The 230686-nt window shown below is 68.1% G+C and carries 176 protein-coding genes and 40 pseudogenes; 110 read left to right on the top strand and 106 right to left on the bottom strand.

The features are described from left to right. Window positions 1-17: 17 nt before the first annotated feature. The gene (locus OG953_RS01080) at window positions 18-464 is read left to right on the top strand and encodes a pyridoxamine 5'-phosphate oxidase family protein (protein ID WP_405681950.1); all 447 of its coding nucleotides are present in this window, start codon (window positions 18-20) and stop codon (window positions 462-464) included. Window positions 465-485: 21 nt separating this feature from the next. Here OG953_RS01080 and OG953_RS01075 read toward each other — a convergent pair. Both OG953_RS01075 and OG953_RS01070 read right to left on the bottom strand, forming a co-directional pair. Beyond that, window positions 486-1711, bottom strand: a pseudogene (locus OG953_RS01075) (IS30 family transposase). Window positions 1712-1860: 149 nt separating this feature from the next. Next, a complete protein-coding gene (locus tag OG953_RS01070; RefSeq protein ID WP_405681949.1) occupies window positions 1861-3195 on the bottom strand; it encodes a GH1 family beta-glucosidase in 1335 nt (444 codons plus the stop codon). 61 nt (window positions 3196-3256) lie between these two features. On the opposite strand from OG953_RS01070, the gene OG953_RS01065 reads away from it, so the two are divergent. Beyond that, window positions 3257-3880 carry a TetR family transcriptional regulator gene (locus OG953_RS01065; RefSeq protein ID WP_405681948.1) on the top strand — a complete coding sequence of 208 codons (624 nt, stop codon included), beginning with the start codon at window positions 3257-3259 and terminating at the stop codon, window positions 3878-3880. 6 nt (window positions 3881-3886) lie between these two features. Here the strand turns inward: OG953_RS01065 and OG953_RS01060 are convergent, their stop codons facing one another. From OG953_RS01060 to OG953_RS01035, 6 genes are all read right to left on the bottom strand, one after another. Then, window positions 3887-5185 carry an MFS transporter gene (locus OG953_RS01060; protein WP_405681946.1) on the bottom strand — a complete coding sequence of 433 codons (1299 nt, stop codon included), beginning with the start codon at window positions 5183-5185 and terminating at the stop codon, window positions 3887-3889. Beyond that, the gene (locus tag OG953_RS01055; protein ID WP_405681945.1) at window positions 5182-7242 is read right to left on the bottom strand and encodes an alpha-galactosidase; all 2061 of its coding nucleotides are present in this window, start codon (window positions 7240-7242) and stop codon (window positions 5182-5184) included. Before OG953_RS01055 ends, OG953_RS01060 begins: the two co-directional genes overlap by 4 nt. Before the next feature lie 222 nt (window positions 7243-7464). Beyond that, a complete protein-coding gene (locus OG953_RS01050) occupies window positions 7465-9528 on the bottom strand; it encodes a discoidin domain-containing protein (RefSeq protein WP_405681943.1) in 2064 nt (687 codons plus the stop codon). Window positions 9529-10022: 494 nt separating this feature from the next. Next, window positions 10023-10943 carry a transposase gene (locus OG953_RS01045; protein WP_405681941.1) on the bottom strand — a complete coding sequence of 307 codons (921 nt, stop codon included), beginning with the start codon at window positions 10941-10943 and terminating at the stop codon, window positions 10023-10025. 158 nt (window positions 10944-11101) lie between these two features. Further along, window positions 11102-12715: an IS1182 family transposase gene (locus OG953_RS01040; protein WP_405681939.1), complete on the bottom strand. Its 1614-nt coding sequence runs from the start codon at window positions 12713-12715 to the stop codon at window positions 11102-11104. Window positions 12716-12870: 155 nt separating this feature from the next. Next, entirely contained in the window at window positions 12871-13119 is a 249-nt protein-coding gene (locus OG953_RS01035) for a hypothetical protein (RefSeq protein WP_405692433.1), read from the bottom strand. On the opposite strand from OG953_RS01035, the gene OG953_RS01030 reads away from it, so the two are divergent. After that, window positions 13042-13503: a group II intron maturase-specific domain-containing protein gene (locus OG953_RS01030; RefSeq protein ID WP_405691550.1), complete on the top strand. Its 462-nt coding sequence runs from the start codon at window positions 13042-13044 to the stop codon at window positions 13501-13503. The genes OG953_RS01035 and OG953_RS01030 overlap by 78 nt on opposite strands. 100 nt (window positions 13504-13603) lie before the next feature. Here OG953_RS01030 and OG953_RS01025 read toward each other — a convergent pair whose 3' ends face one another. Continuing rightward, window positions 13604-14053 carry a winged helix-turn-helix transcriptional regulator gene (locus OG953_RS01025; RefSeq protein WP_405681937.1) on the bottom strand — a complete coding sequence of 150 codons (450 nt, stop codon included), beginning with the start codon at window positions 14051-14053 and terminating at the stop codon, window positions 13604-13606. Window positions 14054-14174: 121 nt separating this feature from the next. Between OG953_RS01025 and OG953_RS01020 the strand changes: the two genes are divergently transcribed. The 4 genes and pseudogenes from OG953_RS01020 to OG953_RS01005 all read left to right on the top strand — a co-directional run bounded on the left by OG953_RS01020 (window position 14175) and on the right by OG953_RS01005 (window position 18430). Beyond that, window positions 14175-15092 (top strand): NADP-dependent oxidoreductase, encoded by a 918-nt coding sequence (locus OG953_RS01020; RefSeq protein ID WP_405681935.1) that lies wholly within the window; start codon window positions 14175-14177, stop codon window positions 15090-15092. A gap of 324 nt (window positions 15093-15416) precedes the next feature. Next, window positions 15417-15809 carry a DUF4267 domain-containing protein gene (locus OG953_RS01015; protein WP_398634580.1) on the top strand — a complete coding sequence of 131 codons (393 nt, stop codon included), beginning with the start codon at window positions 15417-15419 and terminating at the stop codon, window positions 15807-15809. Between the two features lie 664 nt (window positions 15810-16473). Further along, window positions 16474-17850, top strand: a pseudogene (mobF, locus tag OG953_RS01010) (MobF family relaxase). Then, complete coding sequence (locus tag OG953_RS01005) at window positions 17843-18430, top strand: hypothetical protein (protein WP_405681933.1); 588 nt, start codon at window positions 17843-17845, stop codon at window positions 18428-18430. Before mobF ends, OG953_RS01005 begins: the two are co-directional and overlap by 8 nt. Window positions 18431-18831: 401 nt before the next feature. Here OG953_RS01005 and OG953_RS01000 read toward each other — a convergent pair whose 3' ends face one another. After that, window positions 18832-19020, bottom strand: coding sequence for a hypothetical protein (locus tag OG953_RS01000; RefSeq protein ID WP_405681932.1), 189 nt, complete (start codon window positions 19018-19020; stop codon window positions 18832-18834). 192 nt (window positions 19021-19212) lie between these two features. Between OG953_RS01000 and OG953_RS00995 the strand changes: the two genes are divergently transcribed. Next, on the top strand, window positions 19213-19689 hold the full coding sequence (locus OG953_RS00995; RefSeq protein ID WP_405681931.1) for a hypothetical protein: 477 nt from the start codon (window positions 19213-19215) through the stop codon (window positions 19687-19689). 126 nt (window positions 19690-19815) lie between these two features. Here the strand turns inward: OG953_RS00995 and OG953_RS00990 are convergent, their stop codons facing one another. Then, window positions 19816-20028 (bottom strand): hypothetical protein, encoded by a 213-nt coding sequence (locus OG953_RS00990; protein WP_405681930.1) that lies wholly within the window; start codon window positions 20026-20028, stop codon window positions 19816-19818. A 61-nt stretch (window positions 20029-20089) separates the two neighbouring features. Next, the gene (locus OG953_RS00985) at window positions 20090-20935 is read right to left on the bottom strand and encodes a helicase associated domain-containing protein (protein ID WP_405691548.1); all 846 of its coding nucleotides are present in this window, start codon (window positions 20933-20935) and stop codon (window positions 20090-20092) included. On the opposite strand from OG953_RS00985, the gene OG953_RS00980 reads away from it, so the two are divergent. Continuing rightward, window positions 20834-21142: a hypothetical protein gene (locus OG953_RS00980; RefSeq protein WP_405692431.1), complete on the top strand. Its 309-nt coding sequence runs from the start codon at window positions 20834-20836 to the stop codon at window positions 21140-21142. The genes OG953_RS00985 and OG953_RS00980 overlap by 102 nt on opposite strands. Before the next feature lie 272 nt (window positions 21143-21414). Beyond that, the gene (locus OG953_RS00975) at window positions 21415-21756 is read left to right on the top strand and encodes a hypothetical protein (protein ID WP_405681929.1); all 342 of its coding nucleotides are present in this window, start codon (window positions 21415-21417) and stop codon (window positions 21754-21756) included. A gap of 81 nt (window positions 21757-21837) precedes the next feature. On the opposite strand, the gene OG953_RS00970 is transcribed toward OG953_RS00975, so the two are convergent. Continuing rightward, a complete protein-coding gene (locus OG953_RS00970; RefSeq protein ID WP_405681927.1) occupies window positions 21838-22005 on the bottom strand; it encodes a hypothetical protein in 168 nt (55 codons plus the stop codon). A gap of 93 nt (window positions 22006-22098) precedes the next feature. Between OG953_RS00970 and OG953_RS00965 the strand changes: the two genes are divergently transcribed. Then, the gene (locus OG953_RS00965; protein WP_405681926.1) at window positions 22099-22365 is read left to right on the top strand and encodes a hypothetical protein; all 267 of its coding nucleotides are present in this window, start codon (window positions 22099-22101) and stop codon (window positions 22363-22365) included. A 121-nt stretch (window positions 22366-22486) separates the two neighbouring features. On the opposite strand, the gene OG953_RS00960 is transcribed toward OG953_RS00965, so the two are convergent. Next, the gene (locus OG953_RS00960; RefSeq protein ID WP_405681924.1) at window positions 22487-23668 is read right to left on the bottom strand and encodes an MFS transporter; all 1182 of its coding nucleotides are present in this window, start codon (window positions 23666-23668) and stop codon (window positions 22487-22489) included. Window positions 23669-23757: 89 nt separating this feature from the next. On the opposite strand from OG953_RS00960, the pseudogene OG953_RS00955 reads away from it, so the two are divergent. Then, window positions 23758-24752: pseudogene (locus OG953_RS00955) on the top strand (IS5 family transposase). Between the two features lie 325 nt (window positions 24753-25077). Here OG953_RS00955 and OG953_RS00950 read toward each other — a convergent pair. Continuing rightward, window positions 25078-25329, bottom strand: a pseudogene (locus OG953_RS00950) (IS110 family transposase); the annotation flags it as partial. Between the two features lie 421 nt (window positions 25330-25750). Between OG953_RS00950 and OG953_RS00945 the strand changes: the two are divergent. Next, complete coding sequence (locus OG953_RS00945) at window positions 25751-26278, top strand: HNH endonuclease (RefSeq protein ID WP_405681922.1); 528 nt, start codon at window positions 25751-25753, stop codon at window positions 26276-26278. Window positions 26279-26392: 114 nt separating this feature from the next. Here the strand turns inward: OG953_RS00945 and OG953_RS00940 are convergent, their stop codons facing one another. Continuing rightward, window positions 26393-27757, bottom strand: coding sequence for an IS701 family transposase (locus OG953_RS00940; RefSeq protein WP_405681921.1), 1365 nt, complete (start codon window positions 27755-27757; stop codon window positions 26393-26395). 172 nt (window positions 27758-27929) lie between these two features. Between OG953_RS00940 and OG953_RS00935 the strand changes: the two genes are divergently transcribed. Next, entirely contained in the window at window positions 27930-28334 is a 405-nt protein-coding gene (locus OG953_RS00935; protein WP_405681920.1) for a hypothetical protein, read from the top strand. A 198-nt stretch (window positions 28335-28532) separates the two neighbouring features. On the opposite strand, the gene OG953_RS00930 is transcribed toward OG953_RS00935, so the two are convergent. After that, on the bottom strand, window positions 28533-28685 hold the full coding sequence (locus tag OG953_RS00930) for a hypothetical protein (RefSeq protein ID WP_405681918.1): 153 nt from the start codon (window positions 28683-28685) through the stop codon (window positions 28533-28535). 112 nt (window positions 28686-28797) lie between these two features. On the opposite strand from OG953_RS00930, the gene OG953_RS00925 reads away from it, so the two are divergent. The 6 genes from OG953_RS00925 to OG953_RS00900 all read left to right on the top strand — a co-directional run bounded on the left by OG953_RS00925 (window position 28798) and on the right by OG953_RS00900 (window position 33907). Beyond that, window positions 28798-29103, top strand: coding sequence for a DUF6247 family protein (locus tag OG953_RS00925; protein ID WP_405681917.1), 306 nt, complete (start codon window positions 28798-28800; stop codon window positions 29101-29103). Beyond that, a complete protein-coding gene (locus OG953_RS00920; protein WP_405681916.1) occupies window positions 29100-29360 on the top strand; it encodes a hypothetical protein in 261 nt (86 codons plus the stop codon). Before OG953_RS00925 ends, OG953_RS00920 begins: the two co-directional genes overlap by 4 nt. Window positions 29361-29580: 220 nt before the next feature. After that, window positions 29581-29793 carry a hypothetical protein gene (locus OG953_RS00915; protein WP_405681915.1) on the top strand — a complete coding sequence of 71 codons (213 nt, stop codon included), beginning with the start codon at window positions 29581-29583 and terminating at the stop codon, window positions 29791-29793. A 121-nt stretch (window positions 29794-29914) separates the two neighbouring features. Next, on the top strand, window positions 29915-31141 hold the full coding sequence (locus OG953_RS00910) for a hypothetical protein (protein ID WP_405681913.1): 1227 nt from the start codon (window positions 29915-29917) through the stop codon (window positions 31139-31141). 314 nt (window positions 31142-31455) lie between these two features. Then, the gene (locus OG953_RS00905) at window positions 31456-31866 is read left to right on the top strand and encodes a Rid family hydrolase (protein ID WP_329111815.1); all 411 of its coding nucleotides are present in this window, start codon (window positions 31456-31458) and stop codon (window positions 31864-31866) included. 1711 nt (window positions 31867-33577) lie between these two features. Then, window positions 33578-33907, top strand: coding sequence for a peptidase inhibitor family I36 protein (locus tag OG953_RS00900; RefSeq protein WP_405681912.1), 330 nt, complete (start codon window positions 33578-33580; stop codon window positions 33905-33907). A 522-nt stretch (window positions 33908-34429) separates the two neighbouring features. On the opposite strand, the gene OG953_RS00895 is transcribed toward OG953_RS00900, so the two are convergent. Next, window positions 34430-35716 (bottom strand): vanadium-dependent haloperoxidase, encoded by a 1287-nt coding sequence (locus tag OG953_RS00895; RefSeq protein WP_405681910.1) that lies wholly within the window; start codon window positions 35714-35716, stop codon window positions 34430-34432. Window positions 35717-36213: 497 nt separating this feature from the next. Then, a complete protein-coding gene (locus OG953_RS00890) occupies window positions 36214-36459 on the bottom strand; it encodes a hypothetical protein (RefSeq protein ID WP_405681908.1) in 246 nt (81 codons plus the stop codon). A 217-nt stretch (window positions 36460-36676) separates the two neighbouring features. Between OG953_RS00890 and OG953_RS00885 the strand changes: the two are divergent. The 3 genes and pseudogenes from OG953_RS00885 to OG953_RS00875 all read left to right on the top strand — a co-directional run. Further along, window positions 36677-36880, top strand: a pseudogene (locus OG953_RS00885) (dienelactone hydrolase family protein); the annotation flags it as partial. Between the two features lie 428 nt (window positions 36881-37308). Further along, window positions 37309-37776 (top strand): annotated as a pseudogene (locus OG953_RS00880) (IS6 family transposase); the annotation flags it as partial. Between the two features lie 60 nt (window positions 37777-37836). Then, on the top strand, window positions 37837-38559 hold the full coding sequence (locus tag OG953_RS00875) for an IS6 family transposase (protein WP_405691546.1): 723 nt from the start codon (window positions 37837-37839) through the stop codon (window positions 38557-38559). Between the two features lie 1450 nt (window positions 38560-40009). Here the strand turns inward: OG953_RS00875 and OG953_RS00870 are convergent. From OG953_RS00870 to OG953_RS00855, 4 genes are all read right to left on the bottom strand, one after another. Beyond that, on the bottom strand, window positions 40010-40342 hold the full coding sequence (locus OG953_RS00870; protein WP_405681907.1) for a helix-turn-helix domain-containing protein: 333 nt from the start codon (window positions 40340-40342) through the stop codon (window positions 40010-40012). 113 nt (window positions 40343-40455) lie between these two features. Beyond that, window positions 40456-41418, bottom strand: coding sequence for a tyrosine-type recombinase/integrase (locus tag OG953_RS00865; RefSeq protein ID WP_405681906.1), 963 nt, complete (start codon window positions 41416-41418; stop codon window positions 40456-40458). Between the two features lie 259 nt (window positions 41419-41677). Beyond that, window positions 41678-41944 carry a hypothetical protein gene (locus OG953_RS00860; protein ID WP_405681905.1) on the bottom strand — a complete coding sequence of 89 codons (267 nt, stop codon included), beginning with the start codon at window positions 41942-41944 and terminating at the stop codon, window positions 41678-41680. A 348-nt stretch (window positions 41945-42292) separates the two neighbouring features. Continuing rightward, entirely contained in the window at window positions 42293-42706 is a 414-nt protein-coding gene (locus OG953_RS00855; protein ID WP_405681904.1) for a recombinase family protein, read from the bottom strand. On the opposite strand from OG953_RS00855, the pseudogene OG953_RS00850 reads away from it, so the two are divergent. Continuing rightward, window positions 42707-42910 (top strand): annotated as a pseudogene (locus OG953_RS00850) (hypothetical protein); the annotation flags it as partial. A gap of 217 nt (window positions 42911-43127) precedes the next feature. Here the strand turns inward: OG953_RS00850 and OG953_RS00845 are convergent. After that, complete coding sequence (locus OG953_RS00845; protein ID WP_405681903.1) at window positions 43128-43517, bottom strand: hypothetical protein; 390 nt, start codon at window positions 43515-43517, stop codon at window positions 43128-43130. 194 nt (window positions 43518-43711) lie between these two features. After that, window positions 43712-44401 carry a DUF721 domain-containing protein gene (locus OG953_RS00840; RefSeq protein WP_405681902.1) on the bottom strand — a complete coding sequence of 230 codons (690 nt, stop codon included), beginning with the start codon at window positions 44399-44401 and terminating at the stop codon, window positions 43712-43714. On the opposite strand from OG953_RS00840, the pseudogene OG953_RS00835 reads away from it, so the two are divergent. After that, window positions 44400-44852 (top strand): annotated as a pseudogene (locus tag OG953_RS00835) (ABC transporter permease subunit); the annotation flags it as partial. The gene OG953_RS00840 and the pseudogene OG953_RS00835 sit on opposite strands and share 2 nt — an antisense overlap. Window positions 44853-44878: 26 nt before the next feature. Here the strand turns inward: OG953_RS00835 and OG953_RS00830 are convergent. Together OG953_RS00830 and OG953_RS00825 are read right to left on the bottom strand one after the other, a co-directional pair. Beyond that, entirely contained in the window at window positions 44879-45577 is a 699-nt protein-coding gene (locus tag OG953_RS00830) for a hypothetical protein (RefSeq protein WP_405681901.1), read from the bottom strand. Window positions 45578-45654: 77 nt separating this feature from the next. Further along, window positions 45655-45822 (bottom strand): hypothetical protein, encoded by a 168-nt coding sequence (locus tag OG953_RS00825; RefSeq protein WP_405681900.1) that lies wholly within the window; start codon window positions 45820-45822, stop codon window positions 45655-45657. Window positions 45823-46100: 278 nt separating this feature from the next. Here OG953_RS00825 and OG953_RS00820 point away from each other — a divergent pair, with 278 nt between their 5' ends. After that, complete coding sequence (locus OG953_RS00820; protein WP_405681899.1) at window positions 46101-47795, top strand: hypothetical protein; 1695 nt, start codon at window positions 46101-46103, stop codon at window positions 47793-47795. A 285-nt stretch (window positions 47796-48080) separates the two neighbouring features. After that, entirely contained in the window at window positions 48081-48521 is a 441-nt protein-coding gene (locus tag OG953_RS00815; protein ID WP_405691544.1) for a VOC family protein, read from the top strand. Between the two features lie 316 nt (window positions 48522-48837). Here OG953_RS00815 and OG953_RS00810 read toward each other — a convergent pair whose 3' ends face one another. The 3 genes from OG953_RS00810 to OG953_RS00800 are packed head-to-tail and all read right to left on the bottom strand — an operon-like array spanning window position 48838 to window position 50319. Further along, window positions 48838-49458, bottom strand: coding sequence for a hypothetical protein (locus OG953_RS00810; protein WP_405681898.1), 621 nt, complete (start codon window positions 49456-49458; stop codon window positions 48838-48840). Between the two features lie 4 nt (window positions 49459-49462). Continuing rightward, window positions 49463-50110 carry a sigma-70 family RNA polymerase sigma factor gene (locus OG953_RS00805; RefSeq protein WP_405681897.1) on the bottom strand — a complete coding sequence of 216 codons (648 nt, stop codon included), beginning with the start codon at window positions 50108-50110 and terminating at the stop codon, window positions 49463-49465. 5 nt (window positions 50111-50115) lie between these two features. Continuing rightward, a complete protein-coding gene (locus OG953_RS00800) occupies window positions 50116-50319 on the bottom strand; it encodes a hypothetical protein (RefSeq protein ID WP_405681894.1) in 204 nt (67 codons plus the stop codon). 1038 nt (window positions 50320-51357) lie between these two features. Between OG953_RS00800 and OG953_RS00795 the strand changes: the two genes are divergently transcribed. From OG953_RS00795 to OG953_RS00785, 3 genes are all read left to right on the top strand, one after another. Further along, a complete protein-coding gene (locus OG953_RS00795; protein WP_405681892.1) occupies window positions 51358-51774 on the top strand; it encodes a hypothetical protein in 417 nt (138 codons plus the stop codon). After that, window positions 51771-54413 (top strand): ATP-binding protein, encoded by a 2643-nt coding sequence (locus OG953_RS00790; RefSeq protein ID WP_405681890.1) that lies wholly within the window; start codon window positions 51771-51773, stop codon window positions 54411-54413. The genes OG953_RS00795 and OG953_RS00790 overlap by 4 nt, the downstream gene beginning before the upstream one ends. Before the next feature lie 236 nt (window positions 54414-54649). Beyond that, complete coding sequence (locus tag OG953_RS00785) at window positions 54650-55237, top strand: DUF6245 family protein (RefSeq protein WP_405681888.1); 588 nt, start codon at window positions 54650-54652, stop codon at window positions 55235-55237. Between the two features lie 383 nt (window positions 55238-55620). Here the strand turns inward: OG953_RS00785 and OG953_RS00780 are convergent. The 4 genes and pseudogenes from OG953_RS00780 to OG953_RS00765 form a co-directional block, all read right to left on the bottom strand. Next, window positions 55621-55808: pseudogene (locus OG953_RS00780) on the bottom strand (hypothetical protein); the annotation flags it as partial. Between the two features lie 155 nt (window positions 55809-55963). Then, the gene (locus OG953_RS00775; protein WP_405681886.1) at window positions 55964-56605 is read right to left on the bottom strand and encodes a protein kinase domain-containing protein; all 642 of its coding nucleotides are present in this window, start codon (window positions 56603-56605) and stop codon (window positions 55964-55966) included. Continuing rightward, window positions 56602-56775 carry a protein kinase domain-containing protein gene (locus OG953_RS00770; RefSeq protein ID WP_405681884.1) on the bottom strand — a complete coding sequence of 58 codons (174 nt, stop codon included), beginning with the start codon at window positions 56773-56775 and terminating at the stop codon, window positions 56602-56604. Before OG953_RS00770 ends, OG953_RS00775 begins: the two co-directional genes overlap by 4 nt. Window positions 56776-56958: 183 nt before the next feature. Beyond that, the gene (locus OG953_RS00765) at window positions 56959-58308 is read right to left on the bottom strand and encodes an MFS transporter (RefSeq protein WP_405681882.1); all 1350 of its coding nucleotides are present in this window, start codon (window positions 58306-58308) and stop codon (window positions 56959-56961) included. 176 nt (window positions 58309-58484) lie between these two features. Here OG953_RS00765 and OG953_RS00760 point away from each other — a divergent pair, with 176 nt between their 5' ends. Continuing rightward, window positions 58485-59456, top strand: a complete 972-nt coding sequence (locus OG953_RS00760) for a sugar-binding transcriptional regulator (protein ID WP_405681880.1) — start codon at window positions 58485-58487, stop codon at window positions 59454-59456. A gap of 67 nt (window positions 59457-59523) precedes the next feature. Then, on the top strand, window positions 59524-60159 hold the full coding sequence (locus OG953_RS00755; RefSeq protein WP_331749874.1) for a class II aldolase/adducin family protein: 636 nt from the start codon (window positions 59524-59526) through the stop codon (window positions 60157-60159). Between the two features lie 79 nt (window positions 60160-60238). Here OG953_RS00755 and OG953_RS00750 read toward each other — a convergent pair whose 3' ends face one another. The 4 genes from OG953_RS00750 to OG953_RS00735 all read right to left on the bottom strand — a co-directional run bounded on the left by OG953_RS00750 (window position 60239) and on the right by OG953_RS00735 (window position 66357). Continuing rightward, window positions 60239-61246 carry an NAD(P)-dependent oxidoreductase gene (locus OG953_RS00750; protein ID WP_405681878.1) on the bottom strand — a complete coding sequence of 336 codons (1008 nt, stop codon included), beginning with the start codon at window positions 61244-61246 and terminating at the stop codon, window positions 60239-60241. Beyond that, a complete protein-coding gene (locus OG953_RS00745) occupies window positions 61243-62859 on the bottom strand; it encodes an FGGY family carbohydrate kinase (RefSeq protein WP_405681876.1) in 1617 nt (538 codons plus the stop codon). Before OG953_RS00745 ends, OG953_RS00750 begins: the two co-directional genes overlap by 4 nt. A 276-nt stretch (window positions 62860-63135) precedes the next feature. Further along, the gene (locus OG953_RS00740) at window positions 63136-65826 is read right to left on the bottom strand and encodes a SpoIIE family protein phosphatase (protein WP_405691543.1); all 2691 of its coding nucleotides are present in this window, start codon (window positions 65824-65826) and stop codon (window positions 63136-63138) included. Window positions 65827-66078: 252 nt separating this feature from the next. Next, window positions 66079-66357: a hypothetical protein gene (locus OG953_RS00735; protein ID WP_405681875.1), complete on the bottom strand. Its 279-nt coding sequence runs from the start codon at window positions 66355-66357 to the stop codon at window positions 66079-66081. A gap of 162 nt (window positions 66358-66519) precedes the next feature. Here OG953_RS00735 and OG953_RS00730 point away from each other — a divergent pair, with 162 nt between their 5' ends. From OG953_RS00730 to OG953_RS00720, 3 genes are all read left to right on the top strand, one after another. Then, complete coding sequence (locus OG953_RS00730) at window positions 66520-66714, top strand: hypothetical protein (RefSeq protein WP_405681874.1); 195 nt, start codon at window positions 66520-66522, stop codon at window positions 66712-66714. Between the two features lie 22 nt (window positions 66715-66736). Then, window positions 66737-67456, top strand: a complete 720-nt coding sequence (locus OG953_RS00725; protein WP_405681873.1) for an IS6 family transposase — start codon at window positions 66737-66739, stop codon at window positions 67454-67456. Between the two features lie 66 nt (window positions 67457-67522). Next, window positions 67523-68173: a transposase gene (locus OG953_RS00720; RefSeq protein ID WP_405681871.1), complete on the top strand. Its 651-nt coding sequence runs from the start codon at window positions 67523-67525 to the stop codon at window positions 68171-68173. Between the two features lie 88 nt (window positions 68174-68261). On the opposite strand, the pseudogene OG953_RS00715 reads toward OG953_RS00720, so the two are convergent. Together OG953_RS00715 and OG953_RS00710 are read right to left on the bottom strand one after the other, a co-directional pair. Next, window positions 68262-68701, bottom strand: a pseudogene (locus tag OG953_RS00715) (dihydrofolate reductase family protein); the annotation flags it as partial. 34 nt (window positions 68702-68735) lie between these two features. Further along, on the bottom strand, window positions 68736-69716 hold the full coding sequence (locus OG953_RS00710; protein ID WP_405681870.1) for an ankyrin repeat domain-containing protein: 981 nt from the start codon (window positions 69714-69716) through the stop codon (window positions 68736-68738). 281 nt (window positions 69717-69997) lie between these two features. Between OG953_RS00710 and OG953_RS00705 the strand changes: the two genes are divergently transcribed. Continuing rightward, entirely contained in the window at window positions 69998-70642 is a 645-nt protein-coding gene (locus OG953_RS00705) for a hypothetical protein (protein ID WP_405681869.1), read from the top strand. Here the strand turns inward: OG953_RS00705 and OG953_RS00700 are convergent. The 3 genes and pseudogenes from OG953_RS00700 to OG953_RS00690 form a co-directional block, all read right to left on the bottom strand. Then, window positions 70627-71271, bottom strand: coding sequence for a response regulator (locus OG953_RS00700; RefSeq protein WP_405681868.1), 645 nt, complete (start codon window positions 71269-71271; stop codon window positions 70627-70629). The two genes, OG953_RS00705 and OG953_RS00700, sit on opposite strands and share 16 nt — an antisense overlap. Then, window positions 71262-72488, bottom strand: a complete 1227-nt coding sequence (locus OG953_RS00695) for a sensor histidine kinase (RefSeq protein WP_405681867.1) — start codon at window positions 72486-72488, stop codon at window positions 71262-71264. Before OG953_RS00695 ends, OG953_RS00700 begins: the two co-directional genes overlap by 10 nt. A gap of 92 nt (window positions 72489-72580) precedes the next feature. Further along, window positions 72581-73238: pseudogene (locus OG953_RS00690) on the bottom strand (DedA family protein). A 610-nt stretch (window positions 73239-73848) separates the two neighbouring features. On the opposite strand from OG953_RS00690, the gene OG953_RS00685 reads away from it, so the two are divergent. After that, window positions 73849-73989 carry a hypothetical protein gene (locus OG953_RS00685; RefSeq protein ID WP_405681866.1) on the top strand — a complete coding sequence of 47 codons (141 nt, stop codon included), beginning with the start codon at window positions 73849-73851 and terminating at the stop codon, window positions 73987-73989. 539 nt (window positions 73990-74528) lie between these two features. On the opposite strand, the pseudogene OG953_RS00680 reads toward OG953_RS00685, so the two are convergent. Continuing rightward, window positions 74529-76004 (bottom strand): annotated as a pseudogene (locus OG953_RS00680) (Helicase associated domain protein); the annotation flags it as partial. A 223-nt stretch (window positions 76005-76227) separates the two neighbouring features. Beyond that, window positions 76228-77617 (bottom strand): annotated as a pseudogene (locus OG953_RS00675) (IS1380 family transposase). Window positions 77618-78387: 770 nt separating this feature from the next. On the opposite strand from OG953_RS00675, the gene OG953_RS00670 reads away from it, so the two are divergent. Next, complete coding sequence (locus OG953_RS00670) at window positions 78388-82245, top strand: hypothetical protein (RefSeq protein ID WP_405681865.1); 3858 nt, start codon at window positions 78388-78390, stop codon at window positions 82243-82245. Between the two features lie 3 nt (window positions 82246-82248). Here OG953_RS00670 and OG953_RS00665 read toward each other — a convergent pair whose 3' ends face one another. The 5 genes and pseudogenes from OG953_RS00665 to OG953_RS00645 form a co-directional block, all read right to left on the bottom strand. Further along, window positions 82249-82803 (bottom strand): SUKH-4 family immunity protein, encoded by a 555-nt coding sequence (locus tag OG953_RS00665; protein ID WP_405681864.1) that lies wholly within the window; start codon window positions 82801-82803, stop codon window positions 82249-82251. A gap of 131 nt (window positions 82804-82934) precedes the next feature. Next, the gene (locus OG953_RS00660; protein ID WP_405681863.1) at window positions 82935-83693 is read right to left on the bottom strand and encodes an IS6 family transposase; all 759 of its coding nucleotides are present in this window, start codon (window positions 83691-83693) and stop codon (window positions 82935-82937) included. A gap of 9 nt (window positions 83694-83702) precedes the next feature. Next, on the bottom strand, window positions 83703-83906 hold the full coding sequence (locus OG953_RS00655; protein ID WP_405681862.1) for a hypothetical protein: 204 nt from the start codon (window positions 83904-83906) through the stop codon (window positions 83703-83705). A gap of 615 nt (window positions 83907-84521) precedes the next feature. Beyond that, on the bottom strand, window positions 84522-86174 hold the full coding sequence (locus OG953_RS00650; protein WP_405681861.1) for an ISL3 family transposase: 1653 nt from the start codon (window positions 86172-86174) through the stop codon (window positions 84522-84524). A gap of 71 nt (window positions 86175-86245) precedes the next feature. After that, window positions 86246-86584, bottom strand: a pseudogene (locus OG953_RS00645) (transposase); the annotation flags it as partial. 222 nt (window positions 86585-86806) lie between these two features. Between OG953_RS00645 and OG953_RS00640 the strand changes: the two are divergent. The 4 genes from OG953_RS00640 to OG953_RS00625 all read left to right on the top strand — a co-directional run bounded on the left by OG953_RS00640 (window position 86807) and on the right by OG953_RS00625 (window position 88854). Beyond that, entirely contained in the window at window positions 86807-87067 is a 261-nt protein-coding gene (locus OG953_RS00640) for a hypothetical protein (RefSeq protein ID WP_405681860.1), read from the top strand. Between the two features lie 29 nt (window positions 87068-87096). Next, the gene (locus tag OG953_RS00635; protein WP_405681859.1) at window positions 87097-87429 is read left to right on the top strand and encodes a NucA/NucB deoxyribonuclease domain-containing protein; all 333 of its coding nucleotides are present in this window, start codon (window positions 87097-87099) and stop codon (window positions 87427-87429) included. A gap of 19 nt (window positions 87430-87448) precedes the next feature. Next, window positions 87449-87964, top strand: a complete 516-nt coding sequence (locus tag OG953_RS00630) for a hypothetical protein (protein WP_405681857.1) — start codon at window positions 87449-87451, stop codon at window positions 87962-87964. A gap of 311 nt (window positions 87965-88275) precedes the next feature. Continuing rightward, entirely contained in the window at window positions 88276-88854 is a 579-nt protein-coding gene (locus OG953_RS00625) for a hypothetical protein (RefSeq protein ID WP_405681856.1), read from the top strand. A 64-nt stretch (window positions 88855-88918) separates the two neighbouring features. Here OG953_RS00625 and OG953_RS00620 read toward each other — a convergent pair whose 3' ends face one another. After that, entirely contained in the window at window positions 88919-89131 is a 213-nt protein-coding gene (locus OG953_RS00620; protein ID WP_405681855.1) for a DUF6207 family protein, read from the bottom strand. 679 nt (window positions 89132-89810) lie between these two features. On the opposite strand from OG953_RS00620, the gene OG953_RS00615 reads away from it, so the two are divergent. Next, window positions 89811-91046, top strand: a complete 1236-nt coding sequence (locus OG953_RS00615) for a hypothetical protein (protein WP_405681854.1) — start codon at window positions 89811-89813, stop codon at window positions 91044-91046. A 225-nt stretch (window positions 91047-91271) separates the two neighbouring features. Next, window positions 91272-91667, top strand: coding sequence for a phosphotransferase (locus OG953_RS00610; protein WP_405681853.1), 396 nt, complete (start codon window positions 91272-91274; stop codon window positions 91665-91667). Window positions 91668-92061: 394 nt separating this feature from the next. On the opposite strand, the gene OG953_RS00605 is transcribed toward OG953_RS00610, so the two are convergent. The 7 genes and pseudogenes from OG953_RS00605 to OG953_RS00575 form a co-directional block, all read right to left on the bottom strand. Next, window positions 92062-92430 carry a hypothetical protein gene (locus OG953_RS00605; RefSeq protein ID WP_405681852.1) on the bottom strand — a complete coding sequence of 123 codons (369 nt, stop codon included), beginning with the start codon at window positions 92428-92430 and terminating at the stop codon, window positions 92062-92064. 84 nt (window positions 92431-92514) lie between these two features. Then, on the bottom strand, window positions 92515-92871 hold the full coding sequence (locus OG953_RS00600) for a hypothetical protein (protein WP_405681851.1): 357 nt from the start codon (window positions 92869-92871) through the stop codon (window positions 92515-92517). Then, window positions 92871-93683, bottom strand: coding sequence for a helicase associated domain-containing protein (locus OG953_RS00595; RefSeq protein ID WP_405681850.1), 813 nt, complete (start codon window positions 93681-93683; stop codon window positions 92871-92873). Before OG953_RS00595 ends, OG953_RS00600 begins: the two co-directional genes overlap by 1 nt. A gap of 409 nt (window positions 93684-94092) precedes the next feature. Beyond that, a complete protein-coding gene (locus OG953_RS00590; protein WP_405681849.1) occupies window positions 94093-94242 on the bottom strand; it encodes a hypothetical protein in 150 nt (49 codons plus the stop codon). A gap of 50 nt (window positions 94243-94292) precedes the next feature. Beyond that, window positions 94293-100405 (bottom strand): annotated as a pseudogene (locus OG953_RS00585) (DNRLRE domain-containing protein). An 878-nt stretch (window positions 100406-101283) separates the two neighbouring features. Continuing rightward, a pseudogene (locus OG953_RS00580) lies at window positions 101284-101525 on the bottom strand (IS5/IS1182 family transposase); the annotation flags it as partial. 279 nt (window positions 101526-101804) lie between these two features. After that, the gene (locus OG953_RS00575; RefSeq protein WP_405681847.1) at window positions 101805-102632 is read right to left on the bottom strand and encodes a glycoside hydrolase domain-containing protein; all 828 of its coding nucleotides are present in this window, start codon (window positions 102630-102632) and stop codon (window positions 101805-101807) included. A gap of 1045 nt (window positions 102633-103677) precedes the next feature. Here OG953_RS00575 and OG953_RS00570 point away from each other — a divergent pair. Next, window positions 103678-103962 (top strand): hypothetical protein, encoded by a 285-nt coding sequence (locus OG953_RS00570; protein WP_405681845.1) that lies wholly within the window; start codon window positions 103678-103680, stop codon window positions 103960-103962. 119 nt (window positions 103963-104081) lie between these two features. Here the strand turns inward: OG953_RS00570 and OG953_RS00565 are convergent, their stop codons facing one another. Together OG953_RS00565 and OG953_RS00560 are read right to left on the bottom strand one after the other, a co-directional pair. Continuing rightward, window positions 104082-104393 (bottom strand): hypothetical protein, encoded by a 312-nt coding sequence (locus tag OG953_RS00565; RefSeq protein ID WP_405681844.1) that lies wholly within the window; start codon window positions 104391-104393, stop codon window positions 104082-104084. Between the two features lie 35 nt (window positions 104394-104428). Continuing rightward, entirely contained in the window at window positions 104429-105100 is a 672-nt protein-coding gene (locus tag OG953_RS00560) for a hypothetical protein (RefSeq protein WP_405681843.1), read from the bottom strand. A gap of 337 nt (window positions 105101-105437) precedes the next feature. On the opposite strand from OG953_RS00560, the gene OG953_RS00555 reads away from it, so the two are divergent. The 5 genes and pseudogenes from OG953_RS00555 to OG953_RS00535 form a co-directional block, all read left to right on the top strand. After that, window positions 105438-105629, top strand: a complete 192-nt coding sequence (locus tag OG953_RS00555) for a hypothetical protein (RefSeq protein WP_405681842.1) — start codon at window positions 105438-105440, stop codon at window positions 105627-105629. Beyond that, window positions 105598-106107: a DUF6879 family protein gene (locus OG953_RS00550; protein ID WP_405681840.1), complete on the top strand. Its 510-nt coding sequence runs from the start codon at window positions 105598-105600 to the stop codon at window positions 106105-106107. The genes OG953_RS00555 and OG953_RS00550 overlap by 32 nt, the downstream gene beginning before the upstream one ends. Beyond that, complete coding sequence (locus OG953_RS00545) at window positions 106104-106955, top strand: helix-turn-helix domain-containing protein (protein ID WP_405681839.1); 852 nt, start codon at window positions 106104-106106, stop codon at window positions 106953-106955. The genes OG953_RS00550 and OG953_RS00545 overlap by 4 nt, the downstream gene beginning before the upstream one ends. Window positions 106956-107049: 94 nt before the next feature. Then, window positions 107050-107238, top strand: a complete 189-nt coding sequence (locus OG953_RS00540; protein ID WP_405681838.1) for a hypothetical protein — start codon at window positions 107050-107052, stop codon at window positions 107236-107238. After that, window positions 107235-107462 (top strand): annotated as a pseudogene (locus OG953_RS00535) (restriction endonuclease); the annotation flags it as partial. The gene OG953_RS00540 and the pseudogene OG953_RS00535, both read left to right, overlap by 4 nt. A 1097-nt stretch (window positions 107463-108559) precedes the next feature. Here the strand turns inward: OG953_RS00535 and OG953_RS00530 are convergent. After that, window positions 108560-109459 carry a GNAT family N-acetyltransferase gene (locus OG953_RS00530; RefSeq protein WP_405681837.1) on the bottom strand — a complete coding sequence of 300 codons (900 nt, stop codon included), beginning with the start codon at window positions 109457-109459 and terminating at the stop codon, window positions 108560-108562. 545 nt (window positions 109460-110004) lie between these two features. Between OG953_RS00530 and OG953_RS00525 the strand changes: the two genes are divergently transcribed. The 6 genes and pseudogenes from OG953_RS00525 (at window position 110005) to OG953_RS00500 (ending at window position 116822) form a co-directional block, all read left to right on the top strand. Next, window positions 110005-111240: an IS701 family transposase gene (locus tag OG953_RS00525; RefSeq protein ID WP_405691541.1), complete on the top strand. Its 1236-nt coding sequence runs from the start codon at window positions 110005-110007 to the stop codon at window positions 111238-111240. A gap of 384 nt (window positions 111241-111624) precedes the next feature. Next, window positions 111625-112539: a reverse transcriptase domain-containing protein gene (locus OG953_RS00520; protein WP_405681835.1), complete on the top strand. Its 915-nt coding sequence runs from the start codon at window positions 111625-111627 to the stop codon at window positions 112537-112539. A gap of 555 nt (window positions 112540-113094) precedes the next feature. Further along, window positions 113095-114384 carry a group II intron reverse transcriptase/maturase gene (ltrA, locus tag OG953_RS00515; protein WP_405681834.1) on the top strand — a complete coding sequence of 430 codons (1290 nt, stop codon included), beginning with the start codon at window positions 113095-113097 and terminating at the stop codon, window positions 114382-114384. After that, entirely contained in the window at window positions 114381-115031 is a 651-nt protein-coding gene (locus tag OG953_RS00510) for a group II intron maturase-specific domain-containing protein (protein ID WP_405681833.1), read from the top strand. The genes ltrA (OG953_RS00515) and OG953_RS00510 overlap by 4 nt, the downstream gene beginning before the upstream one ends. A gap of 215 nt (window positions 115032-115246) precedes the next feature. Beyond that, window positions 115247-115897 (top strand): annotated as a pseudogene (locus OG953_RS00505) (transposase family protein); the annotation flags it as partial. Between the two features lie 283 nt (window positions 115898-116180). Then, window positions 116181-116822, top strand: coding sequence for a hypothetical protein (locus OG953_RS00500; RefSeq protein ID WP_405692429.1), 642 nt, complete (start codon window positions 116181-116183; stop codon window positions 116820-116822). A 156-nt stretch (window positions 116823-116978) separates the two neighbouring features. Here OG953_RS00500 and OG953_RS00495 read toward each other — a convergent pair whose 3' ends face one another. Further along, window positions 116979-117824: a PaaX family transcriptional regulator C-terminal domain-containing protein gene (locus tag OG953_RS00495; protein WP_405691540.1), complete on the bottom strand. Its 846-nt coding sequence runs from the start codon at window positions 117822-117824 to the stop codon at window positions 116979-116981. 35 nt (window positions 117825-117859) lie between these two features. Beyond that, the gene (locus OG953_RS00490) at window positions 117860-118495 is read right to left on the bottom strand and encodes a GNAT family N-acetyltransferase (RefSeq protein ID WP_317872945.1); all 636 of its coding nucleotides are present in this window, start codon (window positions 118493-118495) and stop codon (window positions 117860-117862) included. Between the two features lie 113 nt (window positions 118496-118608). Here OG953_RS00490 and OG953_RS00485 point away from each other — a divergent pair. Then, window positions 118609-119523, top strand: a pseudogene (locus OG953_RS00485) (alpha/beta hydrolase family protein); the annotation flags it as partial. Between the two features lie 213 nt (window positions 119524-119736). Continuing rightward, window positions 119737-119901: pseudogene (locus OG953_RS00480) on the top strand (restriction endonuclease); the annotation flags it as partial. Window positions 119902-119985: 84 nt separating this feature from the next. On the opposite strand, the gene OG953_RS00475 reads toward OG953_RS00480, so the two are convergent. From OG953_RS00475 to OG953_RS00460, 4 genes and pseudogenes are all read right to left on the bottom strand, one after another. Then, a complete protein-coding gene (locus tag OG953_RS00475) occupies window positions 119986-120108 on the bottom strand; it encodes a hypothetical protein (protein WP_405681832.1) in 123 nt (40 codons plus the stop codon). Between the two features lie 94 nt (window positions 120109-120202). Continuing rightward, a complete protein-coding gene (locus tag OG953_RS00470; protein WP_405681831.1) occupies window positions 120203-122500 on the bottom strand; it encodes an NACHT domain-containing protein in 2298 nt (765 codons plus the stop codon). 609 nt (window positions 122501-123109) lie between these two features. Next, window positions 123110-123322 (bottom strand): annotated as a pseudogene (locus OG953_RS00465) (helicase associated domain-containing protein); the annotation flags it as partial. 422 nt (window positions 123323-123744) lie between these two features. Beyond that, a complete protein-coding gene (locus OG953_RS00460; RefSeq protein ID WP_405681830.1) occupies window positions 123745-124509 on the bottom strand; it encodes a hypothetical protein in 765 nt (254 codons plus the stop codon). A 196-nt stretch (window positions 124510-124705) separates the two neighbouring features. Here OG953_RS00460 and OG953_RS00455 point away from each other — a divergent pair. After that, a pseudogene (locus OG953_RS00455) lies at window positions 124706-126095 on the top strand (IS1380 family transposase). 709 nt (window positions 126096-126804) lie between these two features. Continuing rightward, complete coding sequence (ltrA, locus tag OG953_RS00450) at window positions 126805-128199, top strand: group II intron reverse transcriptase/maturase (RefSeq protein WP_405681812.1); 1395 nt, start codon at window positions 126805-126807, stop codon at window positions 128197-128199. A 98-nt stretch (window positions 128200-128297) separates the two neighbouring features. Here ltrA (OG953_RS00450) and OG953_RS00445 read toward each other — a convergent pair whose 3' ends face one another. Beyond that, entirely contained in the window at window positions 128298-128882 is a 585-nt protein-coding gene (locus OG953_RS00445; protein WP_405681829.1) for a hypothetical protein, read from the bottom strand. 489 nt (window positions 128883-129371) lie between these two features. On the opposite strand from OG953_RS00445, the gene OG953_RS00440 reads away from it, so the two are divergent. Beyond that, window positions 129372-129632 carry a hypothetical protein gene (locus OG953_RS00440; protein ID WP_405681827.1) on the top strand — a complete coding sequence of 87 codons (261 nt, stop codon included), beginning with the start codon at window positions 129372-129374 and terminating at the stop codon, window positions 129630-129632. A gap of 155 nt (window positions 129633-129787) precedes the next feature. Here the strand turns inward: OG953_RS00440 and OG953_RS00435 are convergent, their stop codons facing one another. Both OG953_RS00435 and OG953_RS00430 read right to left on the bottom strand, forming a co-directional pair. Continuing rightward, window positions 129788-130183: a contact-dependent growth inhibition system immunity protein gene (locus OG953_RS00435; protein WP_405681826.1), complete on the bottom strand. Its 396-nt coding sequence runs from the start codon at window positions 130181-130183 to the stop codon at window positions 129788-129790. Window positions 130184-130709: 526 nt separating this feature from the next. Continuing rightward, window positions 130710-132098, bottom strand: a complete 1389-nt coding sequence (locus OG953_RS00430; protein WP_405681825.1) for an IS1380 family transposase — start codon at window positions 132096-132098, stop codon at window positions 130710-130712. Window positions 132099-132460: 362 nt separating this feature from the next. Between OG953_RS00430 and OG953_RS00425 the strand changes: the two genes are divergently transcribed. From OG953_RS00425 to OG953_RS00395, 7 genes are all read left to right on the top strand, one after another. Then, window positions 132461-133462, top strand: a complete 1002-nt coding sequence (locus OG953_RS00425; protein WP_405681824.1) for a hypothetical protein — start codon at window positions 132461-132463, stop codon at window positions 133460-133462. Between the two features lie 50 nt (window positions 133463-133512). Continuing rightward, window positions 133513-134901, top strand: a complete 1389-nt coding sequence (locus OG953_RS00420) for an IS1380 family transposase (protein WP_405681822.1) — start codon at window positions 133513-133515, stop codon at window positions 134899-134901. A gap of 709 nt (window positions 134902-135610) precedes the next feature. After that, window positions 135611-137005, top strand: a complete 1395-nt coding sequence (gene ltrA / locus OG953_RS00415) for a group II intron reverse transcriptase/maturase (protein ID WP_405681812.1) — start codon at window positions 135611-135613, stop codon at window positions 137003-137005. 1092 nt (window positions 137006-138097) lie between these two features. Next, window positions 138098-138802, top strand: coding sequence for a hypothetical protein (locus tag OG953_RS00410; protein WP_405681821.1), 705 nt, complete (start codon window positions 138098-138100; stop codon window positions 138800-138802). A 103-nt stretch (window positions 138803-138905) separates the two neighbouring features. Beyond that, window positions 138906-139127, top strand: a complete 222-nt coding sequence (locus OG953_RS00405; protein WP_405681820.1) for a hypothetical protein — start codon at window positions 138906-138908, stop codon at window positions 139125-139127. 211 nt (window positions 139128-139338) lie between these two features. Then, a complete protein-coding gene (locus OG953_RS00400; RefSeq protein ID WP_405681818.1) occupies window positions 139339-140052 on the top strand; it encodes a hypothetical protein in 714 nt (237 codons plus the stop codon). A 95-nt stretch (window positions 140053-140147) separates the two neighbouring features. Beyond that, window positions 140148-140513 carry a hypothetical protein gene (locus OG953_RS00395; RefSeq protein ID WP_405681816.1) on the top strand — a complete coding sequence of 122 codons (366 nt, stop codon included), beginning with the start codon at window positions 140148-140150 and terminating at the stop codon, window positions 140511-140513. Here OG953_RS00395 and OG953_RS00390 read toward each other — a convergent pair. Continuing rightward, the gene (locus OG953_RS00390) at window positions 140494-141114 is read right to left on the bottom strand and encodes a hypothetical protein (RefSeq protein ID WP_405681815.1); all 621 of its coding nucleotides are present in this window, start codon (window positions 141112-141114) and stop codon (window positions 140494-140496) included. The genes OG953_RS00395 and OG953_RS00390 overlap by 20 nt on opposite strands. Before the next feature lie 32 nt (window positions 141115-141146). Between OG953_RS00390 and OG953_RS00385 the strand changes: the two are divergent. Continuing rightward, a pseudogene (locus OG953_RS00385) lies at window positions 141147-141407 on the top strand (hypothetical protein); the annotation flags it as partial. A gap of 417 nt (window positions 141408-141824) precedes the next feature. On the opposite strand, the gene OG953_RS00380 reads toward OG953_RS00385, so the two are convergent. Both OG953_RS00380 and OG953_RS00375 read right to left on the bottom strand, forming a co-directional pair. Continuing rightward, window positions 141825-142544, bottom strand: a complete 720-nt coding sequence (locus OG953_RS00380; protein WP_405681814.1) for an IS6 family transposase — start codon at window positions 142542-142544, stop codon at window positions 141825-141827. Window positions 142545-142913: 369 nt separating this feature from the next. After that, the gene (locus tag OG953_RS00375) at window positions 142914-144311 is read right to left on the bottom strand and encodes an IS1380 family transposase (RefSeq protein ID WP_405681813.1); all 1398 of its coding nucleotides are present in this window, start codon (window positions 144309-144311) and stop codon (window positions 142914-142916) included. A 669-nt stretch (window positions 144312-144980) separates the two neighbouring features. Between OG953_RS00375 and ltrA (OG953_RS00370) the strand changes: the two genes are divergently transcribed. From ltrA (OG953_RS00370) to OG953_RS00355, 4 genes are all read left to right on the top strand, one after another. Further along, window positions 144981-146375 carry a group II intron reverse transcriptase/maturase gene (gene ltrA / locus OG953_RS00370; RefSeq protein WP_405681812.1) on the top strand — a complete coding sequence of 465 codons (1395 nt, stop codon included), beginning with the start codon at window positions 144981-144983 and terminating at the stop codon, window positions 146373-146375. A gap of 143 nt (window positions 146376-146518) precedes the next feature. After that, window positions 146519-147336 (top strand): IS5 family transposase gene (locus OG953_RS00365; protein ID WP_405691538.1). Its coding sequence is split into 2 segments (ribosomal slippage): window positions 146519-146867 and window positions 146867-147336, totalling 819 coding nucleotides; the frame shifts between segments, so codons are not numbered across the junction. A gap of 252 nt (window positions 147337-147588) precedes the next feature. Continuing rightward, window positions 147589-148245: a DUF7019 family protein gene (locus OG953_RS00360; protein ID WP_405681811.1), complete on the top strand. Its 657-nt coding sequence runs from the start codon at window positions 147589-147591 to the stop codon at window positions 148243-148245. Between the two features lie 3 nt (window positions 148246-148248). After that, complete coding sequence (locus tag OG953_RS00355; protein WP_405681810.1) at window positions 148249-151485, top strand: protein kinase domain-containing protein; 3237 nt, start codon at window positions 148249-148251, stop codon at window positions 151483-151485. 704 nt (window positions 151486-152189) lie between these two features. Here OG953_RS00355 and OG953_RS00350 read toward each other — a convergent pair. Then, window positions 152190-152333: pseudogene (locus OG953_RS00350) on the bottom strand (IS5/IS1182 family transposase); the annotation flags it as partial. A 107-nt stretch (window positions 152334-152440) separates the two neighbouring features. Between OG953_RS00350 and OG953_RS00345 the strand changes: the two are divergent. Then, window positions 152441-152572, top strand: a complete 132-nt coding sequence (locus OG953_RS00345) for a hypothetical protein (protein WP_405681809.1) — start codon at window positions 152441-152443, stop codon at window positions 152570-152572. Window positions 152573-153622: 1050 nt separating this feature from the next. Here OG953_RS00345 and OG953_RS00340 read toward each other — a convergent pair. Beyond that, the gene (locus OG953_RS00340; RefSeq protein WP_405681808.1) at window positions 153623-153766 is read right to left on the bottom strand and encodes a hypothetical protein; all 144 of its coding nucleotides are present in this window, start codon (window positions 153764-153766) and stop codon (window positions 153623-153625) included. A 179-nt stretch (window positions 153767-153945) separates the two neighbouring features. Between OG953_RS00340 and OG953_RS00335 the strand changes: the two genes are divergently transcribed. The 6 genes and pseudogenes from OG953_RS00335 to OG953_RS00310 all read left to right on the top strand — a co-directional run bounded on the left by OG953_RS00335 (window position 153946) and on the right by OG953_RS00310 (window position 159609). Next, window positions 153946-154758: a phytanoyl-CoA dioxygenase family protein gene (locus OG953_RS00335; RefSeq protein ID WP_405681806.1), complete on the top strand. Its 813-nt coding sequence runs from the start codon at window positions 153946-153948 to the stop codon at window positions 154756-154758. Window positions 154759-154841: 83 nt separating this feature from the next. Beyond that, window positions 154842-156002: an IS701 family transposase gene (locus tag OG953_RS00330; protein ID WP_405681805.1), complete on the top strand. Its 1161-nt coding sequence runs from the start codon at window positions 154842-154844 to the stop codon at window positions 156000-156002. Between the two features lie 596 nt (window positions 156003-156598). Next, entirely contained in the window at window positions 156599-157147 is a 549-nt protein-coding gene (locus OG953_RS00325; protein WP_405681804.1) for a YciI family protein, read from the top strand. A 70-nt stretch (window positions 157148-157217) separates the two neighbouring features. Further along, the gene (locus tag OG953_RS00320) at window positions 157218-158357 is read left to right on the top strand and encodes a GDSL-type esterase/lipase family protein (protein WP_405691536.1); all 1140 of its coding nucleotides are present in this window, start codon (window positions 157218-157220) and stop codon (window positions 158355-158357) included. 175 nt (window positions 158358-158532) lie between these two features. Then, a pseudogene (locus OG953_RS00315) lies at window positions 158533-158859 on the top strand (hypothetical protein); the annotation flags it as partial. Between the two features lie 24 nt (window positions 158860-158883). After that, complete coding sequence (locus tag OG953_RS00310; protein ID WP_405691534.1) at window positions 158884-159609, top strand: IS6 family transposase; 726 nt, start codon at window positions 158884-158886, stop codon at window positions 159607-159609. A 79-nt stretch (window positions 159610-159688) separates the two neighbouring features. Here OG953_RS00310 and OG953_RS00305 read toward each other — a convergent pair. Further along, a pseudogene (locus tag OG953_RS00305) lies at window positions 159689-159862 on the bottom strand (IS5/IS1182 family transposase); the annotation flags it as partial. Window positions 159863-159918: 56 nt separating this feature from the next. Between OG953_RS00305 and OG953_RS00300 the strand changes: the two are divergent. Continuing rightward, on the top strand, window positions 159919-160635 hold the full coding sequence (locus tag OG953_RS00300) for an IS6 family transposase (RefSeq protein ID WP_405681803.1): 717 nt from the start codon (window positions 159919-159921) through the stop codon (window positions 160633-160635). A gap of 399 nt (window positions 160636-161034) precedes the next feature. Here OG953_RS00300 and OG953_RS00295 read toward each other — a convergent pair. Both OG953_RS00295 and OG953_RS00290 read right to left on the bottom strand, forming a co-directional pair. Further along, window positions 161035-161154: pseudogene (locus OG953_RS00295) on the bottom strand (transposase family protein); the annotation flags it as partial. 251 nt (window positions 161155-161405) lie between these two features. Further along, entirely contained in the window at window positions 161406-162914 is a 1509-nt protein-coding gene (locus OG953_RS00290; protein ID WP_405691532.1) for an ISL3 family transposase, read from the bottom strand. A 541-nt stretch (window positions 162915-163455) separates the two neighbouring features. On the opposite strand from OG953_RS00290, the gene OG953_RS00285 reads away from it, so the two are divergent. After that, the gene (locus OG953_RS00285; RefSeq protein WP_405681802.1) at window positions 163456-164829 is read left to right on the top strand and encodes a DUF4157 domain-containing protein; all 1374 of its coding nucleotides are present in this window, start codon (window positions 163456-163458) and stop codon (window positions 164827-164829) included. Here OG953_RS00285 and OG953_RS00280 read toward each other — a convergent pair. The 3 genes and pseudogenes from OG953_RS00280 to OG953_RS00270 form a co-directional block, all read right to left on the bottom strand. Next, window positions 164785-165538 (bottom strand): annotated as a pseudogene (locus OG953_RS00280) (DUF4255 domain-containing protein). The gene OG953_RS00285 and the pseudogene OG953_RS00280 sit on opposite strands and share 45 nt — an antisense overlap. Beyond that, the gene (locus OG953_RS00275) at window positions 165535-168744 is read right to left on the bottom strand and encodes a hypothetical protein (protein WP_405681801.1); all 3210 of its coding nucleotides are present in this window, start codon (window positions 168742-168744) and stop codon (window positions 165535-165537) included. Before OG953_RS00275 ends, OG953_RS00280 begins: the two are co-directional and overlap by 4 nt. A gap of 170 nt (window positions 168745-168914) precedes the next feature. Beyond that, window positions 168915-169146, bottom strand: a pseudogene (locus OG953_RS00270) (response regulator transcription factor); the annotation flags it as partial. A 31-nt stretch (window positions 169147-169177) separates the two neighbouring features. Between OG953_RS00270 and OG953_RS00265 the strand changes: the two are divergent. Continuing rightward, window positions 169178-169348, top strand: a pseudogene (locus tag OG953_RS00265) (IS6 family transposase); the annotation flags it as partial. A gap of 78 nt (window positions 169349-169426) precedes the next feature. Here OG953_RS00265 and OG953_RS00260 read toward each other — a convergent pair. Next, window positions 169427-169849, bottom strand: a pseudogene (locus OG953_RS00260) (transposase); the annotation flags it as partial. A 211-nt stretch (window positions 169850-170060) separates the two neighbouring features. Between OG953_RS00260 and OG953_RS00255 the strand changes: the two are divergent. The 5 genes from OG953_RS00255 (at window position 170061) to OG953_RS00235 (ending at window position 175324) form a co-directional block, all read left to right on the top strand. Continuing rightward, window positions 170061-171086: a DUF1259 domain-containing protein gene (locus OG953_RS00255; protein WP_405681799.1), complete on the top strand. Its 1026-nt coding sequence runs from the start codon at window positions 170061-170063 to the stop codon at window positions 171084-171086. Window positions 171087-171460: 374 nt separating this feature from the next. Next, on the top strand, window positions 171461-171904 hold the full coding sequence (locus tag OG953_RS00250) for an archease (protein WP_405681798.1): 444 nt from the start codon (window positions 171461-171463) through the stop codon (window positions 171902-171904). Between the two features lie 27 nt (window positions 171905-171931). Then, window positions 171932-172594 carry a DUF1963 domain-containing protein gene (locus OG953_RS00245; RefSeq protein WP_405681797.1) on the top strand — a complete coding sequence of 221 codons (663 nt, stop codon included), beginning with the start codon at window positions 171932-171934 and terminating at the stop codon, window positions 172592-172594. A 631-nt stretch (window positions 172595-173225) separates the two neighbouring features. Then, the gene (locus OG953_RS00240) at window positions 173226-174551 is read left to right on the top strand and encodes a transposase (protein WP_405681796.1); all 1326 of its coding nucleotides are present in this window, start codon (window positions 173226-173228) and stop codon (window positions 174549-174551) included. Window positions 174552-174601: 50 nt separating this feature from the next. After that, complete coding sequence (locus tag OG953_RS00235) at window positions 174602-175324, top strand: IS5 family transposase (RefSeq protein ID WP_405681795.1); 723 nt, start codon at window positions 174602-174604, stop codon at window positions 175322-175324. Here the strand turns inward: OG953_RS00235 and OG953_RS00230 are convergent. Next, window positions 175321-176508: pseudogene (locus OG953_RS00230) on the bottom strand (IS4 family transposase); the annotation flags it as partial. The gene OG953_RS00235 and the pseudogene OG953_RS00230 overlap by 4 nt on opposite strands. Window positions 176509-176597: 89 nt before the next feature. On the opposite strand from OG953_RS00230, the gene istA reads away from it, so the two are divergent. Next, a complete protein-coding gene (gene istA / locus OG953_RS00225; protein ID WP_405681794.1) occupies window positions 176598-178013 on the top strand; it encodes an IS21 family transposase in 1416 nt (471 codons plus the stop codon). Then, a complete protein-coding gene (gene istB / locus OG953_RS00220; protein ID WP_405681793.1) occupies window positions 178010-178783 on the top strand; it encodes an IS21-like element helper ATPase IstB in 774 nt (257 codons plus the stop codon). The genes istA and istB overlap by 4 nt, the downstream gene beginning before the upstream one ends. Here the strand turns inward: istB and OG953_RS00215 are convergent. After that, the gene (locus OG953_RS00215) at window positions 178726-179067 is read right to left on the bottom strand and encodes a transposase domain-containing protein (protein WP_405691530.1); all 342 of its coding nucleotides are present in this window, start codon (window positions 179065-179067) and stop codon (window positions 178726-178728) included. The two genes, istB and OG953_RS00215, sit on opposite strands and share 58 nt — an antisense overlap. 164 nt (window positions 179068-179231) lie before the next feature. Here OG953_RS00215 and OG953_RS00210 point away from each other — a divergent pair, with 164 nt between their 5' ends. Beyond that, the gene (locus tag OG953_RS00210; RefSeq protein ID WP_405681791.1) at window positions 179232-179456 is read left to right on the top strand and encodes a hypothetical protein; all 225 of its coding nucleotides are present in this window, start codon (window positions 179232-179234) and stop codon (window positions 179454-179456) included. A gap of 59 nt (window positions 179457-179515) precedes the next feature. Continuing rightward, the gene (locus OG953_RS00205; RefSeq protein WP_405681790.1) at window positions 179516-179860 is read left to right on the top strand and encodes a hypothetical protein; all 345 of its coding nucleotides are present in this window, start codon (window positions 179516-179518) and stop codon (window positions 179858-179860) included. A gap of 10 nt (window positions 179861-179870) precedes the next feature. On the opposite strand, the gene OG953_RS00200 is transcribed toward OG953_RS00205, so the two are convergent. From OG953_RS00200 to vanY-N, 3 genes are all read right to left on the bottom strand, one after another. Next, window positions 179871-180416, bottom strand: a complete 546-nt coding sequence (locus OG953_RS00200; protein ID WP_405681789.1) for a hypothetical protein — start codon at window positions 180414-180416, stop codon at window positions 179871-179873. Between the two features lie 542 nt (window positions 180417-180958). After that, a complete protein-coding gene (locus tag OG953_RS00195) occupies window positions 180959-181618 on the bottom strand; it encodes an ATP-binding protein (RefSeq protein ID WP_405681788.1) in 660 nt (219 codons plus the stop codon). Continuing rightward, the gene (gene vanY-N / locus OG953_RS00190; RefSeq protein ID WP_266694172.1) at window positions 181599-182150 is read right to left on the bottom strand and encodes a D,D-peptidase/D,D-carboxypeptidase VanY-N; all 552 of its coding nucleotides are present in this window, start codon (window positions 182148-182150) and stop codon (window positions 181599-181601) included. Before vanY-N ends, OG953_RS00195 begins: the two co-directional genes overlap by 20 nt. Window positions 182151-182236: 86 nt before the next feature. Here vanY-N and OG953_RS00185 point away from each other — a divergent pair, with 86 nt between their 5' ends. Beyond that, complete coding sequence (locus tag OG953_RS00185; RefSeq protein WP_405681787.1) at window positions 182237-182932, top strand: response regulator transcription factor; 696 nt, start codon at window positions 182237-182239, stop codon at window positions 182930-182932. Then, on the top strand, window positions 182925-184046 hold the full coding sequence (locus tag OG953_RS00180) for a HAMP domain-containing sensor histidine kinase (protein ID WP_326769889.1): 1122 nt from the start codon (window positions 182925-182927) through the stop codon (window positions 184044-184046). Before OG953_RS00185 ends, OG953_RS00180 begins: the two co-directional genes overlap by 8 nt. A 118-nt stretch (window positions 184047-184164) precedes the next feature. Here the strand turns inward: OG953_RS00180 and OG953_RS00175 are convergent. Both OG953_RS00175 and murF read right to left on the bottom strand, forming a co-directional pair. Then, a pseudogene (locus OG953_RS00175) lies at window positions 184165-184458 on the bottom strand (peptidoglycan bridge formation glycyltransferase FemA/FemB family protein); the annotation flags it as partial. A gap of 265 nt (window positions 184459-184723) precedes the next feature. Further along, window positions 184724-186106 carry a UDP-N-acetylmuramoyl-tripeptide--D-alanyl-D-alanine ligase gene (gene murF / locus OG953_RS00170; protein WP_317865730.1) on the bottom strand — a complete coding sequence of 461 codons (1383 nt, stop codon included), beginning with the start codon at window positions 186104-186106 and terminating at the stop codon, window positions 184724-184726. 441 nt (window positions 186107-186547) lie between these two features. On the opposite strand from murF, the gene vanH reads away from it, so the two are divergent. Genes vanH through OG953_RS00150 form a run of 4 tightly spaced genes read left to right on the top strand, consistent with a single transcriptional unit; the run spans window position 186548 to window position 189864 of the window. Beyond that, complete coding sequence (vanH, locus tag OG953_RS00165) at window positions 186548-187588, top strand: D-lactate dehydrogenase VanH (protein ID WP_405681786.1); 1041 nt, start codon at window positions 186548-186550, stop codon at window positions 187586-187588. Further along, complete coding sequence (gene vanA, locus OG953_RS00160; protein ID WP_326763361.1) at window positions 187576-188616, top strand: D-alanine--(R)-lactate ligase; 1041 nt, start codon at window positions 187576-187578, stop codon at window positions 188614-188616. Before vanH ends, vanA begins: the two co-directional genes overlap by 13 nt. Then, complete coding sequence (gene vanX / locus OG953_RS00155; RefSeq protein WP_148841722.1) at window positions 188613-189221, top strand: D-Ala-D-Ala dipeptidase VanX; 609 nt, start codon at window positions 188613-188615, stop codon at window positions 189219-189221. Before vanA ends, vanX begins: the two co-directional genes overlap by 4 nt. Window positions 189222-189279: 58 nt before the next feature. Beyond that, entirely contained in the window at window positions 189280-189864 is a 585-nt protein-coding gene (locus tag OG953_RS00150) for a hypothetical protein (protein WP_405681785.1), read from the top strand. A 160-nt stretch (window positions 189865-190024) separates the two neighbouring features. On the opposite strand, the pseudogene OG953_RS00145 reads toward OG953_RS00150, so the two are convergent. After that, window positions 190025-190298 (bottom strand): annotated as a pseudogene (locus OG953_RS00145) (IS5/IS1182 family transposase); the annotation flags it as partial. A 746-nt stretch (window positions 190299-191044) separates the two neighbouring features. Between OG953_RS00145 and OG953_RS00140 the strand changes: the two are divergent. The 3 genes and pseudogenes from OG953_RS00140 to OG953_RS00130 all read left to right on the top strand — a co-directional run. After that, window positions 191045-191860 (top strand): annotated as a pseudogene (locus OG953_RS00140) (ABC transporter transmembrane domain-containing protein); the annotation flags it as partial. 157 nt (window positions 191861-192017) lie between these two features. Beyond that, the gene (locus OG953_RS00135; RefSeq protein ID WP_405691528.1) at window positions 192018-192794 is read left to right on the top strand and encodes a cation:proton antiporter; all 777 of its coding nucleotides are present in this window, start codon (window positions 192018-192020) and stop codon (window positions 192792-192794) included. Window positions 192795-193011: 217 nt separating this feature from the next. Next, window positions 193012-194151 (top strand): lipid II:glycine glycyltransferase FemX, encoded by a 1140-nt coding sequence (locus OG953_RS00130; RefSeq protein WP_405681784.1) that lies wholly within the window; start codon window positions 193012-193014, stop codon window positions 194149-194151. A 30-nt stretch (window positions 194152-194181) separates the two neighbouring features. On the opposite strand, the pseudogene OG953_RS00125 reads toward OG953_RS00130, so the two are convergent. The 3 pseudogenes from OG953_RS00125 to OG953_RS00115 all read right to left on the bottom strand — a co-directional run. Beyond that, window positions 194182-194381 (bottom strand): annotated as a pseudogene (locus OG953_RS00125) (ferredoxin). 697 nt (window positions 194382-195078) lie between these two features. Next, window positions 195079-196583, bottom strand: a pseudogene (locus OG953_RS00120) (ISL3 family transposase). A 264-nt stretch (window positions 196584-196847) separates the two neighbouring features. Then, a pseudogene (locus OG953_RS00115) lies at window positions 196848-197186 on the bottom strand (helicase associated domain-containing protein); the annotation flags it as partial. 225 nt (window positions 197187-197411) lie between these two features. On the opposite strand from OG953_RS00115, the gene OG953_RS00110 reads away from it, so the two are divergent. The 3 genes from OG953_RS00110 to OG953_RS00100 are packed head-to-tail and all read left to right on the top strand — an operon-like array spanning window position 197412 to window position 200969. After that, the gene (locus tag OG953_RS00110; RefSeq protein WP_405681783.1) at window positions 197412-199103 is read left to right on the top strand and encodes a Mu transposase C-terminal domain-containing protein; all 1692 of its coding nucleotides are present in this window, start codon (window positions 197412-197414) and stop codon (window positions 199101-199103) included. Then, window positions 199100-199843, top strand: a complete 744-nt coding sequence (locus tag OG953_RS00105; RefSeq protein ID WP_405681782.1) for an AAA family ATPase — start codon at window positions 199100-199102, stop codon at window positions 199841-199843. The genes OG953_RS00110 and OG953_RS00105 overlap by 4 nt, the downstream gene beginning before the upstream one ends. Window positions 199844-199856: 13 nt before the next feature. Beyond that, complete coding sequence (locus OG953_RS00100) at window positions 199857-200969, top strand: hypothetical protein (RefSeq protein ID WP_405681781.1); 1113 nt, start codon at window positions 199857-199859, stop codon at window positions 200967-200969. 32 nt (window positions 200970-201001) lie between these two features. Here OG953_RS00100 and tpg read toward each other — a convergent pair whose 3' ends face one another. The 8 genes and pseudogenes from tpg to OG953_RS00060 all read right to left on the bottom strand — a co-directional run bounded on the left by tpg (window position 201002) and on the right by OG953_RS00060 (window position 214561). Then, a complete protein-coding gene (gene tpg, locus OG953_RS00095) occupies window positions 201002-201556 on the bottom strand; it encodes a telomere-protecting terminal protein Tpg (protein ID WP_405681780.1) in 555 nt (184 codons plus the stop codon). Window positions 201557-202010: 454 nt separating this feature from the next. Further along, window positions 202011-202199: a hypothetical protein gene (locus OG953_RS00090; RefSeq protein WP_405681779.1), complete on the bottom strand. Its 189-nt coding sequence runs from the start codon at window positions 202197-202199 to the stop codon at window positions 202011-202013. A 46-nt stretch (window positions 202200-202245) separates the two neighbouring features. Continuing rightward, on the bottom strand, window positions 202246-202707 hold the full coding sequence (locus OG953_RS00085) for a hypothetical protein (protein ID WP_405681778.1): 462 nt from the start codon (window positions 202705-202707) through the stop codon (window positions 202246-202248). A gap of 432 nt (window positions 202708-203139) precedes the next feature. After that, window positions 203140-204780: pseudogene (locus OG953_RS00080) on the bottom strand (Helicase associated domain protein); the annotation flags it as partial. A gap of 233 nt (window positions 204781-205013) precedes the next feature. After that, complete coding sequence (locus tag OG953_RS00075; protein ID WP_405681777.1) at window positions 205014-205310, bottom strand: hypothetical protein; 297 nt, start codon at window positions 205308-205310, stop codon at window positions 205014-205016. Further along, window positions 205307-207529, bottom strand: a complete 2223-nt coding sequence (locus tag OG953_RS00070) for a Helicase associated domain protein (RefSeq protein ID WP_405681776.1) — start codon at window positions 207527-207529, stop codon at window positions 205307-205309. The genes OG953_RS00075 and OG953_RS00070 overlap by 4 nt, the downstream gene beginning before the upstream one ends. A 156-nt stretch (window positions 207530-207685) precedes the next feature. After that, entirely contained in the window at window positions 207686-210835 is a 3150-nt protein-coding gene (locus OG953_RS00065) for a hypothetical protein (protein WP_405681775.1), read from the bottom strand. 192 nt (window positions 210836-211027) lie between these two features. Beyond that, a complete protein-coding gene (locus OG953_RS00060; RefSeq protein ID WP_405681774.1) occupies window positions 211028-214561 on the bottom strand; it encodes a hypothetical protein in 3534 nt (1177 codons plus the stop codon). A 197-nt stretch (window positions 214562-214758) separates the two neighbouring features. Here OG953_RS00060 and OG953_RS00055 point away from each other — a divergent pair, with 197 nt between their 5' ends. The 4 genes from OG953_RS00055 (at window position 214759) to OG953_RS00040 (ending at window position 219963) form a co-directional block, all read left to right on the top strand. Continuing rightward, window positions 214759-215439, top strand: a complete 681-nt coding sequence (locus tag OG953_RS00055; protein ID WP_405681773.1) for a DUF6308 family protein — start codon at window positions 214759-214761, stop codon at window positions 215437-215439. A gap of 119 nt (window positions 215440-215558) precedes the next feature. Then, window positions 215559-216797 carry a tyrosine-type recombinase/integrase gene (locus OG953_RS00050; RefSeq protein ID WP_405681772.1) on the top strand — a complete coding sequence of 413 codons (1239 nt, stop codon included), beginning with the start codon at window positions 215559-215561 and terminating at the stop codon, window positions 216795-216797. After that, window positions 216794-219388 (top strand): tyrosine-type recombinase/integrase, encoded by a 2595-nt coding sequence (locus tag OG953_RS00045; RefSeq protein WP_405681770.1) that lies wholly within the window; start codon window positions 216794-216796, stop codon window positions 219386-219388. Before OG953_RS00050 ends, OG953_RS00045 begins: the two co-directional genes overlap by 4 nt. Continuing rightward, window positions 219385-219963 (top strand): DUF6262 family protein, encoded by a 579-nt coding sequence (locus tag OG953_RS00040; RefSeq protein ID WP_405681769.1) that lies wholly within the window; start codon window positions 219385-219387, stop codon window positions 219961-219963. Before OG953_RS00045 ends, OG953_RS00040 begins: the two co-directional genes overlap by 4 nt. Window positions 219964-220007: 44 nt before the next feature. Here the strand turns inward: OG953_RS00040 and OG953_RS00035 are convergent. Then, a pseudogene (locus tag OG953_RS00035) lies at window positions 220008-220214 on the bottom strand (helicase associated domain-containing protein); the annotation flags it as partial. A gap of 670 nt (window positions 220215-220884) precedes the next feature. On the opposite strand from OG953_RS00035, the gene OG953_RS00030 reads away from it, so the two are divergent. Continuing rightward, entirely contained in the window at window positions 220885-221964 is a 1080-nt protein-coding gene (locus OG953_RS00030; RefSeq protein ID WP_405681767.1) for a MerR family transcriptional regulator, read from the top strand. 310 nt (window positions 221965-222274) lie between these two features. Here the strand turns inward: OG953_RS00030 and OG953_RS00025 are convergent, their stop codons facing one another. From OG953_RS00025 to OG953_RS00015, 3 genes are read right to left on the bottom strand one after another with little or no spacing between them, the layout of a single operon-like run. Further along, on the bottom strand, window positions 222275-223318 hold the full coding sequence (locus tag OG953_RS00025; RefSeq protein WP_405681766.1) for a hypothetical protein: 1044 nt from the start codon (window positions 223316-223318) through the stop codon (window positions 222275-222277). Next, window positions 223318-224094 carry an AAA family ATPase gene (locus OG953_RS00020; RefSeq protein WP_405681765.1) on the bottom strand — a complete coding sequence of 259 codons (777 nt, stop codon included), beginning with the start codon at window positions 224092-224094 and terminating at the stop codon, window positions 223318-223320. The genes OG953_RS00025 and OG953_RS00020 overlap by 1 nt, the downstream gene beginning before the upstream one ends. After that, a complete protein-coding gene (locus tag OG953_RS00015; protein ID WP_405691526.1) occupies window positions 224094-225608 on the bottom strand; it encodes a Mu transposase C-terminal domain-containing protein in 1515 nt (504 codons plus the stop codon). Before OG953_RS00015 ends, OG953_RS00020 begins: the two co-directional genes overlap by 1 nt. 717 nt (window positions 225609-226325) lie before the next feature. Here OG953_RS00015 and OG953_RS00010 point away from each other — a divergent pair. Continuing rightward, window positions 226326-227288, top strand: coding sequence for a D-alanyl-D-alanine carboxypeptidase family protein (locus OG953_RS00010; protein WP_405681763.1), 963 nt, complete (start codon window positions 226326-226328; stop codon window positions 227286-227288). A 380-nt stretch (window positions 227289-227668) separates the two neighbouring features. Here the strand turns inward: OG953_RS00010 and OG953_RS00005 are convergent, their stop codons facing one another. Then, window positions 227669-230119 carry a Helicase associated domain protein gene (locus OG953_RS00005; protein WP_405681762.1) on the bottom strand — a complete coding sequence of 817 codons (2451 nt, stop codon included), beginning with the start codon at window positions 230117-230119 and terminating at the stop codon, window positions 227669-227671. Between the last annotated feature and the right edge of the window lie 567 nt (window positions 230120-230686).

Raw genomic sequence — 230686 nt, 5'->3', positions numbered from 1 at the left:
AGAACGACCATGGAGGCGTGACGTCTTCGCCCTTTGACATTGATGTTTTCCTCAGCCAGCCACTCACCGCCCGCGTGGCGACTGACGGGCCGACCGTGCGGCCCGTGTGGTTCGTGTGGGAGGAGGGTGCCTTCTGGATACTGACTGGGCCATGGGCCAAGCTCTTCCACCGGGTGAGCGCAGACCCACGGATCGCCCTTGTGGTGGACGTGTGTGACGTCGCCACTGGCCTTGTCCGTCAGGTCATTGCTCGGGGGCGTGCTGAACTTGTTCCCTTCGATGTCGCCCGTGGCCGCCGCAAGCTGGTCCGATATTTGGGTCCGGACGAGTCCCGGTGGGACACGCGCTTCGTCCACTACCTGCGCGATGATCCAAAGGTGCGGGGCACGGTCTGGCTGAGGCTGGTGCCCTCGTCTCTGACAGCGCACGATCTGAGCTATGCGGCCGTAGGAGACGCTGAGTGAAGCGGACTGCGATCTGAGCGATCACGCTGTGGTCAGAAGTCTCGACAGGCGCTCGGCTGGGGTTTCCCAGCCGAGCGATTTGCGTGGGCGGCTGTTGAGTTCGGCGGCGACAGCGTTCAGGTGCTCGCGACTGTGGACGGTCAGGTCCGTGCCCTTGGGGAAGTACTGCCGCAGTACGCCGTTCGTGTTCTCGTTCGAGCCGCGTTGCCAGGGGCTGGCCGGGTTGCAGAAGTAGACCGGGATGTCCGTGGCGATGGTGAACGCCTGGTGAGAGGCCATTTCCGAGCCCTGGTCCCAGGTCAGGGAACGTCGCAAGTGGGGCGGGAGCGTCTTCACCGTCTCGACGAGGGCGTCGCGGGTGCTGGCCGCACTGTGGCCGTCGGGCAGGTGGGCAAGCATCACGTATCGGGTGGTGCGCTCGACGAGCGTGCGATCGCGGACTTGCCGTTCTTGCCGATGATGAGGTCGCCTTCCCAGTGGCCGGGGACGGCCCGGTCGGCAGCTTCGGCGGGCCGGTCGCTGATCATCACCATGTCCTTGATTGCCCGGGGCTGGCGCTTGTAGGACTGGCGGTGCGGCCGGCGCATGGCCCGCCCGGTGCGCAGGGCCTTGGTGAGTTCGCGGCGGAGTTCTCCGCGGCCCTGGACATAGAGGGCCTGGTAGATCGTTTCGTGGACCACGTGCATCTCCGGCCGGTCGGGGAAGCGTGCTCGCAGATCCTGGCAGATCTGTTCCGGACTCCAGCGGAGCACGAGGTGGTCCTGAATGAACTCGCGCAGTTCGCTGTTCCGGCCGATCTTGCCGGTCTTGGGGCGGGGACGGCGTTGCTCGGCGCGGCGCTGGGCGGCGTGGGGCCGGTAAGTCCGCTGGTCGCCCCGCCACAGGGCGCCGTTGCGGCGTATCTCCCGGCTGATGGTCGACGGGCTGCGGCCCAGCTCGCGTGCGATCTGCCGCACCGACGCCTTCTCCCGCAGCCGGTCGGCGATGTGGATGCGGTCCTCTTCCCGGAGGTACCGCGAGGGGCCGGAAGCCGAAGCCTCCACATGAATGGGAGGCTTCGGCTTTCCGTGGGTCGGCGAGTGGTGTCCGTTCCGCCACCGCTTGCCGGTCCGCAAGTTGATGCCGATGATCCGGCAGGCTTCTCTGCTGCTGTAGCCCTGGCGCACGAGCTGGAGATATACCTCCCGCTCACGCGTCAGCCGTCGGCCGCCCCCGCCACTCCTGTCCTTGCGGATCTCGAAGTCCATCGCACCCCTTGAGCTGGGGTGTTGCGACGACCGCTAGAACTCAAGGTGGAGGGGGGCACACACCCGGAGCATGACGAGGCGTCAGCGTGACGTGCCGGAGCTCACCACCCCGCGAGTACGCAATCCGCGACGCGATTCCGGCGGGCGGCTCAACCGCGCTGAGCACGGATGAGGTCGCGGTACCACGCGAAGGACGCCTTCGGGGTGCGGACCTGGGTGTCGTGGTCGACGTGGACGAGACCGAAGCGCTGGTGGAAGCCCTCGGCCCATTCGAAGTTGTCCATCAGGGTCCAGGTGAAGTAGCCGCGCACGTCCACGCCCTGGGCCACGGCGGTGTCGACGGCCTGGAGGTGGGTGTCCAAGTAGTCGATGCGGTCGAGGTCGAGGACGGTGCCGTCCGCGTTGACGACGTCCTCGGTCGAGCAGCCGTTCTCCGTGATGTAGACCGGCGGGAGTGCCGGGTAGCGCTCCTTGAGGCCGACGAGCAGTTCCCGTAGGCCGTCGGGGACGACGGGCCAGTCGAAGGAGGTGCGGCGGTAGCCCTCGATGGGGGCCTCTTCGAACGGTAGTCCCTCGGACGACGGCGCCTGGATCCGGGTCGGGTTGTAGTAGTTGATGCCGAGCGCGCTCAAGGGGGCCGAGATCAGTTCGAGATCGCCGTCCCGCACGGAGCCGCCGAGGGTCGTGTCCGCGCCGAAGTCCGACAGGTCCGGGTAGGTGCCCGTCAGGATCGGGTCGTTGAACAGGCGGTTGTGCAGGTTGTCATAGGCTCGGGCGGCGGCGTGGTCGGCGGGGGAGTCCGAAGCGGGCCAGACCGGGGTGCAGTTGTTGGCGATCATCACCTGGAGGCCGCGCGCCCGCAGCTCCCTCAGCGCCAGGCCATGGCCGAGCAGTTGATGGTGGGCGACCGGCAGGCAGTCCAGGAACAGGGTGCGGCCCGGTGCGTGAGTGCCGAGACCGTAGCCCCAGACCATGTGGATGAACGGCTCGTTGAGTGTGATCCACTTCTGGACGCGGTCGCCCAGCCTGTCGGCCATGATGGCGGCGTACTCGGCGAAGCGGTGCGCGGTGTCGCGGTTCAGCCAGCCGCCGCTGTCCTCCAGGCCCTGCGGGAGGTCCCAGTGGAACAGGGTCGGGACAGGTTCGATGCCGCGTGCGAGCAGGCCGTCGACCAGCCGGTCATAGAAGTCCAGACCCCGGGGATTGACCTCGCCTGTGCCGGTCGGCTGGATCCGGGGCCAGGCGATGGAGAAGCGGTAGCCGGTGAGGCCCGCCTCGGCCATCAGCGCGATGTCCTCCTCGTACCGGTGGTAATGGTCGCAGGCCACGTCACCGGTGTGCCCGTCGCGGATTGTGCCTGGCCGCGCGGTGAAGGTGTCCCATACCGAGGGTCCGCGGCCGTCCTCCTTGGTGGCGCCCTCGATCTGATACGACGCCGTCGAGGCGCCCCAGATGAAGTCCGCGGGGAGATGGTCCAGTGTCACGTCTAACCTCCTGAAACATGAGCAGGGCTCACGTTAACCCGCTCGATGGGATGATGGAAGCGTGAATCAAGATCGCATCGCAGGGACGCTGCGCCGGCTGCCGGTCCAGAAGCGCAGCGCCGAACGCTTCGAACGGCTGCTGGACGCTTGCGCCGAACTCCTGGACGAGGTCGGCTATGCAGGGCTGACCACCAAGGAGGTGGCCCGCAGGGCCGAGGTGCCCATCGGCACCCTTTACCAGTTCTTCTCCGACAGGGAGGGGCTGATCGGTGCGCTCGCCGCCCGCAATCTGGAGTCCTTCCTGGGGCGGGTCGCGGACCGGCTGGAGCAAGAGGAGCCCGAGGGCATCTCGGGCATCGTGGATGTGACCGTCGACGAGTTCGTCACCATGCGCCGGACGATCACCGGTTTCGGCGTGGTCGACTTCGGCGCGGTGGGACAGGACCACATCCTGGAGCCGACCCTGGACAACAACACCGCGGTCGCCGGAAGGCTGCGCTCACTGACCGCCTCCCTGATAGGGGTCCAGGACGACGCCGAATTCGAGATCGCGGTGCGGGTGGCCCTGGAGTGCGCCGACAGCGTGCTGCAACTCGCCTTCCGTATCGATCCGCTGGGCGACGCCCAGCTGATCGCTGAGTGCAAACGAGTCCTCAACAGCTATCTGAACGATCGACGCCGGTGACCGGCCCTAGCGGACGGCCTTGACCTTCCAGACCAATACCGCGCCCAGCGCGGACATGGCCGCCGAGCAGAGGAACAGCGAGCTGTAGCCTCCCGGGCCGCCGAGCACGACCGAGGCGATCGGGGGGACGAGGACGTAGGGCAGGGAGGTCATCAGGTTGGCCAGGGCCATGTCCTTGCCGCGGTCCGCCGAGGCGGGGAGCACCTCGGTGACCAGGGCGGTGTCGACGGCCAGATACACGCCGTAGCCCAGGCCCAGGATGACGGCCGCGACCAGCGTCATGGTCCACGTGGGCGACAGCGCGAGCGGGACCGCGGCGACGGCCATCGTGACGCCGCCGAGGAAGACCAGCATGCGCCGCTTGCCCAGCTTGTCGGAGAGCCAGCCGCTGAGGACGACCGTAGAGATCGTGGCCAGGCAATTGATGCCGATCACGATGAGCAGACCGTCCTCGGTGGACTGGCCGGGGAACAACTTCTCGTAGTGCAGTACGTCGTCCAGGAAGTACGGCAGGTAGAGCGTGCCCATGCCGTAGCCGAGACCCATGATGAAGCGGGAGCTCATCGCCCAGACGAAGTCGGGGTGCGCGCGCGGGCTGATCCGGTAGCCGTCCAGGAAGGTGCGCAGCGAGAACGGCTCGCGGTGTCGGCGGGGCAGCGGCGGATCCTTCATGGTGGTCGCGAACAGCAGGATCAGGAGCGGCAGTGCGGCCATCAGCAGGTACTGCGAGGCGAAGCCCGTGACCAGACCGATCAGCAGCCCGCCCGCGATCAGGGCGCCCGCCTGCGGGACCATGGCCCAGCCCAGCACGGCGCCGCGCTGGGCGACCGGGACCTGGTCGGGCACCACCGGGGAGAGTCCGGCGCCGATGATCATGAACGAGGCGGACAGCACGAGGGAGCCGAGCGCGACCCCGGCGACCGTCGTCTGGAGGCCGGTGAAGACCAGCGTCGCCATGCAGACGAGCGAGCCCACGAGCAGCCACGGCCGGCGGCGGCCGAACCGGCTGGTGGTGCGGTCGCTGAGCGCGCCGGCCAGCGGTGCGATGACGATGCCCGAGATCGCGCCCATCATGCTGACCCAGGCGTAGCTGCCGACCTTCCCCGCCGGGTCGATCTGGGCGATCTGCTCGGGCATCAGGAACGTGGTCGGTACCTGCATCGGGATGAACACCCCGACGTTGGCCAGGACGTACAGGGCGACCCAGCCGGGGCCGACCCGGCGGACGGGCTCGGCGAGGGCCTCGGGACGCTCGGACAGCCGGCTGCGCTCGGGGTGATCGGGCAGCTCGGGGGCAAGGCTCATCGGGACACTCTCTTGAGGTGGACGAGCTCGCTCGTCCAGTCGAAGGACAGCAGCGGCGGGAGACCGTGGCTGAGCAGGACGGCGCCCTCGTGGACGGCGCCGGTGGTCTCATCCCGGTAGCGGGCGTCGAGGTCGAGGCCCTTCAGTCGGGTGCGGGCGACCGAGCGGGTCAGCGCGGACGGCTGGAACTGGAAGACGACGACCTCGTCCTCGGTGAGGTACTGCACGGCGTCGTGCTCCAGGCGGTACTGGACGCCGCCGTGCACCACGGGCCGGATCCGCTTGTACTGCTCGACCAGCATGCGGGCCCAGGCCAGATCCTCCTCGCTCCAGTTCCGCAGGTCGCCGCCGATGCCCAGCGCCCCGGCCATCGAGACATGGAAGCGGTACCGGACCGAGGTCGGGCGGGCGCTGAAGCTGTGCGGGCTGTCGGTGACCCAGGCGCCCATGGTCCGGGCGGGCAGCAGCTGGCCGTGGCCGTGCTGGATCGCGACCCGGTCGGCGGCGTCGGTGTTGTCCGACGTCCAGACCTGGTCGGCGCGGGCCAGCACGCCCAGGTCGGCCCGGCCGCCGCCGCCCGCGCACGATTCCAGGTACAGGCCGGGACGGGCGGTACGCAGCCGGTCCATCACCTCGTAGACGCCGCGCGTGTGCTCGATCCAGACCCGGTCGGGGTCGGCGGCTCCAGGCTGCCCTGCCTCGCTGAAGGGCCGGTTCATGTCCCATTTGAGGAAGACCACGTCCAGCTCGGTGACGGTCCTGACCAGCCAGTCGACCGCCCATTCCCGGACGTCGCGGCGGGCGAAGTTCAGCACATGCTGGTGGCGGCGCCGGGTGCGGGTACGGCCGTCCTGGCAGAGGATCCAGTCGGGGTGCGCACGGTAGAGGTCGCTGTCGGGGTTGACCGCCTCGGGCTCGACCCACAGGCCGAAGCCCATGCCCAGCGTGCGGACGTGGTCGGCAAGCGGGCCCAGACCGTACGGGAAGCGGTCGGGGTTGGGCCACCAGTCGCCGAGCCCGGCCATGTCGCTGGTGCGGGCTCCGAACCAGGCGTCGTCCACGACGAAGACCTCGACGCCGAGACCCGCGGCCAGGCCGGCCAGCTCGGTCTGCTGCTTCTCGCTGATGTCGAACTCGGTCGCCTCCCACGAGTTGAAGATCAAAGGGCGTTCGGCGGGACGGGCGGGCAGCACCTCGCCTTCGACGTAGGCGTGCCAGCGGCGGCTGGTGCCGCCGAAGCCGTCGGGGGCATACAGCCCGGTGAAGACCGGGGTCTCCAGACGCTCGCCGGCGGTCAGCTTCCAGACCAGGCCCTCGTGGCCGAACCCGCCCGTCCAGGAGGCGCGGCCGTAGGTGTCGCGGCGCAGGGTGATCCGGCGACTGCCGCTCCAGGCCAGGGCCGCGCTCCAGACCTCGCCGTGCTCCTCGGCGGCGTCCTGCGCGTCGAGCATCAGCCACGGCCCGGCGTGCTGTCCCGTGATGCCGAGGCGGCTGGTGAACACGGTCTCCCCGACGGGCACCCGGTCGCGCCGGAGTTGGAATTCCCGGCCCCATTCCCCCACCACATGACTGACCCGGTAGTCGTCGCGGGCGGGCAGCGTCCAGGCGGCGGAGTCGAACCGCAGGACGTCAACCGGCTCGTCAGCGGTGAGGGCGGCCCAGCGCTCGATCTGGTCATGGCCGTCCCGGAGCCGGTAGTGCAGGTCGAGACCGAGGGAGCGGACACGGTCGGTGAAGGAGAGCGTGAGCAGGTCGTCCTCGACCGTGTGCGAGAGGAACCGCCACTCGAAGCCACGGACACCGTCGTCGAACCGGACGGTCAGCGACGGCGCCCCGAACCGCAGGCCGCCCTCGACCACGTACTCCTCACCCCCAGGGTCGTCGCCGCCGGGGTCCTCGTCGGGCAGGTCGGCCGCGATTACGACGGCCTGCTCCGGGGTCAGCGGCCGGCCCCAGTGCACGTGCCGGGGGACGTCGTCGGCGTCCAGCCGGAAGGCGTACGAGGTGCCAGGGGTGCTCAGGAGCCAGAGGCGGGCTTCGGAGTGGTGAGTGATCACGAAAATCCTCAAACGTGAGTAGGGCTCATGTTCTGCTCATACGTTAGGCATGCGAGCCCGCAACGCCAAGCCCCTGACGGGGGCTATCGAATTTCGCGGCGTGTGGTTCCTTGCGCTCTGCGCGGCTCGGTCGGCGAACGCGCCGGAAAGTCAGCCGGGGCCGGCCGGATCAGGAGAGCTGATTCGGCCGGCCCCGGCCCTGGACACCGCCTCACGGGTGCGTCAGTCGGCGTAGACGCCGACCTCGCGAAGTGAGTAGCCCCACTGGGTGCCGCGCTCCAGCCCCTTGATCCGTATGTAGCGCGCCGGAGTTCCGGCGAAACGCGCCGTGTCCAGGCCACCGTCACCGGCGGTCGTGGACCAGATCGTCTTCCAGGTCGTGCCGTCCTCCGACAGCTCGACGCGGTACGACTTCCCGTACGCCGCCTCCCAGTCGAGGGTGACGCGCTCGACCGGCTTCGAGGATCCGAGGTCGATCCGCAGCCACTGGTCGTTGTTCCACTCGCTGGCCCAGCGGGTGCCGTTGTCGCCGTCCACGGCCTTGCCGGGCGCGAAGCTGACGAACGGGTTCCACCATTCCGACGAGGACGCCGAGGCGGTGGCGCCCGAGGCCAGGTTCGCCCCGGACGTGTGCTGCTCGGTGTTGCCCCAGGTGCGGAGGTAGGACTCGGCGCCCGAGAAGAGGTCGTCCACGACCCCCTGGCCGCCGACGATCCGGATGTCCTCGATCCAGTCCGGGACCATGCCGTAGTGCGCGGCGCCATCGGTGTTGAAGTCCCATGTGCGTTCGCCGGTGGTCTGTTTGTCGATCACCGAGCCGCCGTCCGTGCTGCGGAAGGGGTACTTGACCGGGTTCGGGGTGTCCCCGCCCCGCGGGGCGGGCCAGCCGCCGACACCGTTCATGTCGGTGCCGTAGCCGTAGCCGACCTTGTACTTCTCGCGCAGCGCGTCCGTGCGCTCGGCCTCCGCGCTGAACGCCTCGGAGCCGCTCATGTACTGGGCGGCGAACCCGCCGAGCTTGTAGAGCCGCTCGGTCCAGCCCAGGTCCATCCAGCTGTGCGAGGAGATGGCGCCCGGGTACGACTCGGACTCCAGGATGTCGAAGGCCTGATCCGCGGCCTTGACACTCATGTGGTCGAGCTCCAGCATCATATGACGTTCCATCATGCCGCGCACCGCGTACGCACCCAGGCCGGTCAGCCCGCGGGTGTTGCACTGCGCGTCCGAGGCGTACGAGGGGACGGCCACCCCCGCCGGCAGCTGCTTCTCCGCCCCGGGTGCCTTCGCGTTGCCGATGGGGTTGTCGTGCTGCGGGCCGCGGCAGGTCTCCGTCTTCCAGAAGGTGCCGGTCGACAGGAACTGGCCCACGTTGATGGCCGTACCGAGGGCGCCGGAGTCGTAGCGCACCCCGCACAGGGCGTTGTCGAACTTGTGACACAGGAACATGCTGCGCACGCCCAGTTGGTGCAGCTCGTCCAGGCCGCGGTCGATGTCCTCCTTGCTGCACTGCGCGACGTCCAGGATCTGCTTGCAGCCGAACGGCTCGGAGGTCTCGACCCCCAGGACGACGGCCAGCTTGCCCTGCTCGATGACCTCGCGGGCCTGCGCGCTGTCGGTGACGATCCGGAACCAGCCCTTGCCCGGGCCGCCGTACATCTTGTCGATGAAGGCCTGCATGTCGTACGTCTTCTGCGCCTCAAGACGGATGGCGGTCATCTCGTCGCAGCTGCGGTCCTTGAAGAAGTAGACCGAGCAGATCACGCCGTTGGTGACCAGGTCGTTGACCAGCACCCGCTGGCCGCCGCGCCAGGCCCGCTCGATCCAGGCGTAGTAGTTCTGTTGGTGGGTCAGCGAGTCGTGGGCGGGCCAGTCCTTGAACGTGGGCCACCCGTTGGGGTCGTGCTTCCCGTCGCCCTTGGTGATGAAGTCGAAGACGGCGCCCGTGCCGTCGGGGTAGTGCTCGGGGCAGTCCTTGAGCGCGTCGGCGACGCCCTGCTCCGAGAACGGCTTGCCGCAGATCAGCCGGCCGCCGAAGCCCTCGTTGGACATGATGTGGTCGTGGGCGTCGACGAAGCCCCTTACACGCCCCTGGGCGTCGGTGCCCTTGAAGGGCTCGCCCGTGACGCCGATCTGCGCGTCGGGTGCGGGCCGGGCGGTCGGATCCCACCAGTTGGGCTCCGCCGCGGAGCTGGGCATCGGGCCGAGTGCCAGGGTCATCACGGCGAGGAGCAGTGACACCACCGTGAGGGATCTGAGTCTGCGGTACGGAGGTTGAACCATGGTCATCGCATAGATCCTTAAATGTGAGCGGGACTCATGTTCTGCTCATAACTTAGGGATACGAGCCCGCAACGCCAAGCCCCTGACGGGGCCATCGTCGGGAAATGAGGAAGAGCACCCCACCGGAAACGGGGTGCTCGCACGCCTGCTGTCGAGATCACGGAGCGTACGGGTGCCTCGGACATGACGGGCGCGTACGCAGGCACCTGCGGGGACGGGCGTGACTGCGGCGCGGGCAGCCGCTGCGCCGTCACCCATCGTCCGAGGTCTTCGCCCTACACGAGCCGGGTGTAGTGCAGCCTGTGCTCTTGACCTGCGGCATCACGGCGCGGGACGGCCGGTGTACAACTACGCGCAACCGGCTCGCTCGGGAGCGATCACGGCGTTGCATTTCTTCTGCGCGCAACATGCTCACCGCGTCGCACACGACGACTGTGCCGGAGGCACACGGCCATCAGTTGATCGGCGGAGCAGTGACTCTGCTGCGCAATTCCTGATGTTCATGCGGTGAGTCGGTAGTTGAGGCGTTCGAGGTTGCGGGTGCGGCTGAGTGGGTGGTCGGTCCAGTAGGCGTTGAGGCGGATCATGTTGATCGCGGTGGCGGAGAAGGCGTGTTGGAGGCGGACTTTCGGCAGGCCGCGGTAGCGGGCCCGGCATATCCCGGTGATGTCGAGGGCCTGGTTGATGGTGCCTTCGATACCTGCCCGGAGGGCGTACTTGTTTTTCCAGTCGTCGGTCTGCTGCTGTCTGCGGGCGTGGGCGAGCGTGTCGTGGAGCTCTTGTGGTCGCAGGGTGAGCGAGCGGCGGTTCGGCTGGGCGGTGGTGCACTGGTCCCGGGCAGGGCAGGGGCGGCAGGTGCGCACGTGGAACTTGACGACGATCGCGTCCTGGCCGTGCTGGCGGACGGGGGTCCAGGTAGCACTGGTGGCTCCGGCGGGGCAGCGCACTTGCCGGGCCTTCCAGTCGATGGCGAAGGCGCTCTTGTCGAAGCCCTCGGCGGCGCGGGCCTGGGGTGAGTGGTCGAGCAGGACCGGGGTGACCATGGTGATGCCCTGCTTGCGGGCGGCGGTGATCAGATCAGCGGAAGGGTATCCGGCGTCGAGGTAGTGCTCGGCGGGCTTGAGGCCGTGCTCGGTCAGGCGCTGCTGGATCGGGGCGGTGGCCTTCACGTCCGGCACGGTCGCTTCGGTGGTGGCCACGTCCGTGATCAGATTCGGCAGCGGACCGGAACTCGCACGATCTTCGGCTTCGGCTTCGGCTTCGGCGGGGCCGTGGCAGGTCTCGGTGAGGTGGACCTTGTAGCCCAGCCAGAACAGATCCTCGCCCTTCACGGCCCAGCGGGCATCCGGGTCATACGGCGAGGCCAGACGCAGTTCGCCGGGCGGGACGCCCTCGTCGTCGGCGTCCCGCTTCTTGATCACCTCCCGTCCCCGGCTGTCGGCATGGAGGTAGTACGTCTGCACAAGGACTTGCCGAAGTACCTGGACAGCCTCGATCTCACGGACCCACACGGGTGTCGCGGGCGCCCAAGCCGCCTGGCACAGTGAGAGATTCTGTCGGGGATCTTGGTTTTCGAAGGTCACTGTCCTTGGCGCCACCAGCGGGGCCGGGGCAATTCGTTGTCGTCGAGGTACTGCTGGAACGCCGTCGGTGAACGGGGGCGGTAGGTGGAGTCTTCCGGTTCCTGGGTGCTGAGGCGTTCGATGTTGACGGCGATCGCGGTCAGGACGTGCTGGACGTGGGCCTTGGCAACGCCGTGGTAGCGGCAGCGGCGCATCCGATGGCCGTTGACAAGCTCATTCATGGTGCCCTCGACGCCGGAGCGTGAGGCATAGAGCCGCTGCCACTGCGGGTCCTGCTGATCAGCGCGGTTGCGGGCCTGGAGCTCGTGCAGGCGTCGGGGCAGGAAGTTCACCGTCCGTGCCGCCCCGGAGGTGCACGAAGACCGCTCAGGACAGGGCCCGCAGTGCCGCTTGTCGAACCGGACCACCGTGTAGGGGGCCATCGCCGGAAGCTCGTTCCAGTTGCCGCTGACCTGGCCGTTGGGGCAGGTGACCTCGCGGCGGTCGAAGTCGATGATGAAGTTCTCCCGGGCGAAACCGTCGCCGGTCTTGCGCTGTCGGGAGTTGTCGGTCTTGACCGGGCCGACCATGGTGACGCGGTGGGCGCGGGCGGCGGTGTCATGGAGCACGACGGAGGTGTAGCCGCTGTCGACGAGGTGCTCGGCGGGCAGCAGACGGCGCCGCTTGAGCCGGGTGTGGATGCCGGGCAGGGCCACACTGTCGCCGGTGGGGACGGTGGTGGCCACGTCCGTGATGACGTTGGCACTGCCTTCGTCGCAGGTCTCGGTGGTATGCGCGAGATAGCCGACCCAGGTCCGGTGCCCGCGGCGCGTGTAGCGGGCCTCGAGGTCGTAGGGCGACTCCAGGCGCCGACCGGTGGGCGGCAAACCGTCCTTCTCGGCCCGCGGACGCAGCCGGCCCCGGGCATCGACAAGGAAGTGCTGGACCATGATCTGCCGCAGCGCCTCCAGTGCGGGGCGCGGTGGAGTGCCCGGGCGGTGGCCGCGGACGCGTTCGAGCAGCTCGGCGGCGTCGGCGCCGGCCTGTTTGAGCCGGGCGGCCGGATGGCTGGGCTGGCTGACCAGACGGACCTGCCGTCCGTAGCGCAGCGCCCAGTCCTCGTCCACCAGGCCGTCGAGGATCTCCGGTGCGGTGCGGGCGCACTCCTCCAAAGCGGCGCGGACCGTCTCCAACACCAGCTCCAGCCGGGTCAGTTCACGCACCGCGGCCCGCAGGTAGGTGGAGTCGGTGCGCTGCCGTCCCCGCGCCTTGACCAGCCCCGCTTCCTTGAGCCGTGCCAGCGCGAGGTCGAGAAGGGTATCGGCGCGGTCGTCCTGGGCCAGCCGGTCCCGGAAGTCGGACAGCACGCTGTGGTGGAAGCCGGGATCGTCCAGCTCGAGCGCGAGGGCGTATTTGAAGTCGATCCGGCAGCGCACTGCCTCGGCCGCCTGACGGTCCGACAGGTTCAGCAGAAACTGCAGCACGCTCACCGTGGCGAGCTGGGCCGGAGACAGGCCAGGCCGCCCGTCTCGCGGGTACCAGGCGTCGAAGTCCTCGTCGTGCCACAGCCCGTCCAGCCGGTCTCTCACCCACATCGCCGTCGTGCCCTTCGGATTGCTTGCCCGCGCCACCCGCGCAGTCGAGGGCGGAACTTGCTCGCCAGAGCGGGGACGGAGGGACACCGGCTCACCTCGTATGTACGGCAGTCGACCTTCGGAACCAAGCCGAGCCTGCCCGACGACCATGCCGTTCCGCCTGGGAACCTCAAGATCCCCGACAGAATCTCTCATCGCTGGCGAACATCGCGCTGCATGTCCTCGACGAGGCGTGGCGGGTCGAAGGCCACCGGCTGGGAGTGCTGGTGAGGTACTGCGACGACTTCGTTGTCCTGTCGCTGACCAGACAACGGGCAGAACAGGCCCGGGAATTGGCGGCGTGGGTGCTCGGACAACTCGGGATGCGATTGCACCCGGAGAAGTCCGGCATCGCTTGCCTCACCCGAGGTGGGCAGGGCTTTGATTTCCTCGGATTCCACCACCGGAAAGTTGAGTCGTGGAGGTGGCGGGGCAGGTTCTACTTGCAGCGCTGGCCTTCGGGCAGAGCGATCCGCGTGCTGCGGGAGAAGATCCGCGCAGCCACGGGCCGTTCAAAGACCGAGCGGCCGGTGTCCGCTGTGGTTGCCGACCTCAACCCGGTCCTGCGGGGCTGGGCCGCGTACTTTCGCAACGGGAATTCTGGGCGGAAGTTCAACGCGGTCGACGGCTATGTCCACGAACGGCTGGCGATCCTCACCAGCCGGAAACACGGCCGAGCGGGTCGGAACTGGGTCACTCGTTATACCTACGAGTGGATCACGCGGCTCGGGGTCTACCGCCTCACCGGAAACGTACGCAGGGCGACTGTGCATGCCAGTCGGTGAACGATGTCGGAAAGCCGTGTGCGGGAGAACTGCATGCACGGTTTGAAGCGGCGGGGACTGGAAACGGAGCATTAGCCACCGCGCCAGTCCCCGACCCTACTCAGTGTTCGGCTGCTGCGCGGTGGTGTTCCTCGCGGTGGGCGAGTACTTCGGTCATGTGTGTTTCGGCCCAGTCCTTGAGGCCGGCCATGACGCGGTTCAGGGACAGACCGAGGTCCGTGAGCTCGTAAGTGACGGTGACGGGCACGGTGGGCGTGACGGTCCGGGTGACCAGGCCGTCGACTTCCAGGGAGCGCAGGGTCTGGGTGAGCATCTTCTGGCTGGCGCCCGCGAGCCGGCGGGACAGTTCGGAATAGCGCATCGGCCGGGGCCCGTCTCCGTGGTCGACCCCGGGACGGTGCGGGCCATCGCTGCCGAGCGCCGCGAGGATCAACGCGACCCACTTGTCGGAGATCCGTTCGAGCAACTGGCGGCTGGGGCAGCCCGCCATGAACGCGTTGTAGCTCGTCTTCTCCTCGGCCCGGTGCTGAGCCGCTGTCCGTGTCGACATTGATCGCTCCTTCCCCACCCGAGGGGGGCTTACGCACTTTCAAGTGCCTGCTTCCGCGAGGAGGTTAACGAAACCAGCATGGAGCTCGGAAGCGATCACCCCACCGCAAGGGAACAAAGCCATGAGTGCTGCTACTTTCCGCACCGCCGTCGTCCGCGTCCCGAACGGGCCCGACTCGATCGAGATCATCGAGGTGCCCGTCGCCGAGCCCGGCCCCGGCCAGATCCGGGTCGCCATTGCCGCGGCGACGGTCAACCCCACCGACCTCGGCGTCGCAGCGGGCTTCTTCCACGCGATCGGGCTGGTGCAGCAGCCCGAACACACTGGCCTGGGCTGGGAGTTCGCCGGCGTCGTGGACGCGGCCGGGCCGGGCGTCGACCTGGCCGTCGGCACCCGGGTGGCCGGCCTGGTGGTCGGCTTCGACCGCGACTACGGCACCTACGCCGAGCAGATCGTGGTCGCAGCGGCCGACGTCGCCCGGGTCCCCGACGGGCTGGACCTGCTGGCCGCGACCACGGTGCCCCTCAACGGGCTGGCCGCCGCGCAGGTCATCGACCTGCTCGGCGACGCGCCTGCCGGGGCGGGCCGGCTGCTGGTGACCGGCGCCGCGGGGGCGGTCGGGGCGAACGTCACCGTCCTCGCCCGGGAACGCGGCTGGCAGGTGACCGGGTTCGCCCGCGCCGGCGACGAGGAGTTCGTCCGCGGCCTCGGCGCCGACTTCACCACGCACGCCGAGCCGGAATGGGACGCAGTCGTCGACCCCGCACAACTCAATGACCAGGCCCTCAAGCTGGTCCGCGACGGCGGCGCCTACGTCGGCCTGCGGCCCGGCCTCGAACCCCCCACCGAGCGCGGAATCTCGGTCATCTCCGTGGTCACCGCCTCCGACCGCGGCCGACTCGCCGACCTCCTCACCCGCACCGCCGCGGGCGAACTGCCGGCCCGCGTCTACGCGGTCGTCTCCCTGGACCAGGCCGCCGACGCCCACCGGGCCACCGCCAAGGGCGGCCTCCGCGGCCGCTACATCATCTGCCCCTGACCAGCCCGGCGCCGAGTGCGCCGCCGACTGGGCTCACCGGCACCTGCCCGCCGGAAGCCTCCAACGCCGGGGGCCGGACCCTGCTGCGCACCCGACCGCCGGCCCGGCCACGACATCGGCGGCATCGCCGAAACCGGCGAGCTACAGCAGCCCCAGCCATCACGACGTCGGTCGGGACAACGCCGAGACGTCCAGGGCAAGAGACGAAGTAGCCCGCTCCCTGCTGTCCGTGATGCGGTTGCGATGCCTCGCGAGGCGATGCGATGCCCGCCGCCGATCCCGTTCCGTTCTGCCCCGCCGTACGACACCCTCAGGAGATCCGCCATGACCATGAAGCGCCTCGCCACCGTCCTCGCCGTCCTCGGCGGCCTGTTCCTCCTCTACACCGGGATCAGCTTCCTGCTCGCACCGCAGGCGACGGCCGAAGGGTTCGGGCTGCCGACCTGGCCACAGGACCAGGGGAAGGGCTTCCTGGCGGTCAAGGGCATGCGAGACATCGGCTTCGGACTGGTGATACTCGCGCTGCTGCTGGCCGGGCAGCGCAAGGCGCTCGGGCTGGCGATGGCGGCAATGGCCGTCGTCCCGGCCGGCGACATGCTGATCGTGCTGAACGAAGGCGGCCCGGCGGCAACCGCGTACGGCGTCCACGGACTGGCTGCGGCGACGGTCGCCGTGACCGCGGGACTACTGCTGCGCGAGCGGCCGGCAGCCGCCTGAGGTCCGCACGAACGTGGATCTTGGTCCGGGGTGGCCGTCGTGTGGGACGGGAAATCCCGACCGAGGGTCGACGGGCTGTTCTGGAGCCGTTGTTGCACGGCCACCCCCGGTCTCCGCCTCGGCCTTCGCGCCGGTCAGAGCCCAGGAGCGGGTACAAGGAGCGGTCACCCGTGACGGCTTCGCGACCCGCTCCGCCCGCCGTCGCGGCCTGCCCACCCTCGGTAAAGCATTTCCGAAATCCGTGACCCTCAGCTACATGTCGGTTGGATCGCCGTTCGTTAACGGCACCCCCAGTACCACTTGGTGATGGCCGTGATGCTGGCCCTGGTCTGGGCCGTCCTCCCTCACCCAGGGTCTCGAAGGTGGGCATGGTGGTTTCCTCCGGGGCAGCACGACGAAGCCCCCGGGGTGCCGGGGGCTGATGTAGGCGGTGCTCGTTGGTGGTGTTCGTTCCTTGGCACTCAGTGATGCTCAGTGGTGCTTGTTGGTGTCGTACGGGTCGTGAAGTGAGGGCTGCCGGAGAGCGATGACATTCGCTGTCCGGCCGGAGCCGCTTCCCGCCTGACGGGCACCTGAGAAGAAAGTTCGGCCGCTGCTCCCGCCTGGCGGGACGTACGGCTGATCCGCCTTTCCTTGCAGGTCAGAGCCGTGTGGCGTGGTCTCCATGATGGATATCGCGATCATTCGAGCCGGTCAGATGTACCGCTACTACCTGCGCCAGGTCGTCGTCGGCGACGGCCATCGCCCGGCCCGCACGCCCCTGCGTAAGGCTCAGGAGGAGGCCGGTGTCCCGGCCGGGCGATGGATGGGCCGCGGCCTGGCCGCGCTCGGTCTGTCGGCGGGCGAGGAAGTCACCGAGCAGCAGCTGCGGAACCTGTTCGGCGAGCGGGGCCGGCACTCGTAGGCGGACCGGATCGAGGCCGAAGAGCTGGCCGCGGGGAAGTCCCCGAAGGCGGCGGTGAGGGCTGGCGCTCTCGGGCGCCGGGTGACGGTCACCGGGTTCGATCTCGTCTCCCGGCCGCAGCCGACGATCTACCTGCTGTGGGCGCTGGGTGATGACGAGACCCGGCGGGTGATCGAGGCCGCGCACGAGCGCGCGATCGAGCGGGTGTTGGAGTGGATCGAGGACGAGGCGGCGGTGATCCGGTACGGCAAGGACGGCATCTACAAGGTCCGGCCGCCCGGCGGTCTGGTCGCCGCCCGCTTCCGCCACTACGAGGCACGCTCGGGAATGCCGCTGCTCCATGACCATCTGATGCTGTCGGTGAAGGGGCAGCGCCTGGACGGGAAGTGGGGGTCGATCCATTCCGAGGTCCTGTTCGAGAACACGGTCGCCGCGTCCGCGCTCTACAACGAGATCGTGGCCGCTGAGGTCTGTGAGGAGCTGGGGCTGGCGACCGAGCCGCGCGTCGTCACCGCCGGGCGCCGGCCGGTCATGGACATCGCGGGCGTACCTCACGAGCTGATCCGCTGGACCGCCAGCCGCGGAGAGCAGATCGCCGCCTGCCTGGCGGACCTGGAGCACGAGTACGTCACCGCCGTCGACGACGACGGCGAGCTGAAGTACCTGCCCGCAGTCTCCGAGCGGGCCCGGGTGGAACTGATGCGGATGGCCGCCCACAAGACCCGGCCGCCCAAGCAGAAGGCCCGCTCCCTCGCGCAGCTGCGCGCCGACTGGAAGCAGAGCGCGATCGACACCTCCAAGGTGGCCGTCGACATCATCAACTCGCTCCTCGAGCTCGCCCGCGCCGCAGCCGCGCGGATCCGGGCCCGGGTCGCCGCCGTGGTGTTCGTGATGAACGGCGGCGACCGGTTCCACCGCCGGCACCTGCTCGCCGAAGCCCGCCGCCACCTCGCCCTGGTCCTGCGCGGCCGCCGCCGCGACCCCGGCCTGGACGAGCAGATCGTGGCCGCCGCCATCTCCACGTACTGCTTGGACATCAGCGAGCCGAAGTCCACACGCGGCCTGCTGTCGGACTACCGGCTCTACACCGCCCGGTGGGCGCTGTCCGACTCGCGCCCGCCCGGCGCCCGTGCCTGACCCGGACCGGCTGCCCCCGGCCGACCCCGGCGCACCGGCCCTGGCCAACCCGTACGCACCGGCCGACCCGGGCTCCTTCTCCTTGGCCGCTCCCCGGCCACCAGGCCAGGAAGCGGGGGAGTGGGAGATACCCCGCGTCCCGTTGAGCTACGACCGTGCGGTCCTCGCCGGCGCGGCGGTGCGGGAGAAGCTGCGCACCACCGTCGTGCGGGGCCGGGAGTACGACGTCACCGCGCATCAGCAGGCGGCGATGCCTGAGCTCCTGCTTGCGCACCGGGACGCCGACGTCGAGCACGACGACCAGGAGCCGGAGGCCGGGCCGCGGTCGGGGGTCGACTTGGCGGCGCTGCGGGCCTTGAGGGAATCGCGTACGGACGTGGAAGCCCTGGACTTCACCGCCGAGCAGCTGCGCCGCGTGACGGACGCCTTCACGAAGGCCGGCGACGGAGCCCGCGCGAGGACGAGGAAGTACGCCGACCCAGAGAACGCCCCCGCACCGCACCCGGCGCCCGAGGACGACCAGCGGGCGCACCGTCCTCAGCAGTCCGATCCGCACCGTGGGCCGGAAGCCGGCCGCTGAGCGCACCCGGTGCGGTGCACTCGATGCGGCCGATGCCCACCGACGATGTCGTGCACTCTCCGGATGGATGCACGACATCGTCCCGGAGCGACATCGTCGGTGACGATGCTCGGCATCCACCCCGGTGCACCCTGCTGCGTTTCCCCTTGACACAGGCGCGTGTCAAGGGGGAACGCGCCGCTCGGGCACACCCGGAACACCGCACCGAGCCGACCCGATGCGCGCCACTCCCACCCGACGGCCATCCGCGGCGCACATCGTGCACCGGGTGGATGTCCATCGGGTGGAAGCCATCGAGTGGGCGCCATCGGATCGAGTGGACGCCACTGAGGGGAGGCCACCCGATGGCGCGCACCGGGTGGATGCGCGCCACTCCCACCCTCCAGCTATCCGGCGCGCGGCTACTGGTGCGCACCGTGGAAGGCCGCCGCCATCACCAGATGCTCGTCCCGCATCGTCTCCAAGGTGTCGGCGGTGTCCGCATCGTCAGGGTCCGGGATGACGTTCGCGGTGAACCGGATGATGCTGCGGGCGATGCCCAGCGCCGCCGTGGCGGGGGAGTCCCTCGCCCAGTCCCGCAGCGCGGACATCAGGATGCACCCGACCTCGTCCAGGGCGAACTGGCTTCGTCCACTTCGTAGGACAGCGTTTGTCGATGAGTTTCGGCAGCGCTTGGTGATCAAGCCGCCGACCGAGGTTCACAAGTTTTGACAGCACCGGGCTCCGTGGGGGTCTGTCAGGCCCGCAGAGTGCTGTCAGCGGCTGGGGCTAGGGTCCCTGATGTGAGTGACTACTACGACCTGTTCCTGGCGGTGGACCTGACGCCGGACCTGCCCGAGCCGGTGCTTCTGGAACTGAGGTGGCTCCTGGGGCAGGCGGACATGCCGACAGAGTTGAAGTCGACTGACTGGGAGTCATGGGGCGGTCCCTGGCAGGCCTTCGACGGTGGCTCGGCGAGCCACTCGTTCGACGGGGCCGATGTCTCCCTGCTGGTCCGTGCCACGGACAGGCCGAACCTGGACGGCAGCGAACCGTGGGCCCTGACCGTCCGGACGTGCGTCCACGAGGACGACTTCGGGGTGACGATGGACGTCGTCGGGTGGCTTCTTCGACACGCGACCACGCAAGGGTGGGTCGGGTTCGTCCGTGACTCCGGCCTGGGCCAGGTCCAACATCTCGTGCGCCACGCAGATGGCTTCGATCTTGTCGATGTCCGCCCGGCCGGCCAGCAGAAGTGTGTTCCCTGGTCATCGCGGTAGCCCGTCTCCAGACGGGGCATGCGGAACGACTGGAAAGGTCAGCTGGCGGTGTTCTCGGCTCGGGATCGACAGAGCAGCACGCTACGACGAGCCGACCAATCCCGCCGGGCCCTGTGGATAACCCGGTCACGCCGCATCCCACTCATGAGCCCGGCCGCCCCGCCACTCCAACCACTGCGGGTCATCCAGCAGCGTCTCCGCGCCAGGCAGGCCAGCCCGCCGCAGGAACTCGACCAGGTCCCGGTCATCGCGGGCCAGGCCCAGGATCCGGCCGTACGCAGTGACACGCCGACCTCCCGTCGGCGACGGACGGTGCACGACTATCGGGGCGGAAGCCATGCCCCATCGTCCGACGCCGCCGCGGTCACAGCACCCCGCAGCCGCGGTGACGCGATGCCCATCACGACCACCGCATCCCGACCTCGGACAGCTGCTCGATCCGCTCGGGTGTCAGCGATGCGGCCCGGGATCGCTGGTTCCCGACCCACGCACCCAGCTTCAGGTCCACGTCCCGCTGCTCCTGGTCCTCGCCGCCGTCCTCACCCACGGCGATCGTCTCGACGTGCTTGCGCGGGACCTTCAGGTGCCCCTCGCGCTCGAAGAACTGCCGGGCGGCGTCGAGGTGCAGCGCCCACTTTTGTGCCTGGCTCGTACGGGGCTTGGGCATTTCGTCCTCGTTGGCGGGCTCGATCCCGAGGACCTGCTCGCACATCCACTGCTGCACTCCGGTCAGCTTTTCCCAGCCCAGCCGCTGTGCCCGCACCCATCGCCCGGGGTCTTCGCCCCGGTGCACGACGTCGCCGGGCTCGGTGGGCAGCTCGCCGCCGATCTCTTCCAGGTGGAGGCGGGTGAGGTGGAAGACCCGCTGCCATTCCACCGGCCAGGTTGGGCACCAGGACGGGTCGATCTCTTCCAGCTGCTCGCGCCGTTCCTCTGACAGGGCGCCGGCCCATGATTCCACCGGCAAGCCTTCGGCCTGGCGCTGTTCGAGGTCCAGGGCGCGCCGGGCGGCGGCGCGGGCGTTCTTCAGCCAGATGCCGACCTTGTAGCCCTGGTGGGCGGCGTCGAGCGGGGCCAGGAGGTGTCCGTGTTCGGCGGCCCACCCGCGCGCGGCGGTCAGGCCCTCTTCCCAGGCGACGTCGAAGTGGGACCAGATCATGCCGAGCTTCTCCAGCTGCGCGACGCGGTCCTCGTCCATGTTCCCGCGGGCGTAGAACCGGCGCGCGTCTGCGGTCCACTGCCCCAGCGGGAAGGAGGCGAGACGCTCGCCGAAAGCATCGGAACCGAGGGGGAATTCGAGGGCATCGACAAGACCGAACTCGGCAGCCTCCTGCGCAAGGCGGGCTGCGGCAATGCCGTCAGCATCGGTGCGATCGACGGCCTCAAGAACGCGAAGGGTTACAAGGGCTCCGCTCTTGAAGCCGCCCTGACCGACACAAGCACCCCCTCCTGACCCGCTCAGCACCCGCTCTTCCCCCGCTCGGCAGCCGCTCTGGCGAGCGGGGGAAGAGCGGGTGCCGAGCGGGCATCACAACCCTCTGACCTGCAAGCGAGCGGGTAGAGCGGGCTCTGCCCGGAACCCCCGGGAAACAGGCGCACAGCCCCAGGAAGGGCCCGCACGCCCCATCCCCGCCGCACGGCGCACCCTCCCCGGCCCGCCGCCCACCGGCGTCGCACGGCCCGCTACAGCACGTCACCACAACAACCCCTCGCGGAAAGGCGATCATGCGCCGCTACCTCTACCGCTGCCCGGTCTGCCGGACCACCAGCCCCGTCCGCTTCAGCCCACCGGAGATAGACGCCGAGGGCGTACACCACCGCCAGGCGCTCCACGGCCGCCACTACCCCGACGGCGAGAAGACCGGCGAGGTCGACCGGCGCGGCCGCTGGTACACCGACCTTGGCAGACTCGCTGCCCTCCACGCCCGCCTCGCTGACACGTTCGCGGACCTTCGCGATCCGAAAGGCACCGGTGGTCGGCTCTGGGCCGACGCCCTTGCCTGGCTCACCCTCACCACCACCGCGCTCGGCGCACTGTGGGCCACCACCGCAGCCCTCCACCCCTGACCCCGCACACACAGCAAAAGGGCGGCCAGGTACTCACACGCACCCGGCCGCCCCGACATCCCCACTACGAGGCCGTCGGCCTCACGGAATCTCGACCTCAAGCTCCTTGATCTTCCCGGTGGTCGATACCTCGGCGGTGACGCACTCGTCGTCCCCCACCCCCGCGTCCCCGGCGACCTTCACGAAATCCCTCAGCTCCTCAAGCGTCAGGTTCTTCGACTCACCCGTAGCTCTCAGCGTGCGCGGCATACCGACCATGCTCCCCGACCGACCGACGGACCCCACCGCATCGCTACGCAGAAACCGAGCCCTGCCCGCCCTCGAACGAACGGAACCGACACCATGTCCGACCCGCTCTGGATCGGCACCTACCACGGACGCCACGACGGCACCCAGGCCACCGCCACCGCCACCCGCGACGACACCAGCCCCGAGCCCTACGCCTGGACCTGCACCTGCGGAGCTACCCGCACTCTCCCCACGGAGGAGGGCCTGCACCACAGCGCCTGGCGACACACCCACCCCACGCTGATGGACCGGCTCCGGCAGCGAGCTGCCCGCTACCGGCGCGCTCTGCAGTCCCGCCGTACTGGCTCGCTGGCCTCCTGACCTGTCGCCCTGCCTGGTCCTCGGCCGCCCCGCGGCTGCCGAGGACCGGACAGACACCTCAGGCGCATAAGAGTCAAGCTTGGGGCGCATCTATCTGCCGGGGACGCCCGCATTCAGTGCGTCAGGTGTTCGGAGTGCTCGCCGAGTCCAACCGGGGTGCAAGACCGGTCCGGTCCCTGCGGAGCGGGCCGGAGGCCAACCCCAGTAGCCCGGCGCCGACGAGCATGGTGGCGCAGGCGACAGTTACGACTGCCGGACCTTCGAGATCGGCAAGTGTGCCGAGCAGATTGTTCATGAGCAGCAGAGCGAGACTCTGTACGAGGACGAGTACGGCCTGCACACGGGACAGGTGGCTTCCAGGGGTTGCTGTGAGGATCAGCGGCGCGATGTGGGCAGAAAACATCCCGTTTCCAATGCCAATTACCAGGGCGGCGGCCGTCGCTCCCGCCACGCCGGGCGCGAGCGCGAGTGCGAGTGCTCCCAGCCCGGCCAGCGCCAGCGCGCTTGCCGACAGGAGCCCTGGCCGACCCATCGGCCCGCGCTTCACGACAACCGCGGTGACAGCCACCATGCCAACTCCTTGCGCTCCTATCACGAGCCCTGTGGCTCCCGCGCCCCACTGCTCCTGGCGTGCGAGCAGGGGGAGGAGCAGCGGGAGGACGGGCAGCAGAAGGCCGGCCGCGGCTCCGGTGAGGCAAAGCCCCGGGCGCAGCACGGGATGGGAGAACGCCACACGCACACCGTCCATGGCGTCCTTGAGGAGACTGGACGCCCCCGAGGGCGGCACGTGGTGTCGTGGCCGGACGGCCACCAGCACGATGAGGGTGAGAGCGAAGGTAACGGCGTTGACCAGAGCGGCGCCTGCCAGTCCGGCGAGGCCGACGAGTACACCGCCGAGTGGGCCGCCTCCCATGTTGACGACCTGGCCACCGATCTGGCGGAGAGACAGAGCGCGAGGAATCTGCTCCTTTTCCACCAAGCGGCGAGGCATGGATCCGGAAGCCGGCAGGTAGAAGGCGTCTACGACACCGACGGCTATGCCCGCTGTGATGAGCAGGATGGGCGGGGCCCCCAGGTGATAGGCGACCGCGGCCAGGACGAGAGAGAAGACCAGCATTGCCGCGTCGCCCGTGATCAGTACGCGGCGCGCGCTGAATCGATCGCTGACCGCACCCCCGATGAGCAGGAGAAGGACGCGGGGAAGGTTGATGGCGCTCAGAGTCAGTCCTGCGACCGTGCCGCCGTGCTCGCTGGCGGCCCAGCCGAGGGCGAAGTAGAAGACCGAGTTGCCTGTCAGGGACACCAGGATTCCGGCTAGGGCGTGTTCCAGGTTCAGATCACTGTTGGGTCAAATCGCTCCGCCGGAGTGGCTCGGGACGGTAGACATCCGGGGTGACGCGAGGCGATCTGACGGATGCAGAGTGGGAGTTGTTCGAGCCGCACCTGCCGCTCGGCGTGAGCGGACCGATCCCTGACCTGCGTAAACAGTTGAACGCGGTGATGTGGAGGTTCCGGACCGGGAGCCCGTGGCGCGACATTCCCGAACGCTACGGGTCCTGGTCCACCGTCTACGGCCGCTTCCAGAAGTGGGCCCTTGCGGGCACCTTCGAGACGCTGATGGAGCGGATGATCGCCGAGGCGGCCCGGCGAGGACAGGCCGATCTGGACCTGGTCAGCGTCGATTCCACCGTCGCACGCGCGCATCACCACGCGGCCGGCATGGCCGTCGACCCCGAGCTCCTGGAGGAACTGGTGAAAGCCGCCGAGGAGGAAAAGGGGCTCCAGCAAAGGGACAATCCGCCCAGGTGACGGCCGAAGGCGACCCGGTCGAGGAAGCGTTACGTGCCGAACGGCGACGGATACGCCGCCGCCACAAGGCCCGCCTGAAAGCTGCCGCGTTGGGGCGCTCGCGGGGCGGGCTGACGGTCAAGACGCACCTGGCCACCGACCGGCGGTGCCGCCCGCTGTCGTTCGTGGTGACGCCGGGACAGGCGGCCGACAGTCCGCGTTTCGCCGGGGTCCTCGACCGAGTCAGGATCCGTGGGCCGGTCGGTCGGCCCCGCACCCGCCCCGGGGCCGTCGCCGCCGACAAGGCGTACTCCTCCCGCGCGAACCGCTCCTACCTGCGTAAACGCCGGATCCAGGCGGTGATCCCGGAGAAGAAGGACCAGGCCGCCCACCGCAAGAAGCGAGGCTCGAAAGGCGGCCGCCCCCTCTCCCACGACGCCGAGCTCTACAAGGAGAGGAACACCGTCGAGCGCGGCATCAACAAGATCAAGGAATGGCGAGGGCTGGCCACCCGCTACGACAAGACTCCTTCCAGCTACCTCGCCGGACTCCACCTACGCGGATCGATCATCTGGCTCCGGAGTCTCCGCCCCACGTGATCCGAACCTGGAACACGCCCTAGCCACAGCATGTAGGAGCGGGGCAGCCGGCCCTTGTCCCGCACCTCGTCAGCTGATGGGTGGGAGGCGATTTCATGGGTCGTGGTGGGGGGACTCGAGAGATTCTCGTCAGGTGCTGACATAGAGCACCCCCGACTTGGTCCAACTGGGGATTGAGATCACAGACCGCACGGTCTCAGACGTCACTGACACTGGAGCTGTTGCGTCTGCAGCCCAGCGCTACTGGGAGGGCTGACTTCCACGTGCCCTGCCGACAAGGTTATCTGTTGACCGCACGCCTTCAACGATCATCGTTCTGGACGTTCTAGGCAGCCATCATCCTTGCCGGCGAAGAGGGGAAGGCGACGGTCTCATCGAAACGGCGGCTGTGCTGAAGGCAGTGGTAGAGCTGGCCGAGCATGCGGTTGAAGAGGTTCCTCTGGGCGGAGGCGTGCCAGTCACCGTGCTCGTCGCGACGCCTGCGGTAGTGGAGCTTGGCGCCAGGCGATGCGTTGGGGGCGGAGAAGGCCCAGAGGCAGCCGACGTGGTTGAGACGGTCGTTCTTCACCCACCGTCGGGTCCCTCTCTGTCAGCCTTGGGTGAGACGTCCCGTTCTGCGGGGTTAGCCTGAGAGGGCACGACAGGAGAACCGTCCCTTATGCCCAGCACAGAGCCCGTCGGGTCCGACCCGGCGCCGAGGCCGAAGCGCCGCACTTTCACCTCGGAGTACAAACTGCGGATCGTTGCCGAGTACGACTCCGCGCCCAGGAACGAGAAGGGTGCAGTCCTGCGCCGGGAACGGCTCTACCACTCGCATGTCAAGGAATGGCGGGCCGCCCGGGACGCCGGGGCCCTGGAAAACCTGGTCGACCGCCGGACCAGCCCGGCCCGTGCGAAGAAGTCCGCCGCGGAGGTGGAGAACGAAAAGCTGCGGCAGCAGGTGGAGCGGTTGCAGAAGGACCTGGTCCACGACGACGTTCTCGTCGCTGGATCACTACATGTGGCGGCTGACCTTCAAATGGGCCAGACGTCGCCACCGCAACAAGTCGAGGCACTGGGTCGTGGACCGGTACTTCGGCAGGTTCCACCCGTCCCGGCGAGACCGGTGGGTGTTCGGCGACCGCGACAGTGGCGCCTTCCTCATCAAATTCGCCTGGACCGGCATCGTCCGCCACCAACTCGTCAAGGGCGGAGCGTCCCCGGACGACCCCGCGCTGACCGAGTACTGGCGGAACCGCCGCCGAAAGAAGGCGCCACCGCCGATGGACAAGACGAGTCTTCTCCTGGCGGTCCGGCAGCAGGGACTTTGTCCTCTCTGCAAACAGGCGCTGATCGCCGGAGCCGAGTACGAACCGGACAGCCCACGCGAGTGGATCAACTGGTTCGCGGCCTCGAAGAAGATGCTCCACAAGCATCACTTCACCTACCGGCGAGACGGCGGCGGGGACGAGCGGAGCAACCTTCGCCTCGTGCACTCCGAATGCCATCGCCAGCACCACGCGGGCGACGGCAAACGGACCACGTAACCCTGCTGACCTGCGAAGCCCTCGTGGCTTGCTTGAGCCGGATGCGGTTAACGTCGCACGTCCGGTTCTGAGGGGGCCGGAGATCAGCAATGGTCTCCGGCTACCCGACCACAGTCATGCGATGGCCACTGCCGTGACGTTGTTCCAGCGGCGGTGGCAGTCGGCTGCCCGATGCTGGTGTCGGCGGCGCCAGTGTGACCAGCGGAGCGCGTGTGCGGGATCGGTTTCCTGGCAGGGGCGGGGCAGGACGAAGACCCGGAGCAGGGCGAGGAGTTCGCGTGGGCTGACGGGCACCATGACCGGGTAGTCCTCGGGCTCAGCGGGGTTGGCGCGTTGCCGCTCGTGGAGGGCGCCGACGGCCAGGAGCGCGTAGGCGAGCAGGCTCATCAGGCTCCAGCGGTGCCAGGAGATCCAGCAGGTGACCTGGCCCGTGCCGAGGTGGGCCAGGCCCTTGGCTCCTTGGAAGTCCTCCTCGACGCGCCAGCGGCGGCAGACCACGCTGACCAGCACCGATATCGGTTGCGGGTCGGGGTGCCAGGTGCGGTAGAAGGAGAGGGAGCCGGTGCGTCGGTGGCGCCGGATGAGGACCTGGCTGTGCCCGGCGGCCTGTGCGGGCGGGGTGTCGTCGGGGTTCACGTCGATCATCGCCCAGTCGTAGAGCCGTTCGCCCTTGGTGCCGTTGCCGGTCTTCAGCCGCATCCAGGCCCGCTGGGGTACCCGCTCCAGCAGCGCGGTGACCTTGGCTTTCCCGCCCGGGGTGGTGACGCGGTGGCTGGTGGGCACGGCGATCGCGTAGCCGTGGCCAAGGGTGCGGACCCGGGCGCGCAACTCCCGGCCGCCGTAGACCTCGTCGGCCGCCACCCATGCGGTGCGGATGCCCGCGGCGTGCGCCTCGGCGAGCATGTCGCCGGCCAGTTGCGGTTTGGTGGCGAACGCCGTCTCGTCGGGTACCCCGGCCAGTTCACGGCGTTCGTCGTCGCCAGCCCATGCCTCACCGAGGTAGAGGCGGCGGTCGATCAGCGCGTGGCCCTGCGCGCTCACGTAGGAGAGATGTACCGCGACCTGGCACAGTCCGATCCCGCCCAGGGCGCCGGAGTGCTGCCGGGCCGCGCCGACCGCGTCGAGGGAGGACTTCTCATCGCCCGTCTCGTCCACCACCAACATCGCCTCCCGGTCGCCGAGTTGCTCCACTGTCCAGGCCGCGGCCGACCTGCGTATCGCCTCGGTGTCGAAGCGGGCACGGGACAGGAAGTGCTGCAGCACGTGCGGGCCGGCGTGGCCGATCGCCTCGGCCAGCGACCAGCAGTTCGCCGAGTCCTTGACCATTAGCAGTCCCTGAACCATGTTCCGGCAGGTCAGCCGGGGCTCCCGGCGCGGAAAGCAGCTCGCCACCCGGCCCATCAGCCCCTCGAAAGACTCGTCCCACAGGGCGTGTACTACCGTGGCCTGCGCGGCCACCGCTTCGTTTTCCGTCTTCACAAACGATCACGATGCAGGTGGCCGCACCTCTGCCCGTAGGCACCCCATCCACCACGCTGACCAGCAGCGTTGCCTTACGCCTCACGAACTACAGCTGCCGTGACAGAGGCAGGTTTTCTGTCACCAAGATCGACGGCGGAGGCGGGGTACCGGGCAGGGGTAGCGTTCCGGCATGACGTCAGCGCTGCCTCGGTTCCCGCCGTATCCGATCCGTGGCGTGTGTGTTTTGCATCAGAAGCAGAACTGCGCGCCACATTTCGCGGAGATAGAGGTGGATTTCGAGCCCGCAGCCGAGGGCTTCGCCTTCGAGGTAGCCCAAGAGCTGACGGTGGAGTACGAACCTGCCGAAAACCTGCCACGCTTCTTCGCCGCTGCTGCCGTGGGGATCGAGGAGCAGCTGAGCTTGCCCGAGCACGGAGTTGTGATCGCCGCTCGGGTGGTGCTGCGGCGTGCCCGCGCCGATACGTTCGGCTCTCACGAACTGGCGTTCAAAATCGCGGGCTACCTTGCCGCCCGCAAGGCTTTGGCGTGCGGGTTGCCCGCGACTCTGAGCGCTGCTCCTCGCGACGGCGGGTAGCTCAATCCTCACTGTCAGCCGGACCTCAAGTGACAACAGGCGTGTTGTCGTGGACGGGGTGACAAGTAGCGCGCTGGCTTGGTGACCACTCCCGTGCTTCGGTCAAGCGAAACCCCAGGTCAGTACCGACCTTGGTGACAGCTTTCGCGCTTCGGCACATCACGCGTCGCCAGCCTCCTTCTACCTGCCGTCCCGGTGTCAGTCGTCGGGGGTGGTGTTGACGGCGCCGCATGACCAGCAGTTCCATTTGCCCGGTAACTCGTAGTGGGTCGTTGTCCAGAACCCTTTGGGGCGGCCTTTGACGAAGTTGGTCTCCCAGCAGTCCCAGCACTCGAACTCGAAGTCCTTCATGTGCCAAGGATGACGCCGCCAAAAGCCGGTTGGGGCTCGATTACGGCAGAACGCAGCAAGTGGTGGCGACGACGGCGCTAACGTGTCGAACAGGACCGATCCGGAGGAGCCCATGAGCGCCCAGCCTGAGTACGCACCCACACCGCCTCCCGCACCCGCACCCGGTGCAGCTGCCCAGCTCCTCGCGCGGATCCTTACCAACCACCGCGCCGACGCCTGGGTGCCGGCCTTCGAACGGGACTGGGGCAAGGCACTGGAGGACTCGCGCGCCAGTTACAGCCTCACACCGCTCCACGAGGTCGTCCACACCTGGCAGATTCGGCTGGACACCGCCCCAGCCGTGGACGCGTTCATCGATTCCGGCATGGACGACAGCGGCTTCGTCGCCCTGGAGGACGTCCTCGGGCCCCGCCCATGAGCAACGAGCCGTGGCCCGCCAGGCTGTCGCCGCAGGCAGCCAAGACGCTCAGCGGCCTCCCCGATCACGCCAAGGAGATGCTGCGCGACCTTCTGGACATCGCAGCCCGCTCTCCTTGGGGCTTCCCCCAGTGGAACGCCAACGATCCGGAAGGCGAGGACGTACGGGCCGCCTCGGTCGGTCAGCTCAGCGTCATTTACTTCCTCAACCGCCACCAGCGGCACCTGTCCGTACTGGACATCGTCTGGCTCGGCTAGCCACCCGCGTGAGCAGATTTTCCGGATACCGGTTATCTGTTCCCGCTGGCGGGCCGGCTGGGCAGCAGCTCCGGGTCCTGGGCGCGCTTCTCGCGCCGACCGTCCTTCAAGGACGAGATCCGCCGGCCGCGCCGTCAACGGGCAGGCTGCCGTCGTCGAGCTCAACGACGGCGCCAGGAGATCCCACTCGACGAGCTCACTCCCGCCTGGAGCTGACACCATGACCACCGCCCAAGACCCCGTACAGCTCGTCGCAGCCGCAGAGCCGCCGAACAGCGAAGCCGCGCGGGAGGAGACGGAGGTCACCTCTCGGTACGCCACGGAGACCGAACTGGAGGCCCTGGGGTACGAGGGCAACGTCATCGTCATGCAGATCGTCCGCACCACGTTCAGTGGCGTTGCGGCCTGGCGGCCGCGGTCGGTGAAGTACTGATCGCCGTCTACCAGCGCATCAGCGACAGCACGGCGCAGCTGTGGTGCGGGGCAGCCGGTACCCGCCCGCGGGAGTCCGGGTAGGCGTGCTCAACTTCGCTTGATTGAGCGACACTTCGCGGATGGACCACCAGTTGAAGGTCAATCTCGCGGTGCTCGCGATGATGGCTGCACTCTTCGTCGCGGGCACCGCCCTTTACCAGGTCGTGTGGAGGGGACAACTCCGGCCAGCGCTGCGTACACACGTACTCAACCGGCTGCGGGTTGGATGGGTGAGGATCCACAGTCAGCTGACGGCTCGCGTGGTCGGCCCTGCGCATTCCGTACTTCCCGGGCTGGTGACCGGCCTGCCGCCGCACAGAAACCTCGTCGATCCGTGCGTGTCTCGTTGGGCGAAAGGCTTCCTCAGGGAGACCCCAGTGCGGCTGGGGTTTCTTGCGCTCCTGACCGTGGCGGTGTGGCGGGAGGCCGATATTCGCGCGGCCTGGAATAGACAGGGGCCTGCCCCGGGGAACCTTGACCCCGTCGAGTCCCTGATCAATGGATGCGTGGACGCGACAAAGTGGATCATCTTTGTGCTCCCTACAAAGGTTCCCGAGACCCCAGTGCAGCTGTGGGAAAGCCCGACAGAGGCCGTCGGGCTGCTGCGTACCCCTATCGTCGCCCTTCTCCTGTGCTACGCGGCCTTTCTCCTCCTGCCGGCCGCACTCGCGCTGGTGGGTCTGAACCCGCTTATTCCCCGGCGGGATCAACGCCGGCTCGCCGCCGAGTCGGAGCAGAGGAATTGGCCTGTGGTGCTGCTGACGCTGTGTGCGGTGCACTGCGGGCGCACACACGCGCAGCTCCGTGAGAGGGGCCCGCTCGAACTGCCGCACGTGTCAACCAAGCGGGCGGAACGAGTGATCCGGCAGGCATGGAAGACCCGACACGAGCGTGTGCGCCGGCATCAGCGGCGGGAGCTGAAGATACACGCTGCACGGGTGGTCGCAGTGCTGCGCAAGGCGGAGGCCCGGCAGCACCAGGATCCCGACGAGGCGTTACGAACCATGGCAACGTTGCTTGCCACGATGGCCCACCGGTACGCCGAGGGGCGTACCGGTCAGCTTCTTGATGAGCGGCAGATGGAAGGGGTTGAGCCGGTCGCGGATCGCTCGTGGCTGCGCCTGGTGATCTCCGGGGTGCTGATCGTCGGTGTGCTGCTGGCGCTGTCACGATCCGGCCTGCCCGAGATCGCGACCGGTCCCTTCGTGAGCCTGCTCATCCTGGGCGTTTTCGCGCTGGTCTACCGCGGACGACTTCCCGGCCCCGCCGACCTGGTCGACATCGTCCGTGGCGCCGACCGGAGGTAGCAGAGCATCGTCCGGTACGACGTCGCGCGGCCCCTGTCCGGCAGCTTGGTGAACACAGGTCAGACTGCGGCGGTGCGGAGACCCAATAGTGCTGCGCCATCGCGCTTCGGGCGGCGTCGTGGGTGGCTTCGTTGATGTCCAGCAACAGCGTTTGTCGACTGGTTCCGGAGTCAGTTGGTGATCATGCGGTTCGTGAATGTCGAGCAGAAATGACGGCGTTCCCGTGGCGCGGCGAGAAAAAGGGAAGGCGGAAGCCAACCGGCCGTTGGCAGGATGTCCGCGCTCAACATCCGATGGGAAAGGACCCCACGACCGTGGCTCGTGCCATCACTTTGATCCGCTCCGCCTCCCTGTCCGACGTCGCCGAGTACGCCTACGCGGCCACGGCGCCCGCCGAGTCACGCCTGATCTTCCTCGCTGGGGCGTGTCCGCTGAACGATGACGGCTCCACAGCAGCGATCGGGGACTACGCGGGCCAGGCAGCGAAAGCCATCGAGAACATGGAGGCCGCTCTTACTGCCTCAGGCGCGTCACTCCAGGACGTCATCAGCACACGGGTTCTCGTCGCTACGGCCCGGCGGGAGGACCTGGTGGCCGCCTGGCAGGTAGTCCGGGACTCGTTCGCTGACCATGACGTTCCCAGCACCTTGATGGGCGTCACCGTGCTCGGCTATAAGGACCAACTGGTCGAGATCGAGGCCGTCGCCGCCGTGCTCGATTCTTGAGACCTCTTCCAAGGACACCGCAAACGCCGGGACGGCTGGCCGTCGAGGAACGTAGGGGTCAGCCGGCCTTGGCGGGCTCGCGCGTCCCGGGCGGTGTCGTTGCCGTGAGCGGGTCCGGAGCTGGAAGGCAGCGCGGCCTTCTCCGACGGAGTCGGTTGAGCACAGGGACCACAGGCGGCGCAGGCCGTCCACCAGCAACTGGGCGGGGCGCGTACCAGGAGGGTGGGCCTGGCGCGCGGTGGTCCATTCCACGAGCATGCGGCCTGCCGACCGGGCCATCTCGGGTGAGTCCAGCTCGAAGCGGCGACTGCGTCCCTCCGTCGCCATGTGCCACATGGCGTCCAGGGACTCTCTCACCTGCTCCCGCAGGGTCGTCAGATCGTCGTCTGTCACTGCCAGAAAGGTCTCCAGCCGTTCCGGGCCGGAGGTTTCGCCGCGCTCTGCAAGCTGGTCGCTGTGACAGATGGCTGCGAGCAGCCACGCTGCTCGGGACTGTTCGGGCGGTCCGGCGAACGCCATGGCCGTGCGCAGGTCCGCCATGAACACGCTGTCGTGTGTGGGCAGGGCCGGCGCGTTCAGCCAGATCAGCACGCCGCGGACGCGTTCATCGAGCGATGCTGTCGCCAGGTCGCGGCGGCGTCGGAGGTTGTCTCTCATCTGGCGGACGGCCGCCTTGTGTTCCATGTCAAGGGCAGCTGCGGCTTCTGCCCAGTTGTACTCGGGTTCAGCCTCGTCGCGATGTTCCGCCGGGATCTGCTGCAACTCCTCGTTCGCTCGCTCCCGGACCTTGCTGTACTGGGGGAAGTTCTTGAGCAGGGCGGCGCGCACCGGATCCAAGGGCACCGGGACCTCGTTGAAGAACGCCAGGAGCGCCAGGTCCTCGTTCGTTCTGCACAGCGGGGCGCATACCAGGAGCCCTGCCACGAGGGCGGCTGTCTCCGGCGTGTAGACCTCGGCGGTCCCGATCCGCACCAGGGTGTCCGTTCCGGGCCGGGGGATCAGCCCGGCCGCTCGCCACCGCTCCAGCCGGTAGGGGTTCAGTTCCAGTCCGGATGCTGCTGTGAGCCGGATCAAGTGCCTGTCGGCCGCGCTGGGTTTAGTTCTCACCATGGGCTCAAGCTACGAAAAGGGGTCCCGCTGATTTTGTGAGTGAGCGCGGGGACAGGCATTGGGGCGCCCTCCGTCTGGCAACGGTGCGCATCGAGCTCGCCCAGGCGCTGCTCGCCGCCGCTCCTTCTTCCGTGCCTCCGTCGCCGGAGAACACCGCTGTATCTGCCAGTGAGAACCCAGCCCCTTTCTGAAATCGACGCGTCCTCCGAATCCGAAGGGGAGCCCATGAACCACAGTGAGCCCGGCCCGATCTCCGCCACCGCCGACGTCCGGTCCGCTCCGCCGAGGCCGGCCCCGGAAGGGGATTTGCACTTCGATGAACACGTCAGCGTCCCGCCCACTTCACCGCCGCCCCATCCCGTCGGGTGCCGTGCGGAGCCGTCCAGGTAGAAGGAGGGTGAACCGCCGGATCGCCTCCCACTGGCTGGACCTGGTGGCTTCTAGAGTCCGGCGCAATAGGGCGGCCACCGTCTCGGTTCGGGACGAGCACGGCGCGGCAGGCCGAGCGCCGTCCCACTCTCCGGGGTCACCGACGGCTCACTTCCAGAACGAAAGGGGCGCTCCGATGCCCAGGGTCAGCACATTCGGCAAAGTGGTAGCGATGGGATCGGTGATGGCCGCCGCGCTGGTCTCCCCGGCAGCAGCCGCTACCTACGAATGCAGTGACGAACACGTCTGCCTGTATGGGGGGCACGCGGGCCAGGGCGCGACTCTCTCCGTCCACGACGCCATCTCTGACCTTCGCACCGCGGGGTTCAACGACAGGGCGCGCAGTGTCTACAACAGCACCAGCGACAACTGGTGCCTATACCAGAACGAGGGCTTCAGCGGCGAATGGCGGCTCGTGGAGCCCGGTGAGGCCGGCAACCTCACCGGCGAGTCCGACCGGGCGGTGTCCTCCTTGCAGCCGGAGCCTGAAGGCGGTTGCTGACCGGAGAGGCCAGCCGACGGGCGCGCTGGTCGCCCTTCTCGCCTGCGGGGTGGGGCTCCAAGAATCCGTGACGCATCCCGACCGGCGGCGGCTGGCGTGGGCACCGACGGCGCCCGCGCCTCCAAACGCGCCGGTCCCAGCACCGGCCAGTGACGCAGGTGGGCGGCCCATAGGCCGCCCACCACGTAGCAGCTGTAGCACCAGCTGAGATGAGTACAGACGGAGGGCTACCACCTGGACATATGACCGTCTGTCAAACGCCGTCGAAGCTCTGGGATCATGAGGCTGTATCAGCCGTCGATCCCGGAGCCCGCCTGCAGCCCCAGCGCCGCGCAATCGGATTCGAAGCCGTCGGCACCTGCCGCCTCGGTCGGCACTTCCGACGCTTCGGCCGGGGCCAGTCCTTCAGCCGCCCCAGGCGCCCCTGCGGGCGGAAGTGGCCTGTCCCTCTCAGAGCAGCTCATACAGCTGGCTCTTGGCTACAGCTATGCGGCGCGTTGACGCTGCACGGGTGCGGGCAGATCAGATGTGTTGCGCCACGAAATCGGCGACCTGCGTGCCGAGTTGTTGGCCTGCCCGGTTGTCGATGGAGGTGTGCTGGCCGGTCCATATCCGGCTGAGCCACGCTTCAGTGGCGGCGCGTTGGAAGCTGGCGAAGGTTCGGGTGACCCCCTTCGACGTCACCACGAGGTGGTGCTGCGCACCGTAGAACTTGGTGAGCGTCGTTGCCGCCGCCTGGCTGAGAGCGCCGTGGGCGGCGGGGTAGGACGGATCCGGGGCGGTCGGCAGCAGGGGGGTCCAGTTGGGATCGCCAGCGATGCGCGGGTTGTAGTGCGTACCACCGAGCCGCAGGGCGGTCACGGGCCGCCATACGCGGTAGGTGTACTTGGCGTCGTACATCGCGATCGCGGTGTCGGCGAGGGACAGGTTGAGCTGGGCGAAGACCTTCACCGCCTTCTCCAGGCTTGCGTGCTGGGAGGTTACGAGGCCCTGCGCGATCTGATTCCAGACGTTCCAGACGGGCGCTGTCGCCCAGAACTTCCCGGCTGCGGTCTGATCGGGGGTGCGGGTGGTACTGGTCATTCTCCCCAGGCTCTTGACCTCATTCAAGGCTGTGGCGTACTCGGCGGTGCTGACGGCCGGCGGCGGCGCCGGGCGGAACTGGCTTCCTTTGGCAAGCACGAACGGCTTGACCGAGCCCCAGTTGGTGAACACCGGTGTGGGGAAGTCGGGCGGTGTGGGCCGGTAGCCGCCGGCCACGTTGCGGGGACTGAACGGCGGCGGCTTGGTCGAGGACCCATCATGGGATCGCAGGCTGATCAGCCTGCGGGCGACCTCGGCTCCCACGCGAATGCCCGCCTGCTTGCCGGGGCCGTTGGGAATCGCGGACAACTGGCTGCTCAGCCGTTGGTCCACGCTTGCGCGCTTGGCCGGGTACAGGGCCACCAGCACATCGTGGGCTGCTTGGTCCGCTGCGGCGTCTGCACGGGCGCCTCGCGGCGCCGACACCGAGAACAAGTAGGCAGGGCCGGCCCGGGTGACCGATACCACCGCGTCGTACTCGGCAGCCTGAAGGAGCGCGAAGCTGCGCGTGGGGTGGATGGTGGGCGGTTGGGCCTTCGGATCGCTCAGGACGGTGATGAGCTCACGGTTCCACTCCACGACCGACATCCCAGAGGGCCCGGTGGCGGCGCGCAGGGTTGGGGAGTGAGCAGGTGTGGTGGCGGTGGGCCCGAGGGCCAGGCCAGTGAGTCCGGCTGTCAGCGCAGTTCCGGTCAGTGCAGCCAGTATCTTGTGCTTTCCGTCCATATGCTGTGGCTCCCTGTGGTGGGTGGTGGGCTGGGGCAACCGGTGGTCATACACTTCGACCACGTGGGCCGCTTCGGGCCAGACGGTCAACGGGCACCACTGAGCGAGAGGGGAGTCCGCAGCGTGTGCCGCAAAGAAGTACTCCGGGCGCCTGATGCGGAGTCCGACTGGGACATGAAGCCAGTTCCGTCTGCCTGAGTCCCGTGCTGGGGCGGTCGTTGGAGTATCGCGACTGGACTCACCGGGGTACCGGCCCTTGAGGCGGCACGCGTCACCCGCACCCATGTTTCGAGGGGTTGACCGGGCGCGAGTGGTCCTGCAACCTGATCACCTCTTTGCGTCATCAAGGTCGCTTGCCAGATACAGCCTGCGGGTTCCCGAAGCACGCCGCAACTCCGTTCTGTGGTCATCTGGCTACAGTCGGCTGTGCCGGTTGCTGGTCGTTCCCGACAAGCCCCGCCTTTCGCACTGGTACGACGGCGAGGTCAAAGCGCCGCCTACGGCCGCTTCCACTCGGGCACGAGCCAGCGGCCGGTTGCCCGCAGAGCGCGCAGCGGAGAAACGCTTGGGTCGGAGACGGGCACGGTGGGTCCGTAGGCCCTTCGCAGAAGCTTGCCTCCGGCGTGGTGGCCGTAGACGAAGCAGATGACCACCCCGGCAGAGGCCGCGGCCACCGCGGCCACGATTGTGCTGAGCAGGCTGACGATGAGGCGGTCTCCATGCTTGCCGTCGCATGTCGCCACGTCGAGGCGGCGTGAACGACACCAACTCCGATATATGGCTCCGCCGGAGTACACGTTGTACTCCAGGGGCAGCGTCTCGGTGATCGCCGTTCGGTGCTGCGTCTTCGGGGGTTGTGCGGCGAGGCCGTAACCGCCTCCTGGTGGCCTTGCCGGGCAGATGCCGCTTCTCGATCCCCGTGCGAATGGTGCGGATCGGTCCGCCGTTGTCACGGTCACCCTGAACCGAAATACCTCAGTAGCCGGGCAGGGGTACTACGTACTCGTCCCCAACCTCTTCTACCGGCACGGCCCGGCACCGCTGATCGAGCTTTGCGAGCACATCGGAGAAGAGGTCCGGCCCGCGCTCATGGCCCAGCTGATGCCGTTGATCGAGGCACACACCGCCGAACGCGTACTGCGTGACGCCGACGCCTACCTCCAGAACCGCCTGCGCGGCGCCGGATTTATCCTGCGTTCCAAGGCGCCCGAGCTGGTCTGCCAGGAGATCTACGCCCTCCTCACCGTCTACCAGACACTGCGCGCTGCAGACGCGCACGGCAGAACCCGGCGGGACCGATCCCGACCGGATCTCCTTCACCGTCACTGTGCAGGTCACCCGGCTGGCCGTCGCTGCCCAGGCCGCAGCAGACCCCACCGCACTGTCCGCCGCCCGTCGCAACGTCACCACAGAGCTCTTGGCCTCGCCCGAACCGGGAGGCACCGCTCAAGTACAGGGGGTCGCTGGGCAGTGTGTCAGTCACCGCGGGGCACTGTCACGTTGGCTGACGGGTGGGATGATCTTCGGGTTGATCATGGTGGAGGGGGTTGTCCGTGGGCAGTACGCCGCCGTCGTACAAGGGGCACCGGTAGCCGGTCGAGGTGATCTCCCACTGCGTGTGGCTGTACTTCCGCTTCCCGTTGTCATTCCGCGAGGTGGAGGAGCTGATGCTGCAGCGCGGCATCAGCGTCTCCTACGAGACGGTCCGCCGCTGGTGTCTGAAGTTCGGACAGGCTTATGCCGACGGACTGCGCCGCCGTCGGCCACGGCCCGGGGACAAGTGGCACCTGGACGAGGTCTTCATCAAGGTCAACGGCGAGCTGAAGTATCTGTGGCGGGCCGTCGATCAGAATGGCAACGTCCTCGACATCCTCGTCCGGAATCGCCGGGACAAGACCGCGGCAGGACGCTTCTTCCGCCGCCTGATGAAGAAGACCCGTACGGTGCCGAGGGTGGTCGTCACCGACAAGCTCCGTTCCTACGGCGCGGCGCACCGCGAGGTCATGCCCTCGGTGGAACACCGTTCCCACAAGGGCCTGAACAACCGGGCGGAGGGCACTGTCACGTTGGCTGACCCGGGTGGGATGATCTTCGTGTTGATCACGCTGGGGAGGGGATCGCTGGTGTCGTCTGTGCTGCCGTCGTACAGGGGTCACCGGTACCCGGTCGAGGTGATCTCGCACTGCGTGTGGCTGTACTTCCGCTTCCCTCTGTCCTACCGCGAGGTCGAAGAGCTGATGCTCCAGCGCGGCGTCATCGTCTCCTACGAGACGGTGCGGCGGTGGTGTCTGAAGTTCGGACAGGCCTACGCCGCCGGACTGCGCCGCCGACAGCCACGGCCCGGCGACAAGTGGCATCTGGACGAGGTCTTCATCAAGATCAACGGCGAGCGGAAGTACCTGTGGCGGGCCGTCGACCAGGACGGCAACGTCCTCGACATCCTCGTCCAGAACCGCCGCGACAAGGCCGCGGCCAGGCGGTTCTTCCGCCGTCTGATGAAGAAGACCCGGGCGGTGCCGAGGGTGATCGTCACCGACAAGCTGCGTTCCTACGGCGCGGCGCACCGCGAGGTCATGCCCTCGGTGGAGCACCGTTCCCACAAGGGCCTGAACAACCGGGCCGAGAACAGTCATCAGCCCACGCGGCAGCGCGAACGCGCCATGAAGGGATTCCGTTCCGTCGGCGGGGCCCAGCGGTTCCTGTCCGCGTTCAGCGGCATCTCACCCCACTTCCGCCCTCACCGCCACCTGATGACAGCCTCCGACCACCGAGCCGAGATGACCGTCCGCTTCGCGATCTGGGACCAGATCACCCAAGCTGCCAGCCGGCCCACCACGGCCTGACCACAGGCCCGGACCGCGGGCCCCACCAGGCCACGACGCACCGTCAGGCACCTGCAACCCAACAACGTGACAGCACCTGTTCGCGGTCTGGTTGTTGATCAGTAGGTGGAGGTTCGCCGTGTTCGGCCAGCGGGTGCGCCGCTGCTCCAGCCAGTCCAGCAGCAGCTTCAGGGTCAGGTCGTCGAGGGGGCGAACGCGGCCGGCGATGGTCAGCCGCCGGTTGCCGATGTCGACGTCATCGAGCATGAGCGTGCCGATCTGGGTCACTCGGGCGGCGTGGACCGCCGCGAGGGCGAGGATGAGTCGTGTCGCCGGGGTCGTGGCCGCCGCGACGGCCCGGTCGACCTGTTCAGGGACGAGCGGCTGCAGCACGGCGTACTCGTACTGCCCGACCTTGATCCGGCTGGTGGGGTTGCGGAAGATGAGCCCGTTCCGTTTGGCCCAGCTGAACAGCGAACGCAGGGCGACGAGTTGGCTGTGACGGTGGCGACCGTGCAGGACCTTGAGGTAGGTGAGGACGTCGTCGCGCGTCACCTCCCGCAAGTGGTCGTAGCGACTCGACCACTCCAGCAGGGCCGGGCGGGCCGCGTTGAGGTAGAGCCAGACCGTTCCCTCTCGGCGCGGCAGGCTGCGCGGGCCACCCTTGTGCAGGACGCGGGTCCAGCGTTCGGCCTCCGAGCGGATGCCGGGTGCGAGTCCTTCCAACCGCCCGGCGAGCCAGCGTTCGAAGGAGGGCTCGCTGTCGTCCTCGAAGATGCCCATCTCCTCCAGAACGGTGACGATGTGGCCGACGCTCAGGTCGAGGGCTCGCAGCGGAGTGAAGATCTCCGTGTGGCGGATGACGTCGCTTTCGACGTAGCCGGTGAGCGCGAAGGCCAGGCCACGGTTGACGGCGAAGCGGATGCCGCGTCCCCAGCCGCGGGCTTCGGCCAGCTGGTGGGCCAGGTATTTCGCCCAGGCCAGCCAGGGGCTGGCCAGATCAGCGTCGGCCGGGTCGAGGCGGCTGTAGTCGCGCGGGATCTGGTCGAAGAGCGGTAGCTGCGTCCAGCCGGGATCAGGGCGCCAGACCGGCGGGGGCGGCGGCTTGCGCGGGGCTCCCCGCCGGCCTCGGGACCGTGGAGGAGGAGGCTCCGATCGCCTGCGGTAGTGCATGCCGACGAAGAAGAGCTGGTGGTGCCGGACAGCGCCGAGCCGTGACCTCACGTCCGTCTCGTCCAGGGGCCGACCAGTTGCGGCCTTGGTACTGTGGCGGGCCTGGCACCAGCAAAGTCGGCAGTAGCCCCACTTCGCCGGCTGGACGCGATGGCAGCCGGTGCAGGGGGCCTCGTCGTGGCTCCGTCCGAACATGTAGCACGTCGGACAGCGGCGACCGCTGAAGTTCCCCCAGGCCAGGCAGCTGTCGCAGGAGTCGGTTGGCTTGACGTACCCCTTCGGGAAGCGGGCCACCGGGTCACTCCGGCGGCAGCGACCGGCCGTCCCGGCGCTTGGGGACCACCGCCGGTGGGGTAGCCGCCGCGCCGACAGCGATCCGCTCCGTCTCATTGGCCTGGCCTGGGCGGGAGACCTTCTCGGGCTCTGGGATCAGCAGGTCGCCGATCTCGCAGCCGAGCACGACGCAGATGACGTCCAAGTCCTCCAGCTTCAAGGAGACCGGCTGGCCGGACCACAGGCCGGACACCTTCCCGGCCGAGATGACCAGACCGTGCTCGGCGAGGCTCCGCTGCAGTTCGGACGCCTTCCAGATGCCCTTGTTGGCGGCGGTCAGCCGCAGGTTCCACTTCATCCCATGAGTCCTTCCAGCCGCTTCGCGGCCCGTTGCTGCCCGGCGAGCCAGGCGTCTTCCACCCTGGTTTGCTGGACGTGGACGTACCGCATCGTCGTAGCGATCCAGGAATGTCACAAAACCTCCTGAATTGCGACCAGACCCAGGCCGCCCGCATAGAGCTCGGACGCACAGAATTGCCGCAGGACGTGCGGTGTCAACTTCTCTGCCCAGCTGGGAAGATGAGCCTCGACGGCGGCGGCCAGACCGTTCCGCAGGGCGTCGTCGCCCACCCGGCCCGAGGATCCGTCGGCATTCTTGCGCTCGGAGGGGAACAACGGGGTGCCGGGGCGGGTGTGGTCATCATCGAACTGACCCCAGACGTCCTCAATGAACCACCGCAGCGTCCGGTCCGCACCGTTGATCAGCGGCACCATCCGCTCGTGCGGCCCCGAGCCGCGGGCGCCCTTGCCGAGGCGGACGTGGAGCTTGCCGAACCGGCCCAGGTGCCACTTGATGTCGGTGAGGTCGAGCCCGCACGCCTCGCTCACCCGCAGCCCGACCTGGGACATCAGCTTCGCGGCGGTGTAGTTCCTCGCGGTCGGGGCGAACTTGCGGCAGGTCGCCAGGTCGCCGCCCCAGCCGGTGAACAGCCGGCCGACCTCCGGGGCTGTCGGCGGGATCCGCAGCTGGGCGTCCTTGGAGCCACGCGGGCGGTTCATCTCGTCGATCGGGCACTCGACGACCCGGCCGGTCATGCGGTGGATCTCGACCTTGTGCCGCAGCTCCAGGAACAGGAAGTACGTACTCAGGGCCTGGGAACGGGCCAGGCGGGTGCCGCTGGGCGAGCCCCGCAGCACCCGCCCGAAGTACGCGTCCGCGTCGGCCGGCTCCATGTCCCACAAGGGGCGGCCGAACCAGGTCCGCACCTGTTCCAGGTGCCCGACGTCACCGCGGATCGTGCCGTCCGCCAGCCCCGCCGAGGCCCGTGCCAACACGAAGCCGGCCAGCACGTCGGTCTCGAACCGCTCCAACTCCTCCGCCAAGACCGGATCCCGGTACTTGCGCAGGTCCCGCACCACCGCCAGCGCCGCCAACTCGCGTCTCCTCGCCTTCGACCGGACCGCAGATCGGTCGGACAAGTTGAGAACGCTTCAGGAATCCCGAAGTTACGTCACGGCTCAGCGGAGCACTCGAAGGAGGAAGGAGCCCCTGGCCACGGCCGGGGTCACTCAGCGGGGCTCAGGGGAACTCACGGGATGTCGCACAGACGATGTCCTCCGCCCCCGAGCCGGTGCCAATGCCCATCCGGGTGCTGCTGCCCGGGGACCAGGAGATCGTTGCGCACCTGTGGTCTCAGCGTCGGGCGGGGCGCAGGCAGGCGGCGGCGAACTCGTACAGGGCGTGGCACGCGAACAGGGCGGCGGCCGACGTCGTCGGCGCACCGGTGGGGATGAGCTCGGCGACGTACGTGGCGAAGGTGAGTCCCGTAGTCAGCCGGGACGCCGCCAGCATGCCGGGCTTGCGCCACACCACGGGCAGGTGCTGCCAGGCCGGGTCGGGCGGCGCGGCGGTGACGGCGTGGAGCGGAGTGGGTAGCTCTTCCTGAGTGGCGATGTCCATGTCGTATGCCCTTTCACTCGGGTGGCGCCCGGCATGACTGCGGGGCGTGGAGCCAGAGTGGGCACACGGTGAGGCGTCTGCAATTGCGGCCAAATCGGTTGATTTAAGGCCGAATTCAGCACTGGCGGGTAGGCTGAGGCCTCAGCCCACCCGCCGATGTCAATGGGCCAACAGCGCGGAGCGGATTCCTTCACAAGTTCTCCTCAACTGGAGACAGTGGATCGAAATCTGCGGCTGCCGCGCCATCCTGATGATGCGTCCGGCGCGAACCCGCTGACCCCGGCCGTCCGGGTGTGAGTAGTTTCGGGTACAGAAAGTGCCGCCGAGATTGATCTTGCTGGAGTTGGCCTACCTCGTCGGCGCTTCGAGCTGACGGGGCACGGCGCCAGCGCGCAGCTCGCGCAGATCCGGGATGTGGTTGTAGAGGGTGCCCGGCGAGACGCCCAGCAGCTTGGCGATCGAGGTGATCGAGCGGCCAGGGTCGGGCAGTAGATCGCGGGCGGCGCGGATGACTTCCTCGGTGACGACGCTCGGGCGTCCGCCGACCCGGCCGCGCTCGCGGGCGGCGGCCAGGCCCTCGTTGGTACCGATGACGATGAGTTCGCGGATGAACTCGGCGAGCGCGGCAAAGACGTGGAAGACGAGCCGGCCGCCGGGGGGTGTCCAGGTTCTCGCGCAGCGAGGTGAAGCCGATCCCGCGCTCGCGTAGTTCGGCGACCATGTTGATGAGGTCCTGAAGGGGCCCAGCCAAGGTGAACCCACCTGATGACGGCCACCTGCACGGAGGACGACCTCCAGCGGTTCTACATCTACCGCGACGTACCCGGCAGCTCGATGGTCGGTGTGCAAAACAAGTACACCGGCTCCATGATGGGCCACGACCGGTACACGGACGGGGAGTTCATCCGCCAGTACTCCAGCGGCAGGCAGGACGGTACGGGTACGTACACCCTGATCGGAGTCTGACGGCCCACACCTCGTGAGCGGCCCCGCACGTGAACCCCCGACCTCCCGGTTTCGTGCGGGGCCCTGCGTCCCTACGGGTCCACCGACCGCACCGGCAGTTGCCCGGAGTTCTTCGAGACGCTGGGCGCGATGGACATCTCACTCAAGTCCGGGCACCGCAGATAGCAGGTGCCCCATGACAGACGATCTTGACCGTTTGCCAGGTGACTTTGACCGGTCAGAGCGGGTAGGGGTACAGCTCCACCTTGTCCGCTTCGACGCTGATCTCCACCCAGGCTTTGTCCGGCGGTGGCGGCGAACCGACCTCGAACAGCACCTGTGAGTCACCCATCTCAAGGACAGCGGCGCCGTCTTCGGTGAGCTGGAGCCGTCCTCGTAGGAGGACCCGGCCGGCCTCCTCGCGCACCCCCGGTTCGGCGAGGGCGGTCGACCGTGTGTTGCGGCCCCAGAGGATGTCCCCGTCGACGGTCCATTCGATGTGGTGCCAGCCAACCGCGTTGTCCAGGTCGCCGCGCCACACGGCCACGGCGCTGCCGACAGGCGTGTGGACCCGGACCCTCGGCAACCCCGACGGACCCAGCGGCAGCAACTCGGTACGCACCAGCACAACCCGATCATCCACCACCCGGCCGACGCGGTCAGGGGCAGCCGGGGCAGGACGGTCAAGATCTCTTGGCAATCGGTCAGGACCACCTGCCAGAGGACAGCAGGGTTGCGATGCCTGGAGAAGTCTGCGACCGGACAACAGCCGCCCGCACCGCACCCACCTGCGGAAACGGCCTGTGAGGCTCACAGGAGGCGTCACGCCGTCTGGCCCAGGCACTGCGGCACGGCCACTTCCCGACCCGCCTTCTCGTCTCGGGCCCGGCGCAGCGCGGCGGCCTCGGTCGTCGCGGCGTGGCGGCGGCGCTGGACGCGGGCCTGGTCGATCGGGGCCGGCGCATCGTCCGGTACGACGTCGGGCTCGGGGAACGCGCGGCGGGACAGCTCCCGCATCGCGGCGGTCTGCCGCTTCACCGCCTGGGCGATGCCCGGGTCCGCCAGGGACGGCCTCGCGGCTTGGCGGTGCGCCTCGATGGCACGGCGGTAGCCCTCCGGCGGGGCCAGTCGCTGTCTCTGCACGGCGGGCACGGTCGGCGGGTCCGGTTCGGCGGCGGCCGTGGCGGGGCCGGCCTTCACGGGTGCGGGCGCCAGGACGTGGAGGGCGCGGACGTTCACGCCGGACACCGTCGTGTTCGCCGCCGCGATCAGTTTCGGCGCGCTCCAGCGCAGCTGCGTGCCGCAGGCCGGGGCGTCGGGGACGACGTCCAGGCGGCCGGTCTCCACGTCGAACGCCACCGCCTTGGCGCGCCCGGCGAGCTCGGGCGCAGCCGCGGCGAGGATGGTGTCGAAGTGGGCGAGGACGCTGCCGCCGGCGACGGGGCCGACCATGCCGCGCTCGGTCATCATCCGGCTGATCGCGCTGCCGAGTCCGAGCGGCTCGGCGACCATGCCCGCCGTCCTCGCCGGCCTGCTCGTGACCGCGGCCATCGGCCCCTCCCTCTGGGGCGCCGCCCTCGCCGTGTGCCTCGTCGGCTGGAGTCCGTACGCCGCCCAGAGCGCCGCGCTGCTCGAACAGGAACGGGCCGGCGGCCATATCGCCGCCGCCCGCTCCCTTGGCGCCGGACGAGGCCACCTCCTGCGCCGCCACCTGCTCCCCGCCCTCAGCGCCCCGCTCCTGCGCAACGCCCTGCTCCGCCTGCCCACCACGATCCTCGTCCTGGCCTCGCTCGGCTTCCTCGGCCTCGGCGAACAGCCCCCCACCCCCGAGTGGGGACGGCTGCTCTCCGAGAACCAGCCCTACGCCGAACTCGCCCCCTGAACCGTCCTCGCCCCGGCCTGCGCCCTGATCCTCCTCTCCGTCCTCGCCGTCACGGCCCCTCAGGTTAGACGGCACCGCTGACCTCCGGCGGCAGGCGGCAGGCGCGCCTACCGGGTGATCGTCCTCGCCCCGTACGCGCTGTCCGAGGGAGTCAGGGGCGATACGGGGGTGGACCCGGCCACCCGGGGTGCGGCCTGGAGCTGCGCGGCGCTGACCTTGGGGCCGGTGGGGCTGCCCAGGCGGACCTCGCCACGTCGGACGGCTTCGGCCGCGCTGATCTTCGGGGCCGCCGGGGTGCCGCTCATGGCAAGCCCGACGCGGGGAACCCAGTGGTTGCCGGATACGACCCAACTGCCCCGCCAGGCCACCCCGTCCCAGCCGTACGCGGCCGTGTTCGTGGCGTACCAGACGTCACCGCCGCACGCTCGGTTGATGTCGCCCGCGAGCTCCACGCCCACGGCGGGAACGGGGTTGCGGAGCGGTCCGAACCCGGCGCACTTCCACCACACACCCGCCGCCATGTCGAAGGCGAGGATGTGCCGCTCGGTGGAGAGCCAGCCCGTGTACTGGTTCGCGAGTTGGCAACCCCCGCTGGACGTACGGTTGTAGCCGTACGTGATGCTCCGCGAGTATCCGCCGCCGTTGGAGCCCGCGCTGGTCTCCGCGTAGCCGGCGACGCACCTCACGTTGTCCGTGTGCGTGTACCGGAAGCTGGAGACGGCGGACGCCTGGCCGGTGAAGCCGATGACCAGGCCGAGGGCGACCGCCGCGGAGCCCAGGATGCGGGCGATGTCGGATCTTTTCATGCTTACTCCTCCGTCGTGTGTCCGGTGCCGCGAGCGCATGCGATCGCGGCACCGGCGGGCTGTCAGGAACCGAGGGGCTACCAAGTGGGGCCGGAGCGCGGCTCCTCCGCGCGCCGCCTGGCCTCCTGCTCCTCGATCCGCGCCCGGTGCTCGGCTTCCTGCCTGGCCCGGAACTCCGCGTGCTCGCGCTCGGCGCGCTGGCGGTTCTCCTCGATCTCACGCACCTCGTCGTCACTCAGCGGCATGACGTCCTCCTGTCTGTCGTGGGTCCGGGCCGACCGGGCCCGCCCGCGCCCCCTGGGGTACGGGCGAAACCTTTCGGGTTCGAGGGAGGTCGAAGCCTCCTCACCCCGAGCTTTCGCCGACAGGCGGTTGTTACGCAGCCCTCTCCCGGCGGTGAATCAATCCGCGCATCGCCGCCGTACGACGCAAAAGCGCCTTGCCGCCCCCGCCTTGGTACGGCTTGGATACATGACCGGCAGGAGACCGGTCGGCGGCGCCGCCCGGAAGGGGGGGCGCGATCGTGGGACGCCAGGAGAAGCCCGTGGACCCGGCGGCCGGACCGGTGGCCGTGTTCGCTCTCGCGTTGCGGCAGCTTCGGAAGGAGGCGGGCAGCCCCACGTACGGGACGATGGCCCGCCACGCCACGGCCTACTCCGCGGCCACGTTCTCCCGGGCCGCCGCGGGCGAGCAGCTCCCGACGCTGCCGGTGCTGCACGCGTACGTCGCCGCCTGCGGGGGCGACCCCGTGGAGTGGGAACACCGCTGGGCCCGGGTGTCCGACGAACTGGCCTCCCGGGCCGCAGAGTCCTCGGACGAACCGGCCCCCTACCTCGGGCTGGCCCGGTTCGAGCCCGGCGACAGCGACCTCTACTTCGGCCGCGACCGGCTGGTCCACGACCTGTTGGCACTCACGGACCGACACCGGGTCGTCGCCGTCTTCGGCTCCTCCGGCAGTGGCAAATCCTCCTTGCTGAGGGCGGGCCTCGTCCCCCGGCTCCGTGAACGTTCCGTCCCCACGGCGGCGGTCCGCCTCCTCACTCCCGGCGGGCGGCCCCTGAGCCGACACCGTGAGGCCCTCCGCCCGGCCGACGCTCCGGGCGACACCTGGCTGATCGTCGACCAGTTCGAGGAACTGTTCACCCTCTGCCAGGACACCGGGGAGAGAAACGGCTTCCTCGCGGGCCTGCTCGCCGCCCGCGAGCCGGGCAGCCGCTTGCACGTCGTCCTCGGCATCCGGGCGGACTTCTACCCGCACTGCCTGACTCACACCGAATTCGCCCAGACGATCCGGAGGGCCAGCCTCCCCGTGAGCCCGCTGACCCGTGACGAACTGCGCAAGGCCATCATCGGCCCCGCGACGGCCCGCTCCCTGGTCGTGGAACGGGCTCTGACCGCCACCCTGATCGACGAGGTCCACGGCCGGAGCGCCGGCCTGCCGTTCCTCTCCCACGCGCTGCTGGAAACCTGGCGCCGACGCCGCGGTCGCACGCTCACCCTGGAGGGGTACGAGCGGGCCGGGGCCATGCGGGGCGTGATCGCCCAGAGCGCGGAGGCCGCGTACGCACGCATGGACCCCGCCCAGGCCGAGACGACCCGTCAGGTGATGCTGCGGCTGATCACTCCCGGCGCCGAAGCCCCGGACACCCGTCGGCCCACCAGCCGCAGGGAGATCGAATCCACCGGAGACGTACGGGAGACCAGAACGGTTCTGGACATCCTGGCGCGGGCCCGGCTGATCACCCTCGACGGGGACACCGTCGACCTGGCCCACGAGGCCCTCATCACCGCCTGGCCCCGACTGCACGCCTGGATCGAGGAGGACCGCGAGAAACTGCGCCTGCACCGCTGGCTCACCGACGCCGCCGAGGCCTGGGAATCCGTCGGCCGTGACCCCGGCGTGCGCATATCACCGGTCCGCCTCACCCAGCTCGACGCGCACTTCACCACACCCGCCGACCGCGGCCGGCTGACCACCCTCGAAGCCGATTTCATCGCCGCCGGCAGAGCCACCCATCGACGCGGCAACCGCGTCCGCTGGACCGCACGGGCCGTCGTACCCCTCCTGGCGATGATGACCGTCATCGCCGCTCGCCTCGCCTGGGGCCAGAACCGTGCCACACGGCAACACCCCCTGGCGGCGCCGGCCCCGTACACCACCGCTGCCGCCGTCTGCCCACCGCCGACCCGGTCGAGACGCCGAACCAGGGGCTCATGAGGTGACCGCGGCCGTCACAGCGGTGCCACAGGAGCTGGTGACGTGACGTGGCATGACGCGCGGGCGTGACCTGCGGCCGATCGGACTCGTACGTCCGTCTGCGCGGACCTCGGCGGGCGACGGCACACGGCACGGGCGGACTCCTGGTGTCGCTTCGTACCCGTGAGCACCTCGGCCGTAAGGTCGGCGGCAGTCGTGGTGTACGTGTCCCCGGACGAGTGTGGCGGGAGCCGCTGGGACATCAGCGGCCACCACCGGCCGCACGAGGAAGAAGGAGAAACCAGCATGGCGATCCAGCAGATGGACAACGTCGGCATCGTGGTCGACGACATGGATGCCGCCATCGCGTTCTTCGTGGAACTCGGTATGGAGCTGGAGGGCAGGGCGCAGGTCGAGGGCCTCGTCGCCGACCAGTGCACCGGACTCGACGGCGTCCGCTGTGACATCGCGATGGTCCGGACCCCGGACGGTCACAGCCGGCTCGAGCTGGCGAAGTACCGCAGCCCCGAGGTGATCAGCGCCGGGCCGCGCAACCGGCCGCACAACATTCTGGGCACGCACCGCGTCATGTTCGCCGTCGACGACATCGAGGACACCGTTGCCCGCCTGCGCCCTCACGGCGCCGAACTCGTAGGCGAGATCGCCCGGTTCGAGGACAGCCATCTGATCTGCTACATCCGCGGCCCGGAGGGCATCATCGTCGGACTGGCCGAGCAACTGTGCTGAGAGGGCATTTATGCAGGTCAAGGTAGGTAAGCGCCTTATGTGAGTGTCCCACTATGATGCGTTTCGCCCTGTAGATACTGAATGTCACTCGGTAAGGCGTGGACCTCGTCGCCCGTCTCGTCCGCTTCTGGTCTCGGAAACCCGTCTGACGTAGAGATGCGCCAGAACCTCCTGACCTTCTACGGAACGGATCCTTCCGGCTCGGCCGTGATCACGCTGGGCCGTGAGTGAGCGCAAGCCGTACCCCAGCGACCTGTCCGACGCCCGATGGGCCCTGATCGAGCCGACGTTGACGGCCTGGCGGATCGGGCCCGGCTTAAAGGGCGTCGGCGAGTTCTTCGATTCGGTCGGCCAGGTGCTGAGCGGGGCGTAGGACCCTGCTGTAGCCGGATTCCTCGACTGCGTCGACCTTGAGCCTGCGGACGGCCGCGCGTAGGGCTTCGCGTTGGATGAGTTGGTGGCGGGCGGGCGGGTGCGGGACGGCGGGGCCCTCGAAGGTGGCGGCTTCTAGGGCCCAGTGGTCGGCGTCGCGGAGTTCGCCGCGGGAGAGGTGGTAGAGGTGGAGGCAGTAGGCGGAGGTGGCGTTGCCGACGCCGGCGGAGAACTGCCACCAGAAGCGGGCACCTTCGCGCTCGTCGACGAGGAAGAGCAGGGAGGCGAAGCGGAGGGCGCCGTCTTCATCGATGCCTTCGTGGGCGAGCTGGGCGACGTGCTCAGCGGCGTCTCGGTGGCGCAGGAGGTGGGTGGACAAGGTGGCGAGTTCCCTGCCGGCCTCGTTGTGGAGGGTGGGGAAGTGGCCGGCCGGGGCGGGCAGCGCGCCGAACATCATGGAGGCGGCGACGTCGCGGACGATCTCCTGCTTGAGGTCGGCGAGATCCTTGTCGGTGAACGGGTCGGGGCATCCGGCACCGCCGAGAACGTCGTGGATGCTGCGCACGGTGTTACTCCTTCTCATTCTCGTCGTCGGTGGCCGATTCCAATGACAGGCCGAGCTTGATGGCGATGCGTTCGCGGGCCAGACGCCGGTGGGAGCGGACGGTGTCCGGTTTGATGCCCATGATGCGGGCGATCCGGTTCGAGGGGTAGCCCAGGACGTAGTGCATGACGATGACGTCGAACTGCCGCTCGGGCAGGCCGGCTATCGCTGTGTAGAGGCCGAGGGCGGACTCCATCACCTCGAACTGGCGCCGGATCACTTCGAGGGTGGCGCGCGCGGCCTGCTGGAAGGCGGCGGTCTGCACCATCTGGGAGGTCTGGCCCACCAGCCGCAGGTGGGTTTCCACCCGTTGCTTGAGCAGTTTCCAGGCGTACGCCTCGGGGCTTTCCTCCTTCAGCACGTTCGCCCAGTTCAGAGCGAGGTGAGAGTAGCAGCGCCGTATCACGGCTTTGGCGGCGTCCTTGTCGCCGAGCATGGTGTGCGCGTATCGCAGGTGGGCGCGGGCGTAGAGGTCGTAGAACGCCTCCTGGTCCGGTGTCATCTGGAACTCGATGCCCGTCAGGTTGTTGATCTCTTCCAGGAAGCTGGAGCGGGGGAGGTCATACTGGGCTCCTGATCCGTCCGGCTCCTCCGGCGACGGTGTGACGGCCACAGGCCTCACACCTCCCCGTTGCGCGGGTCCGGCAGCGGCGGGACCTCCTGACGGGTGCCGGCGGCGCCGGACGCGTTTTCCAGCAGTTGGGTGGCACCAATCCGCACCCCGGCGCTGAGGAGGCGCCGAGTCAGGGCGCGCGCCTCGGGAGCGAATACGCGCAGGGCGGTAACGACCGCCAGCGCGACGAGAAGTTCGTGAACGACCACAGTTCCCATTCCTCAGGGATCACACAGGACGGTGCTCCATCCCCCTTCTCGGGAACACCGGAGGGTGTCTTTGCCCTCAACCGCAGCTTTTCGAATCACCATGGGCAAACGCGTATCGCGGTCCCATCATTTTTGACCAGGAGCGATCACGCGATTACGAACAGGAGTAGACCACTCCTTGCTGCTACGTCATGATCACGTAAAGTTAAGCTGCCTACCAGCGTAAACAGTGCGGCAGGGGTGGCCACAGGCCTCCACACCTCCCGCGCCCACCCGAACCTCCACACCCGCAACGTGACTCACATCACGCTCGTTAGACAGGAGTTCAGCGTACGACCCAGACTCTGTGGAGGTTCCATTCGTGCGGCGAAGTCCTCGGACCGCGCCGGACCCCACCAGGCCGCCCTGTCACCGAACCACTCGGGCCACGCCAGCTCCGGTCCCGGCTGCCGGCGACGGCTCCGGCAGCTTCAGCCGGGCCCGCGAAGATGCGCCGGTTCCGCCCCGGCATGACGATCGGAACACACGAAGGCCCAGCCCGCGGGAGGCCCACAGCACCTCTGCGCAACTGGCCTCCTGGGTCAAGGGCCTCGACGGGCCCGGCCTCGCCGAACGGCTGCGCCGCCTGCAGGTGATCCTCGGCGCGTACGGTGCCGCCCTGCCCCCGACGGCGCTGAAGCCAACGGCACCACGGCCGTCGGCGCCCGCGACGAGGTCCTAGCGCTCCTGGACGAACTGCGCGCAGCCCGCCACGGCGTCGACACCCAAGCGGAGGAATGGACCCATTGACCCCAATGGGTCTACCCCCTGCTGAACTGTGTCAGCGACGGCTGATGCTTCGGCCCCCATAGTCATGTGCCATGGGCTTGTTCCGGTCTCCACCTACGGCAATGTGGGCAGAAACCGTCTTCCGACCCTCGCAGCAGCCTCCTATCCTGGTCACTCCGCTCAACAGCGGCATTCCTCTTCATCTCATGTCATGACCTGTTCGGCACGGGCGATGGCCGTTCTCCTCGGTGTCCGGACAAGGGGAGGGCGATGGATCCGGTAGTGCTGGCGGCAGGCACGGCGCTGGTAAGCGCGATGACCACTGACGCCTGGCAGCAAGCTAGAACAGCGGCGATTGCCTGGTGGCGACAGGCTCGCCCCGACCGGGCAGGGCAGGTGGAAAACGACCTGGACGGCGCCCGCATCCAGCTTCTCGCGGCGCGGGATACGGGCGATGAGGACACCGAACAGGCCATGATCGGAGCCTGGCAATTGCGCCTGCACCAGCTCCTCGCCGAAGACCCCGCCCTCGCGGAAGGGCTGCGACGGCTGCTGGAAAGCCACCTCCAGCCTGCTCTTCCCACGAGCGAGCAGAACCAGATCGGCTCGATCGTCCAGCGCGCCGAGGCGCGCGACAACGCGCGGGTGTACATGGCCGGCCGCGACCAGCACATCACCGACCGATGACCACCCCCGAAATCAGCCCAAACGACACCACGGCCCAAGTGCGGATCGAGGCCCACGCCGACGACAACGCCCGCGTCTACGCAGCCGGGCGAGACCAGTACATCCTCCACGAGCAGGCGCCCGCGCCGATCACCGCGCTGCGGACCGTACCCCGTGACGTGGCTGCCTTCACCGGCCGCCACGCCGAGGTGGATCAGCTGCTGGCCGCCGCCCAGCCGGCCGAGGTGGTGGCCATCTACACCGTCGACGGCATGGCCGGGGTGGGCAAAACCGCCCTCGTCGTCCACGCTGCCCGCCAGCTGATCGACCGCTTCCCTGACGGGCAGTTGTTCTTGCGTCTGCACGCCCACACCCCCGGTCAGAGGCCGGCCGACCCCGCCGAGGCGCTGGCCGCCCTGCTGATCAGCATCGGCATCGATCCGCGCCACATCCCCGAGGGCCTAGACGCCCGCGCTGGCCTGTGGCGCGACCGGCTGACCGACAAGCGGATGCTCCTGGTCCTGGACGACGCCGCCGACCACGCGCAGGTCGAGCCGCTCTTGCCCGGGGCTGAAGGCTGCCTAGTGCTGGTCACGAGCCGCCGACGCATCGCCGCCCTGGACGGCGCCACCCCACTGCCGCTGGACACCCTCCCCGCGGAGGACGCGGCGCTGCTGTTCACCCGCCTGGCCCACCGCACCCCCGCATCCGCGGAAGGCAGTGCGGTCGCCGACATCGTCCGGCTGTGCGGCTACCTACCCCTGGCCATCGCCCTACTCGCCGGCCGCTTCGCCCACCACCCCCACTGGAACCTGGCTGAGTACGCGCAAGAGTTCACCGAAACCCAGGACCGACTCGGCGAACTTGTCGTCGGCGACCGCGCGGTGGCCGCTGCGTTCGAGGTGTCCTACCGCGCCCTTCCACCACAGCGGAAGCGTCTCTTTCGCTACCTGGGCCTGCATCCCGGTCCTGAAACCGACGTCTACGCCACCGCCGCTCTCGCCAACATCCCTCTCGCGCAGGCCCACCAGGAGCTGGAAGCTCTCTACGACGACCACCTCATCGATTCCCCCACCACCGGCCGTTACCACCTCCACGACCTTCTACGCACCTACGCCCACACGCTCGCCGATCAGGACCCTGCCGACGACCATGACGCCGCCCGGGGCCGGTTACTGAACTACTACCAGCACACCACCGAGACAGCCGATCGCCACCTTGCGGAGGCTCCCCTCCCTGCCACCCCGTCCGTCGACGCTGCCCCGGCTGCCGCACCCACCTTGGCCACCTACGAGCAGGCCCTCGCCTGGATGCGCATCGAAAACGCGAACCTCATCGCCTGCACCCATCACGTCGCCAACACCGCCCAGCACTTGCGCGCCATCCGGCTCACCGCTGCTCTGGCCTCTTTCCTCTACCTGCAAGGACCTTGGGATGGAGCCATCACGCTCCATCAGGCCGCGGTCACGATCGCTCGCCACATCGGCGACCGCCTCGCCGAAGCAGGTGCGCTGCTCGTGCTGAGCCGGCTTCGGTATCGGACGGAGGACTACCAGGCGGCGGCCGAGTTGGCGCAGCAGGCACTGGACCTCTACCGCACCCTGGGCAACCACCTCGGCCAAGCAAGCGCCCTACGGGATCTGGGCCAAGCAAGGGGCACGGCCGGGGACTACCAGGCGGGGGCCGGCTTTGCTCAGCAGGCGCTTGACCTCTACCGCACCTTGGGCAACCGCCTCGGCGAAGCAGGCGCCCTGCGGGTTCTGGGCCAAGTACGCAACATGACGGGGGACTACCGGGCGGCGGCCGACTTTGCTCAGCAGGCGCTTGACCTCTACCGCACCTTGGGCAACCGCCTCGGCGAAGCCAACGTCCTGTGGGATCTGGGCTGGGTGCGCAACATGACGGGGGACTACTGGGCGGCGGTGGATCTGGAGAAGCGGGCACTTGACCTCTATCGCAGCCTCGGCAACCGCCTCGGCGAAGCCAACGCCCAACAGGTGCTGGGCTGGGTACGGTGCGCGACCGGCGACTACCCAGCTGCGGCTGATCTGCTGCAGCAGGCGACGAGCCTCTACCGCACCCTCGGCAATCAGCATGGCGAGGCTCACGCCCTGCACGAGCTGAGCCGGGTACGGATTCGGACCGGGGACCTGTCGGTGGCGGCCGATTTTGCGCAGCAGGCATTGAACCTCTACCGCACCCTGGGTAACCATCACGGCGAAGCCAACGCTCTGCAGGAGCTAGGCCGGGTGCGGACTAAGACCGGGGACTATCCGGTGGCAAGCGACCTCCTGCAACAGTCTCTGGTCCTGTTTCGGGAAGTGGGCGACGTCCAAGGGGAAGCCGAAGCGCTCAACAGCACGGGCACTCTCCTGGCCGAGTCCACTGGCCCGGAGGAGGCGCTCTCCGTGTACGGGGAAGCCTTACACCTCGCACGCCAGGTACAAAGCCCTCTGGACGAAGCCCGCGCCCTCGAAGGCGCCGCCCGCTGCCACGCACGCACCGGCGCCCACCACGCCGCCCTCGCCGACCTTCGCCAAGCGGTGAGCATCTACGATCGCATCGGCGCCGCCGAAGCATCCACCGCCACCGATTACCTGGCACAACTGCAAACCGATTACCCAGAAGAGGCTGCCGCTCAGGAATCACGAGATCAGTAAGCAGTGACTCGCAGCCGGGACTACGACGGATCATGCGCGAGGAGCAGTGTCAAAAAGTCGGTCTGCTCAAGAACGGCCCTGCTCGACCGCTGGCGCTCTCGCGGCCGGGGCGGGAGCCGGGTGGACAAAACGCCCGTCGGATCGTAAGGACTCGGGCTATCACGCGCTCCTGCCAGCCGGGGCGGGTTTGGCGGGAAGCCGCTCTCCTCGCCGGAGATGCCGCTACGGTCCGGCCCATGTCGATCCCGAACCAGCACCAGAACCCTGCGCCCGCACCGAGCGCCGCTTCCGTCTCGGCGGCAATGACCGCGCTCGGCGCGTACGCCCAGCCACCCACCGCCGACGAGCTGGAGCAGCAGGCTGCAGCGGTGGGCGGCGAGCACGTCCTGGCCGCCGTCCTCTCCAACGCGCTGTACGGCGCCTCGATCGGGGTCGGGATGCTCGCCGAGGGGCACATGCTCGCCCGGGGCGCGGGGGCGCAAGAGATGACGCTGGCACGCCAGCAGGTGATCAGGGCCTCCGGAGCCGACGGGCCGGGCGTGATCGGGGCACTGCACTGGCAGACGGGCCAGGTCTCCCACGTGCTCAAGGGGCTGGACAAGCAGGGGTGTGGTCCGGTCGTCGCGGCGGCGGCCCCTGCTGCGAGCACCCTGCTCGCACTATTGGCCTGCTCGGCGGTCTTCACCACGGACAACGAGCGCGCCGGGCAGATCCCCGACGAGCTGGCCCGGGCCCGCAAGGACCTGGCCGAGGCGCTCGCCGAGATCGACGAGCTGCCCGCAACGGCCGCAGCGTTGTTCCCCAGCGGTCTCGCCGACCTGTAAGGCGCGTCGGGGCCCGCGCAGTGGCACGGTGAAGCGCCGGGGCGGCGTCGCTCCGGACCAGATTGCCCCTGTTGGGCCCAACAGACCTAACCGCCGCTGAGCTGGTCGTCGTCGGGGTGCGGGGCGAGTGCCCAGTGGCCCCAGCATTTGCGGGCGGCGTCGGCGCTGACGCCGAACGGCTCACCGATCTGCGCCCAGGAAGTGCCGGCAGCGCGTTCCTCGAGGACGCACACACGCACCAGGTCCGCCGCGCGGGACTCGATGCCCGCGGCCGCGAGGGCGAACACGCCGGGCCAGGCGTCTTCCTGCAGGATCGCCTGGAGTAGGACCTCGCGGACGTTGTGCAGGTGGCTGTCGAGGCTGTGCCCAGCGCGGGCAAGGGCACCGCGGGCGGGCTGGCCCAAGAAATCCAGGACCCCCCGTCCCACCGGGGTCGGAGCGATGAGCACGCCCAGCGCCAGAACGATGACCACGGTGAACTTCTCGTCCAACCGGCTCCTGGCCTCCGTACGCCGGCGCAGCCGGAAAAGACGATGACCGCAAGCAGCACAGCCACATTGATCGTCAGCAACCGTCCAGACCTCCCCCACCGACGGCCATCACCACACGATGACGGCAGCACGCCAACCCCAGCCTTCTTATGTAGCCGGGCGTCAGTGATGTTGGAGGCGGGTTGCTGACGAATGGCACAAAGCCATCGGACCTGGCCGAATACCGCGCGGCGGATCAGTCGGCGACGTGCACGGTCACATACAGATCCCCGGGCGCGCCACCGTGCTTGCCGGGGCCGCCGAGTTCGCGGATCCGGACCTTCTGCCCGTCCCTGATGCCAGCGGGGATGCGGACCTTATAGGTCTGCTGCTCACGGACGACCCTGCCCTCCCCCTCACATGTGGTGCAGGCCCGTGCCGCCTTCTCGTCTTCCCTGGTGGCGCAGGCGGGACAGGTTTTGTGGGAGGTGAAACGCAGGGGGATGATCGCGCCGTCGGTGGCTTCGTGCGGATAGAGCCAGACCTCGGAAGTGATGTCGAGTCCGCGGCTGGGCGGAGTGTCACCGAAGTGACGGTCGTTGATCTCTTCGAGGCGGTAGCAGATCTCTTCGGCGCTGTCCGGCCGCTGGGCAGGGTCCTTGGCCAGGAGTCGGCCGACCAACCGCTCCAGCCTCACGGGGGACTTGGGGTGCAGGGTGCGCAGCGCGGCGGGCTGTTCACTGAGGTGCTGGTTGACCAGGTGCCAGGACGTGCCGGTGAAAGGCCGGCGGCCGGTGACCATCTCGTAGAGCACGCATCCGAGGGAGTACAGGTCGGAGCGGTGGTCGAAGGTGCCGGACAGCGCTTCGGGCGCCATGTAGGCCGGGGTGCCGATCAAGACGCCGGTGGTAGTGAGTGCCGTTCGTCGCTGCCCTTGGTGATGCCGAAGTCGACGACCGTCGCTTTGCCGCTGGAGCGGACGATGATGTTGGATGGCTTGATGTCCCGGTGGGTCAAGCCCGCCTCGTGCGCGGCGTACGCTGATCCTGTCGCTGCGATGCCAGTCATGGAGCATCTCGATCACGGCCTGCTCGTCGGGCAGAAGGTCGTACTCCTCCCCGGTCCGTTCCGCGTCCGCTTCGCTCGCGGTTATCACACAGTGGCCACCCCGCGTCATCCATGGCCGACGCCGGCCGACCGTCGCGGCGGCGAGGCGGTCGGCGGGCGTCGGCGGCCCGGTCTGCGTCCCGCTCACTCCCCCGATCGCGCGACGACCGCCGCCCCGGCGGGCTCCTTGACCGGCGACGGAGGGAGCAGCCTGTCCGCCACCGCGTCGTCTGCGGCGGACTTCGGCTCCTTGAGGGTGAAGGTGAGCACCAGACCCACCAGATAGACGGAGGCGATCACCCAGACGGTGCCCTCGATGCCGATCGGGCCGACCAGTCCGGCCACGGCCGAGCCGACGAACTGGCTGAGGCCGGCGCCCAGGTTGAGGATGGCGACCGCGCTGGCGATATGACGGGGCGCGAGCAGCGGCATGATCGCGGAGAGCGGTACGAACGCCCCGAGGGCCAGCCCGTAGACGACGGCGACGGCGAGCGTGATGCCGAAGCTGGGGCCGACCGCCTCGGGCACGTAGTAGAGCGCGAGCACGGTCACGAAACAGCCGAGTCCGCCCACCCAGGCGACGGTGTTGACGCCGCCGATCCAGTCCGCGACGTAGCCGGAGAGTAGGTTGGCCACGACATTGGCCAGCAGCATCGTGCCCCAGATGGTCTGCCACTGCGCCGTGGAGAAGCCGACCTCGTTGACCATATGGGTCGTCAGGAAGACCACGAAGGCGTAGAAGGACAGGGTGTTGATCAGTCGGACCACGCCTCCGACGCCCACGCGGGGGTGCGTCTTGACGATGGTGAGCGCCTTGACCATCTGGGACATGGAGTCCTTCATCGATGCCGGAGGCCCCTTGGTGACCCGGGCCCGGACGAGGAAGAGCACCAGCGCGCCGCCGGCGGCGACGAAGGCGAGGGAGAGCCAGAGGGTGGCCATCTCGCCGATGACGGGGATGACCGCGCCCGCGAAGTAGGAGCTGATGACGCCGAGTCCGGCGGTGGAGGCGAACCAGTACCAGCTGACGGCCCGGCTGAGTTTCTCGCTCGGGGTCTCCATGGCGATCCAGACCAGGAAGCCATAGGCGAAGAAGGGGTAGCCCAGGCCCCGGATGCCGAACGTCAGCAGCATCAGCGGGTAGTTTCCGGCGGCCACGCCGACGGTCAGGAAGAGGACCTCGAAGACGCCCCAGATCCCCAGGCCCAGCAGCATCACCCGACGGGGGCCCCAGGCTTCGGCAAGCGCGCCAGAGAGCCAGGCCGCGACGGCGACCACGAAGCCGTAGACGCTCCACAGCAGGGCGACCTCGCTGCCGGAGAGCCCGCGCGACTCCAGATAGGGCGAGAGGAATCCGACTTCGATGCCGTCGCCGACCATGAAGAGCATGACGGCGAGGTAGCCGAAGGCGAGCGGGCGGACGATCCCCTGCCGTTCGAGCAGTCCGGGGCGGGGCACGGCGGCGTAGGCCGCGGTATGAGGCGAGGTGGGCATGTGTCCTCCGGCGTACACAACAGACGCGTGAACATCTGATCAAAATTCGAACCAAAGTGCATGTAATATGAGTGGCGCCTCTGCGGGTGTCAACCCTTGGCCGGGGTGCGCGTTCTCCGGTCCGCCGGGCCTTGACCGGCGGAGGGCGGCGAGGACAGGATCCGAACGGAGGATCAATGGAGAGAACAAATGGTCAGAAGCAACCGCCGCTGGGCAAGATCGCGCGGCTGTACTACGAGCATGGTCTGACCCACCAGGAGATCGCCGATCTCTGTGGGCTGTCCCGGATCAAGGTCACCCGGCTGCTGGCGGAGGCCCGCCTGGTCGGGATCGTCGAGATCACGGTGCACAGCGACGACCATTTGTTCGTGGGCCTGGAATCGGCCCTCGGACACGCCTATCCGCTCCGCCAGGCGTGGGTGGGCCCCGCGTTCGAGGACGAGGGCCGCGCGCTCCGCTCCCTGGGGGCGGTGGCCGCCGACTGCGTCACCGCCTTCCTGACGGAGGGCACCACCGTCGCCGTGGGCCTGTCGGGGTCGGTCGCCGCGATCCCCGGGCATCTGCGGGAGGCGACCGGGCTGGATCTGAGCATCGTCCCGCTCACCGGGAGCAAGGGCGGCGTCTCCCGCGCGGCCAGCCCCCATGAGCTGGCCCTCTCCTTCGCCGCCGCCGTGGACGGGCGGGCCTACCACCTGCCCGCTCCGCTGCTCGCGCGCAACACGCAGGCCGCACGGGTGTGGCGGGAGGACCCGGCGGTCCAGGAGACGCTGGAGCGGGCCGTATCGGCGGATGTGCTGATCGCCGGAATCGGCGGCACCGCCGCCGACGCCGGACTGCTCGTCCAAGGTCTGAGCGCCGCGGAACTCGCGGGCATCCGGGAGCGGGGCGCGGTCGGCGACATCTCCGGGCGCTTTTTCGACGCGGACGGCGCCGCCGTGCCGGGCGAGGTGGACGAGCGGCTCATCGGGCTGAGCCTGGAGCAGCTGCGGGCGGTCCCCGTCCGCATCGGCGTGGCGCGCGGGGCTGACAAGCGGCGGGCCCTGGCGGTCGCGCTGCGCCACGGCCTGATCAATGTGCTGGTGACCGATGTCAGCACCGCCAAGGCGCTGCTGGCCGACGCCGACGCCCCCGAGGGGGCCCCTTCATGAGCCGCCGCCGGGAGTTCCGCGGCGACGCCCTCAGGGGCATCCGAGCGACGCTACGAAAGGACACGATGTGAAGCCCGTACAAACGCGCGAGGAGCTGTGTGAGCAACTGGCCGAGGTCGGCCGGCTCGCCGTGGAGCGCGGACTGGTGCTCGCCAGCGGCGGGAATCTGTCGGCGCGGCTGCCCGGCTCCGACGAGTACGTGGTCACCGGCGCGGGGACCTGGCTGGACCGTCTGGAGGTCGCGGACTTCACCGTGATGAACCTCGCCGGGGAGCGGACCGGGGGCGCGGAGCGGCCGTCCAGCGAGTGGAAGCTGCACCAGCGGACGTACCAGGTGCGGCCGGATGTGAACTGCGTGGTCCATCTGCACCCGCAGCACGCGGTGCTGCTCGACGCCGTCGGCGAGCCGATACGGCTGATCACCCTCGACCACGCCTACTACGTCCGCTCCATCGGCACGGTGCCGTACCACCCCAACGGGTCGGACGAACTCGCCGACGCCTCGGCCGAGCAGGCGCTGACGCACGACTGTGTCGTCCTGTCCCACCACGGCAGTTCCTCGCTGGGTGCGGATGTGGGCATGGCGTTCCGCCGCGCGATGAACCTGGAGGAGGCCGCCGTGGCGACCTATCGCGCGCTGACGCTGGGCAACGCGACCGCCGCTTTCCCGTCCTCGGCCCTGGCCGCGCTGCACCACGTGTGACCTCTGCTTCCTTCTCACCTCCGCACAGACTGTGGGCGGGCCCCGACGGGGCCCGCCCACAGTCTGTGCGGAGGTGTGTTCAGGAGGCCAGTTCCCTCGCATTGGCCACCGCGGCGGGCTCCGCGCCCGTCGCCCAGGCCCGCAGCGCCCGTTCGGCGATGCGGGAGTGCTCGGTGACCACATCGTCGGACGCGCCGCCGATATGCGGGGTGAGGGTGACGTTGTCGAGCCGGAACAGCTCGTGGTCGGCGGGCGGCGGCTCGGTCCAGAAGACGTCGAGGCCCGCCCCGGCGATCCGCTTCTCCCGCAGGGCCGACAGCAGCGCCGTCTCGTCCACGACGGCGGCCCGCCCCGCGTTGACGACATAGGCGTCGGGACGCATCAGGGCGATCTCGGGCGCTCCGATCAGCCCCACCGTCGCGTCGTTGAGGGGCACATGAACGGTGATGACGTCGGAGCGGCGCATGAGTTCGTCCAGGGCGACGATCTCGGCGTCGACGCCCAGCGCGCCCGGCTCCAGATAGGGGTCGTAGACCAGGACGTCCATGCCGAACGCCAGCGCCCGGCGCAGCACCCGGCGGCCGATCGCGCCGCCGCCGACGATGCCCAGGGTCCGGCCGCCCAGACCGATCCCGCGGAACCGGGCGTACGGCTCGAAGACGTCGTCCGCCGTCCAGTTGCCCGCGCGCGTCCACCGCTCGGCGGCGCTGGTGTGACGGACGGTGGAGAGGATCAGGGTGAAGGCCAGGTCGGCGGTGATCTCCGCGTTGCGCGCCGGAGTGGTGGCCACCGGTATGCCCCGGCGGGTGCATGCGGCGAGATCGACGTTGACCGGGCTGGCCCGGCAGGTGACCACGAACTTCAGCACCGGAGCGGCGTCCAGGGCCGCCTGGTCGACCCGGTCGACCTCGCAGACCACCGCGTCGGCCGCCGCGAGCCGGTCGGCGAGCCGGGGCCGGGCGAGGGAGTCGCCCGCCATGGACGGCTCCACGGTCTCGATGTCGAAGAGATCGGCCAGCCGCGCGGCGGCGGCGGCATCGAACGGTGCGGTGATGAGCAGCCGCGGTCGCGGCGACGCACTGGTCACAGGGTTTCCCATCCATCGGCGTCATACGCCGACTCAGCCTTGTCAGAGGTGTCAGAGAGGTCACAGGTGCTGGTGGTGTTTGTGGCAGGGGAGACGGACGGCGGGGCCTCGGCCTCGGTCCGCAGTTCCCGCAGCGCGGGCCAGACGGGTCGCAGCGCGTCCCGGGCGGCGGCGAACACCCGCGCCTGCCGGTCGTACGGTTCCCGCAGGGCGGGGTCGGGGCGGAAGGCGTCCGTGGGGCGGGCCAGCGCCGTGAGCGCTGCGTCGAGGTCCTCGGTCACCCCGCCGGTCACCATGGCGAGGGCGGCCACGCCCCGGGCTCCCAGCTCGGGCGCGGTGGAGCGCACCACGGGCTCGCCGGTGACGTCGGCGAGCACCTGACAGAGCAGATCCGAGGAGGCCGAGCCGCCCGCGATCCGCAGCACCCGCCCGGGGACGGGCGCGCCGAGGCACTCGCGCAGGGTGAGGGCGATGCCCTCATAGACGGCGCGCAGCAGTTGCCCGGCCGTGGTGCGGACGCTCATCCCCACCCAGGACGCGGAGGCCGCGCTGTCGATGAAGGGGGCACGTTCCCCGCTGGGCGAGCCGTAGGGCAGATAGACGACACCGCCCGCGCCGGGGCCCGCGGTGCGCGCGACCTGCTCCACCTCGGGCCAGTCGCTGTCCTCCAGCCCGGTCACCCGGCGCACCCAGTCGAGGTTGGGCGCGCCCGTCATGGGGGCGAGGCAGGCGAGGGCCTGTCCGTCCAGGCCGGTCGCCAGGGTGATCTGGCCCTGGGCTCGGCGGTCCCGGCTGTCGCGGTGCACGGTAGCGGTGAACGCGGTGGTGCCCACGATGAGGTAGGCGTCGCCCGGCCGGACCGCCCCGAGGCCGACCCCGCCCGCGGCGGCGTCGACCAGACCGGCGGAGACCGGGACGCCGACCGGCAGACCGGTGGCGGCGGCGGCCTCGGCGGTGATGCGGCCCGCCGGGGACGCGGGGGGCAGCACCGGGGCGAGCAGCCGGCGGAAGCGCTGGTGCCCCAGCCCTTCGATCAGGGCGTCGGAGTATTTCCCGGCGGCCACGTCGAGATAGGTGCGGGATGCCTCGGAGGCGTCGGTGGCGACCTCGCCCGTGAGCCGGAAGCGGATCCAGTCCTTGCAGTTGAGGTGGTGGGCGGCCTGTGCGAGCCGCTCGGGGTAGTCCGCCTCCAGCTGTTCCAGGAGCACCGGCAGCGCTCCGGGGAACAGGGACGAGCCGGTGACCTCGTGGACCAGCGCGCCCCGGCCGTCGGCCTCCCAGCGCGCGCCCCGGTCGGCAGCAGCGCCGTCCATCCAGATCCGCGCGGGGCCGCAGGGGCGGCCGTCGGCGTCCACGAGCCACGCGCCGTCGCCCTGTCCGGTGACCCCGACGGCGGCGATCTCGACGCTGTCGCCCGCCTGCCGGACTGCCGAGCGGACGGTGTCGCGGACGGCGGACCACACCTCGTCCATGTCCTGTTCGACCCGGTCGCCGTGGTGTGTCACCCCCAGCGGCGCGCGCGCCCAGCCGAGTTGCCTGCCGTCCCACGCGAGGACGACGGCCTTGACCGCGGTGGTGCCCGCGTCGATACCGACCACTGCCTGCCGAGCCACTGATGAACCTCCCGCAACCGCATTATGAACATTGGTTCATCGAACGATCTAAAGTGCAGCAAATTTAGGCGGGCAGACTGCCGCAGTCAACCGCCCCCGCCCGGGCAGACCCGGCCGGCCCCTTCGGCAGGTCCGGGCGGCGGCGCCGAGGCCCGGGCATGCCGAAGGACCCCGCCCGGGGGCGGGGTCCTCGCGTGCGGCTCAGTTCAAGGGGCAGGGCGCTCGGGGCTGCCTCAGCCGTGGCGTCCAGTTGCGCTGCAACCGAATACGCCGCCGTCACAGCTCTGTGTCAGTCCATAGATCCAACAGGTTGTCGCCGAGGCCTGCACCGGGTTCGGCTGCGGCGTCGTGGAGGGATTGTTCGGTCCAGATGACCTTGCCGCGGGCGCCGTACCGGGTGCCCCAGCGCTGGGCGAACCGAGCGACGAGGAACAGCCCGCGGCCGCCCTCGTCCGTGGTGGCCGCCTGCCGCAGGTGGGGGGAGGTGCTGGAGCCGTCGGTGACCTCGCAGATCAGGTGGTTGCGGTCGTGTAGCAGGCGCAGCCGGATGGGCTGGGTGCCGTATCGGATGGCGTTGGTGACCAGTTCGCTGACGATCAGCTCGGTGGTGAAGGCGACCTGGTCCAGGCCCCAGGTCTCCAGCTGGCGGGTGACGTCGGTACGGACGCGGGAGACGGCCGCCGGGTCGGAAGGCACCTCCCAGTCCGCGACCCGGGCCGGGTCCAGCAGGTGGGTCCGGGCCACCAGCAAGGCGATGTCGTCGCGGGGGCGCTCGGGGAGCATGGTGGCGAAGACGGTCTGGCAGGTGGCCTCCGGGGTGCGGTCCACAGCATCGGCCAGGGCCGTGCGCAGTTGCTCGATTCCGGTGTCGAGGTCGCGGTCCCGGTCCTCGATCAGCCCGTCGGTGTAGAGGACCAGCTGACTGCCCTCGGGCACAGTGAGTTCGGCTGTCTCGAAGGGCAGGCTGCCGCCCAGGCCCAGCGGGGGACTGACTGGTACGTCCGGGAAGGTGACGGTGCCGTCGGGGTGGACCAGGGCGGGGCCGGGGTGGCCAGACCGGGCCACAGTGCATCGGCCGGAGACGGGATCGTAGATGGCGTACAGGCAGGTGGCCCCCGTGACCCCCTGGCCATCGGCCTCGTCGTGGTCGATGTGGGCGACCAGCTCGTCCAGGTGGCTCAGGAGTTCGTCCGGGGCCAGGTCCAGGGCGGAGAAGTTGTGCACGGCGGTGCGCAGCCGACCCATGGTGGCGGCGGCGTGCAGGCCGTGGCCAACGACGTCGCCGACCACCAGGGCCACCCGGGTGCCGGGCAGGGGGATGACGTCGAACCAGTCGCCGCCCGCCCCGGCCTGGGCGGGCAGGTAGCGGTGGGCGACCTCGACGGCGGTCTGTTCGGGCAGGGTGCGGGGCAGCAGGCTGCGCTGCAGAGTGGCCGCCAGGGTGTGCTCGCGGGTGTAGCGGCGGGCGTTGTCGATGCACAACGCAGCACGTCTGGCCAGCTCCTCGGAGAGGGAAAGGTCCTCCTCCCCGAAGGGAGGGGAGGCGTCCGCCCGCCAGAAGTTGGCCATCCCTAGCACCACTCCGCGGGCCTGCAGCGGCACCGAGATCAGGGAATGGATTCCGTACTCCAGCACCCGCCGCGCCCGCTCCGGGTCCTGGTCCCGCCAGCCGTCGGAGTCGGCGAGGTCCGACTCCAGCACAGCGTGGCCGTTGGCCGCCCCGGCGGCGATGGGGTTGGTGGAGGCGAAGCGGATCAGCTCCCCCACGGGGTAGAGAGGCGGGTCGTCACGGACGCCGCTGACGGCGGTGCGGCGCATTTCGGTGCTTGCCTCGGCCGGCTCCTCGCCACGCAGCACCGGATCCAGCAGCTCCACAGTGACGAAATCGGTGAACCGCGGGACGACCATCTCCGCCAGCTCCTCCGCGGTGCGCACCACATCCAGCGTGGTGCCGATCCGCACGCCCGCGTCGTAGAGCAACTGCAGGCGCTCGCGGGCCACCTCGGCCCGGCCTGCGAGTGTGCGCAGTTCGGTGGTGTCGCGCAGCGTGGCCACGCTGCCCGCCGGGCCGTCGTAGCGCTCGACGGGCCGGACGTTGACGGCCAGCAACCGGTCGCCAGCCAGATGGACCTCGTCGGTGGCCATCCGCCCCGAGGAAAGCAGCTCGGCGGCGCCCGGGGTCAGGCCGAGGTCGGTGATCTGGCGCTGCTCCGCGTCCGTCGGCAGCTCCAGCAGCCGCCGCGCCTCGTCGTTGGCCAGCAGCAGCCGCCCGTCACCGCCGACGATGAGCACGCCCTCGCGCACCGCATGCAGCACCGCGTCATGATGCTCGTACATGCGAGTCATCTCGGCGGGGCCCAGTCCGCGGGTCTGGCGCAGCAGCCGCCGGCCAATCAGCGCCGACCCGCCTGCGACCAGGGCGAGCGCGCCGCCCGCGGCGCCAAAGAGCACCGGAAGCTGCCCGGCCACCGCTTCGTTCACCTTCTTGACCTTGATCTCGGGGGACACGATGCCGGCGACCGAGCCGTCAGGCCGGAAGACGGGGACCTCCGCGAAGACCGAGACGCCCAGCGGAGTCACCTCGGAGTCCGTGAGGGCCGTGCCCCTCACCGCCTTCCGGTAGGGGTCGCCCTTGACTACGTGTTTCCCGATCTGATGCGGGTCAGGGTGGGTGTACCGGATCCCGTCCGTGCTGATGACCACGATGCCGTCGACGCCGGACCGCTTTCGGGCCCTCTCGGTGAGCGGTTGCAGCACCGTGCTCGGATCGTGGCTGTCCAGCGCCTGCACGATCCCCGGGGAGTTCGCGAACGCCTCGGCGACGGCAAGCACCTCGTCGCGGGCTTTCTCCGTCCCTTGGTGCTGGGCCTGGACCACCAGCGTCACCACCGTCGCGACTACAAGCAGCACCACGACCGCCAGTTGCAGGAGGAACACCTGACCGGCGACGCTCCGCGCGCTCACCAGGGAGCGCAGGCGCCGCCCGGGCGACCGGTGCTGGATCTCCCGTTCGTCCGCGGGACGAGTCGGCTGCTCCGTTCCCGGACGTGGAACCTCACGCCGTCTCCGCGCACGCCAACCAGCGAACCGACGGGCGAGCTGTCGGCGCGCGGTGCGCCGGGGCGGCCAGGGCGTGGTCATCTTCGGCCTCGTATTCGTGGTGCGGATTCGGGAGCGGGCCGCCGCCAGAGCGCTGTGCGGCGGCCCGCCGAATATGGTTTATGGCAGGCCCGAAATTCGACCGTGCCAGAACCGGAAATCTATTGACTGGACGTGCGTAAAATCCGCACGCAGGCCAGCGGCGCTGGTGCCCCATTCCGTGAAATATGACGCGGTGATGACCCCAGCGACGATCGGATGCAGCTCCTCCTCCGTCGCACCATCCTCCCGAAGCTGGAGGATCTGCGCGGCGTAGGTGGGTGAGATCGGCGTGGTGATGGTGCGCTCGCGGCCGTCGTCCGAGCTGCCCTTGCAAGCGAATCCGAAGTACGCCGTCACCTCTACCATCATGCCGCTGGAGGTGGCTGCCTACTCGCGCGCCTGTCTGACCTGCTGTCACCTTTCCCCGCATCTCGGGGGAACCTCAAAGGGCCACCCACCGCATGCAATGTCAGTGGTCCGCGCCACACTGGGCTCCTCGCCAATGAAGCAAGAGGGCCGATGGCGTTCAGGGCTGTGCACGCGCAGTGGGGGACCGTCTTCGCGCATCTGCTCGATCTCGGCTGCGGACGCGCCTGGGATGAGGTGTGGAAAGTACGCCCGCCCGCGCCGCTGACGTGCGACGAGTGCGGACACGCGATGTACGCGAAGGGCACTGTCACGTTGGCGGGTGGCGTGGGAGGATCCTCGGGGTGATCACGGTGGAGGGGGATCGTCCGTGGGGAGCACGCCGCCGTTGTACAAGGGGCACCGGTACCCGGTCGAGGTGATCTCCCACTGTGTGTGGCTGTATTTCCGCTTCCCGCTGTCATTCCGTGAGGTGGAGGAGCTGATGCTCCAGCGCGGCGGCGTCGTCTCCTACGAGAGGGTCCGGCGGTGGTGCGCCAAGTTCGGGCAGGCCTACGCCGACGGACTGCGCCGCCGCCAGCCCCGGCCCGGGGATAAATGGCACTTGGACGAGGTCTTCATCAAGGTCAACGGGGAGCGGAAGTACCTGTGGCGGGCCGTCGACCAGGACGGCAACGTGCTCGACATCCTCCTGCAGAGCCGCCGGGACAAGGCCGCCGCCCGGCGCTTCTTCCGCAGACTGATGAAGAAGACGCGTGCGGTGCCGAGGGTGATCGTCACGGACAAGCTCCGCTCCTACGGCGCGGCCCACCGCGAGGTCATGCCCTCGGTCGAACACCGCTCTCATAAGGGCCTGAACAACCGGGCCGAGAACAGTCACCAGCCCACCCGCCAGCGCGAACGCGCGATGAAGGGCTTCCGCAGCGTCGGCGCGGCTCAGCGGTTCCTGTCCGCGTTCAGCGGCATCTCACCCCACTTCCGGCCCCGCCGTCACCTGATGAGCGCCCCCGACCACCGAGCCGAGATGGCCATCCGCTTCGCCATCTGGGACCAGATCACTGGAGCTGTCGGCCAGCCCACCACGGCCTGAACACAGGCCCGGACCGCGGGCCCACCATGCCCCGACACGCCGTCAGACACTTACACATCCAACAACGTGACAGCGCCTCACGGGTTCATGTGCCGGATGCTGCTGGACACCGTCGACTACCTCACCGTGCAGATCGACAAGCTCACCGCCCGTATCACCGTGCGCCTGGCCGAGCTGTCCACCACCGAGGACGACCAGGGCCCCGGGCAGGGCACCCTGATACCAATCACCGACACCGAACGCCTCGACGAGATCCCCGGCGTCGGCCCGAGCACCGCACAGGTGATCCTCGCCGAGATCGGCCTGGACATGACGGTGTTCCCCACCGCCGGACACCTCGTCTCGTGGGCGAAGCTCTCCCCACGCACCCTGCAGTCCGGCAACATGAACACCTCCGGGCCCACCGGCAAGGGCAACCCCTGGCTCCGCGGCGCGCTCGGTGAGGCGGCGATCTCCGCCGCCAGCACCGACACCTTCCTCGGCGCCCGCTACCGCCGGATCGTCAAACGCCGCGGCCACATGAAAGCCCTGGTCGCCGTAGCCCGCTCGATCCTGGTGTCCGTCTGGCACTTCATGAACGACCCGAGCGCCCGCTACCGCGACCTCGGAGCCGACTTCCACACCCGCAACCTCGACCCCCACCGCAAGAGCCGCGACCTCGTCCGCCAGCTCAAGGCCCTCGGCCACGACGTCACCCTCACCCCGGCAACCGCCTGACCCCGCCCGCACCGCACCACGAGAACCTCCCGGCCGTCACCGCCGAAGGGCTATCTCGCCGTACCCATCTGACCGTTGAGTTTTCCGGTCAGACGTCACTGACTGGCCCGTTCTTCCCAGGGCTCGGAGGACGAGTCGGCTGGCGCGCCACGCGGTAGCGGAGGTAGACGACTCTCGAGCTGAAGGTGCGGGTCTCGACGAGTTCGAGATCCACCCGGCGCTCGCGCCGGGGAAAGAACGGAATGCCACCGCCCACCAGCACCGGGTAGACCTGGCCCGGTACTCGTCGATCAGACCCAAAGCGGCCGCCTCGGCGGCGAGAGCCGCGCCGCCGATCGCGATGTCGCCCTCCCCCGGCTCGGCTCGCAACCGCTCGATCTCCTCCGCCAGGCCGCCGGAAGCCAGGCGGGCATGGCCCTCCACCACCGACAGCGTGGTGGAGAACACCACCTTCGGCAGCGGCTTCCAGAGCGCGGCCCACTCGAGCATGGAGTCGTCGAGCGAGGGATCCTGGTCGGCGGTCTCCCAGGCCGAGATATCGCAAATACGGCTTCTCAAGACCTCAACGGCACCGCACGATACGGCGCGGTCCACGGCTCAATGCCCAGCAGTCCCTGCCGTTTGCCTTGGTGATGCCTCCCATCGCGCAGGCATACGCGAGGAGGTTGGCGTCGTAAGGGAAGGTGATGCCGGGTCGCTGCCAGAAGCGGTAAAGCCAGTGCTCCGGCGGATCATCCGCGAACGGTGTCAGAGAACCTATCTCCTCATGCAGTACGTTGGTGCCGTCGCGGTAGAGCGTGCCGGAGGTGCCGCCCTTGGGGTTGAAAAAGAGGCTGTAGGTGGTGGCCGGCGCCAGCCTGCGGGCCAGTTCATCGTCGTCCAGCTCATTCGAAAAGGGCTGGCTGATGATACAGCCCAGCGCGGTACCGGTGACGCCAACCGCATAGTTCCCGCCGGCGTCGAACAGGTCCATCTGGTCCATCTTGGAATCCTGCTGGAATACAGGGCACTCCGCAGGATCGGCACCGAGCCGACGGATGACCTCATCCTCACCGATGACATCGGTGAAGGTCACTCCCAGGCCTTCGGTGTAGATCTTCTCTGCTGAGAAGACGCTGATCAGCCGGTCCGCCCGCGCCTGCTCGGCCCGTTGCGCAACCGTCAACGGCACTGCCCCGGGCGTGCCTTCTACCAAGGGTGCAAGGCCCGTCGTCAGGGCGAGCCGCCCCGGTGTCCACTCATCCACGCACGGCCGCCACGCATCGGCTCCCGACTCCAGCAGCACCTGCACGGTCTGCCCCTGCAGGTGCTCGACTGCCCACCACAAAGGCGTACGCCCCAGTTCATCAGGTATATCCACCTCCCGCGTGTGGGCGAGCATCGCGGTCACCGCCTCAGCGGCGCCCGCCGCTGCCGCCAGATGCAGGGGTGTCTCCTCAAATGACCCATAGCGGGCAGTCGGAGACTCCCCGCCCGCAAGCCGCGCCCTGACAGATGCCAGATCGTTCCAGTTCTGGAGATGCCAGAAGTCTCTCGTACTCATCCCGTGATCATCGCAAACTGTGATCTCTCGGTTTCGGGACAGTGGTGGTGAGAGACAGTCGGCGTTGGTGTGTTGTCACTGGTCAGCGGTGGTTTTTGGGGTGGGGTTTCGCTGTCTTGGAAGTGAGAGATGGTGTCGGTGCCTGCTGTCACCGGGCGAGAGATGTGCAGGTCAGGCGCTGGCACGAAGGCGAGAGTTCTCAGCCAGGTCGGACCCCAGACCTGGAAATACCTCGACACCCCCATGACCGGCTGTGGGCACTGAGAGCGACGCTGGTGGCAGTGCCGCTCCACATCGTCATCCTGGCTTCGTCCTTCGCCGAGCGGGTGGAGTTCCTCGGGCTCGACGTGAAGGTGGGCTCGGTCGCCGACGTCGAGGCCGAGGCGGACATCATCTGCACGGTCACCTCGGTGGCGGTCGGCGACGGCCCGGTGCTGCTCGGCGAGAACCTTCGCCCGCACGTGCACATCAACGCCATCGGCGCCGACCTCATAGGCAAGTTCGAGGTGCCGCGGCGAGTGCTGAAGTCGGCGTTCGTCACGGCGGACCACCGGGGCCAGGCCCTGCGCGAGGGCGAGGCCCAGCAGCTGGTGGAGTCCGACCTCGGACCGGACCTCATGGAGCTGTGCGCGCGACCGGCGCTCGCGGCGGAGCACCGGGACGGGATCACCGTCTTCGACTCCACCGGGTTCGCGCTTGAGGACCACGTGGCCTTCGACGTCCTGCTCGAACTCGCCGCCGAGGCGGGCCTGGGGGACCACTTCCAGATCGAGCAGCTGCCGGAGGACGCGCTCAACCCCTACGCCTTCGCGCAGGTGTGTCGCGGGCCGTCCCCACCGCCTCCATCGGCGGGGACGGCCCGTTCCGCACCGACGACCGGGCTACGACTCCGGGCAGCGGAGCACCTGGCCTACGACTCCAGGTAGCGGAGCACCGCCAGGATCCGCCGGCTGTAGCCGGTCGTGTGGGACAACTCCAGCTTGTCGAAGACGGTGTTGAGGTTCTTCTCCACCGAGCTCAGCGAGATGTGCAGCTTCTGCGCGATGGCCGTGTTCGTGTGGCCCTGCGCCAGCGCCTCCAGGACCGTGTGCTCCCGGGGCGTCAGCCGCGCCAGCGGGTCGCCGTGCGTGGTCCGGATGACCAGCTGCCGTACGACCTCCGGGTCGATCGCCGCCCCGCCGGCGTGGATCCGCTCAAGCGCGTCGAGGAACTCCTCGACCTGCGCCACCCGGTCCTTCAGGAGATAGCCGACCCGCTCGGCGTTGGACGCGAGCAGCTTGGCCGCGTAGTTGCGCTCGATGTGCTGCGAGAGGACGAGCACGCTGACCTCGGGAAAGCGCTCCCGGATCTCGACGGCCGCCCGCAGCCCCTCGTCCGTATGGGTCGGGGGCATCCGGATGTCGACGACGGCGATATCCGGCCGCTGCTCCTCGACCTCCTTGAGCAGCGTCACCGCGTCACCCAGTGCCGCTAGGACCTCGTGGCCCTCCTCGACGAGCAGCCTGACCAGGCCCTCTCGCAGCAGGGTCGAGTCCTCGGCCAGGATTACGCGCATGGAAGCTCCGCGGTGATGGTGGTCGGTCCCCCGAGGGGGCTGTGGATGTGCAGGACGCCGTCGAGCGCGGCCACCCGGCTGCGCAGCCCCGTAAGACCGCTGCCGGTCTCGCTCGCGCCGCCCGTGCCGTCGTCCTCGACCCGTACGGTGAGCCGCGCCCCTTCGAGCGCCACCGCCACGGAGATCGCCGAGGCCGAGGAGTGCTTCGCCGCGTTCGTCACGGACTCCGACACCACGAAGTAGGCGGCGGTCTCGACCGGCCGGGGCAGCGGGGCGTCGACGTCGAAACGGGTCCGCAGCGGAATGCTGCACCGCTCGGCGACCCCGCCGATCGCCTCTTCGAGCCCGAGACTGTCGAGCGCCGACGGGTACACCCGCCAGGCCACCTCGCGCAGTTCGGTCAGCACGCCCTGGGACTCCTCGTGCGCCTGGAGCAGCAGCGCGTCGGCCTGCTCGGGGTTGCGGCCCCGGCGCGCCCGGGCGATCAGCATCGCGAGCGCCACCAGACGCTGCTGGACCCCGTCGTGCAGATCGCGCTCGATGCGCCGCCGCTCGGAGTCCACGGCGTCGACGACCGCGGCCCGGCTGGTGGCGAGTTCGTCGATACGGCGCTGGAGCAGTTCCCGCTCGGACGGTCCGAAGCATTCCCGGGCGGTACGGGCGTCAAGCGCGGCCAAGGAGTACAGACCCTGGACGTCGAGGAAGAGCAGCACGCTGCCGAGGAGGACCTGCGCGAGCAGCTCGTCCCAGCCGAGGGTGCCTCGGACCGCTCCGCTGACCAGGAGACCGGCCAGGACGGCGCCGAAGACCAGGAGTCCGATGACGACTCCGCAGAGCAGGCCCGTGTAGCTGCGGATCGCGAGGTAGCGGAGGATCTTCTGGTCGGAGGCCTTGTAGTGCTCCGGGAAGAGGTCGCCGAAGAAGGCGGAACGCCGGACCCGTTCGAGGGTGACCAGGCGCCGGGCGCCAGCCATCAGGATCTCCAGGGCGCCGGCCCGGGTGCGCGGCCAGAGCAGGAACGGGCCGAGGGCCGCGCCGACGACGAGGAAGTAGAGGGCGCCGACCAGAGCGGTCGCGCAGCCGACGAGGGTCCCCAGGCCGCGTCGCGGCCAGGACGGGGTGGTCGTACGGGTGACGGTCTCGTCCTCACCGGAGCCGTTCCCGCCGGGCTTGGCCGGCGGTCGGTCGGACGCGGTGCCTGCTAAATCCCCTAGCACGGGGCCCGAGACTAGTGCGCCCGCACAGCCCGGGCAAGATCGCTCGGGCTGTGCAGGAAGCGGTGCCGTACCGGTGGGGCGGGAGCCGAGGGTCACGAGGCGCGCCGGTGGGCCTGGCCGCGGCTGCGCAGCCGGACCGCCACGTAGGCCACGACGGCGACGACGACCAGGACCAGGACGGCCTTCGACAGGACACCGACGTAGGTCTCCACGACGTCCCACTGGTCGCCCAGCCAGTAGCCGGCCATCACGAGGATGCTGTTCCAGATGAGGCTGCCGAGGGTGGTGAGCATGATGAACAGGGGCATCGGCATCCGCTCGACACCGGCGGGCACCGAGATCAGGCTCCGGAAGATCGGCACCATCCTGCCGAGGAAGACGGCCTTGGTGCCGTGCCTGGCGAACCACTCCTCGGTACGGACCAGGTCCGAGGCCTTCACCAGGGGCAGTTTCCCCCAGATCGCGTGCATCCGCTCACGGCCGAAGAGCACCCCGATCCAGTAGAGCGCCACCGCGCCGACCACCGAGCCGAGCGTGGTCCAGAACAGCGCCGAGGCCAGGCTCAGCACGCCCTGACCGGCGGCGAAGCCGGTCAGCGGCAGGATGACCTCGCTGGGCAGCGGCGGGAAGAGGTTCTCCAGGGCGATGGCGACCGGCTCCCGGGCCGCCCATCGTGTCGACGAGGTCGGCGGCCCAGCCAGCGACGCCGTCCGCGGGCTCCTGGACGAGCGCCATGGTCGTGAGGTTCATGAGGGACTCCAAGCTGGCGGGGACGGTGGGGCGGGCGCCCCGTTCTTCTTCCTCAAACTTAGAAATCGCTGCTCAGCGCCGGTATGAGGGTTGCCGCCCACCCCGGTGGTGTTCTCCGCACCCCGGACCCTGTGGTTTTCCGCAGGATCCGGGGTGCGGAGGTCCCGCCGGCGGACGGTCTCAAGGACGGACCGAAGGCCGTGCCGACGGCCGCGCTGACCCGTTCCTGCCAGGTCCCCGGGAATCCCTGTTCCTTTCCGCGGGGCCGGGTCTACGTTGAATCCCGTTCGAGCCGAACACAGCCCGCACGCCGGATCACCACCGCAGTACGTCTCGAAGTGCCCCGGATCCCCGCCGGGCGCGGGCGACACCGGAGCCCGCCCTGGCCACCACCCCCTGAACGGCGACGACGGTCAGCCCCCGACCGCCGGGGTCTTCGCCGCAGCGCCGCCCGCGCACCCCCCCCACAGCGGCGAAGACCCCGGACGTCCCCCTTCCACAGCGGCCCGGCAGGCCCACGACTCCCCGGGGAACCCACCGTGTCCCATAAAAGAAACGGGTCCTGCACGGCGTCGGCGAGGCGGACCGCGAGCGGTGTCTGCTGGCCGCCGTGCAGGACGAGTTCGGTCTGTCCCTGCCCCGGCACGCCCTGGTCGAGGGCGTACTGCCGCAACTGACCACACGGTCCTGGAACCGTGCGCCGCGGGAGGGCGAGGCCTACGGGTACACCACGATCCGCTTCGGGCGGTGACGAAGACGCGCCGCCCGGCGCGGGCTGGCCACGCCGGGACCACGGGAACTACTGGGAATAGTGCGGGGTGAGGGAGCCCGGTCAATGTGGCTGTCGCCACGGCAACGAGCCAGGGCTGGTGGGTGAGTGCCGAGTGTCCACGCATAGAGCGAGACCACCCGGCACTGAGCCGACGACAAGCGCGCCCACGACGAGCGCGGTGATTCCGCCGGCCCTTGTGGTAGACGGGTGCAGCGTCGACGATGCTGCTATGTCCATCGCATGCCGGTGGTGGACAACTGCTCCACCCGCTTCGGCGACAGCGTCGCGATCCTGCTCCGCTGGTTACCGATCCATACCCCTAGCTTCAGCTCTCGGACCTCCTGGTTCTTGCCACTCCCGCCGCCCCCGTCGCCGCCGACGACGATCCGCTCGACGTGCTTCCTCAGTACCCGAGACGCCCCTTGCGCTCGTAGAACTGCCGCGCGGCCTCGTAGTTCTGCCGGCCCGCCCCCGGTGCCGTCGGTGTGGGGCCCCTCCGCCTGCCGACGAGCCGACCTCTACGCCTCCGCCTCTGCTGCCCAGGCGCAGCCCAGCTCGGCGAGGGCCGCCCGTTGTTCCGCATCCAGCCGGTCACGCCTGGCCCTCTGATTGCTGAGAAACACACCCAGCTTGATCACCGTGCCATCCGGCAGCTCTTCAACATGCGCCCTACCCACGACGACCTTGTCCTCCCGAGCGATGTACTGGGCGAGGGCCGCCAGGCCCCGCTGGAACGCCTGCTGCGCCTTGCTCGGGCCCTTCGTCGCGCGCGTGGCCGCCGGGGCGGGAGACGGGGCCTCAGTGGGCTGCACGTCCAGCGCGGACAGCCGCTCCTGCTGCTCGGGGAGGAGCTGCGCCCAGGTGTCCGGCTGCTTCTGCCGCTGGAGCCACTTGCCGATGTCGTCGCCGTCCATCAGCACGCCGGGCTGGATCTCGGGCAGGCTGCCGTCGGCCTCGACGAGGTCGGCGAGGACGCGGTAGTGGCGTTGCCAGTCCAGTGGCCAGGGGCAGTCCCAGTCGGGGTCGATCGCGGTGAGCTGCGCGGCGCGTTCCGCGGCCCGCTCCGGGTCCTTGCCCAGGCCGTTCTTCGCTCCCTTCCGCCGGAGGTTGGCCATGTGCTGCCCGATGGGCACCATCGCCTCGCCCTCGCCCCACGCCGCGTCCTGACGCGGAGCAAGGTGCCCGGTGGCCCGCCGGTAAGACCGCAATGCGGCGAGCTTGTTCTCCCACGCCTCCTCGCCCGGCTCCCACACCATCCCGGCCTCCGGCGTGTCCAGCAGGGTCTTGCGCCGCTCCTCCAGCTCCCCGGCCCGCAGGGCCTTCCGCTGCTGGTGCACCCATCGGCCAAGCGGGAAATCCTTCGTGACCCCTACTTCGACTTCCACGTCGTAGGGCACGGCGTAGAGGCCGGTGATCTCGTTCTCCGCCCGCCAGCGCAGCAGGGCCTGATAGCCCTCCAGCCACACGAGCGACTCCGGCCGGTAAACCCGGGTGCGCAGGAACGCTGCGATGGTCGCCGCGTCCCTGGGGGAGGAGAAGTGGAGCAGCGCCGCTTCGGCGGCGGCCTGGGTGCCGTCCTGCTCCTGGTCCTCGCCGTCACCCTCGCCGCCGGCCCCGACGATCCGACCGTCCTCGTCGCGCCGGACGTGGACCTTGCGCTTCCCGCTGGTGAGGGCGCGGGAGGCGAGCTGCTCGACGAGTCGTTCATCATGACTGCGGAGTCCTTGGAGGACCGCTACAAGAGGGCGGAAGCTGGCGGAGGCGACCATGTCCGTCGGGTCCTCGCCGGGCTCCAGGAACACCGGCACGATGATGCGCGCGATCTTCGTGCTGCCGTCCCGGTTGAGCCGGAGAGCCCGGCCGATGTTCTGCACGATCTCCACCTGGGAGCCGCGGGTGTCGGCGAAGCACACCGCTTCCACGCCCCGCTCGCCGGTGATGTCCACGCCCTCCCCGAGCACGCGAACGCTCGCGAGGAACGCCCGGTGCCCGCGAACCTTCCGCTGACCCATCGGTGCGTTGATGTCCTCGCGGTCCACCAGGGAGGCGTCCCTGAGCCCGGATCCACCGGCTTGATTGTGGTGTGATCGGTTCGGGGTCGTGCAGGGCGTGTCGGGGCTGAGTTGCGGATTCGGGCGTGAGGTGGCCGCTGGTCTGTCCAGCTTTTCCACTTTTCCGCAGGTCTCGGGCCCTTTTGGGCAGGTCGGTCAGGGAGTGTCAGAGGGCTGGTGGCGCGTGCACGATGCTGAAGAGCTGGGTGAAGTCCGTGCTCCAGGGCCAGCGTTCGGGTAGGTGCAGGGTGAGGCGGCGGGCCGAGCGGGCCAGGCGGGCGGGCACGTTGATCAGGTGGTCACGGATGGTGGCGGTGGTCGCTCTGGCATGGAACGTTCCGGCCAGTGCGCCGAGCGGCGCGGGTCAGGTTGTGCGCCAGGGCTGCCAGGGCGAGCCACGCGGCATTGGCCTGGAAATGTCCGGAGGGCGCGTGGGCGAAGGCGCTGTTCTTGACATCCGCGATCACCTGCTCGACGACAGCGTGCCGTCGGTGATCACGCTCGGCATTGTTCAAGGAGAGCGGGGAGTCGGTGAACGCGGCGTGGTAGCGCCAGGTGTCAAACAGCGTGCCCTGTCCGGCGGGGACGGCTTCAGCGCTCAGGCGTTTGACGCGGCGCACGATCAGACGGGCGGTGACCTGCTGCTTCTTCGGCTTGGAGGTGAAGGCGGTGTAGCCGGTCTCGGCTATCTCGGCGTCGGAGATCCAGCACTGGCCCTCCTCGTCCCAGACCGCCTGGGGGTACTTGATCGGCGTCCAGGCGTCCTCATCGATGCGGGCGATGGCGGCCTTGACGGAAGCATTCATCCGCACGGTGATGGAGAACCGCGCGCCCAGCGCCCGGCAGGAGTTGACGACATCGGCGCCGTAGAACGCCGAGTCCGCCCGCATCACCAGCAGGCCACTGGCGCCGCAGGCGCGAGCGGTGCGGATGGTCTCGGCGACGAATGCCGCCGCCCCGCGCGCGGAGTTCGATGGTCCCTTGCGCAGCCTCGTGGCGGCGATCACCGGGGCGGCCAGGGGTGTGGAGACGATGCCGAGCAGCGCGTTCAGGCCCTTGACCTTGCTGTATCCGTAACCGGCTCCCTGCTTGGCGTAGCCGTAGGTGCGGCGGATGGTGTCATCGATGTCCACGTAGGCGACCTGGCCCGCGCCGGGCAGCAACGGCGCGTGACGGGCCAGTTCGGGAAGGAACCGGCGGGCCACAGCATGCAGTTGCTTCACATGCCCGTGCGTGAAGGAACGCAGAAACGACCCCAGCGTGGACGGGGCCCGCACACCGGAGAAAAGGCGGCCCATCGCGCCGTGCCGTAGCCGGTGCATGTCATCGATGCTGTCGGCGCCCGCGACCATGCCGCCCACCAGCGACATCACTTTCGCCGCGGGGAAGGCACCGGTGCCGTCCTTCGAGGCCGGCAGACGGATGTATTCCCCGACCAGTGCGGGCAGACCGCACCGCTCGGCCAACCGCACCACCGGCTCCAGGCCGCCGTACGCGATCAGGTTCGGGTCGTCGAACGCGGATGAGACCGCCGCTGCGGCATGGGAAGATTGCATCTCGGAAGTGCCTTGCTGATCGTGCCTGATGTGGTCCTAGAGAAACCCCATCATCGCAGGTCACAAGGCACTTCTTCGTTCCCCGAGAAACTGTCCACAGACATCAAGCCGGTGGATCCAGGCTGAGCGGGCACAGATGACCTTGCAGGAAATCCCACCCACTTCCGGAAACTCGACTTCTGGTCGACCTGGTGTTCCTTGAGTTGAATCGCAGACATTCCCTTGCTTCCCTGATGTGTGATGAAGCTACTCTTTCAGAAGCCCGAGTGCGGGCACGGATAGGCGGCTGATCTCTCCCGAGCATCGCCTTTTGTCGGCGTACACGTGAACGTTCACTTGTACGCCGACACTCATGTCATAGGGCATCGCACTGACCTGCGGGTTCTCAGGCTGTCTCACGCTGTGTCCACCCGCTCGTGTCTCAGGGGCGATGTCATTTCCTACGGTGTCCAGGGAGCCGTGAAGGCCAGACTGTCAGCTGTTTACAGCCTGAGCCCTGTGCCCCCCCCGTTACACCCGTCGCGGGGCGATGTGGAGCAGGCCCCTCGTGATCTTCCCTAACAGGCACCCGTCCTTGCACTTGTCGCTGCCCGGGCACTCCTGCCCGGGCACTCCGCCGCCTCGCACTGTGGAGGAGGACACGGCCGGGTGAACGGGCGACGGCGGGGGATGCGGTGAAGGCCGGGCAGGACAAGTCTCCCGACAGCGACCGACCACATCAGTCACCACCTACCGGGTCTGCTGAGCACAGCTCTCCGACTCCTTCTTGTATGCCCGTCCCCGCCCCGCAGGTCCGCGGGCTGAGTCGGCAGAGTGTCCAGCGCCTTCAGGGTGCGGCGGGGAATGCGGCGGTCTCCCGCCTGGTCGCGCAGCGCTATACGGCCCCGGTGAAGCCGTCCCCCGCCCAGGCCCCGGGCTTCCGGGCGGTGAAGGCGGACGTGGCGGCGAAGCGGACCCGGATCGCTGTTCACGCGCCCGCGGCTGCGGAGTCGAAGGCGTCGCAGGACGCGGCCCTCGCGCCGCCGGACGACAAGGAAGCCCAGGGCAAGACGGCGAACGCGGAGAAGATGAATGCCGCGAAGCCGGGGGAGTTCGACAAGAAGGCGTTCGTCGACGCGGTGAACAAGGCGATCGACGCACAGGCGCCGAAGAACCTCGACGAGGCCGACGAGTTCTCCAAGTCCGGGAAGGCCGACAAGGTCAAGGACGAGGTCGACGGGAAGGTCACGGACGGCAAGGAGTCCTCGGCCAAGGACATCGACACGGCGACGAAGGCCCCGCCGGACACCTCGGCCGCCAAGGACAAAGAGGTCACCCCCCTCACCCCGGACCAGCCTCCGGCGAACCCGGGCGCCCCCTCGGCGTCCGACGCGATCCCAGCGAAGCAGCCCGCAGCGGTGACGGACTTCTCCGAGGGCCCGGCCACCAACGACCAGGCGATGGCGGACGCGGAGATCACCGAGGAACAGCTCGCCAAGGGCAATGAGCCGGAGTTCAACGAGGCGCTGTCCGCGAAGAAGACCGCCGAGACGGACTCCGCGAAGGCCCCTGCGAAGGGCCAGGCAGCGGAGAACCAGCAGCTGGCGGGGGCGAAGCAGAACGCGGCGGCGTCGGGGGCCCAGGCGATGACCGCGCTGACCGCGACCAGGGCATCGGCGGGAAAGCAGGTCGACGGCGGCAAGGGCGACACGAAGACCAAGGACGAGAAGAAGCGCGCCGAGGTCACGGCGAAGCTCCAGAAGGTCTACGACGGCACGAAGAAGGACGTCGAGGAGACCCTGTCCGGCCTGGACAAGAAGGTCGACACGGCGTTCACGGCGGGCGAGAAATCGGCGCGGGACGCGTTCACGGCGGACCACAAGCGCCGGATGAAGAAGTACAAGGACAAGCGCTATTCGGGCTGGAGGGGCAAGGCCCGCTGGGTGAAGGACAAGTTCGCCGGCCTGCCGAAGGAGGCGAACAACCTCTACCAGGAGGCCCGCAAGCTCTACGTCTCCCAGATGCGGACGGTGATCTCCGCCGTGGCCGACCTCATCGGTACGGAACTGGGCAAGGCGAAGGCCCGTATAGCGAAGGGCCGCACCGAGCTGAAGGCGGAGGTCGACAAACTCCCCGCGGACCTCAAGCAGTTCGGCGAAGAAGCGGCGAAGGACTTCGCCGGGAAGTTCGACGACCTGGAAGCCACGGTCAACGAGAAGTCCGAACAACTGGTCCAGGACCTGGCCAATAAATACACCGCTGCACTGAACAAGATCGACGAGGAGATCAAGAAACTCCAGGAGGCCAACAAGGGCCTGATCGACAAGGCGATGGACGCGATCGTCGGCGTTGCCAAGACGATCAACGAGCTGAGGAAGCTCCTGCTCGGCATACTCGCCAAGGCCGGCTCCGCGATCATGAAGATCCTGAAGGACCCGATCGGGTTCCTCGGCAACCTGGTCAAGGCGGTAGGCGCGGGCCTCAACCTCTTCATCAGCAACATCGCCGAGCACCTCAAGACGGGTGTCGTGTCGTGGCTGCTGGGCACCGCGGTCAAGGCGGGCCTCGAACTCCCCCAGAAGTTCGACCTCAAGGGCATCATCCAGCTCATCGGCTCACTCCTGGGCCTGACCTGGGACAACATCCGCGCCCGCGTGACCCGCAAGGGCGTCCCCGACGAAGCGATGACCGCCGTCGAAACGTCCGTCCCCGTAGCGAAGAACATCGCACGCGAGGGCCCGGCAGGCGCGGTCAAGGAAATCCAGGCAGAGACCGGCGACCTCAAGGCGACGATCCTGCAAAAGCTGACGAGCTACCTGATCCCCACGGTCATCATCGCGGGCATCACCTGGATCCTCTCCCTCCTCAACCCGGCCTCCGCATTCATCCGGGCGGTCAAGGGAATCATCGACATCGTCACGTTCATCGTGAACCAGGGCGCCCAGATCGTCGACTTCGTCAACGCGGTCCTGGACGCGGTCATCGCCATCGCCAACGGCGGCCAGGCCGGTGTCCCCAAACTCATCGAAGCCGCCCTCGCCACGAGCGTCCCCCTCCTGATCGGCTTCCTGGCCGCGCTCCTGGGCATCGGCGGCCTCGCCAACAAGGTGAAGTCCGTCTTCCAATCGGTGTCACGACCGGTGACCCGCGCGATCGACAAGATCGTCAACTTCATCGCCAAGAAGGGCAAAGCCCTCTGGCAGAAACTCAAGAGCAGGTTCGGCAAGGACAGCAAGCCGGTCACGCCGCAGCAGAAGGAGAAGGCCCTCGACGCCGCCTCGACCGAGGCGCACCGCCGACTTGCCGCGGGCGCGTCCGGTGCCCAGATGCACGGCATCCTTGAGCAGGTCTACCGCAAGTACCAGCCGCAGGGCCTGTCCTCGCTGCGCCTGGAGCGCACCGCCGAGCACGAATTCCAGGTGGTTGCCACGGGCAGCCCGGCCAAGGTGAAGAAGGGCCTGCACACGAAGGCGCCGAAGGAGGCCGAAGGCGACGAGGGCGCGCTCCCGCTCGGTCCGAAGCTGGAGAGCAACTGGCAGGCACAGCAGCAGAAGAAGGCCCTGCAGGCGCAGCACCAGGTCAGCGACGAGGCCCAGCACGAACTGCAGAACCAGCTCAACGCCTCGGTGGAACAGCAGCAACAGCAGGGCAGCGCCCGCGACGACACGACCTGGGCGCGCAGCATCATAAAATATGAGGTCCCCGAGAAGGACGGCGTCCAGGTGCGCCTGGGTGCAAGTGGCGCGCGGCTCATGGATCACAGCGGGGTGCACGACGCCAAGGGAGCCCACGCCGAGGAACAGGTCACCCTCCATCATCGGAAGGTCGACCTCCCGGCCATCACGGCCGCGCCCCAGGACGTCAAGAACATGTCGATGCGCTACGAGATCAGCAAGAGCCCGTGCGTCAACTGTGCGACCTTCATTGCCGACTTCCACGACCGGGACCTGAGCCCCAAGAGCAGCTCGCCGGTGAACACCACGGTCGCGACCAGCTCGCTGTACCAGGGCGAGACGGTGTTCACGGGTGAAATCATGCGGCGCTACTCCAAGATCTTCGAAAAGTTCGCCGGGCCCGAGAAGGTGCTCCTGCTCGCCGACTACAAAAAGGAGCTCCAGGAGAAGATCGACGCCGAGATCAAGGAGGATGGCGACGCGACGACCAGCATGATCAAGGATGAGAAGATGCGGTTCTCCGGGTCGCCGGGATCGCACAGGAAGAAGCGCGAACAGGCTTACGCCGACCGGAAGGCGAAGTGGCAGGGAATCCCGGTCCAGGGCGAGGACCTCCGGCCCGATTGGTTCTACATCCGGCGCACCACCGACCATGGCCGAGTGGGCCTGGCGATCCTGCGGGCTCACGGCATCTCCGTCACTGCGCTGGACGGCGCCGCACTCGGCCTCGGCCACCCCAACCCGACGGACGCAGCCGACCGTCCGCTGACCGCGGAGGAGGCGAAGGCGATGTCACAGACCGACCGGGACAACCGCGAGCTGTTCCTCGACGAGCTCAACGCCAAGGGCAAGGTCATTGTGGCTGAGGTCAACAAGATCGACGCGAAGCTGACTCAAGGCATGGGTAGTTCCCCCAAGCAGAGCGAGGTCCACGACAAGTGGGTGGAGGAGCACGGGTACGTCGGCTCGCGGTAGGCCCTACTCCGCGGCGATCGAGCGCAGGCTGAACAGCAGCAGCAGCTGCCAGTACTGGACCGGGCTCTCGAACGATGGTGGGTCGATCGCGCTGACCTCGGGGATCAGCGCCCGCAACAGCTCGCCGACCTCCGACTCGTCCCTGGGGCGCAGGTCGGCTAGAAGCAGCGAGACCCGGCATAACGTCTCGATGAATCGCTCAAGCGTGCTGCTGATCAGACCGCCGTTGCGCTTCGCGTCGCCCGGCTTGTACCAATAGACGCGGCCGTCCTTGCTCGACAGGCAGGTGAGGCCACCCATGCCGTTAGCGATCACCAGGTCGTCCCCGAAAACCACCCGGTCCACGGCGGCACCCGAGAAGATCGAAGCCACCGTACGCGGCTCGTCGGACGCGATGTCCCCGAAGACCAGCAGATCCATGAACAGTTGCGGCAGGCCGACCTCGGTCAGGACGCGCCTGTCCGCCTCGCCGGAGACACGCCGCGCAGCTACCTCGGGTGGCATCCGCTTGACCCAGTCGTCACCGAGTGCCTCGGCCATTTCCTTGTGCGTGACCATCGCAGGCTCCTCAACTGGGTGTCGTCCGGCTCACCGTAGCAACTGCAGTCCCCAGGGCGTTGTCACGTTGATGGCGCGGTGACCGGTCGATGGAGCTTCGGGGCGTGCTGAGGTGTGGTTTCGGTGCCCGTTTAAGCCGCGGCAGTCAGGCCGATGTTCTCGGTGACGTGGTCCCAGAGGGTGAAGCGGATGGTCATTTCGAAGCGATGTTCGGCGGCGGTGCAGAGATGTCGCCGGGTGCGGAAGTGGGGTGAGATGCCGCTGAACGCGGACAGGAACCGCTGCGCTTCACCGACGGAGCGGAAGCCCTTCATCGCGCGTTCGCGTTGCCTCGTCGGCTGGTGGGAGTTCTCGGTCCGGTTGTTCAGTCCCTTGTGGGAGCGGTGCTCCACCGAGGGCATGATTTCGCGGTGGGCCGCGCCGTAGGAACGCAGCTTGTCGGTGACGATCACCCTCGGCACCGCCCGGGTCTTCTTCATCAGACGGCGGAAGAACCGCCTGGCCGCGGCCTTGTCGCGGCGGTTCTGGACGAGGATGTCGAGGACGTTGCCGTCCTGGTCGACGGCCCGCCACAGGTACTTCCGCTCGCCGTTGATCTTGATGGAGACCTCGTCCAGATGCCACTTGTCGCCGGGCCGTGGCTGTCGGCGGCGCAGTCCGGCGGCGTAGGCCTGTCCGAACTTCAGACACCACCGCCGCACCGTCTCGTAGGAGACGATGACGCCGCGCTGGAGCATCAGCTCTTCGACCTCGCGGTAGGACAGAGGGAAGCGGAAGTACAGCCACACGCAGTGCGAGATCACCTCGACCGGGTACCGGTGACCCCTGTACGACGGCAGCACAGACGACACCAGCGATCCCCTCCCCAGCGTGATCAACACGAAGATCATCCCACCCGGTCAGCCAACGTGACAGTGCCCCGCCGGGAGTTCGAAGCCCAGATGGGCTTCCGCAACCGCCAACTCGTCAACGGTACAGCCGTCTTCCGGCTGCAAAGGCCGGCCCATCCACGCGTCGGCGAACCAGCGCACGAAGTCCCAGGCGCGGGCACGAGTACGCACTTCGCCCCGCAGCGCCACTGACACATCAGGTCCGTCCAGCATGCCCAGGACGCTACTGCCTGCCTCGCCCGACCAACCACATCGGGGGCATGACAGGCCGCGACAGTGCAGCCGTCCCCCGACTTGACACACCAACGACATGAGATGTCTCGTCCACGCCGGACAGCCTGTCTCGGCGTCGCTTGAATTCGGTTCAGGCACGGATTCCGTGAAGTGGATCAGGTCGCCTGAGGGTCCGTCACGGTCTGTGGTCAGCCCGATTCTTCCCCGGACGCCGAGACCGGGCGACTCGCGGTGAGAGAGAATGCTCGGCATGACGACTTGAAGAGCACCGGCCGGGCGACAGCATTGGCGAAAGGTCGGGGGCTGGGACACGATTCCCGACGGCGATCGACTGGTCTGCGCCGCCTGCCGAACGTCCGCCTGCTCGTACCAGTATCGCTTCCATCCGCCCGAGTCCTCCATGTTCGAGCGCTGCATCGGACTCGCCTGGTGTGCAGGTTGCAGGATCTACTCCGGCAACATGGTGTACGTCCCGCGGAAGCGAGTCCTGGTCGACCTCCTCGCCTCTCTTCCTCCTGAGCAGCGAGAGCGGCTTCTACGTTCGGAAACGCGAGTGATCGAGTTCCTGGACCGCCAGGCCCGAGGCGGCAGAGGTTAGGGTCGGCGGCTGGCCGCGATCAGGAGGAGCCGCTTGCGCAGCAGCGGTGGTTTCGCTCTGCCGAACATGCTGCGCTTGAGGGCTTTCAGGTCGTTGACGCGGCCCTCGACGGGCCCGGAGGACCAGTCGGTGCTCATGCCGTAGACGACGGCGTCGAGGTCGGGGATCAGTCCGGCGGCGAAGCCGGCCAGGCCGCACTGCTCGTCCGCGCAGACGTCGGCGATCCAGTGCCGCAGCCGGTCTCCTTCGCGGTTGGTCATGATGGTCGCGAAGGTGCGGACGTGGCCTGCGGCGGCCGTGAGCTCGGGTGAGCGGGCCAGCAGGTTCTTGAGCTGCTGCTGGTCGTCTTGGCGTAGGTGGTCCGGGTGGCGCATGATCCAGCCGGTGGCCTCGCGGGGTGAGGGCGGCCTCGCGATCGGTGGTGGGCTCCCGGCAGCCCGACGGTCGGAACGTAGCGGCCGGACGTAGTCGCGCAGGGTGCTGTAACTGCAGCGTGCCGCGCGTTCTTGCAGCTCGCGATGGAGCCCGGACACGTTCGTGCAGCCCTCGGCGATGCGCTGATCGAGGTAGGGCTTGAAGGCGTCGAGCTTGCTGGTCCGGTTCTGCCACTGGCCGTGCAGCATCGCCTCTGGACTGGCCGCGCGGGCGTACTTGCGGACGGTGTTGCGCCCGAGACCGAGGCGTCTGGCGATCTCGCGCAGACTCAGGCCCTGCTCTACCTGGGCCCGGACGGCGGCGTGGGTGTCGCGGAGCCGGTCGAGGAACTTCCCCTGCGGGTAGGGCTCGGACGGTTCCTCGGCCGCTTTGACCGTCTCGACCTGTGCGGGCTCTGGTTCCGGTCGCTCGGGTTCAGGGGAGGTTTCGACCAGGTCGCGCAGTAGGGCGCGGTGGCGGGAGACGAGGCGTTCGACGGCCTCGGCGAGGTTGTGCCAGACGTGCCATTTGTCCGCGCAATGCTGGGCGTTTGGGGCGCCTGTGCGGGCTCCGTCGGCGAAGACCTGCGCGCGGTCGCGGCAGATGATCTCGATGCCGGGGTGCTCGCGTAGCCAGGCGGCGACGCTGTCCGCGTCGCGGTCGGGCAGCAGGTCCAGGGGCTGGTGGGACTCGCAGTCGACCAGGATGGTGCCGTACCGGTGGCCCTTCCTGGTGGCGAACTCGTCGATGCCCAGCACGCGCGGGGTCGTCCAGGCCGGGTCCGGCAACGCCATGACCAGGCGCAGGACGGTCGTCCGGCTGACCACGATGCCGAGTAGCAGCGCCAGACGGGCCACGGCGCGGGCGGCCAGGACGACGCCCAGCGCGGCGAGCATCCGCTGCAGGACGGGCGTTCGCCGGCCGTAGCGGCTGGTCAGCCCGTCTATCTGCTCGGCGAACGTCACCCGCCGGCACTCGCCGTTGTCGCAGAACAGCCGGCGCACCGACAGTTCAATCACCACGCCCCGCCCGCCGCACGGCGCGTCCGCCAGGCGCCGTCCGTACCGGCTATGCACCCGGCCAGACGGCGCCTGGCAGCCCGGGCAGAGTACGGGGACGTCTTCCGGCGTCGACGCTTCGATCACCACACGGCCGTCCCGCACCTCCATGCACTCGACCTGTATCCCGGCGAGATGCGGAAGCAGAAGGAAGAGTTCTTCACACGCGGCCAGCATCCGACCGAAGATGACGGAGCGTCACCGGCGCACAGAAGCACGATCGACTTCACGGAATCCGTGCCTTAACCAAGTTCAGCCGCCGCCGACAGCCTGCGCTGCCGCTTCTTGACGATCTGCGGATCGAAGCTGCCGGCGGTGTCCCGGGGCACCTTTACCTCGACCGGGCCGACATCGGTCAGCACGGTCTTCGTTCGAGTGCCGTTGCGGCTGTTGCCATTGTTCTTCCCGGCCGGATCGTGCTTCTCGTAACCGAGGTGATCGGTGATCTCGCCCTCCAGGGCGGACTCCAGGACCCGCTTGGTCAGCAGCTGCAACAGCCCACCATCGCCAGTCAGTTGCAGGCCCTCGCTCCGGGCCCGGTCGACCAGCATCGCGACGAGCTGTTCGTCCGACGCGGCCGACGGCATCACACCACCGGCCGACTCCTCGACGGACTCATGCTCGATCGTTGTCTCGCTCACTTGGCGTCTCTCCCTTGATCAGCAGATCCGCCGTTGATTAGACACTCCCGGCGTCTGCGCCAACGGGACGTCTCGGGGCCCTGAAGCCCCTTGAGCATGAGCAGGGAAGCTTGACGAGCCTGTTCTAGATGCGAAGATGTCGCAAGGCAGATAAGCACGAGGTGGGTTATGGAAGATGACTCCGCTCCCGACCCGTCAAGGAAGGTCACGGATCAAGATCTTGCGCGCCTGATGAAACGCGGCATGGATGAACTGGCCGAAGACCCAGCCGCGACAGAGATCTATGCGCGCATTCAGCACGGGCAGGATTTGAGAGAGGACCGAGCCCACAGGGAGCGCTCTGAAAGATCTGCGGCCATCGGGTTTCTGGTTGGACTGGCGATTCTGGCGATTCTCATCGCTTACTCCATCGCAACCTTCGAGCCGTAATGCAGGGGAAAAGCAGGTGTGAGGTGGGTGTGGCGTTCCCGGGACCGCTGGCCCTGACCTCGACAGGTGCCAATCTTCTCGGCCTGGTCAAGCACCTGGCGATTTGGGAGTCCAGGTACTTCGGCGAGGTCTTCGAGGAGATCACCGACCGCTACCGTCGCGTCTGGGAGCACTCGAGGGGCAAGAGCTGCGACGAGTACCCCTTCGCGTCGACCAAGGAAGGCGGAGCGACGGGTGTCTTCAGCCGCAGGATGATCAACGAGAAGCACAACAGCACCGCCGGTGGATCCAAGTACCTGCTCAAGGCGTACAAGGACAATAGGATCCTGAACGGCGACGCCTTCTGGGTCGCCATCTCCTGACGCCGAGGAGGCACCCGGTATGCCGGAAGAACGCGGGACCACTCGTGTGTGGGTGTATGCCCGTCAGTTCTACATCGTCGACCCGGACCTCGGTACCGACCAGGCACCGGACATCGCGGACGCCGGCAACGGGCTGATCGCCGTGGAGGAGGACGGTGCCAGCGTCCTGACCGGACTGACCCTCGGACCGGTCGAGGTCACCGTCACCACGCACGCGTCCGAGCCACCGCTCCACGAGGGTGACTGGGACGAGGTGGTGGAGACGTCGTTCATCTCCACCACCGGCTCGGCTCTTGTCACCTCCTGGGAGGACGGCGAAGCCGAGGACCTGCCCGACCTCGCCACCAACGGACCGGGAAACTACCGCGTGCGTGTCCATGCCCGCGGCCGCGACCAGGGGCGTGCCAAGGACAGTCTCGGCCCGGACGACGACCCGGTCGAGGTCTACCTGCTTCAGGTGTGGCCCGCTCCCGCGGCCGAAGAACGGATCATCCGCCAGACCGACCAGGTCGGCGACGAATGGCGCCAGCTCTAGAAGAACAACGGGTCCGCCGCCACAAGACGGCGGACCCGCCGCTGAAAGACCAAGGCCAGAGACAACCGGGCCCCACGCTATGCCGAGATATGCAGCAGGAAGCCACGGCTGAGCTCCAGACCATCCCGGTCAGGCTGACCTCGACGCCAGGAAACCGTGATTCACCGGTTCGGGTATTCGCCCGCCGGGCCCGGCCGGGCTGGGGCAGGTCGCGGATGGGCCGACCGGGCCTACAAGCGAAGCGGCGCCTCCGCCTCTGCCGGGGCTGGCCTTCGAGACTCACCGGCGTTTCGGTGGGGGAGGGGCGAAAGATGTGGGAGACCGAGGAGTTCGGCAGCGAGCACGAGGGCCGGCCCGGGGTTCTGCTGGCCGACGGTACGGAGCCGGGCCCGGTGTATTTCGATGCCGGGAGCGGGCCGACGGTCCACCAGAGCGTTGACTGGTGGGTCTACGACGGCACGCTCGGCGCCCCGATCGCCACCGAACTGCGCGGGGCATGCTCGTGCGGGTGGCGCGGCAGCACCCGCTACCCGCTCGACTGGGAAGCCGTCGACCGCCGGCGCCCGTACCTGGCCGACACCAGCGGACCGGAAGGCGACTGGGACACCCACATCACCGAAGTACAGGCCCGCACGGTGCCCGTGCCCGCAGACCTCACCGTCCTCCTCGACCAGGTCGAGAAACGCCTCACTGATCTGGTCGCCGACGAACCGCTGGCCGCACTCCGGGCCGTCGCGGTCTTGGAACGCCTCACCGAGCGTGTGGCGACCGACGCCGCGTTCAGCGTCGACACCGTGGACGGGCCGCAGTGGGGCACCGTTGCCCAGGTGCTCGGGATCAGCGAACAGGCCGCCCGCTCCCGCCTGACCCACTACGCCCTGCGCCGCTGACGCCGGAGATCGGGGCGGCCCGGGTGCCGGGCTGCCCCGATCTCCGGTAATAGGGCTGCTGGATTCATGCGGGGGTGGCGGGGCGGCGGGTGTCCGCGTACACCCGCGCGCTGACCCCCGGTTTTCCGGGATCACGTCGCACGGGCCCGATTCCTGATGTTGCCCACTGCAGTTCGAGTGCGGCCATGACCGCGTGGACGGTTGCCTCGTCGGCCGCGGTGATATCGAGGACGACAAGGCTGGGCTCGCCGACGTGCTGTGCGTGGATTGGTTCCATGCCCGTACCGACGAGCGGTCGCCTTTCGAGTTTCTCCCGGCGGTGGGTTTCGTCCCGATGGGTGACGCCACATCTTTTGGCCATCAACGGCCGACTTGAGCCGTGAGCCACCGTTGTTCCTGCCCCGCGCGACGCCGAACTACAAGCACTGCTGGCGGAGTTGAAGGAATCCACACGTAAACGGACCCAACTCCAGCAGCGGCTCGACGCCGCAGCCACTGTCATCGCCGCGCTCCACCACGACAACACGGTCCTGCGCGAGGAACTCGCCGCCCGCAGCGGCGCGGTGGTCGCCCTCGACGCCCGCGCGTACACCCCGCCACTTCGGCCTCCATGCCCCGGAGGGAACGGCGGCCACAGCGAATCAATCCGGTTGCTTCCCTTCTCATGGGGCTTCGGCGCACGGGACGATGGCGGGTGCCCGGATCGCTGGAGGCGGCCGCGCCGGGCCGGGGTGCCCGGTCGCCTACGCGGGGCCGGGCCCAGTCGGGTCTGTGGACGTCCACAACAGGGGAGTGGTTCGGTGCGCGGGACGGTCAGGTACGCAGTCGTCGTGATGACGGTGGGATTACTGGGGGCGTGTACGGGCGGGGGCTCGGGCGACAACGACTCGGGGCGCGACACCGCGCCCCCTCCGCGCGTCGGGGGGGCGACGCCGGGTTCGGCTTCGGCCGGCCCCGTGCTGACGGTGCCTCCGGGATTCGACGGCGCCAAGGGCTGGGGGCTGCCGCTGGACATTGACGCCCCGGTCGCCGTCGCTCCCACCGCCAAGGTGGTGGTCGCGGCGTCCAAGGAGGCGGGCGGTTACGTCCTGACGGCCAGGGACATCGGCTCCGGCACCGTCCGATGGTCCACGAAACCGTGGTGGCCCTTCAAGGCGGACCGGTCCGACACGCCCTTTCCCCAGATCGTCACCGTCGGCGGCAAGGACTACGCGGCGATATCGCTCACCGGCGTCCCCGGCGAGGACAGCGTGCACAAGGGCCGGCCGACGCTCCTGACGGCGGTGTATCCCGCGGACGCCGAGGGAACGGCTGTCCTCCCGGCTCGGACGATCGAATTCCCGATCGAGGAGGGGGCGAGCTCCGAAGACGCGCTGCCGTCGGTCTCGGGAACGCGGTTGATGTACTACTGGCAGGGCAGGAACCTCGTCTCCATGGACGTGGTCTCCGGGCAGGTCACCCGGTACACGGACGACATCTTCAAGGCCACTCCGGACTGCCCCGACTGTGGCATCGGCCACGAGGTGGGACTGACACCACGCGGACCGCTGCTCCAGAACGACAGAACGCCGTTCTGGGTGCCCGGGGCAAGGTACGGCCGGGACAACGTCCCTCCGGGTGCCTGGGCAGGCAGCACCTCGGCCCGACCGGGGATCGTCGACGACCTGATCGTCGCGGGCTGGCCCGCGACGGGCGGGGAGGCCAGTCCCGGACCGGAGGGCGACAACGGCCTTCCCCCCGAAGACCCCAACCCCAACTACGTCTGGGCCGTCCACGACGCGGCAACGGGCAAGGTGAAGGCATCGGTCGCCTGCGCCACCGACTCCGCCCTGAAACACCTGAATCAGACCGAGACAAGTCGCAACCCGAATCCCACGATGGACCGTGACCACCGCTACCTCGTCTACGGTCCCCTCGCCTTCGACCTGATCACCGGTAAGGGAACGTGCGCACTCGACAACCCTGCGGTCAAGGCGGCGGTCTTCGTCTCCGTCGGCTCCGACGGCGTCGCCTACGGTCACACGGTCGAAGACGATGTCCCGGTCACCCTGGCGATCGCCACGGGCGACATCACCGGTTTGCCCCCCAGCACCAGGATCCCGACCATGATCCTCGATGACGCGGCGGTCTACATCGATAGCGGACCGGACGACGAGCCCACCTACAACGTGGCGGTCTATCCACGACGTTGAGACCCGAAGCACACCCGGACGGCACCTCGGAGCCCGCTCTGACCTGGACCTGACCACCCGGACCGTCGCAGTCCCCGAGCCGCGTACACCTGGCGGCGAGATATCCGTCGCCCCGGCTGAACTGGATGGACTCAGTCGGCGCCGTGGACAACCGATGCCGGGCAGACCTGGGCCCTGCTGGACAAGCTCACCTCCAGCCCCGCCCCGACGCCATACGCCACGGCGGTGAGCAACGCACCCTCCGCGGCTGTGGCCCTGCACGGCCGTGACGAACTGGCCACCGACCCGCTGGCCGACCTCGCGCCCACCGCCCGCGCCCTCCTGCCGGAGCTCACCGAACTGGAAGCGGCCTGGCCCGACCTCGCCCACGCAGACCGCATCGTTCACGGCGACCTGCGGGCAGACAACATGGTCCGCGACCACCACCTTGGCGTGACCTTCGTGGACTGGGCCCACGCCACCACCGGCCCGGCCTGCACCGACGCCGCCTCCCTCGCGCCGCAACTCGTCCCCGCCGGCCACGCGCCTGCAGAAATCGCCGCCCGGCTCCGTGACCACCCCGCCGTCGGCAACAGCCCCGACACCACCACAGCGTTCCTCGCCGCACTCACGGGCCACTGACACCGCAACGCCCGCAAACCCACACCCCCGGCGCCCCTGGACTGCGCCCGTACCAGCACCGGGCCGCCGCGGCCGGTCTCGCCCTCCTCAGCCACCGCCTGAGCTGAAACCCCAACAACCTCCGCTCGACACCCGGCTGGACCGCCTCACAGAACTCCTCCCGGCCGCGCGACGTAGCCCGCAAGGGGACCCGGGCCCAAGACCCAGGGCCTACACGCACTCCAGTGCGATACCGCCGCCTCCAGACCCCAGGCATCGCACTTGTGTGCGTATAGACCCCGGGGCACGGTGCCGCTGATCCAGGTCAGCGAAAGACCCTCGGCCGCACCACGTGCCCGGGGGTCCTGCCTGCCAGCGTCACGCCGCTGCTCTCACCAGTCGTCGGGCGCGCTGCTCACCCACACGATCGGCTACCCCTCGCTGTTGCGGCCCCATCGCGGTTCCTCCATCGAGGTCTCGTGGCCGTCGTCCAGGACGCAGATCCGTCCCCAGCGGCCGTGCTTGCCCGGACAGATTCCTGCGAGCTGGGCTGCGTTGCCGTCGAACACGGCTGGTCGTAGCGGTCCTGGAACGGCTGGAGGCGGGCGCGCAGCTCCACACCGAGCTCCGTCTCCGCCGCGTCGATCTGCGCCCTCGCCTGCTGCGCCTGCGGGTCGGACATCACGAACGAGATGACGTCCTGCGCCCCTGCGAAGGCCCTGGTGCGGCCGTGCCGCCGTACGGCCTCCTGCGCGCGCTGCTCCTCCGCCTGGTCACTGCTCACGGTCGCTCTCCTCTCCACCGGCGGGGCCGACCTCGGCAGCCCGCTCCGCAGCCGCGATCCAGTTGCGGAGGATCTCCCCGCCGATCAGCAGCGACCTGGTGACGTGGGCGCGCCCACGCTGCCGGTACGCGCTGTCGGCGGTGGAAACCAGAACGTCAGCGCTCGGTCCACCGCGCCCTCCCAGCCCTCCCCGTACGCGGTGCCGTGGGCATCCGGGGCGCAGCCGGGCAGTTCCTCCACCCAGCAGTGCGCCCCGGCCACCGCGCCAGCCTCCATCGCGCAGACGAGTTCGTCGGCCTCATTCGGCTCCAGCCCGGCGGCCGCGAGGACCGCGTGGACCTTCATCCGGGCGTTGACCGCCATCGTCTGGTAGTTGCCCATCCGCTGACGCGGATCGACGCTGACCACCTGCTGGCCCGCTTCCTGCTCGCCTGCGGTCATCACGCCGCTCCCTCCGTCGCCGCCCACTCCAGCCCGAGTGCGGCGAGCGCCTGGAGGTTGTCGGCGGTCAGCTTGTCCCGGCGGCTCTTGCTGTTCGACAGGAACACTCCGAGCTTCACCTCCGACCCATCCGGCAATGCCTCTACGTGGGCCCGGGGGACGGTCACGGAGCCCGTGCGGGCCTTGTACTGCGCCAGGGCAGCCACACCCTTCTCGAAGGCACTCACAGGCGCCGTGGACGGCTTCGCCGGCGCTTCGAGCTCTGCCACCATCGGTACGACGCCGATGGCCTCCAGGCGCTCGCGCTGCCCGGAGCTCAGAGCAGCCCAGGCCTCCGGCTTCCGTTGCCGGGCCAGCCACTTCCCGATGTCCATCCCGTGGACGGTGACGCCCGGCTCGACGTACGCGAGGATGCTCTCCTCCGCGAGCATTTCCCGCACCACGGCGTAATGCCTTTGCCACTCCGGCGGCCATGACGGGTTCCAGTCCTCATCGACCTCACGCAGCGCCGTCTCCCACTCCGGCTTGTCCACGAGCGCGCCGGGACGGCGGAGGTTGGACAGCCACTGCCCCACCGGCCGGTCCAGCATCGTCGCGGACCGGGGTGCGCACAGCGTCCAGTGCTGGTCGTAGTACGCCTTGGCGGCCTCCAAGTTCTCCTGGAACCGCTCATCGGCCGGGTTCCAGACCATGCCGAGCTTCTCCAGCCGCTGCGCGCGCAGGCCGGTCATCTGCCCCGCCCCGTAGGCCCGTCGCTGCTCCGCGATCCACTGCCCAAGGGGATATGCGCCCTCCTTGTGCCCGTACGGCACCCGGGTGCGATGTGCCGGTTTGGGTTTGTGCTTGTGGCGGCGTTTTTGGGGGTCAGGTCAGTCAGGTCACTGACGTGGGGTGGTGTGTGCGGTGGGCGTGGCTGTCATGGGCGGTACACCCCGTCCTCCACTGTTATGGAAACGGCACTTCTGATCCTTCGGTGGCTACGCGGCTGCGCCGTGGTGGGTGTTGCTGTCCGCGGCGGAAGGCTATTCGGTGGGGGAGCCGGGCGTGTGGGGTGAGGTCACGGCGGGGTTGAGGGTGTCCAGGTCGGTGCTGGTCAAGCACTGTCTGCCGCACCAGCACATCCGAGAGTCGATTCCCGACTTCCCGCCGGAGAAGGTGCCAGGCGTCGACGTTGAAGAAAGGCACCGGGGTACCCGCCAAGAGGCGGGTACCCCGGTGTATTCAGTTTGTCCTTGCTCCTGAGCTTCTGCGGATCCGGCGTATCGCGTCGACGAGGAACGAGGCGGAGCCCACCGCGAAGATGAAGGCAAGTACGGTGTCGTGCTGGATGGCGAGAGCGACGGCCAGGGTGGCCGTGACAGCTGCCGCCACGACTTCAGCGGTCAGTGCGAGACGGTGTCTCGCTCTCACAGTTGGTTGTCTCAACAACGGCGTGTCCAGATGGTCGGAGGGATGGGGAAGTAGCTCGACCCGAAGCGTGTCACGCCAGAGATGACGGTTGTGCACTTGCCTCGAGCCACCGCGTATCCGGCGACCGTCGTGAAGTACCAGAGGTATCCGCGGATCGCTACGATGGCGTACTTCCACGGCCCGGGGATCCATTTGATGTCCTTGGCCCAGCCAACGAATGCAGCAGCGCTGCCCATGCCGAAGGCCACCCAGCGGGTCTCCGATTTGTTGAGGTCCATCCTGATGAAGTACTGCGGGGACCACCAGGGCTTCCACCAGCGTACGTACATCGCTCCGCTGAGGTCGGTGCAGCCGATTGGGTTTGCGCCGCAGTACTCGTAGGCGTTGGCGCCGCCGCCGTAGACGGGGTCGACGCTGAGGAAGCGACCGGTGTCGGCGTTGTAGAGGCGGACTCCCATGAGGCTGAGGCCGCTGGGGGTCTCGGTGGAACGTTGCTTGCTGCCGAGCCAGCCGTATCGCGTGGCGGGCTGTGCGGGGCGTCGGTTGCCGTACTCGTCGGTGTCGAGGACGGTGGGTGCTACGGCGGTGTCGGTGGGCAGTTGCAGGCTGATGTCGCCGTGCAGGTTCGCCAGCTGCAGGATGGTGCCGCCGGTCTTGGTGGTGGTGGCGGCGAGGCCGCCGTCGAGGCCGCCGACGCTGCGTGTCACGGTTCCGGCAGTGTCCTCGACGATCCACCTTGGATTGTCGGAGTCGGAATCGTAGTGGTTGGTCTTGGCCCCGGTCTGGGTCCAGCTGCCGCTGCTGTTGGATTCGGTGGTCCAAGAGCGGAATCGCAGGTTGGAGTCCAGTTTCCAGGTCTGGCGCTGGGTGCCGGCGGTCTGTTGCTGGACGAGGTCGTTGTTGTAGTAGGTGAGGGTGGTGCCCGGCAGGGCGGTGGTACGTCCGAAAGCGTCGTAGCTGTAGCCGGTGTTCACCAGCCGGTCGGCGCTGTCGTAGGTGTTGGTGGTCGTGGTGGCGCCGCTGGTCGTGCAGTCCAGGCCGACGCCGGCCACGGCGCTGGCCAGGGTCTTGCGGTTGGAGTTCTTGTCGAAGGTGTAGCTGCGGGTGGTGCACACCGCGTCAGTGCTGGTGTCCTGGACCTGGGTCAGACGGCCGGCCTTGTCGTAGGCGTAGGTCTGCGAGGCCGTGACGCCGGGGGTGCCGGTGTGGGTGGCTACTTGTCCCTGCACGGTGGCGGAGATGGTGTCGGCCAGGAGGACCGTTCCGTCGGAGTTCCGTGTGTAGGTGCGGTCCGTGGCGGTGCCTGCGGGGTCCTGTTCCTGGGTCATGGTGTAGCCGCCGGGAAGGGTCTGGGTGTCCAGGCTGCCGTCGGCGCCGTAGCGGGCAGTGAAGGTACCGGCGATCGAGTCGGTGACTGAAGTAGTCATTCCGCGGGGGTCGATGGCGGTGTCGTAGGAGTAGGTGGTGGTCGACGGGACGCTGTCGGTGGTCTTGGTTGGCCGGTCCAGCGCGTCGTACTCGGACGTGGTACTGCCACCGTCAGCATCCGTGTAGGACATCTGGCGGCCGAGCTGGTCGAACGTCTTTGTGATGGTGCCGCCGGCCGTGGAGGTCTGCTTGTCTGCCTGTCCGCTGGCGCTGTTGTAGCTGGTGGTGGTCGCCGGAACGGCGGCACCGCTCCCCCCAGCGATGGTGACCGTGGTCGGGCGACCGGCGGTGTCGTATCCGAGGGTGGTGGTGCGGGTGACGCTGTTGGCGGTCTCAGCGACCTTGGTGGCCTGACCGTACAACCCGTACTCAACGGTCTTGGTCGGCAGCTGGGTGGGGTTGGCGCCGCCGCCGGTGATCGCCGCGGACGGGCCGGTCTGGCAGACCAGGTCTGCCCATTCCGGCCTGCCACCGCAGGTGCCGGTGCCCCCGGCCGTGTAGTAGGTGGTGACCATCGCGCCGGCGTCGTTGCCGGTGGAGGCAGGCAGCGTGGTCTTGGACACTCGCCCCTGTGCGTCGTAGGCAGTCGTCGTCGTGATCGCCAGACCACCGGGGTCCTGGGTGCTGCTGGTGGCGACTCCCTTGACCCAGTCGAATCCGGTGGCGACCACACGGGGGTCGGCCATCAAGTCCGGCCGGGAACGCGGCTGGCCTCCGACCGTCTGCTGGGTGAGCTGGTCCTTGACAGTGGCAGTGCCGTCACTTGGGCGACCGGCATCGTAGGCCTTGACCGTGTGCGCACGGGCCACGAGCTGGCTACCGGCGGCAGCGATCGTGGTGGATCCGCTGGTCAGGTTGCTCTCGAGCGTGATCTGTCGTACCGGGCCATAGGCGTCGGTCTCCCGAATGCCGCTGGCGTCGAAAACGGAGGTCGACGACAACAGCTGGGCGCGCTCTGCGGTGGCCAGGGCGTTGATGCCCAGCTCCGTGAGCCGGGACTTCTCCGCGGCGGAGGTGCCCAGCGCCAGCTCCCGATTGCCAGCGGTCAGCGAACGGACCACGTTGCCGAACTGGTCCTACTCGGTGACCGAGATGTGGTGTCCAGGTGTGGCCTGGTTGACCTCGCGCGCGGAGGCGCCCGCGCTCAGGTCCGATCCGTCGTTGCTGGCGGGTACCTGGTCGGAGGGGAAGATCGCGGTGGCGTCGGTGGGCAGATCAGTCTGACCCCAGGCCGCGGTTGCTGTGGCGCTGAGATCGTTGGGTGCCGATGCGCCGCTCAGCGGCACACCGTAGACCACAGATGTGGTGGCCGTGCCATTGGTCTGGCTGGCGCTACCCGGGGTCAGCGTGGCTCGAGAGGCCTTGAGCAGCATCCCCGCCCCAGCTGCGGGATTGGACCCGGCCTGGCCGTAGGTGAAGGACCAAGGCAGCTGGCCGGGCGGGGTGAGGGTGGTTACCCTGCCCGCACTGTCATAGGCGTAGGCCGTCTTCAGCGCCGGAGTGATCCGGGGATCCCAAGTTTCACGCAGACGCCCGGCGTCGTCGTAGACGTAGCTCGCGACGTTGGTCGCGGTGGACGCGGCCGCCCCGGGGGCCGTGGCCCACAGCTTGATTGCCGAGACCTGGCCCTTGACGTCACCGAGCGTCGTGGAGGTCGCGGTGGTCGAGGTCGCGTAAGCGAAATCCAGAACCCTGCAGCCCTTGACGGACGGGTCGGCCTCACACGCGGCCAGTGTCGTGGCGCTGGTAGCGGCGATGACCCGCTTCGGGCGGGCGAGGGTCCTACTGCCGACGACCACGGCCTCGGAGACCACCTTGGTGGTGGAGTTGACGAGACCGTCAACCAGCGAGCTGGCCACCGTCCAGGTGGTGGCCGCAGACGAGACCTTGGAGAAGGTCGTGACGGTGCCGGAGGTGTCGGACAGAGTGAAGTCGCCGGAGGCGAAGGTACCCTTCAGCGTAGCGGTTTCGGCTCCGGGCTCGGGGACCCAGCCGGTCTGGGCAGCGTTCGCGGTGAATTTCGTCGTCGATCCGTCACCGGCGACGACATCGAGGGATGTGGCGGAGGTCTTACGGATTTCGGTGTAGTTCGACTCGACCGCCTCGGCAGCCGTGCCGGACAGCCACTCCTTGCCGAAGATGGATGCCTGTCCCTCTTGATCTCCCCCGGCCTGCGGGGTCCGCGAGGACGCGGTGCGGTTCACGGACATGCCGAGCAGCGACGCGTCGGCGCCCGACAGTGTGAAGTTGCCAGTGAGCAGGTTCAGCGAGCCAGGACCGAGGTCCTCACTGACCGCGCCTTCCGCAGTGCGGTCTACGACCATCGTGATGGGGTCGGAGGAGGCGGCTGCACTGCCGGAGCCGGCAAAGTCAGCGCGGATCTCCACCGCACCATCAGGGTTGACCGTGCTCGTGGCGTTCCAGGTGAGCTTCGGGCTCTTGCCTGCCGCCAGGGAGACGGGCCACGACGTCAGGGCCGCTCCGGCGTTGGTGACGTCCGCGGCCGGAATGGTGGTCCAGCTGTCGGCGGCGCCGCGGCGCCAGGAGAAGGTGACCTTGTCGAACTTGGACCCGTCGGCCTCTGCAATGAGCGGCACGCGAGCGGCCGTGCGGGTGCCGTCGTCGGGCAGCGTCACACCACCGGGGCCGGCGTGAAACGTGTAGGCGAAGGGTTCAGACTTGTTCTCCGCTTTGTCCGTGGCGCGGACTTGGAGGGTGTTGGTGCCCGCCTTCGCGGGCTTGACCGTGATCTTGACGGGGGTGGTGGTGCCGCCGGTGGCAACCTTCGTCCAAGTGGTGCCGTCCAGCGACCACTCGATGCCGTTCTGGTCCCCGCCGGGCGGAGTCACGGTGAAGTCGCCGGGCTGGCCGGCACCCTTGACCCAACTCGCGGAGGGGTAGTCCGTGGACGTGACCGCAGTAGGAGCGGACGGAGCGGAGGTATCGACGGTGAACAGCGCGTACGGCGACCAGCCGAGGTTGTAGTGCATGCCGTCGTACGGCGAGGTACGGAATTTGTAGGTCTTGCCGTTCGTCAACAGCCCGGCGGGAACGTTGATCGACGCCGGCTTCCCGGAGGTCACGTATGGAGAGACGATGACGTTGCCTACCTGCGTTCCGGTGGCGTTGTCAAAGATCTGGAAGGTGCCGTTGACCTTGTCGTTGTTCGGGTCCACGAACGTGTCTCGGAGCGTGGGGGTGGTGGTGTTGACCTGCCAGGTACCGGCGCTGTCCTTGAAAAAGGGCGGTCCGGCCTGCTGGTCGGTGCCGGTGCGCGGCCGGTAGTTGTAGTTGACGACCAGCTTCGGCGGGTTGGCAGCGGCGTTGGCGGAGTTGACCCGCTTCCACTGTGCCAAGACGCTCTCATCGGAGGCCCGCAGCCCCATGTGCCCGCGAGTGGCCTTGGCCGAAGCCCACTCCTGGACGAGCGTCGACACATCGGCGTTGATCCACCCGTCAGGCTGGGTAGTGCACGAGGTGTTGCCGCGTGTCTCGGTGGAGGTGGCCTTCTTCGCCGTCATGGTCGGCCGGCTGGTCCAACGGCTGGACGTGGAAGCTGCGCCGGAAGACCACACCTCCCATGGATAGGCTTTGCAGTCGACATTGTTGCCCGAGTGGAAGTTCCACAGGGAAAGTTTCGCATCCAGCACCAAGGCGTCCTGGATGGGCGAGGTGTTCCAGGAGATGAACGACTGCGCCGTACGGGGCGTACCGTCGGCATTCTTGGTGCCCGGGTTTCCGAGGTCCAGCTCGACGTCGTTGGACCAGTCGACGGTCTCGCCCTGCTGGACGTAGGTGTCGAAGACGTTTGACAGGGAGGAGGTGGAAGGGTCCACCGTCACCGGGTACTTCGTCCCGGGGGCGGCGAGGAACTTCGCATCCGGTGTGATGACGAGATCGACCGCGCCCTTGCGCTGGACCACCTTCATGTCGACCCTGGCCCGGTTGGTGTGCTCACCGGAGGCCTGTCGACCGAGGCGTCCCACATCACCGGAGCAGGCATGACTGCCCGCCTTTTGTTCTTCCTGTCGGTGAACAGCAGGCTGCCGTCAGTCTGCTCCTTGACCTTCAGGCCCTTGGCCTTCAAGGGCAGCGTGTATGTGTAGCCCTCCGCTGCCGGGCGCTGCTGAATGTCTACGTACTGCTCGTAGCCGGTACGTGTGGCCTCGACCACCACGTCCGCGCCAGGAACCGCGTTCACGTACGTCGCGCGGGTGCCGTTGAGCTTCGGGGTGGGAAGCCCGCCCTTCCACTGCAGGGTGATCTGCTCGTCCCCCTTGCCGAGCGTCACCAGGTCGGTCGGCTTGGCGGCTTGCGCCGCCTTGAGTGATGTGGCGCGGCTACCGGTCTTACCTGCGAGCTTCAGCCCGCGCGGATGAGCCTTGGGCGCGATCGAACCGTCGGAGCCGCTGACGAGATCCAGGTCGACGTCTCGCCACTCACCAGTAGCTTCGTCCTCGAACCGGACCGGACCGGCAGTGAGCTCGGTGGTCAGCGAGCCGTTCTTGTTGACCCAGGTCGTGGAAGTCTCAGTGCGCTCGGACAGCGCTTCAACACGCTTCCCCGACAAGCGTGCTGCCACGCGTGCGGAGGGGATGTCCGCCGCCTGTGTGGCTGCGGATCTTTTCGCCGATGCGACTGCTTGTGGCGAGGCCGCGAACGCGTCACTTGTTCCGTGGATGAGCGTGGCAGCCAGGGCCAGGGCGAGACTGCTCGCTATGCAGCGCAGGCTCCCGCTGGACAAGGGGCGTCCGCGCTCATGTGGCGCGGGTCTGTAAACCGTCATCATTCCTCGGTCTCTTGCTGGTCTGCGCCACTTATGTGATGCAAATATGAAGGTATCGAGGAGAAAAAGAACGGAAAGTACACCAGAGGCACTCAAGATCGGCAATCTTGATCACGGTCACGGCGTGAGCTACGTCACTAACGGATAGTCAAGATTCCTCAGCTGCAAGCAAGTTGCTACGTCACACCTTGTGGCACTTAGCCAGTTAATCCGTTTTGCGGCCAACCAGCATTGAGGCGCTCGGACATCGGACACGGTGGGACGTACGGGACGTGGGCCGACTCCCACCGCCCCGACTGGGACGTGGCCCGCACCTGGATAGTCACCCACCCCGGGTGTCCCACGCGAGAGGATCGCCGTCGGCGCCGCGCATCGTGTGTGGCAAAGCCCAGCTCAGCCCTTCCCTCAGAACGAGCTACACCCGAAGCACTTCACGTCATCCCGCAGCAGATCAGGAACCCCACCACGCTGCCGGGCTCCCCGTCATCACACGGCTCGGTCTTCTCCGCCAAATCCCACATCGGACTGAAGAGCACCCGCCTCCGCAGCCCGACTCGCCAACTACTGGCGGAAGGCCCTCAACCAGCCCGCGTCGAAATCCACAAGGCTCAGGTGAAATTCCTCCTCACACGGGCGAAGAGGTCCGCGAAGGCCCTGGAGGAGCGCTACCAAGCCGTGAAGCTGACGAAGCCCCAGAAGAAGAAGGCCGCCCTGGTAGAGGAGACCGCATCCGAGTGGCAACCGCGGGTCAGGGAGCAGGCACGGGATCAGACGGCCACTTCCGGCGGCTTGCCCAGGGTCGGCGCAAGCAGCGGCGAGTCGTGGCGGTTGGCACCGGCCAGCACCCGGGGAGAGTTTCATTCCCCGCATGCCGCGATCGAACGGAGAGCGCCTGGAAACCTCTTCTCCGCCGCGGGCTTTGGTGATGCGCCATCGATGGAGATCTTTTCCGGTACCAGGCCGACGATCCGGTCGTAGCATTTAGGACTATGCGCTTGAGCTGCGCGAACACCCCAAGTGTGATCCACTCGGCGGTGCTTCAGCCTCCGTCAGGTGAAGCCGTTCAACATCAAAGAAGAAGTCAGCACCCACGGGGACGGTGTCTCGATCACCGGCTCATCGCAGAGCCTGTTTCGAACGTCTGGGGAGCTCAGCCCCGGCGAGCGGCATTCCCGGGCTTCGCTTATCGCCTACGTGAAGATCGTTTGGCTGAGCCCTTGGGTGCCTTTCGCGGAGGGACGGCCGCCTTCCCCTGCTGTCCCGGCCGGCCTTCCCCCTGACCCGCCGGGACCTCGCTTGGTCCGGCCTGTCAGCCGATGATGGCGACAGGGGCGTCCCAGGCGTTGCGGTCGACCGTGATGGTGTAACTGCCGCGGATTTCCTTGCTGTTGACCATGTACTGGTGGCCGCGGCTGTGGTCGGTGTACTGGGCGGGGTTCCACGGCCAGTCCGTGGTAGTCGTGTTCTTCTTGTCCCACAACGCGTACCAGAGGTTGCCTGGCAGGTCCGTCTTGTCCGTGGCGGTGGCGATGGCTTTGGCGCTGGAGCTGCTGAAGCCGTAGAAGCCGCCACGGTAGGTCGCGTTGCGCAGCGTCTTGGTGAAGGAGCGTACGTACGTCAGGACGGCGTTGTTGCACGCCTTGTCGTTGACGTCGTACGGCTCCATGTCCAGGTAGATGGGGCTGCCGGCTTTCATACCGAGAGCCGATGCCTTGGCCACTGCGTCCTTGGCATTGCTCGCGCCGACGGAGGCAGCCGTGGACGCGGTGAATTTCTCAGGGTTCGCGCTCTTCTGGCAGGGTGGCTGAGCGCCGACGTAGAGGGGTATGAGCTTCCAGCCGGTGGAGTTGACCGACTTTACCCAGGAAGCGGTCAGGTTCGGCTGGGCGCAGCCGCGGTTCTTGCCGCCGATGTAGACAGCGGCGGCGCCGTAGAACTTCGTGTTCCACGCTTTCATCGCGTTGAGCGAGGGCGCTGTGCACGTATCGAACGCTCGGCCGGTGAAAGTCTTCTGCGCGGGCCAAGCCGAGGCTGCCACCGAGGCCTGGGCCGCGATTCCGGCACCCGCGGCGACGACGACACCCGTCGTCGCCCAAGCGATGTAGCGACCCTTCTTGGACAGCCGATGTCTGGACAATTCCCACCCCATTCATACTGCGGCCCCTGGCCGCATGAACCCAACCCGCTCGCAGAGAGCAGCCCGCCCTGCGCCGCAACACGACTGCGGTACGGAGGCAGCGCCCGCGTGTAGGAGCGCGCGGTATCTCCGCCCCACATCCCCGAAGCGCATCGCAGAATAACCGACGTCCGTGCCATGACGGACGGGCAGAAGACGGTGAAGCTGATTCTCCGCGGACTCCCGCACACGACCAGCATGAGCACCCCGAGGACCGATCACACCAGCCCTTTGACTTGGGACTTCAAGTTCGCACTCGGCCCACCTGCTATCAGGCTACCGGCCCCGGCCCGGCCGGAGGCTCGGAATCAGGCACGCACTCATGGGCTGGTGAAGATGTCGTGCCCGCCGATGCGCCGCCACACGATGTGTGCGCCGCGTATCCGCTGGCGGTTGTTGGGGTGTGTGAGGCGCGTGTGACTGGGAGACGCGCAGCATTTGCATGGCCCCCAGACGCTGTTCGTCAGGCGGGCGCGACGTCGCCGCAGATGCCCGCCCGGCGGGATCGGCAGTAAAGTTCCGGTGAACTCTCCCGTCGCACGGGATCGGGTCTTTTCCGCAGGTCAGAGCCGTTGTTCGCTGCTGGGATGCTCAGTGTTGCGAAGGTTCAGAAGCGAAATACCTGGCGTTACTTCGTACGAGGAGTCGCCTTCGGGGACGGCCGCCGTCCGGCCCGTCAGCCGATGAAGGACGCCCAGGAGAAGGCCGGGCTCCCGCCCGGGGTGTGGATAGGGCTGGGCCTGACCGCGCTCGGACTCACCGCCGGACAGACGGTGACCGAGCGGCAGATGGAGCTGGTCTTCGGGACGCTCCGGCACCCGGACGCCGACCGCATGGAGCGCGAGCACTTGGACGACGGGCCGTCGACGCCGCCCGCGGCGAGGTCTTGGCAATGCTCGCAGAACCCTCCGGGGTCTTCGCGCAGGCGGAACGGTGGGCGTCCTGGAGGTGGGAGCCGCCTGGCCCACGCCGCGCCTTCCCCGGCCTGCGACGGCTGTGGAGAGGGTTGCACCGGAAGAGGGCTGAACCGTGTGGCCCGGCGACGGCCACCTCACCAACGGCTGCTCTGGGCGCGGAGTGGCGCGAGCAGTCCACCGTGGTCCTGGGGCGGGTCACCACCCGCACCTGGGACCGCCTGGCCTCGCAGGTCGACACCATCCCGAAGAGCCCCACGCGCCCCGGCCGCGTCCACGTCGTGCAGGGCTGGACCGCCCACCCGACGCAGGTGCTGCTCCTCACCGACGGTGAAGCCACCGCGTGGGGCGCTGCCACGGCGGCCGAAGAGGGCTGACCCCACGTCGGACATACCACGGGCCCCGGGGGATCAGCCTCCCCGGGGCCCGGTTTTATGGAGTCGTACGGGTCAACGACGGCCCGGCTTCGGCGTCACGGACCGGGCAGCGAAGGCTGTCAGCCGTCGGTGCCCGGCGGTTCGGAGTGCAGGCAGTACGTGCACCTGGACGCTGAATCGGTGCGGCCCATGCACCGTCGGCAGGTGCCGCGCTCCCGGACCGGGCCGCGGCCGTCGGCGCATCCCGGGCACGTCATCACCGGCTGGCCGAAGCCGAAGCCGATCACCCACCCGTCGCCCTCAGCCGCCTTACGTGCCAGCTGGGAGACGTCGTCCGCAGAGCGTTCGTCACCGTTGTTGCCGGTCTCGACCGCCAGATAGACGGCAAGGCAGTCGTCCGTGTCGCAGACGACAGCCACTCCTGTAGGCATGCGATCTCCTCCTCAGCCGCACAGGACGGCGCGGGTCAGCGGTTGTTGCGGTAGGTGATGATCCCGCCGGCGACCAGGCCCCGGCTGCGAGCGGTTCGGAACTCCTCCAGCCGCTTGGCGTCGGTGTACTGCTCCGGCGTGCTGTCCGGCGGGGTACGCACTCCGAGCTGCGGGCCGTAGAAGCACACCACGTACCCGTGATGCAGGGCGGCTGAGTACCAGTCGGGCGAGGCGGGGACGGTGATGCGGGAGTAGACGCCGCCGTCGGGGGAGCGCAGCTCGATCCGGTCGTCGGCCAGCCGGTGCAGGGCCCAGCCGGGGATGGTCCGCAGATCGGCGAAGCCGCGGGGGAAGCGCCGCATCCCGGACGCGATGGCGCCCTCCACCTGGATCTCCGTGGGATCGCTGCCTGGGAGCCGGGACATCATCGCGCGTTCCGGCTCGAACAGGGCCACCGGCATCGGGTCTTCGCCGTCGGTGGTCTGCACGGTGCCGGTGTCCGGGTCGATGCCGGTGGCGACCTGCCCCAGCCCGAGCGAGGGGGAGTCCATGTAGAGCAGCCGGCCGTGGTCGTCGACGTTGTCGCTCAGCTGTACCCCGGCCGCCAGGATCTCCGCCTGGCTGACGGCCCGGTCGTCGATGTGGAACCGCTGCTGAGCTGGTTGCTGCCGGTCACGCCGCTGCTTCTTGGGCTTGAACCGTCCCATCGGGGTACCCCCTTTGTGTGTGATCAGCCAAGCCTCAGCCAGGCGCGAGCGGCGGCACAAGACCGCCTCACGCCATATCCGGTCAGCGGCCCAAGATCCCAGGGCCTACACGCACTCCAGTGCGATGCCGCCACCTCCGGGCCGCCGTATCGCACGCCATCGTTCGGGTGACGTGCCCCCCCTTTGCGTCACGCAGCGTACGGCGCTGTCACCGGTCCGGCGAGAGGCCCTTGACGCCCCCACCGGCCTGCGGGACGGTCGGTGCGCAACTACACGCAACTTACTTTTCTTCGGCACGGACCCGAACTCGGGCGGAGGGAACTGCCCCGCGGTGTGGGTGGACACCGACACCACCGAGGGGCCGGAACTGGTTCTGCAGGGCAAGTTCGCCGACGCGGCGACCCGGGCCGCCTGCAGCCAGGACAGCCCGCCCGCAAAAGACGAAGGGATCATCCGGATCCCGGTCCGGATGGTGTCGCAGATCAGAAAGGCGTGCGATGCCGCAGAAGCCGCCCGCACCCAGCTTTGAGGACCTGCTCGACTCCGCCCAGCAGCACGCCCTGCACCTGGAACTGCGGGACGTCTACGCCGTGGGGGAGGAGCGGGAGGTCTTCGACGCGTTCCTGCGGGACGGGAGCGTGCCTGCGGACGACTCGGAGTTCTGGGGCGGGTGGCTGCCCTTGGTGGAGCGGACCGTCGCCCGCGGGGTGAAGGTCCGCCGGGCCCGGGTCATCTCCGAGCCCGTCACCGACTACATCCGCTTCGAGCACGCCATCACCGACGCCAACCTCCGCGCCGGCGAGGAAATCCGCTGGCTGCCCCGCCGCCGCGCCTCCACGCTCGCACTGCCCGGCGACGACTTCTGGCATCGACGACCAGGTCGTCCGCTGGAACCTGCTCTCCGGCGACGGCCAGGCCCTCGAACCCGACCACACCTGGGACCTGGCCACTCCGCACGCCGACTACAGCATCTGACCGACGCACAACCAAGGGCCGCCACCTCATGACGACCGCCTCCCCATCGTCCAGCGCACAGGGGGCCCGCGAGGCGCTCGCCGTGCGCCTGCAGCACCTGCGCAAGGACGCCGGCCTCACCGGGCGCGAACTCTCCGCCCGGTGCGGCTGGCACCCCGCGAAGACCACCCGCATCCAAAAAGGCGCGGCCCTGCCCTCGGACACCGACATCCGCTCCTGGTGTACGGCCTGCAACGCGGACGACCAGGCCGACGACCTGATCGCCACCGCCCGCGCCGTTGACTCCATGTACCTGGAGTGGCGGCGCCTGCACCGCAACGGCATGCGTCAGGTCCAACAGGACTGGTACACCCTCCACGAGCAGACCCGCCACTGCCGCGTCTATCTCTCCAACGTGCCCCCCGGCTTCCTCCAGACACCGGCGTTCGCGACCGCCCTCATGAACCAGATCACCACCTTCCAGGGCACCCCCGACGACATCGCCGAAGCCGTCGCCGCCCGCGTCGCCCGCTCCCGCTTCCTCTACGAAGGCGGCCACCGCTACGTCGTCCTCATGGAGGAATCCGTCCTGCGCTACCAAACGGCCGCCCCCGACGCCATGCGCGGGCAGCTGCGCCACATCCTGGCCGTGATGCCGCTCGCGTCCGTCTCGCTGGGGATCATCCCGTTCACCGCGCAGCGCACCGTGTGGCCGCTGGAAGCGTTCTACGTCCACGACGACACCATGGCCGTGGTGGAGACACTGACGGCGGAGATCAAGGTGACGCAGCCGCGCGAGATCGCCGACTACGCGAAGGCGTTCACCGGCCTCGCGGAGATGGCCGTCTACGGCGACGCCGCCCGCGCCCTGATCCGGGCCGCGATCGACGCCCTGGAGTGAACCTCCGCAATTACCCGCAATCTCGTTGAGAAACGACTGACGGCCTCCGTAGCGTCGAACGACACCGACGCACCAGCAACGGAGGCGGTGCCCCATGAGCGCACCTACACCCGCCGGCACCGAACCCGAAGAAGGACGAGGCCTCCAGCCCCCCGCCTTCGGCCGGCCCTCTCCGGCACTGCTGGCTCGCGCCGACCGCGGCTACGCCCGCTTCCTCGCCGTCCAGGCCCCGGACGCCACCCCCGGCGACCACGACCAGGACGACGCGGCGAGGCACGGGTGAGCGACACGCACACCGTGCTCTACGACCCCCACGGCCTGATCGAGGCCGAACGCCCCCTGGACCGCGCCCCGTACGAAGCGCTCGTCACCGCCGTCCTCGCGTGGACTAACCCGGACCTCGAACCCCGCGACTACGAGCAGATCGCCCTCCAACTGACCGGGCACGCCCGCGCCATCGCCGCCGACGTCCGGCGCCACGCCGCCGCACTGCCGAAGAGCGACGGCTGTAGGCGTACACCCGAACATGGCTCTGGCAAGATTTTCGTTTGCGCCGTGAGGCGCTGTTGGTTCGCGTGGAGGTGAAAGACCTGCACCAACTCACTGTCGCAGCAGTGGGGTTGAAGCTGAGGGCAGCCTGATCCGGGTGATGCCGGGGAGGGCGAGAGCGGCCCTGACAAAGCCGGGACGCATCCAGTACTGCCAGATGGGGCGGGTCCGGCAAGCGTGATGGAGAGGGGTACGCGAGGAACCGGCGTTTTACGTCTCTTAAAGTGCCTCCGGCTCGAACCTGGCGGATCTGGGCCGGAAGCGGTGCGTACTCGGGTCATCCTTTCGGGTGGTCCGACAACTCCTGGGTCGGTCTACGAAAGCTGGCCGGGAGGCCACGAGGAAAGCCTGCGGCGTACTCGTGGCGATACCGCAGGGACACAGTCGGGCTCCTCCTTCATCGAGCGAACCACAGTGAACACGGGAACCGTCCCGGACCTCGCCCCGCTGCCTGTCTCCAACAGGCTGTGGGGGCTGGGTGCATCGACCACCGATCGGCCCGGGACGGGGCGGAGCCGCCGTAGTACTCCGAGGCCGGGGTGCGACACGAAAGTCGCACGAGTTGAGTGAGCTTCATCGAAGGAGGTTCGGCTGATGCCGAAGGTGTAGTTACGGATCAGTGTTCGAGGATCTGTCCCCAGCCTGACGTGCGTTGCTGGTAACAGCGGGGTGCGAAGCTCAGGTTTCCAGGCCCAAGGGCTCCCGTTCCATCCGGGAGTTACAGGCCACGGGGAAGGACGACAGGGTGAACAACGTGAACCCCTGGTGATGCCTCGTGATCGGAAGCCCCGCAGATGGGTCGTTGCAGCGGGGTCAAGGACTGGCCGTTGAGAAGCGGCAGGCGCCGACCGGAAGACTCTAATACTCCAGCTGTAGATCGTGATCTTGCTGGTGGGGCTGGTCCGAGAAACGGGTGCGTCCACCGTTGATCACCGTGAGGTACGTGGACCGACGACGAGATGGTGGCCGCTGGCCACAGCGCAGATCCCGCATGTCGCTGACAAGGGGTCCGGACCTGCCCTCGGACCGGACCCCTCAGCGCGTGCTACTCCTCGCTAGGCCGCTTGGCCCGCCGGGTGGAAGTTGATGCGTTCACTGATGACGGGGAAGCCAGCCTTGGCAAAGTTCGCGGCCATGGGGAAGTTGCCCTGGTCCGTCGCTCCGCTGACGAACTCCGCGCCCTGCTCGACGAGGAGGTGGGTGCACTCCGCGAGGAGGTCGTAGGCGTAGCCGCGACCGCGCTGTTCCGGGACGACTCCGATGAAGCCGATGGTCGGGCCGGAGGGGTTGTGGGCCGGGATGTGGATGCCGGCCAGGTCGCCCTCCGGCGTGTGCGCGATCTGCCACCACTCCCGTGGGGAGGGGCACCAGTGGAAGAAGTCGAGTTCCTCCTGGGCGGCCTGGTCGAGGCCGCCCTCCTCGATGGCCCTGAGCGCGTGGGCGTCCAGGGTGACGGAGTGGATGCGGCGCAACGCGTCGAAGAACACGGTGTCGTCGGGTTCGGCGCTGAAGCGCAGGCGTCCGGGCCGCTCGGGCAGACCTCGCTCCGGGGTCCAGCGGTACAGGAAGCGTTCCACCAGGAGTTCGTACCCTGCGGCTCGTGCGGCGGCGAAGCGCGCCCCGGCGGCGGCGCGCAGGTCGGTCTTTTCCCGCCAGCCGCCGGGCAGGTTGATCTCCAGTTCGACCTGCCAGGGAGCGGAGCGCAGGAGTTCGGCCCCGGCCTCCTCCTCGCCCTCGGCCACGTCGAACCAGTTGATGTTGACGGGCTCCGAGTCGTCGGGGCCGCCCCACCACGCGCCGCGTGCGACGACCTCGCCGTCGCGCAGGGCGACGCGCTTCCAGTCGGGGCGGAACTGGGTACGCCGATGGGCTTCACGGGCGCCCAGGGGGTCGGGGAGTGCTTCGAAGAGATGAGCGTCGCTCGCGGAGAGCGCGCGGATGACCGGATCGGTCATGGATTCCTCCGGGATACAGGCTGCTTGGAGCGCTCCCGGTCAGAACTCACGAACCACGCCGGGACAGCGGAAGAGGGAGCGCTGGAAAGGTGTGAACCGCACGGCACTCGCCTCCTTCCATCCATCTCAGGGCGTGAAGCCACACACTAAGTGATCTACCGCGGGCCCGTCCACAGATTTCCTTACGCCCTGACCCGCGATTGATGTGGTCAAGCGTTCCCGTGGCGGTTGAGTTCGAGCGCCGTGCCATGCACCGGATTCCCCGGACCATGCACGACCCAGCGGGACTTCGCCAGCGTTCACCAGCCCAGCAGATCAATGGACCTCCGGCCGAGCCAGTCCGCGAACGACACAGCTCGGCGGTCCAGGTTCAGTGGCAGGACCTGGTTGCAGGTGGCCCAGGTGTCGAACCACATCGTGCCCCGGTGCGGGCCAGTGACAATGAGGCCACCGGTGATCATCGGTGTGTGAAGACAGAAGATCAGTCGGTGGCCGCAGGTCACAGCATAGATCCTGCCCGCTGGCAGGAAGCGTTCGAGGTCCTGATGGGCCGTATCGCGGGCCGGTTCGCGCGGGTGGAACCACGGCGCCGGGCACGGGCGTTCGTGCTCGGGTTGTTGTCGGACCTGCCGCGCAAGAACTGCTGGACGCTCGCCGAGCATGCCGGGGACGCGACCCCGCACGGTCTGCAGCACCTGCTGTCGAGGGCCAAGTGGGACGCGGACGCGGTACGTGAAGACATCCGCGGCTTCGTCGTCGAGCACCTGCACCACGAGGATGCGGTGCTGGTCGTGGATGAGACCGGCGACCTGAAGAAGGGCACGCACACGGTGGGCGTGCAGCGCCAGTACACCGGCACCGCCGGACGCATCGAGAACAGCCAGGTCGCCGTCTACCTCGCGTACTCCACCCCGCTCGGACACGCGGCCATCGACCGGGAGCTGTATCTCCCGCGCTCCTGGACCGAGGACACCGCCCGCTGCCGGGCCGCCGGAATCCCCGACAGCGTCGCCTTCGCCACGAAACCCGCCCTCGCCGCCCGCATGATCGGCCGCGCACTGGACGCCGGCGTCTGCGCGTCCTGGGCAGCCGGTGATGAGGTCTACGGAGGCAACCCGCACTTGCGGACCGCGCTGGAACAACGGCAGGTCGGCTATGTACTCGCCGTCGCCTGTGACCACCAGATCACCACCCGGGCAGGCACGTTCCGCGCCGATGCCCTGGTCAAGAAGCTGCCGAAGAGGGCCTGGCAGAAACTCTCCTCCGGAGCCGGAGCCAAGGGGCACCGCTTCTACGACTGGGCCCTGGCCGACCTCGCCGACGACCGCCCCGGCCACCACCAGCTGCTCGTCCGCCGCAACCGGCGCACCGGCGAACTCGCCTTCTACCGCTGCTACTCAGCCACCCAGGTGCCGCTGTCCACCCTGGTGCGGGTCGCCGGACGCCGATGGACCGTCGAGGAGACCTTCCAGTCCGGCAAGGGCCTGGCCGGACTGGACGAACACCAGGTCCGGCGCTGGGCGTCCTGGCACCGCTGGGTCACCCTCGCGATGCTCGCCCATGCCTTCCTCGCCGTCGTCCGCGCCGACGAACACGCGCGTCACCCGAAGCCGGAAGGGCTGATACCGCTCACCTGCAACGAGATCCAGCGCCTGTTCATCGCGCTCGTCGTCCGGCTCGTCCACGGCGCGACTCACCGGCTCGACTGGTCCCACTGGCGACGCCGCCACCAGGCCCGATCCCAGGCCAGCCACTACCAGCGACAAGCCGCCCAGACATGAAGATCGCGATCTACAGCTGGAGTACTAAGCCGGTCGGGAGAACACCGCCGTCCTCGGGGTATAGGGGGCACCCGACCCGGCCGCACCTCACTCGTGCGGAACGTGACAACCCCGTTGGAGTCCGAAGACGCCTGGCGTCTTCGGCAAGCCGACCGCAAGGAAGGCCCGATTCTCCAGCGGGCGCAGGATGGCCTCAGAAGCCAATGCCGGCGGCCGAAAGGCAGCGGGAAAACGAGACACCATGACCGGCTCTCCGCTGGTCGTCTCGCATAACCGGCCGGATACGGGCTGATGCCCGGACTCGAAAGGGTGCTGACGGAGGCCAGGTGAGCCTGTGGAGAGACGAAGAGAATGACACCGGAACCAAAGGACAAGTTGGACGTCATGACGAACACGCAGGTGAAAGCCGACGCGGACGTGATGACGAACGGACCGGAGGGCAATATCCCCGACTGGCACGATATTAACTGGCGTGCCGTCGAGGACGAAGTACGGCGTCTGCGACAGAGAATCTTCACGGCATCGCGGGAAGGCGACCTCAAACGAGTTCGCAACTTGCAGAAACTGATGCTCCGCTCCCGCGCCAACACGCTGCTGAGCGTGCGGCGCGTGACAGAGATCAACGCTGGGCGCAAAACCGCCGGAGTGGACGGACGAACGGCGTTGCTGCCTCAGTCGAAAACTAAACTGGTCGACTGGGCGCAGTATCGCTCGAAAACCTGGACTCCTCTGCCGGTCAAGCGCGTGCACATTCCCAAAGCAGGCGGAAAGAAGCGCCCACTCGGCATCCCGGTCATCGCTGACCGGGCACTGCAAGCGCGGGTAGTCAACGCGCTGGAACCCGAGTGGGAGGCGCGGTTCGAGCCGAAGTCGTACGGCTTCCGGCCCGGCCGCGGCTGTCATGACGCGATATCCGCCATCTATCTGACGCTGAAGGGCAAGAACTCCCAGCGAATTTGGGTGCTGGACGCGGACCTGAAAGCGGCGTTCGACCGTATCGACCACGAGCACCTACTCGCCCAGCTCGGCACGTTCCCCGCCAGGGAACTGGTCAAGCACTGGCTGAAGGCCGGAGTGGTCGACGGCGGCCGGTTCGCCCCGACAGAAGAAGGCACCCCACAAGGGGGCGTCGTCAGCCCTCTGTTGCTGAACATCGCCCTGCACGGAATGGAACAAGCCGCCGGAGTTCGATACCGCAAGATCGGCACGAACGCCGCCGAGTCGGTTGAAGGATCCCCGGCCTTGATCAGATACGCCGACGATCGTGCGCCACGAACACAACGGGAGGTTTCGATGTAGACGGAATCTTCCGACGTGATGCTGCACCGGTGATGGAGGTGGGCCCTCCGAGACCGCCCACGCAGGGGGAGGTCTCAAACCGCCGCAGGTTGCTCCGGTGAATGAGCCGGGGTGATGAGCACTGCGGAAAAGGCGCACAAGATGCGTCAGGTGCGAACCGAGAAGGCGAACGCGAGTGAACCACTGATGAAGTGTCGAAAGCGTATGAACGGCTACCGAAACCGGGGTCCAGTTGTTGCCCCGGGATGAATCTGGCGGGTTCCTGTATCTCTGGCCAGGTGGTGCCCGGCATAAAGGTGGCGCGAGCTCGGTTCAGGCGCTGGTGCGGAACGTGGGAACCCCTCGCCACGATGCTGCCACCGGTCAGGTTGAGGCCGGTCGGCGATAAGGGAGAACCCCAAGCAGCTGAAACTGTGAGGGGCAGAGTACCGATGCGTGGCAGGGGGACGGATCGCCTCGTAGTAGTGATGAAGCCTCTGTAATGGGGGCGGAGCGAAGGGGGCGAGTTGTCCCGATCTAGTTTGGTGGTCAACCGGAGTTCCCGGGAGGAGCCAGGTGAACGGATCAAGGCCGCAGGCCGAGGTCAAGTCGTTTTACATCTCCAAGCTGATGGTGTGGGAGGCATTTCAGCGAGTCAAGGCCAACAAGGGTGCGCCCGGCACGGATGGCGTGACGATCGAGCGGTACGAACAGAACCTTTCGGGGAATCTGTTCAAATTGTGGAATCGGATGTTGTCCGGTTCGTATTTCCCTCCGGCAGTGAAGGCCGTGGAGATCCCCAAAGCAGGCGGGAAAGGTATCCGCGTGCTCGGGGTGCCCACCGTGGACGACCGGATCGCTCAGACGGTGGCCGCGATGTATCTGGAGCGTCGGGTGGAGCCTGTGTTCCACCCGGACTCCTACGGCTACCGGCCCCGGCGGTCGGCGTTGGACGCGGTGGAGCAGTGCCGGCAGCGCTGTTGGCGGAGTGACTGGGTGGTCGATCTCGACATCCGGGCGTTCTTCGACAGCGTGGACCACGAGCTGATGCTCAAGGCGGTCGAGCGGCATATCGACGCGGACAGGAAATGGGTCCTGCTCTACGTCAAGCGGTGGCTGGTCGCGCCGCTGGCGAAGACGGACAGATCGGTGCAGCAACGGAATCGCGGAACTCCCCAAGGGTCGGCGATTTCGCCCGTGCTGGCGAATCTGTATCTCCACTACGCGTTCGATCTGTGGCTGGCTCGGGAGTTCCCGCAGGTCACCTTCGAACGGTACTGCGATGATGCGGTGATTCACTGCGGCAGTGAGAGGCAGGCCCGCCACGTGCGGGACGCTCTCGCGCAGCGATTGGCGCAGGTCGGTCTGGAATTGCATCCGGACAAGACGCGCATCGTCTATTGCAAGGACGCTGATCGGCGAGGCTCGTACGAGCACACGGCGTTCACGTTTCTTGGATACACGTTCCGGCCCAGGTTGGCCAAGAATCGGCACGGGAAGCACTTTGTGAGCTTCCTGCCCGCGGTCAGCAAGGCGGCGATCAAGGCGATGGGCAAGGTAATGCGTTCCTGGCGCATCGCCCAACGCAGTGACAAGTCTCTGATGGACCTTGCGCGGATGTTCAACAGCATCGTGCAGGGATGGATCAACTATTACGGGCGATTCTACAAGTCCATGTTGTATCCCCTCCTCCGGCGCATCAACAGAATGTTGGTGGGCTGGGCTTGTCAGAAGTACAAACGACTGCGCCGCCGGGAGAAACGAGCGGGAGAACTATTGGCGGGCGCGGCCCGCCGGTATCCCAACATGTTCGCCCACTGGCGGTTCGGCCTCAAGCCTGATGGCTGGGCAATGGGAGCCGTGTGAGTCGAGAGGCTCCCGCACGGTTCTGCGAGCGGGGGCGGGTGCGATTCCCGCCGCCGACTCTCCTCGTCGTCCTGGTGCACGGCACCGAGGCCGACACCGCGGCACTGCGCGAAGAGGTCGTTGACGTGCTCGAACCTCTTGGCCTGCGGTTGTCGCAGGCCAAGACCCAGATCGTGCACATGAGCGACGGGTTCGACTTCCTGGGCTTCCGCATCCAGTGGAAACGCAAAGGAGGCACAACCAAGTGGCACGTCTACACCTTCATCGCCGACCGGCCCATCCGGTCGCTGAAGGCGAAGATTCGTGCTCTGACAGGCAGGACATCGCAGCAGGATCTCGCCGCTGTGCTGATCAGACTCACTCAGATCATGCGCGGTTGGGCCAACTACTTCAAGCACGCGGTCGCCAAGCATGTCTTCGACATGCTCGACGCCTTCGTGTGGTGGCGTCTCATCCGCATGCTGCGGGCACGTCACCGCTGGAGTTGGGGCGACGTCCGCCGCCGGTTCACCACCCCCACCGGGCGGTGGCGACCGATCGCGGCAGACGGGGTCGAGCTGTTCCGAATTGCGTCGGTCACGGTCAGCCGTTACCGATACCGGGCCAACACGATCCTCAACCCATGGCAGCCTGCGAACCCCGCCTGACGGCAGAAACCGTGGAGAGCCCGTTGCGTTGAGAGACGCACGGCGGGTTCGGCGAGAGGTCCGGAGAAACGGATCGGGAGCAATCCCGGCACCGCGCTCCGGGCCTACTCAGCAGCCGGAGATCATTTCGGTGTGAGGGTCGGCCGGTCCTCGTAGCGGGCAGTCTGTGACTGTGCTCTGTTGAACTGGCAAGTCTGTTACCACAGTTGGCCAATGTGCTGGTGGTCTCGGCCGCTGTCTTTGATGCTGTCGTGGCGGTCCGCGCCCGCACGAGATCCGGTGTTCCTGCGGGATGTACGGGATGCGGCCAGCTCAGCGTGTGGTGCCACAGCCGCTATGTACGGCGCCTCGCCGACGTCACTCTTGGAGGCAGACCTCTGCGCATCGACTTGTCCGTACGCCGCCTGTACTGCGAGAACCCGGCCTGCCCGAAGGTGACCTTCGCCGAGCAAGTGCCGGGGCTGACCGTGCGCTACCAGCGGCGCACTCCACAGTTGCAGCGCCTGGTAGAGGCCATCGGTGTGGTGCTGGCCGGCCGGGGCGGTGCCCGGATGCTGCGGATCCTGAACGTCACGCTCTCGCGGTGCACGGTCCTGTCCCAGCTGATGCGTGTGCCACTTCCACCACTGGAGACACCCCGGGTGCTGGGGGTGGATGACTTCGCGCTCTACGGCGATACCTACAGCACCCTCCTGGTCGACGCCACCACCCGGCTCCCGCTCACACTCTGGGAAGGGCGCGACGCGGAACAGCTCAGCCACTGGCTCCGCGAGCACCCAGGTGTCGAGGTCGCCTGCCGCGACGGCTCCCTCACCTACCGGCAGGGCATCACCGCCGGCGCACCCGACGCCGTGCAGGTCAGCGACCGCTTCCACCTCTGGCAGGGCCTCTCCCGCCGCGTCCAGGACATCGCCTCCGCCCACCGCGGCTGCCTGCCCGCAGCACTGCCCCCGACCCGTGCGACCGATCCCGAACCGATCGAGAAGACTGCCGAGAACACCGCGGCGGACACCCGGGCCGGGCGGCATGCCCGAAGGCTGTTCGAGGCCGTGCACGCCCTGACCCGCACCGGCCGGAGCCACAGTTCCGTGGCCCGGGAGCCGCCGAACCGTACGCAAGTACGCCCGCGCCCGCACCTGGCAGGAAGTAATGCGCCGCCCGCCCCGCAAGCCCTCCACCCTGGACCCCTACCTCGACTACCTGCAACAACGCTGGGACGAGGGACAGCACAGCGCGAAGATCCTGCACGAGGAACTCCAGGGCAAGGGCTACCTCGGCCACTACCAGCGGGTGAAAATGGCCGTCGCACCCCTGCGGCGGGGGCTGCCCCTGGACGAGCCAAGCGCGCGACCGCCCTCCCCGCGCGAGGCCACCCGCTGGATCACCACCCATCCGGGCCGCCGCAGCCCACACATCAACGACTGCCTGCCCCGGCTCCTCGACCAGTGCCCTGAACTCAGGCACACCCACGACCTGGTCCTCCGGTTCGCCGCCATGCTCGACAACCGTGACGCCACATCATTGCCAAGGTGGCTGAACGACCTCGCAGACAGCGGACTGGCCCCTCTCGCCGGCCTCGCCGGAGCCCTGCGCGAAGACCGGCATGCCGTCGCCCAGGGCATCGCCACCCCTTACAACTCCGGGGTCAACGAAGGCCGCATCACCGATGTCAAGCTGCAGAAACGCCTGATGGCCGGCCGCGCCAGCGTCCCACTTCTCCGTCACCGCGTCGTCCTGATCGCCCACCTCCGCCGCCGCTATGCGGACCGGCCGACCCTCACACCGAGATGATCTCCTGCTACGAAAATCTTGCCAGAGCCCCGAACATGCACCGGTCGGTACGAATCAAAGTGCACAACCTTGATCTGACGCCTGTCCGTCCGCAAGGGCAGGTGCCCTCGCGGTACCTTCGCCCATCAGGCACGACCTGCGCCGTCCGTTCCGTCTTCAGTGCGTGGCCTGGTCTGCTGTTTCTCGGGTGATGTCGGTGTAGAGGCGGAAGAGAGTCGGGCGGGCTTCGCCCTGGTCACGTTCGTGCAGGGCCGCCCAGCACTGGGCGATGAGCTCCCGGGCCTGGGTGCCGGGCCAGGGCTGGGGCAGGAGCTGAGGCGGCAGCAGCGGGTCGGGCTCTATGGTGCGGGTGAGTTCGGCGGCCAGCTCGACAGCGATGGTGAGGAGTGCGGATGGGGAGAGTTCGGCAGGGCCGGTGAGCTGGGCGAGGCGGGGCTGGGCGATGCGGCTGAGGCGGTGGTAGCGGTCGGCGATCTCCTGCAGGGGCCATAGACGTCGGGCGAGTTCGGCAGGCTCTTGGGTGTCGCCCCTGCGCAGGTCCGTCGTGGTGAGGAGGGTGAGCGCGCCGTGGGTGCCGAGGCGGTGGGCGGCTTCTTCGACGTACGGTTCCCATGTGTTGGCGCAGACGTACAATCCGCCCTGGAGCGGGGCGCCACCGAGGTGGACGAGCGTCTCGCGCAGGGTGTCCCGGGCGGTGCGCGCCGATTCGGGCACCGCGAAGGCGGCCAGGTGCCAGACACCGTCCCAGGGCGCGAGCCCGGCGTCCTGTTGGAATGCGTGCCGCAGGAAGTCTGCGTTGGGGGCGAGGGCACGCTTGGTGTCCGTGGTCGCGTGCAGCTCCGCCTTGCGGCCTCGGCCCTCGTGGGTGAATCGGCCTTCGGACACGAGGCGTTTGATGCACAGCCGTACCTGCTGGTCGCTCATGCCCAGGGTGTTGGCGACGGTGTACAGCTCGTCCGCGTCGACGGTGCCGTCCTCGCGGATCAGCGCGTGGACGAGCATGCGGGTTGGGACCTCGACGTGGTCGGTCTCGGCGCTCACAGTTCTCTCACTCCTTTTGTTCCGACCGGGCGGTGCATGGTGGTCACCGCGCCGAATCCGAGCAGTCCGCGCAGGTAGGGCGTGTGCTCGGTCCGTACGGCCGTGAAGCCGCGCCGCTCGTACAGGGCCCTGGCGCGCGGGTTGGTGTCGATCACGTCCAGTCTGATCTCCCGGCAGTCCTGCTCCGCCGCGACGGCGGCTACTTCCTCGATGAGCAGGCTCCCGACGCCCCGGCCGCGCATGTCCGGATCCACGGCGATGCCGTCCATGACGAGCTGTCCGGGGGCCGGGTGACGTTCGAACAGGGCGAGGAGCAGGAGTCGGTGCAGTCCTCGCAGGTGTCCGTATGCGCGCAGTACGGCGCAGGCCGATCCTCCGGTGAGGGCCCGCCCGTCGTGCTGGTAGCCGGCGAGGCCGACGAGCTGCCCGTCCAGGAGTGCGCAGACCGCGCGATCGGCGTTCAGGTGGGCGGCGATAAAGGGCACCGCCTTGCCCGGCGGGTTCAGGGCGGGACCGAGTTTGCGGCCGAAGGCGTCCCAGTACAGCTCGGCCGCCCGCCGCTCGGCTCCGGCCGGAACGCCCCGCCGCACTGTCACCGGTCCAGTGCCGGTGCCTGTCACGTCCAGTCCCATGCCGTGCCCCTTTTCTCGCTGCAACCCCCACCCAAAGCTACCATTCTCACGACGATCGTGCTCACTGTGATAGTTTCAGTAGCGCCCAGACCCGAACAAAGGGGACAGATCCCATGTGTCCAAAGATCCGGCCCGGACGGCGCGGACTCCGCATCGCCGTGTGGTCACTCGTCACGGCCCTGGTCGTGACCGCCGGCCTCGTCGGTGTGGTGCTGTGGCAGAACTCCTACGACATGGACGAGCAGCGGGTCACGATCCGCCACGGCGGCCACACCCTCAACGGCGTACTGGCCATCCCCAGGGACGGCCGCAAGCACCACGGCCTGGTCGTGTACGTCCACGGCGACGGCCCCGTCGACGCCACCCACGACGACGGTTACAAGCCCATGTGGGAGGCGAACGCCAAGGCCGGGTACGCCTCCCTGTCCTGGGACAAGCCCGGCGTCGCGGGTGCATCCGGCGACTGGCTCGACCAGTCCATGGACGACCGGGCCAACGAGGCAGCCGCCGCCATCGCCTGGGCCCGCGCCCGCCCGGACATCGACGGCGACCGGATCGGGCTCTGGGGCGCCAGCCAGGCGGGCTGGGTCCTGCCGAAGATCGCCGCCAAGACGCCCGTGAGCTTCGTCATCGCCGTCTCGCCCGCCATCAACTGGCTCCAGCAGGGCCACTACAACCTCCTCGCCGAGCTGCGCGCCGACGGCGCATCAGCAGCCCGCACCAAGGCGGAGGTCGCCAAGAGCGACACCACCCTCCGGCTGCTGGAACGCCAGGCGACCTTCGAGGAGTACGTCAAGGCGATGCGCGGCGACGCGGACGGCATGACCGCCGACCGCTGGGGCTTCATCTCCAAGAACTACACCGCGGACGCCACACAAGACCTCCGCGCCCTGCGCGGCGTACCGGTGCTGCTGACCCTCGCAGGCCATGACATCAACGTGGACACCGCCGACACGGAGCGCATCTACCACAAGGTGCTGGACGCAGGTGGCGCATTGACGGTCAAGCATTACCCGGACGCGACCCATTCACTGCTCAAGCAGTCCATTGAGCAGTCGGACCTCAAGATCACGCTCACCGCGCTCTTCTCCCCCCACTCGCTCTTCGCGGACGGATTCCTGGACAGCCAACGGCAGTTCCTCAAGGAACTCGGCCGAGGCAGCCATGCCACTCCCGCAAGCTCGGCCCGCGTGGTGCACGTTCACGTGTACCGCCCGGTGCACTTTGACGCGAACGCCGACAACGGCCGCGGCGCCCTCGCCGAAGTCGTCCTCCGTGAAGCCGACGGACGCCTGTCCGCACCGCTGGAACGCACCGCCCGCTGCGCCCAGAACCGCGCCCGGCTCGTGCGGGCCCTCTACACGCGGCTGGACCGCCTCACAGAACCCCTCCCGGCCGCGACGTAGCCCGCAGGGGGAGCAGCCCCGGATCCCCGTGCCACGCACTCCCGTGCTCCAGCCGCTCCACGTGGGCCCCGGGGAGCAGCGCTTTCACGGCCCGTTCCTGGCCAGCGCGGAACGGGCGGCGGCCAGCCTCTCGATGTCACGGCGGTCTTGCGCCGTGACCTCCTGCTGCTGCCTGACGGCCGCAGGGGGCGCCCCGTTCTGGAGCACGGCTTCGTCGGTGCCGGCACGTGCCGTAGGTCCCAGGCGCTTCGACCGCCTGGGACCATAGGTTTGCGTCGGTGTGAATGCCCGGCGCCAGAGCTCAGGGGTGCGGATGGGCGGTGAGCCATTGCTGAAGTTCGCGGTGGCGGAACTGGTAGCCGGGCCCGCTGTAGCGCAGGAGTCCGGCGGTGACGGCCCAGTCGAGGAAGACGCCGAGGCGGAAGGGCAGCTTGCCGCGTGAGCACAGCAAGAACACCCCGTACCTGCGCGCCGCAGCCGCAAACCCGCCCGCGAGCACGACCACAAGTCCGACCATGATCTTGCCCGCGAGCCCGTCCATGGGCCCGACCACGTATACGTTCACGAGCTGGATCACGTCCATGATTCTGTATATGAGTTCGGACATGAGCCCGTCCGTGTTTCCGTCTCCGCCCACGAGTTGGATCAGGAGTACGGCCATGAGGCCGGCGATGAGTCCGATCAGGAGTCCGTAGCCCATGTCGTCGCGGATAATTGCCCGAGGGGTGGTCACGGTGGTTGGTTCTCCCTTGAGTCCGTTCACGAACCCGCCAATGAACCCTCCCACGAGCCCGAGGATGAGTCCGGTGAAAAGCCCCATTCTGAGATCCAGGAGCCCGAGGAAGTGCCCGTCTACGGGCCAGGTGTTGATCGCGTTCACGATCCCGCTCATGATCCCGAGTGCGAGCCAGGCCCTGAACCAAGCCTTGAAGCCAGTCGCGAACCCGCCCATGAGCCCGGTCATGATTCCGCCGATGAGGCCGACCACGATCCCGATCCCGATCGCGATACCCATCCGGATCGGGATCGGGTATTCGTGCAAGAAATCGAGCGCGTAACCGAGTGTTTCTTCGAATACGTGCGATTCTCCGTCCGCGAAGGACAACTGCATCACGACCCCGGTCGCGAAGCCGACGGCGAACCAGGTCTTGAATCCGGCCCAGAACCTGGCCGTGAACCCGCCCTGGAGTGTTCCCCGGGTGATGCGGAGACGGTTGGGTCTGGGCGTCGGGCGGAAGGCGATGATGCTGGCAAACGCGGTGCACATGGCGAAAGCGGTGACCTGACTGGTGTCGTCGCTACCGATGCCCCGGATAACGAAGACGAGGGCGAGGACGGGAGCGAGGACGAGGGTGGTGAGGAGGAGGTCGACGATACGGACACGGGTGGTGCCGGCGAGGGTCCAGAGGTGATGGAGGGTGATGTCGGTGGCTGGGGCTCCTGTGGTGGTGCCGGCGAGGTGGCCGGTGAGGTGGTGGAGCCAGCGGTGGACATCTTCGGGCCGGTAGCGGTGGGGATTGGGGGTATTGGCGGTGGCGGAGGGGACATAGCGGGCCAGAAGGTGCTGGTCGAGGTCGTGCCCGTCGGTGTGGCGGAGGAGTTCTGAGGGATTGCCATCGCGGTGGTAGACGGTGGCGGTCAGACACAGCCGCCAGGGCGTGGACAACGTGGTGGCGAGCGGGCCGGCGGGCTGAGTGTCGAGGTGGTCGATCAGGGGCCGCCAACGGGATGTGTCCAGGGCCCGGGCACGGAGGTAGGCGACGGTATGGCGGGTGTCGATAGGAGCGATGGCGACGCGGGCGGCGTCGATCAGCCGGGACACGGGGGCGAGAGCGTCGTAGTGCCCGGTGCGGCAAGTCAGCACGAGAGGCCCTGCCTCCCGGCCGTCCTGGTAGGCGTTAAGCGCCTCCAGAACCGCGCGGGCGCGGGGCGCATCGGGGTCGGGGGTGCCGTCCGCACGCAGGGGATCCATCTCATCCAGCCCGTCCAGGACCGGCAGAACCATCCCGTGATCGACCAGTCCGGCAGCCATACCGGCAGGCCATTTATAGGCGTCGATCAGACGCTGCACCAGCAGGGTGGTCAGGGGCTGGTCGGTGTCCCACTGGGCCAGCGGGATCCGGACCGGGACGGGATCGCCCTCGGCACGGTGGTCGATGAGGGCGAGCATGAGTTCCAGGGCCAGGACAGTCTTCCCCGCCCCGGCAGCCCCGGTGACGACCAGACGCCGGGGCTGGGTGGAGCGGTAGTACTCCAAAACATCGGGCAAGGTAGCGGGACCGTCAGCGAACGTACGCCCAGCCGGCGGAGCCGCCGCGACCCGCGCGGTCGCGGACTGCAGAACATAGGTGAGATTGATGCGCCGAGTGTCGGCACCGAGCAACTGCGACCACACCCTGCTCTCGCTCTCCCTGACCTGCCGGGCGAGCTTTTCGGCACGGCTACGCGCGAGCTCGGCGCCATTGTCCTCGGCTGGCTTACGCAGCTGCATGACAGCGATCACCAGACCGGTCACAGCGATCGGTACACCAATAAGAGTCGCAACCTTGTCGGGCTCACCCCCACCGCTTTTGTCGACGCCCCATATGACGAAAGCCACGCTCGCCATGATCAACACCGCACAAACAGCGGCCACGACCTGCCACTTACGCCGATCACGGCGCTCCCCTACTACGAGCATCCCCCGATCATGCCGCCTCGCCGGACACGTCGTGACCCGTTCGGCTCGCTTCGTGAACGCCGTCCCCGGACCGCGTCACGTCGATGAGGTCGCAGGTACTCGTACCGCCCGCGTAGAGCGTCTTGTCGCACTCATCGTGGTGGTCACGCTGTGGTAGGCGCGTCGGCGGTGCGGGCTGAACGGTGGGTGCGATGTGTCGGCTTCATGTCGGTGAGCTGGTGGCAGTGACGGTTGATCAGGTAGGGCGTTTTCTTGCAGGTCTCTGGTTTATGGCGATGGCTGGCTGCTGACACGACGTGGTGCTTTGTGTCTCGGTGGCTGACGTGGGGCGGTACATGCACAGGTGGCTCACTGTCATGAAGGCGGTACATCGCCCCCGTCGCCGCCGACGACGATCCGCTCGACGTGCTTCCTCAGTACCCGAGACGCCCCTTGCGCTCGTAGAACTGCCGCGCGGCCTCGTAGTTCTGCCGGCCCGCCCCCGGTGCCGTCGGTGTGGGGCCCCTTTGCCTGCCGACGAGCCGACCTCTACGCCTCCGCCTCTGCTGCCCAGGCGCAGCCCAGCTCGGCGAGGGCCGCCCGTTGTTCCGCATCCAGCCGGTCACGCCTGGCCCTCTGATTGCTGAGAAACACACCCAGCTTGATCATCGTGCCATCCGGCAGCTCTTCAACATGCGCCCTACCCACGACGACCTTGTCCTCCCGAGCGATGTACTGGGCGAGGGCCGCCAGGCCCCGCTGGAACGCCTGCTGCGCCTTGCTCGGGCCCTTTGCCGCGCGCCCCGCCGCGGGGGCGGGTGACGGTGCCCCCGATACGCTTCTTCACCTGAGGAGTGCTTCTTTCATGCGCCGACCCGGACCCTAGACAAGTCCCATCGTTGCAGGTCAGGAGCACTCTTCGCGTTTCCGATCACGCATCGGACACCCAGCCACGTGAAAGCCCGAGGTTAGAGGTGGCCTCGTCGCGGCGCCTTGGCCCGGAAACGGCAGGTCGGACACCATCCTGGACGCCGAACGAGAAGGGGTGTCAGGCCGCTACGGCTCCGGTGCCACCGCGAATTCCGCAATCCCGAGTCTTTGAGTGTAGGTGTTTGCGCGGCCTGCCCGGGCACCGCACTCTTCTGGGCAGCGCTGGATTCGCGAGCGCTGCTGTCCTGTACGCCCTACCGCCAGCGCAGCTTCCCCCCGTCGTCGTTCCGCGCCAGGAACAGCGTCAGATACGACTGCGCGGCCATCACCCCGATCCGGTGCTCACGCCCGTAGTACGTGTTCTCGCCGTTGGCGCCGTACGTGCGGCCGTCGGTGAACCGGGCCATCAGCGCGAGCTGGTCCTCGTTGTGCAGCTCCTCCCACATGTCCGCCTTCCGCGCGAGGCCGGCGTCCTGCCCGGTCAGCGAGACGAGCAGGTCGAAGCTGCCGAAGTAGAAGGGGAAGTGGGTGCCCCAGTCGTTGCCCTCCGGGTAGTAGATGGTGGGCGAGTCCGGCTGGTAGATGGTGGTGCCGCCGTCCGGGGCCGGGAACTCCAGCTCCACCAGCGCCCGGTAGACCCGGTCGATGTTGTGCAGCGCGGCCTTCGGTGCGCTGTGCCCGGCCAGACCGAAGGTGAAGCCCTGGTACAGGCTCTGGTCGAAGGAGACCATGTAGAGCGGGTGCAGCCGGGAGTGGTTCTCCAGGGTGCCGTCGTCGGCGATGTTGGTGCCCTGCAGCCACTTGGAGAGTCGGATTCCGTTCAGCACGGTGTCGCCGGTCAGATCGGCGGGGGCGGCCGCCGCCGCGGCCAGCAGCTCGGTGTTACGCCGCCGCCAGGCGTCCGCGTGCGGATGGTCCGGCATCATCACGGTCGCCAGCGCGAGCACGGCGGCTGTCCAGTTGTCCTCCTCGGCCTTGCTGTCCCCGGGCGACACGGCGGTGCCGTCGCGCCGCGTCATGTACAGGTGATAGCCGCTGCGGCCCTCCAGGTAGACGTCGTTCCCGGTGAGGAAACGGTCCGCCTCCCACTCAACCTGGATCCACCGGCTTGATGTCTGTGGACAGTTTCTCGGGGAACGAAGAAGTGCCTTGTGACCTGCGATGATGGGGTTTCTCTAGGACCACATCAGGCACGATCAGCAAGGCACTTCCGAGATGCAATCTTCCCATGCCGCAGCGGCGGTCTCATCCGCGTTCGACGACCCGAACCTGATCGCGTACGGCGGCCTGGAGCCGGTGGTGCGGTTGGCCGAGCGGTGCGGTCTGCCCGCACTGGTCGGGGAATACATCCGTCTGCCGGCCTCGAAGGACGGCACCGGTGCCTTCCCCGCGGCGAAAGTGATGTCGCTGGTGGGCGGCATGGTCGCGGGCGCCGACAGCATCGATGACATGCACCGGCTACGGCACGGCGCGATGGGCCGCCTTTTCTCCGGTGTGCGGGCCCCGTCCACGCTGGGGTCGTTTCTGCGTTCCTTCACGCACGGGCATGTGAAGCAACTGCATGCTGTGGCCCGCCGGTTCCTTCCCGAACTGGCCCGTCACGCGCCGTTGCTGCCCGGCGCGGGCCAGGTCGCCTACGTGGACATCGACGACACCATCCGCCGCACCTACGGCTACGCCAAGCAGGGAGCCGGTTACGGATACAGCAAGGTCAAGGGCCTGAACGCGCTGCTCGGCATCGTCTCCACACCCCTGGCCGCCCCGGTGATCGCCGCCACGAGGCTGCGCAAGGGACCATCGAACTCCGCGCGCGGGGCGGCGGCATTCGTCGCCGAGACCATCCGCACCGCTCGCGCCTGCGGCGCCAGTGGCCTGCTGGTGATGCGGGCGGACTCGGCGTTCTACGGCGCCGATGTCGTCAACTCCTGCCGGGCGCTGGGCGCGCGGTTCTCCATCACCGTGCGGATGAATGCTTCCGTCAAGGCCGCCATCGCCCGCATCGATGAGGACGCCTGGACGCCGATCAAGTACCCCCAGGCGGTCTGGGACGAGGAGGGCCAGTGCTGGATCTCCGACGCCGAGATAGCCGAGACCGGCTACACCGCCTTCACCTCCAAGCCGAAGAAGCAGCAGGTCACCGCCCGTCTGATCGTGCGCCGCGTCAAACGCCTGAGCGCTGAAGCCGTCCCCGCCGGACAGGGCACGCTGTTTGACACCTGGCGCTACCACGCCGCGTTCACCGACTCCCCGCTCTCCTTGAACAATGCCGAGCGTGATCACCGACGGCACGCTGTCGTCGAGCAGGTGATCGCGGATGTCAAGAACAGCGCCTTCGCCCACGCGCCCTCCGGACATTTCCAGGCCAATGCCGCGTGGCTCGCCCTGGCAGCCCTGGCGCACAACCTGACCCGCGCCGCTCGGCGCACTGGCCGGAACGTTCCATGCCAGAGCGACCACCGCCACCATCCGTGACCACCTGATCAACGTGCCCGCCCGCCTGGCCCGCTCGGCCCGCCGCCTCACCCTGCACCTACCCGAACGCTGGCCCTGGAGCACGGACTTCACCCAGCTCTTCAGCATCGTGCACGCGCCACCAGCCCTCTGACACTCCCTGACCGACCTGCCCAAAAGGGCCCGACACCTGCGGAAAAGTGGAAAGGCTGGACAGACCAGCGGCCACCTCACGCCCGAATCCGCAACTCAGCCCCGACACGCCCTGCACGACCCCGAACCAATCACACCACAATCAAGCCGGTGGATCCGGGCGTACGTCCAGCAGTCCGAAACGTCGGACGCGAAGGAGGTTCGATGTAATTCGGGCGACAAGTTCAGGGCAGCCAGCCGGTGCAAGTCCGGTCCGAGGAGACGCCAGAGTCCTCGGTAGCGGGGCTCCCGGCATCGGTCGAGAGGCCGGTGTCGAAGTGGAGCGACGATCACCCCTTGGGGGTGCGCAACCGGCCGGTCCGCAACATCAAGTGAAGCCTGCAGCGTCGTCAGCACCGACCCGCGTGAGCGGGGCCAAGGAGGAGCCGAGCCCGTGCCTTAGAGGGCGAAGGCCAGGGAAGACGCCTGGGAATCTGGAGCGGGCGTCGAAGAACCTCCCGGCGTAAGGGGCGTGGAACGGCCGGAAGGTTGTCCTGGGAACTGGAGAGGGCCTCCTCGGCCCCGGGTCTGCGGCCCGGGAAGCAGGGCCCGCCTATAACCGGTGGAGCCGGGAAGTGGCGGGCTGCCGAGAGGCAGTCGGAGGGGGTCGTAGTAGTGCCGATCGGCGGGACAACACAACCCGTCAGGAGCGAAGGGCCCCTGCTTCATCGATGCGTGTCGCGTGTGAGGAGGTGGCTCGGGTGAGTGCCGGAGTGGCTAGTTCCGCCCGCCGGAAGGAAGGCGTCGCACGACTGGATGGCCGGCCTTTGGACAAGGTCCGTGCCTTGCAGTGGACGCTCTACCGCTGTGCCAAGCAAGATCCTGAACGTCGGTTTCATTCCCTGTACGGCCATGTCTCCCGCAGAGATGTCTTGTGGCGGGCCTGGTCCGGCGTGTGTGCGAACCGGGGCGCTCCCGGCGTGGACGGGGTGACCGTCGATGCCGTGGCCGCCGCCGGGGTGGAGGAGTTCCTCAACGACTTGTCGCAGCAACTGCGGGCGCATACGTATCGCCCGTCACCGCTGCGGCAGGTCCTGATCCCCAAGCCGGGGCGGCCGGGAGAGTTCCGGCCGCTCTCGATCCCCACGGTGGCGGACCGGGTGGTGATGACCGCCGCGAAACTGGTTCTCGAACCGGTCTTCGAAGCGGACTTCCTGCCGGTCAGCTATGGGTTCAGGCCCAAGCGGTCCGCGATTGACGCGTGCGAGAGCGTGCGCGTGGAGGCGAACCGGGGCCGGGAGTGGGTGCTTGAGGCCGACATCCGCGACTGTTTCGGATCGATTCGGCATGACGCCCTCGTGGCCCAGGTGGCCCGGCGCGTCGTGGACGGCCCGATGTTGAAGCTGATCCGGATGTGGCTCCGGGCGGGGGTTCTGGAGGACGGGGCGACCGGCTCACCAGGAGCAGGGACCCCACAGGGCTCACCGATCTCACCGTTGCTCGCCAATATTGCTCTGCACGTCCTGGACGTGGCATGGCAGCGAGACGGGCACCGGCTCGGGGTGTTGGTGAGGTATTGCGACGACTTCGTGATTCTGTGCCCGACCAGGGAACGTGCCGTGCAGGCGCGGGAACTGGCCGGGACGGTGCTGGTCGGCCTCGGGTTGCAGCTGCATCCGGAGAAGACCGGCATCGTCCATCTCGCCAGGGGTGGGCAGGGTTTCGATTTCCTCGGCTTCCACCACCGGAAGGTGGAATCGTGGCGCCGCCGTGGCAGGTTCCACCTGCAACGATGGCCGTCTCAGCGGGCGATGGGGGTGCTGCGGGACAAGATCCGGGCGGCGACCGACCGTCGGCACGTGGGACGGTCGCTGTCGGCCGTGGTCGCCGACTTGAACCCGGTCCTGCGAGGCTGGGCGGCGTACTTCCGTAACGGCAATTCCGCCGGGAAGTTCTCCACGATCGACAGCTACGTCCACGAGCGTCTCGCGATCTTCGACAATCGCAAGCGCGGCATCCCGGGCAGAAAGTGGGGCAAGCGCCACGATGGCGCGTGGTTCGCCAGGCTCGGAGCCTTTCGCCTGTCTGGAAACGTGCGCAGGGTGGCGGTGCATGCCAGCCGGTGAACGATGTCGGTAAGCCGTGTGCGCGAGAAGCGCATGCACGGTTTGACGGGCGGGGGCTGGAAACGGAGCCTCACAGGCCACCGCGCCAGTCCCCGACCCTACTCAATCATCGCGGCCACCCGGGCCCGGTCGTCCCCGTCCAGGTCCTCCCATAGCAGCCAGGCCGCCGCCCCCGTGTAGTACGCCCACAGCGCCGACTGCCACACACTGCCCCAGCCGGCCGCCCCGCTGCTCGCCTTGTGCCGGGCGGCCAGCGTACGGATCAGGTTGCGGGTGCGTATGCGCGCCTTGCCCTCCGACAGGGTCTGGTCGTCGTACACCCCGAGCGCGAGCGCGGTAGCCGCCGACAGCGCGGCCATCCCGGGCAGCCGCACCGCCCGCTCGTCGATCCCCTTCAGGTTCAGGAACCCATCGGCGGCGTACGCCGTGTACGTCTGTGCGTACCAGGGGCCGATCAGATACCGCGTAGTCCCGCTGAGGATTGACCGGAAGCGGCGGCCTGCGGTGTCCTTCGCCGCGTACGACCCGAGGCGGCGCCAGGGGATCGGGCGCACGCACGGTGCAGCGGTGCCGGTGCCGGCAGCGTAAGCGGACGAGGCGGCGGCGGGCGCGGCGCCGAGCGCGACCAGGGCGCCGGCAGCGGCCGAGCCGCGCAGCACGGTTCGTCGGGCAGGACGGATCACGGGGACTCCTCGGGATTGTGCCGTGGTGTGGTGTCATGCAGATGCGCTGGTGAGTACGCCGCCGGACCGTACGCAACCGGAGCACCCCCACCCATGGACAAACACAGTGCTCCCCCTTGGACTTTCTGCGCTCCCGGACACGGTCGTCGGGCGCAGTAGCCGCACCCACAACGGATCCATGCCCGAGATCCAGACCCCCCTCCTCCTCCGACGCTGGCACGGGATCGACGACCTGCATCCGCTCGCCGAGATCCACTCCCGGAGGTCATGCGCTGCCTCGGTGACGGCTCCGTCCTGGACCCGGACACCCCCGCCGGGCAGATCGAGGAGTGGGAGGAGGAGATTGATTTGCCAACCCTTCAATGACTGGGCAAATGCGAGCCCCCACCCCCGACAGGGGCGAGGGCTCGGCCGCGCTTCGGCGGCCAGCAGACGGTCACGCCCATTTTTGCTGACCCGGCTGTCGCTGCGGGGCTGGATGGTCCGGCGGTGGCCGAGGTACCGCTCGCTTCCGTGGTGGCCGCGCTGGAGCGGTACGTGGCATCTGCTCTGGAATCCTGCAGGAGCGCCCCGGACGACGTCGGAGGGCAGGTCGTCGACGAGCTTCTGAGCATTTACGGGCAGCCGGAGTTCGAAGAGATCCGGCGCGTGGTGCGCGCGCCCCTGACGCACCACATTGCCGACGGCGGTCCGCACGTCCGCATCGTCGACCGGCGCCAGGCCCTACTCGACAACCGGCTCCAGCGCTGACCCGCAGGACCATCCGGAGGGAAGGGCCGGGGCCCTACGGTCGTCGTCTCACCCGCGGCTGTCCCGCGAGGCGGCCGGGCCCGCGCCCGCTCGTACGACAGCCCTCGTAAACGGTGCCCCCACCTGGGCACCTGCGGGGTGGTGCCGCTGGCGTGCTACAGAGCCAGGAACCGCTCCACCTCGTGCTTGAGGTTCGGTGTCAGATCGGTCAGGTCCGAGACGATCAGGCGAAGCTCACGCCCGAGCTCGGGCGACTTGCTCCAGATCTCTGGACTCCTGGTCAGCACCGCGGCCAGCAGATCACCCTCGTACATGTGACCCTCCGCCATCGGATCCAGCCGCAGGACCTCCAACGCCAGTGGCAGGAGATAGGGCAGGCCCTCGTTCTGCCTGATCAGCAGCCTCATGTCCTCAACTGTCAGCTCGCCGATCGGCTTACGCCGAAGCGCGTGCGCGGTCGCCACAAGGCGAGTCGCGTCGCCCGACGGGGCCGGCCAACGGTCGTCCTCCAGCTCCTCAAGGGAGCGGTCACGGTTCAGGGGGCGAGTCACAGAGGGATCATCCCATGCCAGATTTCAAGCGTGGTCTCAGAGTGCGAGTCGGTCCTGCAGGCAGCTTCTGGCGCTATATCTCACGAGAGCATGAAGAGGGAATTCCGCTTTCTTTCGAATATGTCTTTAAATCGAAACGCCCGGATTTGGGGTCTGGCGGATGGTGGCGAATTCGGCTGATGTCATATGTGTGGTGAAAGTTCGGTAAGACTCTTCGGTGACAAGGGTCCGAGACTTCCTGTGCTGACGTTCCGCCGTTTCGCCGGATGCAGGAAAGGCCGGACCTGGGTCGGCGGGCCTTTGTGTATGTGGTCCGAGCTGTACGAGCCGGGCAGCACACAGAGGCCGCAAAGCACTCAGATTCAGCCCGGATCCACCGGCTTGATTGTGGTGTGATTGGTTCGGGGTCGTGCAGGGCGTGTCGGGGCTGAGTTGCGGATTCGGGCGTGAGGTGGCCGCTGGTCTGCCCAGCCTTTCCACTTTTCCGCAGGTGTCGGGCCCTTTCGGGCAGGTCGGTCAGGGAGTGTCAGAGGGCTGGTGGCGCGTGCACGATGCTGAAGAGCTGGGTGAATTCCGTGCTCCAGGGCCAGCGTTCGGGCAGGTGCAGGGTGAGGCGGCGGGCCGAGCGGGCCAGGCGGGCGGGCACGTTGATCAGGTGGTCACGGATGGTGGCGGTGGTCGCTCTGGCATGGAACGTTCCGGCCAGTGCGCCGGCGGCGCGGGTCAGGTTGTGTGCCAGGGCTGCCAGGGCGAGCCACGCGGCATTGGCCTGGAAATGTCCGGAGGGCGCGTGGGCGAAGGCGCTGTTCTTGACATCCGCGATCACCTGCTCGACGACAGCGTGCCGTCGGTGATCACGCTCGGCATTGTTCAAGGAGAGCGGGGAGTCGGTGAACGCGGCGTGGTAGCGCCAGGTGTCAAACAGCGTGCCCTGTCCGGCGGGGACGGCTTCAGCGCTCAGGCGTTTGACGCGGCGCACGATCAGACGGGCGGTGACCTGCTGCTTCTTCGGCTTGGAGGTGAAGGCGGTGTAGCCGGTCTCGGCTATCTCGGCGTCGGAGATCCAGCACTGGCCCTCCTCGTCCCAGACCGCCTGGGGGTACTTGATCGGCGTCCAGGCGTCCTCATCGATGCGGGCGATCGCGGCCTTGACGGAAGCATTCATCCGCACGGTGATGGAGAACCGCGCGCCCAGCGCCCGGCAGGAGTTGACGACATCGGCGCCGTAGAACGCCGAGTCCGCCCGCATCACCAGCAGGCCACTGGCGCCGCAGGCGCGAGCGGTGCGGATGGTCTCGGCGACGAATGCCGCCGCCCCGCGCGCGGAGTTCGATGGTCCCTTGCGCAGCCTCGTGGCGGCGATCACCGGGGCGGCCAGGGGTGTGGAGACGATGCCGAGCAGCGCGTTCAGGCCCTTGACCTTGCTGTATCCGTAACCGGCTCCCTGCTTGGCGTAGCCGTAGGTGCGGCGGATGGTGTCATCGATGTCCACGTAGGCGACCTGGCCCGCGCCGGGCAGCAACGGCGCGTGACGGGCCAGTTCGGGAAGGAACCGGCGGGCCACAGCATGCAGTTGCTTCACATGCCCGTGCGTGAAGGAACGCAGAAACGACCCCAGCGTGGACGGGGCCCGCACACCGGAGAAAAGGCGGCCCATCGCGCCGTGCCGTAGCCGGTGCATGTCATCGATGCTGTCGGCGCCCGCGACCATGCCGCCCACCAGCGACATCACTTTCGCCGCGGGGAAGGCACCGGTGCCGTCCTTCGAGGCCGGCAGACGGATGTATTCCCCGACCAGTGCGGGCAGACCGCACCGCTCGGCCAACCGCACCACCGGCTCCAGGCCGCCGTACGCGATCAGGTTCGGGTCGTCGAACGCGGATGAGACCGCCGCTGCGGCATGGGAAGATTGCATCTCGGAAGTGCCTTGCTGATCGTGCCTGATGTGGTCCTAGAGAAACCCCATCATCGCAGGTCACAAGGCACTTCTTCGTTCCCCGAGAAACTGTCCACAGACATCAAGCCGGTGGATCCAGGTTCAGTGAGGAGAGCGACGCACGACCTCCGGCTCCCTCACGTGCGTCCCACCTGCATGTTTTCAATCCTTCGTGATGCCGGCACTCAGTTCCTCGGAGCCGCGGCCTTCGCCGCAGCGGCAGCGCTCGCAGCTGGGGCCCGCGCGGCCTGGAGGCGGCGGCGCCCGCCGGGAGGCGGGGACAATATCGAGACCGGCGACTAACTTCCTTCCTTCCTTCCTTCTTTCTTGGAGCTATTTAGATGTCTGCGCCGCATTTTGTCATCCGGCAGACGACAAAAAGAGTCGTCCGCAAGACGACACCAGTTGTTCGGCCCGACGCCGAGTACAACCGGCTTTACGCCTGGCAGCATCTGGCTGCCCCTCAGGCCCCGACCGGCTGGACCGGAGAAATGGGAAAACTGACCGGGCTCCTGTCCCCAACCGGCACGCTGGGGGAGATCGCCGGTAAGTTCGACGAAGTCACCACCCTCGTCGAACTCGACGCGACCGACGACCTCACCGAGACCGACCTGCTCGCGAGCCTCCTCGTGATCCGAGCACTGCGCGAGAAACTGCTCGAGGACGAACGCCGCTTCATCGCCGCGGCCCGACGCAAGAACGTCACCTGGGCGCGCCTGGCGGACGCTCTGGAACTGCGCAGCCGACAGGCCGCCGAGCGCCGCCACCTCCAGCTGCGCACGGATATCGACGAACTCAACGGCTCTGCGCTGACCCAGCAGGAACGCATCGAATACGCCCGCGACCAACGCGACCGGCTCGCGGAGCGGGCCTGGGCGGTCAACAACGCCTCCGAGATCCGAGAGCTCGCCGAACGGCTGCTGAACGTACCGGACCTGCAGGACCGGGCCGATCGCTCCGCCAGCGCACAGAGAACTCATGAAACCGCGGTGCGCAGCGCGGAGCAGGCTGGAATGCCGCTGCCGGAGAAGGCGGCCAGCACCGCCTGGCCGAGCAGGCTTCGAGATGCCTTCGACGCGGATGCCGCACTGCAGGGAGCACCGGCAGTGCAAGGTGCCTCCGACCTCAATCCCGCCCGCCTGAAGGCGACACGGGTCGCCAACGCGATCCACCAACTTTCCGGACTCCTGGGAAACGCCGCCAGCCCCGACAACGTCGACCTCACCGACCAAGGAGACCTCGGTCCCGCCATCACCGCCCTCTTCGCTCAGCCTGGATCCACCGGCTTGATGTCTGTGGACAGTTTCTCGGGGAACGAAGAAGTGCCTTGTGACCTGCGATGATGGGGTTTCTCTAGGACCACATCAGGCACGATCAGCAAGGCACTTCCGAGATGCAATCTTCCCATGCCGCAGCGGCGGTCTCATCCGCGTTCGACGACCCGAACCTGATCGCGCACGGCGGCCTGGAGCCGGTGGTGCGGTTGGCCGAGCGGTGCGGTCTGCCCGCACTGGTCGGGGAATACATCCGTCTGCCGGCCTCGAAGGACGGCACCGGTGCCTTCCCCGCGGCGAAAGTGATGTCGCTGGTGGGCGGCATGGTCGCGGGCGCCGACAGCATCGATGACATGCACCGGCTACGGCACGGCGCGATGGGCCGCCTTTTCTCCGGTGTGCGGGCCCCGTCCACGCTGGGGTCGTTTCTGCGTTCCTTCACGCACGGGCATGTGAAGCAACTGCATGCTGTGGCCCGCCGGTTCCTTCCCGAACTGGCCCGTCACGCGCCGTTGCTGCCCGGCGCGGGCCAGGTCGCCTACGTGGACATCGACGACACCATCCGCCGCACCTACGGCTACGCCAAGCAGGGAGCCGGTTACGGATACAGCAAGGTCAAGGGCCTGAACGCGCTGCTCGGCATCGTCTCCACACCCCTGGCCGCCCCGGTGATCGCCGCCACGAGGCTGCGCAAGGGACCATCGAACTCCGCGCGCGGGGCGGCGGCATTCGTCGCCGAGACCATCCGCACCGCCCGCGCCTGCGGCGCCAGTGGCCTGCTGGTGATGCGGGCGGACTCGGCGTTCTACGGCGCCGATGTCGTCAACTCCTGCCGGGCGCTGGGCGCGCGGTTCTCCATCACCGTGCGGATGAATGCTTCCGTCAAGGCCGCCATCGCCCGCATCGATGAGGACGCCTGGACGCCGATCAAGTACCCCCAGGCGGTCTGGGACGAGGAAGGCCAGTGCTGGATCTCCGACGCCGAGATAGCCGAGACCGGCTACACCGCCTTCACCTCCAAGCCGAAGAAGCAGCAGGTCACCGCCCGTCTGATCGTGCGCCGCGTCAAACGCCTGAGCGCTGAAGCCGTCCCCGCCGGACAGGGCACGCTGTTTGACACCTGGCGCTACCACGCCGCGTTCACCGACTCCCCGCTCTCCTTGAACAATGCCGAGCGTGATCACCGACGGCACGCTGTCGTCGAGCAGGTGATCGCGGATGTCAAGAACAGCGCCTTCGCCCACGCGCCCTCCGGACATTTCCAGGCCAATGCCGCGTGGCTCGCCCTGGCAGCCCTGGCGCACAACCTGACCCGCGCCGTCGGCGCACTGGCCGGCACGTTCCATGCCAGAGCGACCACCGCCACCATCCGTGACCACCTGATCAACGTGCCCGCCCGCCTGGCCCGCTCGGCTCGCCGCCTCACCCTGCACCTGCCCGAACGCTGGCCCTGGAGCACGGACTTCACCCAGCTCTTCAGCATCGTGCACGCGCCACCAGCCCTCTGACACTCCCTGACCGACCTGCCCGAAAGGGCCCGAGACCTGCGGAAAAGTGGAAAGGCTGGGCAGACCAGCGGCCACCTCACGCCCGAATCCGCAACTCAGCCCCGACACGCCCTGCACGACCCCGAACCGATCACACCACAATCAAGCCGGTGGATCCGGGCGTACGTCCAGCAGTCCGAAACGTCGGACGCGAAGGAGGTTCGATGTAATTCGGGCGACAAGTTCAGGGCAGCCAGCCGGTGCAAGTCCGGTCCGAGGAGACGCCAGAGTCCTCGGTAGCGGGGCTCCCGGCATCGGTCGAGAGGCCGGTGTCGAAGTGGAGCGACGATCACCCCTTGGGGGTGCGCAACCGGCCGGTCCGCAACATCAAGTGAAGCCTGCAGCGTCGTCAGCACCGACCCGCGTGAGCGGGGCCAAGGAGGAGCCGAGCCCGTGCCTTAGAGGGCGAAGGCCAGGGAAGACGCCTGGGAATCTGGAGCGGGCGTCGAAGAACCTCCCGGCGTAAGGGGCGTGGAACGGCCGGAAGGTTGTCCTGGGAACTGGAGAGGGCCTCCTCGGCCCCGGGTCTGCGGCCCGGGAAGCAGGGCCCGCCTATAACCGGTGGAGCCGGGAAGTGGCGGGCTGCCGAGAGGCAGTCGGAGGGGGTCGTAGTAGTGCCGATCGGCGGGACAACACAACCCGTCAGGAGCGAAGGGCCCCTGCTTCATCGATGCGTGTCGCGTGTGAGGAGGTGGCTCGGGTGAGTGCCGGAGTGGCTAGTTCCGCCCGCCGGAAGGAAGGCGTCGCACGACTGGATGGCCGGCCTTTGGACAAGGTCCGTGCCTTGCAGTGGACGCTCTACCGCTGTGCCAAGCAAGATCCTGAACGTCGGTTTCATTCCCTGTACGGCCATGTCTCCCGCAGAGATGTCTTGTGGCGGGCCTGGTCCGGCGTGTGTGCGAACCGGGGCGCTCCCGGCGTGGACGGGGTGACCGTCGATGCCGTGGCCGCCGCCGGGGTGGAGGAGTTCCTCAACGACTTGTCGCAGCAACTGCGGGCGCATACGTATCGCCCGTCACCGCTGCGGCAGGTCCTGATCCCCAAGCCGGGGCGGCCGGGAGAGTTCCGGCCGCTCTCGATCCCCACGGTGGCGGACCGGGTGGTGATGACCGCCGCGAAACTGGTTCTCGAACCGGTCTTCGAAGCGGACTTCCTGCCGGTCAGCTATGGGTTCAGGCCCAAGCGGTCCGCGATTGACGCGTGCGAGAGCGTGCGCGTGGAGGCGAACCGGGGCCGGGAGTGGGTGCTTGAGGCCGACATCCGCGACTGTTTCGGATCGATTCGGCATGACGCCCTCGTGGCCCAGGTGGCCCGGCGCGTCGTGGACGGCCCGATGTTGAAGCTGATCCGGATGTGGCTCCGGGCGGGGGTTCTGGAGGACGGGGCGACCGGCTCACCAGGAGCAGGGACCCCACAGGGCTCACCGATCTCACCGTTGCTCGCCAATATTGCTCTGCACGTCCTGGACGTGGCATGGCAGCGAGACGGGCACCGGCTCGGGGTGTTGGTGAGGTATTGCGACGACTTCGTGATTCTGTGCCCGACCAGGGAACGTGCCGTGCAGGCGCGGGAACTGGCCGGGACGGTGCTGGTCGGCCTCGGGTTGCAGCTGCATCCGGAGAAGACCGGCATCGTCCATCTCGCCAGGGGTGGGCAGGGTTTCGATTTCCTCGGCTTCCACCACCGGAAGGTGGAATCGTGGCGCCGCCGTGGCAGGTTCCACCTGCAACGATGGCCGTCTCAGCGGGCGATGGGGGTGCTGCGGGACAAGATCCGGGCGGCGACCGACCGTCGGCACGTGGGACGGTCGCTGTCGGCCGTGGTCGCCGACTTGAACCCGGTCCTGCGAGGCTGGGCGGCGTACTTCCGTAACGGCAATTCCGCCGGGAAGTTCTCCACGATCGACAGCTACGTCCACGAGCGTCTCGCGATCTTCGACAATCGCAAGCGCGGCATCCCGGGCAGAAAGTGGGGCAAGCGCCACGATGGCGCGTGGTTCGCCAGGCTCGGAGCCTTTCGCCTGTCTGGAAACGTGCGCAGGGTGGCGGTGCATGCCAGCCGGTGAACGATGTCGGTAAGCCGTGTGCGCGAGAAGCGCATGCACGGTTTGACGGGCGGGGGCTGGAAACGGAGCCTCACAGGCCACCGCGCCAGTCCCCGACCCTACTCAGCAGGACCGGTCCACCCTGCCGTAGAACCGGACGACGCAGGATCCGACTCCCCATACCTCAGGCCCAGTCGAGTCGGAGCGCGGCGAGTGCAGATGCACGTCCGTGAGCCGGTCGCGGCGTGATTTCCCGGTCTGCGCGCGCCTGGGGTGGCTGGCTGACGCACTCGGTCGCCGTAGGCGGGCTGTCACTGCCCCTTCGGCCGGTCAGCATTGCTGGCGAGGGGAGTGGCGGGAGATCGTTACGGTTCTGGTGGCTTTGTTGGTCAGTGGCGAGAGCGTTTGTTACTCAAGGGCGAGAACACCCCGTGGAGAAGGAAGACGATATAGCCGAGTTTCAGCAACACCCGATTGCTTGACTGGCACGGATGTCGTGCGTTCTACCGACGGAGGTGGCTGCGGAGCCTGGTGGCGTGCCGCGTACGGTCAGCGTATGCACGATGGGCAAGGCCCTCGCCGTCTGGACCGAAGCGTGCGGACGGAGCCGCTGGCGAGCGCCGCCGACGTGGTCGCCACGTGGCCCGGTCCGGGCGCGCGGCGGTGGCAGGATGACGCGGTGTCCGACTTTCTGCATGAACCGGGGCTGCGCGGCATCGCCTTTAATCCGGCGGCGCCCTCCGACGTACTGATACGTCTGGTGGATCGGGCTGCCGGTGAGGCTGGCCTGCTGATGTGCGAGGGTCGTGACCTGCCCGACGACGTCATCGACGCAGCCCTCCGCCACCCGGCCAGGGGGATTCGCCGCGCGCTCGCCGGTAACCGGCACGTCGACCCCTCGAGACTCGCCGCCTTGGCAACGGACCCGTCGGGGATCGTCCGTGCCCGGCTCGCCGGCAGCCCTTATCCCCGTCCCCGATGGGTCCGACCGCTGCCGGATGACATCCTCGTCACCCTCCTGACCGCCCAGGACGGGGGCGAGGACGGCGTGGTGACCGAACACGAGATCGTCGAGGTTCCTCCCGGCAGATCCCTCTGTCCTTTTACCGATCCATGGCCGGGCACGAGCATCCCGGGCTCCGTGTACGCGCCGCCTGGAGGTGGCAGTCGCTCACCGCTGCGCAGCGGGGGGCTCTGCTCGACGACCCCGACCCCGCGGTGCGGAAGGCGGCGCGGGAGAGCAGCTGGGAGCTGGACCCGGAAGCGGTGGAGGCCAAGCTGCCGTCCATTGGCTCGCTCAGCAAGGCGCACGTGCTCGGCACGTGCGCCCTGTCCCCCGCGCTCGTCGAGCAGTGCTTCGCCGACGACACGGTGCACCCTCTGGCCTGGAACCGCCACACCCCAGCCGACGCCGCCGCCCGGCCCGACCTGGGACCGGACCTGGTAGCGGAGCTGAGGGAGGACCCGGACGAGGACGTGCGGATGCGCGCACGCCTCCACCCCTTCCCCCGCACCTGGGCCGAGTACTGGGCGATCAACCGGGTCATCGGGCACGGTCCTGACTGCATCTGCCCGATCACCGAACCGGCCACCGAGCCGTCGCCCGACTGGTTCGCCGCCTGCGCGGCGTCCGAGGAACCGGTGCTCCGCCGGGTTGCGGCGAGCTGGCCCGGCCTGCCGCAGAACTCGTCGAGACACTCGCACAGGATGACGACGAGGAGGTACGGATCCGGCTGGCCTGCCACCACCCGCTGGCTCCGCCACACCTCCTCCTGGACGTCTTTGTCACCCGCCCGGCCCACCGTCCGCACCTGCTGACCCTGCCCGACTTCCCGCGCACCGGCCGCACCCACCTCATCGGCCACCCGGATCCCGAGGTACGAGCCCTGGCCGCAGCCGATCCCACCCTGCCCGTGCCCCGGTGGGCGACCCCGACGAGTCGGTGTGCCGGGCAGCCGTCGCCAACCCGAGCCTGACACCGGAGGCCCTGGAGGCCCTCCTCGCCGGCCCCCGCACCGCAGAAGGCGCTGCGGCCGACCCGTCCCTCCCCGTTCCCCGCATGCATGCACTCCTCGACCGCTGCCTGAACGGCGCCGCCGCCCCACCGCCGACAGGCCGACGCCGAAAGACGACGCCCAGGTGACGATCACAGGCATGGCAACCCCTGTCGGCCATCGGCTAGCGCCGACACGCCAGACAGGCGTTTCCAAGTCTGGTCAACATTTCGGGCACCAACCACAAGCGACTGCTCCTGCGACTCGTCTACAAACGTTCTCCGTTCCTACCTACGCAGCCAGCCAGCCAGCCAGCCAGCCAGCCGGCGGCCGGTCGCGCGTGACGAGGGAGCAGAGCTGATGGCGGGGAAGAGGAAGAACAACCCGGCGGGGTCGACGAACGGCTTCCGCGGCGATGTGCTGCGCGTGCTCGGAGTGCTGAAGGTGGCCACGGCTGATCAGATCCAGCGGATCGGCGCTCCGCACCTGAGCTTCCGTCTCACCGACAAGGAGACCCCGTCCGAGCAGAAGACCGCTCGCACCGCCTCGCACATCGGCGCGCTCTCCGACATGCGCAAGCACGCTCTGTCCGAGAACGGCGGCTCCACCGAGACGGGGGAAAGGCTGCGGAACCTGACCGCCAAGGGCCTGGAGGCCGCCTCCTACGAGCTGCGGCGCCCGGTGACGGAGATGGGCTCCACCGCCCGCGGTGCGGGCTCCAGCGGGGCTTCCCACCCGATGGCCGTCAACGAGACCGTGATTGCGATGCTGCGCCCGAAGCCGAGCATGGCCAAGCTCGCCGGCGACCCGGCCGAAGTCCGGTCCGCCGCCCAGGCCGCCGTCGACGCACCCGGTGGAGTCGGCACGATCGCCTCGTACTGGACCGAGGTCCCGCTGCCCGCCACCGGATGTGGAACGCGCCCGGCAAGGGCGGCGCCCAGGCCGACATCGTCCTTACTGCCCCGCAGGACAAGGTGCCCCTGCTGTTCATGGAGGTCGACAACTGCCACGAGACCGCTGAGGAGCTCGCCGACAAGCTGGAGAAGTACGCCCGGTTCTTCCGGTGGAAGGTGAAGGACACCGACGGCCGTGAGCGACCGATGTGACACACCCGCTGGGCGGCCCCCGACTCAGGGTCCGGCGACAGGACGCACCCGGCCGTCCTGCTGGTGTTCAACCACATTGGCGAGCGCAACCCCAACCGCACCGTCCCGTGCCTGAGCGAGCTGACCCGCCACCTGTGGGAGGGGGAGCGGCAGAAGGGCGGTTACCACCACTACGACGGGAGGATCCCGATCATCGCGACCGACCTGCAGAACCTGCGAGAGCACGGCCCGGCCGGGCCCGCCTTCTGGCGGTTCGGCCGCAAGGAGCGCCAGCCGCTATTGGACGCGATCGGCAACCCCCGTCGGGACACCGCCCTCGCCCGCCGCCGCCAAGCCGCTCGAGAAGAGCAACGAAACCGCGAGGCGAGGGGAGCCGCGGCACGGGAAGCCCGGCGCCCCGTCCGGGACTTCAGGAACGGAAGCCGATAACGCCAAATCCCGGCCGTTCCGCCGCGTGCCGCATCCAGCCGAGACACTGCATAACGGCCTCCACGACTTCAGGCTCCAGCGGTGGCGCCTGGCCCGACTCGTCGACCGCCCGCTTGGTGGCCTCGAACTGCTCCAGCGCCTGTGCAATGTGATAGGGCGTCCACTCGCCGCAGCCCGGCATGTATGTGTACGGCAGAGGATCGGGCAGGTCGCTGTAGCTGAAGTCCTCGACAGACACGGCGGTGACACCCAGAGCATTCAGGCCCTCGTCGACCACCGACAGCCAGTCACCCCGGTGCGGCGTAAAACAGTTGTTGTCCAGGAACGAGCCGGTGAGCGAGCACAGCCGCTTGTAGGCGTAGCCGTACTGGAAGGCGTGGTCCTTGTTCTCGTTGAAGGGCCCGCCGTTGATGACCGCGCGCAGTGCCTCGTATGCCGTGGGAGCGCCTTCCTCGATTGCGTGGCTGAAATAGTCGTCGTCGCGTGCCAGGTCGTCCCCGAAGCTGTTGCGGATCACCTCCAGCAACTGGTCATTACGGGATCCGACCAAGGCACGCGTAGCGGCCACGTCGAGCAGGTAGACGCTCAGAGAAGAACTCATGGGACGAACCTAAGGGAAGCCGCTGACACTGCTACGGCCACGACCACGACGACCCCGAGCCCGGCCCGCTCCCGCACCAGACCTATGCCACGCTCATAGGCGGTCCGCTGGACGGGCTACTGCTGGACATCACGGGCTGGCGGACAGAAGAGATCGACGACGGCGTCGCCCTGTCCACCGAGCTCTGCCTGTGGCCCGGCGGCCGCGCCCTGTACGAACCGCGCCCCTAAGAACCGCGAACCCCCGGCCCGGGTGTGATGTGCCGCTTCTACTACTCCGGCGATACACCCTGACCACGGACCCGACCACGTCGGTCACGGACCCGACCACGACACCGGCCGCACCGACCACGGACCCGTGACTGCGTTGGTGACAATGGGGAGCGGTTGTCGACGGTTCCGGAGGTCGGTGCCGGCGAGGAGGGTTGCGAGATGTGGCTCAACTCCGAGAGCTCCCCGACCGGCATGTCGGCCCGGGCTCGCCAGCGTGGCGGTCAGTGAGGTGGAATGGGACCGGGCCGAGGCCGGAACGTACGTAGGGGCGGAGGACTGGGGTGGGAACAATCCTCAAGGGCGCGGACCGGGTTCGGTGGCACGAGCTGCGGCACGCCAACGGAACTGCCGATGAGGCGTTGTCACGTTGTCGGGGGTATAGGCGTCTGGCGGTGCGTCAGGGCGTGGTCGAGGCGGCTGTTGGCTGTTGGCTGTCGGTCAGGCCGTGGCGGGCAGGCCGGCGGCGCCGGTGATCTGGTCCCAGTTCGTGAAGCGGACGGTCATCTCGAGGCGGTGGTCGGGTGCGGTGCGGTGGTAACGGCCGGGTCGGAAGTGGGGCGAGATGCCGCTGAAGGCGGCCAGGAATCTTTGGGCGCCACCGACGCTGCGGAAGCCCTTCATCGCGCGCTCGCGCTGCCTGGTGGGCTGGTGCGAGTTCTCCGCCCGGTTGTTCAGTCCTTTGTGGGAGCGGTGCTCGACCGAGGGCATCACCTCGCGGTGGGCGGCGCTGTAGGAGCGAAGCTTGTCCGTGACGACCACCCGCGGTACCGCACCGGTCTTCTTCATCAGCCTGCGGAAGAAGCGCCTGGCCGCGGCCTTGTCCCGCTTCCCCTGGACGAGGATGTCGAGCACGTTGCCGTCCTGGTCGACGGCCCGCCACAGGTACTTCCGCTCGCCGTTGATCTTGATGAAGACCTCGTCCAGATGCCATTTGTCCCCGGGCCGGGGCCGTCGGCGGCGCAGTCCGTCGGCGTAGGCCTGCCCGAACTTCACGCACCACCGGCGGACCGTCTCGTAGGACACCATGACGCCGCGCTCGAGCATCAGCTCCTCGACCTCGCGGAAGCTGAGCGGGAACCGGAAGTACAGCCACACGCAGTGGGAGATCACCTCGACCGGGTACCGGTGCCCCTTGTACGACGGCGGCGTACTGCCCACGGACAACCCCCTCCACCATGATCAACCCGAAGATCATCCCACCCGTCAGCCAACGTGACAGTGCCAGCTCAAGGCCTGGCGAGGCATCGCCACCCGCTACGACAAGACCCCGGACAGCTACCTCGCCGGCCTCCACCTGCGAGCCTCGATGATCTGGGTCAAAGACCTCACCCGGACAACCCATTGATCGCGACTCGATACGCGCCCTAAGCCTCGATCCACCGACGTGCTCTGAAGGTGATCTCTTGATCGTTTTGTGAGCTGGTTTCGGTCGGTGGTCGTGGATGGGCAGGTTGTTTCTGCTGGTCTGCCCAGCTTTTCCACGAGTTCGGTTCCGGTCGGGCCTTGGCGGGCGGGGTGGTCAGGGGATCAGGCCGGTGCGGGTGGATCGTGGACGGTGTCGAAGAGGTGTGTCCAGGCTTGCTGCCAGGGCCAGTTGTGTGGCAGGTGCAGGGTGATGCGTCGTGCGGATCGTGCGATCCGGGCCGGGACCTGGACCAGGTGGGTGCGGAGGGTGGCGGTGGTGGCCTTGGCGTGGAAGGGCGAGGTCAGTGCACCGGCGGCCCGGAGCAGGTTGTAGGTCATCGCCCACAGGGTGAGCCAGGCCGCGTTGGCGTGGAAGTGCCCGGAGGGCAGGTGGGCCAGGGCGCCGGCTTTGGTGTCCGCGATGACCTGCTCGACCACCGCATGGTGCCGGTGTTCCCGCTCGGCCTGCAGGGTTGCGGCGGGCTGGTCGGTGAAGAAGGGGTGGTAGCGCCAGACGGGAAACAGTTCGCCCTGTTCACCCATGACGGCGGGTTTGGCCAGGTCACGGACCCGGCGCACGATCAGCCGGGCGGTGACCCGCTCGCTCTTTTTGCGGCTCGCGAAGGCGGTGTATTGGGGTATCTCGGCGACTTCGGCGTCCGAGATGAGTTCACCGGTGGCGGGGTCGGGCACCGCGGTCGGGTAACTGATGTGTTGCCAGGCGTCGTCGGGAATGCTGTGGACGGCTCGTTTGATGGAGGGGTTCATGCCGGTGGTGATCGAGAAGTGGGCTCCGGCCCGGTGGCAGGCGGCGATCACCCCGGCGTTGTAGAACTGCGAGTCCGCGCGCAGGATCCGGGTACCGGTGCAGCCGGCCTCGACGGCGGTGGCCAGCGCCTCACTGACGAACTTCGGGGCCCCGCGGGAATCGGCTGCCTTCCCACGGCGCATCCGCACGGTGGCGATCACCGGGCGGGAGTGCGGGGTGCAGACCGTGGCGAGAAGGGGGTGCAGGGTGCGGATGCCCTTGAACCGGCCGTACTCGGCGCCCTGCTTGGCCCGGCCGTAAACGCGTTTGTGGGTGGAGTCGACGTCGATGAACGCCTTCTCCCGGGCGCCGGGCAGCAGTGGAGTGTGCGCGGCCAGCGCGGCCAGGAATCCGCGGTGCACGGCATGGAGTTGAAGCGCATGGCCGTGGGTGAACGCACGCAGGAACGTGCCCAGCGTGGACGGGGCGCGAATCCCGCAGAACAGGGCCGGCATCGCGCCGTGCCGCAGGACGTCCAGGTCGTCGATGCTGTCCGCACCCGCGACCATCCCGGCCACGATGCTGGTGACCTTGGCATCCGCTGCGGCCCCCGCACTGTTCTTCGCCCCGTTCAGCTTCACCTTGTCCGTCACCAGAGCGGCAAGATCGCACCGCTCGGCCAGCCGCATGACCGGGACCAGCCCGGCATGCGCGATCAGATTCGGGTCATCGAACACAGCGGAGACCGCTGCCGGAGTGTGGGAAGCTTGCATCTACGAGGTGCCTTGCTGATTGTGCGTGCTGGAAGCGTCAGAACTCCCATCATCGCAGGTCAGCAGGCACCTCTTCTCGATTGCTCATCCACAGGACGCGAGTCACTCGGTGGATCGAGGCGTACGTCCAGCAGTCCGAAACGTCGGACGCGAAGGAGGTTCGATGTAATTCGGGCGACAAGTTCAGGGCAGCCAGCCGGTGCAAGTCCGGTCCGAGGAGACGCCAGAGTCCTCGGTAGCGGGGCTCCCGGCATCGGTCGAGAGGCCGGTGTCGAAGTGGAGCGACGATCACCCCTTGGGGGTGCGCAACCGGCCGGTCCGCAACATCAAGTGAAGCCTGCAGCGTCGTCAGCACCGACCCGCGTGAGCGGGGCCAAGGAGGAGCCGAGCCCGTGCCTTAGAGGGCGAAGGCCAGGGAAGACGCCTGGGAATCTGGAGCGGGCGTCGAAGAACCTCCCGGCGTAAGGGGCGTGGAACGGCCGGAAGGTTGTCCTGGGAACTGGAGAGGGCCTCCTCGGCCCCGGGTCTGCGGCCCGGGAAGCAGGGCCCGCCTATAACCGGTGGAGCCGGGAAGTGGCGGGCTGCCGAGAGGCAGTCGGAGGGGGTCGTAGTAGTGCCGATCGGCGGGACAACACAACCCGTCAGGAGCGAAGGGCCCCTGCTTCATCGATGCGTGTCGCGTGTGAGGAGGTGGCTCGGGTGAGTGCCGGAGTGGCTAGTTCCGCCCGCCGGAAGGAAGGCGTCGCACGACTGGATGGCCGGCCTTTGGACAAGGTCCGTGCCTTGCAGTGGACGCTCTACCGCTGTGCCAAGCAAGATCCTGAACGTCGGTTTCATTCCCTGTACGGCCATGTCTCCCGCAGAGATGTCTTGTGGCGGGCCTGGTCCGGCGTGTGTGCGAACCGGGGCGCTCCCGGCGTGGACGGGGTGACCGTCGATGCCGTGGCCGCCGCCGGGGTGGAGGAGTTCCTCAACGACTTGTCGCAGCAACTGCGGGCGCATACGTATCGCCCGTCACCGCTGCGGCAGGTCCTGATCCCCAAGCCGGGGCGGCCGGGAGAGTTCCGGCCGCTCTCGATCCCCACGGTGGCGGACCGGGTGGTGATGACCGCCGCGAAACTGGTTCTCGAACCGGTCTTCGAAGCGGACTTCCTGCCGGTCAGCTATGGGTTCAGGCCCAAGCGGTCCGCGATTGACGCGTGCGAGAGCGTGCGCGTGGAGGCGAACCGGGGCCGGGAGTGGGTGCTTGAGGCCGACATCCGCGACTGTTTCGGATCGATTCGGCATGACGCCCTCGTGGCCCAGGTGGCCCGGCGCGTCGTGGACGGCCCGATGTTGAAGCTGATCCGGATGTGGCTCCGGGCGGGGGTTCTGGAGGACGGGGCGACCGGCTCACCAGGAGCAGGGACCCCACAGGGCTCACCGATCTCACCGTTGCTCGCCAATATTGCTCTGCACGTCCTGGACGTGGCATGGCAGCGAGACGGGCACCGGCTCGGGGTGTTGGTGAGGTATTGCGACGACTTCGTGATTCTGTGCCCGACCAGGGAACGTGCCGTGCAGGCGCGGGAACTGGCCGGGACGGTGCTGGTCGGCCTCGGGTTGCAGCTGCATCCGGAGAAGACCGGCATCGTCCATCTCGCCAGGGGTGGGCAGGGTTTCGATTTCCTCGGCTTCCACCACCGGAAGGTGGAATCGTGGCGCCGCCGTGGCAGGTTCCACCTGCAACGATGGCCGTCTCAGCGGGCGATGGGGGTGCTGCGGGACAAGATCCGGGCGGCGACCGACCGTCGGCACGTGGGACGGTCGCTGTCGGCCGTGGTCGCCGACTTGAACCCGGTCCTGCGAGGCTGGGCGGCGTACTTCCGTAACGGCAATTCCGCCGGGAAGTTCTCCACGATCGACAGCTACGTCCACGAGCGTCTCGCGATCTTCGACAATCGCAAGCGCGGCATCCCGGGCAGAAAGTGGGGCAAGCGCCACGATGGCGCGTGGTTCGCCAGGCTCGGAGCCTTTCGCCTGTCTGGAAACGTGCGCAGGGTGGCGGTGCATGCCAGCCGGTGAACGATGTCGGTAAGCCGTGTGCGCGAGAAGCGCATGCACGGTTTGACGGGCGGGGGCTGGAAACGGAGCCTCACAGGCCACCGCGCCAGTCCCCGACCCTACTAAGACCGTGTCCTATGTGGGGTTGGCTCGTTGGGCTCGTCATGGGGCGGGGTACGTGGAGTTGGATTGTTCCGGAGGGGCTGTGGGAGATCGCCGAGCCGTTGATCCCGTCGTCGAGGGTGCGGCCGCAAGGCGGTGGGACCCAGGACACGCCTGATGAAACGCTGTTCGCCGCGATCATCTACGTCCTGGTCAGCGGGTGCGCCTGGCGGGCCATGCCACCGTGCTTCGGGATATCGAAGTCCACGGCCCACCGCAGGTTCCTGATCTGGTCGAGAGCCGGTGTCTGGGGCCGGCTGCACGAGGAGATCCTGCACCGCTTGGACGATGCCGGCCTGCTCGACCTCTCCCGCGCGGTCCTGGACTCCGCGCACGTGAGGGCTAAAAAAGGGGCGAACTCACAGGTCCGAGCCCCGTGGACCGGGGCAAGCCGGGTTCCAAGATGCACGTCCTGTCGGACGCGAACGGACTGCCCCTCCTCGTCGGCCTCTCCGCGGCGAACACCCACGGCAGCCTCGCGCTGAAGCCTATGATCACGGGTCACCAAACGAGACACGACCCCCACCGCGGCCGCTACTTCAAGCCCCAGCGCCTCCACGCGGACAAGGCATACGACGCCCCTCACCTGCGGAAATGGCTATGGGGCAAGCACATCGGCGTGCGCATCGCCCGCAAGGGAGTCGAGTCCAGTGAACGGTTAGGCCGCCGACGATGGGTCATCGAGCGCACGATGTCCTGGCTGACCGGCTACCGCAGACTCAACCACCGCTACGAACGCCAACCCCGCAACTACCTGGCCTTTCTCGGCCTCGCCGCCGCCCTCTGCTGCTACAAGCGACTCCTCCGACTCACCACATAGGACACGGTCTAAATGCGGGAGCAGCCAGCTGGAGTTGTGCAGCAGCGACCCAGATGATGACTGCCGCCCCACACGACACCTTGCCGTCGTGGCGGATCTGTCCAGAAGGCGTAACTCGGTTGGTTACTTCCTTGATCGGGAAGCACACCGTTCTTTGACCTGTGAAGTCGAATTTCCAGGCGGTTGTCACATCGGGTGGGGATAATGGGCGGACCGTGTAGGGCTATGGGGAGGCTGGGAGCCCGGGTGTCGATGCGTTACTACCTGTATGTGAGCGACAGCAAGGTCGAGATGCTGCTGGCGCAAATCGATCCGAAGACGAACCGGAAGCGTTCGACCGAAGTGAGTGTCAACCTGACGGTCGTGGGCGGCAAGCGGGTCATTGAGGAGACTGGGGGAGACGAGCGCGCTGCGCGGCTGGAGCAGCTGGTGCGATCCCTTGAGGAGGAGAACGAGCTCGGAACGGTTGACGAACCGGGTCGGTTCTTCCGGGGAGTGCTAGCGCTGCGATGGGGGCCGTTCCCGGCGGACCCGGGCCTGGTCTGGTTCGGCGGATCGACTGACCGAACCGTGCTGGGGCTAGGCGGTTCCGCCCACCATGTTCTGGGTTCACCGCCGCAGTCGGAGGCTGTACTGCCGCGGTCGCTGACTCCTTCACTCTTGGCCGGTCTAGCCGCCGACCCGCAGATCCGGTCGTTGGTCGAGGTGATCGGCAACGAGGAGTACGCGGCCAGCCGCACCGGCATGCCGCCGGCTGCAGAGGCAGTACGCCGGGCCAACGAGCTCGTACCCGGCCCGGCGCAGCGAGTGGAGTTCGTCGCTAAACGTCTTCTGCACGTGCCCGATTCGCCAAACGCGGGTGCGGGTGTCCTGCTCGGTACGCCGCTGTACGTCGCCCTCCTAGACTGAGCAATGTGGGCCGAGGGGGAGGTGGTGCTCGGCATCTACGAGGTGCGGGAGGTGATCCGCGCCGGCGGGATGGGCCTGGTGTACCGGGTGTGGCACCGCGGGTGGGGTGTCGACCTGGCCGTTAAGACGCCGCGGCCGGAGATGGCCTCAGACGGCTTGGCCGGCTTCGAGGCGGAGGCGGACGCGTGGGTGCGGCTCGGTGCCCACCCGAATGTGGTCAACTGCGTGTATGTGCGGCGTGTGGAGGATCTTCCCCGGGTCTTCGCCGAGTGGGTCGCTGGCGGCACCCTGGCCGATGCGGTCCGGGACCGGCGGCTCTACCGTGGCGGCCACCGGGTGGCGCTCGCCAGACTACTCGATATCGCCGCACAGGTCGCCCGGGGTCTGGACCACGCTCACAGGCACGGTCTGGTCCATCAGGACGTCAAGCCGGCCAATGTGATGATGGAGGCGGACGGTACCGCCAAGGTCACCGACTTCGGTCTGGCTCGGGCACGCACGGCCCGTACTGGCGCCGTTACGGACCCGCTTGTCACCTTCGCTGGGATGACCCTGGCCTACTGCTCGCCGGAACAAGCGCGCGGTGAGCGGCTGGGCGTGGCGACGGATGTGTGGTCGTGGGCCGTGAGCGTGCTGGAGATGTTCGCCGGCCAGCCGCCGTCCTACTTCGGCCAGGCGGCGGGGCGGGTCTTCGAGCAGTTCGTTGCGGAGGGCACCGAGGGTCAGGTGATCCCAAGGTTGCCCGAGGCGCTGGCTGAGATGCTGCGGCGCTGTTTCACGGTCGACCCCGCGGCCCGTCCGGGCAGCTTGGGCGAGGTCGCTGAGGAACTGGCGCGGATCTACTGCGACACTACCGGCGAGCCTTACCCCCGCGAACCGCCCAGCGAGGCACAGCTGCTCGCTGACGGTCTCTCCAACCAGGCCTTGTCTCTCCTTGACCTCGGCGATCCCGACCAAGCCGATCGGCTGTGGGATCGTGCTCTGCGGGCCGAGCCGCGCCACCCCCACGCCACGTTCAACCGCAGTTTGCGGCGGTGGCGCGCCGGCCTGATGACCGACCGTGCGGTCATCGCCGAGCTGGACGCGGTCCGTACCAGCCAGGGCGGGTTTGAGAGGGGCACCTACCTGCTCGCCTTGGTACACCTTGAACGCGGTGACAAGGGCAGCGCTACCCGCCTGCTCGGCGACCTTCAAGACAGCCCCGACGTCCTCGCGGCTCGCGCCGAGGCCGACCGGCTGCCGCCCGCCCGCCCTCCGGTCGTGCTTCAGCCTTTGGAGCCCCTTCGGCTCCCGGCCTTCGCGGTCAGCGCCGACGGGCACCTCGCGGTGGTCTCCTACGGCACCTGCGACCTACTTGTCTGGGACCTCGACGCCCTGACGCCGCTGTACGTCCTGTCCGGACACACGGCGAGCCCGACCTCAGTGGCGCTGAGCGCGGATGGCCGGATCCTGGTCTCCGCCGACGACCGCGGCCACGTGCGGCTGTGGGACACCGCTGCTGGCAGCTGTCGGCAACGATGGGATTTGCCCCACAGTGTGGAACTGGTAGCCATCAGTGGCGACGCCCGGGTGGTGGCGGTCTCGGGGATGGACGGTTCGGTGCGGTTGCTCGGCGACACCGTCCGCTTGATCGGCCAGCCGTTCGAGAAGTACGGGCCGGGTTTCGGCGCCGCGCTGACAGTCGTCGCCAACGGGGAGCGGGTGGCGGCCTTCGACGGATACCGGTGGCTCCTTCGGGTCTGGGACGTGCGGACCGGCACACTCGTGACCTCCCTGAGCAACCTCCACCAGCGCTTCGCCTTTTCATCGGGTGGCCAGTTCGCCCTCACGATCGACGAGGAACCGGTGGCTCGGCTGGTGGACCTGACGACCGGGAAGGTACGGGCCCTGGGCAACGTGGCCGGCTGGGGCCTTGGCTCGCCCGCGGTAAGCAGCGATGCGCGGACGGCACTGGCTTCCGACGGATCCGGCCTTCAGAAGTGGCTTCTCGACGGCGCCCGGTGCCAGTTCACGGCCTACGACACCACCGGGGACGTGGCAGCCAGTGCGGACGGCCGTGTCGCCCTGGTCAGCGACCGCGAGCTGGTCGTGGTGTGGCCGCCCCCGCCGGGCCCGTCGGCTCCGTGGAGCTACGCCCGCCCCAGAATGGCGTTCCACCTCATCGAGGACGCACGAACTGTCGAGGCCAGCCTCGACCGCGCCGCTTCACTCCTCGCGAAAGGCCGCGCCGCCGAGGCCTGGGACCATCTCCAGACCGTCCGCACCTTGCCTGGCTACCGGCGTCACCCGCGTCTGCTGCCCCTATGGCGCAGAGCCGGGGCGGCTGACCGCCGCGCGTCCTTCGCCGGAGCATGGCGCACCCGGACATTCCGGCGCCTGCTACGCGGCCCAGCCGCGTTCACACCCGATCTGCGTCACGCGATCTCTGGGTCCTACTTCGGCGTGGTGACCGTCCACGACCTGCGGACCGGTCACGTGGTGGAGCTCGCCGACGGCCACAACGCCGAAGTGCAACAGACGGCGATGTGCGCCGACGGACGGCACGCGATCACCACGGACATCCACGGCATCCAGATCGTCTGGGATTTACCGACCGCACGCAAGGTCACCACCCTCCGTACCTCGGACGGCACGCCCGAACGACTGGACCCACCTGAGGGCCCACTGGCGCTGACCCGCAGAAAGCGCAGCAGGCCCGCCCTCCTGTGGGAGCGGTCAACCCGTCTCCCGCTACACGCCTGGTGCGACCCTCGCCACCGAGCGGTCACCCTCTCGGGGAACGTGCTGGTCACCGTAGCCGACGACGGGCGGTCCCGCGTCCTCGACCTCCGCAACGGACGTCGACTGCGCACGATGCGCTTGCCCTCATCGGTCGCAAGCGTTGCAACCAGTACGGACGGACGCGTCGTCATCACCGCTGGCGGCTCGTATGCCGACCGCGGTGTCATCGGCCTCTCCCACGTGCACCTCGGCATGGGAGAGCAGACGATCTCCGATGAGTCGGTCAGCTCCCTCGCCCTCACCCCCGAGGGCGACCTTCTGCTGACCGGCTCCGGCCATGAGGTACGCCTGTGGGACGTCCGCACCGGCGACCTCCTGTGTGATCTGGAAGGCGGCCACACCACTACGGTCTTCGGCGTGGCCCTATCTGCGGACGGCTGCCATGCCGTCTCGGCCGACGTCGACGGCACGGTCCAGTGCTGGGATGTGGACTGGGAGTACACCCGCCCGCCCCAATGAACCACCCCTCCCAGGTGAGCCGGAGCCGCGGCATTCCGACGGGATCGTGTCCTTCGGTCGGCGCGTAGAGGCCAGCGCGTCCAGGGCGGTGTAGCGGGGCTGGGCAGCGGCGGGCGACGTCGGTGGTCTGGCGATCCTGGTGGGCAGCCTCGCGGGCGCATTCGGCAACGTCCCGGTTCGGTGCGCAGCGCGTTCTGGAGGTCGCGGTCGTAGCGCTCCTTGCTCAGCGGCCGGTGGCGTACTCGAGCTGTTCGCGGATCCGCGGGAACTCGGCACCAGGCCGCCCGCCCGAACGGCTGGTGGTCACCGCCGGGACTCGGCCGGGCACGCGGGCTCGTGCCTGGCCTTCGGCCCACCAGCGAGAACTCACCCCGGTGGCCCTGGGCGTTGAGGAGCGCAGCCCGTGCACGCCAACGAACGCGTCGTAGTGCTGGCTTTATCGAGCAGTAGTGGGTTCTGGCACAGATCTTGGTTGCGCCGTGAGGCGCTGTTGGTTCGAGTGGAGGTGAAAGACCTGCACCAACCCGCTGTCGCAGCAGTTGGGTTGAAGCTGAGGGCAGCCTGATCCGGGTGATGCCGGGGAGGGTGAGAGCGGCCCTGACGAAGCCGGGAAGTGACCAGTACTGCCAGATGGGGCGGGTCCGGCAAGCGTGATGGAGAGGAGTACGCGAGGAACCGGCGTCTTACGTCTCTTAGACCGTGTCCTATGTGGTGAGTCGGAGGAGTCGCTTGTAGCAGCAGAGGGCGGCGGCGAGGCCGAGAAAGGCCAGGTAGTTGCGGGGTTGGCGTTCGTAGCGGTGGTTGAGTCTGCGGTAGCCGGTCAGCCAGGACATCGTGCGCTCGAAACGGAGACCCCGAAGCCAAAGCCGAGATGTACGAGGTCGGACCGCTGACGTACCGCCAGGGGTACGTGTGCGTGTGGATGGAGAACTACGGGTGCAGAGAAGGCGCGCTCATGCATGACCGCGCGATCGTCGGCGTGTACACCGGTACTCCAGAGGAGCGGGGAGAGCAGTTGTTCCGGGCGTGGGTGGAGGCCGAGGAGCTTCCCTCGGTCCTAGGCCACTGGGCCAACGTCCTGCGCTGAGGCGGGCGCGGCATGCTTGCCTGCTGGCGTGCCAGCATGTCGGACCGACCGGCGAATGCATGGCGGCACCCCCTTGACCACCCGCCGGTCAAGGGGCTGGTCAAGGGGTCGCGGCCGTGGAACGGCAGGCCCGGCGCAATTCGGGGCCGGTGGGCAGCTCCAGCCCGGAGGGCACCTAGCGATCCCATCCGGGCACCCAGTTTCGGGCGGGTGCGCAACCACGATCAGTCGTCGTCGCTCGTGCGAGGGAACCGCCAGCGGAGTCGACGCGGCATCATGCGGCAGGGCATCAGTACCCATGCAGCCCGTGAGGGCCAGTCACAGGCCCAGCAGTCGGTGTCGTCGTCGGTGGCAACGACCGCATCCAGCGGCATCAGCACTCATGGCACACGAGAGCCGTCCCAGACACAGCGACTGCCGGATTCTCCGCCCCGCCGCGACGGCTCATCGGGATCCGGATCCAAGCCCGACTCGGACCCCCAGCACCGTGATGGCAACGAGCAGGATGAAACAGCCCTTCGGACCGATCTGCACGACGATCCCTTTCCGTTGATCTGACGGTGTGTGCCCATCATGGCCGAAGACGCAAAGAGGTAGGGCCCAGCCGTCAGGCTGGGCCCTACTGGTCGCATAGGCCGGACGCGACCGCCGGCAGTCGCCCTACTACGCGGCGTTGCAGGCGCCGGTGGCCACAGCCTCCCCGCGGCTTAGGCGCACGTACCGGGGCTGACGGGATACGCCAACGACTGCGGTCGCCGTGATCGGCGGGGCTCCCGGCACGGGAGGTGGGGAGTCGGGAAAGTTACCGGGGCACAAGTCGACGTCGGTCTACCCGGTCAAGTTCCCCGGGGCGCGGGAGAAACCGGTGCCCCGGCCGACGCCCCGGGTGTCCTACCCGATCCGGTGGGATCGGAGCCGGTGAGGCCGCGGGTGCTGGGCTGAGATTCTGCCCGCGCGGTACCTGCTGCTCATGCGGAGCCCGTACAGTCGACGAAGGGCGCCCGTAGCCAGCTCCAATGGCTACGGGCGCCCTCTCATGTGCGGGACGGGTCAGCGCGCGACGACGTCCTTGTCGAGGTCGCGGTGGACCAGGTCGACGACCAGGTCGCGGTCGGCGAACTCCTTGGCGGCGTCGGCCAGTCCGTACGTGGCGGCCTGCTCGACGTCCCCGGCGACGACGGCACGCAGGGCCATCGCCGTTGAGCGAGGAGGTATAGCCGATTCGTGATTTTGAAGCGTCTGGGATGTGTGGCGGTGGGCGCCGTCGCGGAAGCTTCTTCTGAGAGGGGCAAGAAGAGGCTCGGTGAAAACCCGACAAAAGCGGTGCGGAGAATGTCGGGTGATCGGGACCGGTGCCGCCGCACGATGGGGGCATGGATGACACGACCTTGGTATCCCGCTTCCTCCACGACGGCTTCGTGAAGTTGGAGGGCGCCGTCGCGCCGCGCGTGGCCGCGGACTGCGCGCGGCTGCTGTGGCGAGAGACGGGCTGCGACCCGGACGATCCAGCAACGTGGACGCAGCCCGTGCACTGGGTGGCCGGCATGGCACAGGGGCCGTTCGCCGCCGCACCCAACTCCCCGTCCCTGCAGCGCGCGTACGACCTGCTCGTCGGCGCGGAATGCTGGGAGCCGCGCTACTCGCTGGGCACGTTCCCGCTGCGCTTCCCGCACGAGGAGGAGCCGGACGACGCGGGCTGGCACATCGAGGGGAGCTATCTGCCGGAGGGCGAGAGCTGGTACTTCACAAATCTGCACTCCCGGGGCCGGGCGCTGCTGATGCTGTTCCTGTTCAGCGAGGTCGGTGAGGAGGACGCCCCGACCCGGATCCGGGTCGGCTCACACCTCGACGTGCCGAAGGTGCTGGAGAAGTACGGGGAGGACGGGGCGAGCGGGCTGACCCTTGCGCCCGATCTGGTGGCGGCGTCCGACCACAGGCCACTCGCCCTCGCCACCGGGTCCCCGGGCGACGTCTTCCTGTGCCATCCGTTCCTGGTGCACGCGGCGCAACCGCACCATGGCGTGCGGCCGCGCTTCATGGCCCAGCCGCCCCTGATGCCTGCCGCGCCATACGAACTGGAGCGGGCCGACGGCGCGTACTCACCCGTGGAGATCGCGATCCGTCGGGGCCTGGGACAGGACACCCCCGGTCCGGAAGGGGACGGCACCGACCGCAGCGCCGGGTAGACATGCCTCATCCGTACCTAGTAGGGCTTTGTTAGGTACCCCGAATGTTCGGCCAGGGGTAGGGTTGTGATCTTCTTTCAGGTGTGACACCTGAGGAGATGGAAGAGGTCCGGCCGCGTCTGGGGGCGTTCGCGGCGGAGATGCTGGGCTCGTTGGCGCGTCGGGACCAGCGGGCCAAGGGTGAGTTGTACCTGCGCGGGCTGATGCTGGACGGCAAGCGCAAGTCGATGCAGCCGATGGCCGAGCGCCTGGGCGTGGACCACCAGCAGCTCCAGCAGTTCGTGTCCTCCTCCACCTGGGACTACGCCAAGGTCCCTGAGCGGCTGGCCCGTTGGGCTGCGGCGCACATCTCGCCCGAGGCGTACGCGATTGACGATGTCGGCTTCCCCAAGGACGGCTACGACTCGCCGGGGGTGGCGCGGATGTACTGCGGCGCGCTGGGCAAGCGCGGCAACTGCCAGATCGGGGTCAGTGTGAACCTGGTCAGCGACCGCGCCTCCTCGGCCGTCGACTGGCGTCTATTCCTGCCCGAGGGCTGGGACGACACCAAACATACCGAGGACGCGCTGCTGGCTTCGGCGATCCGCCAGCGCCGCGCCAAGGCCGGCATCCCCGAGACTGCTCGCCACCGGGAGAAGTGGCGCCTGGCCCTGGACATGCTCGACGAGGTTCGCAGGGACTGGGAGTTGCCGGGCCTGCCGGTCGTCGCCGATGCCGGATACGGCGACGCCACGGGCTTTCGAGAGGGCCTGACCGAACGAGGCCTGACCTACGCGGTCGCGGTCAAGGCCACCACGACCGCGCACCCGGGCGACGCCACGCCCGAGCGTCCGCCGTACTCCGGGCAGGGCCGCCCTCCCGTGTCCGCCTACCCCCAGCCGCACACCACCCTGCGCGTGCTGGCCCTGGCCGCCGGGCAAGCGGCCACCCGCACCGTTACCTGGCGCCAGGGCAGCAAGGCCACCAAGCACAACCCACGGGCCGAGATGCGCTCGCAATTCCTGGCCCTACGGGTCCGCCCGGCCAACCGGTCCATCCGCCGGGCCGCCGACGGCTCCCTGCCCGAATGCTGGCTGCTCGTCGAGTGGCCTCCCGACTCCGCCGAGCCCACCGATTTCATGGTGTCTCAGCGCGGACTCGTGCAGCGATCCGCCGGGTCGAAGACCAGGAAATGTGGCCTAACGCGGTCGCCAATGCGCTCTCTCGTTTCGAGTGGGCCTTCAAGCAACCTGGACGCTACCTGAACGCCTCCGAGGCCTACTCGCCCGGGATAGAGGTAGAAGATGCCCGCGATGACCTGGAGTGGGCGATGCGGCACCTTCCCACCGGAGCCCAACGGGACTTGGGCCGACTGATCACGCGTATCGATGAGGAATTCGAGCGCCGTACCTTGCCGGAGCCCAACAATGTCGAATGGGCGATGATGGGCTGGTGGTGGACCAGAATGCGTGAACGCTGACGGGCCCCGGGGCTGTTGCCCCTTCTATCGAACAACACCGTCACCCTCCGTGACCATTCCCCAAGATCTGTGCCAGATCCCACTACTCGTGAATAGAGCCACGGCGGGCCTGCTCGCGCTTACTCCGTAGGAAAAGGTGAGTGCGTGTTTTCAAAGTCCGGTGCGTGATCATTGGGCGGCTGTAGGTCGTCCCGAACTGGGGACGTCAGCGCCGGACGCGGTCTCTGTCACTCGACTGCAGAGCAGCGCATGCCACTTGGCTGAGACCGCGCAGCCGTGGTGGCTACGCCGTTTGACGGAATGCTGTTTCATTTGGAACGCGGGGTCTTCGGCGACAAAGCCGGTTGAGATAGTGCCCTTGGTGAGGAAGGGTCTGTGGTCATGGAGTACTTCTGCTACCACCGAGACCGGCTGGGCTCCCTCGCGTTACGCGAGGAGTTGCTGGAGGAGCACTGGTCCTACATGGACCGGTACGCGAAGGAGCTGATCGCTCGCGGTCCGACCTTCGCCGATGATGGTGAAACGCCCACTGGAAGCGTGCATATCGTCGATCTGCCCGATCCCGCCGCTGCTCGTGCGTTCGCCTTCGACGAGCCCAACTACCAGGCCGGTGCGTACCGGGAGGTGCTGCTGCGCCGGTGGCGCAACGTGCTGGGGCGCACCATGTGGGATTTTCCCGGTGGCCGGAGCGGTGGCAACCGGTACCTGGTGCTCGGCCTCGGCGAGGGCCTGGCCGCAGACCTCGCCCTGCCGCCCGACCAGGACGAGCTGATCGCGTACGGGCCGCTGCTGTCCGACGACGGCGACACATGGCTGGGTACGGCGGTGCTGCTCAGGGCCCCAAACCCGGATACGGCACGCGCCGCCCTGACTCCGGACCGGTACGCGGACATCGAGGTCCACGACTGGGAGTTCGGCGGGCGTCGATGAACCACGGAGGCGCCGGGGCGATGCCATCTCCGGAGCGCATTGACCTGGGACAGGAGCGGTGATGGTGGCGATGCGGGCGGTTCCATTGGTGGGCGGGCCGGTGGAGTTACGGGGTGCGCTGGACCTGGAGACCACAGCGGCAGGGGTGATGCCGCGCCGGTTGCCCGCGTGGACCAAGGAGCAGTACCAGGACCCGTCGGTCTACGGGGTGACCGTGATGCCTTCGGGGGTGCGGCTGGTGTTCCGCACCGATGCGCGCGCATTGGAGTTCGAGGTACTCACCTCCACTGGCCAGCTCGACGCCGCCCCCCACCCTTGCCCAACCGGGATGCTGGAGTTGTTGGTGGACGGTGCCCTGGCCGGGCGTCGGCAGGCGCCGGTGGGCAACGTGCTGCGGATGGCGGGCCCCGGGGCCGTACAGCGACTCATCCCGGGCAAGCCCGGGACCGTACGGTTCGCCGGACTGCCGGCCGGTATGAAGAACGTCGAGCTGTGGCTTCCGCAGCAGACCCCTACGGAACTGGTGGCACTGCGCGCTGACGGCGACGTGCTGGCGCCGCTGCCGGACGGGCGGCGCCGCTGGGTGCACCACGGCAGTTCCATCAGCCACTGCATCGAGGCTGACGGCCCGACCGGGACCTGGCCGGTGGTGGCAGCTGCGCTCGGAGGGGTGGAGGTGATCAACCTCAGCCAGGCAGGCAACGCGCTGCTGGATCCCTATGTCGCCCGGACGATCCGCGACACGCCCGCCGACCTGATCAGCCTGAAGGTGGGCATCAACATCGTGAGCCTGTCCGCCTTCCGGCTGCGGACGTTCGGCCCGGCGGTACACGGATTTCTGGACACGATCCGGGACGGTCACCCGGACACCCCGCTGCTGTTGATCTCCCCGGTGAGCTGTCCGGCCCTTGAGCAGGTTCCCGGCCCGACCGAGACCGGACCGGACGGGAGGATCGCTGCCCTGGGCGACCCGGCCGATGTGGCCGGCGGCGCACTGTCGCTGACGGTGGTCCGTGCCGAGCTGGCCCGGATCGCTGCGGCACGACAGGCGTCTGATCCCCACCTCCACTGTCTCGACGGACGAGCGCTGCTCGGCCCGGACGAGGCAGACGACCTGACCGATGGCCTTCACCCCACCGCCGCCGCGTACCGCCGAATGGGCAAGCGCTTTGCTGCCCACGCCTTCGCGACCGACGGTCCCTTCCGCTGAGCTGTTTTTGACCTCCGGTGTCGATGCGATCTCTCGGTTTGGTGTCGGTGGTAGTGAGAGTCAGTAGTGCTGGTTTGGGCCTGTGGTCTTTCAGCGCTGGTCAGTGAGGTGTCGGTGGTGGGGTTGTCACTGTCATAGGGCGAGAGGGCACTGTCACGTTGACTGGCCGGGTGGGATGATCTTCTGGTTGGTCGTGTCGGGGAGGGATTCGTTCGTGTCGTCCGCGTCGCCGTCGTACAAGGGCCACCGGTACCCGGTGGAGGTGATCGCGCACGCGGTATGGCTGTACTTCCGCTTCCCGCTGTCCTTCCGCGAGGTCGAGGAGCTGATGCTCGAGCGCGGCGTCATCGTCTCTTACGAGACCATCCGCCGCTGGTCCGCCAAGTTCGGCCAGGCCTACGCGGACGGACTGCGCCGCCGTCGGCCACGGCCCGGGGACAAGTGGCACCTGGACGAGGGGCACTGTCACGTTGACTGGCCGGGTGGGGTGATTTTCTGGTTGGTCGTGCCGGGGAGGGATTCGTTCGTGTCGTCCGCGTCGCCGTCGTACAAGGGCCACCGGTACCCGGTGGAGGTGATCGCGCACGCGGTATGGCTGTACTTCCGCTTCCCGCTGTCCTTCCGCGAGGTCGAGGAGCTGATGCTCGAGCGCGGCGTCATCGTTTTCTACGAGACCATCCGCCGCTGGTCCGCCAAGTTCGGCCAGGCCTACGCGGACGGATTGCGCCGCCGTCGGCCACGGCCCGGGGACAAGTGGCACCTGGACGAGGTCTTCGTGAAGATCAGCGGAGAGCAGAAGTACCTGTGGCGGGCCGTCGACCAGGACGGCAACGTGCTCGACATCCTCCTGCAGAGCCGCCGGGACAAGGCCGCGGCAGGACGCTTCTTCCGCCGCCTGATGAAGAAGACCCGTACGGTGCCGCGGGTGGTCGTCACCGACAAGCTCCGTTCCTACGGCGCGGCGCACCGCGAGGTCATGCCCTCGGTGGAACACCGTTCCCACAAGGGCCTGAACAACCGGGCCGAGAACAGTCATCAGCCCACGCGGCAGCGCGAACGCGCCATGAAGGGATTCCGCTCCGTCGGCGGGGCCCAGCGGTTCCTGTCCGCGTTCAGCGGCATCTCACCCCACTTCCGCCCTCACCGCCACCTGATGACAGCCTCCGCCTCCGACCACCGAGCCGAGATGACCGTCCGCTTCGCGATCTGGGACCAGATCACCGGCACTGCCAGCCGGCCCACCACAGCCTGACCACAGGCCCGGACCGCGGGCCCCACCATGCCCCAACGCACCGTCAGGCACCGACATACTCAACAACTTGACAGCGCCCGGCGATCGCCTGGTAGGAACAGCCGAATCGCAGGAGCTGCAGCATCTTGTCGAAGACGATCCGGTCACTGATGCGTGGGCGGTGGCAGCCCAGCGGATGCGTCGGTGCGTAGGTCGACCGCTCGGGCAACAGGGCGGCGAATTGGCCCCAGAGCGGTTCAGTCGGTGCTGTCACGTTGGCTGACCGGGTGGGATGATCTCCGGGTTGGTCATGGTGGAGGAGGACCGTCCGTGGACAGTGCGCCGTCGTACAGGGGCCACCGGTACCCGGTGGAGGTGATCGCGCACGCGGTATGGCTGTACTTCCGCTTCCCGCTGTCCTTCCGCGAGGTCGAGGAGCTGATGCTCGAGCGCGGCGTCATCGTTTTCTACGAGACCATCCGCCGCTGGTCCGCCAAGTTCGGCCAGGCCTACGCGGACGGACTGCGCCGCCGTCGGCCACGGCCCGGGGACAAGTGGCACCTGGACGAGGTCTTCGTGAAGATCAGCGGAGAGCAGAAGTACCTGTGGCGGGCCGTCGACCAGGACGGCAACGTGCTCGACATCCTCCTGCAGAGCCGCCGGGACAAGGCCGCGGCAGGACGCTTCTTCCGCCGCCTGATGAAGAAGACCCGTACGGTGCCGCGGGTGGTCGTCACCGACAAGCTCCGTTCCTACGGCGCGGCGCACCGCGAGGTCATGCCCTCGGTGGAACACCGTTCCCACAAGGGCCTGAACAACCGGGCCGAGAACAGTCATCAGCCCACCCGGCAGCGCGAACGCGCCATGAAGGGATTCCGTTCCGTCGGCGGGGCCCAGCGGTTCCTGTCCGCGTTCAGCGGCATCTCACCCCACTTCCGCCCTCACCGCCACCTGATGACAGCCTCCCACCACCGAGCCGAGATGACCGTCCGCTTCGCGATCTGGGACCAGATCACCGGCACTGCCAGCCGGCCCACCACAGCCTGACCACAGGCCCGGACCGCGGGCCCCACCAGGCCGCAACGCACCGTCAGGCACCTGCAACCCAACAACGTGACAGCGCCCCTCCACGCGTTCGCGGGTCTCGGCGTTGATCAGGATCGTGGCGTAGCGGTGGCCGCGCCGCAGTGCGAAGTCGTCCACACCGAGAACCGCGGGCACCGCCGAGGTGGGCAGGGGGATGCGTAACAGGCAGGTCAGCATGCTCGCCCACGACAGGGTCTGGTGCAGATGGACCAGCAACCGGGCCCCGGCTCTCCCGGCCAGGGCCGTCGCGACCGACGCGATCACCTTCTGCAGGGCGGGGGTCCGCCGCTGGTAGCGCACCGTCAGCCCGGGGACCTGCTCGACGAACGTGGTCTTGGAACAGTCCGGGTTCTCGCAGTACAAGCGGCGCACCGACACGTCGATCACCACCGGTCTCCCGCCGATCGCCTCGTCGGCGACATGCCGCACGTACCGGCTGTGCTCCCACGCCGATTCCTGCCCGCAGCCCGGGCAGATCACCGAGACCCCGGCGGTAGTCCGCACCGTGATCCTGACCAGGCCCTCGCCTGCCTCCACCGCCTCGACCAGCACCGAAGCCAGGTGGGGAAGCAGCGCCGTCAACTCGACATCACATGCCACCAGCCTTCCCCACCAAGGCACTTGCCGAGGCCGATACCGCAAAGTCGATCAACGGCTACGAAAATCTTGTCAGAGCCTGATTCCTGGCTCTGACAAGATTTTCGTAGCCGTTGATCGTGCCTCGGTGTGGATCAGTTGAGCAGGATGCGGTGGCGGAGGAGGCGGAAGCCGGCGCGGCCGTACATCTGTCTCTTGATCAGTTTCGTCTTGGTGTTGACGCCTTCGGTTCCGCCGTTGTGGAACGGGAGGGTGAGTCCGTTGGTGACGGCGTCGTGGTCGCGTTCCAGGCCGCGGGTGAAAGCGTGCAGGTGGGGCAGGTCGTCCTCGCGGACCTGGGAGATCCACTCCTCGAGGTGTCGGGCGTTGTCGGCAGCGGGGGTGAGCAGGGCCGCGAAGGAACGGACGTGCCTGGCCAGGGCGGTCATCTCGGGGCAGGCCCCGGTCAGCTCTGCGCGGAGCTCGCGGTCCTTGTCCTTGAGCTGCTCGGGCTCGGTACACAGCAGGCCCTTGAGGCGGCGAGGTGAGACGGCGGGGCGGTCGGACTCGACGCGGCCCTGGTTGATGTAGCGGTAGAGGAGGTTCGAGCTGCCCTGGTAGCCAAGTTCCTTGATCTCATCCAGGAGCTGCCTGACGCTCACGGCGGGGTCCTCCTCGCGGCGCCGTCGCAGGTGGTCACGGTAGGGGTCGACCAGGGTGGGCCGGTACTGCGGGGCCTTCTTCAGTTGCTCGGGCTCGGGGACGCGGGCATATCGTTTGACGGTGTTCAGCGCCAGTTGCAGGCGGCGGGCGCAGTCCAGTAGGCCGACGCCCTGGTCGAGCAGGGCGTGGACCTGATGCCAGCGTTCCCGGGTGGTTTCCTCGCGGACACGGGCCTGGGAGGGCGGTCCGCATTTCGCCCAGCAGCCGGCGTGCGCGTGGACCTCCTTGAGGACAGCCTCCCCGAGGTTGTGCCACAGGTGCCAGCGGTCAGTGATCTGCGGCACCTGGGGCAGCGCGTCGGTGACAGCCTGCGCGTAGCCGGCCGCGCCGTCCCGGCAGACCGCCTCGACGCCCGGATGGGCACGTAGCCAGGCCGTCAGAGTCTCGGCCTTGCGGTCGGGCAGGACCTCCACGCGTTCGCGGGTCTCGGCGTTGATCAGGATCGTGGCGTAGCGGTGGCCGCGCCGCAGTGCGAAGTCGTCCACACCGAGAACCGCGGGCACCGCCGAGGTGGGCAGGGGGATGCGTAACAGGCAGGTCAGCATGCTCGCCCACGACAGGGTCTGGTGCAGATGGACCAGCAACCGGGCCCCGGCTCTCCCGGCCAGGGCCGTCGCGACCGACGCGATCACCTTCTGCAGGGCGGGGGTCCGCCGCTGGTAGCGCACCGTCAGCCCGGGGACCTGCTCGACGAACGTGGTCTTGGAACAGTCCGGGTTCTCGCAGTACAAGCGGCGCACCGACACGTCGATCACCACCGGTCTCCCGCCGATCGCCTCGTCGGCGACATGCCGCACGTACCGGCTGTGCTCCCACGCCGATTCCTGCCCGCAGCCCGGGCAGATCACCGAGACCCCGGCGGTAGTCCGCACCGTGATCCTGACCAGGCCCTCGCCTGCCTCCACCGCCTCGACCAGCACCGAAGCCAGGTGGGGAAGCAGCGCCGTCAACTCGACATCACATGCCACCAGCCTTCCCCACCAAGGCACTTGCCGAGGCCGATACCGCAAAGTCGATCAACGGCTACGAAAATCTTGTCAGAGCCTGATTCCTGATAGACCCACCCGCGCAAGGCGAGCTGACGCGGCAGAGATGTCGTGTACAGAGCCAATCCGGTGCCCGGTGTGGTGTGCGCGGGCGTCGGGTGTATGGGGTCGAGGGGGATGGTCCGGGTGTCTGTGAGCAGGCCGGTTGTGACTACGTGGAGCTGGTCGGTGGTCCGCTGGATGGGCAGGTGCTGGATGTGACGGGCTGGGGTCGGGGAGAGCGGGGCGGCCGGGGCGATGCTGATCGCGGACGCGGACGCGGACGCGGGCCGGTACGGCGCGGTGCGGGCGGCCGTTGCGTGTCTGTCCTGCTGCCCCGTGCGTACCTCGCCCGCTGCCTGGTGGTCGATCGATGTTGCCCTGGAATACCTGGACCGGCCGCCCCCTTGGCGTGTAGGCAGGAAGAGTCGAATCTCCTGCGCTGGAAGAGGCTCCCTTGCGTGAACACGAGAATGTCAGGAAGGTCGGGAACGACGACGCCCGCTGGTCGGTCCGGAGCCCCGAAACCGCACCACGTCCCTTACCGTCGGGGCTCTTCCCGCTGCAGGCCACCATGGGAAACGCCGCCGTGGTCCAGATGCTCCGCCAGGCCGGACACCGCTGGGCCGAGGAGGCACACCAGCACTCCGCCGAATGCGGCCACGACCAAGTTGAGCAGCCAGCCGTGCAACGCTCCGCCGTCCATGGCGTCCTGCGCGCCCCGGGCCGCCCCCTGGACGACGGGACGCGCGAGGAAATGGAAGCTCGCTTTGGTGCGGATTTCTCCGACGTCCGCATCCATGACGATTCTGCGGCACACGCCTCGGCCGCGGAGATCGGCGCCCGCGCCTACACCTCCGGCAGTCATATCGTCATCGGCGACAGCGGTGGTGACAAACACACCTTGGCTCACGAGCTCACCCACGTCATCCAGCAGCGGCAGGGCCCGGTCGCTGGCACCGACAACGGCAGCGGCCTGAGGATCTCCGACCCTTCCGATCCCTTCGAACGAGAAGCCGAAGCGAACGCTCGCCGGGTGCTGGCGGACCACACCCCGGTCCAGCGGATCGCCGGCAAACCCCTCGCGCAGTCCACCACGATCCAGCGGATGAGGGACGATGATTTTGATGAACTGATGAATGAAAGAGACACCGACGCATCGGACGACGAAATGGATTACGAATTCGCGTTCGAGGAGGCGTTGCGTTTCGCCCCTCCCGGAACTGGGACGGAGGAACCCGTCGAAGAGCCCGTCGAGGAGCCCACGGTCGGCGCGTCCCGCCTGAAGCGCGCCAACGATCGCAGTACGAAGCGCGGAGTGCCAGCGAAGGGCGACCTTGTCGGGAGCAAGCCAGAGACGCCGTTCGGAACGGTTTCCCTGAACCAGGGATACAAGGGAGACCTGGGGACCGTAGTCAAGAGCAGAAAGGATGACTACCCCGGGACGCAGGGGCGGGAGTGGGAGAAGTACGCCCACCTCCTGCCGCACCTGAGCCCTGCACAGAGAGTGGCCCTCGCAGACACGATGAAGGCGGACTCGCCGACTCCCGGCAACGCGCGCCTCTTCGAGCAAGACAGCGAAGCAAAACGTGCCGCCGCCGTATTGTACGGCGTGGCACACAACTCCGAGGAGCTCCGATTCCCCGGAGCGGGCAAGGTATTGCGCGCGGCGTTGAGGAAGAACGGCGGACGCTACTCCGTAGATGAATTCTACGAGAATTTCCCGATGGCGAAGCCCGGTGGCGCAGGGTCGTTCCGAGGGGATCCCGAGCTGACGCCGCAGACGCTAGCCACGTTGGAGGCAATGTCCGACTCCTCCGAGGAAGAATGAGCGTTTCCGATCCACGCTGCGCCCACCGCGCAGCCTGCCGACTCGCCCGGGACGCGGTGAGCCGGCTCTTTTCAGGTAGTGGCGTCGTTGGGCGATGGCTTGGTGGCGTCTGCGCCAGTGGGACCATCTCAGGGCATGCTGACGCTGGTTGAGTTCGGGTCTGGGGTGGGGCAGGAGAGTGTCCAGGAGCCGTCGGATTTCCGCCACGGCCTTGGTGATGCCGGCGAGCGGCGCCCGCACCCGGAGCGAGAGGGAAGCTTTCAGCTCGCCGCCCATGGCCGACCACACGTCGGAGGCTGCCGGTGCGTCGAACCCGGTTTTGGCGGTGTCCAGCCCCACGGTCAGGCCGAGTTCGGCGAGCGTGCCGGTGAGCAGTGTATCGGTGGCCACCAGCGTGGCGAGCACCTGCGACAGCAGCCGGTGTTCGTCCTGCGGGCGGCTCGCCCAAGCCGTGACCAGGTACGTCAGCTCGAACCAGCGCGGCGGGGAGCGCCGCGCCACGAGGTGGCCATCCTCGTCGTACACCTCCCCGGAGCCACTCCCGCGCCGGATGGCGTCCTCGCGGATGTCGCACAGGAACACGCAGACCGTCGGGGGCGCTGCGCGGCCCAGTCCCGGGTGGGGGCGTCGAGACGACCTCGACGCCCGACGCCTCCAGGCCGGACTCGTCGAGCAGGCGGCGCAGCCCCTCGTCGACCTCGTGGATCACCGGCGGGTCACCTCGTCCGGCGGCTGCACGCTGCCGCTGACCACCAGGAAGTCGGTCGTCACCGGGGAGAACCCAGGGCCCTTGGCGGTGATGATCCGGGGCCCGGTCTCGTCCTTGGCGAGGATGAGCAGCTGGCCGATGAAGGTGCCGTCCGGCAGCGGAACCGTCGGCGCTGCTGCCGCGGTGATCCCCGGCTTCCAGGTGAACCGCACCGGCACGCCCGGCGGGAAGTCCTTGCCGCGCACCGAGGTGACGAAGCCGGGCTTGCCGACCTCCGGCACCGCGACGATGCGCGGCTGGAGGATGCGCAGCCGCTTCCGGGCGGTGTTGTCGCTCTTGTCGGCGTCCGTCCCGATGGTGGTGAGCTTGCCGGTGACCTGGGCGGTCAGCGCCTTGTCGGGGCTGAGGACAACCCGCACGACAGTGCTCGCACCCTGGTCCAGGTCCGGCAGCGCGCACACCCAGGACTTGTCGCAGCCCTCTGGCGGCCCGTTGTTCGGGATGCCCTTGGGCAGGCTGATGTGCAGCCGCAGCCCGGTCGCCAGCGCGTTGCGGCCGTTGCGCACGGTGTACGTCACCACGACGCGCCCGCCGACGTAGCCGGGGTTCGGCTGGGCCGTGAGGCGAAGCCCCGGCCCGGCGTCGGGCTCACCCGGAGTCGGGGGCACCGTGGGCGGTGGCGTGGGCGTCGAAGGCGTGGGCGTGGGGGGCGTGGGCGCGGGGGTCGTCGGGGGCGGGGCCTCGACGACCGGCACCACGGTGCGGCTGGCGTTGTCGCTGGGCCGCGGATCGAGGACGCTGCTGGTGACCGACCAGTCGGTCGGCGCGTCGCCGGGGATGACACCTGTGACGGTGACGGTCACCGGCACGGTGGTGTCGGGTTGGACCACGCCGACGTCGCACTGGAGGGAGGCGGCGTTGCAGGGGCCTCCGGGATACGTCAGCTTGGTGATCTGCACGCCGGACGGCGGCGCGGCGGTCAGCTTGGTGCCCGGGGAGGCGGCGGGGCCGTTGTTCACCACGTCGACGCGGATGGTGGTGGTCTTGCCAACGGTGACCTCCGGGACGGTGCCGGGCGCCTGGAGCGCGAGGTCCACGGACTGCTGGACGCTGGGTTCCTTCTGTCGGCCCGGGAGTTCCGCGGTGAGCGGGGTGAGGTCGCCGGACTCGACGTCCAACAGGCGCAGCTTCTCGGGGCTGTTGGCGGCGACTTCGGCGCGGGAGCTGACCACCAGGCCCTTGCCGTCGGCCGTCCAGGCGGCGTCCCGCGGCTGGAACGGTCCGGTGACCGAGGTGTCCGGGAGCTCCGCGTGGCAGCCGTCGGGGACGTCGCGCGCGGCCGTGGGCACAAGCACCTTGCAGTCGTCCCCCGACAGGGACGTCAGGAGGATGCCGTTGCGTTTGTCGACGGCGCCGCCACCGCTCTTGCGGTTGAAGGCGAGGCTGAGCCCGTCCGGGGAGAACGCCGGGCTGTCGTCGATAATCGCGCAGTCGCCCGGGCAGATCGTGGCGCTCAGATCGCGCTGCCGGCTCAGATCGTTCACGGGCACGGCCCAGATGTGCTTGTTACCGCCGTTCCCGTCGATCACCTCGTTGCGGGTGAAGGCCAGGGTGGCGCCGTCGGAGGACCAGGTGGGCTGGGCGTCCTCGCCTTGGAGCTGCCCGGCCGGCGGAGTGATCCGGCCGGTGATCGCACCCGTGGCCGCGTCCGCGATGAGGATACGGCTAGGGCCCGCGGCCTCCCCGACGCCGCCCGGCGAGGTCCGGGTGAAGGCGAGGAACTTGCCGTCCGGGGAGAACGTCGGGTCGGTGTCCCAGTCGTTCGCGCCGCGCCCCGCGAGCGGCATGGGCGCCGCGTTGGAGCCGTCGGCGTCCACCATCCAGATCCGCTCGATCCGGCCGTTGGGACTGTCCTCGAAGCGGGTGACGGCGATCCGGCGGCCGTCGGGCGTGTAGGTCTGCCGCTCGGTCCACGGGTCGTGCTTGGCCGCGGGCTGGAACAGCGGGTCCTTGGCGGGATCGGTGTTGGTGTCGGCCGCCGGATCCTCGTTGAGAATCGTCAGACCCAGGTCGCGGGGGTCGGACCCGTCCATGCGGGCATCCTGCAGCGTCACCACGTGCGCGCCGGAGAGGTCGTCGTTGGGGTCGTCATTGGGGTCATCCGCCGTGGTGCGCTCCACCACCACGCCGCCGCCGTCGAGCGGTCCCCGCCAGGTGGGCGACAGGACTTCCCGGTCCTCGTTGAGCACCAGCCCGGGCTCCTGGTCCGAGTGCGCCACCGACTTGAACACGTGGTCATAGTCGCCCCGGCACGTGCAGGTGGTCTCGGGGCTCAGGAACACCAACTGGTCCCCGTCGGGCAACCACGATGCCCCGTGGCCACGCCACTGTGCGTACGCGCCCCCGAGCAGTGGCTCGTCAGAGGTCCCTGCCGCGTTCGTCACCCGCAGCCGGGGCACGCTCTGCCCGTTCTCGGTGGTCGTGGCGGTGTACGCGATCCAGTCCCGGTTCTCGTCGTCGTTCACCGGGTTCCACACCGGCTCGGACGCCCTGCCGTTGGCCGGGGAGGTGATCCGGGTGGCGGTGCCGCCGTTCAGGGGCCGTACGTAGATCTGCGCTCCGATCAGCGGACTGCTGTCGCTGGAGTACGCCAGCCGCTGCCCGTCGGGGGAGACCGTCGGGTACTTCTCGTCGGAGGGTGTGTCGGTGAGCCGCGTCAGGCCGGTGCCGTCGGTGCGTACCAGCCACAGGTCGCGCTGCGTCCCCCCGTCCGTGCCGCCGGGTTCGGCCGAGTCGAACACCACGGCCTGGCCGTCCGGCGTCAGCCGGGGGTGCGCCACGTCCCGGCCGCTGGTCAGACGGAGTACCGAACCGTCCGCGGAGCGCAGGTAAACCTGTGGGTTCTTCTCGTCGCGGCGGCTCGCGAAGACCATCTGGTCCCCGAGGGCGGCCGGCTGGACGTCGTTGTGGGCGGGGCCGTCACCGAATAGTGGTGTGCTGGAGGTGGTGGAAGCGACCATGCCGAGGCTGCGGTGCCTGGTGCCCGCGTAGGCGACCCGCGTGTCCGTGGCGTCGGCCGCCCGCGGGGCGGATTCGGCGCCGCCCTGTCCGGAGGCCGCCGTCACTCCGAGCAGCGGGATCAACAGCAGCAACGACGTTCCGATTCTCCCCAGCCGGTGCCGGCCGCCGCGGTCAGCCGTTCCCATCACGGTCCCCTTCGCAGTCTGGTGCGGCATCCCGATGCACCCATCCGGATCGCCCCCGCCACCCTGCACCAGCCGTGCGCGGCACGGCAGGGCGGCGGGGCCCTACCCGGGGGAGGCGCCCGGTGTGCTTTCGGGCAGTGCCTGTTTCCCGTACGACGTCAGCGCAGGTGTCAGATCAGCCCGTTGCGTAATGCGTAGCCCACCGCGTGGGCCCGGTTGCGCAGTTGCAGCCGCGTGTTGATCTCGTGCAGGACGTTCTTGACGGTCCGTTCCGAGTACGAGGCCTTGCGGGCGATCTCCGCGGTGTCCAGGCCCTCCGAGACAAGGCGCAGCATGTCCGCCTCGCGCGTGGTCAGCGTGGAAAGCGACAGCCCCCCGCGGGTCGAGCGCCGAGCGCTGCAGGCGGCACTGTCGCGTTGACTGGCCGGGTGGGATGATCTTCTGGTTGGTCGTGCCGGGGAGGGATTCGTTCGTGTCGTCCGCGTCGCCGTCGTACAAGGGCCACCGGTACCCGGTGGAGGTGATCGCGCACGCGGTATGGCTGTACTTCCGCTTCCCGCTGTCCTTCCGCGAGGTCGAGGAGCTGATGCTCGAGCGCGGCGTCAGGTGCTGTCACGTTGTTGAGTTGCAGGTGCCTGACGGTGCGTTGGGGCCTGGTGGGGCCCGCGGTCCGGGCCTGTGGTCAGGCCGTGGTGGGCCGGCCGGCAGTGCCGGTGATCTGGTCCCAGATCGCGAAGCGGACGGTCATCTCGGCTCGGTGGTGGGAGGCTGTCATCAGGTGGCGGTGAGGGCGGAAGTGGGGCGAGATGCCGCTGAACGCGGACAGGAACCGCTGGGCCCCGCCGACGGAACGGAATCCCTTCATGGCGCGTTCACGCTGCCGGGTGGGCTGATGACTGTTCTCGGCCCGGTTGTTCAGGCCCTTGTGGGAACGGTGTTCCACCGAGGGCATGACCTCGCGGTGCGCCGCGCCGTAGGAACGGAGCTTGTCGGTGACGACCACCCGCGGCACCGTACGGGTCTTCTTCATCAGGCGGCGGAAGAAGCGTCCTGCCGCGGCCTTGTCCCGGCGGCTCTGCAGGAGGATGTCCGGGCGGGCTCCGTCCACGCCGATGACCAGCCCTTTGAGTATGGCTGTCACATTCAGCACGGCGCGATCGTATGGGGCCCGACCTGTTTACCCGCACGATTCAGCGGGGTGTGAAGAATCCAGAACCCGGAATAGCCCTTTTGAAGCAACACGCGAGCCATGCTTCTCAGTAGAGGCACTTCCTGTAAACCTCCGTGGTCTTATTATCCACGGAGGTGCAGACCTGATGAACGAACTCCCCCAGGGCGACACATACAACAGGCTGTCATCGGCGCCGGCACGGCGACGCATGCTGAAAGCTGCTGTGCTGGCGCCCGTGCTGACCGGGCTGGGAGCACATGGTGCGCAGGCCGGGACGGTAAGGCCGGCCAATGCGCCCCAGCATGAGTTAGTCCAACCTGTCCCCACTACCGAGGCGTTCTGGCAGCCGGTCGCAAAAGTTCTGGGCCGACCCGGCAGCCTGCTGCGCAAAACCGTGTACCGCACCCGATTCCCCCGGGGCGACCTACATGTCGTCTCCCACCACGTGACCGTCTCACCCGGCCTCGCTCTGGGTTCCCACATTGCCTTTCTCCGCTATTCCGACGGCAGCGTGATGACCATGGGCGATTTGACTCTCGCCGAGCGCGAACTGCAACACGTGAGCGATGCCCTGCAGGCACACGGAATCGAGCAGACCGCTCTGCATAAACACCTGCTCGCGCACAGCCCCGACATCTGGTGGACCCACTTCCACGGCCATGGACATGATCCGGTGAGTCTCGCTCGCGGGCTGCGCACGGCAATGGACCTGACCGCGAGCCCGCCCGCCACGCCCCCGACACAGCCTGCTCCGTTGGATCTGGACACTGCCGGGATCGATGCCGCGCTGGGCGTCAAGGGCTCCAACGACGGCGGAACGTACAAATCCGCATTCATGCGACGCGAGACCATTACAGACAACGGCATGGTGCTTCCTCCGGGCCTGGGCTCGACCACAGCCTTCAACTTTCAACCACTTGGTGGCGGCCGGGCAGCGCTCAGCGGCGACTTTGCCATGATCGCCGACGAGGTTCAAGGCGTTCTGAAGGTACTGCGGCGGGGTGGTATCGACCTCGTAGAACTGCACAATCATGGGCTGCGCGAGAAGCCGCGCCTGTTCTACATTCATCTCTGGGCCGTAGGTGACGCTGTGCGACTGGCAAAAGCTCTACGCCCCGCGGTGGTCATCACCAATGTCGCGCCGGCCGACTCGGAACGGGACCCGTTGTGACGCCGTAGTTCTCCCTCTCCACGCAGTGTGACCGGCGGCGCCCTCCACCATGCCACCGTGGCCACGTCGCGGCCGGTGGCGTGCTGCTTCAGCGGCGGAAGGCCGAGACCGAGCGAGACCGGCAGGCGTGCGCACCTTTACGGGGACGGCGAGACAACTACCGTATGTCCCCTTTCGATTGCCTGCGGTCAACAGGCGGGGAAAGACTGGCGAATATGGCCACGCCAACGCGTGGTCGCGCGTCGTGCAGGTTGCCCTGGAGCGGTGTACGGGACGACTCTGGAGGAGGCATGGCCTGAGGCTCAGGGAACTCGGCATCAGGCTGTGCGTCCGGAGACGGCGGAGAGGCGCCGACCGTGGATGGTCGGGAACCTGTGGGAAAGCAGCCCGGCGCGAGTGGCCACTGGGCTGTGCCGCACACCGCGGACGTACAGGTGGAGGCGTGGTCACCGACGGCCGAGGGCTGCATCGGCGAGGCCGTACGCGGGGTGCTGGAAGGCTTCGCCGACACGTCCAGGGCCACAGTTGTCGGGGAACGCGAATACGCGGTCACAGCCGAGTCCGACGAGGCTCTGCTGGTGTCCGTCCTGGAGGAGGTCGTCTACCGGATGGATGCCGACGGTGAGATCCCGCTCGATGTGGAGGTGGGGGCGATCCGGTCGGCGGGGGACGGCCGGGGCCTGTGCGTCCGCTTCCGCATGGCCGATGCCGACACCGCCGTGGCGGTCGGTGCGGTGCCGAAGGCCGTTTCGCTGCACGACCTGCAGCTGCGGGGCGGGCCTGGCGGCTGGACCTGCCGGGTGACCCTCGACGTCTGAGTGCAGGGCGGGGGAAGGGAAAGGATCATGGCGCTCACGGTGGCACTGGCAGGCGACACCATGCTCGGGCGCAGCGTCGCCGAGGAGCTGCCATTGCCCAGCGCGTCGAGGACAACGGCGGGGAAGCCTGCTGGCTGGCCGAAGGCCTACGAGCGGCAGTGGGACGACGAGCGCCAGCCGATCTCCTACGACTCCACCTGGCGCGCCGCCGCCTGGCTGCCCAGCGGGCTCCTGCGCCGCCTTGGCCTTCTGCACACGGTCGCCATTCCCCAGGTCGTCACCGGGCACGAGGCGAGGCTGGGGGAGTTCTGGGTCCTGGAGATGGACCACTTTTCCGACACCGGCCTGCGCCGCGCGGAGCTGGTGCAGGCGCTGACCGACCCCGTGAACGGCCTGCCGCTCGAACTGCGCGGACACCGGGACCTGACACCCGGCGAAGGCCTCGGCCAAGGCGTCTCATCGAGAGGCGTGAAAGCTTCTACCAGCAGGAACAGTACGAGGTACAGAAGCGCAACAAGGGTCACCCAGATACCAGTCTTCTCCACCTTGCCGAGGCGAGGTCCCTCGCCGGTGAACGCAGAGCTCGGATGGGGCTGGGGCGATGCCGGGACCATGTACTTCACGATTCCGGCGAAGGCGTTCGCGGCTGGCGACTTCAGCAACGCCGAGGCGAACGGGCGCTGCTGCTGACCTCAGTCTTCTGGCTACCGGGCGTCGTCTCCACGACTCGGGCGACGTATCCGCTGTAGGTGCGGCCGGCGAGATCCGACCAGCGGACTGCCGTACCCGGGGTGATGCCGAGAGCCTGTGCGAGGAGGGGGCTTCGATGCGTGCGGCCAGATGGAGCAAAGCCCGTGACCGTGCCAGCCCAGGATGAAGTCCCAGTCGGCGCAGGCGAACCATGGCTCGGGCGTGACTGAGTGGCTGGCCCGCCTTCATCCCGGGGAAGAGCCAAGGGACCGTCACGATGGCCGCTCCCGCGTGTGGCAGGCAACCTTGTTGCAGGTGTTGGACGACGAGTTGGTCGGTCGGTTCGGTGCCACGTATCCGTTGGCGGTCACGGGCGCCTCCGGGTCGGCCCGAGGTCGGCCTGCCGTCCACCGCGAGGGGGTGGGCGCACGGGCGCACTTTCGGAGGGAGGTCGTCAGAGAGCGGAGCCTCTTCCGCGTGTCCGGAGGCGCGGAACGTCATGTCAGGCGTGGTGATCACGGTGTTGGCGCAAACATTTCACCCACCAGGTTCTACCCGCGTAGCTACTGGCGGGGTGACATGAGAGCGCATCAATCGCCGCCCACCCGAGCCACTTCACCCAGGAGAGACGATGCGCGCCCGCATACGCATTGCCGCCACCAGCTCCGCTCTCACCCTCGCCGTCAGCACCCTCATCATCGGCTCCACCGCAGGCACCGCCCACGCCGCCACCTGCTCCCAGGCCTACCTGCCGCTACCTGACTCCAAGTGCACCCCCGGCAGCTACAACCCGGACGTCACCCAGTCGACCATCAACTCCACGATCTGCGTGTCCGGCTGGACCGCGACGGTTCGCCCGTCGACGTCGTACACCAACAAGCTCAAGGCGCAGGGCATCATCGACTACGGATACGCGGACACCAGCATGTCCTCCTATGAGGAGGACATGCTGGTGCCGCTGGAATTGGGCGGGCACCCGACCGACCCGGCCAACCTCTGGCCCGAGCCCCGCGCCGCTGCACGGGCACGCGCCACCCACTACCGCCGCATCAACCCCAGGCCGAAGCCCGCACCGTCCCCGAGACCCGCGCCCGCCTCGGCCCTCTCACCGGCCGAACGGGCAGAGATCCTGGCGCTGTTGAACCGGCCGGAGTACGCCGACCTGCCGCCCGCGCAGGTCTGGGCGCGTGAGCTGGACGCGGGGAACTACTGGTGCTCGGAGCGCACGATGTACCGGATCCTGTCCGCCGCCGGGCAGAACGGCGAACGCCGCCGCCAGGCCACCCACCCGGCCAGGACGATCCCCGAGCTGGTGGCGACCGGGCCGTCGCAGGTCTTCACCTGGGACATCACCAAGCTGCCCGGCCCGGACAAGGGCATCTGGTACCACGCCTACGTCGTCATCGACATCTTCAGCCGCTACATCGTCGGCCACACCGTCGAGCGGGCCGAAACGGCTGAGCGGGCGGAGGAGTTGATCCGCGAGACGATCGAGCGCAACGGCATCGTGCCCGAGACGGTGCACGCGGACCGCGGCACCTCGATGACCAGCAAGAAGGTCTCCCAACTGCTGCTCGACCTCGGCATCACCAGGAGTCACTCGCGCCCCAGGGTCAGCAACGACAATCCCTACTCGGAAAGCCAGTTCAGGACCACGAAGTACGCCGACTACCCGGAACGGTTCGATTCGCTGGCCCATGCCCGGGAGTGGATGGACGCCTTCACCACCTACTACAACCACGACCACAGACACTCCGGGATCGGCCTGCACACCCCCGCCTCCGTCCACTTCGGCACTTCAGAGGAGGTCCGCGACCAGCGGGACGTCGCACTCGCCGAGGCATACGAGCGCCACCCCGAACGCTTCGCCCGCCGACCGAAGCCACCCGAGATACCCGGCCAGGTCTGGATCAACGACCCGACGAAACGCAGGGCACCCGAACCACAAGGTTCATAGCACCGCGAACGTCTCATTTGGCTTGACAACTACCGATCCAGGAGGCCCTGTTGTCGCAGTTCTACGCCCTGGCTGCGGCCGGGTCCAGCCCGGCCACTCCGTCGTGTGACTGCCTCGCGCACCGGTTCGGGAACGCCACCGACAACGGAACGCACGAGCGCCGCTACCCCACCGACATGACGGACGCCCAGTGGGCAGCGATCCGTCCGCTGCTACCGGTGCCGGGCTGGCTGCAGGGACGGGGCGGGCAGCCGGAGGCGTACTGCCACCGGGCGATACTGGACGCGGTCCACTACCTGGTCGACAACGGAACCAAATGGCGGGCCCTGCCCGCGGACTTCCCGCCGTGGGACCGGGTCTACGCCTTCTTCCGCCGCTGGCGCGACCATGGCCTGGTCACCGAGTTCCATGACCGGCTGCGCGGGAAGGTCCGCGAGAAGGCGGGCCGGGACCCGGAGCCCAGCGCCGGGGTGATCGACTCCCAGTCGGTCAAGGCCGACGCCGTCGTCGGCTCCGACAGCCGGGGCTTCGACGGCGGCAAGCTGATCAACGGACGCAAGCGCCACGCCGTAGTCGACACGCTCGGCCTGCTGCTCGCCGTGATGGTCACCCCCGCGGACACCGGCGACCGCACCGCCGCGCAGACACTCCTCGCACAGGTCGCCGACGCACACCACCGGCTGGAACTGGTCTGGGCCGACGGCGGCTACACCGGCAGCCTCATCACCCACTGCCTCACCGCTCTCGCCCTAGTCCCAACGCCGTTCGGTTAGCCGTCTGGCGTGCTTGGCAATGTGTTGATCGCGATCTGGACGGTGGTCTTGTGGGTTCGGTGGTCGATGTGGCGGCCGACGGCGCGGTACTTGGAGCTGATCGCTCGTTTCTTCACGCGGGGCCGGGTCCGGTTACGGCGGGCGGGTAGGAGGTCGTCGAGGATGGCGGTGCCGATCCGGCCGACGAGGTCGATCTGCGTGTGGGGGATGATGCCGGCGGCACGGACGATCTGGTCACGTGCCGTGTTCAGCGCGATGGTGAATGCGGCGCGGTCGGGGTCGATGTCGGGCCGGTGCAGGACAGCGTCGCTCATCGCGGTGCGAAGCACCTGGTAGGCGACCAGGAGTGCCCAGGTTTCCTGGGTGACGGCTGCTGGGTGGCGGCCGCGGAGGACTCTGCCACTGAGGATGGTCGATTTCAGTTCGCAGTAGCTGGTCTCGATCTCCCAGCGTTCGTGGTAGAGCCTGACCAGGCCGGTCGCGGGTGCCTCGTCGGGATCAAGCAGGCTGGTGACGAGCCGGTAGGTGCTGTGGGTGACGGCGCGCTCGTCGGCGCCGTCGGCGGGGGTGACGGTGATGGCGGCCTCGATGACGCGGACGGTGACCTCGCCGATGCGGGACAGGAACGTGCCGTCGGGCAGACGATGCAGGATCGGCAGCTTGAGCGCTGTGCTGTGGGTCTTGGCGCGGATGAGGAAGTCCGCGCCCGTGGACGCGACGGTGCCCACGAACCCGGTGGCCGAGAAGTTCCGGTCACCCAGCAGCAGCATCCCGGGCCGGAGTGCTCCGGTCGTGCCCGCGGTGGTGACCAGGTCACCGGCGTAGGTCAGCTCGCCGGTCTTATCGGTGCCGAAGGCCGCGTCCAGGAGTGTTCGGGTCCCGCAGGCCACCAGCGCGACCATGCGCAGCATCGGGTATCCGGCCGGCCCGTTCGGCCCGGCCTTCGCCTTGGGGAACGCCGACAGGTTCGCGGGTGTGTCCGGTAGCGCGATCTGGGTGCCGTCGATCGCGACCACCAGCCTGCCCGCGAACCGTGTCACCTGTGTCGCGGTCACTGCTGCGGGGCCTTTGACCAGGTCGAACAGTGCTTGCAATGGCTTGGGGCCGACCCGTCGCATCGCAGCCGTGATCGATGAAGGTGTCGGCGTACGGGCTCTGGTGCAGAGGTGCGTACGGGTTGATCTGCAGAGGTGCTCCGGCGTGTCTGGCCGGGGCCGGGGCGGTGAGTGGAGTCTGTCGCTGACGTTGTGCGGCGATGAGGGAGGCTCGGGGCATGCTGCTGGAACCGGAGCGGTGGCTGGAGTTGCGGCGCTTCCGGTCTCTGCATGAGGCTGGCGCGAGCATCTCGGAGATCGCCCGGGAGACCGGCCTGAACTGGCGCACGGTCAAGAAGTACCTGGAGAGCGACGGGCCGCCCGAGCCTCCGGCTCCGGCGCCGCGGTCGGATCTGGGCAACCAGGTGATCAAGCCATGGGCGCATGTGATCGATGCCTGGCTGCGGGCCGAGGTGCTGCTGAAAGCCGCGGTGATCCATGAGCGTCTCGTCGAGCAGTACGGCTTCCCGCACCACTACCAGCGCGTCAAGATGTATGTGCAGCAGGCCCGCCCCAGGATCGCGGAGGAGCTCGGATACACCCCGCGGGAGCTGGCCCGCCTCCACCGTCGTTTCGAGGTGGTGCCCGGCGCTCAGGCCCAGGTCGACTGGGGTGACGAGGGCGGCATTCTGGCCCATGTCGGGATCCCGAAGGTCTACTCCTTCCACATGGTCCTGTCCTACTCCCGGGATCCGTTCTGCTGTTTCACCACCAGCCAGAACCTGGCGGCGTTCTGGGAGTGCCACCGCCGGGCGTTCGCGCATTACGGCGGGGTGCCCGGCGTGATCGTCTACGACCGGACCAAGACCGTGGTCCGCCGTCATGTCGCACCCGGCGAGGCGGTCCCGCTGCATCCGGAGGCCGTCGCATTCGCCGGGCACTACGACTTCGACATCGATGTGCTGGCCGCCTACCGGCCCACCGGCAAGGGCCGGGTCGAACGCCAGGTGACCATCGTCCGTGATCACGTACTGGCCGGCCGGGCCTTCTCCGGGCTGGATGACCTGGACGGGGCGTTCATGGCCTGGGTCCCCCAGCGCCGGGCCCGCACCCACCGCACCCACGGCGAAGTGATCGGCGTGCGAGCCACACGAGATCACGCCGCGCTGCGGCCGCTGCCGGCCCGCCCCTACATCGTCGCCGACCGATTCTTGCGGCACGTCGGCAAGGACTGCCTGGTCGCTTTCGACGCCAACTTGTACTCGGTGCCCGCCATCAAGGTCCGCCACCGACAGTTGGTCGAGGTCAGGGCCTCGGCTGCCACGGTCGCACTGCATTCCACCGTGCCCGACGCCCAGGGCATCACGCTGCTGGCCGTCCATCCGCGCGCGGTCGGCCGCGGCGCCCGCATCGTGGACGAAGCGCACTGGCAGGGCCTGCCCGACGGACATACCCGCGCCACCACCACCGATCCCGGCACGCCTGCGGCCAGGCCGGCCCGCACGGACGCCGAGCCCGGCGGGCTTGTTTCCTTGCTGACCCGGGCCAGAGCCGCGCAAGTCCACGTCGGCACCCGGCCGCTGGCGCTCTACGACCAGATCACCGGCACCCACCCCTTCACCCCCGCCCCCATCGACCCCAGGGACATGCGTTGAGCGAGCTGGTCACCGCCCGGATCCGCGCCACCGCCACCAAGCTCGGCCTGCCCCATCTGACCCAGTCGCTGGCCGAGTACGTCGGGCGGGCCGATGCCGGTCAGATGGCCTACCTCGACTTCCTCGACCTCGTCCTGGAAGAAGAACTCGCCGTCCGTGAAGAGCGCCGCTTCCGCCATGCCCTGCGGGTCTCCCGGCTGCCGCACTACAAGACGATCGAGGAGTACGACTTCTCCTACCAGCCCGAACTCGACCCCAGGAAGGTCAAGGATCTGGCCACCCTCGCGTTCGTCGAGGCCAGGGCCAACGTTGCTCTGTTGGGCCCGCCGGGAGTAGGGAAAACACACCTCGCGGTCGCCCTGGCGGTCGCCGCCTGCCGGGCCGGCTACACGATCTACTTCACGACCCTCGACGACATGGTCCGCCAGCTCAAAGCCGCCGACTCCATCGGCCGCCTGGCCAGCAAACTCCGCACCTACCTACGGCCCAACGTCCTCGTGGTCGATGAGGTCGGATACCTCCCACTGGAACGTGACGAGGCGAACCTCGTCTTCCAGATGCTCTCCAAGCGCTACGAAAAGGGCTCCACCTTGCTGACCTCGAACAAAAGTTTCAGCGAGTGGGGCCAGGTCTTCGGCGACGACGTTCTGGCCACCGCCATCATCGACCGCCTCCTCCACCACTGCGAAATCCTCGCCATCAACGGCGCCAGCTACCGCCTGAAGAACCGCCTCACTGCCATCGAAGGCGGCATCGCCGCCGTCAGCTGACACAGTCTCAAGCTCTGTACATCAGCCCGTACATACCTCTGCACTACAGCCCGTACGCCGACAGAAGGCGCCGGTGCGGGCAGCGGCACGGGTAGCGAGGCGGTCAGCCGGGACCAGATTTGCGCCCAGCCCAGCCCGGTGAACAGCGCGCCGGCGAGGAGGAGGTAGACCACCACCCGCGACGGCAGTCGCCGCACCCGATGCTGCAGACCACCCGCGGATGCGAGCGCCTCGTCGACGAGATCGAACGGAACAACCTGGGTCAACTCGCCCAGGTGCCCCACGGCCAACGCGCCGGGAGCATGCGTAATGACAGAATCGGACACTGCAGCCCTTGTGGAGGAACACGAGTCTTGGCGGACCCGAGAACCACTACAAGGGCTGCACCCGTATCACCAGCCGAAACGCCGAGAGTTGCGCCGCCGATCGAACCCCTAACCGAACGGCATTGGCCCTAGTCCTGGCGATCGTCAAACGCAGCGACGACATGCGCGGCTTCGTGGTGCTGCCCAAGCGGTGGATCGTCGAGCGATTCTTCGCCCACCTGATGCGCACCCGACGCCTGGTGCGCGACTTCGAGCGATCCACCAGCAGCGCCGAGGCGATGATCTACTGGTCGATGACCCTCCTCATGACCCGCCGCCTTGCCCGGCCACGCCCTTCGCGAGCGTGAACGGGGCCGGCGCTGGGGCTTGTGACCCACGCCGGGTTGGCACCTGCGATCATTCGCACATGAGCTACGACCTGGCCGTCTGGCACGGAGAGCGACCGCGTGACGACGAAGCCAGCGCTGTCTTTGACGAGCTTTACGACCGCTACTTCGATTCGGAAGACGTGATCGCCGAGCCGTCGCCGCGCATCGAGGCCTATGTCGAGGCACTCGTCGAGCGGTATCCAGACGATGTCGCCGGCAGCCCCTGGGCGTCACCGCCCGTCATTGACGAGGCCTCGGGCCCGATCGTCTATCTGCTCATGTCCTACAGCAGAGCGGAGGAGGTCTCCGAGTATGCGGCCGCCCTGGCACGCGAGCACGGGCTCGTCTGCTACGACCCCCAGGGAGAAACCCTGCGGGTCTGAGGGTCGCCGTTCACCATCCCTCGCCTTGTCCGGCCACGCCCTGCGAGAGCGAGAACCGACCCGGCACCGGCTCGACCAGCCACCCCCGGGCCACCATCCGCTTCGCCTTCGACCGCAGCGCCTCCACCTTTGCCGGCACCACCTCCAGGCCGAAGCAGACGGCCATCTCCTGGCAGGAAAGCGGACCTTGGCCACCTCGGTCGCGGTCGGCAAGGATTCGCAGGATGCGTTGGTAGTCCACCGACAGCGCCGACCAGGCCAGCCCCGAGTGCCACATCGGCACTACCGACTTCGGCTTCACCGATTCCGAAGCCCCGGCCGGCGCCGGCTGTTCACCGCCATCCGGCAGGTCCACAGCGACATCACGACCGGCGACGCCACCGTCGCCTGGGGCCAGTACCTCGCCGACACGCGAGCAAGCAATGACCCACTCGTTCCAATCCCGCTCGGCAATGGCCAGCTCGGCCTGGATCCGATCGGCCTCCTCCCGCAGTTCGTCCACACGGCGGCGAGCGGCGCACTCACGCTGTTCCAGCAGTCCCACGACCGACGGCATCCCTGGCCTCCACCGGAGCGACGACACGACAGGTCACCACTGCCACAGAACCGCCGCTCCTATGCCTGACCAGCGGAAACGCAGTCCTCAAGCACGGAAAGACAACAACTTCTCAGTCCCGTCGAGTTTGAGGAGAAGTATTGCGTCGGCCAGGTGACGGTCGAACAACTGAACCTGAAACCCCGTCAACCCGCCCTGACCAGCTGATCGGCACCTCCCGCACACCGGGGAAACCTCATGGCCGGCCCGGTCCGTGCCGCTGGATCCGCGCTGGTCGGACGCGGAAGCGGCCTGCCCTATGCCCAGATGAGCGCTTGGACCGGTATTCCTGAAGACGACCTGGCCCAGCAGGTCCAGGACTATCACCGCCTCATGGCTCTCTGAGCTGCTGCACGATCGCTGTCGCGAGGCTCGACGGGTCGGACCCGGGGCTCGCACGCCCGATTCCTGAATGCTGGTCTGGTGGGTGAGGGCAGCGCTGGCGGGGCGGGTTGGTCACCTGGTGGCGGGGGCGAGTTGCACGCGCATGCTGCGAGAGTTCGTCACGTGACCGCAGAGTCATTCCCGGCGGTCATGCTCTGGTACCGCCTGGCCAACGCGGGCCCTAGAACCCACGTGATGTCGTCGGATCCCGGGTCGTACGACCACCCGTCCGCTACCCGGGCGGCAACCAGCCGGTCGAGGGTGGCAGTCAGGGCGCCAGGTGTGTCTGCTGCGCACACGCGCCCGAGTCGGTCTGCCTCGATGATGCCGTGCACGTGGCCGGGGGAGAGGTAGGTGGCCAGCGCGAGTCCGGCGAGCTGTTCTGAGGCCGACAGGCTGCGAAGCGCCGGGGGTGGGGTGCCGTCGCGCGCGTCGTGGGTTCGGGGACGATGGCGCTGTGTGCGGTGGCCTGCGCGCAGGCGCTGCACCGCCCTGGCCTCGGCCACGAAGGCTGCGGGGGACTCCTCGAGACTCCGCCCGTCCAGCATCAGTACGGTGCGATCCGCTGCTGCGGCCCGCTGGGCGAAGCGTCCCAGCAGCGCCGACTTGCCGACACCGCCGGGGCCATGAATGAACAGCACTCGGCCGCCGGTGCACAGCGCCTCCTCGAAGGCAGCGAGCTCTTCCTTTCGTCCGACGAAGGCACGTTGCCTCGCGGCCTGGAGACGCCCCTCCAGGCGCCCGGCATGCTGCCCCTCGTCAACGAGCTTGCAGGGCATCGCGGATCTCCTGGGTCGTTGGTGGCACGTCGGCGTCCGGGCGGTACTCGAAGTGCCACCACTCGTTGTCGTAGATGCGGTAGAGGTCGTAGCGGGCACCGTGTTCCTCAAGCCAGCGCGCGCCTTCGAACGGGCGTACATCCAGCGCGGTGCCCTTGACGTGCCTGGATTCCGCCGGTGGCAGTACGAGCATCCGGGCCGCGGCCGGTGAGCCGACGCGGCGCACCTCCTCGTCGAACAACCGCTGCTGGACGAGGGGATCGCGGTATCCCGAGGTGAGGCCGACGAGCTGCCCATGACGCCAGAGCGCCTCAGCGCGTGCAGCGGTGAACGCCGCCCTGGCACCGTCGGTGAGCCCGGTGAGATCCTCGGCAGGAAATCGGATCCCCAACGCCCAGTGGCAGGCCAGTTCACGGGCGCGGCCGGGATCGCGGACGAACGCAACGGGGAGCAGGAGCACGGCGAGCACCACCGCAAGTACGGTGAACAGCCGGTCACGGGGCCGAAGCGGGATAACGTGTGGCTCGTTCATGCCTCCAGTCAAGGGGGCGTGATGTTGCCAGCCCGTATCCAGTTTTCGATATACCGACGATACGTACCGGCTCGTAACATCGGACTATGCGTGTATTAGTCGTCGAGGACGAACCCTACATGGCAGAGGCGATCCGCGATGGGCTGCGCCTGGAAGCGATCGCGGCCGACACCGCCGGTGACGGTGATACCGCTCTGGAACTGCTGAGCACCAACGCTTACGACATCGCCGTCCTCGACCGGGACATCCCCGGACCTACCGGTGACGAGATCGCCAAACACATCGTCGCCTCCGGCAGCGGCATGCCGATCCTCATGCTGACCGCTGCCGACCGGCTCGACGACAAGGCCACCGGGTTCGAGATCGGCGCCGACGACTACCTCACCAAGCCCTTCGAACTCCGCGAACTCGTGCTCAGGCTCAGAGCACTCGACCGCAGGCGAGCCCACAACAGACCACCTGTGCGAGAGATCGCAGGCTTACGTGTGGATCCGTTCCGCCGCGAGGTCTACCGCGAGGGCCGCTACATCGCGCTGACCAGGAAGCAGTTCGCTGTGCTCGAAGTCCTCGTCGCTGCCGAAGGCGGTGCCGTCAGCGCAGAAGAGTTGCTGGAGCGAGCGTGGGATGAGAACGCCGATCCGTTCACCAACGCCGTGCGCATCACGGTCTCGGCCCTGCGCAAACGCCTTGGCAAGCCCTGGCTGATCGCCACCGTGCCCGGGGTCGGTTACCGCATCGACGCAGGACCGGACGCCGATGACCGGGGAGCGGTGCGTGGATAGGCGTCAAGGGTTGAGCGTCCGCCTCAAGTTCACCCTCAGCTATGCCGGGTTCCTCGTGATCGCGGGCGCATTGCTGCTCGCCGCCGTGTGGGTGTTCCTTCTGCGGGGAAGGTCGAACAGCCTGGCCGTCCCCGATTGGTCCGACTTCCTACGCGTCTTCAAGCCAAGCAATTTCGGCCCAGTCGTCTTCGTCCCGGCGGGAATCCTGGCGCTGGGGTTCCTGCTGGTGTTCGGTCTCGTGGGCGGGTGGATTCTGGCCGGCCGGATGCTCGCCCCGCTGATACGCATCACCGACGCCACACACAGGGTGGCGAACGGACCGCTCTCCCACCGGATCCGCCTACCGGGCCGCCGAGATGAGTTCCGCGAACTCGCCGACTCCTTCGACACCATGCTCGCGCAGCTCGAAGCCCACGTCGCCGAACAGCAGCGATTCGCGGCCAATGCCTCTCACGAACTGCGCACCCCGCTGGCGGTCACGCAGACGCTTCTCGACGCGACCCGCAACGATCCGAACCGCGACACCTGTGAGCTTGTCGAGCGCCTCCGCGTGGTCAACACCCGAGCCATCGACCTCACTGAAGCACTGCTCCTGCTCAACCGCGCCAACCAGCGGTCATTCACCAGGGAAGACGTCGACCTGTCCCTCCTGGCGGAAGAAGCCACTGAAACGCTCCTCCCCTTGGCAGAAAAGCATGGCGTCACCATCGAAACCTCCGGCGACATGAGCACCACCATCGGCTCACAGGCGCTCCTGCTGCAGATGGTCATGAACCTCCTGCACAACGCGATCGGCCACAACCTGCCTGAACAGGGCACCGTATGGGTGCATACCAGCGTCCGCCCCGACACTGTTGTGCTCACTGTCGAGAACACTGGCGAGAAGCTCACCTCACAGCTGGTCTCGACACTCACCGAGCCATTCCAGCGCGGCACCGAACGCATACACAGCAGCCACGCAGGTGTCGGCCTCGGCCTGGCCATCGTCAAGACCATCACCCAGGCACACGACGGAACCCTCACCCTCACCCCCCGCCCCGCCGGCGGGCTCCGCGTCACGGTGCAACTGCCCGCCGCGTCAGCGCACACACAAACAGATGGCGATCAGGCCTGAAGAACGTCCGAATCTCACAGGGGAAACCCGCTGCCTGCTCACGCCCGAACTACGCCGGTCGCTGCTTCCACGCCCACTTCGCGTCTCGCCCGCCGAGTTCCGCCACCGACAGGCCGCCTCAGCCTCGATGGGATATGGAGACGTCGAATGCCTTACAAAGCAGGCGATTCAGCGGCAGATCCCATTCGCCGAGATACTCCAAGGCTTCGCCGCCGGTGCCGACCTTGAACTGGATCAGGCCCAGGTGCAGGAAGTTGTCGTCCACGGCGCCGGTGATGCCGCGCAGGTCGTGGACCGTACATCCGGCAGCCAGAGCATCAGTGATCATCTTCCGCTGCACGGCGTTCGACCCACATACCTCCCGTTCGGCCGTGGCGGAGGCGCCGTAGCTGTACCAGGCGTGTTCTCCGACCCGGCCCGCAGCTCGCAGCACTCCAGATGCGGGCCACCGCCGTCGACCCGATGCGTAGGGCGAAGGTGCCAGAGTGCTTCAGGTGGTCCACCAATGGGTCGAGCCAGCCGGCCAGATCATCCGAGGCCCAGTCGATCACCGGCCCTTCGGGCAGGTACGCCAGCGATGTCTTGAACCCGGGCAGCCGCCACCGCAGGTTGGGTCGCGTTGGACGAGGCGTGATCGCTCACCGTGATGGCACGTACCCGAAAAGCCACAGCCGCTCCTACCTGTCGTCCATCGGTCGACCTACCAGCACATCGTGGGGTCCGGACGCGAGCGCGGCGGCGACCTTGTCGAGGCGCGCCCCGCGGGAGGCCTTGACGAGCACCACATCGCCGGCAGTGAGCCGACCGCGCAGCCACTCGACGGCCGCGGCGTTGTCGGCCAGCGCCACCGCCCGCTCTCCGGCACCGTCGGCGAGCGGCCGGGTGCCGACCGCGACCACCACGTCGGCCCGGGAGGCGGCGTACTCCCCGATGGCGCGGTGCTCGGCCTCGTTGTCGTCGCCGAGTTCGAGCATTTCGCCGAGGACGGCGATGCGGCGCCCGCCCTCGATTGCCGCCAGCGCGTCCAGGGCGGCGCGGGTCGAGTCGGGGTCGGCGTTGAAGGAGTCGTTGAGCAGCGTTGCGCCGCCGACGAGGTCACGTAGTTCCAAGCGCCACTTCGACAGCGAGACCGTGGGCAGCGCTGCCGCGGCCCCATCGAGGGGAACGCCGGCCGCCAGCCCTGCCGCCGCGGCAGCCGACGCGTTGAGCGTCTGGTGAGTGCCCACGAGCGGCAGCCCGACGCGAGCCGAGGTGGCGGCGGTCCGCAGTGTGAAGGACGGCCGGGCGAGCCGGTCAAGGACTACGTCGAGTACGCGAACGTCGGCGTGTTCCGCCTGGCCGAACGTCAGCACCGGGCAGTCGGTGAGCGAGCGCATCGCGACCACCCGGGGATCGTCGGCGCTCAGGACCGCGGTGCCGCCGGGCGCCAGACCCTGCACCAGCTCACCCTTGGCCTGGGCGGTTGCCTCGCGCGACCCGAGATGGCTGAGGTGGGCCTGGCCGACGTTGAGGACGACACCGACGTCGGGCGCGACCAGGCCGGTGAGTTTGGAGATGTCGCCGATGCGGCGGACTCCCATCTCAAGGACGAGGAACCGGGTGGCCGCGTTGGAACGCAGCATGGTGAGCGGCACGCCGAGGTCGTTGTTGAGCGAGCCGATCGTGGCGATCGTCGGCGCGGCGCTCGACAGCACGGCCGCCAGCAGGTCCTTGGTGCTGGTCTTGCCGCGGGATCCGGTCACCCCGACGACAGTCAGCCCGTCGCGCAGCCGTGCCACGACGTGGGTGGCGAGCGCCTGCAACGCGGCCTTGGCGTCCTCGACCACGACGGTCGGTAGCGCCGTGGGCCGGGAGCCGAGCACGGCCACCGCGCCGGCCCGGCCGGCCTGGATGGCGTAGTCGTGGCCGTCGACGTGTTCGCCGGCGAAGGCCACGAAGAGGCCGCCCGGCTCGGCCTGCCGGCCGTCGAGCACGGCCGGCGCGGTCACTGTCACGGCGCCGTCGCCCTCGACCGTCCCGCCGACAACTGTGGCGATCTCACCGAGGCTGAGCGGGATCATGCCCGGACCACGCAAGGATCGGCGAAGCACATCAACAACCGTCCGGTCGCTGTGCTGGCGATCGGGGGCGGGCTGGCGAAGTAGAGGATGGCAGAGGCTGATTCGCTGGAACTCATGCCTTCCAGTCAAGAGAGCGTGGTGTTGCCGGCGCGTATGCAGTTTTCGATACGTCGACGATATGTATGTTGCCGGCCGCTACAGGCGCAGGACGATGCTCGTCCTGATCTTCAAGGACGAGTCCCCAGCCCGTAGAGGTGCCGGCGAGGCGAATGCACAACACGTTGCGTGTCGCCCGCAGAGCTCCGGTCGATCCCACGGGCGAAGCCAGCGCGGCCGACCAGCCGCATCCATGCTCGCGCAGGGTGTTGGCCGGCAACGTATCGTCGGCGTATCAAAAAATGCATACGCGCTGGCAACACCACGCTCTCTTGACTGGCAGGCATGAGTTCCAGCGGACCAACACGAGCAGCGGCGTGCCGCACCCGAGCGCCAGCGTCGCCCTCACGGGCTGTCTCGGCAACGGGAATCACAGTCTATGGGTGCGAGCAGGACGAGGCCCTTCTATTCCGAGAAATGGCGCCTCGCTTTGGCATGGCGCCAACCATCACAAAGGAAGCGGTATCTGAAGCCAATATCGACCTGGCAGTCGGGAACCGATGCATCAGCATCGGCCACAAGACGCACGTCACCCGTGCCACACTCAGCGCACTGAGCCGCGCCGGTGTGGAGTATCTCTCCACACGAAGCGTCGGATGCAACCACATCGACGTGAGCTACGCGGACAGCGTCGGTATCTCCGTCGGAAACGTGGCGTATTCTCCCGACAGCGTTGCCGACTACACGCTCATGCTGATGCTGATGGCCGTGCGCCACGCGAAGGCCACCGTCCGCCGCACCGATGCTCATGACTACCGGCTGAGTGAGATACGCGGCAAAGAGCTGCGCGACCTGACTGTCGGAGTGGTCGGCACGGGGCGTATCGGCACAGCAGTCATCGACCGATTGCGAGGCTTCGGCTGCCGCGTGCTGGCCTACGACAATCGCCCCAAGACCCCCGCCGATTACACGCCGATCGACGAGCTGCTTCAGCACAGCGACATTGTCACGCTCCACACCCCGCTCACCGCAGAAACCCGCCATCTCGTCGATCGCCGACGTATCGACCAGATGAAACACGGCGCGTTCATCGTCAACACCGGACGCGGGCCACTCATCGATACCGAAGCCCTTCTATCGGCATTGGAGAGCGGCAGATTGGGCGGCGCGGCGCTGGACGTCCTCGACGGCGAAGAAGGAATCTTCTACACCGACTGCCGGAACAAGCCCATAGAGAACCGCCAGCTGTTGCGACTACAGGATCTGCCGAATGTGCTCATCAGCCCGCACACGGCCTATTACACCGACCACGCGCTGAGCGACACCATCAGAAACAGCCTCATCAACTGCCTCAACTTTGAAAGCGGGAAAACATGGACAGGTTGAAGATCGGCGTCATCTTCGGGGGCTCTTCCGAAGAACACCCCGTCTCCGTCAAGTCCGCCCAAGAGGTCGCAAAGAACCTCGACACCGGTAAATACGAGCCGTACTGGATCGGCATCACGCAGTCCGGTGCCTGGCAGCTCTGTGACTCCCCTGGCACAGACTGGGAGAACACCGACGCTCGGCCGGTCATGCTGTCACCCGACCGAAGCGTCCACGGACTGCTCGTCCTGGAACAGGACCGATTCGAAGTGATCCGTCTGGACCTCGTGCTGCCCGTCCTGCACGGCACACTCGGCGAAGACGGGGCGATCCAGGGCCTGTTGGAGCTCTCTGGCGTCCCCTATGCCGGCTGCGATATCCAGAGCTCTGCCATCTGCATGGACAAATCCCTGACCTACGCCGTCGCCAAGAGCGCGGGCATCGCCACGCCAAATTTCCGGGTGGTCGCGGGAGACGAGAAGGTCGACGCCGAACAGCTTCCTTATCCCGTCTTCGTGAAGCCGGCCCGTTCGGGCTCATCCTTCGGCGTCAGCAAAGTCGCCGGAGCAGAGGACTTGCCGAGTGCGCTGGAGGCCGCACGGCAGTACGACTCGAAGGTCCTGATCGAAGAGGCCGTGGCCGGGAGCGAGGTCGGCTGCGCGATCCTGGGGGACCCATCCACCCCGATCGCGGGCGAGGTGGACCGCGTAGCCCTCTCCCACGGATTCTTCAGGATCCACCAGGAGGAGTCACCCGAGAGTGGTTCGGAGAACTCGACGTTCATCGTTCCCGCCGACATCTCCGAAGAATCGCGTCGGCTCGTCCAAGAGAGCGCCAAGACCATCTACCGCACACTGGGCTGCCAGGGGCTTGCCCGCGTGGACGTGTTCCTCCAGGACGACGGCCAGGTGGTACTCAACGAAGTCAACACCTTTCCCGGCATGACCTCCTACAGCCGCTATCCCCGGATGATGGGCGCCGCAGGAATGCCGCTTTCCGACGTCATCGACCGGCTCGTGTCAATGACACTGCACCGGAAAAAGCGATGAACGGCGACTTCGGGTACCTGGACGAGCTGGTGCCCGGCATCCGTTGGGATGCCAAGTACGCCACCGGGGACAACTTCACCGGAAAGCCGGTAGACGGATACCTGGTGAATCGGATAGTCGGCACCAGAGCCTTGTGCGCAGCCCTGGGGCGAGCGCAGGAAAAAGCCGCGTCCCGCGGCTTCGGCTTGCTTGTCTGGGACGGATACCGTCCGCAACGCGCCGTCGACTGCTTCATGCGCTGGTCCGAACAGTCGGAGGACGGCCGGACAAAGCAGCGGCACTACCCCAATATCGACAGGTCCGAGCTTTTCGACAAGGGATACGTGGCTGCCAAGTCAGGCCACAGCCGCGGCAGTTCCGTCGACTTGACGCTCTACACCCTTGCCACCGGAGAAAATGCTTGCATGGGTGGTGACCACGACCTCATGGACTCGATCTCACATCATGGAGCAGCAGGAATAAGACCCATCGAAGCGGAAAACCGCGAGCACCTTTGCTCCGTAATGGAGGACTGCGGATTTGCTCGCTACGCCTGCGAGTGGTGGCACTACACGCTGGAAAGCGAGCCTTACTCAGATGTCTATTTCGACTTTCCCATCACATGATGGAAGCCTCCCTTACGTCTCACAGTGGGGAAGCCTGGACCGGAACGACGAGGTCGTCATGCGGCGTGCCGCCCCATCCAGGATCGACGTCTTCCTGAGGCGCACCGATCCATCGCAACTGCACGACTGGACCTCCGACGGGTACCACTCGCGCGAGGAGTACCTGTTCTGGTCCCGCAAAGTCTGCGGCTTGGCATGTCTGCAGTCCCTGCTCCACGGCTGGACGGACACCCGACTGCTGATGCGTGAACTCCTTGCGCTGGCCCTCGACTGGGGTTGCTACGTGGCGGAACCCCAGGGCAAGGTCCAAGGACTGATATACCGGCCATTCATGGCTTGGGTCAGCTCACACTTCGGATTCAAATGCCAACTGGTCGAGAACACACCGATTCAAGCATCCGCCCGAGCGGTGCGCCCCGGGCAAGCCCTGATCGCTTCAGTGTCTCCTGAGATTCGCGACCCAAGCACCTATAAACCGCGGCGGGGAGGGCATCTTGTGCTGGTTCATGAGGTCCATGGCGGGACGGTGCGGTTCCATAATCCGTCGGGCTACTCCCACAATGCGGACTCCGCATCGCTGCCCATGCGCGTATTCGAGCGCTTCCACGCAGGACGAGGAATCCTGGTCAGTGTGACACCGTGAGGCCAGGCGAACCGGCACCGCGCGCCGCTGCGAGCGCACGATTGAGGGTCTGCTGAGCCGGCATCAGCCCGGCCCGGGCGGGCGCGGGAGGAGTGTGGTCCCTCACGGCCCGTCCCCCGAGCCGTGGTCGGCCTGAAAGAGCTCCAGTTGAGCTTCTTCGGCGCTGCCGCTGCGGGCTGGAGACCGCTTCGGCGATTGACGTCCTGCGGTGGGACTGCCACGGTATCTGCGGACGACCCGCCAGGACGTCAGGCGGGCGGCGCCGCGCTCGACCGGTGCCCGGGCCCGCCGGGGGCCCCGGTGACGCCCGCGCTCAGCCAGGGGCCGGCGCCCTGGGTCGGCGGGATCGGCCAGGACGGAAACGGCCTGGCCCTCACAGATGCGGATGATCCGGTGAGTGCGGGCGCGGTCAGGTCGTGAGCCCGGCCCGACAGCGTGCGGGCGGAATACCCCACGACGGTCGCTGAGATGTACCACGGGGGTCGGGACGCCCCCCGTACACAGCCTTCTCCACACCCAGCTCCACCGGCCGGTCCGCGTTGCCGGACCGGTCCGACCCCTGCGGTACGGCGATCATCGGGGCCCTGTTCGCGGCGGTGCCTCACTGCAGTCGGGGCCGACCACTTCGGTGGTGGGCTGCATGACCCTCGGGATCAGGACCAGGGCTTGTTCCGGGCTGCCCGGCATGAAGGTGAAAGCCGGCCGCCCGGTGACTGCCCGCACCTGCACCCCGTGCCGGCGGCGCGTGGGGGAGCAGTCCGCGCGTGAGACTGCGACCCGGTCGCACTCGGCGAGGGCGCCGCCCGGCAGAGGGTCGAGTACGGCAGGACAGATGACCAACGAGGCCCCCCGGGCAGCATGATGGAGACATCAGACATCTCGATCAACAGCCCCGGGGCCTCGCTCGTGGCGGCTCGCAGACCGTCACTTGACGCGGCCACCTCGAGGCTCACCGTCGGCAAAAGCGGGATCACGTCACGGCGGCAAGCCGACGAGCCCCGGGGCGAGAGGGTGATCGCGGTGGTCCCCCGCGCCGCGGCAGCCGTGCGGCACGGACACCGACAGATGCGTCCAAGTGCCCGAAGTCTTCAGTTGGACTCACTCGTGGACATCGACTTGGTTCAGCACGATTGAGATTCGCTGACTTCGTGAGCCGTGTGAGAGGGGCACCTGCGTGGAAATGGTGTTGCGCTACCAGGGGGTGAGGAAGAGCGATGACGATCCCGATCCCTGGCGGACCACGATCCACCCGGGGACGGTGCGCCGAGTGCTCGCCTACTTCCGCCCGCACATCCGCATGGTGGCGCTCTTCGTCGTAGTCGCCACGATGGAGGCGCTGACCGTCGCCGCAACTCCCTTGCTGCTGAGGGAGCTCGTCGACAACGGCATCGTCAAGAACGATCGCGGGGTCGTGATCTTGACGGCCTGCCTGGCCGTCGGCCTTGCCGTGCTGGGCGCGGGGTTGTCGCTGGTGTCCGCCTACATCTCCGGGCGGATCGGGCAGGTGGTCAGCTACGACCTCCGGGTTCAGGCGCTCGACCACGTCCGGCGGCTGCCGCTCGCGTTCTTCACCCGCACCCAGACGGGGGTGCTGGTCGGCCGGCTGCACACCGAACTGATCATGGCACAGCAGCAGTTCAGCGGCTTGCTGATGGCGGCCACCAGTGCGGTCATGGTCGTGGTGGTGCTGGCCGAGCTGTTCTACCTGTCGTGGCTTGTCGGCGTCATCACGCTGGCGCTGGTTCCGATATTCATCGTGCCCTGGGTTCACGTGGGGCGGGTGATACAGCGGCGCACCCAACGGCAGATGGACGAGAACGCCGGCCTCGGCGGACGGCTGCAGGAGCGGTTCAACGTACAGGGGGCGATGCTCTTTAAGCTCTTCGGCCGTCCGGACGAGGAGATGGCCGAATACGCGGATCGTGCCAATAGGATCCGCAAGATCGGCGTGAACCTTGCCGTCTGGGGCCGGATGGCCTTCGTGATGATGACGCTGATGGCCTCGCTCTTCCGCTATCCCACCGCGGAGGAGGTCTCACTGGCGTCTCTGGAGCATCTGCGGACCGATCGCGAGCACGGGAAAGCGACGCCGGATGTCCTGCGCGACGTGAGTTTTCACGTGCAGGCCGGAACCCTCACCGCAGAACTCCCGCCTGGGGCGGCTGTCCCTGGTCGCCGCCTCGATCGACGACGCGGCGGCCTGGTGCTTCCTGGCCACGCTGACGGCCGTGCACACCGGTTCCGGGGCCGCCGACGCTCTGCCCATGATCGGCTACAGCATCCTGTTCACCGCCGTGATGCTGCTCGGAGTGTCCCGGCTGCTGCGGCCGCTGGCGCGGCACGTCGGCCGACAGGGCACGCTGAGCCCCGGCGTGATGTACGTCGTCGTCATCGTCCCGATCGTCTGCGGATACCTCACCGACCTGATCGGGATCTACTCGGTCTTCGGCGGCTTCATCGCCGGCCTGGCCATGCCCCGTGACCCGCAGTTCCGCCAAGCGCTGCACAGCCGGATGATGGATACCGTCTCCACGCTACTGCTGCCCGTCTTCTTCGCCCTGTCCGGCCTCACCACCGACCTGCGGAGCATCTCGGCCGACACCCTGCTGTTCGGCGTCGCCGCGCTCCTGGCGGGACTCGCGGGCAAATACTTCGGCAGCACCCTGGCCATGAAGACACTCCGCTTCAGTTGGCGCGAGGCATTCGCTGTGGGAGGAAGTATGAACGCCCGCGGCATGATGATCATCATCTTCATCAACATCGGCTTGGCGCAGGGCCTGATCACCAAGCCGGTGTTCTCCGTTCTCGTCATGGTCGCCGTCATCACGAGCACCGCGGCCCTGCCGCTGTACCGCCGGGCGCTCCCGAAACACCTGGAGATGCACTCGGCAGCGAAGCGCCCACTCCGGCGCCGGCACCACGCCCCCTGACGACAACCGACATGCACTGATGTGCAAGTACCCGCCGGAGGTCCAGACCCATGGTCGGGCCGAGGACATCCCGGCAGCCACCGGCTGGTGGCGGCCAGAACCAGATAGTGAGCCGCCGGGTGGTGACATATCGTCGGCGTATCGAGAATCGCATACGCCCGGGCAACACCCTGCTGCATTGACTGGTGGCATGTCCTTCAACCCCTCCAGCGAACCAATGCGACCTGCAGCCCGGAATCCGGTCGTCAGGCCGATCAGCGCCGCCGAGCATATGGCGTTCGTGCGGGCCCAGCGGTCGGTCAGCTTTCTGCAGACCCCGGCGTGGGGCCGCGTCAAGACCGAGTGGCGCAGCGAGTCCCTCGGCTGGTTCGAGGGTCGGCGCCTGGTTGGTGCTGGGCTCGTACTGCACCGCCCGGTGCCGCGGCTCGACCGCTTCACGCTGGCGTATCTACCCGAGGGCCCGGTCATCGACTGGAGCGGCGAGATCGGTGCTTGGCTCGATCCGCTGGCGATCTATCTCAAGGCCCACGGCGCGTTCGCGATCCGGCTCGGCCCGCCGGTGCGCACACACACCTGGAGCGCCGCCCAGGTCAAGGAGGGCATCGCCGACCCGGGCAGCAAACGGCTCACCGACATCTCCGGCCACTGGGCCGACCCGGTCGGTGCCCGCGTGGCCAGCTGGTTCCGGGACGCCGGCTGGCTGCCGCAGAGCCCGGAGGACGGGTTCGGGGTCGGGCATCCACAGTTCAAGTACGAGATCCCGATGGTAGGCAGGACCGAGGACGAGCTGCTCAGGGGCATGAACCAGCAGTGGCGTCGCAACATCAAGAAGGCGGCTAAGGAGGGCGTCGAGGTCACGGTCAGCGACAGGGGCCCGGAGGACCTCAAGGCGTTTCACGACCTCTACGTCCACACCGCCGAGCGCGACCACTTCACACCCCGGCCGCTGCGCTACTTCGAGACCATGTTCGCGGCGCTGAGTGCCGAGGACCCCGAGCGGATCAAGCTCTACCTGGCCCGCCATCAGGGCGACTTGGCCGCCGCTACTCTCCTGGTCCGCGTCGGCACCCACGCCGTGTACGCCTATGGCGCCTCCTCCACCGCGAAGCGCGAGGTGCGCGGCTCCAACGCCTGCCAGTGGGCGATGATCCGCGACTCGCTCGCGGCCGGCTGCGACGTCTACGATCTGCGTGGCATCACCCCCACCCTCGACGCCGACGACCCGCACGTCGGCCTTGTCCAGTTCAAAGTCGGCACCGGCGGCCAGGCGATGCGGTACATCGGCGAGTGGGACCTGCCGCTGCGACCGATGGTTTACCGGGCCTTCGATCTCTATATGAGGCGGCGCGGACGCTGAACCGCACACACGACTCGATCGGTGCGGCGGTCACGACGACTCCCCGAGCCGGATCGCAGCCGCGGGGCATATCGTGGCCGACTCGCGTACGGCGTCGTGGAGTTCGGAGGGCGGAGTGTCATCGAGGAGTTCGACCATGCCGTCCTCGTCCCGCTGGTCGAAGACGTCGGGGCGACCATCACGCACTGGCCCGAGGCAACACACCTGGGAACGTCGACCTCAACACGCATCATGGTTCTTCCCTGTTTCTCTGTGCGGGGCCCGTCACCAGATGACGGGTATTTACTCGACGCCGTAGACGATGGAGCCCTGCCTGAAGTCGATCTCCCTCCGTGGCACGGCAATCTTCAGGTCGGGAGGTGCCGGAAGAGCTCGGGCAGGACGATCCGCAGTTCGGTACGGGGCGGGCACTGGAAGGGCCGGGGATGACTCCGTTGCGCGAAGGGGACTTGGGAAGGTCACCTCCGCAACGGAGAAGCTTCGTTGCGTGTGGTTGCGCATCCATCCATCATCGTCTCGCTACTGTGACCTGCGCACTCACAAGATCCCCGGGGCTTTGCAATCGCCCTGCCTGGCTACCGGCGACTGCGATATTCGCGTTACGCCGACGACACCATGCTCGGGTTCGCAGGACCGAATGCAGAAGCCGAGAAATAAAAGAGCGGCTGGCGCCCGAAAACACCACAGATGGGTCTGGGTAGCGAGCGGTAGAACTCGGTTGGTTGATTGCTATCGGCATCCGGCGGTGAGCCGGCCGTCGAAGGCGTTGAGCGCTGCCTTCCAGCGCATGGTCATCAACGGCATCCACGGCGGCCTCCCCGGCCTTGGCATCACTCATCACGTCAGCCATCAACTGTTGTTTCCAACTCGGGAGTTACACCAGTCACCGGGCTCTGTCCCGTAATCGGTGGTAGCGCTATGTGGTGGTCATTGGAGGAGGATGCGGTGGCGGAGCAGGGGAATCCGGCTCGGCCGTGCATCTGTCTCGTGATCCTCTTGGTGCGTGTGTTGACGCCCTCGGTGCGGCCGTTGTGGTGGGGGTGAGTGAGGCCGGCGTTGACCGCGGCGCGGTCGAGTTCGAGGCCGTTCGCGAAGGTGTGCAGGTGGGGCAGGTTGCAGGCGCGGACGGCTGTGATCCACTCGGTGAGCTTGGTGTCGTTGCCGGTGGCGGGGGTGAGGAGTTCAGCGAACTCCTTGACGAGACGCGCGAGTTCGGTCATCTCGGGGCAGGCGGCGGTGAGTTCACACAGGAGTTCGGCGTCCTTGTCCCGCAGGTTGTCGGGGTGGGTGAGGAGAAGGCGGGCGAGGCGGCGCGGGGTGATGACGGGCCGGTCGCCCTCGGCCCGGCCCTGGGTGATGTAGCGGTAGAGCAGATTGAGGCTGCCGGTGTAGCCCAGTTCCTTGATCTCGCGGAAGAGCTGAAGCACGGGGACGGCGGGGTCCGCGGCCCGGCGGGCGCGCAGGTGGTCGCGGTAGGGGTCGACGAGGGTGGGCCGGTACTGCGGGGCCCGGCGCAGGGCGTTGGGCTCCTGGGTGCGGGCGTAGCGCTTGACGGTGTTGAGGGCGAGGTTCAGGCGGCGGGCGCATTCGAGCAGGCCGACGCCCTTGCCAAGGAGGTCGTGGACCTGGTGCCAGCGTTCGCGGGTGGTCTGCCCGCGTGCTCCCTCGGGGCGGGGTGGGTTGACGGTGGCCCAGCAGGAGCTGTGGGAGCGGACCTCGGCCAGGGCCTTGTCGCAGAGGTTGTGCCACAGGTGCCACCGGTCGCTGACCTGCACCGCGGCGGGCAGGGCCCGGCGTATGGCCTCGCCGTAGGCGCCTGAGCCGTCCCGGCAGACGATCTCAGCGCCGGGATGTTCGCGCAGCCACGCCTCAAGGGTGTCCGCGCTGCGGTCGGGGAGTACGTCGATCCGCTCGCCGGTCTCGGCGTTGATCACGATGGTGGCGTACCGGTGGCGGCGCTTGAGCGCGAAGTCGTCCACGCCCAGCACCCGCGGTACCCGGCGCGGAGGCAGCGGCAGTCGCATGAGCATCCGCAGGGCGGTCGAGCGCGACACCGCGGTGGCCAGAGCCCGGGAGAGGCGGGCGCCCGCCCGGCCCGCTAACTCCCTGACTACGCTGCCGAGTTGGTCGGTGAGCCGGTTCGTCCGGCGCTGGTAGCGCCCCAGCAGGCCGGGCACCTGCTCACGAAACGTCTGCCGCGGACAGCCCAGCACCGGGCACACCAGGCGCCGCACCCTCACCGACACCACCACCCGCCTGCCGTCCACCGCCACGTCCGCCACCGTCCGGCCGTGAAAGCCGTGCACCCGCCCGGTCGGCGTCCCGCACACCGGACACGGCACCGGATCATCGCGGGTACGCGCCACCACCCGGACCAGCTCACCCTCATCCGCCACACCCTCGATGACCAGGGCAGACAGACCCGAAAACACCACACCCACAAGGGCATTGACCTCAAGCACGCCCCAGCCTGACACACAGTGACGTACGGTCACCACCGATTACGGGACAGAGCCAGTCACCGTACAGACCCGCTGCAAGAACGACTGACCAGCGCCCGCCAGAACAACCGCTTCATGGACAAACGCATCGCCGACCTCGAAGCCCAACTCGCTCCGTACCTCACCACCTCGCCGCCGCGCCCCTGACCCAAGCTTCTGATCCATTGCCAAACGAGAGGGGCCTGCCAACGACCGTCAGAACCAGTCGATGCCCAGGTCCCGCAGCGCTGCCCGCTGTTCCGGGGTGAGCTTGTCCCGTCTCGATTTGGTGTTGCTGTACCAGATGCCGAGCTTGGTCTCGGTTCCGTCGGGCAGGACCTCCACCGCCTTCCGGGGTACGGGTCGGTCCGCGCCTTCCCGCTCGATCCACTGGGCGAGAGCCGACAGGCCCCGCTGGAACGCTTGCTGTGCCTTGCCCTGCCCCTTGGCCGCGCCGGCCGCCGCCGGGGCAGGAGACGGGGCCTGAGTGCCCCGTATGCCCAGCGCTGTCAGCCGTTCCTGCTGTTCGGTCGACAGCTGCGCCCAGGTGCCCGGTGCGATGTGCCGGTTTCGTGTCACTGGAATGGTGTCAGTGACGGCACGTCAGATGTGGGGGGTTTGTGCTGTTGGTGGCCCGGTTTGGGGGATCGGGTCACTGACATGGGGTGGTACATGGGGGTCATGCTGCTGACACGGAGCGGTACATCCCCCTGTGCTCCGCTGTCATGGGAACGGTACTTCTGATCCTTGAGCGGCTGCGTGGCGGCATCGTGGGCTGGCATGGAGGACGGTGGTGTTGTTGATGCGGGCGGCGGATTGCCTGTGGCGTCGCGGGTGGCATTGCGTGGTCCGGCGGTTCGGCGGCTGCTCGCGCTGCGGGTGGGGGGTGAGCTGACTGCAGGTCATGTCCGGGTGGCTGCGGTAGCGCTGGGGGTGTCGGAGCGCACGGTGTGGCGGTGGCTGGCCGTCGCTGCTGAGGGCGATGAGGCCGCGGCTGCCGCTCCGGCGGACCGTGGCCGTGTCGGTGTGAGGTTCACGATCACCCCGGAGGTGCGCGGTCTGCTGGCGTTGTGGAAGGGGAACGTACGGGCGGTCCACCGGGAATTGACGGTCCGGGCGGCTCGCCAGTCCCCGCCCGGTGCAGCGCCGTCACTGACGACGCTGCACCGGGCGATTCGGCGTGATCTGTCGCCGGGTGAGCGGGCGGGGCTTGTGGGTGGGGAGCGGGCGGCGCGTAAGCATGATGTGTTCCTGGCCCGGCCGCGGGGCTGGCGGAACCAGGTGTGGGAGAGCGACCATGTGCAGGCCCCTGTGCTGGTCGATGTCGAGGGGACCGCGCGCAGGCCGTGGATCACGTGGTTCACCGACTGCGCGACGAACGCGATTACCGGTGTCGTGGTCACGCCGGTGCATCCGTCGCGGGAGTCGGTGCTCGCGGCGCTGCGCTCCGCGGTCCTGCGTGAGGACCCTTACGGCCCGTTCGGCGGTCTGCCGGAGACGGTGCGGGTGGACCGGGGCAAGGACTTCTTGTCCAGGACGGTGACGGCCGCGTTCGATCTCCTGGATGTGACGGTGGAGGACCTGCCCGCCTACACCCCTCACCTCAAGGGCACTGTGGAGGGCCTGAACCGTGCTGTGGAGGGCATGTTCCTGGCCGCGCTGCCCGGCTACGCCCGCCAGCCCCGCCCCGGCAAACGGCCTTCCCGCCCGAAGGACGAGATGCTGCTCGGCTTCGAGGATTTCACCGCCCGGCTGCTGGCCTGGACACGGTGGTGGAACACCGAGCACCGCCCCGCGCCGTTGCGGGGTAGGACTCCGCTTGAGGCGTGGCAGGACGACCCCACCCCGCTGCAGGACGTGTCGGCGGCGGATCTGTGGACGTTCACCCTGGAGGACGCCGGTACCCGCACGCTGACCACCCGCGGAGTCCGCTTCCGTAAACGCGACTACGTCGGGGCGTGGATGACCGGCCAGGCCGGGATCCACGTCCGCATCCGCTTCATGCCTCACCACGACCACTGCATCGAGGTCTACCACGCGGCCACCGGCCGCTACCTCGGTCCTGCGGACCTGGCCGACCAGGCCACCGAGGAACAGGTCAGAGCGGTACGGCGGGTGCGGGCCGCCCGCACCCGCCGCCTGAAGAAGGACCTGGAGGCTTCCCAGCGCGAGCGCTACGCCGCCGCCACCCAGCCCGAGGCTCCGCAGCGGCTCGGCGCGCTGACCGCTGTGCAGGCTGAGGCCGAGCTCGCCCAAGCCAGTGATACCGACCTGTCGGATCTCGCGATGCCGGACCTCATCCCGCCCGCTGCGCCTCCGGCCGGGTGGCGCACTCCTGCTTCCCTGGCCGCGCTGACCACGCCAGGCCGGCCCGCACCGGTCCTGCCCGGCCGTGATTCCACTCCCGCCCCCGATGGCCTGGGCGGGCGGGCCGCACGTCTCACCACCGACGAAGACGGAGATGCCTCGTGACCGCGGCCACCTACCAGTACGTCGACCTGCCTGATGCGTCCGTGGTCACCACCCGCGCCCTGCTCACCGCCCGGGAGAACATCGCCGACACCGTCGCCGCCCGCGCGATGATGTGCATCCACGGCGGCGCCGGTTTCGGCAAGACCCTCGCCGTCAACACCTGCCTGCGGGAACTCGAACCGCACGAGGACGTCCGCAAGATCACTTTCCGGGCCCGGCCCACCGCCCGCGCGGTGCGCTACGAGCTGTTCACCGCGCTCGACCTGGCCGGCGAGCCACCGCGCCACCCCAGCGAGTTCGACCGCCTGCTGAAGACCGCTCTGGCTGAACGCCCCCGCACCTTCCTTGTCGACGAGGCCCAGTGGCTCAACGGGGAGGCGTTCGAATACTTCCGCTACCTGTGGGACGAACCCTCAACCCAGCTCGCGATCATCTTCGTCGGCGGCGAGGGCTGCCACACCGTGCTGCGCCGCGAACCGATGCTCTCCTCCCGCATCTTCATCTGGCAGCACTTCACCCGCCTCACTCCCAGCGAGGTCCTCGAGGCCATCCCGCTATTCCATCCGATCTGGGCCGACGCCGATCCCAAGGACATCACCTTCGCCGACAGCCACGCCGCACACGGCAACTTCCGCGCCTGGGCCCAGCTGACTGCCCATACCCGCACCGCCCTGGCACGCACCGGCCGTCCCCGCGTGGACCAGGAACTGCTGCGCTGGGCCTTCAGCCGCCTCGCCTGACCACCCCACCGCCATGCCGCTCACCGTGCCACCGCCGTCCGTCACTGTGGTCCTCGATCCAGGCGACGACGTGATTCACACCCACACCGCCCTGGCCGCCCACCACCTGCCGTCCGGCCGGATCACCCTGCACCCCGGCCCAGGCACCACTAGCGAGACCGGCCTCGCGCACGACCTTCTCGCCGCCTTGGGAAAACCGCCTCTGCTCCCGGGCCGCTTTCCCGGCGGCCGTCAGCCCGCCTGGGAAGCAGCCACTTCCTGGACGGCCGCCCTGCCCGTCACCCGGCTGACCGTCCTGCGCGCCCACCGCCTCACCGCCCGCCGTGTGATGCGCCTCCTGCAGCTACAGGCCCTCACCGGTATCCAGCTGACTCTGGTCTGCCACCGCCCTCACCTTCCCGCTGCTCTGCACCAGGCCCTGCGGACGGCCGACTACTCCGTCACCGCCGACTTCGAGGCAGCCCGCCGCCACTACTACGGCACACCTATCGCCGAACCCCCGCCTGCAGACGAGCCCGCCGGGCCGGCCAGCCGATGGCTCACCTTGCCCGCACTGGAACGCCTCGTCTCCTACGACAGCCCGCGCCCCTGCTCCGTCCCGTGCATGCCGCCGCCGATTGCCTGGCGGCACCGCCCACCGCCCGTGCCTCTCACCACGCACACCGCCCAGCGAGTCGCCCACCGGCTGCACGCGGCGACCGCGCATCCTCGCCTGGCTGCGGCCGTCGCTGCCGCACTGTTCACCGGCGCATCCCTCCAGCAACTCGCCACCGCCCGCCCCCGCGACTACGACGACGCCGCGGCCACGCTCGCCCTGCACGACCGCGCCCGCTACACCGACGGCTGCGCCGCCTACCCCGTACCCGACTGGGCGGGCGTCTTCCTACGGGCCGCGGCCTGCTTCACCCGGCTCGGATCCGGCGAGGACCAGGAACTGCTCGCCGCGCCAGGCGACCGCGGACACCTGCTGCGCATGGCGGAGACGACCAGACTGCGCCCGCCCCAGCCGCCCGCAGCCCGCCGCCAAGGCCCGGCCGGCCGCGTGGAGTGGGACTGGGGCGAGCGGCAGGAAGCCGAGAGGTACGAAGCGATGCCGACCAGTCGCGTCAGGTCCTCGCGACGCTGAACACCCTGACGCGGTCACGCGACGAGGCAGGCTCAGCCGATCGAGAAGTTGGCGAACTCGATGTCGCTGAAAGCGATATGCAGACCGTGGGCCCGGCGGCCCCATTCGCGAAAGTAGGAGTGCCCCAGCGCACGGGCGAGAATGACCGTCTGCTGCTGCTCGCCCGCGCCGGCATCCCGAGCGGCGAACAGTTCCCGGGCTACCTCTCCCGGCAGGTCCTGGGTGATCCATCGCACCCGCGGATCGTCCGAAGACCCTGCCGGCGCGGCAAACCCGAATCGCGCCCTGGTATGGAAGACGAAGCCTTCCGCCTCGGCCTGGGCACGCCGACGGGCCCGTATCCGGGGCTGCCACCGAGCCAGGACCGCTTCCTCGATCGCCTGGACATGCTGCGGACCCGGCGGACGACGTGCTCCGGACTTCTTTGTCACCCACCGCTGCACGGTGCGCTGTGAAACGCCCAGAAGGCGTGCCACCTTCCTCGTGGAGCCCTTCTCGGACCTCATAAGGAAACGCAATGCCGAGGCGCCTGTAGGTACCGGGCGTGTCAGCAGCGCTCGCTCAATTCCGTCACTGATCTCCCCCACGACTCTCTCCCCGGCGCTTGACCCCTATGGCTATCTGAGCTGCCATACCTCCCACAGACGCGGCCACCCACGATCGAGATCCGCCGTACAGGGCACACGATGGGCAAACCTGGGCTATAGACGCAGAACGGGAGACAGGGACGGTGACGGACCGAGGGCAGAGCGCCCCGGTTCGACCCGCCGATTGTCAGTGCTGCGTGGGCGTCTTTGGGTACGCAACAGGGCAACGAGCAAAGTGCTGAGGTGCATGCCATGGTTGTGCGTGCACCCACTGCGCGAGTGCCGTCGGCCCGCACTGGAACGCCTGCTGCGCCTTGTTCGGGCTCTTTGTCGCAAGGCCGCCCGCAGGGCCAGGAGACGGCGACTGGGCGGGCTTGATGCCCAGCACGGTCAGCCGCTCCTGCTGCTCGGACAGGAGCCGCGCCCAGGTGCCCGGCCGCTTCTGCTGCTCCAGTTACAGTCCGATGTCGTCTCCGGCCATGAGGACGCCGGGTGTGATGCCGGGCAGCTGGCCATCGGCATCGGCCAGGTCGGCGAGGACGCGGTGGTGGCGCTGCCAGTCCAGCGGCCAGGGGCAGTTCCAGTCCGGGTCGATAGCGGTGAGCTGCGCCGCGCGCTCCGGGTCCTGCGCTGCCCACTCCAATCCGAGGTCGACGAGGGGCCTTGACCCTGGAATCCTGCTGATGCCTCTACACCGCTGCGCCTCCGAGGATCCTCAGTGAGTACCTCTCGTATGTGCGGTGCAGAACCATCCTCACGGGGCCCGAGACCAACACTCCGCTGACAACGTACTCCCGTTCGATTCCCGTCTTGGTCACCTGCTTCTCGTACAGGGAGTCGGTCTCCTTCTTCGCCCGGTCGAGCCACGAGGACGCCTTGTCATGGTCGATTCCGGCGACGTCGAGACCTGTGCAGGAAGCCAGGAACTCGAAATCGCCTGGTGCCTTCGTACCCGCGGCGCACAGCAGGGAGGACATGTTCTTGTGATCGGCGTAGCCGGCCGACACGGTCATCCCGTTCTTGCCGCGCCCGTGAACGTACGTCCTCATTTTCCCGTCGGGCATCTCCTGCTCGACGGGCTTTTCGAGGCGGACCTTCCAGTCCTTCGCCAGTCCGGTGAGGAAATCGTTCCCGGTGTATCCCGTGGCCATCGTCCTGCCCGGGCTAAGCGTGGCCCTGGTCACCGCATGCTTGGGCAGATCGGAGGCATGCGGCAGGGTCTGTGTTGCGGACGGCTTGGGACGAGGTGCCACTGTCCTCGGCGCTTGTGGCGATGCCACGCCGGGGCTGTCCTGGCCACAGGAGGCGGTTCCCACCGCGCCGGCGACGAGAGTTATCAGTACGACGGGAACGCGGAGGGCAGCCCTTGTCCCGAGCCACTGTCCACCCGAACGCGCCCTCTGGATCTGAGGTATCACCGAGGGCCCACTCCTGCCGGGAACTTGAAGCCGTCCTGGACGACAGCCGCCAGCATTCCGGATAGGGCCATGATTCTCTTGCGCACTTCTCTCATGTGCACCTGCTCTCCGAGGGTGTTGTCTGCCGATGCGGAAGCGACTTGCTATGGAAACCAGCACCGGACGCTACACGGCCCACTCCACCCCGAGCTTCCGTAGTGCGTCGAGTTGTTCGGCGGTGAGTTTGTCTCGCCTGGACTTGGTGTTGCTGTACCAGATGCCGAGCTTGGTCTCGCTTCCGTCGGGCGAGGTCTCCACCGCCTTCCGGGGTACCGGTTGGCCTACGCCTTCCCGCTCCACCCACTGCGCGAGGGCCGTCAGGCCGCGGCGGAACGCCTGCTGTGCCTTGCTCGGGCCCGTCGTCGCATGCGTGGCCGTTGGGCTGGGAGAGGGGGCCTCAGTGGGCTGTACGCCCAGCTTGGTCAGTCGTTCCTGCTGTTCGGTGGAGAGCTGCGCCCAGTTGCCAGGCTGCTTTTGCCGCGTGAGCCATCGTCCGATGTCGTCGCCGTCGAAGACGACGCCGGGGTCGATGTGGGGCAGGTGGCCGTCGGCGTCGACAAGGTCGGCGAGCACCTTGTAGTGCCGCTGCCAGTCCAGCGGCCAGGGACAGTCCCAGTCCGGGTCGATCGCAGCCAGCTGAGCCGCGCGCTCTGCTGCCCGTTCCGGGTCCTGGCCCAGCCCGTTCTTCTGGCCCTTCCGCCGGAGGTTGGCCATCTGCTGCCCGATGGGCACCAGGCCCTCGGCCTCGCTCTCGCCCCACATCGCGTCCTGGCGGGGGGCGAGGTGTCCGGTGGACCGGTGGTAGGAGCGGAGTGCGGCGACTTTGTTCTCCCACGCTTCGTCGCCGGGCTCCCACACCATCCCGGCCTCGTCGAGCAGCGTCTTGCGGTGGGGGCCGAGTTCACCTGCGCGCAGCGCCTTGCGCTGCTGGTGGACCCACCGGCCCAGGGGGTAGCCCTTCGTCACGCCGACGGGGGTCTCGGTGTCGTACGGCACGGCGTACAGGCCGACGATCCCGTTCTCGGTACGCCAGCGGAGCAGGGCCCGGTAGCCCTCCAGCCAGACCAGGGATTCGGGCCGGATGACACGGCAACGGGTCAGGGCGGCGATGTCAGCCGCGTCGCGGGGGGAGGCGAAGTTGACCACGACCGAGGCGACCCGGCCGACCTCCTGCTGCGCCTGGCTGGTCTCCTCAGGCACGTCCCCGTTCTCCGGGCCGGCCGCGGCCGCGGGGGAGGGGCGGACGTGGATGCGCCGGCGTTCGGCACCGCGGGTCAGGGCGTGGGAGGCGAGCTGGTCGACCATGCGTTCGGAGTGCGAGCGCAGGGCTTGGAGGATGTCGACCAGGGGCTGGTAGCTGGCCGAGGCGACCATGTCCTTCGGGTCCTCCCCGGGCTGCAGGAAGACCGGGATGATGATCCGCGCCGTCTTCACTGTGCCGTCGGGGTTGGGCCGCAGAGCGCGTCCGATGTTCTGGACGACGTCGACCTGGGAACTGCGCGAGCCGACGATGCACACCGCTTCGACTCCGCGTAGTCCGGTGATGTCGACCCCGACCCCGAGCGCCCGTACCGAGGACAGGAACGCCCGGTGCACCCGCCGGTTCCGGGCGTCGATCCCGTTGGCGAACCGGTGGATCACCGCACGCCGGTGCGCGATGGGATGCTCCCCGCACAGCCAGTCCGCCCACACCCGGTCCGCAGGCACATGACGGCCCTCCTCCAACTCGTACAGCCCGGCGCCGATCGACGACGCGGGCAGCTCCTCCGTGCGATCTCTCGGTTTCGGGACAGTGGTGGTGAGAGACAGTCGGCAGTGGTGTGTTGTCTCTGGGCAGCGGCGGTTTCGGGATGGGGTTCGCTGTCTTGGAAGGGAGAGATGGTGTGCGTGCCTGCTGTCACCGGGCGATAGATGTGCAGGTCGGGCGCTGGCACGAAAGCGAGAGTTCTTACTCGTCGGCTGCGACCCGCGCCCGCCAGTTGATCGTCCTGCCGGTGCTGCTATTCGGTATGTGACGTGTGGGTGGTGATGTGGATGTACTGGACGTCGAGTTGGTTGGCGATGTTGTCGAGGACGTCGGCGAGGCAGCGGACGGTCACGGGCTCAAGGCTGATTCCTGGTCCGTTTTCCGTGGCCAGTACGGGGATGCCGTCGTGCGCGCCGACTTGCCAGGAGCGGGCGATGGACCGCAGGAGCGCGGTGACGTGTTCCGCGGGAACGGTCAGGCGCCCGTCGGGCTCGACATTGACCTCAGGTGCCGCGAGCTGCGCTTCGTGTCCCTCATCCCGAAAACTCATGCCGCCCATTCCACGCCGAGTTCGGCGAGGGCGGTGCGCTGCGGGTCGGTCAGCTTGTCCCTCCTCGCCTTGGTGTTGCTCATAAATACGCCCAGTCGGAAAGAGACCGGTTCGGCCTCGCTGTCGACCGTGATCTCTTCGCTGTGCCCGCGCGGGACGCTGGTTTTGCCCTCCCGCGCGATGTACTGCGCCAGGGCGGCTACGCCCCGCGTGAAGGACGCAGACGCCTTGGCCGGGCCACTAGCTGCGCTCTTCTTGGTTGGGGCCGCAGCGGGCGTCACGCCCAGCTGGGACAGCCGCTCTTGCTGCTCGGTGGACAGCTGCGCCCAGGTGCTCGCTTCCTTTTGCCGCGCGAGCCATCGTCCGAGGTCGTCGCCCTCGAAGAGAACGCCGGGCTGGATGTCGGGCAGGACGCTGTCGGGTTCGTCGGTAGCAAGGTCGGCGAGGACGCGGTAGTGGCGTTGCCAGTCCAGTGGCCAGGGGCAGTTCCAGTCGGGGTCAACCGCGGTCAGCTGTACTGCTCGGGCCGTGGCGCGTTCGGGGTTCCTTCCGAGGCCGTGCTTGCGGCGGAGATTGGCCATGTGCTCCCCGACCGGGGCCAGCTCGCTGTCGGCGTTGCCCCATACGGCGTCGCGCCTGGGGGCGAGGTGGCCGTGGGCGTGCCGGTAGGAGCGCAGTACGGCGAGTTTGTTCTCCCAGGCTTCCTCCCCGGGTTCCCACACCATGCCGGCGTCGTCCGCGTCCAGCAGCTTCTTGCGGTGGTCGTCTAGCTCTCCGGCCCGCAGCGCTTTGCGCTGCTGGTGGACCCAGCGCCCCAGTGGGAATGCCTTCGTGGCGCTCACCGTCGTCTCGGCGTCATAGGGCACGGCATACAGGCCCTCGATGCCGTTGTCGGCCCGCCAGCGGATAAGGGCTTGGTAGCCCTCCAGCCACACCAGTGATTCGGGCCGGTACACCCGGATGCGTAGGAACGCCGCGATGGTGGCCGCGTCGCGGGGGGAGGAGAAGTGCAGCAGCGCCGACTCGGCTGCCGCATCAGTCCCGTCCTTGTGTTCCTGTCCCTCGCTTGCGGCTGCGCTGCCGGCCCGGACGATCCGCCCGTCCTCGTCGCGGACCAGGTGGTGCAGCTTGGCCCGCGGCTGGCGCGACAGCGCCTGCGACGCGAGCTGGTCGACCATGCGCTCCGAGTGACTGCGTAGGCCTTGGAGCACGGCCACAAGGGGCGCGAACGAGGCGGAGGCGACCATGTCCTTCGGGTCCTCGCCCGGCTGAAGGAAGACCGGCACGATGATGCGCGCGACCTTGGTGGTGCCGTCCGGGTTCGGGCGGAGCGCGCGGCCGATGTTCTGCACGATCTCCACCTGCGAGCCGCGGGTGTCGGCGAAGCACACGGCCTCCACGCCCCGCTCGCCCACGATGTCGACGCCTTCGCCGAGGACGCGAACGCTTGCGAGGAAGGCGCGGTGGACCCGCCGGCCGTCAGCGTCCACACCGTTGGCGAACTGCTTCAGGGTCTCGCGCCGTTCGGAGACGAGGTGGTCGCCGCACAGCCATGCCGACCACACCCGGTCCGGCGGGACATGGCGGCCAGGTTCCAGCTCGTAGAACTCAGCGTCGATCGTCGAGGCGGGCAGGCGCTCCGCGTTGGCGATCGCGGCGTCGGACGCCTCGGCCGCATACAGCTCGGCCGCCGTCTCCGGCAGCCTCGTAGCGAACGCGGCGGCCTCCTCCACCCGCTGGTGGAAGGTCATCACGGTCTTGAGGTTGTGGCGCGTGGCATGCTCCAGGAGCGCGGCCTGGAGTAGCGCGAGCCGACGCCCCCTCAGCGCTTCCTCGGACAGTCCGAGGACCGGGTCCGGATCCCGAACTTCTAGAACATCAATCTCAAAACCTGCCAAAATACCCCGCTCGATGCTCTCCGCGAGCCCGAGCTCGAAAATCCATTCGCCGTACGGGCCTGCCAGATCACTGAGCATGGAGGCGATCTCCAGCTCCTCGCCGCCGACGCCCTTCTGGGGGCGCGGCGCGGCCAGGATCCGCGGGGTCGCGGTCAGGTACAACCTGAACTCGGCAGGGATGCGGGCGTTGTCGTGGATCGCGGCCCACGGCCTGCCAAGATCACCTGCGGTTCCGTGGGCTTCGTCCGTTTTACCGACTCTAGAAGTGATCGGGATGTCCCTGAGCTGCTTCGATGCGTCGCGGACATGTTCGCGACGCATAGATTGAGGTGAGACTGGCAGGTGCCGACGACGCGCCCCCTGCCGTCGTTGCCCTCAGCCTTCAGAGCTGGGCAGAGACCAGCCAGCGCGATGGGCACTGTGTGACTGGACAGGTGTGTTTTGGCGTGCCCAACTCTGTGGCGGCCAGTGTCGTGTTCATGGGATACGCGCGGTGGCTTGGCGGACGCGTGCGCTGTTGTCGGTGCGGAGTCGTTCGGTGATGGCTTCGTACTTGAGGCGTTCGCCTGGGGGGAGTTCAGCGAGAATGCGGGCCAGGTTGTGGCGGACGCTGGTGTCGGAGTCCTTGGCGAAGACGCGTGCCAAAGACGGATCCCGGTGATCGGCGCGGCCCCAGCAGATCACGGCAGTCTGCCGCACGAACTGTGTGGGGTGGGTGGCCGTCAGAGACGTCGGCGCGGGGGCTAGGCGGTCGAGTGCGAGCACGGTCCGTGCTTGCAGCCAGCCGTGGCCTCGTTTTTGTTCGGGATGGGTCAGCAGTGGGAGCAGGCGCTGTTCGACGCGTATGGCTTGCTCAGCTGTAGTGGCGAAGACGGCGGTCGCGTGCAGGATCTCTGCGGGCAGACGCCAGTCTCCTCCAGTATTGATCTTGAAGCGGCTCAGGGGGTGCTGGGTGCGTCGGTCGAAGGCGTCGGCCGGGTGCTCTCCAGGATTTGAGTACAGACCCATGAGCCGTTCGAACATGTCGTCTCGCACAGGCGTCGGCAGGGTTTCAGCGAGGATGGACAGCGCGTGAACGGCCTCGGAGCGTCGGTCGGCTGTGTCGTTGCGGTCTTCGGCCCACAACAGCAGGTGTGCTGCGACGCGTTCATGCAAGAGTCTGGTCGGCTCACCTGTGCCCACGGTGCTCTGGTCGTCGCACGCTATGAGGAACGCCGCGCACTGCCGCGCGGTGGTTCCCATGTCATAGAAGGGGCGGACGGTCCCGACCGGTTCGGCCAGCACGGTGTCGGCCAGTTCTCGCGCGGTCTCAGCGACAGACGGGTCGTCCACCCGCCAGCCGGCCAGGAGGGCCGTGGCCCCGCGGTGTCCCTGCTGCGCCCGTTCGCGTACAACTGGCACGGCCGCCGGAAGGTGGGCATGGAGGCTGGCAAGCAGACCCTCAGCGCCTTTTACGTCGAGCTTCCATGCATCCAGCAAGGCTTGGATGGCCTGGTCCGCTACGGGCAGTTCGGCCTTGATGCAGGCACTGAGGAAAGCCAGCATCTGTTCATCGATGTACCGGGAGGTGTTCGGCTCTCTGGGAATACATTCAACCAACAGGGGCAGCACCTGTTGCGCTGACGCCGCTGGCAGTCGCTCATCGAGCGCTCCAAGCGCTCCGAGAGCCTGCATGACCGGATGGATGCCTGCCAGCCCCGACTGCAGGCCCGTGATGACGATGTCCGTCAGGCGGGCAGCGATGCCTGCGACAGCATTATCAGGAATGAGATCCGCCTGCTGGCCGATCACCGTCGCGGCTGCGCTGCATACCCACCGTGCACGCACCTCCAAGAGGTCACATACATCGAGAAACTCGGGGACCGATTCGGCGGCGGAGCGCGCGTCCTTCCTGCGGCCGGCAAGGACGAAGTGACGCACGGCGTGTTTCGTTTCTCCGGCGCGGTTGAAGACTTCGCCGTAGCGTTGGTGGGCGAGGATCTCGTCCGTCAGTGCGCCGGAGATCCGGTCCTGCCACAGCCACTGGTGCGAGGCCCGTGAGGCGTCCGGCAGTCTGTTGTCGACCAGGGCTTCCAGCGCGCTGACGGCCGGGTTGAAGGAGAGGTCGATGAGTCGCGCGCCCTTAACGCCGACCGTGCGGGCCGAGAGCATGGCCTGGGACGATTCTCTGAATCCGACGTTGTACTGGTCGGACAGAAAGGCGATGGACCGCAGGGCGTGCCGGGCGTCGCCTCCCAGGCCCTCTCGGGTAGCGGCCAGTACAGCGCGTCGGTAGACCTCGATGGCTTCGCTTCCGAGGTCTGCAAGGGCCAGGGCGCGTCCGCGGCGCATGTGCACCAAGACCGCGAACCGTTCCGGTATGCGACCGCCCAGAGCGCGCCGGTCGAGGTCGGCAAAGGCGTCTTCCGGGCTCTGTCCGGCTCGTACGGCCAGGTCCGCCAGACAGCACTCCAACCGAATCCGCAAAAGCCCTGTCTGAGAGGTAACAACCTCGGAAGCTAGATCAGACAGGCCCGCCGGATGATCGTCGGGGTCTTCGTCGACAACGATCTGCTCGATTACCGCCAGCACCAAGCGGGGTGCCAAGGGATCGCCTGCCTGCACCACAGCCACAAGCGCGGTGGTCACCGGCGCGAGGTCATATCCGTGCTCGAACCAGTCCGCCAGCGCCTTCAAGATCACGTAGATGTCGGGTGCCGTGTCGCCAGCGTCGGAAGTCAGCCGCTCCAGGCGCTCATTCATGAACATGCGATCGCCGGCCTCGTAGCGGTCGAGCATCAACCTAGCCGCGACGGTGAATGCTGCGCTGTCCTGCCCTGCGGATGCCAGCAGGTCGCGCTGCCGAGTACGCAGCTGGCCGGCATGCCCGGTGAACGAGGCCTGTTCAAGTTCATGCGCCAATTCTCCGAAGAGCTCGGCAGCCGGCCCTGGCTCCGTCTCCGCGAGTTGCTGAGCGCGGTGTAGGGCGTCCGCCAGGCCCAGGTGCTCGAGCGGATCGTTCAACAGCGCGTAGCCATGCGGCAGGGACGGAACCGGAGGCGTCTCCACCCCGCAGAATGCCTTGGCCCACTCTGGACCGAAGACGCCAGCGACAATGTGCGGGCGTTCCCGCAGGAACCGGGACAGGGCGCGTGCGTCGTACAGATCAATCTCTATGTCGCCCTGGTACTTCTCCTGCAGGGCGACAAGCTCGTCTTCCACAGCAGTGTCATCGACGAAGCACCCCGTTGCCAGAACAAAATGCACAGCGTCGAACCGCCGCTCGGACCATCCCTCATCAGAAGTCGTAGTGCGGGGTGGACCGGTGAAGTCGGTGACGGCCGCACGGAGTGCAGGCGCCGACAGGGACACGATCCTGCGCACCTGGTAGACGTGTGTCTGACCTTTCCGCCTGCCGATGAGGTCGAGTCCGCCCTGGTCCTGTCCGGATCGGCCGTAGCCACGGATGTCGTTCATCCCGTCGACAAGCCACATGACCTCGCCGACCACGCGCTCGAACACAGGCGGGGACAGCTCGCCGAAGGGCAACGCCTCGGGGGCAGAAAGGGGCGGGCTGAGGGGTAGTTGACTCCGCCGGCTAACAAGCGCACTGAGACGGATTTCCTCCAAGGGCATTTCAGTAGCCATCCTGCACTCCTTGCTCGCCACCGTCCTGCCGGCGTCTCGCAGTCGTTGAAGTGTCTGCCTTGCGGTTGAACTGGGCTTTCGCACTGGTATATGTGCGTAGTGTGGGTGGGGGTGCCTGCGGGATGTCGACGTCGCTCAGAGGCGTCGGCGCCGATTTGGGGTGCGGTCGTTAAGACGGACGCAGCTTCTTTGTCAGAGCTGCTCGGATACTGCCTCTGGCCAGGACCAGGTGCCGGTGGGTCGCCCGTCAGGGTTCCGTCCGTAGCGGTAGCTGGCTCGAGTGCTGGGTGGAGCAAGACGAAGGAAAGTCGTGAACAGCCCTGCGTTTGCTATTCGGTGTAGGAGGTCGTCGCTTTCGGGCAAGCCGTGAGCCGTGTGTAGTTGGTACACCAGCTCTGCGTCGCGCTCGTTGGGCACAATAGGAGCGGCTGAGCACGCGCGCAGCAAGTTGGTGATGTGCTGGTTGACGGCAGAGTGGTTCAGGGCCTGCAGTACGCGCAGTAACTGGGCCAGGCTACGGGCTTGACGGGGATTCCCGTGGACGGCGATGTTACGGCTCATGAGGCGGTCGATGGCCTCAGGAACGGCAGCTTGCTGAAGTTGCGTCAGCAGTTGCGCCACTGCTGCTGGGTCATTCAGGGGGAAGTGGGCTGCGGCTCGCAGTGCCAGGTCGCGAGCGGTGCAGTGAGCGTTGAGGCGACGTAGTTCGTGGACGAGGTCATACAAGCCGACCGGGTCGGTGAGATCCACCTGGCTGATCGGGTCGCGCCGCAGGAGGGCACCGACGGTCTCGTGTGCCAAGAGGTGTTCCAGCTCGCGCAGCAGGGTGCTCAGCGCTTTCGGATCACCGAGCTGCACGCTGTCGCCGGGGCGGCGGTTGAGCAGGATTTCGGCGGCGGTGTGATGGCGGGTGTTCTCCCTGAAGGCGCGCAGGGCAGCAGCGACGATCGCCGGATCGGTGAGAGGTAGCGCTTCAGCTATGCGGCGCGCGAGGATCTCGAGGGGGCCGAAGGCCCGGACCTGCTTCAAGACGGGCAGCAGGCGGAGCGCGTCAGTCGGCGACGCCAGGGCGGCCTGTTGGGCAGGGTTCAATGACAGCAGAACTCTAATCGCTGTTTTCTGCCCGGCTTCCTTCAGCTGGCGCAACGTGTCCGCGACCGCTTTGGGGTCCTTGATCGTGCTGTCGGCCGCTGTGCGCTCAGCCAGAGCCCGAGCGGCCTGTGAGTCGGCAGTTTGCAGCGCTTTGAGGAGACTGGTGACGGGGCCGGGATAGCTGGCCGGTAGGTTTTGCAGCAGCGCAGCGATGACCTCGGGTGGTGCCGGGGCGAGTAGTAGTTCGTTCAGCAGGGAGGCCACTGCTCCTGCTTCGGTGAGGTCAAGGCACGACATATCGGTGCGCTCGAGCAAGACGCGGGCTGCCCAGGGAGCTTCTGCTCTGCGGAGGGCCTTCAACAGGCCCGCGAGCGTCCGAGGATCGTCCAGCGGCTCGTGTGCGGCAGCGCGACTCGCCAGTTTGCGTATGGCATCAGTCTCGCCGGCGTTGCGCAGGGTGCGCAGCAGGGAGGCTACGGCATCGGCATGTGTGGTCGGCACTCCCTCGGCGGCTCTGTGAGCCAGACCGTGGAGGACGGGTCGTGCTGCTTCCTCAGGTATCTGGTGGAGCTGATGCAGTAGTGCGGCGAGGCCTTTCGGATCGTGCAGAGCGGTCTGGCTGACGAGGCTGCGGCTTAACAGAGTGCCGCGCGCAGAGATCGGCAGCTCCCGGAGCAGGACTGCCAGGACGCGAGGGTTGTCCAGCGGCGCATGACGGGCCACCCAGTCAACGACACGCTGCCCGCCGACAGGCACGGCAACCGCTCCGTCCCCCAGACGGCGGGCGGCCTGGACGCTGCCCGCCTGTACGGCCCGGCGATACAGGCCAGCTGCCATCCGGTACAGCCCCCGGGTCCGTGCAGCCTCGGCCAGGCGGGTGAGATCCTGCGGATCGCCGACGTGATCGGTGAAGGCTTCCCACAGCGCGGCAGGGCCCAGACATCCCTGGCGATGAAGCCGGGCGTGCTGGTCGAGGTATTCGTCGGGTTCATAGTCGGCTAGCGGGCTCCCGGAGCGCGTCCGGACCTCGTACATGGCTGTCAGCGCACGGTTGACGTCAGTGCGGGTACCATCCTGGCGCTCGCCAGCGCAGACCGCGCGCAGCGCGGTACTCGCCCAGTTAGGATCCCCTGGCCGCTGCCTGTCGGTGAGGTAGCCGTCGGCGGCTGCGGTGATCAGCGCCAGCGGCAGTGGCTCATGATGGCCGAGACGCCGAGCATCGATTGCCGCCGTGAGCACTGCGAACTCCGTCGGCCGGAACAGATTTCCGCTTGTATAGGCGTCCACCAGCTCCGGGCCGAGCGTCAGGCGCTGCAGCACGCGGCCATCATCGCTGCCCGCGTCCAGCGCGTACACCACGCGATCAGAATCTTCGGCCTCTCGTGCCAGATCCCGCAATGTCTGCTGCTCCCGGGCGGTGAGGTGATCGGGTACTCGGATCCGCTTGGTGTGTGGGCTGCTGAGCAGGTGCCGGACTTGGGCATAGGCTCCAGGCGATCCTGACGAAGTGGCGTAGGTGTCCCAGTACTCGGCCCATAAGGTGCCCACCGCCAGCAGCCCCGGACCTTGGCTGAGAGTCTCCTCCAGCAGCACGGCAGCCCGGGAGCCCATCTCCCCGTCCAAGAAGCGCTGCGCCTCATCCAGCCAAAGCACCGTTCGCACAGGCAGCGGCGGCCCCGACAACAGTTCCACCAAGTCCTGTGCCCTGTTTGGCCGCGCCACCGACCATTGCGGGGCCATCCGCAACAGCGCCTCATACACCGTCCGTGTCTTTCCCGTCGTCGACTCGCCTGTCAGCACAGCGAACACTGAGGCGTGGCCAGCTACTGCGGGTTCCAACGCGTCACGCAGCTCCACGTCGTGTGCGCGCATCATGTACGGCGTCAACTCCGGCGTCGACTGGCGTGGCTGCCTCCCCGGTGAAGCAGAAATGGAGTGCACTCGCAGTTTCAGAGGATCACACGCCTCTACCGATGACCAGTCAGAACCGCGCGGCGCCTGGCCTCCGGCAACCGCAAATGAATGCTTTGCGGCACCACTCGCGGCAGGCAGGTCCTCGGCGGTCAGAGGACGGCAGAACACTTCCATGGTCGCTGGACCGAAGTAGCGGCGCACAAGATGCGGCACTTTGTGCAAGATATCTGACAGCTGCTGTCGTCCCCACAGATCGATTACCAGGTCGCTGTGCCGCTTCCGCAGGACTACGAGCTCCTCATCGATCTTGGTGTCGGCGACGCTGGCGGTGGTCACCACGACAAGGCGGTGCGCTCCGAAGGGGCGGCGTCCACCGGCGTAGGAGGATACCGCTTTGCGCAGGTCAGCAGTGGTGAAGGTTGTGTAGCGCTTAGCTTGGTACACCGACGTAGGCTTGCCGTCAAAGAACGCTACGACATCGATGCCCTGCTGATCCTGGCCAGGCCGCCCGTACAGCCGGGCTTCCTTCGCCTGCTCAACCTCGAGAGCCAGCGCCGCCACCAGATGCTCAACCGCTTCCCAAGCGAGTTCGTGCGTGTTGAGCAGCAGGGGCGCGGTGGTGGGCAGGGGAGAAGGCAACCGCGCTGCAGAGGACGCCAGAGGACGATCCGGTCCCAGAATCTCCCAGCCTTCGTCCTGCTCGGCCTTGACGCTATCCACCCCGGCATCTCCTGTTTCCACCCAGCAAGAAATATCATCCACGCTCCGCGCCTGGCGCGCTGTCGGCGACTTCCGCCTGCGGTGAAAAAGCGTGTGAGGGGGCCGAGTTGATAAAGCTGACCACTGCAGGCGAATCGGATAGTCATGGCCACTGAGCAGTTCACCGCCCGCCCGATGCCGTCCAGGAACCGGAGCCGATGATGTCCCCGGTTGATCTTCCGAAGCCGTTCGCGGAACGGCTGCGCGCCTTCATCGCCGATCCTCAGGCCGTCGTGGATCTGCGGCGTTACTTCGGTATCGGTCTGCCGCCCGGAGCGGCGGCGTTCACCGGTAGCCGGTTCGAGCATTTGGCGGGTGGGGGAGATCGGCCGGAGGTCGCCGACCGGATCATGGCGGAGGACCTGATCGCGGTGCAGACGCTGTCGGTGACCGTTCCGGCGCCTGTCGCGCTGGACATCTTGGAGGGCCCACTCGGCGCGCAGCTGTCCGGTCTGCTGCACGCCATTCCCAGGGACATCGACATGACTGATGCCGATATATCGGTCTTGGCCGACGGCTCGCCGGCGGACCAGGCCTGGCAACTGCTCGAAGATCAGCCCGATGTCGGCTGGGTGATCGCGGGGAAGCTCCTGGCCCGTAAGCGTCCGCGGCTGCTGCCTGTCTACGACAAGGTGGTGCGCTGCGCTCTGGGCCGCCCGCGTCCTTCGTTCTGGCTTGCCCTGTATGCCGCGCTGCGCGAGGACGACCGCGCCCTGCACCGCCAGTTGCTCGCGCTGCGCCAGGTCGCGGGGGTGCCGGAGGCGGTGAGTGCGCTGCGGGTATGCGATGTGGCGGTGTGGATGGGGCACCGGGCGGAGGGTCACGCCTGTCCTCGCTGACTTCGGCAGCGAAGGCGCCCCTGCGGCGTTCTGGCGTGTGAGGGTGACGGACTTTACCAACTGTCGCTGGGGTGTGTGGGACGTTCGCGTGGAGTGGTCCGTGGGGGCGGGGGAGGGGTGTGGACTCGGAGCTTGGGGTGCCGCCACCGGGGCGGTTCCCGGTTCGGAGGGGGCGGGCGCTGGTGGGTGGCCGGTTGCTGGTGGGCGAGTTGCGGGTGCAGGAGATCGTCCGCGCCGGCGGGCGGGTCTGTTACACGGTCGTGGACACGGACTGTTCGGTGGTGGGGGAGGCGGACAGGTTCCTGCGTACCTGCGCGGCGGGCACGGACCGTACGTACGCGTACGTGCTGGTGGATCATCTGCGGTGGCTGCGGTTCGCGGGCCTGGACACGGGGTCGGTGTCGCTTGAGGATCTGCTGCACTACATGGCGGCCCTCGGAGCGGATTATCCGGGGCCGTTCGGGTTGCCGTGGCGGCCGGGGAAGCGCCCCTACGGGCACAGCGCGTTGAAAACCGCGGCGGCCTGCCTGAAAGGCTTCTACCTCCGCCTGGGCACCCACGGCTTGAACCCCGCACTGGCGGAGGCGCTGCGCGTGACCCGGTTGCCGACGCGGGCTGACCGGCGGCGGGCGATGCTCGGGCACGTCCTGCACAGCATGCCCGCGAACCCTCTGGCACCGGCGGAGCGGATGCGTCGGCACCCGAAGATGCTCCCCGAGGGCGCCCGGGAGCTCTTGTCGGAGGCGGTGTCGTGCGCGCGGGACCGGATGGTGGTCACGTGGCTGGCCGACGGCGGTTTCCGGATCGGTGAGTTGTGCGGGCTGCGTCTGGTCGACCTGCACCTGCGGGAGCAGGCCGCGTGTGGTCAGTGCCGGGGGCCGCATGTGCACATCTGTCACCGTGAGGACAACGCCAACCGGGCCCGGGTCAAGACCAAGGCACCCTGGACGTCGCAGGACGGCACTGTGTGCGGCGGGACGGTGCGCCGGGTGAGTCCGGCGATGATTCACACCTACTTCGAGTACATCACCACCCAGTACCCCGCCCAGACCGCTCACGGCATGCTCCTGGTCAGCCTGCACGGCCCCACCCGGGGCCAACCATGGACCACGGCCGCGGCCCGCGGCATGCTGCGCCGGGCCGCAGCCCGTCTGGAGATCGGCCGGGTGGTCCCGCACGCTTTCCGGCACAGCTTCGCCACTGCGGTGCTGGACGCCGCACGGGGCAACGCGGTGATCGCGCGGGATGCCGGCGGCTGGGCCTCGGCGTCGACCGTTGAGCAGGTCTACGGCCACATGGACGTCCATGACCCGGTCTTCACCGCGGCGCTTCAGCAGGTGTGGGGGACACGGCCGTGATTCCTCTGACTCTGCTGCCCGGCCGCACGGACACCACCCGCATCGGCCGTGACCGGCTCGAACTGCTCACAGCTCTCATCGCTGCTCCCGCATTCGACCCGCTCTTCCGCGACGCCCTGATCTTCATTCCGCCTCAGCATCCGGTCTACGCCTGGCAGTGTGCCGTTGACGGCTGCCTTCGCATCCGCCGGGTCAGTCACAACCTGTGTAACACGCACAACCTGGAGTGGGAGCAGGCCGAGCGGACGGGCGAGAGCAAGCGCGCCTTCATGGACGCGGCCACCGCTCTGCCCGCCGCGCGGGGAGTGGACTACGGCCGGTGCCTGATCTGTCCCGACCGCCCGGCGATCAGTCCCACCACCCGGCTGTGCCAGCAGCACCAGACCAGGTGGCAGTACGGCGAGGCCGCCGACATGGACCAAGACTGGTTCGAGTCCTGGGCCCGTACACAGCACCCGCTTCCCGGCTTTGGCCTGTGCCGGGCGCGGTGCCCGTTCCTGGCCTGCACCTCCCTGGGGCTGTGTCTGCAGCACCTGAACCGGTACAAGATCGACAACCGCCCGGGAGCGGCCCGGTCGCGCAACTCCCGCGGCCCCCTCAGGGACGGCCGGCCGCTCCCGGTGACCTATGGCGACGAGAAGGCATTCCGCACCTGGTGTGCCACTGCGGAGCCGGTCACGCAGCCAGGACTGGTCAACCTCCACTGCCTTCCTCCGCTGCTGCGGGCCGAGATCCAGTGGGGCCTGCACGCCCACGCCCAGTCCGCACAGCACTCCGAGTGGACCACCAACGGCATCAGGAATCTCGTCAGATACTGCTGGCGAGGCGGCATCACGTCCCTGATGGACCTGCACGACGAAGGCTACAAAGACCTGACGCGCAAACAGATGGACTCCGAAGTCCGCAAGATCATCTGGGAGATCGTCAACGGTCTGCGCTGCGTCTACTACAGCCCCTCCGACACCAAGGACGCCGGCTTCCTGGAGACCGATCACTTCGGACGACGTTTCAAGAACGCCCAGAGCCACTACGACATCACCACCGTCCCCCAGCGGTGGCTGCGCGACCTGCTCTGGGACCACCTCGCCGAGTGGCTCCGTTCCCCACAGTGCCCCCGCACCCGAGGACCCTTCGACCAGATGCGCCGCGCCGCCGTCGAACTGGGCGTCTTCCTCCAAGCCGACGCCCCCGACGCAGGCCACGACCCCACCGTGCTGCGCCGTGAACACGCCGAGCGGTTCGTCGCCGACCAGCGCCACCGCGCCCGCCATGGCCTGCCGTCCCTGGGCATGGTCCTGGTCGACGGACGGTCTCCCACCGTCACCGACCTGAGCTGCCAATTCGTCTTCAACGGGGCACGCAAGCTGCTCTACAGCGCCATCACCGCCGGCCACGCCGAGCGCCTCGGCATCGACACCGGCTTCCTGACCGCCATCCCCTTCGGGGGGACCGGCCTCAAACAGCGCTCCCGCAACCCCTTCAGCGACGACGTCGCCCGCGCGCTGACCGACGAGACCAACCTGCGCCGCCTGGAGGAACTCGACCTCAACGACCGCGGACTGCGGGACATCTGGGAGACCATCGTCGCCACCGGGCGCCGCTGCAGTGAGGTCGTGGGACTGCGCCTGGACTGCATCGGCCGCTACCGCGGCCTGGCCATGCTGTGGCACGACCAGACCAAGGTCGGCAACTACAACGAGGGCATCCGCATCCCCGAGCCCATCTATCACCGCCTCGACGCCCGCCGCACCATGACACTCCAGCTCTTCGAAAGGCGCTACGGCCGCACCCCATCAGTCGCCGAACGCCCTGGCCTGGCCCTGTTCCCCTCCCGCATCCGCAACCCCAACGGCCGGCAGCCGATCTCCTACGGACACTTCAACCAGCGCTTCAGGACCTGGATCGCCGACCTCGACCTCGGCGGCGCGTACGTCGCCCACCAGGCCCGCCACACCCTGGCCACCAACCTGCTGCGCGCCGGCGCCACGCTCACCCACATCCGCCGTTACCTCGGCCAGCTCTCCGAACGCATGGCCGAGCACTACGTGAAGATCACCAACAGCGACCTCGAAGACGTCCTGAACACCGTCTGGGTGGCCGGGCCCGGCGCACCCAACCCAGGCGAACTCCTCTCCGGCGACACCGCGCCCATGGACCGCGAGACAGCCCTCGGACTGGCCCTGGACCTCTCCCGCCGCAGCACCCCCGCCGACGGGGGATTCTGCACCTACCAACCCGTCGTCGACGGCGAATCCTGCCCCTGGAAACTCGACTGCGAGAACTGCGACAACTTCGTCCTCTCCGGCGCAGACCTCCTCTACTGGCGACGCAAAGCCGAACAGTGGCGCTCCATCGCGGAAAACGCCCCCGACGACGCCACCGCCGACTACCTCCACACCGTCTTCGAACCCACAGCCAAGGCCATCAAAGGACTCGAACAGGCCTTGGCTGCTCTCGGCATTCTCGACGAGGCCCTCATCCTCGACCTGCGGCGCCCTCAGGACTACTTCCACCGAACCTGGAGCACCGCTTTCCGCGCCCGAGACCTCGCAGCACTACAGGCCCCCGACGACGCCGCAGGGCAGCCATGAGTACTTCCCGCACCGACGCCGCCGTCCGAGCCCGCCGCCAAACCACTCAGGAGATGCTCGAACGCCTCCGGACCGCCTTGGCGGCCATGGCGCGCGACCATAGGCCTGTCACCGTCGCAGCCGTTGCCCGTACCGCCCGCGTCTCACGTACCTTCCTTTATCAAAACCAGCAGGCCAGAGCCCTGATCGAGCAGGCCACCGGCACAAGCAGACACCACCCCGGAGTCTCCAACAGCGGCAGCCGCGTACAGCCCGCCTGGAAGGAACGTGCACTCAACGCCGAAGACGCACTCGCCCAAGCCCAGCGCGAAATCCGCACCCAGCGCACCCACATCGCAGAACTTCTCGGCAAGATCCGCGACCTCGAACACGATCTCCCCGAAGGCTCACTTCAGCGCATCGTCACGGAGAACACCACGCTGAAGCACCACATACGACAGCTCACCCAGGACAACCAGCAGGTTCAAGAGCGCCTGACCAGCGCACGCCAGAACAACCGCTTCATGGACAAACGCATTGCCGACCTTGAAGCCCAACTCGCCCCGTACCTCACCACCCCGCCTGCGCGCCCCTGACCCAGCCTCGGACCATCGTCAAAGGGGGATTTCGCCAACGGCCGTCAGATCCAGTCGATGCCCAGTTCCCGTAGTGCGTTCCGCTGCTCGGGGGTGAGTTTGTCGCGCCGGCTCTTGGTGTTGGAGACCCAGACTCCGAGCTTCACGACCACCGGCTCCGTCTCGCCGTCGACCGCGATCTCCTCGGCGTGCCCGCGCGGCACCGGCCGGTCTGCGCCTTCCCGTCTGACCCACTGCGTGAGGGCCGCCTGATGATCTGCGATTTTTTGGCGGTGGTGGTTCGGCATTGTGATGTCAGTGCGGTAGCTGCGGTGTTTGTGCTGTTCAGATGGTCGCGGTGAGTAGTTCGGGTGGTGACACAGTTGCCGATTTCGTGCTGACGTTTTTGGTGATGATGCGGGTCGGTTTGTTGCCGGTCGGTACAGCATAGGTGTGTTGTTGCTGGTCAGGGCTGTGCTGGCAGGGGGTGGGTGCTGAGAGTTGGGGACGGGTGTCCTGTCTCTGTGAGGTGTAGGCAGTCCCGCTTTTCTGTAGGCGTGTACGGCTCTGTCTCGGTCATGTGTAGGCACAGCGACGACCTCCACGTCGTCACACAGGCCATCGCCGAATTCCACCGCCGCTTCCCGGTACAGGCGCCCCTCCGAGGCACCAGCCGCACATGGCTCAGCATGACCACCGAGGCCACAGCAAGACAGATCGAGGCCCTCCTGAACCCTCCGAGAGACACAACCCGCGTCCACGGCCAGTTGAGACATCGAGGCCCATCGACAGATCGGCGTCCTCGACTGATCACTCAGCCCCCGAGCGAGTGGGAGACCATCTGACCGAGCCGAACAGGACTCCTGGTTGACCTTCACCTTGGGGGAGGCCACAGCATCGGTGAGGCCGGGTGACGTGCTCGGCATGAGGAGGAGAGCGGGCATGGGGTTGCTGACCATCGGGACGTTCGCGACGGCGTCCCGGCTGTCGCCGAAGGCGCTGCGTCTTTACGACGAGCTCGGGCTGCTGACCCCCGCTCGTGTCGACCCGGTGAGCGGCTATCGCCTCTACGCACCGGAACAGCTGGATCAAGCCCGGCTGGTCGCCTGGCTCCGGCGCCTGGGGATGCCCCTGGCCCGCATCCAGCACGTCTGCACGTTGGAGGCAGGCCCGGCAGCCCGGGAGGTTCGTGCGTTCTGGGCCCAGGTTGAGGCCGACATCGCCGCGCGGCGGGACCTCGCTTCTTTCCTCATCGACCATCTGTCCTGGAAGGACCCCGCCATGTCTCCGACCGCCAAGCCCCTGGGAATCCGTTACGCCGCTCTTTCCGACACGGGCCTGGTCCGTGAGAGCAACCAGGACACCGCCTATGCCAGCTCCCGCCTGCTCGCCGTCGCCGACGGCTTCGGCAGCCAAGGAGCCCCCGCAAGCGCCGCCGCCGTCGACGCGCTCAAGCGCCTCGAAACCGACGGCATCCCGGCAGGCGATCTCCTCAACGTCCTCGAAGACGCCATCGAACAGGCCAAACAGGCCGTCAACGGCGTTACTGGACCCGGCTCATCACCCGGAGAGGCCGGCACCACACTCACCGCGATGCTCTGGACCGGCTCACAGCTGGCCCTCGTCCACATCGGCGACTCCCGCGTCTACCTCCTGCGCGACGGAGAACTGTTCCAGATCACCCACGATCACACCATGGTGCAGTCGATGGTCGACGAAGGACGTATCAGCCCGGAGGAGGCCGTCTCCCACCCCCAGCGGTCCCTGTTGATTCGGACCTTGGGCCACGGGGCCGATGGCACCCCCGACATGCGCCTGCACGACGCCCAGCTGGAAGACCGATACCTGCTCTGCTCCGACGGCCTGTCGACCGCCGTGCCGACGGACGAGATCCACCGGGTGCTCTCCGAGATCCGTGAGCCCGAGCAGGCGGTCCGCGAGCTCATCGCCCTCGCCAACGGCTCCGGCGGCCCCGACAACGTCAGCTGCGTGGTCGCCGACGTCATGGAGCTCCAGCAGTAGGAGGGAGCGGCATGCACTTCGAGTTACACCAGATCCGCTCTCAGAAACTCATCCGTGAAGCCGACGAGTACCGACTCGCCCAACAAGCCAGGAGAGCCAAGCCGGCTCCCCAAGTCATGGCAGCCAGCACCTCGCGACCGACTCCACGGCGCCTGCTGGCCTGGCTCCGCGGGTGAACAACCACGCTGCCTACGGTTGAGCGGGACACCAACCGCCAACTCGTCCCGCACAACCGTAGGCACCGCAGGTCAGAGCCTCACCCTGCCCACAGTTATCTGGGACAGGACAACGGGGCGGCCGGTGTCGCTTTCTACGGTGTGGGCTTCAGGTGGTAGCGGATTCCTGTTGCGGTGAGGCGGAGTTGTTCGCCGTCCTGGACCGTGATGAGCGGGAAGAGCGGGCTGTCCGGGGCGCGGTCCTTGAGCTGTCCGTGAATGCCGGCGGCGCGTGCGAGGCGGCGTGTCCAGGTGGGGAGTGGGTAGAGCCGGCATCGGCGGTGGGCTGTGCTGTCGTGGATTTTGACGGTGGTCGCTGTTTCGTTGATGTCGATGCCGCGGATGAGCGCGAGCTGGTTGATGTCTGCCCCGGTGACCGCGTGGATGGCCAGGGCTGTGGCGTGCAGGGGGTGTGCCACCGTGGTCAGCCGTGCGGCGAGAACGTCTGCTGGTGTGTGGTCACGCCCTCGCGCGGACGGTGCGCTGCTCGTTGTGGGGGCGAGCTTGGGTGCGCCCTGGCACCGGGCGCGTTTCGGGCGGTTTGTCACCACGCCGTCCGACGGTGCCGGGGAGGTGATCCACTGCCCGCCGTCCTGGCGCCGAGGGGCAGGTTCGGTGGGCCGCTGCTGTCCGGCGCTTGGGGTACCGGTCGGTGAGTGTTCCGTCCGGTCCAGGGCGATACGGGCCTGGGGGAGGGTCTCGATGATGTGGTGCGGGGTTTCTTCGAGGAGCGTTCTCAGGGCAGGGGTGACCTGCCGGTGCCACAGGAGGGTGAGGCGGATACCGCACCGTTCCCGCAGGGCGAGTAGTTGTCTCTGGCGGGCGTGCGTGAGGCGGTCGGTGCGGCAGACGATGAGGTGCCCAATGTGGTGGGTGAGCACCCAGGTGGCGACGGCATCCCAGGCGGGGCGCTGGGAATCGGCCCACGTCCCGTACTTTTCTCCGCCTTGGGGGAGTCGTTTGCCCAGGGCATAGAGGAGGTCGTGGGCGAGGGCGGCGGGCGCTCCGTTGGCGGGGCTGGGGTCGACGGTCAGACGTCCCAGGGCGGGTTCGTGTGCGGCATGCGCGGCGGTCGTCCAGGCGGGGTGGTCGTCCTTGTCGTGGATGACGGTGACCGGTGGTGGACCGCCGGCTGTCACTACATGCCGCCGATCTTGCTGTAGACCCAGCGCACGAGGTCTTCGTCGACCTGTTTGAGGTTCAGTTTCTTCATGCCGGCGAGGATGTGGGTGGTGATGTTGGCCCAGTTGCGGAAGCTGCCGTGGGCGGCCTGCTTGTCGATCGCGTCGATCAACACGGTGTCCACGTCCGCCCAGACGGGGTGGAAGGCGGGAATTGTCTCCCTCACTTCGTCCTTGGACATCCGGGTGAACTCCTGCCAGATGAAGATCCGGGAGGCCAGCATCGGCTCACGGCGCAGGACCTTGTAGCAGCCGTCGCCCCCGGCGAAGATCACCGCGATGTTGGTGCGTTTGTCGTCCCACAGATGGCGCCAGAACTCGAACCCGGTCTTCTTCATCCACTGCGCCTCGTCACAGACCAGGACCCGGAACTCCTCGGCGAGCGCCTCCTTGAGGAGGGTGTCGAACTCGATCGGGCGGGCCGGCGGCTCACCCGGCAGCCCCAGCGCCTGGAAGAGACCGTGGCGGATGTCCCGGGGAGTCGGTCCGGCCCGCAGCTCCAGGCGATGGGTGATGTCCGGGGCGAGATGCCGCAGTGCTGAGTTCACCGACATCGTCTTGCCGGATCCGGCCGGCCCGTAGACGCACATCATGGCTTTCGCCTCGATGACGGCCTCGATGTTGTCCCGCGTGGTCAGCAGTGTGTCGGTGCCGACCAGCTGCGCCTGCTCCAGGCCCAGGAAGTGGTCTTCGCTCTCGTCGGGCAGCAGCCCGTAGTCCAGATCAGCGATCATCAGCCTTGGTCCTCATCAGGAGTAGGTGTGCGCGGGGGCCTCGGGCGGGCCCAGGTATCGGGCGCGGGGCCGTGCGGAACGAGACCAGGGCGGGCCAGCGCGCGGCGGTCCGTCTGCGCTGCTGCGCCCAGTTCCTCTTCGGCCTGCGCGGAGGTCGGGGAGGTGAGAGGCCTGGGCGGGGCGGCGGTGGTGGAGGCTTCGAAGCGCTGGCGGCGCAGTTTCTCCGCGGCCTTCAGATCGGCCTTGAGCCGGCGGGCGGCCGCGGTCCGTGCTGCCTGGACGGAGCGGATCTGCTCCCGGCTCGCCGCAGCGGCCAGGAACGCCGATCCGAGGTGGCGGCCGGTCGTGGCATCGAAGACTTCGATGGTGTCGTCGTGATGGGGCAGGTGCCGTACCGAGACCTTGGTGCCGGTACGGCCGTTCATCCAGGGGGCGAGGTAGTCCCGGCGGCGCCACCGCACTCCGCTGGTGCTGATCGTGTACGTACGGCCATCGTCCTCCAGGGCGAACGTCGCCAGCTGCCCTGGGGACACATCCGTGAGCGGTGTCGCGTCGGCCTGCCACGCCTCGACTGGCGTCTTGCCGTTCAACGCGGACGGGTGGTGGCGGGTGTTCCACCAGGTCACCCAGTCCAGCAGCAGCCCCACGAACGCCTCATACGTCAGAGGCGGGGCGTCGGGGTCGGCGAGCCGGCCACCGGTGAGTTTCTGACGGCCGGTGTAGCGGGGGAGGGAGACGAGGAACATCTCCTCCACCGCGTCGTTCAACGCCTCGATGGTGCCCTTCAAGTGCGGGGTATAGGCAGGCAGATCGGTCACGGGAACGGCGAGCGCACCCATTGCCGCGGTGACCGTAGCGCACAGGAACTCCTTGCCGCGGTCCATCCGGATCTGACCGGGCAGCCCGCCCACCGGACCGAACGGCTCGCTGCGGGTGATCGCGATCCGCAGGGACGCCAGCACCGCGTCTCGGCTCGGAGCGTGCGCGGTGACCGCGACTCCGGTGATCGCTTTGGTGGCGCAGTCGATGAACCAGGTCACCCACGGCGTGGCCAGCTCACCCTCCACATCCACCTCGATGGGCACATGCTTGTGGTCGCCCTCCCACGCCGCGTTGCGGTGCGTCGCCGGACGCTGCCCGAAGACGTCATGCGCGCGTCGCGCCGCTTCCCCGCTCTTGAGCCCGGCCCGCTCACCGCGGGTCAGGTCCCGGCGGATCGCCCGGTGCAACGTGGAGAGCGACGGTACTGCGGGCGCGTCCGGATCGTCGGCTGCCCGCTGCATCAGCTCGGTGTGGACCCGGGAGGCGTTACCGCCCCACAGTGCCAGCAGCCGCCGGACTTCCGTCGTGATCGTGAAATGGGACGACTCCACCCGTGCGAGGCGATGATCCTCCCGGGCAACGGCCAGCCACCGCCACACTGTCCGCTCCGACTTACCCAACGCCTGTGCCACCAGGCGCACATGCGCCGCACTTAACTCACCGCGGCTGTCGAGGTCCAGCAGCCGGGGCACTGCCGCCGCCCGCCCCGACGCCGGCGGGAACACGGCCACCGGACCGTGTACGGGATCCTCGCCACGTCTTCCGGGCATCGCGGCCCCTTCCCACGAGCATCAGGGCGGCACGAGTTGCCGCCCTGGTCTCAGGTATCCCAGTCCTTCTGCACTCGGCTGACCGGTATCGGCATACGACTGACAGCAGTCGCCACCATCCGATAAAGCCTCCTCCACGCAGGGCGCGGTAGACGAGCTGCTCGACCATGCGCTCATCGTGCGAGCGCAGCCACTGGAGCACGGCCACGAGCGGCTTGAAGCTCGCGCTGGCGACCATGCCGGTCGGGTCCTCGCCCGGCTTCAGGAAGACCGGCACGATGGTCGCGGCTACTGACGCTGTACGGCGGCACGTTAGTGCGAGCGGCCGCGAAGTACGCAATCCAGGTGAAGCCGACGCCTGCCTGGAACCGGGTCTGCCGCCAATCCGCGCCGCCCCGTTCCGAATCGGGGCGGCGCGGCGCATCCCCGCACCCGTAACGTGTTGAGATCGTTGGACCACAGTGCGCGACCGAGGTCATAGGTCCACAAGGGGGCTGCACGGCATCTCCATGGCTGTGATTCCTGTTACCCGGCTATGACATGTCGATCTCGACAACGGATATTCGTGCGCAAGTAGGTGCGCTACGCACCGATTTTCGTCACGAGCCGGCGCCCCCGCGCCGGGAGAAGGGGAGGCCCATGGGTTCGCACGCCCGTCCCAACCGCACCCACCGCACCGGAGCCCGCATCGCGACCGTCGCGCTGGTCGGCGCCGTCCTGCCGATCACCGCCGGAGGCCTCGCCGAAGCGGCGACCTCCACCGTCACGCACTTCGCGGACGACCAGAGCCAGGGCGCGCCCGCCACCAGAGACCAGGCCGCGCCCGACGTCGCCACCGACAACGCCTTCCTGCTCGACGCCCGCGACGGCAGCCAGGAGCGGGCGATGTGGGCCGGGACCAAGGCCGGCGAGAGCGTCTCGATGGCCAGCACCACCAAGATCATGACAGCGCTCGTGGTGCTCCAGCATCCGGAGTGGCTGGACCGGCAGATCACGGTGAAGCAGGAGTACCGGGACTACGTCACCGAGAACGGGGCCAGCACCGCCGACCTCCAGACGGGCGACAAGCTGACCGCCCGCCAGCTGCTGCACGCCATGCTGATCCCCTCCGGCGGCGACGCCGCGATGGCCCTCGCCGACAGCTTCGGCAACGGGGACACGCAGGAGGCGCGGATCGCCGACTTCGAGAACCAGATGAACGCGCAGGCCCAGCAGTTGCGCCTGACCGGTACGCACTTCGACTCCTTCGACGGCATCTCGCACGGCGACAACCGCAGCACCGCGCGCGACCTCGCCAAGCTCGGCCAGCGCGCGATGCTGAAGCCGGTCTTCGCCGACATCGTGAAGCTCAAGCAGTTCAAGACGGAGGCCGCGGCTGCCAACGGCCGTACCCGGTACTACACCTGGAACACCACCAACGACCTGCTGAGCACCTACGACGGCGCCCTCGGCGTCAAGACGGGCAGCGGCGCCGAGGCCGGCTACTCGCTCGTCTTCGCCGCCAAACGGGACAACCGCACCCTGGTCGGTGCGATCGTCGGCGCCGACCAGGAGGTCTTCGCCGACGCCGCCAAGATGCTCGACTGGGGCTTCACCCACTGACCGTCGCCGATCGGCCGGTCCGCTAGATGGGAGTCTTTGCTTCCGTGTCCGGGATGGTTCTCGGTTGGGTGTCCGGTCTTGGGTGCTGTGGGCCGGACCGATTCGGTTTTTTCTATGGGGTGTTGAGCGGTCATGGCTGGGCGTTGGTGTTGGACAAGCAGTGAGGATTGGCGGGTCACTGGGTGAGGATCACCTGGTCAGGGGGGTGAGGGCTCCAAGAGAGTAGGGTCTTTCGAAGCCGGACAACAACGGCATCCTCGCCCGGCTCCGCGCCCGCGCCGTGACCGGTGGGCGCCCAACCGAGCTGCGCCGGATGGCCCGAGATGAGTATGGCGATGCCCGCGCCGGACATGGTTTGTGTGGGCATCGCCATTGTTCAGTCAGGCAGCCCACTCCAGCCCGAGGTTGGCGAGGGCGGTGAGCTGGTCTTCGGTGAGGCGGTCGCGGCGGGTTTTCTGGTTGCTGAGAAATACGCCGAGGCGTACGGATGTCCCGTCGGGCATCTTTTCGACGTGCTGCCGCCCGACGACGGTCTTCCCCTCTCGCGCGATGTACTGCCGAAGGGCCGTGATGCCGCGCGTGAAGGCGTCGGAGCCCTTCGCTGCCCCTGTCTTCGCACTGGTTCGCGCTGGGGCCTTCTGGGGCCGTGCAGCCGGTTTCACGTCGAGTTCGTTCAGGCGGTGTTGCTGTTCGGTGTTGAGGCGTGCCCAGTCGCGGGCTTGCCGGGCGGTCCAGCGTCCGATGTCGTCGCCTCGGTAGGTGACGCCGGGCGTGATTTCTTCCAGCTTTCCGCCGGCCGTGAGGAGGGTGGTGAGCCCGGCCCAGTGGCGTTGCCAGTCGACGGTCCACCCCAACTGTCCGGGGTTCCAGTCCGGGTCGATCGCGGCGAGTTGCTCGGCACGCCGCGCTGCGCGTTCGGGGTCCTTCCCCAGTCCTCCGGGCCGGCGGAGGTTGGTGAGCCATTGCCCGACGGGTTTGTCCAGGGCGGTCGCGTGGCGTGGCGCGGCCAATGTGCCCGCTTCGGCGTAGTAGGCGCGGGCGGCGGCGAGGTTCTCGGCGAACTGTGTGTCGGCGGTGTCCCAGATCATGCCGAGCTCGTCCAGCTCATCTGCCCGGGTGCTGGACATGGTCCCGGCCCGGTAGGCCCTTCTCTGGTCGGACAGCCACCTGCCCAACGGGTAGGTGCCCTCGGCGTGTTCGTAGGGCACGTCCAGCGAGCCCTCCCGCTCGAAGTACCGCCGGGCGGCGTCGTACCCGCGGGCCCAGTCCTGACGCTCGGTGTCGAGGACCTGGAACTTGACCCACTTCGCGATCATCACCGGATCCCTGGGGGCCGCGAACCGGAGCAGCAGCCGCGACTCCTCCTCACCGTCTTCCGGCTCCGGACCGATACTCTGCGACGGATCAACGACCTGCTTCTGGGGCTCCTGCGGAGTAGCAAGCATTTCCACCGCACGCTCATCATGCGCCCGAAGCCCCTCAAGAACCTTCACCAAAGGGCGATACGAAGAGGAAGTGAACATGTCTTCCGGATGCTCACCCCGCGCCAAAAACACCGGCACGATCAGCGTCGCGATCTTGCCCTGACCGGGTTTCTGACGCAGTGCCCGGCCAATGGCCTGCACGATATCCACCGCTGACCCTTTCGGGTCCAACAGTGCCACGGAATCCACCGCCCGGATATCAACTCCCTCGCCCAGCACACGGCAGTTCGAGAGCACCGCACGCCCCGCCCTGCGCCCGAAGTCCCCCAGTACCTGGCGCCGGTGGTCCGCCTCATGCTCACCGCACAACCAGTCCGCCCACACACGCTCCGGGTACCGCTCCGGGTCGGACGCGTGCAGCCGCTGCGCGACCCTGGGCAGCCCCTTCGCGAACGCCGCCGCCTCTATCGTCCGATGGTGGAACGTGATCGTGGTCTGCAGCTGGTGCACCGCCATCGTCTCCAGCAACGCGGCCTGCAACGCCCCCATCCGCTCACCCCGCAGCTGCTCCTCGCGTTTCTCCTGGCCGGCCAGGCGGGCGGGGGTGACCACCGGGTCGGTCAGTTCCACCACCACGATCTGATACCGCGCCAAAAGCCCGCGGGACACCGCGGACGCCAGCGACAGCTCGTACACGACAGGCCCGTAGATTTTGGGATCGTCCATGGAACAGGCCAGTTCCTGCGGTAGCGGGTTCCGCGCGTTCTCGAAGCCGGCCTGGCGCTCCGCCCAACGGGGCCGGGGCGGCCGCTCCTTCCAGATCCTGGGGGTGGCGGTCATGTAGAGCCGGCGCATCGCGGGGATGACGTCCTGGTCGTGGATGGCCGCCCACGCCTTCCCCATCGCCCCGCTGGTTCGGTGCGCTTCGTCCACGACCACGAGGTCGAAGACGTCCATGGGAAGTCCGTACGCGCCCTCATGGGTCTCTGCGAGCACTGGCAGGGAGGCGTAGGTGGCGTAGACCGTCACGGGTCCTCGGCCGTGCCACAGCGCCAGCTGCGGAGGACTGGTCGTGGACCGCATATCGAGATTCCACAAGTGCGGGTCGTCATCCAGTGAACACACCGCCACAGCCGGGCCCGTATGCCCGGCCAAGCGCCACTCTCGCACCGTCTGGGTCAGCAGATCCAAAGTCGGCAGCAGCACGAGAACCCGCCCGTTGCGCGCGAGCCGCAACGCGGAATGCGCGGCAATGAACGTCTTTCCCGTACCGCACGCCGCCACCACCGTGGCCCGTAGCCCATTACGCGGAATTCGCTTTCCTGGCGGAATATCAAGACCACGCACCACGGCATCCACCGCTTCAATCTGATGAGGACGCAGAGGGATTTGCTTCGTATTCGGCATATCCGTACTCCAGAATTCACGAGAGCGGCCAGTCATACCTGACAGAGGGGGTAGCGGTTCCCTCGGGATGCTACACACTGCATCCTGTGATGCATCATCGTGGTGATGCGCGGACTCACTCTAGCGCAACAAGGTCTGTCGGGAGGCTTTTTCGGGTAGATTCGTCTGTGTACTGATCGTTTTTCAGGAAGTGATGGGCTGTTACGGGCAGGATCGGGCGAAGCGGTGTCTGGTTTCGTTCCGTCAGGTGGGGTCGGCCTCTCGTCTGAGGGGTGATGTGGTGTCACCAGGCTGGGGGTGTGCTGTTGTTCGGGATGCTACACAGGCCAGCAGTGATGCACCCGTATCCTGTAGCCAGCCGTTCCGGCGCAGCCGGAACAAGGGCGTGGGAGCGAAGCGGACATGCCTGCTTTTCGAATTGGAGCGCAGCGGAAATTCGCAATTCCCGTGCAGCGGGAATTGACGGCCCGCAACGCGGGCCGTTTCACTGGCTGTTGAAGCGAAGCGGAAACAGCCCGATCCGCAACGCGGATCGTTTCGCTTTCATATCGCGCAGCGATATGGTAC

Source organism: Streptomyces sp. NBC_00057 (assembly GCF_045041165.1).
GTDB lineage: Bacteria > Actinomycetota > Actinomycetes > Streptomycetales > Streptomycetaceae > Streptomyces.
Note: the sequence above shows the minus strand (reverse complement) of the source record. Positions and strands in the feature narration are given on the sequence as shown.

Excerpts from the sequence above, each read along its gene's own strand:
- vanA (WP_326763361.1), top strand. The coding sequence starts at position 187,576 with ATGGACAGGTTGAAGATCGGCGTCATCTTCGGGGGCTCTTCCGAAGAA.
- vanH (WP_405681786.1), top strand. The coding sequence starts at position 186,548 with ATGAGTTCCAGCGGACCAACACGAGCAGCGGCGTGCCGCACCCGAGCG.
- OG953_RS00565 (WP_405681844.1), bottom strand. The coding sequence starts at position 104,393 with ATGCCTACAGGAGTGGCTGTCGTCTGCGACACGGACGACTGCCTTGCC.
- OG953_RS00130 (WP_405681784.1), top strand. The coding sequence starts at position 193,012 with ATGCGACCTGCAGCCCGGAATCCGGTCGTCAGGCCGATCAGCGCCGCC.
- OG953_RS00020 (WP_405681765.1), bottom strand. The coding sequence starts at position 224,094 with ATGATCGCTGATCTGGACTACGGGCTGCTGCCCGACGAGAGCGAAGAC.
- vanX (WP_148841722.1), top strand. The coding sequence starts at position 188,613 with ATGAACGGCGACTTCGGGTACCTGGACGAGCTGGTGCCCGGCATCCGT.
- OG953_RS00670 (WP_405681865.1), top strand. The coding sequence starts at position 78,388 with ATGCCCGTCCCCGCCCCGCAGGTCCGCGGGCTGAGTCGGCAGAGTGTC.
- OG953_RS00975 (WP_405681929.1), top strand. The coding sequence starts at position 21,415 with ATGCGCCGCTACCTCTACCGCTGCCCGGTCTGCCGGACCACCAGCCCC.
- OG953_RS00320 (WP_405691536.1), top strand. The coding sequence starts at position 157,218 with ATGCGGGCGGTTCCATTGGTGGGCGGGCCGGTGGAGTTACGGGGTGCG.
- OG953_RS00665 (WP_405681864.1), bottom strand. The coding sequence starts at position 82,803 with ATGGTCACGCACAAGGAAATGGCCGAGGCACTCGGTGACGACTGGGTC.
- OG953_RS00545 (WP_405681839.1), top strand. The coding sequence starts at position 106,104 with ATGACGACCGCCTCCCCATCGTCCAGCGCACAGGGGGCCCGCGAGGCG.
- OG953_RS00360 (WP_405681811.1), top strand. The coding sequence starts at position 147,589 with ATGCGTTACTACCTGTATGTGAGCGACAGCAAGGTCGAGATGCTGCTG.
- OG953_RS00185 (WP_405681787.1), top strand. The coding sequence starts at position 182,237 with ATGCGTGTATTAGTCGTCGAGGACGAACCCTACATGGCAGAGGCGATC.
- OG953_RS00860 (WP_405681905.1), bottom strand. The coding sequence starts at position 41,944 with ATGGACATCGCCACTCAGGAAGAGCTACCCACTCCGCTCCACGCCGTC.
- OG953_RS00550 (WP_405681840.1), top strand. The coding sequence starts at position 105,598 with ATGCCGCAGAAGCCGCCCGCACCCAGCTTTGAGGACCTGCTCGACTCC.
- OG953_RS00030 (WP_405681767.1), top strand. The coding sequence starts at position 220,885 with ATGGGGTTGCTGACCATCGGGACGTTCGCGACGGCGTCCCGGCTGTCG.
- OG953_RS00785 (WP_405681888.1), top strand. The coding sequence starts at position 54,650 with ATGTCGATCCCGAACCAGCACCAGAACCCTGCGCCCGCACCGAGCGCC.
- OG953_RS00530 (WP_405681837.1), bottom strand. The coding sequence starts at position 109,459 with ATGACCGATCCGGTCATCCGCGCGCTCTCCGCGAGCGACGCTCATCTC.
- OG953_RS00150 (WP_405681785.1), top strand. The coding sequence starts at position 189,280 with ATGCGGCGTGCCGCCCCATCCAGGATCGACGTCTTCCTGAGGCGCACC.
- OG953_RS00840 (WP_405681902.1), bottom strand. The coding sequence starts at position 44,401 with ATGGTCGCCGAGCCGCTCGGACTCGGCAGCGCGATCAGCCGGATGATG.
- OG953_RS00930 (WP_405681918.1), bottom strand. The coding sequence starts at position 28,685 with ATGAAGGACTTCGAGTTCGAGTGCTGGGACTGCTGGGAGACCAACTTC.
- OG953_RS00495 (WP_405691540.1), bottom strand. The coding sequence starts at position 117,824 with ATGCTCGTCCACGCGCTGATCCGCGAGGACGGCACCGTCGACGCGGAC.
- OG953_RS00075 (WP_405681777.1), bottom strand. The coding sequence starts at position 205,310 with ATGAGTTTTCGGGATGAGGGACACGAAGCGCAGCTCGCGGCACCTGAG.
- OG953_RS00325 (WP_405681804.1), top strand. The coding sequence starts at position 156,599 with ATGGAGTACTTCTGCTACCACCGAGACCGGCTGGGCTCCCTCGCGTTA.
- OG953_RS00430 (WP_405681825.1), bottom strand. The coding sequence starts at position 132,098 with ATGCAATCTTCCCATGCCGCAGCGGCGGTCTCATCCGCGTTCGACGAC.
- OG953_RS01000 (WP_405681932.1), bottom strand. The coding sequence starts at position 19,020 with ATGTCCGCGCTGCGGGACTGGGCGAGGGACTCCCCCGCCACGGCGGCG.
- OG953_RS00010 (WP_405681763.1), top strand. The coding sequence starts at position 226,326 with ATGGGTTCGCACGCCCGTCCCAACCGCACCCACCGCACCGGAGCCCGC.
- OG953_RS00340 (WP_405681808.1), bottom strand. The coding sequence starts at position 153,766 with ATGGCCCTGCGTGCCGTCGTCGCCGGGGACGTCGAGCAGGCCGCCACG.
- OG953_RS00895 (WP_405681910.1), bottom strand. The coding sequence starts at position 35,716 with ATGGACGGAAAGCACAAGATACTGGCTGCACTGACCGGAACTGCGCTG.
- OG953_RS00910 (WP_405681913.1), top strand. The coding sequence starts at position 29,915 with ATGGACCACCAGTTGAAGGTCAATCTCGCGGTGCTCGCGATGATGGCT.
- OG953_RS00490 (WP_317872945.1), bottom strand. The coding sequence starts at position 118,495 with ATGGGACTGGACGTGACAGGCACCGGCACTGGACCGGTGACAGTGCGG.
- OG953_RS00760 (WP_405681880.1), top strand. The coding sequence starts at position 58,485 with ATGGAGAGAACAAATGGTCAGAAGCAACCGCCGCTGGGCAAGATCGCG.
- OG953_RS00730 (WP_405681874.1), top strand. The coding sequence starts at position 66,520 with ATGGCGTTCAGGGCTGTGCACGCGCAGTGGGGGACCGTCTTCGCGCAT.
- OG953_RS00770 (WP_405681884.1), bottom strand. The coding sequence starts at position 56,775 with ATGACTGGCATCGCAGCGACAGGATCAGCGTACGCCGCGCACGAGGCG.
- OG953_RS00920 (WP_405681916.1), top strand. The coding sequence starts at position 29,100 with ATGAGCAACGAGCCGTGGCCCGCCAGGCTGTCGCCGCAGGCAGCCAAG.
- OG953_RS00765 (WP_405681882.1), bottom strand. The coding sequence starts at position 58,308 with ATGCCCACCTCGCCTCATACCGCGGCCTACGCCGCCGTGCCCCGCCCC.
- OG953_RS00710 (WP_405681870.1), bottom strand. The coding sequence starts at position 69,716 with ATGAGTACGAGAGACTTCTGGCATCTCCAGAACTGGAACGATCTGGCA.
- OG953_RS00990 (WP_405681930.1), bottom strand. The coding sequence starts at position 20,028 with ATGGCTTCCGCCCCGATAGTCGTGCACCGTCCGTCGCCGACGGGAGGT.
- OG953_RS00195 (WP_405681788.1), bottom strand. The coding sequence starts at position 181,618 with ATGCCCTGCAAGCTCGTTGACGAGGGGCAGCATGCCGGGCGCCTGGAG.
- OG953_RS00660 (WP_405681863.1), bottom strand. The coding sequence starts at position 83,693 with ATGATCTTCGTGTTGATCACGCTGGGGAGGGGATCGCTGGTGTCGTCT.
- OG953_RS00040 (WP_405681769.1), top strand. The coding sequence starts at position 219,385 with ATGAGTACTTCCCGCACCGACGCCGCCGTCCGAGCCCGCCGCCAAACC.
- vanY-N (WP_266694172.1), bottom strand. The coding sequence starts at position 182,150 with ATGAACGAGCCACACGTTATCCCGCTTCGGCCCCGTGACCGGCTGTTC.
- OG953_RS00935 (WP_405681920.1), top strand. The coding sequence starts at position 27,930 with ATGACGTCAGCGCTGCCTCGGTTCCCGCCGTATCCGATCCGTGGCGTG.
- OG953_RS00005 (WP_405681762.1), bottom strand. The coding sequence starts at position 230,119 with ATGCCGAATACGAAGCAAATCCCTCTGCGTCCTCATCAGATTGAAGCG.
- OG953_RS00205 (WP_405681790.1), top strand. The coding sequence starts at position 179,516 with ATGAGCTACGACCTGGCCGTCTGGCACGGAGAGCGACCGCGTGACGAC.
- OG953_RS00965 (WP_405681926.1), top strand. The coding sequence starts at position 22,099 with ATGTCCGACCCGCTCTGGATCGGCACCTACCACGGACGCCACGACGGC.
- OG953_RS00410 (WP_405681821.1), top strand. The coding sequence starts at position 138,098 with ATGGCCGGGCACGAGCATCCCGGGCTCCGTGTACGCGCCGCCTGGAGG.
- OG953_RS00625 (WP_405681856.1), top strand. The coding sequence starts at position 88,276 with ATGTGGGAGACCGAGGAGTTCGGCAGCGAGCACGAGGGCCGGCCCGGG.
- OG953_RS00825 (WP_405681900.1), bottom strand. The coding sequence starts at position 45,822 with ATGCCGCTGAGTGACGACGAGGTGCGTGAGATCGAGGAGAACCGCCAG.
- OG953_RS00915 (WP_405681915.1), top strand. The coding sequence starts at position 29,581 with ATGACCACCGCCCAAGACCCCGTACAGCTCGTCGCAGCCGCAGAGCCG.
- OG953_RS00620 (WP_405681855.1), bottom strand. The coding sequence starts at position 89,131 with ATGGAACCAATCCACGCACAGCACGTCGGCGAGCCCAGCCTTGTCGTC.
- OG953_RS00100 (WP_405681781.1), top strand. The coding sequence starts at position 199,857 with ATGCCGCTCACCGTGCCACCGCCGTCCGTCACTGTGGTCCTCGATCCA.
- OG953_RS00970 (WP_405681927.1), bottom strand. The coding sequence starts at position 22,005 with ATGCCGCGCACGCTGAGAGCTACGGGTGAGTCGAAGAACCTGACGCTT.
- OG953_RS01025 (WP_405681937.1), bottom strand. The coding sequence starts at position 14,053 with ATGTCGACACGGACAGCGGCTCAGCACCGGGCCGAGGAGAAGACGAGC.
- OG953_RS00110 (WP_405681783.1), top strand. The coding sequence starts at position 197,412 with ATGGAGGACGGTGGTGTTGTTGATGCGGGCGGCGGATTGCCTGTGGCG.
- OG953_RS00425 (WP_405681824.1), top strand. The coding sequence starts at position 132,461 with ATGTCTGCGCCGCATTTTGTCATCCGGCAGACGACAAAAAGAGTCGTC.
- OG953_RS00390 (WP_405681815.1), bottom strand. The coding sequence starts at position 141,114 with ATGAGTTCTTCTCTGAGCGTCTACCTGCTCGACGTGGCCGCTACGCGT.
- OG953_RS01060 (WP_405681946.1), bottom strand. The coding sequence starts at position 5,185 with ATGAGCCTTGCCCCCGAGCTGCCCGATCACCCCGAGCGCAGCCGGCTG.
- OG953_RS00650 (WP_405681861.1), bottom strand. The coding sequence starts at position 86,174 with ATGCTGGCCGCGTGTGAAGAACTCTTCCTTCTGCTTCCGCATCTCGCC.
- OG953_RS00900 (WP_405681912.1), top strand. The coding sequence starts at position 33,578 with ATGGGATCGGTGATGGCCGCCGCGCTGGTCTCCCCGGCAGCAGCCGCT.
- OG953_RS00830 (WP_405681901.1), bottom strand. The coding sequence starts at position 45,577 with ATGAAAAGATCCGACATCGCCCGCATCCTGGGCTCCGCGGCGGTCGCC.
- OG953_RS00085 (WP_405681778.1), bottom strand. The coding sequence starts at position 202,707 with ATGGCCACGGGATACACCGGGAACGATTTCCTCACCGGACTGGCGAAG.
- OG953_RS00815 (WP_405691544.1), top strand. The coding sequence starts at position 48,081 with ATGGCGATCCAGCAGATGGACAACGTCGGCATCGTGGTCGACGACATG.
- OG953_RS00560 (WP_405681843.1), bottom strand. The coding sequence starts at position 105,100 with ATGGGACGGTTCAAGCCCAAGAAGCAGCGGCGTGACCGGCAGCAACCA.
- OG953_RS00945 (WP_405681922.1), top strand. The coding sequence starts at position 25,751 with ATGTGGCGGCTGACCTTCAAATGGGCCAGACGTCGCCACCGCAACAAG.
- OG953_RS00055 (WP_405681773.1), top strand. The coding sequence starts at position 214,759 with ATGATGTCCCCGGTTGATCTTCCGAAGCCGTTCGCGGAACGGCTGCGC.
- OG953_RS00520 (WP_405681835.1), top strand. The coding sequence starts at position 111,625 with ATGACGAACACGCAGGTGAAAGCCGACGCGGACGTGATGACGAACGGA.
- OG953_RS00375 (WP_405681813.1), bottom strand. The coding sequence starts at position 144,311 with ATGCAAGCTTCCCACACTCCGGCAGCGGTCTCCGCTGTGTTCGATGAC.
- OG953_RS00065 (WP_405681775.1), bottom strand. The coding sequence starts at position 210,835 with ATGGCTACTGAAATGCCCTTGGAGGAAATCCGTCTCAGTGCGCTTGTT.
- OG953_RS00925 (WP_405681917.1), top strand. The coding sequence starts at position 28,798 with ATGAGCGCCCAGCCTGAGTACGCACCCACACCGCCTCCCGCACCCGCA.
- murF (WP_317865730.1), bottom strand. The coding sequence starts at position 186,106 with ATGATCCCGCTCAGCCTCGGTGAGATCGCCACAGTTGTCGGCGGGACG.
- OG953_RS00275 (WP_405681801.1), bottom strand. The coding sequence starts at position 168,744 with ATGGGAACGGCTGACCGCGGCGGCCGGCACCGGCTGGGGAGAATCGGA.
- OG953_RS00655 (WP_405681862.1), bottom strand. The coding sequence starts at position 83,906 with ATGCTGGACGGACCTGATGTGTCAGTGGCGCTGCGGGGCGAAGTGCGT.
- OG953_RS00420 (WP_405681822.1), top strand. The coding sequence starts at position 133,513 with ATGCAATCTTCCCATGCCGCAGCGGCGGTCTCATCCGCGTTCGACGAC.
- ltrA (WP_405681812.1), top strand. The coding sequence starts at position 144,981 with ATGCGTGTCGCGTGTGAGGAGGTGGCTCGGGTGAGTGCCGGAGTGGCT.
- istA (WP_405681794.1), top strand. The coding sequence starts at position 176,598 with ATGCTGCTGGAACCGGAGCGGTGGCTGGAGTTGCGGCGCTTCCGGTCT.
- OG953_RS00070 (WP_405681776.1), bottom strand. The coding sequence starts at position 207,529 with ATGCGTCGCGAACATGTCCGCGACGCATCGAAGCAGCTCAGGGACATC.
- OG953_RS00870 (WP_405681907.1), bottom strand. The coding sequence starts at position 40,342 with ATGAAGTGGAACCTGCGGCTGACCGCCGCCAACAAGGGCATCTGGAAG.
- OG953_RS00700 (WP_405681868.1), bottom strand. The coding sequence starts at position 71,271 with ATGCGCGTAATCCTGGCCGAGGACTCGACCCTGCTGCGAGAGGGCCTG.
- OG953_RS00630 (WP_405681857.1), top strand. The coding sequence starts at position 87,449 with ATGCCGGAAGAACGCGGGACCACTCGTGTGTGGGTGTATGCCCGTCAG.
- ltrA (WP_405681812.1), top strand. The coding sequence starts at position 135,611 with ATGCGTGTCGCGTGTGAGGAGGTGGCTCGGGTGAGTGCCGGAGTGGCT.
- OG953_RS00460 (WP_405681830.1), bottom strand. The coding sequence starts at position 124,509 with ATGACGCGGCGCGACGGCACCGCCGTGTCGCCCGGGGACAGCAAGGCC.
- OG953_RS01030 (WP_405691550.1), top strand. The coding sequence starts at position 13,042 with ATGCGATTGCACCCGGAGAAGTCCGGCATCGCTTGCCTCACCCGAGGT.
- OG953_RS00355 (WP_405681810.1), top strand. The coding sequence starts at position 148,249 with ATGTGGGCCGAGGGGGAGGTGGTGCTCGGCATCTACGAGGTGCGGGAG.
- OG953_RS01015 (WP_398634580.1), top strand. The coding sequence starts at position 15,417 with ATGACCATGAAGCGCCTCGCCACCGTCCTCGCCGTCCTCGGCGGCCTG.
- OG953_RS00795 (WP_405681892.1), top strand. The coding sequence starts at position 51,358 with ATGGATCCGGTAGTGCTGGCGGCAGGCACGGCGCTGGTAAGCGCGATG.
- OG953_RS00600 (WP_405681851.1), bottom strand. The coding sequence starts at position 92,871 with ATGACCGCAGGCGAGCAGGAAGCGGGCCAGCAGGTGGTCAGCGTCGAT.
- OG953_RS01050 (WP_405681943.1), bottom strand. The coding sequence starts at position 9,528 with ATGACCATGGTTCAACCTCCGTACCGCAGACTCAGATCCCTCACGGTG.
- OG953_RS00345 (WP_405681809.1), top strand. The coding sequence starts at position 152,441 with ATGCATGACCGCGCGATCGTCGGCGTGTACACCGGTACTCCAGAGGAG.
- OG953_RS00540 (WP_405681838.1), top strand. The coding sequence starts at position 107,050 with ATGAGCGCACCTACACCCGCCGGCACCGAACCCGAAGAAGGACGAGGC.
- OG953_RS00400 (WP_405681818.1), top strand. The coding sequence starts at position 139,339 with ATGGCGGGGAAGAGGAAGAACAACCCGGCGGGGTCGACGAACGGCTTC.
- OG953_RS00245 (WP_405681797.1), top strand. The coding sequence starts at position 171,932 with ATGGCGCTCACGGTGGCACTGGCAGGCGACACCATGCTCGGGCGCAGC.
- OG953_RS00500 (WP_405692429.1), top strand. The coding sequence starts at position 116,181 with ATGCGCCGCCCGCCCCGCAAGCCCTCCACCCTGGACCCCTACCTCGAC.
- OG953_RS00200 (WP_405681789.1), bottom strand. The coding sequence starts at position 180,416 with ATGCCGTCGGTCGTGGGACTGCTGGAACAGCGTGAGTGCGCCGCTCGC.
- OG953_RS00255 (WP_405681799.1), top strand. The coding sequence starts at position 170,061 with ATGAACGAACTCCCCCAGGGCGACACATACAACAGGCTGTCATCGGCG.
- OG953_RS00525 (WP_405691541.1), top strand. The coding sequence starts at position 110,005 with ATGGGCCGTATCGCGGGCCGGTTCGCGCGGGTGGAACCACGGCGCCGG.
- ltrA (WP_405681812.1), top strand. The coding sequence starts at position 126,805 with ATGCGTGTCGCGTGTGAGGAGGTGGCTCGGGTGAGTGCCGGAGTGGCT.
- OG953_RS00335 (WP_405681806.1), top strand. The coding sequence starts at position 153,946 with ATGGATGACACGACCTTGGTATCCCGCTTCCTCCACGACGGCTTCGTG.
- OG953_RS00240 (WP_405681796.1), top strand. The coding sequence starts at position 173,226 with ATGCGCGCCCGCATACGCATTGCCGCCACCAGCTCCGCTCTCACCCTC.
- OG953_RS01020 (WP_405681935.1), top strand. The coding sequence starts at position 14,175 with ATGAGTGCTGCTACTTTCCGCACCGCCGTCGTCCGCGTCCCGAACGGG.
- OG953_RS00640 (WP_405681860.1), top strand. The coding sequence starts at position 86,807 with ATGGAAGATGACTCCGCTCCCGACCCGTCAAGGAAGGTCACGGATCAA.
- OG953_RS00790 (WP_405681890.1), top strand. The coding sequence starts at position 51,771 with ATGACCACCCCCGAAATCAGCCCAAACGACACCACGGCCCAAGTGCGG.